This window comes from Paraburkholderia sp. GAS199 (genome assembly GCF_050436585.1).
Classification (GTDB): domain Bacteria; phylum Pseudomonadota; class Gammaproteobacteria; order Burkholderiales; family Burkholderiaceae; genus Paraburkholderia.
Map to the genome: position 1 here is coordinate 1 of NZ_JBNDMM010000010.1, position 230,686 is coordinate 230,686.

General features: G+C 62.9%; 191 protein-coding genes and 1 tRNA gene (1 of these 192 cut by a window edge). 87 read left to right on the top strand and 105 right to left on the bottom strand.

Going from position 1 to position 230,686, the window contains the following annotated elements; genetic code table 11:
- The coding region (locus tag P3T18_RS30910) for a hypothetical protein (RefSeq protein ID WP_429303769.1) at positions 1-241 on the top strand (241 nt) is incomplete at its 5' end.
- Positions 242-305: 64 nt separating this feature from the next.
- Here the strand turns inward: P3T18_RS30910 and P3T18_RS30915 are convergent.
- From P3T18_RS30915 to P3T18_RS30930, 4 genes are read right to left on the bottom strand one after another with little or no spacing between them, the layout of a single operon-like run.
- On the bottom strand, positions 306-1,469 hold the full coding sequence (locus tag P3T18_RS30915) for a hybrid sensor histidine kinase/response regulator (RefSeq protein ID WP_429303770.1): 1,164 nt from the start codon (positions 1,467-1,469) through the stop codon (positions 306-308).
- Complete coding sequence (locus P3T18_RS30920) at positions 1,466-4,417, bottom strand: PAS domain S-box protein (protein WP_429303771.1); 2,952 nt, start codon at positions 4,415-4,417, stop codon at positions 1,466-1,468. Before P3T18_RS30920 ends, P3T18_RS30915 begins: the two co-directional genes overlap by 4 nt.
- 9 nt (positions 4,418-4,426) lie before the next feature.
- Positions 4,427-9,448 (bottom strand): AAA family ATPase, encoded by a 5,022-nt coding sequence (locus P3T18_RS30925; RefSeq protein WP_429303772.1) that lies wholly within the window; start codon positions 9,446-9,448, stop codon positions 4,427-4,429.
- Between the two features lie 26 nt (positions 9,449-9,474).
- A complete protein-coding gene (locus P3T18_RS30930) occupies positions 9,475-10,155 on the bottom strand; it encodes a winged helix-turn-helix domain-containing protein (protein WP_429303773.1) in 681 nt (226 codons plus the stop codon).
- Between the two features lie 433 nt (positions 10,156-10,588).
- On the opposite strand from P3T18_RS30930, the gene P3T18_RS30935 reads away from it, so the two are divergent.
- Both P3T18_RS30935 and P3T18_RS30940 read left to right on the top strand, forming a co-directional pair.
- Complete coding sequence (locus P3T18_RS30935; RefSeq protein WP_429303774.1) at positions 10,589-11,029, top strand: hypothetical protein; 441 nt, start codon at positions 10,589-10,591, stop codon at positions 11,027-11,029.
- Between the two features lie 24 nt (positions 11,030-11,053).
- Positions 11,054-11,299, top strand: coding sequence for a hypothetical protein (locus tag P3T18_RS30940; protein ID WP_429303775.1), 246 nt, complete (start codon positions 11,054-11,056; stop codon positions 11,297-11,299).
- Positions 11,300-11,377: 78 nt separating this feature from the next.
- Here the strand turns inward: P3T18_RS30940 and P3T18_RS30945 are convergent, their stop codons facing one another.
- Positions 11,378-11,854 carry a hypothetical protein gene (locus P3T18_RS30945; RefSeq protein ID WP_429303776.1) on the bottom strand — a complete coding sequence of 159 codons (477 nt, stop codon included), beginning with the start codon at positions 11,852-11,854 and terminating at the stop codon, positions 11,378-11,380.
- A gap of 307 nt (positions 11,855-12,161) precedes the next feature.
- Between P3T18_RS30945 and P3T18_RS30950 the strand changes: the two genes are divergently transcribed.
- Genes P3T18_RS30950 through P3T18_RS30960 form a run of 3 tightly spaced genes read left to right on the top strand, consistent with a single transcriptional unit; the run spans position 12,162 to position 16,908 of the window.
- Complete coding sequence (locus P3T18_RS30950; RefSeq protein WP_429303777.1) at positions 12,162-14,513, top strand: FdhF/YdeP family oxidoreductase; 2,352 nt, start codon at positions 12,162-12,164, stop codon at positions 14,511-14,513.
- Positions 14,500-15,897, top strand: coding sequence for a cytochrome ubiquinol oxidase subunit I (locus P3T18_RS30955; protein ID WP_429303778.1), 1,398 nt, complete (start codon positions 14,500-14,502; stop codon positions 15,895-15,897). Before P3T18_RS30950 ends, P3T18_RS30955 begins: the two co-directional genes overlap by 14 nt.
- 24 nt (positions 15,898-15,921) lie before the next feature.
- Positions 15,922-16,908 carry a cytochrome d ubiquinol oxidase subunit II gene (locus P3T18_RS30960; RefSeq protein ID WP_429303779.1) on the top strand — a complete coding sequence of 329 codons (987 nt, stop codon included), beginning with the start codon at positions 15,922-15,924 and terminating at the stop codon, positions 16,906-16,908.
- 711 nt (positions 16,909-17,619) lie between these two features.
- Here P3T18_RS30960 and P3T18_RS30965 read toward each other — a convergent pair.
- The 10 genes from P3T18_RS30965 to poxB all read right to left on the bottom strand — a co-directional run bounded on the left by P3T18_RS30965 (position 17,620) and on the right by poxB (position 28,098).
- Positions 17,620-18,030, bottom strand: a complete 411-nt coding sequence (locus tag P3T18_RS30965; protein WP_429303780.1) for a DUF3331 domain-containing protein — start codon at positions 18,028-18,030, stop codon at positions 17,620-17,622.
- Positions 18,031-18,077: 47 nt separating this feature from the next.
- Positions 18,078-18,290 carry a hypothetical protein gene (locus tag P3T18_RS30970; RefSeq protein ID WP_429303781.1) on the bottom strand — a complete coding sequence of 71 codons (213 nt, stop codon included), beginning with the start codon at positions 18,288-18,290 and terminating at the stop codon, positions 18,078-18,080.
- Positions 18,277-19,233: a helix-turn-helix domain-containing protein gene (locus P3T18_RS30975; RefSeq protein ID WP_429303782.1), complete on the bottom strand. Its 957-nt coding sequence runs from the start codon at positions 19,231-19,233 to the stop codon at positions 18,277-18,279. Before P3T18_RS30975 ends, P3T18_RS30970 begins: the two co-directional genes overlap by 14 nt.
- 295 nt (positions 19,234-19,528) lie before the next feature.
- On the bottom strand, positions 19,529-20,227 hold the full coding sequence (locus tag P3T18_RS30980) for a response regulator transcription factor (protein WP_429303783.1): 699 nt from the start codon (positions 20,225-20,227) through the stop codon (positions 19,529-19,531).
- Positions 20,228-20,607: 380 nt separating this feature from the next.
- Positions 20,608-21,045 carry a PRC-barrel domain-containing protein gene (locus P3T18_RS30985; RefSeq protein WP_429303784.1) on the bottom strand — a complete coding sequence of 146 codons (438 nt, stop codon included), beginning with the start codon at positions 21,043-21,045 and terminating at the stop codon, positions 20,608-20,610.
- Between the two features lie 154 nt (positions 21,046-21,199).
- Positions 21,200-22,156, bottom strand: a complete 957-nt coding sequence (locus tag P3T18_RS30990) for a biotin/lipoyl-binding protein (protein WP_429303785.1) — start codon at positions 22,154-22,156, stop codon at positions 21,200-21,202.
- Between the two features lie 76 nt (positions 22,157-22,232).
- Positions 22,233-22,433, bottom strand: coding sequence for a DUF1656 domain-containing protein (locus P3T18_RS30995; protein WP_429303786.1), 201 nt, complete (start codon positions 22,431-22,433; stop codon positions 22,233-22,235).
- Positions 22,417-23,928, bottom strand: coding sequence for an efflux transporter outer membrane subunit (locus P3T18_RS31000; RefSeq protein WP_429303787.1), 1,512 nt, complete (start codon positions 23,926-23,928; stop codon positions 22,417-22,419). The genes P3T18_RS30995 and P3T18_RS31000 overlap by 17 nt, the downstream gene beginning before the upstream one ends.
- Positions 23,925-26,102 (bottom strand): FUSC family protein, encoded by a 2,178-nt coding sequence (locus P3T18_RS31005; RefSeq protein WP_429303788.1) that lies wholly within the window; start codon positions 26,100-26,102, stop codon positions 23,925-23,927. The genes P3T18_RS31000 and P3T18_RS31005 overlap by 4 nt, the downstream gene beginning before the upstream one ends.
- A 274-nt stretch (positions 26,103-26,376) precedes the next feature.
- The gene (poxB, locus tag P3T18_RS31010; protein WP_429303789.1) at positions 26,377-28,098 is read right to left on the bottom strand and encodes a ubiquinone-dependent pyruvate dehydrogenase; all 1,722 of its coding nucleotides are present in this window, start codon (positions 28,096-28,098) and stop codon (positions 26,377-26,379) included.
- A gap of 318 nt (positions 28,099-28,416) precedes the next feature.
- On the opposite strand from poxB, the gene P3T18_RS31015 reads away from it, so the two are divergent.
- Positions 28,417-29,346, top strand: a complete 930-nt coding sequence (locus P3T18_RS31015) for a LysR family transcriptional regulator (protein WP_429303790.1) — start codon at positions 28,417-28,419, stop codon at positions 29,344-29,346.
- Here P3T18_RS31015 and P3T18_RS31020 read toward each other — a convergent pair.
- Entirely contained in the window at positions 29,343-32,321 is a 2,979-nt protein-coding gene (locus tag P3T18_RS31020) for an ATP-binding protein (RefSeq protein ID WP_429303791.1), read from the bottom strand. The two genes, P3T18_RS31015 and P3T18_RS31020, sit on opposite strands and share 4 nt — an antisense overlap.
- A gap of 321 nt (positions 32,322-32,642) precedes the next feature.
- Between P3T18_RS31020 and P3T18_RS31025 the strand changes: the two genes are divergently transcribed.
- From P3T18_RS31025 to P3T18_RS31050, 6 genes are all read left to right on the top strand, one after another.
- A complete protein-coding gene (locus P3T18_RS31025) occupies positions 32,643-33,362 on the top strand; it encodes a TetR/AcrR family transcriptional regulator (RefSeq protein ID WP_429303792.1) in 720 nt (239 codons plus the stop codon).
- A 243-nt stretch (positions 33,363-33,605) separates the two neighbouring features.
- Positions 33,606-34,121, top strand: coding sequence for a VOC family protein (locus tag P3T18_RS31030; protein ID WP_429303793.1), 516 nt, complete (start codon positions 33,606-33,608; stop codon positions 34,119-34,121).
- A 2-nt stretch (positions 34,122-34,123) separates the two neighbouring features.
- The gene (locus tag P3T18_RS31035; protein ID WP_429303794.1) at positions 34,124-35,347 is read left to right on the top strand and encodes an FAD binding domain-containing protein; all 1,224 of its coding nucleotides are present in this window, start codon (positions 34,124-34,126) and stop codon (positions 35,345-35,347) included.
- Positions 35,348-35,462: 115 nt separating this feature from the next.
- A complete protein-coding gene (locus P3T18_RS31040; protein WP_429304012.1) occupies positions 35,463-35,801 on the top strand; it encodes a DUF485 domain-containing protein in 339 nt (112 codons plus the stop codon).
- Positions 35,798-37,456, top strand: coding sequence for a cation/acetate symporter ActP (gene actP / locus P3T18_RS31045; RefSeq protein WP_429303795.1), 1,659 nt, complete (start codon positions 35,798-35,800; stop codon positions 37,454-37,456). The genes P3T18_RS31040 and actP overlap by 4 nt, the downstream gene beginning before the upstream one ends.
- Positions 37,457-37,514: 58 nt before the next feature.
- Complete coding sequence (locus P3T18_RS31050; protein WP_429303796.1) at positions 37,515-38,645, top strand: amidohydrolase family protein; 1,131 nt, start codon at positions 37,515-37,517, stop codon at positions 38,643-38,645.
- On the opposite strand, the gene P3T18_RS31055 is transcribed toward P3T18_RS31050, so the two are convergent.
- Positions 38,642-39,145, bottom strand: a complete 504-nt coding sequence (locus P3T18_RS31055; protein WP_429303797.1) for a DUF3331 domain-containing protein — start codon at positions 39,143-39,145, stop codon at positions 38,642-38,644. The two genes, P3T18_RS31050 and P3T18_RS31055, sit on opposite strands and share 4 nt — an antisense overlap.
- 40 nt (positions 39,146-39,185) lie before the next feature.
- Here P3T18_RS31055 and P3T18_RS31060 point away from each other — a divergent pair, with 40 nt between their 5' ends.
- The 4 genes from P3T18_RS31060 (at position 39,186) to P3T18_RS31075 (ending at position 43,898) form a co-directional block, all read left to right on the top strand.
- Positions 39,186-39,431: a hypothetical protein gene (locus P3T18_RS31060; RefSeq protein ID WP_429303798.1), complete on the top strand. Its 246-nt coding sequence runs from the start codon at positions 39,186-39,188 to the stop codon at positions 39,429-39,431.
- A gap of 134 nt (positions 39,432-39,565) precedes the next feature.
- Complete coding sequence (locus tag P3T18_RS31065; RefSeq protein ID WP_429303799.1) at positions 39,566-40,711, top strand: LysR family transcriptional regulator; 1,146 nt, start codon at positions 39,566-39,568, stop codon at positions 40,709-40,711.
- A gap of 232 nt (positions 40,712-40,943) precedes the next feature.
- Positions 40,944-41,855: a helix-turn-helix domain-containing protein gene (locus P3T18_RS31070; protein WP_429303800.1), complete on the top strand. Its 912-nt coding sequence runs from the start codon at positions 40,944-40,946 to the stop codon at positions 41,853-41,855.
- 228 nt (positions 41,856-42,083) lie between these two features.
- Positions 42,084-43,898 (top strand): ATP-binding protein, encoded by a 1,815-nt coding sequence (locus tag P3T18_RS31075; RefSeq protein WP_429303801.1) that lies wholly within the window; start codon positions 42,084-42,086, stop codon positions 43,896-43,898.
- On the opposite strand, the gene P3T18_RS31080 is transcribed toward P3T18_RS31075, so the two are convergent.
- A complete protein-coding gene (locus P3T18_RS31080) occupies positions 43,888-44,709 on the bottom strand; it encodes an alpha/beta fold hydrolase (protein WP_429303802.1) in 822 nt (273 codons plus the stop codon). The genes P3T18_RS31075 and P3T18_RS31080 overlap by 11 nt on opposite strands.
- A gap of 298 nt (positions 44,710-45,007) precedes the next feature.
- Here P3T18_RS31080 and P3T18_RS31085 point away from each other — a divergent pair, with 298 nt between their 5' ends.
- The 3 genes from P3T18_RS31085 (at position 45,008) to P3T18_RS31095 (ending at position 49,095) form a co-directional block, all read left to right on the top strand.
- Positions 45,008-45,538, top strand: a complete 531-nt coding sequence (locus P3T18_RS31085; protein WP_429303803.1) for a general stress protein — start codon at positions 45,008-45,010, stop codon at positions 45,536-45,538.
- A 124-nt stretch (positions 45,539-45,662) separates the two neighbouring features.
- Positions 45,663-48,434, top strand: coding sequence for an AAA family ATPase (locus tag P3T18_RS31090; RefSeq protein WP_429303804.1), 2,772 nt, complete (start codon positions 45,663-45,665; stop codon positions 48,432-48,434).
- Between the two features lie 118 nt (positions 48,435-48,552).
- Positions 48,553-49,095 carry a DUF1003 domain-containing protein gene (locus P3T18_RS31095; RefSeq protein WP_429303805.1) on the top strand — a complete coding sequence of 181 codons (543 nt, stop codon included), beginning with the start codon at positions 48,553-48,555 and terminating at the stop codon, positions 49,093-49,095.
- Positions 49,096-49,120: 25 nt separating this feature from the next.
- Here P3T18_RS31095 and P3T18_RS31100 read toward each other — a convergent pair whose 3' ends face one another.
- The 10 genes from P3T18_RS31100 to P3T18_RS31145 all read right to left on the bottom strand — a co-directional run bounded on the left by P3T18_RS31100 (position 49,121) and on the right by P3T18_RS31145 (position 60,778).
- Positions 49,121-50,854 carry an FAD-dependent oxidoreductase gene (locus P3T18_RS31100; RefSeq protein ID WP_429303806.1) on the bottom strand — a complete coding sequence of 578 codons (1,734 nt, stop codon included), beginning with the start codon at positions 50,852-50,854 and terminating at the stop codon, positions 49,121-49,123.
- Between the two features lie 74 nt (positions 50,855-50,928).
- Complete coding sequence (locus P3T18_RS31105; RefSeq protein ID WP_429303807.1) at positions 50,929-52,458, bottom strand: alginate export family protein; 1,530 nt, start codon at positions 52,456-52,458, stop codon at positions 50,929-50,931.
- On the bottom strand, positions 52,448-53,395 hold the full coding sequence (locus P3T18_RS31110) for a VOC family protein (protein WP_429304013.1): 948 nt from the start codon (positions 53,393-53,395) through the stop codon (positions 52,448-52,450). Before P3T18_RS31110 ends, P3T18_RS31105 begins: the two co-directional genes overlap by 11 nt.
- A 77-nt stretch (positions 53,396-53,472) precedes the next feature.
- On the bottom strand, positions 53,473-54,147 hold the full coding sequence (locus tag P3T18_RS31115) for a YoaK family protein (RefSeq protein ID WP_429303808.1): 675 nt from the start codon (positions 54,145-54,147) through the stop codon (positions 53,473-53,475).
- A 40-nt stretch (positions 54,148-54,187) separates the two neighbouring features.
- Positions 54,188-54,457 carry a DUF1427 family protein gene (locus P3T18_RS31120; protein ID WP_429303809.1) on the bottom strand — a complete coding sequence of 90 codons (270 nt, stop codon included), beginning with the start codon at positions 54,455-54,457 and terminating at the stop codon, positions 54,188-54,190.
- Positions 54,458-54,488: 31 nt separating this feature from the next.
- Entirely contained in the window at positions 54,489-55,130 is a 642-nt protein-coding gene (locus tag P3T18_RS31125; protein WP_429303810.1) for a phosphohydrolase, read from the bottom strand.
- A gap of 218 nt (positions 55,131-55,348) precedes the next feature.
- Entirely contained in the window at positions 55,349-56,818 is a 1,470-nt protein-coding gene (locus P3T18_RS31130) for a mechanosensitive ion channel domain-containing protein (RefSeq protein WP_429303811.1), read from the bottom strand.
- A 39-nt stretch (positions 56,819-56,857) separates the two neighbouring features.
- On the bottom strand, positions 56,858-58,726 hold the full coding sequence (locus P3T18_RS31135) for an amidohydrolase (protein ID WP_429303812.1): 1,869 nt from the start codon (positions 58,724-58,726) through the stop codon (positions 56,858-56,860).
- A gap of 141 nt (positions 58,727-58,867) precedes the next feature.
- Positions 58,868-59,503, bottom strand: a complete 636-nt coding sequence (locus P3T18_RS31140) for a hydrolase (RefSeq protein ID WP_429303813.1) — start codon at positions 59,501-59,503, stop codon at positions 58,868-58,870.
- Between the two features lie 354 nt (positions 59,504-59,857).
- Positions 59,858-60,778, bottom strand: coding sequence for a LysR family transcriptional regulator (locus tag P3T18_RS31145; protein WP_429303814.1), 921 nt, complete (start codon positions 60,776-60,778; stop codon positions 59,858-59,860).
- A 116-nt stretch (positions 60,779-60,894) separates the two neighbouring features.
- Here P3T18_RS31145 and P3T18_RS31150 point away from each other — a divergent pair, with 116 nt between their 5' ends.
- From P3T18_RS31150 to P3T18_RS31180, 7 genes are all read left to right on the top strand, one after another.
- Complete coding sequence (locus P3T18_RS31150; RefSeq protein ID WP_429303815.1) at positions 60,895-61,548, top strand: DsbA family oxidoreductase; 654 nt, start codon at positions 60,895-60,897, stop codon at positions 61,546-61,548.
- Positions 61,545-62,693, top strand: a complete 1,149-nt coding sequence (locus tag P3T18_RS31155; protein ID WP_429303816.1) for an FAD binding domain-containing protein — start codon at positions 61,545-61,547, stop codon at positions 62,691-62,693. Before P3T18_RS31150 ends, P3T18_RS31155 begins: the two co-directional genes overlap by 4 nt.
- Positions 62,694-62,730: 37 nt before the next feature.
- Positions 62,731-63,945 carry an MFS transporter gene (locus tag P3T18_RS31160; RefSeq protein ID WP_429303817.1) on the top strand — a complete coding sequence of 405 codons (1,215 nt, stop codon included), beginning with the start codon at positions 62,731-62,733 and terminating at the stop codon, positions 63,943-63,945.
- Between the two features lie 146 nt (positions 63,946-64,091).
- Positions 64,092-65,234, top strand: a complete 1,143-nt coding sequence (locus P3T18_RS31165; protein WP_429303818.1) for an alkene reductase — start codon at positions 64,092-64,094, stop codon at positions 65,232-65,234.
- A gap of 75 nt (positions 65,235-65,309) precedes the next feature.
- Positions 65,310-66,605, top strand: a complete 1,296-nt coding sequence (locus P3T18_RS31170) for a c-type cytochrome (protein ID WP_429303819.1) — start codon at positions 65,310-65,312, stop codon at positions 66,603-66,605.
- Positions 66,602-67,117 carry a (2Fe-2S)-binding protein gene (locus P3T18_RS31175; protein ID WP_429303820.1) on the top strand — a complete coding sequence of 172 codons (516 nt, stop codon included), beginning with the start codon at positions 66,602-66,604 and terminating at the stop codon, positions 67,115-67,117. Before P3T18_RS31170 ends, P3T18_RS31175 begins: the two co-directional genes overlap by 4 nt.
- Positions 67,114-69,378, top strand: coding sequence for a molybdopterin cofactor-binding domain-containing protein (locus P3T18_RS31180; RefSeq protein WP_429303821.1), 2,265 nt, complete (start codon positions 67,114-67,116; stop codon positions 69,376-69,378). The genes P3T18_RS31175 and P3T18_RS31180 overlap by 4 nt, the downstream gene beginning before the upstream one ends.
- 80 nt (positions 69,379-69,458) lie before the next feature.
- Here P3T18_RS31180 and P3T18_RS31185 read toward each other — a convergent pair whose 3' ends face one another.
- Both P3T18_RS31185 and P3T18_RS31190 read right to left on the bottom strand, forming a co-directional pair.
- Positions 69,459-69,986: a DsbA family protein gene (locus P3T18_RS31185; RefSeq protein WP_429303822.1), complete on the bottom strand. Its 528-nt coding sequence runs from the start codon at positions 69,984-69,986 to the stop codon at positions 69,459-69,461.
- On the bottom strand, positions 69,983-70,495 hold the full coding sequence (locus tag P3T18_RS31190; protein ID WP_429303823.1) for a redoxin domain-containing protein: 513 nt from the start codon (positions 70,493-70,495) through the stop codon (positions 69,983-69,985). The genes P3T18_RS31185 and P3T18_RS31190 overlap by 4 nt, the downstream gene beginning before the upstream one ends.
- Positions 70,496-70,780: 285 nt before the next feature.
- Here P3T18_RS31190 and P3T18_RS31195 point away from each other — a divergent pair, with 285 nt between their 5' ends.
- The 10 genes from P3T18_RS31195 to P3T18_RS31240 all read left to right on the top strand — a co-directional run bounded on the left by P3T18_RS31195 (position 70,781) and on the right by P3T18_RS31240 (position 80,925).
- On the top strand, positions 70,781-71,044 hold the full coding sequence (locus P3T18_RS31195; protein WP_429303824.1) for an H-NS family nucleoid-associated regulatory protein: 264 nt from the start codon (positions 70,781-70,783) through the stop codon (positions 71,042-71,044).
- A gap of 63 nt (positions 71,045-71,107) precedes the next feature.
- Positions 71,108-71,593, top strand: a complete 486-nt coding sequence (locus P3T18_RS31200; RefSeq protein WP_429303825.1) for a hypothetical protein — start codon at positions 71,108-71,110, stop codon at positions 71,591-71,593.
- A 253-nt stretch (positions 71,594-71,846) separates the two neighbouring features.
- Positions 71,847-72,944: a porin gene (locus P3T18_RS31205; RefSeq protein WP_429303826.1), complete on the top strand. Its 1,098-nt coding sequence runs from the start codon at positions 71,847-71,849 to the stop codon at positions 72,942-72,944.
- Between the two features lie 173 nt (positions 72,945-73,117).
- Positions 73,118-73,633: a sigma-70 family RNA polymerase sigma factor gene (locus tag P3T18_RS31210; RefSeq protein WP_429303827.1), complete on the top strand. Its 516-nt coding sequence runs from the start codon at positions 73,118-73,120 to the stop codon at positions 73,631-73,633.
- A 31-nt stretch (positions 73,634-73,664) separates the two neighbouring features.
- Positions 73,665-74,651, top strand: a complete 987-nt coding sequence (locus tag P3T18_RS31215; protein WP_429303828.1) for a FecR domain-containing protein — start codon at positions 73,665-73,667, stop codon at positions 74,649-74,651.
- Between the two features lie 130 nt (positions 74,652-74,781).
- The gene (locus tag P3T18_RS31220) at positions 74,782-77,307 is read left to right on the top strand and encodes a TonB-dependent siderophore receptor (protein ID WP_429303829.1); all 2,526 of its coding nucleotides are present in this window, start codon (positions 74,782-74,784) and stop codon (positions 77,305-77,307) included.
- 44 nt (positions 77,308-77,351) lie between these two features.
- A complete protein-coding gene (locus tag P3T18_RS31225; RefSeq protein WP_429303830.1) occupies positions 77,352-77,606 on the top strand; it encodes a DUF3649 domain-containing protein in 255 nt (84 codons plus the stop codon).
- Positions 77,603-79,192 carry a PepSY-associated TM helix domain-containing protein gene (locus P3T18_RS31230; protein WP_429303831.1) on the top strand — a complete coding sequence of 530 codons (1,590 nt, stop codon included), beginning with the start codon at positions 77,603-77,605 and terminating at the stop codon, positions 79,190-79,192. The genes P3T18_RS31225 and P3T18_RS31230 overlap by 4 nt, the downstream gene beginning before the upstream one ends.
- Positions 79,189-79,461 (top strand): DUF3325 domain-containing protein, encoded by a 273-nt coding sequence (locus P3T18_RS31235; RefSeq protein WP_429303832.1) that lies wholly within the window; start codon positions 79,189-79,191, stop codon positions 79,459-79,461. Before P3T18_RS31230 ends, P3T18_RS31235 begins: the two co-directional genes overlap by 4 nt.
- A gap of 144 nt (positions 79,462-79,605) precedes the next feature.
- On the top strand, positions 79,606-80,925 hold the full coding sequence (locus tag P3T18_RS31240) for an MFS transporter (RefSeq protein WP_429303833.1): 1,320 nt from the start codon (positions 79,606-79,608) through the stop codon (positions 80,923-80,925).
- A gap of 45 nt (positions 80,926-80,970) precedes the next feature.
- Here the strand turns inward: P3T18_RS31240 and P3T18_RS31245 are convergent, their stop codons facing one another.
- From P3T18_RS31245 to P3T18_RS31260, 4 genes are read right to left on the bottom strand one after another with little or no spacing between them, the layout of a single operon-like run.
- Positions 80,971-82,314, bottom strand: coding sequence for an ATP-binding protein (locus tag P3T18_RS31245; RefSeq protein WP_429303834.1), 1,344 nt, complete (start codon positions 82,312-82,314; stop codon positions 80,971-80,973).
- A gap of 7 nt (positions 82,315-82,321) precedes the next feature.
- Positions 82,322-82,444 carry a hypothetical protein gene (locus tag P3T18_RS31250; RefSeq protein WP_429303835.1) on the bottom strand — a complete coding sequence of 41 codons (123 nt, stop codon included), beginning with the start codon at positions 82,442-82,444 and terminating at the stop codon, positions 82,322-82,324.
- Positions 82,441-82,812: a GFA family protein gene (locus P3T18_RS31255; protein WP_429303836.1), complete on the bottom strand. Its 372-nt coding sequence runs from the start codon at positions 82,810-82,812 to the stop codon at positions 82,441-82,443. The genes P3T18_RS31250 and P3T18_RS31255 overlap by 4 nt, the downstream gene beginning before the upstream one ends.
- Positions 82,813-82,857: 45 nt before the next feature.
- Entirely contained in the window at positions 82,858-83,889 is a 1,032-nt protein-coding gene (locus P3T18_RS31260) for an alpha/beta fold hydrolase (RefSeq protein ID WP_429303837.1), read from the bottom strand.
- A gap of 454 nt (positions 83,890-84,343) precedes the next feature.
- On the opposite strand from P3T18_RS31260, the gene P3T18_RS31265 reads away from it, so the two are divergent.
- The 3 genes from P3T18_RS31265 (at position 84,344) to P3T18_RS31275 (ending at position 85,740) form a co-directional block, all read left to right on the top strand.
- Positions 84,344-84,580 carry a DUF4148 domain-containing protein gene (locus tag P3T18_RS31265; protein WP_429303838.1) on the top strand — a complete coding sequence of 79 codons (237 nt, stop codon included), beginning with the start codon at positions 84,344-84,346 and terminating at the stop codon, positions 84,578-84,580.
- A 55-nt stretch (positions 84,581-84,635) separates the two neighbouring features.
- On the top strand, positions 84,636-85,052 hold the full coding sequence (locus P3T18_RS31270) for an organic hydroperoxide resistance protein (protein WP_429303839.1): 417 nt from the start codon (positions 84,636-84,638) through the stop codon (positions 85,050-85,052).
- A gap of 124 nt (positions 85,053-85,176) precedes the next feature.
- Positions 85,177-85,740, top strand: coding sequence for a thioredoxin family protein (locus tag P3T18_RS31275; protein WP_429303840.1), 564 nt, complete (start codon positions 85,177-85,179; stop codon positions 85,738-85,740).
- A 99-nt stretch (positions 85,741-85,839) separates the two neighbouring features.
- Here P3T18_RS31275 and P3T18_RS31280 read toward each other — a convergent pair whose 3' ends face one another.
- The 5 genes from P3T18_RS31280 to P3T18_RS31300 all read right to left on the bottom strand — a co-directional run bounded on the left by P3T18_RS31280 (position 85,840) and on the right by P3T18_RS31300 (position 90,976).
- Positions 85,840-86,226, bottom strand: coding sequence for a BON domain-containing protein (locus P3T18_RS31280; protein ID WP_429303841.1), 387 nt, complete (start codon positions 86,224-86,226; stop codon positions 85,840-85,842).
- Positions 86,227-87,101: 875 nt separating this feature from the next.
- Positions 87,102-88,235, bottom strand: coding sequence for a hypothetical protein (locus P3T18_RS31285; protein WP_429303842.1), 1,134 nt, complete (start codon positions 88,233-88,235; stop codon positions 87,102-87,104).
- Positions 88,235-88,873 carry a hypothetical protein gene (locus tag P3T18_RS31290; RefSeq protein WP_429303843.1) on the bottom strand — a complete coding sequence of 213 codons (639 nt, stop codon included), beginning with the start codon at positions 88,871-88,873 and terminating at the stop codon, positions 88,235-88,237. Before P3T18_RS31290 ends, P3T18_RS31285 begins: the two co-directional genes overlap by 1 nt.
- Positions 88,874-89,213: 340 nt before the next feature.
- Positions 89,214-90,383, bottom strand: a complete 1,170-nt coding sequence (locus tag P3T18_RS31295) for a helix-turn-helix domain-containing protein (protein WP_429303844.1) — start codon at positions 90,381-90,383, stop codon at positions 89,214-89,216.
- Positions 90,380-90,976, bottom strand: coding sequence for a hypothetical protein (locus P3T18_RS31300; protein WP_429303845.1), 597 nt, complete (start codon positions 90,974-90,976; stop codon positions 90,380-90,382). Before P3T18_RS31300 ends, P3T18_RS31295 begins: the two co-directional genes overlap by 4 nt.
- A gap of 616 nt (positions 90,977-91,592) precedes the next feature.
- Between P3T18_RS31300 and P3T18_RS31305 the strand changes: the two genes are divergently transcribed.
- Both P3T18_RS31305 and P3T18_RS31310 read left to right on the top strand, forming a co-directional pair.
- On the top strand, positions 91,593-91,874 hold the full coding sequence (locus tag P3T18_RS31305) for a hypothetical protein (protein ID WP_429303846.1): 282 nt from the start codon (positions 91,593-91,595) through the stop codon (positions 91,872-91,874).
- A 378-nt stretch (positions 91,875-92,252) separates the two neighbouring features.
- Entirely contained in the window at positions 92,253-93,146 is an 894-nt protein-coding gene (locus tag P3T18_RS31310; protein ID WP_429303847.1) for a hypothetical protein, read from the top strand.
- Between the two features lie 324 nt (positions 93,147-93,470).
- Here P3T18_RS31310 and P3T18_RS31315 read toward each other — a convergent pair whose 3' ends face one another.
- Entirely contained in the window at positions 93,471-94,583 is a 1,113-nt protein-coding gene (locus P3T18_RS31315; RefSeq protein ID WP_429303848.1) for a toll/interleukin-1 receptor domain-containing protein, read from the bottom strand.
- 1,332 nt (positions 94,584-95,915) lie between these two features.
- Between P3T18_RS31315 and P3T18_RS31320 the strand changes: the two genes are divergently transcribed.
- Both P3T18_RS31320 and P3T18_RS31325 read left to right on the top strand, forming a co-directional pair.
- A complete protein-coding gene (locus P3T18_RS31320; RefSeq protein ID WP_429303849.1) occupies positions 95,916-96,683 on the top strand; it encodes an HNH endonuclease in 768 nt (255 codons plus the stop codon).
- A 69-nt stretch (positions 96,684-96,752) separates the two neighbouring features.
- Positions 96,753-98,165, top strand: coding sequence for a hypothetical protein (locus tag P3T18_RS31325; protein ID WP_429303850.1), 1,413 nt, complete (start codon positions 96,753-96,755; stop codon positions 98,163-98,165).
- A 240-nt stretch (positions 98,166-98,405) separates the two neighbouring features.
- Here P3T18_RS31325 and P3T18_RS31330 read toward each other — a convergent pair.
- The 6 genes from P3T18_RS31330 to P3T18_RS31355 form a co-directional block, all read right to left on the bottom strand.
- Positions 98,406-98,493 (bottom strand) — tRNA-Ile (locus tag P3T18_RS31330).
- 154 nt (positions 98,494-98,647) lie between these two features.
- Positions 98,648-101,059 carry an RNA polymerase sigma factor RpoD gene (gene rpoD, locus P3T18_RS31335; RefSeq protein ID WP_429303851.1) on the bottom strand — a complete coding sequence of 804 codons (2,412 nt, stop codon included), beginning with the start codon at positions 101,057-101,059 and terminating at the stop codon, positions 98,648-98,650.
- Between the two features lie 91 nt (positions 101,060-101,150).
- A complete protein-coding gene (gene dnaG / locus P3T18_RS31340; protein ID WP_429303852.1) occupies positions 101,151-103,022 on the bottom strand; it encodes a DNA primase in 1,872 nt (623 codons plus the stop codon).
- Between the two features lie 81 nt (positions 103,023-103,103).
- Positions 103,104-103,550: a GatB/YqeY domain-containing protein gene (locus tag P3T18_RS31345; RefSeq protein WP_429303853.1), complete on the bottom strand. Its 447-nt coding sequence runs from the start codon at positions 103,548-103,550 to the stop codon at positions 103,104-103,106.
- Between the two features lie 238 nt (positions 103,551-103,788).
- Positions 103,789-104,001 carry a 30S ribosomal protein S21 gene (gene rpsU / locus P3T18_RS31350; RefSeq protein ID WP_028196180.1) on the bottom strand — a complete coding sequence of 71 codons (213 nt, stop codon included), beginning with the start codon at positions 103,999-104,001 and terminating at the stop codon, positions 103,789-103,791.
- A 68-nt stretch (positions 104,002-104,069) separates the two neighbouring features.
- Positions 104,070-105,287, bottom strand: a complete 1,218-nt coding sequence (locus P3T18_RS31355; RefSeq protein WP_429303854.1) for an NAD(P)/FAD-dependent oxidoreductase — start codon at positions 105,285-105,287, stop codon at positions 104,070-104,072.
- 110 nt (positions 105,288-105,397) lie between these two features.
- Between P3T18_RS31355 and tsaD the strand changes: the two genes are divergently transcribed.
- On the top strand, positions 105,398-106,426 hold the full coding sequence (gene tsaD, locus P3T18_RS31360; protein ID WP_429303855.1) for a tRNA (adenosine(37)-N6)-threonylcarbamoyltransferase complex transferase subunit TsaD: 1,029 nt from the start codon (positions 105,398-105,400) through the stop codon (positions 106,424-106,426).
- A gap of 86 nt (positions 106,427-106,512) precedes the next feature.
- Here the strand turns inward: tsaD and folE2 are convergent, their stop codons facing one another.
- From folE2 to P3T18_RS31380, 4 genes are all read right to left on the bottom strand, one after another.
- The gene (gene folE2 / locus P3T18_RS31365; protein WP_429303856.1) at positions 106,513-107,319 is read right to left on the bottom strand and encodes a GTP cyclohydrolase FolE2; all 807 of its coding nucleotides are present in this window, start codon (positions 107,317-107,319) and stop codon (positions 106,513-106,515) included.
- 272 nt (positions 107,320-107,591) lie between these two features.
- Complete coding sequence (dxs, locus tag P3T18_RS31370) at positions 107,592-109,499, bottom strand: 1-deoxy-D-xylulose-5-phosphate synthase (protein ID WP_429303857.1); 1,908 nt, start codon at positions 109,497-109,499, stop codon at positions 107,592-107,594.
- 85 nt (positions 109,500-109,584) lie between these two features.
- Positions 109,585-110,466 (bottom strand): polyprenyl synthetase family protein, encoded by an 882-nt coding sequence (locus P3T18_RS31375; RefSeq protein ID WP_429303858.1) that lies wholly within the window; start codon positions 110,464-110,466, stop codon positions 109,585-109,587.
- The gene (locus P3T18_RS31380) at positions 110,463-110,771 is read right to left on the bottom strand and encodes an exodeoxyribonuclease VII small subunit (protein WP_429303859.1); all 309 of its coding nucleotides are present in this window, start codon (positions 110,769-110,771) and stop codon (positions 110,463-110,465) included. Before P3T18_RS31380 ends, P3T18_RS31375 begins: the two co-directional genes overlap by 4 nt.
- Between P3T18_RS31380 and P3T18_RS31385 the strand changes: the two genes are divergently transcribed.
- The 3 genes from P3T18_RS31385 to P3T18_RS31395 all read left to right on the top strand — a co-directional run bounded on the left by P3T18_RS31385 (position 110,770) and on the right by P3T18_RS31395 (position 113,191).
- A complete protein-coding gene (locus P3T18_RS31385; protein WP_429303860.1) occupies positions 110,770-110,949 on the top strand; it encodes a hypothetical protein in 180 nt (59 codons plus the stop codon). The genes P3T18_RS31380 and P3T18_RS31385 overlap by 2 nt on opposite strands.
- A 118-nt stretch (positions 110,950-111,067) precedes the next feature.
- Positions 111,068-112,174 carry an aromatic ring-hydroxylating oxygenase subunit alpha gene (locus P3T18_RS31390; RefSeq protein WP_429303861.1) on the top strand — a complete coding sequence of 369 codons (1,107 nt, stop codon included), beginning with the start codon at positions 111,068-111,070 and terminating at the stop codon, positions 112,172-112,174.
- Positions 112,175-112,321: 147 nt separating this feature from the next.
- Entirely contained in the window at positions 112,322-113,191 is an 870-nt protein-coding gene (locus tag P3T18_RS31395) for a sulfurtransferase (RefSeq protein ID WP_429303862.1), read from the top strand.
- Positions 113,192-113,196: 5 nt separating this feature from the next.
- Here P3T18_RS31395 and P3T18_RS31400 read toward each other — a convergent pair whose 3' ends face one another.
- The 3 genes from P3T18_RS31400 to polA all read right to left on the bottom strand — a co-directional run bounded on the left by P3T18_RS31400 (position 113,197) and on the right by polA (position 118,433).
- Complete coding sequence (locus P3T18_RS31400) at positions 113,197-114,069, bottom strand: dienelactone hydrolase family protein (protein WP_429303863.1); 873 nt, start codon at positions 114,067-114,069, stop codon at positions 113,197-113,199.
- Between the two features lie 82 nt (positions 114,070-114,151).
- Positions 114,152-115,501 carry an NAD(P)/FAD-dependent oxidoreductase gene (locus P3T18_RS31405; RefSeq protein WP_429303864.1) on the bottom strand — a complete coding sequence of 450 codons (1,350 nt, stop codon included), beginning with the start codon at positions 115,499-115,501 and terminating at the stop codon, positions 114,152-114,154.
- 190 nt (positions 115,502-115,691) lie between these two features.
- On the bottom strand, positions 115,692-118,433 hold the full coding sequence (polA, locus tag P3T18_RS31410) for a DNA polymerase I (protein ID WP_429303865.1): 2,742 nt from the start codon (positions 118,431-118,433) through the stop codon (positions 115,692-115,694).
- Position 118,434: 1 nt separating this feature from the next.
- Between polA and P3T18_RS31415 the strand changes: the two genes are divergently transcribed.
- A complete protein-coding gene (locus tag P3T18_RS31415; protein WP_106282655.1) occupies positions 118,435-119,178 on the top strand; it encodes a TIGR00730 family Rossman fold protein in 744 nt (247 codons plus the stop codon).
- A 143-nt stretch (positions 119,179-119,321) separates the two neighbouring features.
- Here P3T18_RS31415 and P3T18_RS31420 read toward each other — a convergent pair whose 3' ends face one another.
- On the bottom strand, positions 119,322-120,251 hold the full coding sequence (locus P3T18_RS31420; RefSeq protein ID WP_429303866.1) for a transcriptional regulator GcvA: 930 nt from the start codon (positions 120,249-120,251) through the stop codon (positions 119,322-119,324).
- Positions 120,252-120,348: 97 nt separating this feature from the next.
- On the opposite strand from P3T18_RS31420, the gene P3T18_RS31425 reads away from it, so the two are divergent.
- Positions 120,349-120,918, top strand: coding sequence for a chromate transporter (locus P3T18_RS31425; RefSeq protein ID WP_429303867.1), 570 nt, complete (start codon positions 120,349-120,351; stop codon positions 120,916-120,918).
- The gene (locus P3T18_RS31430; RefSeq protein ID WP_429303868.1) at positions 120,915-121,445 is read left to right on the top strand and encodes a chromate transporter; all 531 of its coding nucleotides are present in this window, start codon (positions 120,915-120,917) and stop codon (positions 121,443-121,445) included. Before P3T18_RS31425 ends, P3T18_RS31430 begins: the two co-directional genes overlap by 4 nt.
- 57 nt (positions 121,446-121,502) lie before the next feature.
- Here the strand turns inward: P3T18_RS31430 and P3T18_RS31435 are convergent, their stop codons facing one another.
- Entirely contained in the window at positions 121,503-123,029 is a 1,527-nt protein-coding gene (locus tag P3T18_RS31435) for an AMP nucleosidase (protein WP_429303869.1), read from the bottom strand.
- 212 nt (positions 123,030-123,241) lie between these two features.
- On the opposite strand from P3T18_RS31435, the gene P3T18_RS31440 reads away from it, so the two are divergent.
- The 7 genes from P3T18_RS31440 to P3T18_RS31470 all read left to right on the top strand — a co-directional run bounded on the left by P3T18_RS31440 (position 123,242) and on the right by P3T18_RS31470 (position 129,160).
- Positions 123,242-123,637, top strand: coding sequence for a hypothetical protein (locus tag P3T18_RS31440; protein ID WP_429303870.1), 396 nt, complete (start codon positions 123,242-123,244; stop codon positions 123,635-123,637).
- A gap of 259 nt (positions 123,638-123,896) precedes the next feature.
- The gene (locus tag P3T18_RS31445) at positions 123,897-124,892 is read left to right on the top strand and encodes a homoserine kinase (protein WP_429303871.1); all 996 of its coding nucleotides are present in this window, start codon (positions 123,897-123,899) and stop codon (positions 124,890-124,892) included.
- Positions 124,883-125,689 carry a BPSS1780 family membrane protein gene (locus P3T18_RS31450; RefSeq protein WP_429303872.1) on the top strand — a complete coding sequence of 269 codons (807 nt, stop codon included), beginning with the start codon at positions 124,883-124,885 and terminating at the stop codon, positions 125,687-125,689. The genes P3T18_RS31445 and P3T18_RS31450 overlap by 10 nt, the downstream gene beginning before the upstream one ends.
- 172 nt (positions 125,690-125,861) lie before the next feature.
- Positions 125,862-126,326 (top strand): MarR family winged helix-turn-helix transcriptional regulator, encoded by a 465-nt coding sequence (locus P3T18_RS31455; protein WP_429303873.1) that lies wholly within the window; start codon positions 125,862-125,864, stop codon positions 126,324-126,326.
- 170 nt (positions 126,327-126,496) lie between these two features.
- Positions 126,497-126,916, top strand: coding sequence for an organic hydroperoxide resistance protein (locus P3T18_RS31460; RefSeq protein WP_429303874.1), 420 nt, complete (start codon positions 126,497-126,499; stop codon positions 126,914-126,916).
- 262 nt (positions 126,917-127,178) lie between these two features.
- On the top strand, positions 127,179-128,678 hold the full coding sequence (locus P3T18_RS31465; protein WP_429303875.1) for a cryptochrome/photolyase family protein: 1,500 nt from the start codon (positions 127,179-127,181) through the stop codon (positions 128,676-128,678).
- A 23-nt stretch (positions 128,679-128,701) separates the two neighbouring features.
- A complete protein-coding gene (locus P3T18_RS31470) occupies positions 128,702-129,160 on the top strand; it encodes a TspO/MBR family protein (protein ID WP_429303876.1) in 459 nt (152 codons plus the stop codon).
- A gap of 82 nt (positions 129,161-129,242) precedes the next feature.
- Here the strand turns inward: P3T18_RS31470 and P3T18_RS31475 are convergent, their stop codons facing one another.
- Positions 129,243-129,419 carry a DUF3563 family protein gene (locus tag P3T18_RS31475; protein ID WP_429303877.1) on the bottom strand — a complete coding sequence of 59 codons (177 nt, stop codon included), beginning with the start codon at positions 129,417-129,419 and terminating at the stop codon, positions 129,243-129,245.
- A gap of 116 nt (positions 129,420-129,535) precedes the next feature.
- A complete protein-coding gene (locus P3T18_RS31480) occupies positions 129,536-130,720 on the bottom strand; it encodes an extracellular catalytic domain type 1 short-chain-length polyhydroxyalkanoate depolymerase (protein WP_429303878.1) in 1,185 nt (394 codons plus the stop codon).
- 434 nt (positions 130,721-131,154) lie between these two features.
- Here P3T18_RS31480 and P3T18_RS31485 point away from each other — a divergent pair, with 434 nt between their 5' ends.
- The 4 genes from P3T18_RS31485 (at position 131,155) to P3T18_RS31500 (ending at position 134,350) form a co-directional block, all read left to right on the top strand.
- Entirely contained in the window at positions 131,155-131,856 is a 702-nt protein-coding gene (locus P3T18_RS31485) for a phosphatase PAP2 family protein (RefSeq protein ID WP_429303879.1), read from the top strand.
- A 305-nt stretch (positions 131,857-132,161) separates the two neighbouring features.
- Positions 132,162-132,935 (top strand): molybdate ABC transporter substrate-binding protein, encoded by a 774-nt coding sequence (gene modA, locus P3T18_RS31490; protein ID WP_429303880.1) that lies wholly within the window; start codon positions 132,162-132,164, stop codon positions 132,933-132,935.
- A 37-nt stretch (positions 132,936-132,972) separates the two neighbouring features.
- Entirely contained in the window at positions 132,973-133,647 is a 675-nt protein-coding gene (gene modB / locus P3T18_RS31495; RefSeq protein ID WP_429303881.1) for a molybdate ABC transporter permease subunit, read from the top strand.
- A gap of 1 nt (position 133,648) precedes the next feature.
- Positions 133,649-134,350 (top strand): sulfate/molybdate ABC transporter ATP-binding protein, encoded by a 702-nt coding sequence (locus P3T18_RS31500; RefSeq protein ID WP_429303882.1) that lies wholly within the window; start codon positions 133,649-133,651, stop codon positions 134,348-134,350.
- Positions 134,351-134,379: 29 nt separating this feature from the next.
- Here P3T18_RS31500 and P3T18_RS31505 read toward each other — a convergent pair whose 3' ends face one another.
- Positions 134,380-135,216 carry a TOBE domain-containing protein gene (locus P3T18_RS31505; protein ID WP_429303883.1) on the bottom strand — a complete coding sequence of 279 codons (837 nt, stop codon included), beginning with the start codon at positions 135,214-135,216 and terminating at the stop codon, positions 134,380-134,382.
- Between the two features lie 224 nt (positions 135,217-135,440).
- On the opposite strand from P3T18_RS31505, the gene P3T18_RS31510 reads away from it, so the two are divergent.
- Positions 135,441-136,235 carry an SDR family NAD(P)-dependent oxidoreductase gene (locus P3T18_RS31510; protein ID WP_429303884.1) on the top strand — a complete coding sequence of 265 codons (795 nt, stop codon included), beginning with the start codon at positions 135,441-135,443 and terminating at the stop codon, positions 136,233-136,235.
- A 76-nt stretch (positions 136,236-136,311) separates the two neighbouring features.
- Here P3T18_RS31510 and P3T18_RS31515 read toward each other — a convergent pair whose 3' ends face one another.
- Positions 136,312-136,695 (bottom strand): tautomerase family protein, encoded by a 384-nt coding sequence (locus tag P3T18_RS31515; protein WP_429303885.1) that lies wholly within the window; start codon positions 136,693-136,695, stop codon positions 136,312-136,314.
- A 100-nt stretch (positions 136,696-136,795) separates the two neighbouring features.
- On the opposite strand from P3T18_RS31515, the gene P3T18_RS31520 reads away from it, so the two are divergent.
- Entirely contained in the window at positions 136,796-137,647 is an 852-nt protein-coding gene (locus tag P3T18_RS31520; RefSeq protein ID WP_429303886.1) for a LysR family transcriptional regulator, read from the top strand.
- Positions 137,648-137,703: 56 nt separating this feature from the next.
- Here P3T18_RS31520 and P3T18_RS31525 read toward each other — a convergent pair whose 3' ends face one another.
- Entirely contained in the window at positions 137,704-138,252 is a 549-nt protein-coding gene (locus P3T18_RS31525; RefSeq protein ID WP_429303887.1) for a hypothetical protein, read from the bottom strand.
- Between the two features lie 83 nt (positions 138,253-138,335).
- Between P3T18_RS31525 and P3T18_RS31530 the strand changes: the two genes are divergently transcribed.
- Positions 138,336-138,773: an MbcA/ParS/Xre antitoxin family protein gene (locus P3T18_RS31530; RefSeq protein WP_429303888.1), complete on the top strand. Its 438-nt coding sequence runs from the start codon at positions 138,336-138,338 to the stop codon at positions 138,771-138,773.
- On the top strand, positions 138,770-139,471 hold the full coding sequence (locus P3T18_RS31535) for an RES family NAD+ phosphorylase (RefSeq protein WP_429303889.1): 702 nt from the start codon (positions 138,770-138,772) through the stop codon (positions 139,469-139,471). The genes P3T18_RS31530 and P3T18_RS31535 overlap by 4 nt, the downstream gene beginning before the upstream one ends.
- Before the next feature lie 62 nt (positions 139,472-139,533).
- Here the strand turns inward: P3T18_RS31535 and P3T18_RS31540 are convergent, their stop codons facing one another.
- The 4 genes from P3T18_RS31540 to P3T18_RS31555 all read right to left on the bottom strand — a co-directional run bounded on the left by P3T18_RS31540 (position 139,534) and on the right by P3T18_RS31555 (position 144,306).
- The gene (locus P3T18_RS31540; RefSeq protein ID WP_429303890.1) at positions 139,534-140,271 is read right to left on the bottom strand and encodes a metallophosphoesterase; all 738 of its coding nucleotides are present in this window, start codon (positions 140,269-140,271) and stop codon (positions 139,534-139,536) included.
- Between the two features lie 153 nt (positions 140,272-140,424).
- Positions 140,425-141,861 (bottom strand): c-type cytochrome, encoded by a 1,437-nt coding sequence (locus P3T18_RS31545; RefSeq protein WP_429303891.1) that lies wholly within the window; start codon positions 141,859-141,861, stop codon positions 140,425-140,427.
- A gap of 18 nt (positions 141,862-141,879) precedes the next feature.
- Complete coding sequence (locus P3T18_RS31550; protein ID WP_429303892.1) at positions 141,880-143,481, bottom strand: GMC family oxidoreductase; 1,602 nt, start codon at positions 143,479-143,481, stop codon at positions 141,880-141,882.
- Positions 143,482-143,640: 159 nt separating this feature from the next.
- Positions 143,641-144,306 (bottom strand): sugar dehydrogenase complex small subunit, encoded by a 666-nt coding sequence (locus P3T18_RS31555; RefSeq protein WP_429303893.1) that lies wholly within the window; start codon positions 144,304-144,306, stop codon positions 143,641-143,643.
- Between the two features lie 290 nt (positions 144,307-144,596).
- On the opposite strand from P3T18_RS31555, the gene P3T18_RS31560 reads away from it, so the two are divergent.
- The 9 genes from P3T18_RS31560 (at position 144,597) to P3T18_RS31600 (ending at position 165,839) form a co-directional block, all read left to right on the top strand.
- Entirely contained in the window at positions 144,597-145,259 is a 663-nt protein-coding gene (locus P3T18_RS31560; protein ID WP_429303894.1) for a DUF1345 domain-containing protein, read from the top strand.
- A 421-nt stretch (positions 145,260-145,680) separates the two neighbouring features.
- Positions 145,681-149,121 carry a maltotransferase domain-containing protein gene (locus tag P3T18_RS31565; RefSeq protein WP_429303895.1) on the top strand — a complete coding sequence of 1,147 codons (3,441 nt, stop codon included), beginning with the start codon at positions 145,681-145,683 and terminating at the stop codon, positions 149,119-149,121.
- Entirely contained in the window at positions 149,118-152,582 is a 3,465-nt protein-coding gene (gene treS / locus P3T18_RS31570) for a maltose alpha-D-glucosyltransferase (RefSeq protein WP_429303896.1), read from the top strand. Before P3T18_RS31565 ends, treS begins: the two co-directional genes overlap by 4 nt.
- Positions 152,575-154,785, top strand: coding sequence for a 1,4-alpha-glucan branching protein GlgB (gene glgB, locus P3T18_RS31575; protein WP_429303897.1), 2,211 nt, complete (start codon positions 152,575-152,577; stop codon positions 154,783-154,785). The genes treS and glgB overlap by 8 nt, the downstream gene beginning before the upstream one ends.
- Positions 154,786-154,883: 98 nt before the next feature.
- Entirely contained in the window at positions 154,884-157,103 is a 2,220-nt protein-coding gene (glgX, locus tag P3T18_RS31580) for a glycogen debranching protein GlgX (protein ID WP_429303898.1), read from the top strand.
- A 108-nt stretch (positions 157,104-157,211) separates the two neighbouring features.
- Entirely contained in the window at positions 157,212-159,140 is a 1,929-nt protein-coding gene (treZ, locus tag P3T18_RS31585) for a malto-oligosyltrehalose trehalohydrolase (protein ID WP_429304014.1), read from the top strand.
- On the top strand, positions 159,137-161,389 hold the full coding sequence (gene malQ / locus P3T18_RS31590; RefSeq protein WP_429303899.1) for a 4-alpha-glucanotransferase: 2,253 nt from the start codon (positions 159,137-159,139) through the stop codon (positions 161,387-161,389). The genes treZ and malQ overlap by 4 nt, the downstream gene beginning before the upstream one ends.
- The gene (treY, locus tag P3T18_RS31595; RefSeq protein ID WP_429303900.1) at positions 161,386-164,253 is read left to right on the top strand and encodes a malto-oligosyltrehalose synthase; all 2,868 of its coding nucleotides are present in this window, start codon (positions 161,386-161,388) and stop codon (positions 164,251-164,253) included. The genes malQ and treY overlap by 4 nt, the downstream gene beginning before the upstream one ends.
- Positions 164,254-164,816: 563 nt before the next feature.
- Positions 164,817-165,839, top strand: a complete 1,023-nt coding sequence (locus P3T18_RS31600; RefSeq protein ID WP_429303901.1) for a dipeptidase — start codon at positions 164,817-164,819, stop codon at positions 165,837-165,839.
- A gap of 43 nt (positions 165,840-165,882) precedes the next feature.
- Here P3T18_RS31600 and P3T18_RS31605 read toward each other — a convergent pair whose 3' ends face one another.
- The 3 genes from P3T18_RS31605 to P3T18_RS31615 form a co-directional block, all read right to left on the bottom strand.
- Positions 165,883-166,605, bottom strand: a complete 723-nt coding sequence (locus P3T18_RS31605) for a sulfite exporter TauE/SafE family protein (RefSeq protein WP_429303902.1) — start codon at positions 166,603-166,605, stop codon at positions 165,883-165,885.
- A gap of 66 nt (positions 166,606-166,671) precedes the next feature.
- Positions 166,672-168,021, bottom strand: coding sequence for a hemolysin family protein (locus P3T18_RS31610; RefSeq protein WP_429303903.1), 1,350 nt, complete (start codon positions 168,019-168,021; stop codon positions 166,672-166,674).
- 93 nt (positions 168,022-168,114) lie between these two features.
- Positions 168,115-168,921: a sensor histidine kinase gene (locus P3T18_RS31615; protein ID WP_429303904.1), complete on the bottom strand. Its 807-nt coding sequence runs from the start codon at positions 168,919-168,921 to the stop codon at positions 168,115-168,117.
- Positions 168,922-169,106: 185 nt separating this feature from the next.
- Between P3T18_RS31615 and P3T18_RS31620 the strand changes: the two genes are divergently transcribed.
- Both P3T18_RS31620 and P3T18_RS31625 read left to right on the top strand, forming a co-directional pair.
- Complete coding sequence (locus P3T18_RS31620; protein ID WP_074770998.1) at positions 169,107-169,448, top strand: FKBP-type peptidyl-prolyl cis-trans isomerase; 342 nt, start codon at positions 169,107-169,109, stop codon at positions 169,446-169,448.
- Between the two features lie 34 nt (positions 169,449-169,482).
- Positions 169,483-170,256 carry a helix-turn-helix domain-containing protein gene (locus tag P3T18_RS31625; RefSeq protein WP_429303905.1) on the top strand — a complete coding sequence of 258 codons (774 nt, stop codon included), beginning with the start codon at positions 169,483-169,485 and terminating at the stop codon, positions 170,254-170,256.
- Between the two features lie 108 nt (positions 170,257-170,364).
- Here the strand turns inward: P3T18_RS31625 and P3T18_RS31630 are convergent, their stop codons facing one another.
- From P3T18_RS31630 to P3T18_RS31745, 24 genes are all read right to left on the bottom strand, one after another.
- Positions 170,365-171,555 carry an O-succinylhomoserine sulfhydrylase gene (locus P3T18_RS31630; RefSeq protein ID WP_429303906.1) on the bottom strand — a complete coding sequence of 397 codons (1,191 nt, stop codon included), beginning with the start codon at positions 171,553-171,555 and terminating at the stop codon, positions 170,365-170,367.
- A gap of 306 nt (positions 171,556-171,861) precedes the next feature.
- Entirely contained in the window at positions 171,862-173,412 is a 1,551-nt protein-coding gene (purF, locus tag P3T18_RS31635) for an amidophosphoribosyltransferase (RefSeq protein WP_429303907.1), read from the bottom strand.
- Between the two features lie 159 nt (positions 173,413-173,571).
- A complete protein-coding gene (locus tag P3T18_RS31640) occupies positions 173,572-174,066 on the bottom strand; it encodes a CvpA family protein (protein WP_429303908.1) in 495 nt (164 codons plus the stop codon).
- Between the two features lie 7 nt (positions 174,067-174,073).
- Positions 174,074-175,018, bottom strand: a complete 945-nt coding sequence (locus tag P3T18_RS31645; protein WP_429303909.1) for an SPOR domain-containing protein — start codon at positions 175,016-175,018, stop codon at positions 174,074-174,076.
- 29 nt (positions 175,019-175,047) lie between these two features.
- The gene (gene folC / locus P3T18_RS31650; protein WP_429303910.1) at positions 175,048-176,358 is read right to left on the bottom strand and encodes a bifunctional tetrahydrofolate synthase/dihydrofolate synthase; all 1,311 of its coding nucleotides are present in this window, start codon (positions 176,356-176,358) and stop codon (positions 175,048-175,050) included.
- A gap of 151 nt (positions 176,359-176,509) precedes the next feature.
- Positions 176,510-177,382, bottom strand: a complete 873-nt coding sequence (accD, locus tag P3T18_RS31655) for an acetyl-CoA carboxylase, carboxyltransferase subunit beta (protein ID WP_091804851.1) — start codon at positions 177,380-177,382, stop codon at positions 176,510-176,512.
- A gap of 82 nt (positions 177,383-177,464) precedes the next feature.
- Positions 177,465-178,277: a tryptophan synthase subunit alpha gene (gene trpA, locus P3T18_RS31660; protein ID WP_429303911.1), complete on the bottom strand. Its 813-nt coding sequence runs from the start codon at positions 178,275-178,277 to the stop codon at positions 177,465-177,467.
- Between the two features lie 33 nt (positions 178,278-178,310).
- Positions 178,311-179,228, bottom strand: a complete 918-nt coding sequence (locus P3T18_RS31665) for a DNA-methyltransferase (RefSeq protein WP_429303912.1) — start codon at positions 179,226-179,228, stop codon at positions 178,311-178,313.
- Positions 179,229-179,239: 11 nt separating this feature from the next.
- Complete coding sequence (trpB, locus tag P3T18_RS31670; RefSeq protein ID WP_429303913.1) at positions 179,240-180,433, bottom strand: tryptophan synthase subunit beta; 1,194 nt, start codon at positions 180,431-180,433, stop codon at positions 179,240-179,242.
- A gap of 57 nt (positions 180,434-180,490) precedes the next feature.
- Positions 180,491-181,204 carry a phosphoribosylanthranilate isomerase gene (locus tag P3T18_RS31675; protein WP_429303914.1) on the bottom strand — a complete coding sequence of 238 codons (714 nt, stop codon included), beginning with the start codon at positions 181,202-181,204 and terminating at the stop codon, positions 180,491-180,493.
- Complete coding sequence (gene truA / locus P3T18_RS31680; RefSeq protein ID WP_429303915.1) at positions 181,201-182,013, bottom strand: tRNA pseudouridine(38-40) synthase TruA; 813 nt, start codon at positions 182,011-182,013, stop codon at positions 181,201-181,203. Before truA ends, P3T18_RS31675 begins: the two co-directional genes overlap by 4 nt.
- Positions 182,010-184,523, bottom strand: coding sequence for a FimV/HubP family polar landmark protein (locus P3T18_RS31685; protein WP_429303916.1), 2,514 nt, complete (start codon positions 184,521-184,523; stop codon positions 182,010-182,012). The genes truA and P3T18_RS31685 overlap by 4 nt, the downstream gene beginning before the upstream one ends.
- A 139-nt stretch (positions 184,524-184,662) precedes the next feature.
- Positions 184,663-185,784 (bottom strand): aspartate-semialdehyde dehydrogenase, encoded by a 1,122-nt coding sequence (gene asd, locus P3T18_RS31690; RefSeq protein WP_429303917.1) that lies wholly within the window; start codon positions 185,782-185,784, stop codon positions 184,663-184,665.
- Positions 185,785-186,156: 372 nt separating this feature from the next.
- Positions 186,157-187,224: a 3-isopropylmalate dehydrogenase gene (gene leuB / locus P3T18_RS31695; RefSeq protein ID WP_429303918.1), complete on the bottom strand. Its 1,068-nt coding sequence runs from the start codon at positions 187,222-187,224 to the stop codon at positions 186,157-186,159.
- A gap of 82 nt (positions 187,225-187,306) precedes the next feature.
- A complete protein-coding gene (gene leuD, locus P3T18_RS31700) occupies positions 187,307-187,960 on the bottom strand; it encodes a 3-isopropylmalate dehydratase small subunit (RefSeq protein WP_429303919.1) in 654 nt (217 codons plus the stop codon).
- Between the two features lie 86 nt (positions 187,961-188,046).
- Positions 188,047-188,205 (bottom strand): entericidin A/B family lipoprotein, encoded by a 159-nt coding sequence (locus tag P3T18_RS31705; RefSeq protein WP_028196115.1) that lies wholly within the window; start codon positions 188,203-188,205, stop codon positions 188,047-188,049.
- 5 nt (positions 188,206-188,210) lie between these two features.
- The gene (gene leuC / locus P3T18_RS31710; RefSeq protein ID WP_429303920.1) at positions 188,211-189,620 is read right to left on the bottom strand and encodes a 3-isopropylmalate dehydratase large subunit; all 1,410 of its coding nucleotides are present in this window, start codon (positions 189,618-189,620) and stop codon (positions 188,211-188,213) included.
- Between the two features lie 282 nt (positions 189,621-189,902).
- Positions 189,903-191,204 (bottom strand): citrate synthase, encoded by a 1,302-nt coding sequence (gene gltA / locus P3T18_RS31715; protein ID WP_429303921.1) that lies wholly within the window; start codon positions 191,202-191,204, stop codon positions 189,903-189,905.
- A 72-nt stretch (positions 191,205-191,276) separates the two neighbouring features.
- Positions 191,277-191,549 carry a succinate dehydrogenase assembly factor 2 gene (locus P3T18_RS31720; RefSeq protein WP_429303922.1) on the bottom strand — a complete coding sequence of 91 codons (273 nt, stop codon included), beginning with the start codon at positions 191,547-191,549 and terminating at the stop codon, positions 191,277-191,279.
- Between the two features lie 80 nt (positions 191,550-191,629).
- Complete coding sequence (locus P3T18_RS31725; protein WP_074766662.1) at positions 191,630-192,334, bottom strand: succinate dehydrogenase iron-sulfur subunit; 705 nt, start codon at positions 192,332-192,334, stop codon at positions 191,630-191,632.
- Positions 192,335-192,358: 24 nt separating this feature from the next.
- Complete coding sequence (gene sdhA / locus P3T18_RS31730) at positions 192,359-194,134, bottom strand: succinate dehydrogenase flavoprotein subunit (protein ID WP_429303923.1); 1,776 nt, start codon at positions 194,132-194,134, stop codon at positions 192,359-192,361.
- A 4-nt stretch (positions 194,135-194,138) separates the two neighbouring features.
- Positions 194,139-194,507: a succinate dehydrogenase, hydrophobic membrane anchor protein gene (gene sdhD, locus P3T18_RS31735; RefSeq protein WP_429303924.1), complete on the bottom strand. Its 369-nt coding sequence runs from the start codon at positions 194,505-194,507 to the stop codon at positions 194,139-194,141.
- A gap of 3 nt (positions 194,508-194,510) precedes the next feature.
- A complete protein-coding gene (sdhC, locus tag P3T18_RS31740; protein WP_429303925.1) occupies positions 194,511-194,927 on the bottom strand; it encodes a succinate dehydrogenase, cytochrome b556 subunit in 417 nt (138 codons plus the stop codon).
- 157 nt (positions 194,928-195,084) lie between these two features.
- A complete protein-coding gene (locus tag P3T18_RS31745; RefSeq protein WP_429303926.1) occupies positions 195,085-195,885 on the bottom strand; it encodes a GntR family transcriptional regulator in 801 nt (266 codons plus the stop codon).
- A gap of 502 nt (positions 195,886-196,387) precedes the next feature.
- Here P3T18_RS31745 and P3T18_RS31750 point away from each other — a divergent pair.
- The 6 genes from P3T18_RS31750 to acnA all read left to right on the top strand — a co-directional run bounded on the left by P3T18_RS31750 (position 196,388) and on the right by acnA (position 204,792).
- Positions 196,388-197,371 (top strand): malate dehydrogenase, encoded by a 984-nt coding sequence (locus P3T18_RS31750; protein ID WP_169487260.1) that lies wholly within the window; start codon positions 196,388-196,390, stop codon positions 197,369-197,371.
- Between the two features lie 226 nt (positions 197,372-197,597).
- A complete protein-coding gene (locus P3T18_RS31755; RefSeq protein WP_429303927.1) occupies positions 197,598-198,614 on the top strand; it encodes an HpcH/HpaI aldolase/citrate lyase family protein in 1,017 nt (338 codons plus the stop codon).
- A gap of 148 nt (positions 198,615-198,762) precedes the next feature.
- A complete protein-coding gene (prpC, locus tag P3T18_RS31760; RefSeq protein WP_429303928.1) occupies positions 198,763-199,950 on the top strand; it encodes a bifunctional 2-methylcitrate synthase/citrate synthase in 1,188 nt (395 codons plus the stop codon).
- A 104-nt stretch (positions 199,951-200,054) separates the two neighbouring features.
- Positions 200,055-200,558 (top strand): hypothetical protein, encoded by a 504-nt coding sequence (locus P3T18_RS31765; protein WP_429303929.1) that lies wholly within the window; start codon positions 200,055-200,057, stop codon positions 200,556-200,558.
- A 24-nt stretch (positions 200,559-200,582) separates the two neighbouring features.
- On the top strand, positions 200,583-202,034 hold the full coding sequence (locus P3T18_RS31770) for a bifunctional 2-methylcitrate dehydratase/aconitate hydratase (RefSeq protein WP_429303930.1): 1,452 nt from the start codon (positions 200,583-200,585) through the stop codon (positions 202,032-202,034).
- Between the two features lie 40 nt (positions 202,035-202,074).
- The gene (gene acnA / locus P3T18_RS31775) at positions 202,075-204,792 is read left to right on the top strand and encodes an aconitate hydratase AcnA (protein WP_429303931.1); all 2,718 of its coding nucleotides are present in this window, start codon (positions 202,075-202,077) and stop codon (positions 204,790-204,792) included.
- 108 nt (positions 204,793-204,900) lie between these two features.
- Here acnA and P3T18_RS31780 read toward each other — a convergent pair whose 3' ends face one another.
- The 8 genes from P3T18_RS31780 to P3T18_RS31815 all read right to left on the bottom strand — a co-directional run bounded on the left by P3T18_RS31780 (position 204,901) and on the right by P3T18_RS31815 (position 214,220).
- The gene (locus P3T18_RS31780) at positions 204,901-206,067 is read right to left on the bottom strand and encodes a hypothetical protein (RefSeq protein ID WP_429303932.1); all 1,167 of its coding nucleotides are present in this window, start codon (positions 206,065-206,067) and stop codon (positions 204,901-204,903) included.
- An 8-nt stretch (positions 206,068-206,075) separates the two neighbouring features.
- The gene (locus tag P3T18_RS31785) at positions 206,076-207,773 is read right to left on the bottom strand and encodes a sensor histidine kinase (protein WP_429303933.1); all 1,698 of its coding nucleotides are present in this window, start codon (positions 207,771-207,773) and stop codon (positions 206,076-206,078) included.
- A 20-nt stretch (positions 207,774-207,793) separates the two neighbouring features.
- The gene (locus P3T18_RS31790; RefSeq protein ID WP_429303934.1) at positions 207,794-208,429 is read right to left on the bottom strand and encodes a response regulator; all 636 of its coding nucleotides are present in this window, start codon (positions 208,427-208,429) and stop codon (positions 207,794-207,796) included.
- A gap of 63 nt (positions 208,430-208,492) precedes the next feature.
- Complete coding sequence (locus tag P3T18_RS31795; protein WP_429303935.1) at positions 208,493-209,557, bottom strand: OmpA family protein; 1,065 nt, start codon at positions 209,555-209,557, stop codon at positions 208,493-208,495.
- A gap of 146 nt (positions 209,558-209,703) precedes the next feature.
- Positions 209,704-210,543, bottom strand: coding sequence for an ABC transporter permease (locus tag P3T18_RS31800; RefSeq protein ID WP_429303936.1), 840 nt, complete (start codon positions 210,541-210,543; stop codon positions 209,704-209,706).
- Positions 210,544-210,567: 24 nt separating this feature from the next.
- A complete protein-coding gene (locus P3T18_RS31805) occupies positions 210,568-211,836 on the bottom strand; it encodes an ABC transporter permease (protein WP_429304015.1) in 1,269 nt (422 codons plus the stop codon).
- A 122-nt stretch (positions 211,837-211,958) separates the two neighbouring features.
- Positions 211,959-213,008 carry an ABC transporter substrate-binding protein gene (locus tag P3T18_RS31810; protein ID WP_429303937.1) on the bottom strand — a complete coding sequence of 350 codons (1,050 nt, stop codon included), beginning with the start codon at positions 213,006-213,008 and terminating at the stop codon, positions 211,959-211,961.
- A gap of 105 nt (positions 213,009-213,113) precedes the next feature.
- On the bottom strand, positions 213,114-214,220 hold the full coding sequence (locus tag P3T18_RS31815; RefSeq protein ID WP_429303938.1) for an ABC transporter ATP-binding protein: 1,107 nt from the start codon (positions 214,218-214,220) through the stop codon (positions 213,114-213,116).
- A gap of 131 nt (positions 214,221-214,351) precedes the next feature.
- Between P3T18_RS31815 and P3T18_RS31820 the strand changes: the two genes are divergently transcribed.
- A complete protein-coding gene (locus tag P3T18_RS31820; RefSeq protein WP_429303939.1) occupies positions 214,352-215,902 on the top strand; it encodes a PLP-dependent aminotransferase family protein in 1,551 nt (516 codons plus the stop codon).
- Between the two features lie 24 nt (positions 215,903-215,926).
- Here the strand turns inward: P3T18_RS31820 and P3T18_RS31825 are convergent, their stop codons facing one another.
- The gene (locus P3T18_RS31825; RefSeq protein ID WP_429303940.1) at positions 215,927-219,733 is read right to left on the bottom strand and encodes a DUF748 domain-containing protein; all 3,807 of its coding nucleotides are present in this window, start codon (positions 219,731-219,733) and stop codon (positions 215,927-215,929) included.
- Between the two features lie 196 nt (positions 219,734-219,929).
- Positions 219,930-221,342, bottom strand: coding sequence for a DUF1254 domain-containing protein (locus tag P3T18_RS31830; RefSeq protein WP_429303941.1), 1,413 nt, complete (start codon positions 221,340-221,342; stop codon positions 219,930-219,932).
- 343 nt (positions 221,343-221,685) lie between these two features.
- Between P3T18_RS31830 and P3T18_RS31835 the strand changes: the two genes are divergently transcribed.
- Complete coding sequence (locus P3T18_RS31835) at positions 221,686-224,040, top strand: heavy metal translocating P-type ATPase (RefSeq protein ID WP_429303942.1); 2,355 nt, start codon at positions 221,686-221,688, stop codon at positions 224,038-224,040.
- 149 nt (positions 224,041-224,189) lie between these two features.
- Positions 224,190-226,163: a methyl-accepting chemotaxis protein gene (locus P3T18_RS31840; RefSeq protein ID WP_429303943.1), complete on the top strand. Its 1,974-nt coding sequence runs from the start codon at positions 224,190-224,192 to the stop codon at positions 226,161-226,163.
- Between the two features lie 18 nt (positions 226,164-226,181).
- Here the strand turns inward: P3T18_RS31840 and P3T18_RS31845 are convergent, their stop codons facing one another.
- On the bottom strand, positions 226,182-226,835 hold the full coding sequence (locus tag P3T18_RS31845; RefSeq protein WP_429303944.1) for a glutathione S-transferase family protein: 654 nt from the start codon (positions 226,833-226,835) through the stop codon (positions 226,182-226,184).
- 225 nt (positions 226,836-227,060) lie between these two features.
- Here P3T18_RS31845 and P3T18_RS31850 point away from each other — a divergent pair, with 225 nt between their 5' ends.
- Positions 227,061-228,527 (top strand): polyhydroxyalkanoate depolymerase, encoded by a 1,467-nt coding sequence (locus P3T18_RS31850; protein WP_429303945.1) that lies wholly within the window; start codon positions 227,061-227,063, stop codon positions 228,525-228,527.
- An 82-nt stretch (positions 228,528-228,609) separates the two neighbouring features.
- On the opposite strand, the gene P3T18_RS31855 is transcribed toward P3T18_RS31850, so the two are convergent.
- The 3 genes from P3T18_RS31855 to P3T18_RS31865 all read right to left on the bottom strand — a co-directional run.
- A complete protein-coding gene (locus P3T18_RS31855; RefSeq protein WP_429303946.1) occupies positions 228,610-229,047 on the bottom strand; it encodes a cupin domain-containing protein in 438 nt (145 codons plus the stop codon).
- A 153-nt stretch (positions 229,048-229,200) separates the two neighbouring features.
- Entirely contained in the window at positions 229,201-229,812 is a 612-nt protein-coding gene (locus tag P3T18_RS31860; protein ID WP_429303947.1) for a flavin reductase family protein, read from the bottom strand.
- Between the two features lie 134 nt (positions 229,813-229,946).
- A protein-coding gene (locus tag P3T18_RS31865; RefSeq protein WP_429304016.1) for a 3-hydroxyacyl-CoA dehydrogenase family protein crosses the window boundary here: on the bottom strand, positions 229,947-230,686 show its 3' portion. 136 nt of this gene lie beyond the right edge of the window; 740 of the gene's 876 nt are visible here — the last part of the coding sequence; the start codon falls outside the window, past its right edge; the stop codon is at positions 229,947-229,949.

Sequence of the window (230,686 nt, forward strand, 5' to 3'; positions counted from 1 at the left end):
ACTTGATACTTCTGCTATTCGCCGAATCCCGAAAGACCCGGCTCCGCATCCCGCATCAAGCGCCCACACTTATCGGCTGTTAATTTTTAAAGATCATTCGCTCAGAAGCTCTGCTTTCTTCGCGTCCGTCATCAAACGGGAGGCGAATTATGCGATGCGCCTCCGTACCCCGTCAACCCTATTCGCGAAATTATTTTTTGCGCGCATCGAAAGTATCGAACGCGAGCGAGCGAGATCATGAGTGTGCGCAAAGAAGAATCGTCGCGACGACGACGCCGGCTCATCACATCACCATCGCGCCGCACTCAATGGCAACAGTTCACACTCAGCGTCGCGATGAGGCCGGGGGCATTGTCGGCGAAATCGAGCGAGCCGCGATGCAGCGTCGCGACCGACTTCACCAGCGCGAGCCCAAGCCCCACGCCGGGTGTGCCGCGGCTCGCGTCGCCGCGATAGAAGCGCTCGGTCACCTTGGGCTTTTCCGCATCGGGGATACCAGGGCCGTCGTCCGCCACGGAGATGGCGATCATGTCGCCGCGACGCGCCGCCGACACCTGAATCTCGCCGCCGTCCCGCGCAAACTTCAACGCGTTGTCGATCAGATTGCCGATAGCCTGCGCGAGCAGCAACGGGTCCGCCACGGCGACGAGATCGCCCGAGACCGTCAGCGACAACGTCACGCGCCGCAACTCCGCCACCGGTTGATAGAACTCCACAGCGTCGGACACGATCGTTTCGAGGTCGCTCGGCACGAAGCCCGAACGCCGCACGCCCGCGTCGATTTCAGCGAGACGCAACAACGCGTTGAAAATGCTGATGACGCGATCGACGTCGGTCAGCGCCACTTCCAGTTCGGGCAGAACCTGTTCATTACCCTGCCGTTTCAGCGTGAGCGTCAACACTTCCAGCCGCGCGCGCAATTCGGTCAGCGGCGTGCGCAAATCATGAGCAATCGCATTCGAGACATTGCGCACGCCGTGAATCACTTCGATCAGCGCTTCTTCCGCCTGCTGACGCGTTCTCACTTCTCGCTGCAACTGGATATTCTGCTCTTCCTGCAGCTTCTGCAGCGCGCGCAATTTCAGATGCGTATTCACGCGCGCCGCCACTTCCTCCATCTGCAAGGGCTTGGTGATGTAGTCGACTGCGCCGGCGCGAAAACCTGTGATCTTCTCTTCCGTGCGGGTTAGCGATGTCATGAAAATGACGGGAATATCGCGGGTTTTCTCCATCGCCTTCAGACGCCGGCAGGTTTCGAACCCGTCGAGTCCCGGCATCATGACGTCGAGCAGAATCAGATCCGGCTGCGCCAATTCTGCGCGACGCAGCGCCTCGGCGCCGTCGCGGGCAATCGCGACACGCAGATTGTTGCTCTCCAGGCATTCGACCACCAGCCCGAGATTGGCCGGCGTATCGTCGACAACGAGGACCGTGGGCGCGTCCGTATCGAATGGTTCGGTGGTACTCACGAGTCTTGATCCAGATATTGTTCGATCAGCGTTAACAGGGCCTGCGATTCGTAACCTGCTGCAAGACGGCGCAACTGCGCGGCAAACGGTTCATAACGACTATCGAGGCCGATGAGATAGTCGGCGTGACGAACGATGTCGCGCATCGAACCCAGCAGCGCAAAGCGATGCAGCACGACCATTTCGTCACGCGGCGGCACGAAGAGGTCTGCGTCCGTTCTGGCCGGCGCCGCGCGCACTGTCCATTTCAGCGCGAGCAGCGTAGCGATTTCTCTGAGCAGACGGTCAAGGTCGAGCGGCTTTTCCAGAAAAACGTTCGCGCCGCCGCTGAGATTGGCGCGCGCATTGCGCAACGACGCATCCGCTGAGACGGCGATCACCGGCACATGACGCAGCACGCTGGAGCCGCGTATGCGCGCGAGCATTTCGAGTCCGCCCATCACGGGCATGACGGTGTCCAGCAGAATCAGATCGGGCGGAGAACGCAGCGCCTGATCGAGCGCATCGCGCCCGTCGCCGCTTTCGGACACGCGAAACCCGCAACGCTGCAGCGTATCGACGATCAACGCGCGATTCGCCGCGACGTCGTCGACCACCAGCACATGACGCTCGTCGCCTTCATAGCCGGAAATCTGCAACACCGGACTGAAGTCGGCCACCTCGGCATACGAAACCGGCGCATCGAGTTCGAACCAGAAGATACTTCCCTCGCCCACCGCGCTCGTCACGCGAATTTCGCTGCCCATCATGCGCACCAGTTGACGGCTGATCGCGAGACCGAGCCCCACGCCGCCCGTGCGCCGCGTGAAATCGCCGGCCTGTTCGAAGGGCTGAAAGATGGCCTCCAGCCGGTCGGCGCTCACGCCGACACCGGTATCCCGAACTTCGAAACGCAGGCGGCCGTCCGCGACCATACGAACCGCCAGCGTGACTTCACCACGGTCGGTGAACTTCACTGCATTGGCCAGCAGATTGAGCAACACCTGACGAAGCCGCTTTTCGTCGACGCGAATCACCTTCGACAGATCCGGCGGTGCCTCGTAATTCAGCACCAGCCGCTTCTGATCGGCACGTACGCTCACCATCTCGGCGATCACGCGCAAAAACGGGCCGAGCGGTACGTCCGTCACGTTCAGTTCAAGCTTGCCGGCCTCGATACGCGCGAAGTCGAGAATGTCGTTGATGAGCATGAGCAGATGTTCGCCGCTCTGCTCGATCACGCCGAGGCTCGACAACTGCCGCTCGGTCATCGAGGCATCGCGCCGCAAGATCTGCGCGTAACCGAGAATGCCGTTGAGCGGCGTGCGCAATTCGTGGCTGATATTGGCGAGAAACTGGTCTTTGGCGCGATTGGCCGATTCCGCCGCTTCCTTGGCCACGCGCACGGTGTCTTCGAGCGCCTTGCGCGCCGAGATATCCTGAAGAATCGCAATGGTATGCAGCGCGCGGCCGGCGGCATCGCGTTGCAGCGCCACCGACACGCTCACCCAAACGCGCGAGCCGTCGAGCTTGACGAGCGGCACTTCCTCCGAATAGTGCGAGAGATAGCCTTCGCTCAGCAGCCGGAACTTCTGCTCGCTGGCGGCGAGAAACGCCGGGTCGGTAATGTCCTGAAAGCGTTTTTGCAGCAAGGTTTCGCGCAGGTAGCCGACGATATCGCAGGAGCGCTGGTTCAGCCGCAGGAAGCGCCCTTCGAGGTCGCAATGCGCGATTCCCACGGCCGCGTTTTCGAAGGTGCCGCGAAAACGGGCTTCACTCGAACGCAGCGCCTGTTCCGTGAGCTTCAACTCGGTGATATCCACCAGGCTGCCGACGAACCGAACCGGCTTGCCGCTCGCGTCCCACGTTGCCATGCCGCGCACGAGCACCCAGCGCACGCCGCCCTCGCGATGGCACAGACGGTTCTCCACCTCGAATACGTCGACCTCCTTGCCGAGATACCGCAGCATCTCGGCTTCGGTGCGGCCACGGTCTTCGGGCAGCAGCACGCTCATGTAAGCGTCGTAGTCGAGCAAGGTTTGCGGTCGCGAATAGCCGAGCCATTCCCAGATGTTCGAGAAGCGCGCAAAGCCGCGCCGATGGTCGCCATCGGGCATGTCGATTTCCCACACGCCCACGTTGGAGCCGTGCATCGCCATTTCGAGCCGCGCGTTCGTTTCGCGCAGAATCTCGGCCTCTTCGGCACGGCGCCTTTGCGTCACGTCGCGAAACACCAGCACGACGCCGCCAATCTGCCCACGGTCGTCGACGATCGGCGAGCCGCTGTCGTCGATCGCGATCTCGCGACCGTCGCGTGCGAGCAGTACGGTGTGATTCGCCAGCCCGACGATGGTGCCCGCCGCCAGCACCGCCGCCACCGGATCTTCGGCCGGCGCGCGCGTGCTCTCGTTGATTACGCGGAACACGTCCGCGAGCGGCCTGCCGAGCGCCTCGTCGCGCGACCAGCCGGTCAGTGCTTCCGCAACCGGATTGATGAAGTTGATATGCGAGTCGCGGTCGGTCGCGATCACGGCGTCGCCGATGCTGGAAAGCGTCACGGCATAGCGCTGCTCGCTTTCGCGCAGCCGCCGCTCGGCGCCGTGCTTGTAGAGCGCCATTTCCACGACGGTGCGCAGTTGCGTGTCGTCGAACGGCTTGAGCACGTAACCGAACGGCTCGGTGACCGTGGCGCGCCGCACGGTGTCTTCGTCGGCGTATGCCGTGAGGAACACCACCGGCAAACTCAGGTTTTCGCGCAGCAGCCGCGCCGTGTCGATGCCGTCGAGCGCGCCTTCGAGGCGCACGTCCATCAGGACGAGGTCAGGCGTGGTGTCGGCTGCGAGCGTCAACGCGTCTTCGCCGCGCGCCGTCATGCCGACCACGGTATGACCGGCGCGCGTCATCTGCTGCGCGATATCTCTGGCGACAACGCGATCGTCTTCGACTACCAGAATGCGTGCGGGCGCCATGATGTGTGTTTAGCTACGTTCGTTTGCATTGAAAAGAATGCTGCAGGTGGTGCCGCTACCATGGCTCAGATCGAGACTCCCGTGCAATTGATGAGTCAGGTCGTGAACCAGTTGCAAGCCGAGCGAATCCGCCTCTTCGACCGAGAAGCCGGGAGCGATCCCCACGCCGTCGTCGCTCACGGTCAGTCGGCACTGTTCCTTGTCGACCATGCCGAGTTCGACCCGCACACAGCCGCCGCGTCCATCGGGAAACGCGTGCTTCAACGCATTGGAGACCAGTTCGTTGATGATGAGCCCGCAGGAAACGGCGCGGTTCATGTCGAGTTGCACGTCGTCTACTTCGACCTGCAAATCCACGCCCATTTGCCGCATATCGTAAGCACGCGCGAGATGGCCGCACAGGTTCTTCACGTGCGTCGCCATCAGGATGCGAGCAAAATTGCCGGCACGATACAGATTTTCGTGCACCAGCGCCATCGAGCGCACGCGGTTGCGGCTGTCCGCGAAAAGCTCGGCCACGGCTTTATCGGTCACGCGCGACGCCTGCAGATTCAGCAGACTGCTGATGAGTTGCAGATTGTTTTTCACGCGATGATGCACTTCGTGCAGCAATGCTTCTTTCTCTTCGAGCAGCGCTTCCTTTTCTTCCAGCGACGCATTTTCCAGCGAAATTGCCGCCTGCGACGCCAGCAGTTCGAGCACGGCCAGGCGCGTCGGCGTGAACACGCCCGGCGCGAGATCGTTCTCCAGATACAGCACGCCGATCAGCCTCGCCTGCTTCACGAGCGGCAGACACAGAATGGCGCGGGCGTGAGCCGAGTGGAAATACTCGTCTGCCGAAAACGGATTGGGGCGCGCCGCGTCGTCGATCAGCACGCGTTCTCGCGTACGGATGCCGGCATGCAGGATAGAAGCCGGCAAATGACGCGGCGTGACGCATTCGCTGCGCAGCTGGACCTCCACGCCTTCGCGGCTCGTGGTCGCTTCGGCCTCGACCCACAACTGCTCGTCGCGGGGCAGGACCAGCAGCGCGCGACCCGCGCCCGCATGTTCGAGCACGATGATCATGAGCGTGCGGATCAGTTTGTCGAACGCGATTTCTCCGGAGATCGCCTGCGACGCCTTCACCACCGTTTCGACATCGAGTTGTTCCGCGACGATGCTGCGCGCCGGCGCATCGGCCGCCGGTTCCCGCATTAGATTCGGATAGCGCCGGTCGAGCGCCTGAACCTTGCCGAGCGCGCCCCAGCGCAAATACGCGAGCCGCGCATTCCCCAGATAGACGAACGCAATGGTGTTAAAGCCGCTCGTCAGATAGAACTGGCCGGCCACTTCGTGCGCGAGTCCTTCGATCAACGGAAATTCGTGTTCGCGCGCGAGTGCGATTGCGCTTTCGTATTCGCGCATCGCCTCGAATCCATTGCCCTCGATGCGCGCGATTTCACCGGCCACGAGCGCCGCGCGGCCTGCGAAATTGCTCGGACAGTGCTCCGCCCACGTGACCAGTCTGGCGTAATGGCCGAGCAGGGCCTGAAACTGCGCGTCGCGCTCGCCCGGCGAAGCGTCGCCCGGCGCCTCGTCGTACTGACGTGCGCAGGCAAGGGCCGCATAAAAGTGATACTCCGCAATTTCGAAGTGGCCCGACGACGTCCATAGCAAAGGCGCCGCCTTCGCGGCGGCCGCCACCGCGGACGCGATGTCGCCCGCGAAATAGCGGCCTTGCAGCTTGCGGATCCAGTACCAGCAGGTCGCGATCGCGAGACAGGGATCGGCTTCGAGATGCTGCTCGAAAGCGGCTTCGTCGAAGGTCTCGTCGTTGAACGAGGCAAACGAAGGCGTCTGGCCGCGCAACACGCGGATCAACTGCAACTGCGACCCGATGATGTCGACGATCAGCCCGAATTTCGCGGCCTGAACCACCGCGAGACGCTGTTGCGCGACACGCTCGACATCGGCAAGCGGATCGCCGGCCGCGAGCAGACTCGTCACGAGGCAACAACTGCTGAAACCGGTGTAGGTCAGATCGCCGCTTTCCGTGGCGGCGTCGAACGCGCTACGCAGAAGCGGCAGGCCGCTGCGAATGTGTTTTGTCCACGGCGTGACGTGATACCCGAAGCACATGTACACGCGCGGCCTGAAGCGCCGCAACCCGCGTTCGTCGACGAGCGCGAGGCCGAGGCGGCCGAACTGGAAGCCGGCCTCGTAGTCGCCGAAGACGGGACCGGCCACCATGCCCAGATACGCGTAGCCGATCGACGACGCGTCGCTGTTGCCGTATTCGAGGCTGAGATTCGCCATGCGGCTCAACACGAGACACACGAGATTCTCGTCGCTGAAAAAGGCCGGCGGCAGCACGGCCGTCAGCACGTCGAGCGTGGCCTGGCGATCGCGATGGGAGATGAGCGGCAGATCGATCAGCGATTCGATGGGCGACTCGCCGATTTGCGCCAGCAGCCTGTCGTATTCACGGCGCGCTTCGTCGCGCGTGGGATGCGCCTGCCAGTCGATTCCGACGCCGCGCAGATAGTCGAGGCAGATGGCCACGGCGAGATCGCTCTGATCGAGCGCGGTGTGCAGCGTCACGCGCAACCATGCAACGGACGCGCGATCGGGCAGATTGGCGGCCCGCTGCGCGAGCTTCGTGAGACGTTGCTTCGCCGCATCGGTGTCGCCGGTCAGGAATTCGCACTCCGCGAGGCTGCTTTCCAGCGCGAACTTGAGCGCGTAATGCGTCTCCCACGCTTCGCCGCCGAGCAGCTTGCTGCCGAGCGACAGATAAGTTGCCGCCGATGCATAAGCGGACGACGTCTTCGCGCGCCGTCCGGCAATCAGGTTGAATTCCACCACGCGCTCGCGCTCCGCCGGATCGTCGATCAGATCGAGCGCGCGGTTGTACTGGTTGACGATCTCGAAGATCATCTGCTCGACTTCAGGCGGCGTCGCATTGGAGACAAACAGGCGGCCGATACGCAAATGCGCGGCCGCCCGTTCGTCTGCAGGAATCAGCGCGTAGGCGGCTTCCTGCACGCGGTCGTGCAGAAACGCGTAGCCGTGTTCGCGGCGGAACACGAGGCCCGCGCTCACCGCATCGGCAAGCGCGCGATGCACGGTGGCGTCGGTGCCGCCGCCCACGCGGGCGAGCATCGCGGTCGGCGCGCGGTTGCCGAAGCAGGCGAACTGTTTGAGCGCCTCCTGTGCAGCCGGCGCCACACGTTCGATCTGCCCGAGCATCAGGTCGATCACGCTGTCGGAGAAACGCGCTTCGTGCAGGCTCGCGAGATCCCATTCCCACACTCGGCGGGCCGCGTCGAACCGGAGGTGCCGTTGCGCGGCCAGCATTCTCAGAAACTGCACGGTGAAGAACGGGTTGCCGCCCGTCTTGCCGCAAATGAAATGCGCGAGCGGCAGCACGTCGGCGGGCTCGGCGTGCAGCGCTTCGCCGATCAGGCGCGCCACGTCGTCCACCTGCAAAGGCGTCAGCATGATGTCGTGAACCGGCACGCCCGACTCGCGAACCGTGGCGAGCGCGCGCGTCAACGGATGCGTGACGCCGACCTCGTTGTCGCGATAGGCGCCGACCAGCAGCAGATTGCTCAGGCTCGCCGTGGCAAGCAGGCTTTCGAGCAGGCTCAGCGTGCCGGCGTCGAGCCACTGCAAGTCGTCCAGAAACAGAACCAGCGGATGACCGGCTTCGGCAAACGCGGCGATGAAGCGTCCGAACACGCCCTGAAAACGCGCCTGCGATTCCGCCGCCGGCAGTTGCGGCACTTCCGGTTGCGGACCGAGTATGCGCGCCAGTTCCGGAATCAGATCGACGACGAGTTGACCGTTTTCGCCCACGGCTTCGCCGAGCCGGACACGCCAGCGCGCGACGGGCTCGTCGCTCTGCGCGAGGATGGACTGGATCAAACCCTGAAAGGCCTGACCGAGCGTGGCATAGGGAATGTCGCGCTTGTACTGCTCGAATTTGCCCGCGGCGAAGCGGCCGCCAGACACTGCCAGCTTTTTCTGCAACTCGTTCACCAGCGACGACTTGCCGACACCCGAGTAACCGGACACCAGCACGAGTTCCGGCGTGCCGCGCTGTTTGACGCGCTCGAATGCGCCGTTCAGCGCCTCGATCTCGGCTTCGCGTCCGTAGAGACGCCCGGCAATCACGAGCCGCTCGGCGGCGTCGTGCGCGCCGGGCACGAACGGCTCGATACGCCCGCTCTGCTCCCACTCGTTCAGGCAGCGGCGCAGATCGTCTTCGAGACCCTGGGCGGTCTGATAGCGGTCTTCGGCGGTCTTCGCGAGCAGTTTCATCACGATCGCGTCGAGTTGCGCCGGCACGCCGGGCGCGCGTTCGCTCAACGGAATCGGCGTGCGGGCAATGTGACAGTGGAGCCACTCGATCGGCGAATTCGCACGATACGGCGACGCGCCCGTGAGCATTTCGTAGAGCGTGATACCGAAGGAATAGAGATCGGCGCGCGAGTCGATCGCACGATTCATGCGGCCGGTCTGCTCCGGCGCGAGATAGGCGAGCGCGCCGGCGGTGAAGTCGGGCTGCGCGTCCGACGGTATGTCGGCCGCGCCGCGCGCCACCACGCCGAATCCGGTCAGGCTCACACGGCCCGATTGCGGATCGACGAGCACATGAGCCGGCCGGATGTCTTTATGCACGAGACCACGCCCGTGCAACGCACCGAGCGCCGCGGCGAGATTCGTGGCGATGAGCAGCACCTGGCCGAGCGGCAACGAACCCAGCGGCAGGCTGGCCAGCGAGACGCCGCCCGGGTCTTCCAGCACCAGCGCCGTGCTGCCGCGATATTCGATGAGGGCGTGAGGGCGAGTGGCGTAAGCACCGTCGAGCAGGCTGCGCGATTCGTACGCATGCTCGAGCCGCGCCTGACTATGGGCGGCCGGTTGCTGCGCCGGCAAGGTGACGGCTAGCCACGTCGGGCCGCCGTCGCGCGAATCGATCCGGGACAGGAGAAACTCGCCGTCGTCGTGGAGCGTCTCGAACCCGAAGCCTGACAACTCGATCATGTGCCGCCCCCGCCTGCCCTTTCACGCTAATCGTTGGCCGTCAGCATGTAGCCCGCGTTACGAACCGTCTTCAGCAACGATCGCTCGAACCCTGCATCTATCTTGTGGCGCAACTTGCTGACATGAACGTCGATCACGTTGGTTTGCGGATCGAAGTGATAATCCCAGATGTTTTCGAGCAGCATGGTGCGCGTGACCACCTGATCGGCGTGACGCATCAGATACTCCAGCAGCTTGAACTCGCGCGGTTTCAGCGAGATCGGCTTGCCGGCCCGCATGACTTTGCGCGAGAGCAGATCGATGCAGAGATCGCCGACCTTCAAGGTCGTTTCCGCGTAGCTCTCGTGCGCACGGCGCGTCAGTGCGTCGAGCCGCGCCAGCACCTCGCCGAATGCGAACGGCTTGACGACGTAGTCGTCGCCGCCCGCCTTCAGGCCGCGAATCCGTTCATCGACTTCGTCCAGCGCGCTGACGATCAGGATCGGCACGCGATTGCCCGTTGCGCGCAGCGCCGAAATGATCCCAAGACCGTCGATGCCGCCCGGCAGCATGCGATCCATGATGATGGCGTCGTAAGTTTCGCTGGCGGCGAGAAACATGCCGTCGCGGCCGTTATCCGCCGAATCGACTACATGCCCCGCCTCGATGAGACCTTTCTTTAAAAACCCGGCAACCTGTTCGTTGTCTTCGACGAGCAAGATTTTCATTTAACGCTCGCGCCTTCCCATCGTCTCGTGATGCTTTTAGCGGGGCAGCAATACCCCGGTGCGATTCTCCGCCAATCGTCCGATTATCCGCGAAAATCTCCGGCGTCCTGTCCGGCGGCGCCATTAAATTTTTTTAATTTTTCCGTCAGCTGGCAGTCACGGACCGGCCGCGCCCCGCGCAACGGCGTGTTTTGCGGCGGCTTTTTGCTTCACGCCGGCCCGAGTGTCACGTGCGTGGACTGAACACCCGCCAGGCCGGCATTTTCACCCGATTGCGACGCGTCGCGCCAAGGCCGTCTGCCGCGTGCAAATCCATAAGGAGCGTGCAGCCGCGAAAGATTGCAGGCGGCCTGCGCGCGGATACTGAATCCGCTCAGTCTTCCTTCAATGATTCAGTTGCGCAGCCCAGCGGGTCGGCGCCGGAGAACCCATCATGCGCGCCGACAAAGCAGGCAGATTTCGTCCCGTTTATGGCTACGCGGCCGCGGCAGTGTGCGTGGCGCTCGCCGTCTGGGGCGCGGCGAGTCCGCCGCCGACGCTCGGTCTCACGCAGACGCTGGAGCGCACCGACCGCGATACCCAGTTGCCGCTCGAACGGTTTGCGATCCAGACCGGCAGCGACGCGGTTGCGCTACCCGTCGTACGGGAATCCGAAAACACCGCCACGCAGACGCCGCAGCGGCATCCGGCGCGGCACCTGCCCGCGCTGGCGGGACAGTCGTTCAGGCCGGATGCGCGCATCGGCACCTATCTGCGCCAATGGGCCGGCGCCGGGTCGAGCCGTAGCGGTTTCAGCACACCCATACCGGCACGCCGTGACGACGGCACGCGCGGCTATTACCGGAGCGTTCAGGACGCGAAGAACTGGACGTGAACCCGCATTCATCGGAGCCATGCCATGATCGAATCATCACAGGGAACGGCGATGCTCGCGCGGGCCGCCATCGCGGATCCAAAAATCTGGCGCTGGTACGCGGATCTGACGGACGACCACCGTCTCGTCTGCGAACAGGATGGCGCGCGTTGGATCGTCGCGGTGGACGGCAGGCGTCTCGCCGACGAACACGCCTTCGCCGCAGCCGTGCACAGCGCCTACGCGATGACGCGGGCGCTGTCGGCACTGGACAGGGCGCGCACGGCATGAAGCCGTTCACGGAATAAGCAGACGGTTTGGCTCGAGCAGAAACGTGGGCGGACAAGCGCGAACACGTTCAAACCGGGATCATTCGTCCTCGGGATAGATGCCTGCCGAGACGAGGCAGACGAACGCAGTCGCCTTCAGCACGCATTCCACCGACGACAGCACGAAGCCCAGCGGAAACACCCGATACTCGACCGGCAAGCCGAAAGCGACCGCCATCAGGCCGATCGTGCAGAGAAACGCGTAGACGATGCGCGCCATGCGGCTGCCCGCCAGCACGAAACCCACCAGCGCGACCCATATCAGCTTCGCGGCGATGCAGGCCAGCGCGTCGCGCGTGGACATGCTCACCCAGATTTCGAACGGCAACTCGAAGACGGACCAGACCGCCGTCGCGATGACCACCCGCCGGGTCCAATGCCCGAGCCTGGCGGGTTCGGCCGCCACGGCGGTTTGCATGACGGTTGGCATACGCCAGTCGCTGATGTTTGGCAGGTCGGCGTCGGGCGCGACATGCAGATCGCTCATGTCGTGATGTGACTCGTCCAGAACTCGCATGTCGGTACTCCGGTAATGCTCAGGTGTCGGCGCGCAGTGAATCGCGAGGAATGCGGCGTCGCCGCGTCGACCTCACGCCGCCTTGCCGGATGCAAACCATTATTTGCCGATGCGCCGCGCCGATCTTTTCAGAACGCGTCAAGGCTTTAGAAAATGCACTGCGCACCGCCATATTGCGCACGCATTACTGCGCCGCAGCGTAACCGGCGTGCGAATCTGAAACGGACGGGCATTTGTACAAGAGCCGCGACCGGTGCCGCCCCATCCTTTGGCCTTATGTTCTTCAATGGATCATCAGGAAACGGTCATGGCCAAAGGAAAGACAATCCGCATCTACAGCGAGCCAGCGGGCGGCTGGGGCGCACTCAAGGCAACCGGTGAAGCGCTCGCCCTGCAGGGCGTGGCCGTGTCCGGTGCGAAGACGCTGCTGCGCATGAATCAGCCGGAGGGATTCGACTGTCCCGGCTGCGCGTGGCCGGACGCGAAGCACACGTCGTCGTTCGAGTTCTGCGAGAACGGCGCCAAAGCCGTGGCGTGGGAAGCGACCGCCTATCGATGCACGCCGGAATTCTTCGCCGCTCATACCGTGACCGAGTTGAGCGCGTGGAACGACTACGACCTGGAAATGGCCGGCCGCCTGACTCACCCGATGACCTACGACGCCGCCACCGACCGCTACCTGCCGATCGAATGGAACGACGCGTTCGCGCTGGTCGCTTCGCATCTGAACGGACTCGACAGTCCGCATCAGGCGGACTTCTACACGTCGGGACGCGCGTCCAACGAAGCCGCGTTTCTTTACCAGGTTTTCGTGCGCGAATTCGGCACGAACAACTTTCCCGATTGCTCCAACATGTGCCACGAGGCGACCAGTGTCGGGTTGCCGCAATCGATCGGCGTGGGCAAAGGCACCGTGCTGCTGGACGATTTCGAGGAAGCCGACGCGATCTTCATCTTCGGTCAGAATCCCGGCACCAACAGCCCGCGCATGATGAGCGATCTGCACAGCGCTGCGCGACGCGGCGCGAAGATCGTGTCGTTCAATCCGTTTCGCGAACGGGCGCTGGAACGCTTCGCTTCGCCGCAAGACCCGATCGAAATGGCGACGCTCGGCTTCACGCAGATCAGCTCATTCTTCTATCAGGTTCGCGTGGGCGGCGACGTGGCCGTGCTCAAGGGCATCATGAAAGCCGTGATCGAAGCCGACGAGGCCGCGCTCGCCGCCGACACGCCGCGCGTGCTCGATATCGAATTCATCGAAGGACATACGCACGGTCTCGACGACCTGCTCGCCGATCTTCGCGCGACAGATTGGGACGAGATCGTGAAGCAGAGCGGGCTCTCGCGTGACGATATCCAGAATGCCGCGAACATCTACATGAACGCGAAAAACGCGATTCTCGTCTACGGCATGGGTCTGACGCAGCATCATCGCGGCACGGAATGCGTGCAACAGGTGGCGAACCTCGCGTTGCTGCGCGGCAATATCGGCCGGCCCGGTGCGGGCGTGTGCCCTGTGCGCGGACACTCGAACGTGCAGGGCAACCGCACCGTCGGCATCACCGAAAAGCCCTCGGCGGCGCTGATCGACGGCATCGAGCGGGCCTTCGGTTTCCGACCGCCCGCCGAACACGGCAACGACGTGATCGCCACGCTCGACGCAATGATGCGCGGCGACGCCAAGGTATTCATGGCGCTCGGCGGCAATTTCGCCGCCGCCGTGCCGGACTGGGTCCGCGTGCAGGCCGCCATGCGCAATCTCGACCTGACCGTTCACATCGCCACCAAACTGAACCGCAGCCATCTCGTGCATGGCAAGGCGGCGTTGATTCTGCCGTGCCTTGGACGCACCGAAGTGGATATTCAGGCCGACGGTCCGCAGTCGATCACGGTCGAAGATTCGATGTCGATGGTGCACGCGTCGGGCGGCCGCAACGAACCCGCGTCGCCTCATCTGAAGAGCGAGCCCGCGATCGTGGCGGGCATTGCGCGCGCCACCATGGGACCGGATTCGCACGTCGACTGGGAATATCTCGTGGCGAGCTACGACCGCATTCGCGACAAGATCGAGATCGTGTATCCGATTTTTCAGGCGTATAACGAACGGATTCGTGTGCCCGGCGGCTTCCATCTCGCGTCGACCGCGCGCGAGCGCGTGTGGGCCACGCCGACTGGCCGCGCCAACTTCCTCGTCTTCGAGGGACTCGACGAAGACCCAGTGCAGAGCGATCCCGACGCGCTGTGGCTCACCACCATGCGCAGTCACGATCAATACAACACCACGCTCTACTCGCACTCCGACCGTTATCGCGGCGTGTTTGGCCAGCGCGACGTCGTGTTCCTGAATCCGCGCGAGATGCAGAAGCGCGGTCTGCATGCAGGCGACCGCGTCGATATCTTCGCGTTATCGCTCGACGGTATCGAACGCGTGATCCGCAGTTTCAAGGTGATCGAATATACGTTGCCGGACGGCTGCTGCGGCGCCTACTATCCAGAAGCGAATCCGCTCGTCCCACTCTACGCGTTCGACCAGAAAAGCCGCACTCCGTCGTACAAATCCGTACCGGTGAGAATCGCGCGCGCCGCATCGGCCGACGCCGGTTCCACCTACCAGGCGGCCACCGTCGGCGCCACGGGAGCACAGCATGCATCTCAGTGACGTCCTCGATCTGTCGCGCGCGCAGTTCGCGATGACCGCCATTTTTCACATCCTGTGGCCGATTCTGACTATCAGCCTGTCCGCTTTCCTCGTGCTCGTCGAGGTGCTGTGGCTGCGCACCGGCAACGTCGGCTATTACCGGCAGGCGCGCTTCTGGAGCAAGCTGCTGGTGCTGAACTTCGCGGTGGGCGTGGTCAGCGGCATTCCGATGGAATTCCAGTTCGGCACCAACTGGGCCGGCTTTTCGCGCTACAGCGGACAGTTCTTCGGCAACATCCTCGGTTTCGAAGGCGCGATGGCCTTCATGCTCGAAGCCGGATTCATCGGCGTCATGCTGCTCGGCTGGGGCCGCGTGCCGCGCGGCGTGCATCTGTTCGCCACCTCGATGGTCGCGCTCGGCTCCAGCATCTCCGCCTTCTGGATCATGGTCGCCAATTCGTGGATGCAAACACCCGCCGGCGTCACGGTGGAAAACGGCAGGATCGTCGTGACCGATTACGCCGCGGCTATCTTCAATCCCGACATGGTGTGGGGCGTCACCCACATGTGGTTCGCCGCGATCGAAACCGGCATGTTCGTGATTGCCGGCATTTCCGCATGGAATCTGTTCAAGCGACGCCATCCGGAATTCTTCGCGCGCTCGTTCAAGATCGCCTTGCTGGTGCTCGTATTCGTCGCGCCCGTGCAGATCTGGCTGGGCGATTCGAGCGGCGGCAGCGTCTTCGCCACGCAGCCCGCCAAGGGCGCCGCCATCGAAGGTCACTGGACCACCAATGCGCCCGGCACGGCTGCGTCGTGGTCCTTGCTCGCGTGGCCGAATCAGAAGGCGCAGCGCAACGACTGGTCGATCGAAGTCCCCGGCGTGCTGAGTATTCTTGCCACGCACACCTTGCACGGCGAGGTCAAAGGTCTCCGCGATTTCGCGCCCGCCGATCAGCCACCCATGCTGCCCCTGCTTTACTACGCGTTCCGCGTGATGGCGGGCATCGGCTTCGCGTTCATGGTGCTGGCGTTCTGGACCGCCTACGTGTTGCGCAAGACGCGCGGCCAGCTCGAACGTCTGCTCGAACAACGCAAGCTGCTGCTCGCGTGGGTGCTGTGCATTCCACTGCCTTACGTCGCGGTCGAAGCGGGTTGGATCGTGCGCGAAGTCGGCCGTCAACCGTGGGTCGTGTATGGCTTGTTGCGCACGAAAGACGCCGTCTCGACGGTGGCGCCTTCGTCCGTGACCTTGAGCATGGCGATGTTTTTCGCGTTCTACGTGGTGCTGCTCGGGACGTTCTTCGTGCTGGCGCGCAACTGGTTGCGTACCGGACCCGACCTTGCGCTGAATCCGCCCGCGCCCGTCAAAACCGGGACGGCTGCGACCGTCGAAGAGTACTAATCCATTACGTAGCGAGACACTCTCATGGAAAGCTCCACGCACACGATGCTCGCCATCACCTGGTTCGGCCTGATCGGCCTGATGCTGGTTTTTTATGTCGTCACAGACGGCTTCGATCTCGGCATCGGCATACTCAGTCTGCTGCGCAAACGCCGCGAAGATCACGACGTGATGGTGCAGACCATCGGCCACGTCTGGGACGCCAACGAAACATGGCTCGTCGTGCTCGGCGGGGCTTTGTTCGGCGCGTTTCCTCCAGCGTATGCGCTGCTTTTGCAGGACCTCTATTTGCCCGTGATGCTGCTGATCGCCGGCTTGATCATGCGCGGCGCGGCCATCGAGTTTCGCCATAGCGTGTCGCACGGACCGCTCTGGGACAAAGTGTTCGGCATCGGCAGCCTCGTCGCGGCGATCGCGCAGGGCGTGATACTCGGCAAGATCATTACGGGCCTGATTCCCGGCGGCATGAGCGGTGTGTTCGTCGCGGTCTCCGCCGTCGGCGTGGTAGCGGGCTACTCGCTGCTCGGTTCGACCTACCTGGTGAAGAAGACCGTGGGCTCGCTCGAACAGTGGTCACGCCGGCTTGCGTTGCTGAGCGGCTTCATCACCGTCGCGGCGGCCGTGGTGTTGACGGCCGCGACATGGTTCATCAGCGAAGTCGGGCATGCCCGATGGACGCAACCCGGCGTATTTCATGTGCTGATCGCGTTGGGGTTGGCGGCGGCGCTGTCGTTCGCGTACATCATGGGATCGCTGTATCTGGGCAGTTCGAACGGTCCGTTCCGGGCGTCGGTGACGTTGTTCGTGCTGTCGTTCGTCGGGTTGGCGGTCAGCCTGTTCCCCGACTTCGTGCCGGGGAAACTGGGGATTATCGAAGCGGCGTCGGATACGTCGACGCTGGTGTTCATGTTGATCGGGATTGGGCTGATTTTCCCGGTGATGATTGGGTATAACCTTTATCAGTATTATATTTTTCGGGGGAAAGTAGGAAGGGCTCACGCGGGTGAATGAGGTGGTGTTTCTTTTGTTATGCCTGCGGCGGTGGTGTTTCTTTTGTTATGTCTGCGGTGGTGGTGTTTCTGTTCTTATTGGTTTATTAGTGTTGCCCCTGTGCGGGGCGGCACTTACTTTCTTTGCCGCGGCAAAGAAAGCTAAGCAAAGAAAGCCGCTCACACCGCTAACCCTAAGCGGGCATCTCTCATAACGACACGGAGTGGCAGCCGATAGGGCCGACCGTGGATCGTTATCCGTAGTGGTACAGCAGTCATCCGTTCCGGCGACGCTGCGCGCGCCGGAGCGGTACTTCATTCAAACCGTCGCTTCGTTTTTTCTTTGCGGGGGCCATCGGCTTCGCCTCGGCGAAACGCTCAATGGAAACCTTTGGTTTCCATTTATGTGCCGCTCGGCGCGCGAAGCGCCGCCGGAACTGATGACGGCCTTGTCACTCACGCGGAGTGCGCGACACGCCGGACGCTCCGGGGCCACTGCGGTAGAGAAGTGCCGCTGATAACGAATAGCATTGGCGGTTCAAAGCGGCTTTCTTTGCTTACCTTTCTTTGCCGCAGCAAAGAAAGTAAGTGCCGCCCCGCACAGGGGCAACACTAATAAACCAATAACGCAAAGAAACACCACCACCGCAGGCAAACAAAAGCAAAAGCAAAAGCAAAAGCAAAAACAAAACCAACACCACCAAAACCCAAAAAAAGAAACAACAACAAAACCTCAAACTTCCACCTCATTCACCACCACCCGCAAAATCATCGCCCCCGCATTGAGCGGCGCCGGCCTGCAAGGCCTCGGCTTGAAAATCGCGTCACCGGCCTGAATCGCGCGGCCACTCAGCGCGCACACGCCGGCCACGCGCGCGCGGCTCGCGTGCCACACCTGATCGCCATACGAGCAATGCGTCGGGTCACGCCATACCACCGTGGCGGTGGATTGCGTCGGTCGATCGATCACATGCACCTGCACGTCGAACCGCTCGCCCATCACGGGAAGATGTGCGGCCTTGCGTCCGCCGCGCGCCGCCACGGCAGCGACGTCGACAACGCCGGCTTCGGCGTCGCCCGACAGAACGGACAACAAGCCCAGCGTCTGCAGCCACGGATCGGTGAAACTCGGTTTCGTCAGCATGATTGCACTCCTGTATCGATTAACCCGCCGAGCGTCGTCGAATCCGCTCAGGCAACGTCCTGTATCGGCGCCGCCATCGCAGCGACGCCCTGATCTGCGTTTGCGCCGCCCGCGGCTCGATGAGCCAGCAGGGCGCCGAAACCCGGCAACCCGTCGTCCCGCGCCGCAGTCGTTCCCCCGAGCGTCAACCACTCTTCCGGTTGAGGCAAAAACGCTTCGCTCACGGCCATAAAGGCGTGAATCTGTTTAACGGTCGACATTCGTTTTCATCCTCCAGCAATACGGCGTCTCGCCAACGAGGCGTTTGAACACGGTCGTGAAATGCGCCTGCGAACGGAAACCGCAACTCAATGCGACATCCAGTACGTTGTGTTTCGATTCGCGCAGCAGATGCTGCGCGTGCTCGATCCGGCGACGCAGCAGGTATTCGTGGGGACGCATGCCGGTTGCGCGACGGAACTGCGAAGCGAAGTGCATGCGCGTCAGTCCGGTGCTGTTGGCGATGTCCGCGAGTCCGATGGATTCGGACAGATGCGCGTCGATGAATTCGATTGCGCGACTCAGGCGCCACGAAGGCAAGGCGCTGGCTTCGCGCGTTTGCCGCTCGACTACGGTGAAGTGCCGCGCAATCACGCGCGAAACGATCGCGAGGCTGACGCTGTCGGTGAAGACCTTGCCGAGCGCGGCGTCGTCCGATTGCGAAACGGCCAGCGCCTGGCCGAGCCGTTCGAGCGTGGGATCGCGTACGAGCCGTGGATCGTCGATGCGGATGTCGCCCGCATGCGGCCGGTCGAACGTGTCTTCGAAGCATTCGCTCAACACCTGCTGCGAAACGAACAGATGCAGCACGTCTCCCGCCGACTCGAACACGGCGCTGCACGCAACGTCCGGCGCGGTGATCTGCACGGCGCCCGCGGTTACTCTGCCGCGCACCAGCGTGCGGCCGGCATGCGCGAAGGTAAGCGACGTGCACTTGAGATTCAGCGCAATGCAGTGATGCGACGCGCTGCCGGGATTGACGAGTTCCACCGGCTGCGCATCGTTACGGGTCCAGCGCGAGACGAGAATGTTGCCGCGCTGGCGAGCGTCGGCTTCTGCGTCGCTGGGACAACGCCACTGATGCTCCATGCCGATCCGGCTCACCCGAGACTTGCGGACCACATCCACGGCGGGTTCGGGATACAACGTCGACGAGCTGATCATGATCTGGTCATCCGGTTAAGTGGTGAAACAGTGGCCTGTCAGGGCGGCACTGCATGGACTCCAAGGTATCGCACGGCAATTCGTCCAACTAGCCCTACGTTCGGTTGCCTGAAATGACCAATGGTTGAATCGAGTCATATCCAGGTTTAATCCGGCTGCAAAACACGCAGACAAGGCTGCGCCGCGCCCGGTGGCGTGGCGCGCCTGTTGATTTAGTTGGAAACTGCCGTGCTGCTTTGAACAGAAACGGTGAACGACCTATACCTTCGTATGAGCGCGCCAGGACGCGCGCACTTCACACGCGCGAATTGCGCGGCGGCGTACTCGTGCCTTGCGGCGCCTTGACGCCGAGCGCTTCGGCTTTCAGCACGAAGTCGGCCAGCGAACGCGCATCCATCTTGCGCATGGCTTGTCCGCGATGAATCTTGACGGTGATCTCGCTCAGGCTCATCTCGCCTGCAATCTGCTTGTTCATCCAACCGGCGGCGACGAAAGCCATCACTTCGCGCTCGCGCGCCGTCAACGATTCGTAGCAGCGCCGCAGATCCGCCACGGATCGGCTGGCCGCGCGGCGTTCCGCGTCGCTCGCGAGCGCATGTTCGACGGCGTCGAGCATGTCCTGATCGCGGAACGGTTTGGCGAGAAAGTCCTTGGCGCCGGCCTTCATCGCCTTGACCGTCATGGCAATGTCGCCGTGCGCGGTCATGAAGACGATCGGCAGGCCCAGTTCGCTGGCCGTCATCTGTTCCTGCACCGCGAGTCCGCTTTGCCCCTTGAGACGTACGTCGAGGATCAGACAACTGGGCACGTCCGGCATCTCGAAGGCGAGAAACTCGTGCGCGGAGCCGAACGTTTCCACTCTCAAGCCGACTGAACGCAGCAGATTGCGAACGGCGTCGCGCATCGACTCGTCGTCGTCCACGACGTAGACCAGCGCGCCGCTGGCGTGGCCATCGGCGTCGGCGTTCTGCTCGGCGTTCGGCTTGCTGCTCATGACATCGCCCCTCGCAAACGGCCAGGATGTGGCGCGGCAAGCCGGATCGATGAAGAAATGGGTGTGGACATGGCGTTCGGAGCGGGCATTCGTTGACGAATACCGGCAGCCTGTCCGTCAGGATGACAGCCGGTGCGGCTGTCAGGGCGCATGACACTCAGATCTACCGGCGAGCGATAGCGTTACATCTGAATTCCATCATGCGCGAGCCCGCGTCTATGGCGGTAGTTATTTTTCCTTAAACCTTCCAAAGGCCTACATCAAAGCCTTCGACCAATCAGACCGTAAAGATTCCTTAAGGTCGGGCCCGGTTCGCGGCGAACCGGGCTCATACCGGACCCATACGGCGGCGGCCTGACGCGCCGCCGCGCGCGTCACGATCAGTGGTGACCGTAATCCTTGCGGGCGATCGGCACGGTGCGAACCTTCGAGTACTGGAACGCCGGAATCGCTTTCACCACGTCGCGCGTCGCGCCCGGCCAGACCAGCTTGCCGTCGATATAGTCGAGTTGCGACATCGGGATCGCCACGTCGTGCTGCGACACGCCGAGGAACTGGTGAGCGGCCACGATGCCGAACGACACCGCGTTGTCCGGCGCGATGATGATGTCGTGCAGCACGCCGACCTTCTCGCCGTTGTCGTTATAAATGCTCTTGCCAAGCAGGCTCTTCTTGACGCTCCAGCCTTCCACCACCAGTTGCGCCTGCTCCACGCTGATGCCGAGCGGCTGCGCGCCCGCCACCTGCGCGCTGGCCTGCTGGCTCATGGCGCCAAACGCCGACGCCGCCAGAAACACGATTGCCCATTTTGCCTTCATGATGATTTTCTCCACGAGATGCGTTGATGTAAAAGCGAAACGGTCGCGACGCGGTGCCGGCATCTGAGGTGCCGGCTATCGCGTTGCGCTGAGCGTTACTGTGAACCGGTTCGGCGAAAGCGGCTTTCGAATTCGCACGATCACGCTATTTTTTTCAGCGGACGCTGCGCGGCTGCAACGTCACGGTGCAGGTCATGCCCATCGCGAGCTTGATGCCGTCGGGAATCCGGTCAAGGTGAATCCGCACCGGCACGCGCTGGGCGAGCCGCACCCACGTAAAAATCGGATTGACGTCGGCGAGCAGATCGGCGCCGGTGGGGTTGTCGCGGTCGGCGATACCGCTGGCGAGGCTGTCCACGTGACCCTCGATGTCCTTGCCGCCCGACATCAGACGCACCACCGCGCGATCGCCGACATGCACGCCCGGCAGTTTGGTCTCTTCGAAATAGCCGTAGACCCAGAAAGAGTGCGAGTCGACCAGCGCCATGCGCGCGGTGCCGGCCGTGGCGAAGTCGCCGGGGTACAGGTTCAGGTTGGTGATGAAGCCGTCGGAGGGCGCGCGCACTTCGCTGCGCGCGAGGTTGAGCTGCGCGGTTTGCTGCGCGACCACCGCGGCCTTGACCGCCGCTTCGGCGGCAGTGTACGCGGCGACATCGGCGGCATAGTCGGCGGAAGACTGTTTCGCAACCGAGGCCGAGTCGAGCCGGGTTTCGTCGGAGATCACGTCGCCGGCCAGATTGGCGCGCCGCGCCGCCTGAGCGCGCCGCATCGCGAAACTGGATTCGCTCGCGGCCATACGCGCTTTTGCTTGCGCCACCTGCGCCTGGGCGCGCAGCAGATCGGCATCGGCCTGCGCCACGGCGTAGTGAAAGCGCGCCGGATCGAGCACGAACAGAATGTCGCCCTTGCGCACGAACTGGTTGTCCCTCACGCGCACTTCGCTGACGAGACCCGACACGTCGGTGGAGACCTGCACGACCTGCGCGCGCACGCGGCCGTCGCGCGTCCACGGCGAGAACATGTAGTCGAGCCACAGCATGCGGACCAGCACGATCGCCACGACGAGCACGGTCAGCGTGACGACGGCGCGCAGGATGGATTGGGTTTTCATCGGCATGACCTGGCTAAAACGTGAAGACAGCGTGAGCCGTCGGCGAATTCATGGAATGGATGTTCCGTCGACGGATTCATCGCCAGAGCAGCAGCGATGCGCCGCTGAACAGCGCGGCGAACAGCGCGACGCGGAACAGGCTGGGATGCCACGTGTAGCGGTAGCAGCCCAGCCGCGCGAGCACCAGATCGAGCACGACGAACAGCAGCACGCAGCACGCGAGGATCGGCAGAAGTCCCGGCACGAGCAGCGAGAACAGATCAATTTCGCCCGGCATCGGCCACTCCCTGAGACGCCTGCGAGCCGGATGCCGCCGCGAAACCGCCGCCCAGTTCCTTCATGAGCAGCGCCCACGCGTCGAGGCGTTTGGCCTCGATGCCGGCGAGACTTTCTTCCTGCTGCAACTGCGTGTTCTGTGCGGCCAGCACGTTGAGAAATTCGGTGATGCCGCTGCGATAGCCGGTGTCGGCCAACTGGTACGACTTGCGCGCCGAGGCGAGCGTGTTTTCCACCGAGGCCTGCTGCTGCGCAAGCGAGCGCAACGACACCACTTGCGTCGCGACACCCTGCATCGCGTTCACCACGCTCTGGTTGTATGCATCCACCGCCGCATCGCGGGACGACACGGCGACGCCGTAATTGCCGCGCCGCCGGCCGCCGTCGAAAATCGGCAGCGAGATGGCTGCGCCGACGCCGTGTCCCACGCCGTCGCTATTGAGGAAGTTCAGGAAGCCGCCGAAGGTCGCCGCCGATCCAAGCGACGCGGTGGCCAGCAGATTGATGTCGGGATAGAAATCGGCGTGCGCCGCGTCGATGCCCTTGTCGGCCTCGAGCACGCGCCAGCGGTTCGCCACGACATCGGCGCGATGCCCGATCAGTTCCGCCGGCAGCGAGGCGGGCAAGTCGGCCGGCACGCTCAGCGCGAGGCTCGGACGACGCAGCGAATCGCTGTAACCGGGACCCTTGCCCGCCAGCCCGGCAATGGCGATACGTTCCAGCGCCAGTTGCTGCTGCGCTTCCTGCACGCGCGTCGTGCTTATCGCGAGTTGTGTCTGCGCCTGGCTGACCTCCAGACCGCTGCCGACACCCGCGTGCCAGCGGCGCGTCGCGATGTCGAGACTGCGCTGCTGCTCGGTTTGCACGTCGCGGTAGACGTCGAGCAGCGCGTACTGGAGCGACAACTGCACGTAGCTGCGCACCACGGCGGTCTGCAATTCGACTTCCGCGAAGCGCGCGTCCGCCGCCGTCGCGTGCACATTGTCCAGCGCGCTTTCGCGAATCGAGCGCGCTTTGCCCCACAGATCGAGATCATAGGAAAGGTCCGCCTGAATGCCGTTGCTCCACACCGTCGTGCCGCCCGGCGGCGCCGGCGTGTTGTAGCGCGCGTAGCGCCGCCGCTCGAAACTGCCGCTTGCGTCGAGTTGCGGCAACTCGGCGGCGCCCGCAATCTGCGCCTGAAAACGCGCTGCGTCGATGCGTTTCTCGACCGCGCGCAAACCGGGATTGCCTTCGGTCGCGTCCTGCACGAGCGTATCGAGTTGCGGATCGTTCCACTGACGCCACCAGCCGCCCGCCGGCCATTTCGCGTCGGCCTGCGTGGCGCGCAAGGCGGCGCCCGGATCGAGCGAAGCGGGATCGACCACCGACTCGTGCGGACGAATGCCGCCGCTCGTGATGCAGGCGGACAGCAGCAGCGCGCACGCGAGAGCCGCCAGCGCAGAGCGGCAGATCGGGCGCACGCCCGCAGCCGTTGCGATCTTCGACGCCGTCATGCTCGCGCCCCCGGGGTATGCCACAGTGCGAGACTGTCGTCGCTCAAGGTCAGCTCGGTGAAGTGCAGCAGGGCGCGCATGCGGTAGCGTGTGAGCGTGGTGCCATCGACGGCGATGTTCGGGCCGAGCGGCAGCACGTCCAGCGCGCGGCGCGTCGCCCGCAGCGCGTTTTGGGCGGCTTCGGGCGTGGCGGCATCGAAGACGTCGGCGAGCGCCGCGAGCCATGCGTCCTGCTGCGCGGGCCATTGCGCGGGCAAGGTCGCGCCGAGCTCTTCGGTGTCGAGGCGCACCTGGATCATCGAGCGGCCGATTTCCAGCGCGGCAAACGCCCAGCCGATCAGATGATCGCGGTCCACCCGTGCATCCACCGGCCCCGACGCAATCTGCAGGATGAAATCGCGCAGACTCAGTTCGAAGCTGTACAGCAGGTCGTCGAGATCGCCGTCGCGTGCGTCGTGGCTGATCAGCGCGCGTATCTGCTTTTTGTATTGAGCCGAGATCCAGTCGCCGGCGCGCGGCACGAGCACCGAGAACGCGACCGCCGCCACCGCGATGCCGCACAGCAACGCAAAGCCGGTGTCCAGATAAGCACTCGGGTTGTACACGGTCGGATTCGTGATGCCGACGATAAAACAGAAGTAAATGCTGAAGCCGAGGCCGAGAATCGCGGTCTTCATGAAGGTGTTCAGATAGGTGCCCACCATCACGAAGATGGCGATGCACGCGGCCAGCAATTCGAAGCTATCGATACGCGGCAGGATGAAGAAGTTGAACGCAAAGCCCGCGAGCCAGCCGCTCAGACAACCGCAGAAAATCTGCCAGCTGGCAACTGCGGGATTCGGCGCGAGCGCGAACAGCGCGCTCGTGATCGCCACCGCCACGATGGCGGTCGCGCCGCCTACCCAGCCCGAGGCGATCCACGCCGCGCCGACCAGCAGAACCGCCGCGGCCGCGCGTGCGCCGGCAATCGTGGCGGCCATACGGTTAGCCGTCGCGCGTGTTCTGCCGATGCGGCCAATCGCCTGCAGCACCGACTGCGGCCACGGCAGCCGCCCCACGGTGCGCGCCTCGACATAACTGCGGCACATCATGCGCAAATCGGCAATCGAGAAGAACAGCGCCGCGCCCATGGTGGCCACGAACTGACGCTGATGCGGCGAGAGATCGGTCAGCGATTGCAGCGACCGCCCCAGATGCGCGGGCAAGTCGCGCTCGTAGTCGTCGAGACGGCTTGCCACGCTGCTCACCCGCTCCATCGTCATCCGTTCGGGCTGTGTTTCGTTCGGCACGATGGCAAGCAAACCGTCGAGCAGGTCTTCGGTCGCCGTCAGCACTCGCGGATCGGCTTCGGCGGCGATCCTGGCCCGCAACTGATGCAGCGCGTGAATCCACGTGACGGTGTCGAGAAAACCACGGTCGAGGTCGAGATAGACGTGGTTATGCAAACGGATCGACGGGTCTTCGAACACCGCGCCGCTGCGCAGACTTTCCACGGCCACGCGTTCGCGGATCAGCGCGAGAAACGTGTCGAAGCCGGCCACCGTGGTGGCACGATCGAGCATGGTGTGCATCGCACCCAGCAAGCCGGTGAAATTCCTGCGGCTCGACGCGTACAGTTCGGGTACCACCGAGCGCGGAAATACCACGGCGCTGACCACGCAGGCGCATGCCACACCGATCACCACTTCGCTCACGGTGTACACGACGTTGTCGTACACGCCATACGGATTGGACCATACGGGTATCGCCGTGATCGCCGTGCCGTAGCCCGTCAGCACGAATCCGTACGACTGGAAATTGCGGTAGTAAAAAGCGCCGAATACGCACACGCCGATCCATGCCGCGAGACCGATGAGAAACAGCAGCGGCTGCTGCGGAAACAGTGCGATCAGCAGCAGGCCGGCGAAACTGCCGCACACCATGCCGAGTCCGCGATAAAAGCCGCGCGCGATCACCATGCCGCTCTGCTGATGCATCATCACGATGACGCACGAGACCATCGCGATCGACGGCGTGCGCAGTTCGAGGCGCATGCACAGACCCATTGCCATCGTCATGGCGAGCGCCACTTTGCCGATATGGCGAAAGCGCGGGCCGTCGTCGTTCCAGTAGGTTTTCAGCTCGTCCCGCCATCGAATGGGCGCGTCGCTGCTGGCATTCGCGGGCAGGGTCATGGGGGTCTCGTCGGTCAATGGCTTGCTGGCGTTGCAGTCGCTGCAATGAATGGGGATGCTGCGTAGTCTGTGGCAGACGAAACGCACGTCTTTGCGCAATCGCACGCTTTTTGCACATGCGCTCGACCGCGCGCGAGCAACCTGCCGTGCGGTTCAATTCAGGAAGGTGTGACGGGAGTCGAGCTGTGCCGGGAACATAGGCAAAACTCGGCGCAGCAGAGCAAGGCGTCCAGGCTTCCGGACGCCTCGTCCCGCTGCAAGATGGCCTGCGCGTTTAACGCAGATTGGTGCGCGCCAGTTCGACGATTTCGTCGCCGCGACCGTTGAGGATCGCGCGCATCATGTAGAGACTGAAGCCCTTGGCCTGCGCAAGCTCGATGGACGGCGGCATCGCAAGCTCGTGTTTCGACGTGACCACGTCCACGACGGCCGGTCCCGGATGATCGAACGCCTGCTTGAGCGCCGCCGCGATGTCTTCCGACTCCTCGACGCGAATGCCGAAAATGCCCGCGCCTTTCGCGATCGCCGCGAAGTCGGTCTTGCTGAGATCGACGTTGGTGTCGAGATAGCCGCCCGCCTTCAGTTCCATCGAAACGAAGCCGAGCAGGCTGTTGTTGAACACCACCACCTTGATCGGCAGATCGAGTTGCCGCGCGGTGAGCAGATCGCCGAGCAGCATCGACAAGCCACCATCGCCGGACAACGACACCACCTGCCGCCCCGGATTGGCGCCCTGCGCGCCGAGCGCCTGCGGCATCGCGTTGGCCATCGAGCCGTGGTTGAACGAGCCGTGTAACTGGCGCTTGCCGTTCATCGTCAGGTAACGCGCGGACCAGATGGTCGGCGTGCCGACGTCGGCGGTGAAGATCGCGTCGTCCGCGGCGGTCTCGTCGATCATCTTCGCCAGATACTGCGGGTGAATCGGGCGGCCCGCGCCAGCGGGCGTCGCCAGATCGTCCAGCCCCTTGCGCGCCGACGCGTAGTGCTTGAGCGCGTTGTCGAGAAAGCCGCGATCCGTCTTGCGCTGGAGTTTCGGCAGCGTGGCCGCGACGGTCTCCTTCACGGTGCCGACCAGGCCGAGTGCAAGCGGCGCGCGGTGGCCGAGTTGCGAGCCTTTCCAGTCGATCTGGATGACTTTCGCGTCGGCCGGATAAAACGGGCGATACGGAAAGTCGCAGCCGAGCAGCAGCAGCGTGTCGCACGACATCATGGCGTGATAGCCGGAGCTGAAGCCGATCAACCCCGTCATGCCGACGTCGAACGGGTTGTCGTACTCGACGAACTGCTTGCCGCGCAGCGCGTGCACCACCGGCGCGCCGAGCGCGTCGGCGAGCGCCACCACTTCGTCGTGCGCGCCCTGCGTGCCGCTGCCGCACATGATCGTGACGGCCTCGGACGCATTCAGCAGCGCGGCAAGACGGTCGAGATCGGCCTCGGCGGGCAGAATGCGCGGCGGCGCGCTTTCGGTCCACGACGGCTTTTCGGCCGGACCGTCGCTCAGCGCCACGTCGCCGGGCAGCACGATCACGGCAACACCGCGCTCCTCGACCGCCGTGCGCATGGCGCGGGCCAGCACGCGCGGAAACTGCGACGCCGACGACACCACTTCGACGTAGTGGCTGCACTCCTTGAAGAGTTCCTGCGGATGCGTTTCCTGAAAGTAGCCAAGGCCGACTTCCGTCGAAGGAATGTGCGCGGCAATCGCCAGCACCGGCTGATGATTGCGATGGCAGTCGAACAGACCGTTGATCAGATGCAGGTTGCCCGGACCGCAACTGCCTGCGCACACCGCGAGGCGCCCGGTGGTGGCCGCGTCGGCGCCGGCCGCGAAGGCCGCCGCTTCTTCGTGACGGGTATGCATCCAGCGGATCGAGCCGATCTGGTCGAGGCTATAGGCGAGTCCGTTCAGGCTGTCGCCCGTCACGCCCCAGATCCGTTCGACGCCGGCGGCGGCGAGCGTTCCGGCGAGGTAATCGGCAATGGTGTTGCTGGCCATGCTTGACTCCTTTTCACGGTAGATGAAGATCGACTGGGCGCACGGTTTGAGGCGGGCGTCCGCGAAGACCGGAAAAAACGGCGCCGACGAACTGGCGCGGCACTGCAGTGCCGATCCTCTAAAAGTAGGGGAGCACCGGCGAAAAGTCCTGAACCAGGTCTGAAAACACCTTAAACGATGCGTTTGAAAATTTCAGTGAGGGGGCGTTTGAAAGTCGTCGAAAGGTGGCCGGAAGCCGGCGGTCGATCACGACGGAACGTCGCGGCGTGACGGGATTCCAGTATGCTGACGTATCGCCTCATATCCGGTTTCACGAACATGAACCTTTCCTTCGAAGTCCTGCAGGTGCTCGACGCCATCGACCGCACCGGCACGTTCGCCAGCGCCGCCGAGCAGCTTCACAAGGTGCCGTCGTCGTTGTCGTATCTGGTTCAGAAGCTCGAACTCGACCTCGGCGTGAAGCTGTTCGACCGCAGCGGACGCCGGGCGATCCTCACGCACGCTGGCCGAGTGGTCGTCGAAGAAGGAAGGCGCCTGCTCGAAGCGGCGGAAGACCTCGAATGCAAGGCGAAACGCATCCAGCACGGCTGGGAGTCCGAGTTGCACGTCGCTATCGACGAAATCGTGCCGTTCGATCTATTGTGGGACCACGTCGACTCGTTCTACAAGCTCGAACTGGGCACGCGGCTGCATCTGTCGAAGGAAGTGCTGGGCGGCTCGTGGGACGCGCTGCTGACGCGCCGCGCCGATCTGGTAGTGGGCGCGGCGGGCGACCCGCCGCCGATTCCCGACCTCATGGCCAAGCCCATCGGGACGCTGCGTCATGTGTTCGTGGTGGCGCCATCGCATCCGCTCGCCTCGATGCCGGGGCCGCTCACCATGGAGACGGTGGCGCGCTATCGCGCGGTCGCGATCGGCGATACGTCGCGCAAGCTCGCGCCGCGCACCATCGCGATCGGCGTCAATCAGGAAGTCATGACCGTGCCCACGCTCGAGGCGAAACTCGCCGCGCAGATCCGCGGCCTCGCGGCCGGCACGATTCCGGAATGTCTGGCCGCCGAGCCGATCAGCCGCGGCCAGCTGGTGCAGAAGGAAGTGCTCGGCATGCGCGACATCACGCATTTCTATCTCGCGTGGCGCGGACATGAAACCGGCAAGGCGTTGCGCTGGTGGGTCGAGCAACTGGATCGGCCCGATCTGATCGACGACGTGGCGCAACAACGTATGTTGCAGGTGAAAGCCGCCTAGCCGCGCGCGCGGCTCTCTAGCGGTGGTGGCGCCTCGGGCGCATCTGAGGCAGGCAGCGAATAACCGGTGCCGGGCGGATGTCCGCCGCTTGCCGCTTTGGCGAGTTGCAGCAGACGGGCGGCGGCGCGGTAGTCGTCGAGATCGCGGCCTTCGCCGATTCTCTCGCAGGCCGAATGCAGCAACTGGGCGGCTTCGGCGCTGCGGCCCGACGCGTGCCACAGTTCGCCCAGGCTGGTCGCCGCGCGCAATTGCAGCGAGCGGCAACCCTGCACCAGCGACTCCTCCAGCGAGGCCAGCAAACACGCTTCCGCGTCGCGCATCAGCGTATCGGATGGCGGCGTGCCCGCCTGCTCCATCAGCAGCAACTCGCCGTGAATGCGCCTGAGTTCCGCCGAATACCAGTGACCGCCGGTTTCGTCGCATTGCACCAGCGCGCGCATGACTGTGGCAATGCCCTCGTCGCGCCAACCCGCGCGCCCCAGCGCAAGACTGTACTGTCCGATCAGCATGGCGCGCGGCGCGCCGAATTCGAGCGATTCGAGTTCGGCGAGCGCTGTGCGAAAGGATTGCAGTCGCTCGGCGCCGAGGTCTTCCGTCGAGCGCAGGTATTCGTCGAAACACCGGCCGCATGCCTGCGAGACGCTGAGTCCCGCGCGTGCGGAGACTTCCTGCAATAGTTCGATGGCCTGCGCGGCACGCTCGCGTTTGCCGGACAGCAACATCAGCGGCACGAGCGCTTCGACAAGCACATAGCACGTCACGATGGCCTGCTGCTGGTCGCACGCGGCGATCAGACCGTCTTCGGCAAGTTTGAGCGCCTGGTCGCGCAGACCCTGAAGCCAGAGTACGCGTGCGAGCGTAGCGTGACCGACGATACGCTGATCGACCGACTGGCCGAGCGGCAAGCCGTGTTGCAGGTCGTCGCAATGCAGCAGCAATTGTTCGAGCGACGCACGCGCCTGCTGCTGCTCGCCGGCGTAGTGATGCGCGATGCCGAGCAGCCGGTAGCCCAGAATGGTGCCGCTGGTGTCGCCCACCTCGGCGGCAAGCAAGGCGAAGCGGCGCGCAAAGGCGAGCGCGGTGCGCGCCGCCCCCGACGACACGCTCGCATTCCACATGCCCCACAACGCGCGCGCTTCGAAGGCGTGATCACCGAGCGCAATGGCCGAGGCCAGAATCTCCGACCAGATGGCGAGCGTTTCGCGATTCGGCCCGTTCACGTAGACGAGCGCCGCGGCCAGCGCCGCCTGCAATTGCATGCGCACGCGCACATGACGCCGCGAACGCGAGTTCTGATGCGTCGCGGCCACCGCTTCGAGCGCGCGTTGTGCCCATGCGCAACATTCGTCGACGAGCGACAGTTCGTAAAGCAGGAAGACGAACTTCACGGCCAGCGTCTCGCCGAGCACTTCGTCGCCCTTCGGCGATAGCGCCCAGCCTAGCGCGGCGCGCAGATCGTCGAGCACCGCACGCATGCGGTGATGCCAGATGTCGGCGGGCGCGTTGGCCGGGTCTGCGCGACGCGGCGCATCGCGCTCCAGCAGGCCGAGGAAATAGCGTGCGTGATTCAGCGTGACGAAGCGGCGTTCGCCGTTGTCGTCGAGTTTTTGTAGTGCGTAGGCCCGCGTGGTTTCCAGCAGACGATAGTTCGCTCTGCCTCGCTCCACGCGCGTCACCACCAGCGACTTCTCTACGAGTCCGGAGACGGCGGCGACCACTTCGTGTTCGCGCAAGGTGCCTTCGCTCACGATGGCGATAGCCGCGTCCATCGTGAAGCTGCTGGCGAAGATACCGAGTCTGCGCAGCGTCGCGCGTTCGGTGTCGTCGAGCAGCGCGTGGCTCCAGTCGAGCGTGGCCTTCAAGGTCTGATGGCGCGGCAGCGCCGTGCGATTGCCGCCCGTCAGCATGTTGAAGCGGTCGTCGAGATGACCCGCCAAGGTTTCGATGCCGAGAATGGCCGCGCGCGCCGCCGCCAGTTCGATGGCGAGCGGAATGCCGTCGAGACGCCGGCAGACGGTGCCGGTCAGTTGAATGCTTCTTTCATCGGACGAAAAACGCGCGTCGATCGAGCGCGCGCGCGAGAGAAACAACTCGACGGCACTGCATTGCAGTACATCCTGGCTCTGATCGTGCTGACCCGGCACCTGCAACGAAGCCACCCAATACAGTTGCTCGTTGACGATGCGCAGCGGTTCGCGGCTGGTGGCCAGCACGCACACGGCCGGTCCTACACCGAGCAATGTTTCCGCGAGTTCCGCGGCGGGACCGAGTACGTGCTCGCAGTTGTCGAGCACGAACAGCACACGCCGTTCGCTGAGTTCCTTGCTCACGCGCGCCAGCGTGAGCGGACCGATGGCGGGATTCACGCCGACACTCGCCGCGAAGGCCGCGAGCACACTGCTCGCGTCGGAGGTGGACGCGAGCGGCACCAGAAACACGCCGTCCGGAAAGCGGCCCAGCAGGCCGCGTGCGATCTCGATGGCAAGACGCGTCTTGCCGATGCCGCCCGCGCCCACGAGCGTCACCTGACGCGACGCGGCGAGCGTGAGCGAGACGTCGTCGATCGCGCGCTCGCGGCCGATCAGCATGGAGAACAGCGCGGGCAGATTGTTCGGCACGCGGCCCGACGGCGCGACGTCTTCAGGCTCGCCGCTTGCGGCGGGTTCGTCGGGCACGGTGGGCGGCATGCCGCTATGCACCAGCCGATAGCCACGGCCCGAGACGGTCTGGATCAGACCGCGACTTTCGCCGAGCATCTTGCGCAGTGCCGACATATGCACCTGCAGATTGTTTTCTTCGACGATGGCATTGGGCCAGACCTGGCTGAGCATGTCGCTCTTGGATACCAGACCGCCGTTCGCGGCGATCAGTACGGCGAGCATGTCGAATGCGCGGCTACCCAGGCGTACAGGTTCACCGTCGAGAAAAACTTCCCGACGGTCGATGTCCACCTGAAGCGGGCCAATGCGAATCATGGGAAAGCATCCAGAACGCAGCGATTAAAGAAAGACGAGCGGGGGCGGACGAACCGCCCGAGAAACGCTCAACGTTGCGTCCCCGCAGTCTAGATCAATGGGACAGGGGCGTGCGCGGAAAAAACTGAACCTACTGTTCAAATTTTTTGTACTAAGCACACCACGTTCGAACGCCGTCGCGACGGCCAATGCGCGCTCCACGATACTCGTGCAAGGCGATTTCGCGCGTGCTGGGACGAGGGTTCTCCGCGTTGCCTCGCCTAGCCAGACAAAGCTAATGTTTGTATGATGCGTGCCAACATACTGGGTCCCGACAAAGCCATGCCGAGAAAAGCACCAACGCTCGACACCCCGCCGAAAAGCGACGCGCATGAGAACGACAAACCCGTCACGCGCCGGCTCGCACCGGAAGTGCGGGAACGCCAGATCGTGCTGAAGGCTGTCGATCATTTCGCCACGCACGGCTTTTCCGGCAGCACCCGCGAACTCGCGCGCCAGCTCGGCGTGACGCAACCGCTGCTGTATCGCTACTTTCCCAGCAAGGAAGCGCTGATCGACCGTGTGTACGAAGAGGTCTATCAGTGGGACACGAGTTGGGAAAGCGTGATCAAAGACCGCTCCGTTCCGATCCAGCAGCGCATGGTCAGTTTCTATACGTCGTATTCCGTCGTGATCTTGCGGCGCGAGTGGATCCGCATCTTCATCTTCGCCGGTCTGACGCGCGAAGGCATCAACTCGAAGTATCTGGCGCGTCTGCGTGAGCGGGTGTTCTTGCCCGTCATGGCGGAGATCCGCTCGTCCTACGATTTGCCCGCGCCCACCGGCCCGAGGCAACGCGAGATCGACCTCGAACTGATCTGGAGTCTGCACGCGAGCATCTTCTATCTCGGCGTGCGCAAGTGGATTTACGGCCTGCCGGTCTCGGACGACATCGAAGATCACATTGCCCGCCAGGTCGACGCGTTCCTCAACGGCGTGCCCGCCGCGCTCAAGCACGCGTCGAAAGAGACGCCGCGCAGCAAGGCCAATTCCAAAGTCTGATCTCGCGCCGCGGCCACGCCCGCAGCGTATTTCCGCATCGTGTCGGCGGCACGGCTCTATGCCGCGCCCGCAACGGGCCGCATAGCCCGGCCAGCCATTCGCTCCCGCTTCCATCGTACGACTCCCGGCTTGCACGTTCAGGGTAAACACCGGCGATACGCCGCTTTCTCCTGCTCAAGCATTCACCTACAATTTATCCAACGATCACTAATCGATCGATAAATAGCTTAGCAGGAGTCGAAGATGCCCGTTTCAAAACTTGCCCACTACTCGATCCGCACCACGGACCTCGCGCAATCGTGCCGCTTCTACGAGCGGATTCTCGGTTTCAAGCAGGGTTATCGCCCGCCGTTCGATTTTCCGGGCGCCTGGCTCTACAAAGGCGGCGATGAAGCCGACTTCGGCACAGTCCATATCATCGGGGTCGATCCGGACAATCCCGCCGGACTCACCGCCTATCTCGGCGACAAAACGCTGCCCGCGAGCGGCACCGGCACGGTCGATCACATTGCCTTTCTCGCGACGGGCGTCGAGGAAATGTGGAAGACCCTGAAGGCCGAAGGCATCGCCTGGCGCGACCGCACGGTGCCGAGCCTCGGGCTGCATCAGGTGTTTATCGAAGACCCGTCCGGTGTGACCATCGAACTGAATTTCCCCGCTGAAGAAATCAGCCGGCTTGAGCAAACCCAAGCACAAACGCAAACACAAACGGAGCCGCAACCGGCCGCCGTTGCCACCTCCTTCGGCACGGGAGAATAACCATGTCCAAAACTTCCCTGCACCCGAGAGCGATCATCGTCGGCGGCTCTCTGGGCGGCCTGTTCGCCGCCAATCTACTGGTGCGCAACGGCTGGCATGTCGACGTATTCGAACGCGTGCCCGACGAACTCGCCGGACGCGGCGCCGGTATTGTCACGCACCCCGAACTATTCGAAGCACTCGAAGCCGCCGGCATCCAGTACGACGAATCCATCGGCGTCAAAGTGCAGTCGCGGGTCACGTTCGCGCAGAACGGCGCGGTGCTCTCCGAGCGCGAACTGCCGCAAACGCTGACGGCCTGGGGCAAGATGTACCACGTACTGCGTGCCGCGTTGCCGAGTTCGCACTACCACGCGGGCGGCACGGTTGCCTCGGTGCAGGACGGTCCCGATCAGGCCATCGTCACGCTCGGCGACGGCAGCGTTCTGCACGCCGATCTCGTGATTGCGGCAGACGGTTTCAAGTCGGCGATTCGCGAGCGCTTCCTGCCGGACGTCAAACTTCAGTACGCCGGCTACGTGGCATGGCGCGGTCTGGTGGACGAAGCGGCGCTGTCGCGCGAGACCCGCGATTCGCTGTTCGAGAAGTTCGCTTTCTGCCTGCCGCCGCGCGAGCAGATTCTCGGCTATCCCGTGGCCGGTCAGGGCAACAGCACGACGCCGGGCGAGCGCCGCTACAACTTCGTCTGGTATCGCGCGACGAGCGAAGACACCCAGTTGCCGGACCTGCTCACCGACGCGACCGGCAAGCGCTGGGAAGGCGGCATTCCGCCCACGCTGATCCGCCAGGACGTACTCGCCGACATGGAAGAAGCCGCGCTCACCCTGCTCGCGCCGCAGTTCGGCGAAGTCGTGACCAAGGCGACTCAACCGCTGTTCCAGCCGATCTTCGATCTCGAAGTACCTCAGATGGCATTCGGCCGGGTGGCGTTGCTCGGCGACGCGGCGTTCGTCGCGCGTCCGCATTGCGGCATGGGCGTCACCAAGGCGGCCAGCGATGCCATGGCGCTCGTCAAGGCGCTCAAGACACACGACGGCGTGCAGGACGCTCTGGCGGACTACAGCCGCGAGCGCACTCAGGCCGGCGCAGCGATCGTTCAGCATGCGCGCCATCTGGGCGCCTACATGCAGGCTCAACTCAAGACCGATGTGGACCGTGAAATGGCGGAACGTTACCGTACGCCCGACGCCGTCATGCGCGAAACTGCCGTACCGGCACGCTTCTGATTCACGACGACGGCGCGGCCATTCTCGCCACACCAGGTAGTAGTACACCTAATCAATACCGGAAGACGTTGTTTCGAAAGGAGACGAAGTGGAACATGGCGCCCCAACCTACTCGATGAGCACGCAATACGTTGCCACCGACCCGCCGCCGCCCGCGGCCAATCCGCTGCTCGACGACCCGCGCTTTCGCGAACTCGTGCGCAAACGCCGCACTTTTTCGTGGACGCTCACGGTCCTGATGCTGACGGTGTACTTCGCGTTCATTCTCACGCTCGCTTTTGCCCCGGACCTGCTCGGGCGGCCGATCGTTCAGGGCTATCCCGCGACGTGGGGCATTCCGGTCGGCTTCGGCATGTTCGTCTTCACGTTCGCGATTGTCGCGGTGTACGTTGCGCGCGCCAATACTTTCCACGACCGCGCCGTGAACGCAATCCGGCAAGGAGCACGGCAATGAAACATGTCCCTGTGTGGCGTACAGTCGCCGCCGGCGTAGCCGGTGCGCTGATTGCTCTATTCGCTTTGCCCGCCGCTGCGGCAGAAAGTGCGGCGAGCCACTCGCACAATCCCATCGCGATCGGCATGTTCCTGCTGTTCGTGGCGTCCACGTTGTTCATCACGCGCTGGGCCGCGAGAAAGAACCATAGCGTGTCCGATCATTACGCCGCGGGCGGCAAGATCACCGCATTCCAGAATGGCTGGGCCATCGCCGGCGACTACATGTCCGCCGCTTCGCTGCTCGGCATTTCGGCGCTGGTATTCGCGAGCGGCTACGATGGTCTGATCTACTCCATCGGCTTTCTCGCCAGTTGGCCGATCATTCTCTTTCTGATCGCCGAGCCTTTGCGCAATCTCGGGCGCTACACACTCGCCGACGTCGTTTCGTATCGCCTGCAACAACGGCCGATTCGCGCCTTCGCCGCGTCCAGTTCCATTGTGATCGTGCTGCTCTATCTCGTCTCGCAGATGGTCGGCGCGGGCAAGCTGGTCGAGTTGCTGTTTGGCTTCAACTACACGGCGGCAGTCGTGATGGTCGGCGTACTGATGGTGGTGTACGTGTTCTTCGGCGGCATGCTGGCCACCACCTGGATTCAGATCATCAAGGCGGCCTTGCTGCTGGCGGGCGCTGCCTTCATGGCGTTCATGGTGATGAGCCGCTTCGGCTTCAGCATGAACGCGCTGTTCGCGCAGGCCATTCTCGCGCATCCGAAGCACGCGGCGATCATGAGCCCCGGCGGTCTCGTCTCGGACCCGGTGTCGGCCGTCTCGCTCGGCCTGGCGCTGATCTTCGGCACGGCCGGCTTGCCGCATATCCTGATGCGCTTCTTTACCGTGGGCGATGCAAAAGCCGCGCGCAAAAGCATTCTGTACGCCACGGGCATTGTCGGTATCGGCTACGCGCTCATCATCGTGATCGGCTTCGGCACGATCGCGCTGGTGGCAACCGACCCGCAGTATCACACTGCCTCGGGTGCGGTGATCGGCGGCGTGAACATGGTGGCGATTCATCTGGCGCATGCAGTGGGCGGCAACGTGTTCCTCGGCTTCATTTGCGCCGTGGCGTTCTCGACCATTCTCGCCGTGGTGGCCGGTCTGACGCTCGCGGGCTCGTCGGCGGTGTCGCACGATCTGTACGCCAACGTGATCCGGCGCGGCGCAGCCACGGACCGCGAAGAGATGCACGTCTCGCGCATCACCACGCTGGTGCTCGGCGTACTCGCTATTTTGCTGGGCATCGCCTTCGAAAAGCAGAACATCGCGTTCATCGTGAGTCTGACGTTTTCGATTGCGGCCAGTTCCAACTTCCCGGTGCTGCTGCTCTCGATCTACTGGCGCGGACTCACCACGCGCGGCGCGGTGGTTGGCGGCTCGCTCGGCCTGCTCTCCGCCGTGGTGCTGACCATCCTCAGTCCGACCGTCTGGGTGCAGGTGCTCGGCCATGCCCACGCCATCTATCCGTACGAATATCCCGCGCTGTTTTCGATGATCGTCGCCTTTGCCGGCGTGGTGATTTTTTCGATCACCGACACCTCGGCGCGCGGCGTACGTGAACGCGCGCTATACGGCAACCAGCTCGTCGATTGCGAACTCGGCATGGTCAAAAACGGCTAGCGCCCGGTACGCGTCGAACAAACGCGCACATTCTAAAATCAACAACGGAGACAGACTCATGGATTGCAGTTGCTGCATTTCACCGAAGCGCCGTCGCCTGCTCGGCACGATGGCCGCGCTGGCCGGCGGCCTCGCCACCGGCACGCAAACCTCGGCCGCTACGGCCGGGACAGGCAGCACGACAGCCGCGAATCGCGCCACCGGCAAGACGAAATCGATCGACATTCACGCGCACTACTATCCCGAGAGCTATTGCGATCTCGTGGGCGGCGAAGGACAGAAGTTCGGCGGCAAATTCACCTGCGACGCCAGCAGCTTCACATTCCAGACGCCGGCGGGCGGCCTCGGACCGTTGCCGCTCAAGTTCATTAATATCGACGAGCGCCTCGCCGACATGAACTCGTCCGGTGTGGACATGCAGGCCTTATCGTTGAGCGTGCCGATGGCCTACTGGGCCGATCGCGCCTTCAATGCGAAGCTGGCGAAAACGTGGAACGAGTCGGCGTCCGCGATCCATCTGAAGTATCCCGACCGCTTCGTGGTGCTCGCCACTTTGCCGATGCTCAATCCGCACGACGCAATCGACGAACTCGAGCGCGCCTCCGAATTGCCGGGCGTACGCGGTGTCTACATGGGGACGAACATCAACAACCGCGATCTGGACGACCCGCTCTTCGAGCCGGTGTTCGCGCGTATCGCACAGCTGGATCTGCCGGTCTTTCTGCATCCGCAGCAGACCGTGGGCGGCTCGCGGCTGGGCGACTACTATCTGAGCAATCTGCTCGGCAATCCGTTCGACACGGCCATTGCGGGCTCGCATCTGATTCTCGGCGGCGTGATGGACCGGCATCCCACACTCAACGTCACGCTGCCGCACGCCGGCGGCGCGCTACCGATCCTGATGGGTCGCATCGACGCCGGCTGGACCGTGCGCCCCGAAACACGCCGCCTCGCGCAGAAGCCGAGCAGCTACCTGCGCCGTTTCAACTACGACACCGTCTCGCACTCGGGTCCGGTGCTGGACTTCCTGATCCAGAACATCGGCGTGGACCGGTTGGTGCTCGGCAGCGACTACTGCTTCGACATGGGCTACGAGCAGCCGGTCGCGTTTCTGGACCGTCTCACTCTGCCGGCCGAGCAGAAGAATCTGATCCTCGGCGGCAATGCCGCGCATCTGCTGAAAATCTAGCACTCGTCCACCGCGACGGCGAGCGCGGGCATCTGTTCGATCACCGAGGCGAGGATCATGGCGGCCGCGTTGGCCGGCGTCGTGGTCCGCACCCTCGGCTTGTAGATCAGATCGTCGCGACGGATCACCGCGCCGCTCAGCACACAAAATCCTTTCAGACGGGCTCGGCAACTGATCCACACCTGATCGTCGTAGCGGCAACGTGTGGCGTCCTGCCAGAGCACCGCCACCGATGTCTCGGACAAGCGCTCGATCACTTCTACCTGAATATGCGAAGACGGCGCGTAAGCGGCCACGCGCGGGCGACGCCCGCGCGACGCTTCGCGGCCGCTGTCGGGCGCGGTGCCGCACAAGCCTGGCAACAGCCCGAGAATCACGTGATCCCACACGGCCGCGCGCCGTCCGTCCGACATCGCGTCCGGTTGATCGAGCGTCACGCAGCACGTGTCCCGCACCGGTTCGACGTGGCGCTTCAAGTAGGCTTCCCTGTGCATCATCATTGCTCCCGCGTTGCTCCCGTTTTGCCCCGATCGACGGGCAATGGACCCGATCGACAGCCGGCGTCGGATTCCCCGCCCCGTTGCTGCCGCGTCGCTGATCGGCACGCTCCATTACGTGTTGCCGTCGTTACTGACGCGCAAAAGGCCCGAAAAAGCAAGACGCGCGGCGTCGACGGGATACGGTTTGTCCGCTCCATGCTGGTGCGGTTTCCGTTTTCGTGCCTGGTGCGACCATGAGAAAAAAGCATACGACGCCGCGCTCCAGTTCGTTGCTAATTTTTATTAATTGTCCTGAGTTCGGGCATTAAAAAACGTTTGAGCCGGTGTCCCAAATGGGGAGCGTCGGGCTCCGTTTCGTCGTGGAACGGTGGCGGACTCCACGCCGATTGCGCACACAACCTATACGTATGGATGAGAAGCGTGAATACATGGGTGAGTACGGCAGCCCAATGTAGGGATAGCGCCAGCCGGCAGCGGATCGTATTGTTTCCTCACCGGGCAAAGCGTTTTGTTGGAATCAGCGGATTCAACCCGGAATCAACCCAGAATCAGGAGGCCACGGCGGCTATGGACAGAATCTTCAGCATGCGCGTGTTTTCGCGAGTGGCGGAAACCGGCAGCTTCAGCGCGGTGGCCCGATACATGGACTGCAGCGCCGGCAACATCTCGCGAGCGGTGGTGTCGCTCGAAGAACATCTGCATACACGCCTGTTGCAGCGGAGCACGCGCAGCGTCTCGCTCACGGAATGCGGCGAGCGCTACTACCAGCGCTGCAAGAAAATCCTGGCCGATATCGACGATGCCGACGCCGAAGCCAGCGACGCGCGCACGCTGCCGCGCGGCACACTGCGCGTGCATGCCGTGCCCGACATCGGCCTGAAACAGTTGACGTCTACCATCGTCGACTATCGCCGCGCCTTTCCGGCGGTTTCCGTCGATCTGAAACTGCTGCCGCAGTTGGCGAACCTGATCGAAGATGAGTTCGACGTGTCGATCGTGTCGGCGTCTTCGCTGCCGGATTCCCGCAATGTGAGCAGACTGATCGGCCGCTGCGAACGCATCCTGGTCGCCGCGCCGGACTATCTGACGCGAAACCCTATCCGCAGCGCGAAGGAGTTGCCCAACCACACGCTCATGCAAACGAGTTCGACGTTCGATCCACAAGCGGACTGGCCGTCCGGACCCGGCGGATACGGCGCCGGCGAATCCGGCGACGCGGGGCATTTCGTGGTCAACAACATGCAGGCGCTGAAGGTGGCGCTGCTAGGCGGCGCCGGCGTTGGTGCCGTGCCGACTTATTCGGTGATTGACGAGCTTCGGGAAGGCAAGCTGGTTCAGCTATTCCCCGACTATCCGCTTCAGACAACCAATGTATTCGTGGTTTATTCGTCGCGCCAATTCGTGGATGCGAAAATAAAAACCTTTGTCGAATTCCTGATTGTGTCGCTCAAACAGAAACTCGATTTGCGAATTGCCAATCTGGCGCCAGCTGCGACACTTCCCGCACCGCCCGCCAAACCGCGCGCAACGCAGGCGGCACAACGGCAACCGGCTTGTCATATTTGACGACGTTAATTGGTCGGTCGATAACAATTAGCTCAAAACCGCCAAACGATAACCGCCCGTCTATTAGACGGTTAATTTATCGAATGACACGCTGCAAACTGAACAAAAATTAATTTTCGCCACGAATATTTTCCGAGATAATCCGGATATTCCGCCGGTTATTTCCATCTCTCGATTTTGGCAACGCGTACGCACCGCTGAAACAAGCGCGACGAACCAGAGGTGACGGATCATGTTCGACCAGACACACAACTTGGCCGCCACGGCTGCACGCAAGAAAGACTCGCTTGGCTGCCTCTCGAATCAGTTGCACAAGGACCTCGAACTCGAGGCCGGCGACTTCACGTTCTATCGCAAATGCCGCCGTCAGGAAAACATCAGCGAGGTCGCCACGCCGGCTTCCGATCGCGGCTTTCTGATCGGCGTGTCGCTCGAAGCCGGACACCGCCGCCGCATCATGACGGGCAATCGCTCGACGCTGCATAGCTTCGAGAAAGACTCCGTGTATATCCGCAATTTCGAAGACGATTACCGGGCGGACCTGCACGGCGCCTTCGACTTCGTGTTGATGGAATTCTCGCGTGCGTTCGTTCTGAACACGAGCTATGAACGAAACGGTTCGACCATCAGCGGATTCTGCGCGGAGCCGGGTCACAAAGACGCCATCTTCGGCCACCTTGCCCAGGTGCTGGCGTTAGCGCTGGATCAGCAGAGCGAGGCAAGCCCGCTCTTCATCGAGCAACTCGGCGTGACCATCGGCACGCATCTGATCGATCGTTATGGCGGCACGCAGGCTCACGTGTCGAAACAGAGCCGCAGGCTGTCGAGTCTGCACGAAGCGCGCGCCAAAGACATGCTGCTCGCGAAGACGAACGGCAACGTCTCGCTGGAAGAAATCGCGAGTGCCTGCAATCTGTCGCGCAGCTATTTCATTCGCGCCTTTCGCGAAACGACGCATCGCACGCCGCACCAGTGGTTGCTGGAACAACGCATCGAGCGCGCGCGCGAGATGCTGCGGCAGTCGGATGCATCACTATCGGAAATCGCCATTGCATGCGGCTTTTCCGATCAGAGTCACTTCACACGCACCTTCTCGCAGCTAGTGGGCGTGCCGCCGGGAACCTGGCGACGCGGCGTCAACTGACACCCGGCATCCCGCGCAACGCGTCGCTTCGGTCTGACGATAACGATAATCGAGGCCGCTCATTCAAGGCGATGGACTTTCCGACAAAGCATCGTACTAACGTGCAAGACGCGCAGGCGCGCTTCGCGTACCTTTACCCTACCAGCCCCGGCGCAACCGTCTGTCTCCTCCAACCCGCCGGCCCCGTTCCGTCGCCGTACTCGCCCCTCGCGGCATTCAGTCAACGTCATGATGGAAATAGGCAACTTTCAGATCGATCTGGAAATGCGCACTTTGCAGCGGCACGGCGAAGTGGTGCATATCGGGTCCCGCGCGTTCGACATCCTTGCCGTGATCGTGTCGGCCGAAGGACGTCTCGTCACGAAAGACGCGTTGATGAATGCGGTCTGGCCCAACACCATCGTTGAAGAAAACAATATCCAGGTTCATCTCTCCGCAGTACGCAAAGTACTCGGCGCCGAGCGCGATCTGATTCTCACGGTGCCAGGCCGTGGCTATCGATACCTGCCAAGGCGGCCCGAACCAGCCGCTGCCGCGACGCCTGCACAGGCCGCATCCGCACGTCGCCTGCCGCCGTTGAGATCGGGCTTGCTCGGACGCACCGCCGAGGTCGGGCTGATCCGTTCGATGCTGCGCCAGGCGCATGTGCTGACGCTCGTCGGCGCGGGCGGCATCGGCAAAACGCGGCTCGCCATCGAGGCGGCTCACCATAGCGCGGCGGAATTCACCGAACCGGTCGGCTTCGTGGAACTCGCCGCGCTGACGTCGAAGGAAAGCGTGCTCGGCGCGATCGCCGAGGCCTGCGGACTGACGCTGCCCGGCGCGCAAATCGATGTGGCGAGCGTAGCAGCAGCACTTGGCGACACGCAGCGGCTTCTGCTACTCGACAACGCGGAACACGTGGTCGCCGCGGTCGCGCAGATCGCCGAGGCACTGGTCGCCGCCAATGCCGGTCTTCGCGTGCTCGTGACGAGCCGGGAGCCGCTGCGCATCATGGCGGAGTCGGTGTTTCGCGTCGATCCGCTCGACGTGCCGTCCGTGGATGCCACCGACGCCGACATCTTGCGTAGCTCCGCCGTCGACCTCTTCCTGCAGCGCGCGAATTCATTGCAGGAAACCGTCGCGACCGACGACGCGGAACTGCGCCTCGTCAGCGAAATCTGCCGGCGGCTGGACGGCATTCCGCTCGCGATCGAACTCGCGGCTGCGCGCGTCGCGGCACTCGGCGTGCAAGGTGTCTGCCAACGCCTCGACGACCGCATGGCAATACTCTCAGGCGGCTATCGAACGGCGTTGCCGCGCCATCAAACCTTGCGCGCCACCTTCGACTGGAGCTTCGCGCTGCTCGACGAAGGCACTCAGAGCGTGTTCCGGCGTCTCGCGCTATTCAGCGGCTACTTCTGTTTCGAGTCGCTATGTGCCGTGGTCTGCGACGCGGAACACACATTGGGCAGCGCGATCGGCGGCATCACCGATCTGGTGGCGAAGTCGTTGGTGACCGTAGAGTTCGAAGGCGCGACGGCGAAATACCGGCTGTCGGAATCGACCCGTGCCTACGCGCTGGAAAAGCTCAAGGCCGAAGGCGAATTGCGCGAACTCATCGCGCGCCACGCGCGTTACCTCGCGCAGCAACTGCGCACCCAGGCCAACGCCGCCACTGCGTCGAAACTTCAGCAACTGTTCGACGACGCTCGCGCCACCTTCGACTGGTCGCTTTCTGCCGACGGCGATGTGCGAACGGGAATCGAACTGGCGGCAGAACTGGTGGACGCATTGTTCGACGCCGGGCTGGTGGAAGAATGTCACGCGCGGGCCTTGCAGGCGCTCGACGCGCTCGATAACGTCACGCTCGTCACCACAGACAACATCAGCGAAGCGCGACTGCGTGCCGCGCTCGCGGCGACGCCGCCGCATGCTCGCGAGACGCGCCACGCGTCCGCCCAGACGGTCCGTCAACGCGCAGGCAAACCGCGGGAACCACGGGAATCGCGTGCCTCGACGGCGACCGCCATGCAGCCGCCGTCGTATCTCTTTACGACTTGATGAACGCCAGCAGGTCCGCATTCACGCGGTCCTCATGCGTCGTGCACATACCGTGCGGCGCGCCTTCGTAAATCTTCAGCTTCGCGTTCGGCATGATTTTCGACGACAGCTTGCCCGAGTCGTCGATCGGCACGATCTGGTCGTCGTCGCCTTGCAGCACGAGTGCCGGCACCGTCACTTTCTTCAGGTCTTCGTTGAAATCGGTTTCCGAAAACGCCTTCACGCAATCGTATAGGCCCTTGATCGAACCGAGCATGCCGAGATGCCAGAACGAATCGATCGCGCCTTGCGAGACTTTCGCACCCGGACGATTGAAGCCGTAAAACGGCAGCGCCAGATCCTTGAAGAATTGCGAACGATCCTTGATGACGCCTTCGCGAATGCCGTCGAAGACCGACATCGGCAGTCCGCCCGGATTCGCTTCGGTCTTCAGCATGAGTGGCGGCACGGCCGACACCAGCACGACCTTCGACACGCGTTCGATGCCATGACGCGCGATATAGCGAACCACTTCGCCGCCACCGGTGGAGTGACCCACCATCATGATATTGCTCAGATCGAGTGCTTCGATCAGTTCGGCGAGATCGTCGGCATACGTGTTCATCTCGTTGCCGTTCCACGGCTGCGATGAACGGCCATGACCGCGACGGTCGTGCGCGATCACCCGATAGCCGCGCTCGGCGAGAAACATCATCTGCGAGTCCCATGCGTCCGCATCGAGCGGCCAGCCGTGCGAGAACGTAATCGGTTGTCCCGTGCCCCAATCCTTGTAATAGATTTCCGTGCCGTCTTTCGTGGTGATGTACGCCATCGCTATTGCTCCTTTGAGGTAATTGACCGGCAAGTGCCGGCACGCCATGCGTCAAAGGAGTATTCGCGAACACGTATGGCGTCCGCTTCGCGATTGCCCGCAATTAGCGAATTTGCACGGCAGGTCGAAGCGCCCGGCGCGCGATGCTGTCGCGCAACCATCGTGCGAATCGGAAAGATAAACCGCACCGCCTTTGCGACACTCGTTTTGTGCAAGCGCAGCCGTACCGCGCGATGCAGCCGGCAACCGCCGCATCCCGCCACGACATCATCGTGATCGCAATCGAAGAGGTGAGCAAATGAACCAGGACAACACCGTCGTTTCCGTTTTCTCGAACCACGAGGCCGCGGACGAAGCCGTCAAAGAACTCAGCCAGAACGGCTTCGACATGACGAAGCTGTCGATCGTCGGCAAGGGCTATCACTCCGAAGAACATGCCGTGGGTTTCTACACCGTGGGCGACCGCATCAAATCGTGGGGCGCGACCGGCGCGTTCTGGGGCGGCATCTGGGGCCTGCTGCTCTCGCCCGCACTGTTCCTCGTGCCGGGACTCGGCATCGTCGGACTGGCCGGGCCGATTGTCGCGGCGGTGGTGTCCGCACTCGAAGGCGCGGTGCTCGGCGGCGGCGTGACCGCGATCGGCGCCGCACTCGCCGAACTGGGTGTGCCGAAGAACGACGCCGTGAAATACGAAACGGCGCTCAAGGCCAACGGCTTTCTGCTGATCGTGCATGGCACGGCGGAAGACGTCCAGCAGGCGCGCGGCACGCTCAGCAGACTGGGACTCTTCACCGAAGCAACCGGCGAGACCGGCACGACCACGGCCTGAGCTGGCAGCTTCGGCACGTTCATTCACGGCAGTCGCAGCCCTCGCGGCCGCGCCCGCCGTTTTCAATCGCGGAGCCGCGCACGCGACGCTCCGCCAGACCATCTGGACGAAAAGGACTTTCTTCATGCCTCAGACCCTGTGTGATATCTGCAACGCACGGCCTGCGTCAGTACGTGTCACGGTGCTGCAGAACGGTGAGCGCCGGGATCTCGACGTGTGCGATTTTCACTACTTGCAGCTGACGCGTCACCAGCGCTACATCTCGCCGCTCGAATCGCTGTTCGGCAGCGGTCTCTTCGATCAGCCGGGCGCGACGCCGCCGCCCACGGCACCCCATCGCGGACGCATGTCGTCGGCACACGATCGCAGCCGCATCGAACAGCATTTCAGCGATCAGGCCAAGGAGATTCTGCAACGCTCCGCCGAGCGCGCCGTGCTGTTCGGCAGCCGCGAAGTCGATACGGAACATCTGCTGTACGAGTTGCCGGAAAGCGATGTCGTGCAGACCTTGCTCAAGCAGCACAACATTTCCGCCGACGACATTCGCGCCTATATCGACGCGAATGCGACGCGCCGCGAAGGCGCACCGGTCACGACGCAAACCCAGCTCGGCGTTTCGCCGCGTGTTAAAAGCGCGCTCGACCGCGCCTTCGTGGTGTCGCGCGAAATGGGTCACAGCTACGTTGGCCCCGAACATATCCTGCTCGGCCTCGCCGACGTTCACGACAGCTTTGCCGGCGTGCTGCTGGCGAAGTTCGGTCTGACTTCGCAGTCGCTGCTGCAACATTCGCTTCGCGTGGTCGGCAAAGGCGCGGAACCGGGCCGTGTCGACACGCCCTCGAAAACGCCCAAACTCGACGAACACGGACGCGACCTGACGCGACTCGCGCGCGAAGGCCGGCTCGATCCCGTGATTGGCCGCTCGCGCGAAATCGAAACCACCATCGAAGTGCTCGCGCGCCGCAAGAAGAACAATCCGGTGCTGATCGGCGAGCCCGGCGTCGGCAAGACGGCAATTCTCGAAGGGCTCGCGCAGCGCATCGTGAACGGCGACGTGCCCGAAGTGCTGCGCGACAAGCGGCTGATCGAACTGAACGTCAACTCACTGGTGGCCGGCGCAAAATATCGCGGCGAGTTCGAAGAGCGCGTGAAGCAGATCATGGAAGAAATTCTCGCGAGCCGGCACGAGGTGCTTATTTTCATCGACGAAGTGCATACCATCGTCGGTGCGGGTCAGGGCGGCGGCGAAGGCGGCCTCGATATCGCCAATACGTTCAAGCCGGCCATGGCGCGCGGCGAACTGAACCTGATCGGCGCCACGACGCTTGCCGAATACCAGAAGTACATCGAGAAAGACGCCGCGCTCGAACGGCGCTTCCAGCCGGTGATGGTGGCCGAGCCGTCGGTGGAGCAAACCGTCAATATCTTGCGCGGACTGCGCGACCGGCTCGAAGCGCACCACAAGGTGACGATCCAGGATCAGGCGCTGGTGGCGGCCGCCGAACTGTCCGAGCGCTATATTTCAGGCCGTTTTCTGCCCGACAAGGCCATCGATCTGATCGACCAGGCGGCTGCGCGCGTGCATCTTTCGCAAACCTCGCGGCCGATCGACATTCACGAAGGCGAAGCGGAGGTTGCGCAACTCAAGCGCGAACAGAGTTACGCGACGAGCCGCAAGCAATACGACCGCGTGAAGGAACTCGAAGCCACGATCGACGCGCGCCAGAGCTCGCTGCACGAAGCGACCGAAGGCTGGAAACGCAAGATCGGCTCGGACACGGCGGAAGTGACCGCGCATCACGTCGCGGAAATCGTCTCGAAGATCAGCGGCGTGCCGGTCACGCAACTCACCGAAGAGGAGAAGGCCAAGCTGCTGAAACTCGAGGAACGTCTGCATCAGCGCGTGATCGGTCAGCAGGAGGCGATCAAGGCGGTGAGCGATGCGGTGCGTTTGTCGCGCTCGGGATTGCAGCAAGGTCATCGGCCGATTGCCAACTTCCTGTTTCTCGGTCCTTCGGGCGTCGGCAAGACGGAACTCGCCAAGGCGCTCGCAGAACAGGTATTCGGCGACGAAAACGCAATCGTGCGTATCGACATGAGCGAATACATGGAACGTCATGCCGTGTCGCGATTGATCGGCGCGCCGCCGGGTTATGTCGGCCACGACGAAGCGGGCCAGTTGACCGAACGCGTGCGTCGGCAGGCCTATAGCGTGATCCTGCTCGACGAAATCGAAAAGGCCCATGCGGACGTCTACAACATCCTGCTGCAAGTTCTCGACGACGGGCGCCTGACCGACAGCAAGGGACGTACGGTCGATTTCAGCAACACGCTGATCATCGCCACCAGCAATCTCGCGAGCGACATCATTCTCGGCGCGAAGAAATCGCCGCTCGGCTTCTCGGCCACCGAAGCCGTGGGCGATGACAACGACCAGAAACGCGAAGCCGTCATGGGTGTTTTGCAACAGCACTTCCGGCCGGAATTCCTCAACCGTCTCGACGAGATCATCATTTTCGAGTCGCTCTCGCCCGAGCAGATTCGCGAGATCGTGCGTCAGCAACTCGAACGTGTGCGGCGCGCGGCGCATGGTCAGGACGTCCGCCTTACGTTCGACGAAAGTCTCGTCGATCATCTCGCCGCCACGGGCTACAACCCGCGATACGGCGCGCGCGAACTGAAACGCAAGATCCGTCAGGGCCTCGAAACGGAACTGGCGAAAGAGATGCTCGGCGGCACGGTCAAGGAAGGCGACGAGGTGCGCTGCGCGTACGACAGCGAGGCGAAGAAGGTCACGCTGGACGTGGTGTCGTCCACGGCGGATCGCGCCGCGGACGCACGGCTCGACGAAGCGCTGGCAGAGTCGTTCCCGGCCAGCGACGTACCGGCGGTGTGATGAAAGACAGGCGGCCCACGATGAGCGTGGCCGCCTGTTTCGACCATGCTGGTTGAAGCGTCGGCACGCTTCACACTCGTCGCCCTACCTGCCGTGCTCCACCCTCCAAGAGAAAATCATGTCTGACGGAATCGACTATCAAGCGGACGAGGCTAATTCCCCGCCGTCCCATCATCTGCGTTTTCAGATGCCGTATGGGCATTTGTCGAGCGTATTCGGCAACGACTGGTTCGCCCTGAAGGCGGAAGCCTTCGCCCGCTTTTTCGGCACGCCCACTTTTCTGCTCGTGCAAACCGTGCTGGTAGGCGGCTGGATCGCCGCGAACCTGTTGCACATCCTGCGCTTCGATCCCTATCCGTTCATCCTGCTCAATCTCGCCTTCAGTCTGCAGGCCGCCTATGCCGCGCCGCTGATCCTGCTCGCGCAAACACGGCAGGCCGACCGCGACAAGGCACTCGCCGATGCCGACGCCCGGCATCGCGAAGACCTCGCCCAGGCATGCCGCGAGCGCGAAACCGAACTCGCGCGTCAGAACGCGCAGATGGCCGGACTGCTCAAGCAGAACACCGAACTCACGGAACTGACGCGTCAACTGGCCGAGCGCATCGAAACGCTCACCCGCGACGTCCACGCAAGCATGACGCGCGTGAAAGCACCCTAGCGCGGCGCATCACCTTGCCGCAACTTCACGCGGCCAGCCGCGCGTGCTGACTGAGATACGCGTGAATCTGGCTCACCACGGCCGCGCCGTCGCCCACCGCCGCCGCCACCCGTTTCGCGGACTCCGAGCGCACATCGCCGACCGCAAACATGCCCGGCACGCTGGTTTCGAGCGGATAACGCTCGCCCGCCTCCGGGCCGCCCTGTTCGCTGCGCGCAAATCCGGTCACGACGAAACCGCGATTGTCGAGTTCCACGCCGCTCGACCCGAGCCAGTCCGTCTTCGGTTCCGCACCGATGAAGAGGAACAGATGCCGCGTCGGGATCACCTCGTCCACACCGACGGCGTCGTCCTGATCGATGCGGCGGATATGCACTTCGCTCAGGCCGGCTTCGTCGCCTTCGAGACCGCGCAGCACGCAGCGCGTGCAAAGCGTGACGTTCGGCAGCGAACCGATCCGGTCGATCAGGTAGCGCGACATGCTCGCGTTGAGATCGGCGCCGCGAATCAGCACGCGGATACTGCGCGCGAAATTGGCGAGAAACACCACGGCCTGACCGGCGGAATTGCCGCCGCCCATCAACACGATGTCCTGCCCTTTCACCAGCTTGGCTTCGATGGTCGAGGCCCAGTAATACGTGCCGCGTCCTTCGAAACGGTCGAAGCCCGGCACGTCGGGTTTGCGGTAAGCCGCGCCGCTCGCCACCACCACGGTGCGCGTGCTGATGAGCTGGCCGTCCTGCAAGGTCAGCTGGAAAATGTCCGACTGCCGCGTCACGCAGGTGACCTGGCCGGGAATCGCCAGATGCGCGCCGAACTTCAGCGCCTGCTGGAACGCGCGCGCGGCCAGCGCATGACCCGAGATGCCGGTGGGGAAACCCAGATAATTTTCGATGCGCGAACTCGCCCCGGCCTGGCCGCCCGGCGCGCGCTGGTCGAACACGGCGACCGACAAACCCTCGGTTGCGGCATACACCGACGCCGCCAGGCCCGCCGGTCCCGCGCCGACAATCGCCACGTCGTAGACATGCGAAGGCTCGAAGGTCGGCACGAGCCCGAGACACGACGCGAGCTGCGCTTCGTCCGGCGCGCGCAGCACATAGCCGTTCGGACAGAACACGAGCGGGAAATCGCCGGGGCCGGTCGTCATGCCGCCCAGCAAGGTGATGGCTTCCGGGTCGGTGCGCGCGTCGATCACCATCGCCGGATAGGCGTTGCGGCGCAGGAAGCCTTGCAGACGGATCAGTTGCGCGTCGTCGCCGTTACCGACGATCACGGGCCCGAGCCCCTGCTCGATCAGGCCGAGCCGTCGCAGGATCAGCGCGCGCATGATGTGTTCGCCGAGTTGCGCGTCGGCGACGATCAACGCGCGCAGACGGTCCGGCTCGATCACGAGCGTCTCCACGTCGGTCAGCGCAATGCCGTCGATCAGCGCGGGCTTGCCGGAAAGCTGCGCCATCTCGGCCATGAAGTGACCGTCATCGTGTTCGGTGATGAGCGTGGAACGGCCGAAGCTGTCGCGCGAGACGATCCGCACGCGGCCATGCAGCAGCACGAAGAGGCCGAGCGCCACCTGCCCGGTTTCGAAGATCAGCTCGCCGGCCTTGAACGACATCGGTCTCGCGAAGCGCCGCAGACTTTCGATCTCCCGTGCCGAGAGACACGGAAACATCTGATGCTGGCGGTACTCCAGCGAGGAATACGGAACGTCGAGTTCCGAGGACGTGGCCGCGTCGCCGGATAAGTGTGGAGTGCTCATAGCTTGACCTCATCTGACCCGTCGTCGCGACGACGGCTTGTGCAAATACTCAACTGCTGTTTCGAATGCCACGGCTACCAGCCGAACTTCAGTTCCGCGCCGATGTAGTCGGCGTTGCGCGCGCCCAGATCGCGCAGCGAAGGACCGACCTGAAAATGCACGGCTTCCAGCGCGGCGGCGAGATTCGCGGTGACCGCGTAATCCGCGCGAATCTGCGTATAGAAGCCGGTCCACGGGCTGCCGTGACCCGCCGTGCCCGGCACGACCGAGGAACCCTGGCCGTACACCGCGTCCGCCGTGGTCTGCCGCCATTGCAAACCCACGCCGGCCAGCAAGGTGAGCTTGCTGCTCGGCTTGACGATCAGCGTCGGCTTGACGTGGACGAGGTTGGTGTAGCCGGTGTAACCGGCGAGCGCGAAGTAGTAGCCGTTCGGAAACAGCGGATTGAACGTGCCGACGCGCCCGTCGCCCGGATGACTGTCGCCCGAGGCGGCGTCGACCTGCAGGCCGAGGCGCGGCGTCCACGGCAGCGAGGCCAGCGTGTAGCCGGCGAGCGAGCCCACCGCCCATGCGCCGATCGTCTTGTTGCCGACGTGGCCCGACTGATACATCGCCTCGACGTCCCAGTCGATGTGCGAGACGTTGCCCGCATAACGCGCGTCGAACACGTCGCGATGTTCGTTGCCGGTCGCGTCGAGGAACTTCGCGTTGCTGCGGTTGTAGCGCGAGTAATACGCGGACAGGTCGCCCGGTCCCACGTTCTTGTGCTCGACGCGCACGCCGCTGAAGGTGAGGTCGCGATTGGAGACGTCGTCGAAGTCCGAGTTGTCGCGATACTGCACCGGCTGCGACGCGTAGGCGATCCAGCGCCACGGACCGGTTTCATAGTCGGCCCAGATCGCGTCGAATGCCTGGCGCACGTTCGGACCGTCGCGCACGGAAACGAAACGCTGCAAGTCGAACGCCATCTCCTGACGGCCCACGCGGAACTTCACGGTGCCGGGTCCGAGCGGCTCGGTAATCGCGACGAACGCCTGACGCAGATCCAGCGGATTCTTGTCGACGGGCGAAACGGAATCTTTGCCGTACGGCTGGGCGTCTTCAAATTGCGTGAAGATCTGCACGTGCGGGCCGAGCCGCACGTCGGCATGCACTTCGAGACGTTGCAGCAGATACGTGTCGTCGTGCTGCGCGCCGAGTCCGAAGAGCGGCGCGTCGTTCATTTCCAGCCGTTCGCGCAACACCATGCCGAGCGAGATATACGCGTCCGGATTGCCGAATAGCGGAATGTATTTCAGCGAATCGAGCGGCTTTTTCGGCACACAGGGATTGGCGAGTACCGACCAGTTTTCCTGCCAGCGGTTGAACATGATCGCGGGCCGCGCGCACGATTTGGCGTCCGTCGCGGCGGCTGCTGTCGTGCTGGTGGTGCTGGTGGTGCTGGTATCGTCGGCGCCGCCGAGCGCCGTATCCACCGCCGCGGCTGCCGGCATCGGCAGCGCGGCGGCGAGACCCGTGCTGAACAGCAACGCGCGCGCGGCGCGCAGCGCTACTGCCGAACCCGACTCGCGCGCCGACCTTACGACCTTTGCTTCACTTGCCATCGTGCACTTCGGCAATGTACCCACCGGGGAATTCGAGCATCGCGGTCTTGCCCGAGCCCGTGTCGTAGGCCGGGTATAGCACCTTGGCGCCGGCCGCCTGCGCCTTCTCCAGGGTCTGCGCCACGTTGTCGACGCCGTAGCCGGTGGTTTCACGTCCGAACGGGAACGGCAGCTTGCCGTCCGTCACGAATACGACCATGCGGCCAAAGCCCGAGTTGATGCGGATTTCGCGCACCGTTTCACCCGGACGGCCGATCACGCCCGCATCCGTCTTCGCGTTGTCCGACACCACCTTGCCGTGCGAGAAGTGAACCCAGCGGCGCACGAAGTTGTTCGCTTCATAACGCGACACATATACGCGGTTGTCCGGCACGCTTTGCAGCGGCGCGTAGTTCGGTGCCTTGGTGTGCCAGTAGAGCTGCATCGTCAGGCCGCCCGGCCATTGAATGATCGCGTCCTTGCCGATCGGGTCGTCGAACGAATCGACCAGCACGTCGGCGCCGGCTGCGCGCGCGGCTTTCACGGCGTCGTCGATGTTCGTGACCAGATAGCCGGTGCGCTCGTTGCCGAACGGATAGGGAATCGGCGTTTCGAAGCCGAACACCGAGAGCATGCCGACCGGCGTCTGCACGTATTGCGAAGCGGTCTTGCTCGGCGTCGGCGTCACGGTGAAGACGGCGCGCGGCGAAGCCTTGCCGCCGAACGTGGCGAGGAAGCTGTTGACGAACGCGTCGAGGTCGGCGGAAGCCACGTACACGTGCGTCGTGTCGTATTGCGGACCCACCGCGACGTCCGGGTGTTTCACCAGCGCGGCCTTCGAGGTCGCGACTTCCGGCGGACCGGCGTCGGCGAAGGCGGAAGAAACCGGCGTCAACCCGATCAGCAAGGCGGCGGAAACGAGCGCGATGGAACGATACCGATGAAGCGACTTGAACATGTGAATACCCGCTTGAGTGAGATCTACTTGAATGATGGGCTCCGCGTCGAAGCCCGATACGTCGAAATCCATGCCGCCTACGCGGCGCCTTTTTTCTTCCATGCCATGAACAGCAACACGGCCACCGGCACGAGAAGCGCGGCGAACGAGAACCTCACGTAAGCCAGCGCGCCGGCAATCGCGCCTGCCGCGAAACCGCCCATCGCTTCCAGCGTCCATCGGAGCCGTTCGCTCACCTGCTGACCGTGTCCACCGCGCGTGCCGCGATGAATCAGCTCGACCACGTCCAGCACGACCTGCGTCACGTTGCCGGTCATCACCGTGTTGGGCAGACCGGTGGTCTGCAGCAACTTGCCGCGCGCGTTCTGCACACCCATCGCCATGGTGCCGAGCACGCCGCAGAGCAGCACCATCGGTGCGCTCGCATCGGCAATCGGCGCGGCCTGCCATCCGGTGACGAGAAACGCCGTCAGCAGTACCGCCTGCATCAGATAGAGCGCGCTCGCCGCGTCGGCGGAATGATTGCGCTCCAGAAACTTGAAGAACACGCTGCTCAACGCGATGCCGACGATGAACGACGGAAACGCCAGCAGCTTGAGCAGCACGCCCTGACCCACGCCCGCCACTTCCGCGCCGATCAGCACGAAGTTGCCGGTTACGTGCGCGGTGAACAGACCGAACAACGCGATGAAGCCCAGCGTGTCGACGTAGCCCGCGATCAGCGCAAGAACGGTGTCTTCATGACGGTTCACGAGCGGCACTCCGGCGAACGAACCTCGAACGGCGCGCGCATCAACTGCCCTCCCTGGCCGGACCCGGTTTGGCAGCCGACGGCGTTTGCGTCGCCACATTCGGGTTCGGCACCGCAGCCTGCCCGACGACCTGCGTCGACGCGGCCTGCGCGAAGAACTGCGCTTTCACCACCGGAATGGCGTGCTCGCCGAGCACCATGCCGAGCAGACCCGCCAGCGCGATCAGCGGCGGCGCCGGCGACTGCACCTTGAGCAGCCAGTAGAGGAGCCCGACGCCAAAGCCGACGCCGAGCGAAATGAGGTAACCCATGCCAATCATCCTTGCAGTCAAACCACTTCCATTAATTCGGCCAGTCCGATCCCAACACCAGCCCGCAGAAATTCAGCCGGCGATAGTTCGGATCCCACCGGTCCAGCACATCCGCATTGACCGTTCCGAAGGTGGTATCGGGACGATGTTCCATGCCGCGCGCGTAGGCTTCGATCAGCTTCTTCTTGAAGCCCGATTCGCGCGGATAGGCCTGCACGACTTCGTCGCGTTGCTGCGCGGTGAATTCGTCGTAGCGTTCGCCGCGCACGTCCATCTGCACACCTGCGCTGATCAACCCCACCAGCGCCGACAGATGATCCGGAATGCCCGGCGTCGTGTGCAGCGCGATTCCCACCCACACTTCCGCGATGTCACGCTCGTCCATTCCGTGCTGACGCATGAAATCGCGCGCCGCGTTCGCGCCGTCCACCTCGAAACGGTGCGGCGAGCGCTGATACTTCGTATTCAGCCCGGCGTTGTGAAACATCGCGCCGACGTACAGCAGTTGCGCGTCGAAGCTCAGGTTGTCGCGTTGCCCGGTCAGCGCGCCGAACAGATAGGAGCGCAACGCGTGATGCAACATCAGTTCGGACTCCGTGCTGCGAATCAGATCGGTTGCCGCCTGGGCCATCGCGCCATCCGGAATTGCCACGCCGGCAATAGTCTTCTTCATGTCTACTCCTCCGTGTCAGCCCCTACCCCGGCGCACCTGTTTCGCGCATACCGAACCCGGCACGGCAAGTGAGTGGCGTCCCGAACGGGTCGCAGTCCTGGGGACTATCCGCAGCAGCGTAACGAAATAAATCGATAAAGACTTTGGCCGTTTCTTAAAAACCCTTAATCGCAATACGAGTTATGCGAATCCACTTAATTGCGCACGCACGGGCTCGCTTAAATGTTCAGGGCATGGATGCGCCGCATGCCGTTTCGAATCCATTCCAGCAGACCGCCCGAGCTTTGCCGCACCTCCGCCGGCGTAGACAGCAGCAACTCTTCTTTCGCGTGATGCTCGGAAAGCAGACGGCACATTTCCCGCGCCACTTCCGGGCGCCGCGTCAGCAGCGGCGTCAGCGCGCTTCTGTCGAGCCGGAAGACCACGGCGCGCGTCAACGCGCGCGCCATCACCGTGGTATGGACGCCGGCGAGAATGCCCGACTGCCCGATCGAGTCGCCCGGCGCGAGCCGGCGCAGTTCGATCTCGCTGCCGTTCTTCACCACGAAGGCTTGAGCGACGCCCTGCGCGAGCACGTGCAACTCATGACCGCTTGCGTCGGCCTTGTAGATGGTGTCGCCTGCGTCGAACTCGTGCGCGCTCAGATTGCCCGCCAGTTCGGCGAGTTCTTCGTGCGTGAGCGACTGAAAAATCAGCACGTCGCGTAACAGACGCAGTTTCTGATCGACGGCGGCATCGGCCGCGGCTTCGCCCGCCGACAGCGATTGCAGCACCACGCCGCGCGAGAGCAGATGACGTTGCGCGAGATCGAACAGTTCGTTGCGCACATCGGTTTTTTTGCCGAGGTCGGCGACGTAGCAGACGATCTCGTACTCGATCGCGTCGTTGGTGGCGCGTCGCACGCTGACTTCCGGCGCCGGTTCGGTGAGCACGTCACGCGAACTCTGCGCAGCGTTGGACAACGCTTCCAGCACGAGCGCCGCGCGGATCGAAGGCTTGATCGGCAGCACGACGCTCAGGCCATGCGTATTCGCCGGCTCGTTCGAATTGACGATATGAGCGCGCGCCGCGACGCTGTTCGGAATCACGACGATATTGCCCTGCCCGTTCAGCAGGCTGGTTGCGCGCCAGTTGCTTTCCACCACCTTGCCCTCCACGTCGCCGATCGCCACCCAGTCGCCGAGATGAAACGGTTGGGTCGCATTCAGCACCACGCCCGAAAACACGTCGTTCAAGGTGCTCTGGATCGCGAGACCGAGTACGACGGCCAGCGCGCCCGAGGTGGCGAGCAGACCACGCACCGGCAGTTGCAGAACGAACGCGATCGCGCCGACCGCCGCCGCCAGAAACAGCAGCGCGCCCAGCACGTCCTGAAACAGCCGCTCCTTGTGCCAGGCCTCCGGCAGCACCGTGCGATCCAGCACGATCGTGAGAAGGCGCGCGCCCTGCAGCCACCAGACGATTTCCAGCACCTGCGCGAGCAGATGCCGCAGCGGTTCGTCCGGCCACGGCGCGGCGCGCAGCGGATTCATGCCGTAGCCGAACAGCACGTGGCTCGACAGACCGAACATCAGCGCGCGAAACGCCAGCCGCGTCAGGTCGCTCTTGCGATTCATGAAACGCCACGCAAGGAAATCGACGACCAGGATGGCCATCCCGAACAGCACACCGTCGGTCAGGGTGGGCATCGAAGTTTCCGGTCGCGTGGCGTCGTGAACCTGCGTGCGTCAGAAGGCGAAACAGCTACAACCCAACGCGCCCCAGAAGCCGTTCGAATCGCTGACCGGCACGTTCTTGCGCCACGCCCAGCCGTGCGCGTGAGCATGCACACCACACAGATTCACACAGCCGTCCACGCAGGCCACGGCCGTCGGCTTGTACCGGCTGTACCCGCCGAATTCCGCCACCGGCGACCACGACGGGCTGACCGGCAGGTCGGGCGGCGCAAGCGGCGCGAATTCGTCGTCCGCGTACACCACCTTGCCGCCCACCACGGTCAGGTTCGAGGTCAGGAACTTGATGCGGCTTTCGTCGACCGTGAAGAAGTCTTCGCTCAGCACCGCGAAGTCGGCGAACTGGCCGGGCACCAGCGCGCCTTTCTTATCGTCTTCGTTAGAAAACCACGCGCTGCCCACCGTGTAGCGGCGCAACGCTTCCATGCGGTCGAGTTTGTTCTCGCTGCCGTACATGGACGTGCCGCCGACGGTCTTGCCCGACACCATCCAGTACAGCGACACGAACGGGTTGAAGCTCGCGACGCGCGTGGCGTCCGTTCCCGCGCCGACCGGCAGGCCGGCGTCGAGCATGTGACGGATCGGCGGCGTGCGCTTCACGGCCTCTTCGCCATAACGCTGGATGAAGTACTCGCCCTGGAACGCCATGCGATGCTGGATCGCGATGCCGCCGCCGAGCGCCTTCACGCGCTCGATATTCTTCTGCGTGATGGTTTCGCAATGGTCGAAGAACCAGCGCAGTCCGTTGAACGGAATCTCCGCATTCACGCGCTCGAAGACATTCAGGAAGCGCTCGATCGATTCGTTGTACGTGGCGTGCAGACGGAACGGCCAGCGGTTCGCCACCAGCAGCCGCACCACGGCTTCGAGTTCGGTTTCCAGCGAATCGGGCAGGTCCGGACGCGGCTCGAGAAAGTCTTCGAAGTCCGCGGCGGAGAACACCAGCATTTCGCCGGCGCCGTTCACGCGCAGGAAGTCGTCGCCTTCGCCGGGTTTGGTCATCTTCACCCACTTCGCGAAGTCCTCGATTTCCTTCTTCGCGTTCTGCGTGAACAGGTTGTACGCAATACGTACGGTCAATTCGCTGTTTTTCGCCAGATCCATGATGACGGCGTAGTCATCCGGATAGGCCTGATAGCCGCCGCCCGCGTCGATTGCGCTGGTCACGCCGAGGCGGTTCAGTTCGCGCATGAAATGGCGCGTGGAATTGCGCTGATCTTCCAGCGCGAGCTTCGGGCCTTTCGCGAGCGTGGCGTACAACAGGCCGGCGTTGGGCCGGGCAATCAGCATGCCGGTCGGATTGCCGCGCTTGTCGCGCTGAATCTCGCCGCCCGGCGGATTCGGTGTGTCTTTGGTGTAGCCGACCGCGCGCAGCGCCGCCGCATTCAGCAGTGCGCTGTCATACAGATGCAGGATGAACACCGGCGTATCCGGCGCAATCGCATTGATTTCTTCGAGCGTGGGGCCACGCCGCTCGGCAAACTGGAATTCGTTCCAGCCGCCCACCACGCGCACCCATTGCGGCGCCGGCGTGCGGGCTACCTGCTTGCGCAGCATGTCGAGCGCGTCGGCCAGCGAAGGCACGCCGTCCCAGCGCAACTCCATGTTGAAGTTCAGACCGCCGCGAATGACGTGCAGGTGCGAGTCGTTCAAACCCGGAATCACGGTGCGGCCTTTGAGGTCGACGTGACGCGTGTTGTGGTTCGCGTGACGCATCACCGTTGCGTGGGAACCCGAGGCGAGAACGCGGCCGTCGGCGACGGCGAGCGAATCGACGAACGACCGCTTGTCGTCCTGCGTCGCGATCTTGCCGTTGAAGAACACGACCTCGGCCGGCGTCAGTTCGGAAGTACTGGAATTCATGACGATCCTCTTGAGGAGCGCTCCGGCAAGTAAGCGCGAAGCGTTTCCAGGAAAGCTCGGAAGCGAAGAAACGTAGCAGCGGGAAAGCAGAAGAGCCGGCCGGCGCCCGCACGCGGCGGGCGCTTCCGGAAACGATGCGGTTTAGCCCGCTTCGCTCGCGTGTTCGCCGAGAATCGACTTGGCGTAACGCACGCCGATACCGTACGAGCTATGCGCCTTCAGGATGTCCATGCAGCCTTCGTAGGTTGCGCTGCGCGCCCAGTCGCGTTGCAGTTCGAACATGAACTGCAGCGACGTCATCGGCACTGCGCCGGCCTGGATGATGCGCTGCACTGCGCGCTCGTGCGCTTCGTGGCTCACGTCGCCGCAAGCGTCGGTCGGCACGTAGATTTCGTAGCCTTCGGCGATCATCTGGATCGTCGGGAACGACACGCACACTTCCGTCCACAGGCCGGCCAGCACGATCTTCTTGCGGCCGGTGGCTTCGATGGCCTTGCGGAAATTCACGTCTTCCCACGAGTTCATCGAGGTGCGGTCGACCGGCGCCTGCTCCGGAAACACCGATTGCACTTCCGGCACCATGTCGCCGCTGAACGACTTGGCCGCTACCGTGGTGAGGATCGTCGGGACCTTGAAGAGCTTCGCGGCCTTCGCGACAGCCTGCACGTTGTGCAGGATGTTGGTGCGTTCGTGCGACATCGTGCCGAAGAACATTTGCGGCTGATAGTCGATCAGCGCAACGGCACAGGTGTCGGGGGTCAAGAGTTCTTTGGACATTTCGGGCTCCGTAGGGAATTGATTGCACAGTCTGAATTGCACTGCGGTACTCGCCGTCATGGCGAGGAAAACTGGAGCCCATTCTAGCCACGGGTTTTTGCCGAGTCCTTGGCAAGCGGCCTTAATAGTTCTTAAAAAAAATGTAAGGAAACGACCGCTGCAGCAAAGCGAAATGCGGCGGCCGCGATTGACGCCTGCCAGGCTCGCCGACCGACGCTCAGAACTTTTCACATTTTCTGCAGGACTTTATCGGCGATGCATTCCTACACTGCACTCACTTCGAATCGCGCTCGCGCAGTCTGGAATGAATGACATGCTTAATGCCGCCAGGCCGCCGTACGCGGCATCGCACGCTCAGCCTTCCAGCGACGCACGCAGCCGCGCTTCGAGAAACTGAACCAGCGCGCGCACTTTGCTGGACTGACGACGATTGGGCAGATACGCGGCGTAGACGACGGCGTCGCCCGATTGCGGACTCGCGTCGAACTGTTCGAAGAGGCGCATCAGACGGCCCGCGCGTATGTCGGCGGCAACCTGCCACTCGGGCAGCAAGGCGACACCGCGTCCCGCAAGAACGGCCTCGAGCAGGATGTCGAGATTATTCGAGAGCAGATGCCCGCGCACGTCGACGCGCTGCTGCGCGCCGTCGCGCTGGAAAGTCCACACCTGATGGACGCGATAGCCGCCGCCATAGGCGAAGCGCAGGCACTCGTGCTCGCCGAGGTCCTGCGGTGTCTGGGGCATGCCGCTGCGTTCGAGGTAGTCGTGGCTCGCCACGACGTAGCGCGGATTGTCCGCGAGTTTTTTGACAATCAGATTCGCGTCGCGGTCGGCGAGACCGATACGTATCGCGACATCGATCCGTTCCAGCGCGAGGTCGACGAAATGATCGGCGACCACCACATCGAGAAACACGCGCGGGTTGTCGGAGAGAAAAGCCGCGAGGTGCGGCGCGAGACGCAACCGGCTGTAGGTGGACGGCACGGAAATACGCAGCGCGCCGACCGGCGCCGCGCCGCTGTCGAACACGCTTTCGTCGGCTTCGGCCAGATCGTCGAGCACCTTGGAAACCTGCTCGACGTAGGCAATGCCGGCATCCGTGAGGCTGACCTTGCGTGGCGTGCGGGTCAGCAAGGCGGCGCCGAGCGAGGCTTCGAGCGAATCCATCAGCCGCGTGACGGACGAAGTGGCAACGCCCAGGCGCTGCGCGGCCTTCGAAAAGCCGCCGGCGTCGGCGACTTCCAGCAGGGTTTTGACGGCGAGGAATTTGTCCATGCGGCCTCATGCGAATTTGGTTGCGTAAAACGCAACGCTCGCTTGCATTTTATCCCCATTCAACAATAACAACGCAATGATTAAGCTGCCTGCATGAACCTGACCCGAGGTGCGACATGCAAGACATTCAGATCGAAGTGAATTACGACTTTATTTGCCCGTGGTGCTGGATCGGGCAGCGCAATCTGACGGCGGCGTTGCAGCAGACAGACGCGGGGACCGCTGTTTCCATCCGCTATGTGCCGTTCGAACTGAATCCCGCCATGCCCGCCGAGGGTATGGACCGGCGCGTCTACCGCAGCCAGAAGTTCGGCAGTTGGGCGCGCTCGCAGATCATGGACGCGCAGGTCACGGCCGCAGGGCTCGCTGGCGGCGTGCACTTTCATTACGACACGGTGGCACGCACGCCGAACACGCGGCTCGCGCACCGGCTGATGCAGTTCGCCCAGCAACGCAACGATGCGCGCGCGACCGGTTCACTCTACGAAGCGCTCTTCGCCGCCTATTTCGCCCAGGGCCGCGATATCGGTGCGCTCGACACGCTCGCGGCCATCGCAGCGGAGCAAGGATTCGACGCGGATGACGTCCGCGCCTATCTGCTCTCCGATTCGGGCGAGCGCGAAGTCGACGCGGCGCGCGCACGATCGAGCCAGCTCGGCGTGCAAGCCGTGCCGACGATTCTGATCGACGGCACGGCAATCAGCGGTGCGCAGCCGCCCGTGGTTTTCGTCAACGCGCTGCGGTCGGCAGGGCAAAGGAAAGCAGCATGAGATCCATCGAAAAGCCGCGCGCCGTCGTGATCGGCGGATCGCTCGGCGGTTTGCTCACGGCCAGTACGATGCGCGCCGCCGGTTGGGACGTGGACGTGTTCGAGACCTCGCCCAACCAGTTGGAGAGCCGCGGCGGCGGTGTCGTGCTGCAACCGGACGTGCTGGACGCGCTCGACTACGCCGGTGTGACGTTGCCGAATCCGCCGGGCGTGGCGTCGGGCGACCGCATCTATCTGGACCGCAACGACCGCGTGGTCGAACAGCTTTATATGCCGCAGATGCAGACGTCGTGGAGCCTGCTGCACCGCGCGATGAAAAACGCGTTGCCTGCGCAGCATCTGCACACGGGCGAGACCTTCGCCGATTTTCATATGGATGGCGAACGGATCGTCGCGCAGTTCGAAAGCGGCCGCAGCGAAAAGGCCGATCTGCTGATCGGCGCGGACGGTATCCGCTCGACGCTCAGGCGGCGTCTGCTGCCGGAGATTCTGCCGGTCTACGCGGGCTACGTGGCATGGCGCGGACTCGTGGACGAACCCGACCTGCCGCGCGTCGCCGCCGACATGCTGCGCGACCGGTTCGCGTTCCAGCACGGCGACGGCTACTCGGGACTCTGCTATCTGATTCCCGGCGACAACGATTCGACCGTATTCGGTCAGCGTCGCTGGAACTGGGTGTGGTATCGCCAGTACAGCGCCGAACGGCTCGACGAATTGCTGGTGGATCGCAACGGCGTGAAACGCGCGTTTTCGCTGCCGCCCGGTACAGCCAAACGCGCGGACATCGCCCATCTGCGCGAGGACGCGCCGAAGTGGCTAGGCCCGACGTTCCGCGCGCTGGTGGAGGCCACCGACGATCCCTTCATGCAGCCGATCGTCGATCTGCGCGCGCCGAAGATGGTGTTCGGCCGCGCGGTGCTGCTCGGCGACGCCGCCTCGGTGCCGCGTCCGCACACGGCAGGCAGCACCGCGAAGGCCGCGGCCAATGCGCATGCGCTAGCTCAAGCATTGGCATCGACGTGGCAAAGCGGCGCGACGATCGATTCGGCGCTCAAGCGTTGGGAAAACCAGCAATTGCAGCGCGGCAAGCTGATGACCGATCTGGGTATTTCGCTCGGCGATCGCGTGATGAATCTCGCGCGCTGAGTCCGCAGTCTTTTTCTTCTTTTTTCTGGGAGCAGTCATGTCGATTCAGGCATCCACCGTGACGGGCGGCACAGGTCCCGTCAAGCTGACACGCAGTCTGATCGCGCTGTTTGCATTCTGTTGCGGCGCCATCGTCGCGAACCTGTACTACGCGCAACCGATCACCGAACTGATCGCGCCGGACGTGCACATGTCCGGCGGCATGGCCAGCCTGATCGTTTCGCTTACGCAGATCGGCTACGCGTTCGGCCTGTTCTTTCTGGTGCCGCTCGGCGACCTGCTGGAAAACCGCAAGCTGATGATCACCACCGCGCTGGTGTCGATCGTGAGTCTGGCCGCCGCGACGTTCGTGCATCAGCCGGGACCGTTCCTCGTCGTCTCGCTGCTGATCGGTTTCAGTTCGGTCGCCGTGCAGATCCTGATTCCGCTCGCCGCGCACCTCGCGCCCGATGAATCGCGCGGCAAAGTGGTCGGCAACATCATGAGCGGCCTGCTGCTCGGCATTCTGCTGTCGCGTCCGGTGTCCAGCGTGGTGGCCGGCCACTTCGGCTGGCGCGCCGTGTTCGGCACCGGCGCCGTGCTGATGGCCATCGTGACCACGGTGCTCGCGCTGACCATTCCGCGCCGCCAGCCGGATCACAAGGCGAGCTACTTCGAACTGATCGGCTCGCTCGGCCATCTGCTGCGCACGATGCCGGTGCTGCGTCATCGCTCGCTGTATCAAGGCTTGATGTTCGCTTCGTTCAGCCTGTTCTGGACCGCGATTCCCGTGGAGCTGACCCGTCAGTTCGGGCTCACGCAAACCGAGATCGGCATCTTCGCGCTGGTCGGCGCCATCGGCGCGACATCGGCGCCGGTCGCGGGCCGTCTCGCCGACGCGGGCCATACCGTGCGGGCGACCCTGATCGCGCTGGTGGTGGGCGCGCTCGCTTATACGCCGGCCCTGATTCATCCGGCGTGGGGCGTGATCGGTCTGGTCGCGACCGGCATCGTGCTCGACTTCGCCGTGCAGATGAACATGGTGCTCGGCCAGCGCGAGATCTACGCGCTGCATGCGGCGAGCCGTAACCGTCTGAACGCGCTGTACATGACCAGCATCTTCGTGGGCGGCGCATTCGGTTCGGCGCTTGCCAGCCCGCTTTACGAGCACGGCGGCTGGCCGCTCGTCGCCGCCGTGGCCACGGCCTTTCCGCTGATCGCGCTGGTTCACTACCTCGTGATCGGCCGGCCGCACGCTGCCCGCATTGCCTGATACGCGTATTCCCTCGAAACCGGACGCTTCGACGTCCGGTTCAGAACGTTTCAGCGTGGCTTCAGGAATTCTTGCCGGCCTGGCGATACGCTGATCGACAGTGTCATTCACCGGGCGACGTCAGATCGCTCGCAAAAGGAACCACCATGTCCTCACTTTCGCCTTTGCTCGACGGCTTCGATCTGTCGGGACTGCGCTTGCCGAATCGCGTCGTCATGGCGCCGATGACCCGTTCGCGTGCGCCGCTGCGCGGCCGTCCGACTGGAATGATGGCCGAGTATTACGTGCAGCGCGCGTCGGCGGGATTGATCGTCAGCGAAGCGACCAACGTGAGTTCGTCCTCGCTCGCGTTCGACCTCACGCCGGGCATCTTCACGGCCGAGCAGATGGACGGCTGGCGTGACATCACGAGCCGGGTGCACGCCGCGGGCGGCCGCATCTTCATGCAGTTGTGGCATAGCGGACGCGTCAGTTCGTTCGCGCTGCTCGGCGGCGAAGCGCCGCTGTCGCCCTCGGGCCTGAACGACGACCTCGAACAGTTGCAGGTGTGGGGGCAACTGCACAACGGCGAATACACGAAGATTCACGCCACGCCGTCGCGCGCCATGTCGCTCGACGAAGTGCAGCGCGTGATCGCGGATTTCCGGCAAGGCGCGGCGAATGCGATCGCGGCCGGTTTCGACGGCGTGGAAGTCCATGCGGCGAACGGTTATCTGCCGCACCAGTTCCTTTCTTCGACCACCAACACTCGCGACGACCGTTACGGCGGCTCGGTGGCAAACCGCGCCAATTTTCTGCGCGACATTCTCACGGAGATCGGCTCCGTCGTGCCGCCCGGCAAAGTCGGCGTACGCATCTCGCCGTACGCGCACTACAACAACGTGCGCGACGCCGACCCAGACGGCACCTACGACTACGTCGGCAGGATGCTCGACGAATTCGGCGTGGCCTACGTGCATGCAGCGGATACGAACGGCTGGAGCGGTCAGCCGGATTTGCCGCGCATCATCGAACGTCTGCGCGGCGTGTATTCCGGCACGCTGATGGTGAACGGCGCGATTTCCGTCGACCATGCCGAGACCCTGGTGCGCGATGGTCAGGCGGATCTCGTGGCGTTCGCGCGCGTCTACATCGCCAATCCCGATCTGGTCGAACGGATCGCGGCGGGCGCGCCGCTCGCCACGCCGCATTCGAAAGGCTGGTACGGCGGCGACGCGGCCGGCTATATCGACTACCCGGCCTTCAATGGCAGCGGACACACCGCGCAACCGGACGTGACGCAGGCATGACGCTATCCTTCGCCCACTCGTACGGCGCGACGCGCGCCGTGTCTTTTCACCCCGACTCACGTGACAGGTGCGCGCATGACTCGCAAGTCTAGATTGCTGGCGGGCGGCGGCGTGGTCGTCGTGGCCGGCCTGATCGCGGCGTTTCTGCTGATGTGGCGGCCGGCCATCGCGCCAGTCACGCCGCCTGCCGGATCATCGTTCGACGCGCAGACGCGGCTCGCCGGTGCGCGCGCGGTCGCGCTCGGCGACTGCATCGTGTGTCATACCGCGAAGGGCGGCAAGCCGTTCGCGGGCGGTTTGCCGCTCGCCACGCCGTTCGGCACGATCTACGCGACCAACATCACACCGGACGCCGACACCGGCATCGGCAACTGGTCGCTCGAAGCGTTCACGCGCGCGGTGCGCTACGGCGTCGCGCGCGACGGGCATCTGCTCTATCCGGCGTTTCCGTACATTCACTTCACGCGCATGTCGGATAACGACATCTCGGCGGCCTACGCGTATCTGATGACACGCGAGCCGGTCAACGCCACCGCGCCCGCCAACAAGCTGATCTTCCCGCTGAACTTCCGTCCCCTGCTGGCGTTCTGGAACGTGCTGTTCCTGCATCCCGGCGCGCAACAGCCGGACACGTCGAAAGACGCCGAATGGAATCGCGGCAAGCTGCTGGTGGACGGTCTCGGCCACTGCGCGTCGTGTCATTCGCCGCTCAATGCGATCGGCGGTGAGAAGTCCGGTCATGCGTTCGACGGCGGCGTGGTGGACGGCTGGGAAGCGCCTGCGTTGAACGCGCTCGGCGCGGCACCCAAGGCCTGGTCGAAGGAGCAATTGGTCACGTATCTGCGCACCGGCCGCGCGAGCGAACACGGCGCGGCGGCGGGACCGATGCTGCCCGTCACGCGCGATCTGGCGACCGTGCCCGTGGAAGACGTGCAAGCCATCGCCACGTACCTGCTTTCGATCCAGAAACCGCAAGCCGCAGCCGCCGCGCTTGCCACCGACACCGGCGCGCACGCTGCCGTTGCCGCTTCGCCCGACGCACAACGCGGCGCGCTGCTGTTCGCCGCTTCCTGCGCGCAATGCCACGGACCGAACGCGCCGATGCAGTCGATCGGCGAGCGTCCCACCCTGGCGTTCAGCACGGCCGTGAATGCCGCGTCGCCGCGCAACGCGATCCAGATGATGTTGAGCGGCAACGGCTGGCACGGCGAAGACAGCATGAACTACATGCCCGCCTTCAGCCAGATTTACGACGACCAGCAGATCGCCGATCTCGCGTCCTACATTCGCACGGCGTATTCGCAGCGCGGCCCGTGGAGCGATGTGCCGGCGCTGGCTGCGAAGGTCAGAAAGGAGAACCACGCGCGATGATCCAACTCACCGTCAACGGCGTGCAGCACACGCTCGATATCGATCCCTCGACGCCGCTGCTCTACGCGCTGCGCAACGACCTGCAACTGCACGGCGCGAAGTTCGGCTGCGGCCTCGGACAATGCGGCGCATGCACCGTGATCGTGGATGGCGAAGCCGTTTTCTCGTGCGTCGTGCCGGTCGCGTCGATCGGCAAAAAGCCCGTGCGGACGATCGAAAGTCTCGGCACGATCGAGCATCCCGGTCCGCTGCAAAAAGCGTTTATCGACCATCAGGCGGCGCAGTGCGGGTACTGCATCGCCGGCATGATCATGCGCGCGCAGGCGCTGCTCGACCGCAATCCGCGTCCAGGCGAACGCGAACTGCTCGATCACATGGAACCGAACCTCTGCCGCTGCGGCACGCACAAGCGGATTCTCGCGGCGATCCGCGAAGTCGCGCATCTGCCGTCGCCCGATAACGCCGATAAAAGCGCGGCGGGAAGCACCGTGAGTCAGGGAGGCGCCCAATGAGCGTCGAAGAAGAAACGATCAACGAAGGACGCCGCCGTTTCATGCTGTCGGGCGCGCTGCTGGTGAGCTTCAGCATGATCCCCGGGGTCGACGCGATGGCCCAGGAAGTGATTGCCGACGAAGGCGCCGCCGTGCATATCGGCAAGGCGACCCAGGCGCTCGGCGGCAGTCTGAAGACCAATCCGTACCTCGATTCGTGGATCAGAATCGACCGTGCGGGCAAGGTCACGGTCTACACCGGCAAGGTGGAACTCGGCACGGGCGTGCGTACCGCGCTGCTTCAGGTGGCCGCCGAGGAACTCGACATGGCGCCCGCGCTGATCACCTTCCTGACCGCCGACACCGGCGCATCGCCCGACGAAGGTCTCACCGCCGGCAGCCACACGATCGCCGACAGCGGCACCGCCCTGCTCAACGCATCGGCGCAAGTGCGCGGGCTACTTGTCGACGCGGCGGCGAAGCACTTCGGCGTGGATAGTGCGACGCTGAGCACGCGCAACGCCGTCATCAAACTACCGGACGGCCGCAGCATGACGTATGGCGAGGCCGTGGGTCTCGTCGATCTTCACCGCGTAGCGACACCCACGTCACCGTTGAAGAACCCCGCTACCTTCGGCATGATCGGCACCTCGCTGCCGCGCGTGGATATTCCGCGCAAGGTGACGGGCGGCGTGAGTTACGTGCAGGACATGACGATGCCGGGCATGGTCCACGCGCGCGTGGTGATGCCGCCCGTCTACGAGGCGCGGTTGCTCAGCACCAACACGCCCGAGGTTCTGAACATGCCGGGCGTCATCAAGGTGATCCGCAACGGCAGCCTGCTTGCGGTGGTCGCGAAAGGCGAATGGCAGGCGGTGCGCGCTCAGCGCGCGCTGGCCGCCGGGTGTCGGTGGAGCGAAGGGCGCGCGCTGCCCGACCCCGCCACCGTGCATCGCGAACTCAAGTCGATCTCGACCCAGCACATCGAAATCGCCAACACGCATGACCTGACGAGCCCCGCCGTCAGGAAACTCGCGGCCCGCTATACGCGACGCTACATGCTGCACGGCTCGATTGGGCCATCGTGCGCGGTGGGTCTCTTCAAGGACGGCGACCTGACCGTCTGGACGCATTCGCAAGGCGTCTATCCGCTGCGCGACGGGCTGGCTGAAATGATGTCGATGCCCAAGGAAAAGATTCGCTGCATTCACGTGGAAGGCTCGGGCTGCTACGGACACAATCCCGCCGACGATGCCGCCGCGCATGCCGCGCTGATCGCGCGTGAAATGGATGGCCAGCCGGTGCGTGTGCAGTGGATGCGCGAGCAGGAAAACACGTGGGACCACTACACGCCGGCCATGGTCACCGAAGTGAGTGCATCGCTCGACGCGGGCGGCAGTATCGTCGATTGGGACTACGCACTGTGGAGCAGTTCGCACAACGAGCGCATCGTCAACGCGGGCCGGCTGATTCCCGCGCAGTTGCTCGAGAAGCCGTTCGTGTCCGCACCGTCGGTGCCGATGGTGCAGCCCGAAGGCGGCGGGGATCGCAATGCGATCCCGCTATACAAGCTGCCGAACCTGCACGTCATGAACAATTTTTCGCCGACCATGCCGCTGCACACGTCGGCGATGCGTTCGCTCGGCGCGCACATGAACGTCTTCACGATCGAGTCGTTCATGGACGAACTGGCCGCGGCGGCCGGCGCCGATCCGGTTGCGTTTCGCCTGAAGCACTTGCAGGACCCGCGTGCGCGCGACGTCATCAAACTGGCGACGGACAAGTTCGGCTGGCCGCGTCCGGCGCGCAAACGCAATCATGGTGTCGGCTTTGCGTTCGCGCAGTACAAGAACCTGATGGCCTACGTCGCGCTGGCGGTCGAGATTTCCGTCGTGCCGGAAACGGGTCAGGTCGTGCTCGAACATGCGGTGGCCGCCGTGGACTGCGGACAGATCGTCAATCCCGATGGCGTACGCAATCAGATCGAAGGCGGCATCATCCAGTCGGCCAGTTGGACGCTGTATGAACAGTTGCAGTTCGACACGAAGCGGATTCGCAGCTTCGACTGGAGCAGCTATCCGATCCTGCGTTTTTCGGCGGTGCCGAAGAGCGTGGACGTGCACCTCATCAACCGACCCGGCGAGCGTTTTCTCGGCGCAGCAGAAGCGTCGATGGGACCGACTGCCGGCGCCTTGAACAATGCGCTGTTCGACGCCACCGGCAAACGTCTGCGCGATATGCCGCTGGGCGGCGAAAATCTGCGCAAGCTGATCGACGTGTAACGGAACGTGCGGCTTCCTTCAGGATCGCAAAAAAGCGGGCGGCAAGATGATCTTGCCGCCCGCTTTTACATGCGACGCGTCTACGCGGAATTGGCCGCCGAACGCAGCGCGTCGAGCAGACTGCGCACGTCGCGGTCGCCGTCGTAACGGTGGCCGTTGATGAACAACGTGGGCGTGCCGTTCACACCGCTGCGCAAGCCGCTGTCGAAATCCCGCTGGATGTTCTCGTCATAGGCGCCGTCGAAAGCGCCTTGCAGATCGCGCGTGTGCAGACCCAACTGCTCGCCGTATTCGAGCAACGCCGAGTCGTTCAAGGCTTGCTGGTTTTCGTAGAGCGCGTCGTGCGCTTCCCAGAACTTGCCCTTGACCGCCGCCGCTTCCGAGAACTGCGCGGCGTGCAAGGCATGCGGATGCATGTCCGTCAGCGGAAAGTGACGGAAGACGAAGCGCATCTGCGCGCCCATGGCTTCCTGAACGGCCTTCACCACGCCGTACATCGCGCCGCAATACGGGCATTCGAAGTCGCCGTATTCGACGAGCGTGACGGGCGCGTCCACGGTGCCCTGAATGTGATCGAGAGACCCGACCGGCGGAGAGAGATGGCTCATGGTGTGTCCTGTTTCGTGGGAGATTCGAGATGCTCGAGCGCGTCGAGAATTCCATCGACGCCGGGATTCACGGTGATAGGCGAGACATAGGCCCAGCGTATGACGCCGTCTTTATCGAGGACGAACAACGCGCGCTCGCACACGCCGTCGCTCGCGCGATAAACGCCGTAGCGGCGCGCCACGTCACCTTTCGGCTCGAAGTCGGCCAGCAGCGGGAAATGATATTTGCGCTGCGCCGAATAAGCCGCATGCGACCACGCGCTATCCACCGAAATGGCAACGAGTTGCGCGCCGAACCGGTGCAACGCGGGCAGCGCGGCGTTGAACAGACCCAACTCGTCGCCGCAAACCGGGCTCCAGTCCGCCGGATAAAACGCGATGACCACGGGCGCGCCGCGAAGCTCGGAGAGCGAGATCTTCTGATCGGGTGTGGCCTGCAGCGTGAAGTCCGGCGCGAGCGTCCCTGCGTCGAGAACGTGACTGGCGGATGGTGAAGACGGGTTCGACATGAATGGCTACGCTCCTCTCGTTGCATGCTGGGCCGCGCCCTCTGCACGACCTTTCGTGTCTAGCAGAATAGGCCGGATGAAAACGCAGCAACAGCTATGCATTGGGTTCGATGAATCACGACCAGGCAGGTGTGAGTAACACCTTCGTATAGTGGCGCGTCTCTCGACGCTTTTCTTTTTCGTGCAACCGGTCGGCTTCGATCTGTGCCGTGCATTTCGGAAAGAAAGTCTGGCAAAGCAATGGTCAAATTTCGACAAGTCGAATACCGAATTTTCAAGTCCATCATGTCTACGCTCATCGCCCGGCCCGATACCGAAACACGCGAACGCCTCATTCTCTGGATCAGAAAACGCATGGACGAATGCGGCATCACGCTGGCGGCGCTGGAGCGTGCAATGGAAGAAGAGATCGAGCAGGCCCGACATCTAACCCGCTACCAGGATGCATCCGGCAATTGCTGGAGCGGCGAAGGCAGCTTGCCGGAGTGGCTGCGCCGCGCCGTGGCGGCGGGACAGAGCATCGAACATTTCCGCAGCGAAAGCGCGTGAGAGACGAGGCCGTCGCGTGGCACTGTCGTCGCGTTTCTTTTGCCGGAGAGGAGTCTGAGAAAAATGAAACCCGATCGTAGTCACGCCGAAGGTGTCATCGTCGAACTGGGCCAACTCGCTCATCTGCTCGTTGAAGTCGCCACCGCGCTCGATGGTCAGCGGCAGTCGCTCGCCGCCTTGCACGACACACTCGAGCGCACGTCGGGGCTCGACGGTGCGCTCGCGCCATTCGCGGAGCAGTCGCGCCAGTTCCTCGATTCCGAAGTGCGCGGCGCGCAACAGGCCATTCAGACCACCGCCGAACTCAACGCCGGCATGAGCGCACAGGTCGCGCTGCTCACGAGCGTCGTGCAGGAAGCCAGAGAACTCGACGACGACACACTCACCGATCCCATGCGCGCCGCGCTGTGGGACAAGATGTCGCCGCGCGTGGACACCATCATCAGCTCGGTCAATCATCATCTTTCGCTGGCACTCGGCACGCTCGACCTGGCCGCGCGTGTCATCGAGCGATCTCATCCGATCTGGCAGGCGGCGTCGGAAAGCTGAGCGCGCCGATCGCGCAGAACGGTCGCCGTGTTCAGGACTTTGTAATCGCACGTGAGCGCGGCGCAAGCTTGCGCGAGCGACTGCCTGCGTGGCGCGAAGTCAATCCCATGTTGTACACGGGAGACACTGGTGCCGGCCCCGACTACCTAAAAATTTTGACGGCAATATGATGCGCCTGGCTAAAAGCCACGCATGAAGCGCGGGTCCTATCGGCCCGCGCTTCGCCTCATAACTACACACGGGGAAAAACTCTGTGAAGACAACTCTTCGCGTCGTCGCTGGCGCAATCATCGCTATCGCGGCTCAATCCGCATTCGCACAAAGCTCGGTCACGCTGTACGGCATCGTCGACACGAGCGTGCGCTATCTCACCAACGCCAATGCCAACAACGACAGCCAGGTGTCGATGGGCGTCGGTCCGATCACCGGCAGCCGTTTCGGCCTGAAGGGTTCCGAAGACCTCGGCGGCGGCCTCTCGGCGGTGTTCCGTCTCGAGAACGGCTTCAACCTGTGGAACGGCCAGTTCGCTAGTTCCAATACGCTCTTCAACCGGATGGCTTATGCCGGGCTGTCTAGCAACCAGTACGGCGCGCTGACGTTCGGCCGCCAGAATACGCCGCTGTTCGATCAACTCGGCAACGTCTACGATCCGCTGACCGTGGGTAACTACGATCAGGACGGCTGGCTGCCGGGTGCGCTCGGTTACGGTCTGCGTCAGAACAATTCGGTGAAGTACAACGGCCAGTTCGGCGGCCTGAACGTGGAAGCGATGTACAGCTTCGGCGGCGTCGCGGGCAGCACTGGCGCGAACAACATGTACGCCTTCACGGCGTCGTACACGTACAGCGGTCTGTCGCTCGACGCAGGCTTCCAGCAGAACAGCGACGTGAAGAACAACAAGTTCAACGTGGTCAACGTGAGCGCGGTCTACGCATTCAGCACCGTCAAGGCATTCGCGGGCTGGCTGCACTCGCAGGACAACACCGGCGTCGTCGACCAGTACATGGCGGCGGCGGGTTCGCCGGCCGCCAGCTGGGCAACGCCCGTGACCAACACCAACCGCATCGACGACGGCTTCTACGTCGGCTCGACGTGGCAGGTCACGGCACCGCTGCTGCTGACGGCCGCCGCCTACTACGACCACTCGCGCAACGCGCTGAATGCCGACGGCACGACGCTCGGTCGCGGCGTGCGTTACTCGGGCGTGCTGCTGGCCGAGTACTCGCTGTCCAAGCGCACCGAAGTGTATGGCACGGTCGACTTCATCCGTGGCACCGGCGCCGCGCAAGCGGACTTCCCGGGTCGCAACAACCAGACCGGCGTGGCAGTCGGTTTGCGCAACATCTTCTGATGGCCGGCCCGGCTCAGGCCGGGCACGTCTGTCGGCGAACAGCGGCGCGCACCTCCGGGTGCGCGCCGTTTTTTTATGCGGCCGTATGCGCAGTAGATTACACACTGGAAGGAAACCTGGATTAGAATGCGAGTGATTCTCATTAACCAGTGACTTCCGCCGGCGTTCGTCCCGTGTCCAATTCATCCGCAATGCCTTATCAGGCCGCCGCCGTGAGCACGCTCTACGTCGAGCATCACCGCTGGCTCGTGAGCTTCCTGCAACGCAGACTCGGCGACCGCGACAACGCCGCCGACCTGGCGCACGACACGTTCGAACGGCTGATGCACGGCTATCCGGAACACGCGCTGCAACAGCCGCGCGCCTATCTGACGACGATCGCCAAGAATCTGGTGGTCAGCCATTTCCGGCATGCGCAGGTCGAACGGGCCTATCTCGACGTGCTGGCGACCCATCCTGAAGCCACCGCGCCCTCGCTCGAAGCGCGCGCGCTGATTCTCGAAACGCTCGACCAGCTCTGCCGGCTGATCGAGAAAATGCAGCCGCGCACGCGCGCCATTTTTCTGCTCGCTCAACTCGACGGCCTCAGCTATCCACAGATCGCGCAGCAACTCGACCTGTCGCTCGACGTGGTGAAGAAGGCCATGTCCAAGGCGCTGCAGCAATGCTATCTGGTGGTCTACGAATGACCTGCACGCGCCCGCTCGAACGCGCAACGCCATGAGCGCCGCGCCTCGTATCGATGCGTCGATCGTCGCGCAGGCGGCGGACTGGATCGTCAAGCTGCAAGCCGGCGCGAGTCCGCGCGATCACGCCGCGTGCCAACGCTGGCGAGCCCGCAGTCCACTGCATGAAGAAGCGTGGCGGCGCATGACCTCGCTCACGCAAAGCCTCGATGAAAACGTGGCGCGGATCGGGCCGCAAGCCACGCGCTCGGTGCTCGACAGCGTGACCGGCGCGCAGCAGAAACGGCGCCGCACGCTGACGCGTCTGCTGGGATTGTCGGCGACGGGGGTGATGGGATGGGGCTTGATGGAGCGGCTGCCGTGGCGCGGCTGGAGCGCCGGTTATCGCACCGCGACCGGCGAACGCCGCGAGTTCATTCTCGCCGACGGCACGCGTCTCATGTTGAACACCGGCAGCGCCGCCGATGTCCGTTTCGATGACCGGCAACGCCGCATCGCGCTGTACGAAGGCGAGATTCTCGTCATCACCGGACGCGATCCGGCGGGCCGCCCCTTGCACGTCGCGACGCGTAACGGCGTCATCACACCGGTTGGTACGCGCTTCACCGTGCGCCAGCCTGCGGAAAACGAAGGCGATACGCAGGTCAGCGTGATCGAAGGCGCGGTGGAGATCCGTCCGGACGATGCGTCGGGTCGCGTGCTGACGCTCGCGCGCGGTCAGAGCACGTCGTTTGGCCGCGTCGACATCGCGCCGCCAGTCACGCTGGAACCCGGCAACGTGGCGTGGATCGACGGGCTGCTGGTGGCGCGCAACATGCGGCTCGGCGATTTCATCGCGGAACTGTCGCGCTACCGGCGCGGCATTCTGCGCTGCGATACGTCCGCGAGCGATTTACGCGTGACGGGCTCGTTCCCCGTGCAGGACACCGACAAGGTACTGCGTCTGTTGCAGCAGGTTCTGCCCGTCGGCATTCAAACGCGCTCCAGCTATTGGGTGACGCTGACGCGTCGCACCAGCTGACGCTTTCTTTCGCTAAAACCCCACCCGAAAAAAGTCGGCACTGTTTTTCGATTCGCGCGTTAGACCTCATAAGACGAAGCCGATGCGCACGGCGGCGTCATCCAATCAACGCTCGAATCAAGGATTTTTCATGGCACGAGGCCATTGCCGCGCCGCTGCGCACCGCCGCTTCAGTCACGCTCTTCGTCACAGCTTGCGTCACACGGTTCGTCGTACTCCCAGGCTGTCCACGCTAACGGTCGCGCTTGCGCTCGCCGGCGCGGTTGCGCCGCTGTCGGTGGTCGACGCGCGCGCGCAAACGGGACGCACCGAAACCGACACGCGTCGCTACGACATTCCCGCCGGTCAACTGGACGAAGCGCTCATTGCGTTCGGCCGCACGTCCGGCGTGATGGTCGGCACCGACCCTGCCCTGACACGCGGCGTGCAAAGCGCCGGATTGCACGGCACGTATAGCGCGTCGGCAGGACTGAACGCCCTGTTGCAAGGCACCGGCGTGGAAGCCGTCGCCGTGGAAGGCGGCGTCTACCGGTTGCATCGCTTGCCCACGCCGGTCGAGCAGAGCGGACCGACCGAACTGAAGCCGGTTCACGTGCGAGGCCGCGCCGAAAACGCGTGGACCGCAACCGACGGTTACGTCGCCTTGCGCAGTGCCGCCGGCACCAAGACCGATACGCCGCTGCTCGAAACGCCTCAGTCGATCTCCGTGGTCACGGCCGATCAGATCACCGACCAGGCCGCGCAAAGTGTCGGCGCCACGCTGCGTTACTCGCCCGGCGTGCGCGGCGACAGCTTCGGCGTGACGACCGACCGCGACTACGTTCGCGTGCGCGGCTTCATGCCGAACTTCTATCTCGACGGCCTCATGCTGCCCTATGGCCTGGGCGGACAGGGCGCGCAATCCGAGCCGTTCGGACTCGAACGCGTGGAAGTGGTGCGAGGACCGTCTTCGGTGCTGTTCGGCCAGAATCCGCCCGGCGGCATCATCAGCATGACGAGCAAGCGGCCTACCGAAGAAGCGCGTCACGAAGTGGAGTTGCAAGGCGGCAATTTCGATCACGTGCAAGGCGCGTTCGATTTCAGCGGTCCCGTCGATCCCGACGGCAAGCTGCTGTATCGCTTCGTCGCGCTGCGTCGAGATAGCGGCACGCAGGTAGACGGCGCCGACGACAACCGCACCTATCTCGCGCCGAGTCTCACGTTCCGCCCGAGCGCAAATACTTCCTTCACGCTGCTCGCGCAGTATCAGAAAGACGACGCCGGCATCGCCACTCAATACTATCCGGCGTACGGCACGCTCTATAAAAATCCGCTGGGACAGATTCATTCGAATCTGAACGTGGGCGATCCCGATCGCGACACGTTGAACCGCGAGTACTACGCCGTGGGCTACGAGGCGGAACACGCGTTCAACGACGACTGGAAGGTCAAACAGGCGCTGCGCTATGCGCATGTGAACACGCACAACTACTCGACGTGGGGCAACGGCTTCGTCACCAACACCGCGACCGGTTTGCCGAGCGACTATCGCACGCTGCTTCGGCGCGCGACCGACATCAATCGCAGCATGGACGAGTTCACCGTCGACAATCAGGTGCAGGGCAAATTCAGGACCGGCGTGGTGAATCACACCTTGCTGGCAGGCTTCGACTTCCGCCGCGAAACGATCGACAACTACACAGGCACGGTAGCCGCCAGTTCGATCGACATCTTCAATCCGATCAACACCGGCGCCGCGCCCACCATCACGTACACGGCCAACAATCTGCAGACGCTCAACCAGTACGGCGCGTATCTGCAGGACCAGATGAAACTCGACCGCTGGATTCTCACGCTGAGCGGGCGCAACGACTGGTCGAATGCGGCGTTGAACAACCGCAATACGCACATCACCACGAAGGCCGACGACACCGCCTTCACGGGACGCGTCGCGCTCGGCTATCTGTTCGACGTCGGCGTGGCGCCGTACATCAGTTATTCGACGTCGTTCGAACCGCAGATCGGCACCAGTTCGCCGGCGACGGGCAGCCACGCGTTCACGCCGACTCGCGGCAAGCAGACCGAGATCGGCGTGAAGTATCAACCGTCCGGTTACGACGCGCTGTTCGCCGTGTCCCTGTTCGACATGAAGCAGAAAGACGTGCTGACGCCTGATCCGCAAAACATTCTGTATAGCGTGCAGACCGGCGAAGTCGGTTCGCGCGGCGTCGAACTCGAAGCGCATGCAACGATCACCCGGCAGATCAAGCTGATCGCCAGTTACACGTTCACGGACACGCGCATTCTGGCGTCGAACAATCCCGCCCAACTCGGTCAGCAGTTGCCGCTGATTCCCAAGCATCAGGCGAGTTTGTGGGCCACGTACAGCTTCGATCAACCGGCGCTCTCCGGTTTCGAACTGGGCGCGGGCGTGCGTTACACCGGCAGTTCGTACGGCGACGCGGCCAATCAGTGGCAAACCTCGAGCTACACCGTTTTCGATCTGATGGCGCGCTACGATCTCGGCCATATCGACGGACGCCTGAAGGGCGCCTCGCTGAGCCTGAACATCCAGAACATCGGCGATCGCGAATACCTGACGGGCTGTCAAAGCGCGGCCTCGTGCGAATTCGGCGAACGTCGCACGATTCTCGGCACGGTGAGGTATCTTTGGTAAGCACAGGCGGCTTTGCATCGGCGGCACGGGCAAAGGGGCCGCTCGTGGCCCGCATCGTCGCCGCTGTGCTGGGCGGCTACGCGCTCGCCGCGTTGTCGAGTGTGGCTGCGCTCGTGCTGCCCCTCGCGCGCAGCGAAGCCGTGATCGTCGGACTGCTTGCGAGCTTTGCCGTATATGCGGGTGCCGTGGTGTGGGTATTCGCCGCACGCAGCGCCACGCGTGCGTGGCTCGGACTGATCGCAGCCGCATTGATGTTTGCGTGCCTGGCCTGCGCAGCGACGCTTCGAATGAAGCCATGAGCGAAGCCGTGACGCAGACTGCTCGCGCGAGGCTTCAGCCAAAGCCAAAGAAGCCGGCCGGACTGCGTCAGGCGATGGCGGGTCTTCACACGTGGACGGGCCTGCTCGCCGGCTGGTTGCTGTATGCGGTGTTTCTCACCGGAACGGTCAGCTATTACCGCGACGACATCTCGGCATGGATGCGCCCCGAGCTGGCTTCGCCGCACGCCGTGCAGCCGGCGGCCGATGTCGTCGAACGTATCGCGGCGCAACTCGCCCGGATTGCGCCGGACAGTCCCCAGTGGTTCATCGGCACGCCGGACTCCCGCGCCACGACCGCACGGGCGCTGTGGCGCGACGGCGCGCGCTTCACCGAATCCGCGTTCGACCCCGCCACCGGACAGCGCGTGACCGTGCGCGACACGCGCGGCGGCGACTTCTTCTACGGCTTCCACTTCAACCTGTACTACATGCCGCCCGTGTGGGGCCGCTGGATCGTCGGCGTGCTGGCGATGTTCATGCTGGTGAGCATCGTGAGCGGCATCATCACTCACAAAAAACTGCTCGCCGATTTCTTCACGTTCCGCCGGGGCAAAGGTCAACGTTCATGGCTCGACGCGCATAACGCGTTCTCCGTGCTGGCGCTTCCGTTCCACTTGATGATCACGTACACGGGTCTCGTGACGCTCGCGCTGCTCTACATGCCGTGGGGAGTACAGGCGGCGTTTCCCACCCCGCAGGCACGCACGGCCGCGCTCTCGCAGATCAACGCCTTCGTGCCGCCCGGCAAACGCTCGGGACATCGCGCGCCTCTATATGCGCTCGGCCCGATGGTCCGCGCAGCCGAACGACGCTGGGGCTCGGCGTCGATCGGCAACGTGATCGTCACGCTTCCTGGCGACGCCGCGGCGCGCGTACTGGTGTCGCGCGGCGACACCGACCGCGTGTCGACCAGTCCGCAGTTTCTGCTGTTCGACGGCACGAACGGACGACTGCTGCGCGCTCAGGACAGCGTCGCGCCGGCCGCCGAAACGCGCGGCGTGCTGTACGCCTTGCACGTAGGACGTTTCGCCGATACGACGACGCGTGCGTTGTATTTCCTGCTTGGCCTCGCCGGCACGGCAATGGTCGGCACCGGCCTCGTCATGTGGACGGTCAAGCGCCGCGCGAAGTTCGACGATCCCGGCCGACCGCCCGTTGGCTTTCGCCTGGTCGAACGACTGAATATCGCGACGATTGCCGGCTTGCCGCTCGCCATGAGCGTCTTCCTGTGGGCCAACCGTCTATTGCCGTCGATGCTGCCCGGACGAGCCGAGTGGGAAGTCCGCTGCTTCTTTATCGCATGGAGCGCGGCGTGGCTTTACGCAACGTTTCGATTGCCGAAGCGAGGATGGATCGAATTGCTGACGGGCGCTGCGTTGTCGTGCCTGTTGCTGCCTTTGCTCGATCTCGTGACGATGCATGGCCTGCTTTTTACACGTCTGCGCGAAGGCGACGCGCGCTTTGTCTGCTTCGATCTCGCGTTATCCGGTTTCGGGCTGTTGTTCGCAAAACTGGCCATACGTGCTGCGCGTTCGCACGCCGCCGTTCGTGCGCGACAAACATGATGCATGCCGCGGTGTTCGGCCTCTCACTGTGCGGCTTCGTCGCGGTTTGCCTCGCCTCCGCGCGACAGCAGCAGCGTCTCTTCAATCGTCCGCTTTCGCGAAGCACAACCCACGCGATGCGCGTCGCGGCGACCGTGCTTTTCGCGGCGTCGCTCGGCTATGCCGCACACCGCGCCGGCTGGGATGTCGGCCTCGTGATCTGGTTCGGACACGTCAGTCTCGCGGCCGCCGTGGTGTTCGTCGCGTTGATGCCGTTCGGCCAGCGATAACAAAAACGCTATCGCCACATCCAATTTCAGCATTGGAGTCGGCCAGTCCCCGTCCGTACACTTGTCGTTTCATGCGCTCGCCCTTCCGGAGCGCTCACAACGAAGATAAATGGCCGCCCACGGCCATCCGGACGGAGACACGTTTTGGACAGAGATACCCTGCCTGTACCGGCCGCCGCGGCCAGCACCACGCGTCTCAACTTCCGCTGGCATGTGCTGATCTGGCTGCTGATCGGCGGCATCATCAACTACATGGACCGCGCGAGTCTCTCCATCGCCGCGCCCGGCATGATCCAGGAACTCGGGCTGACACGCACGCAGATCGGCCTGCTCGGCAGCGTGTTCGCGTGGACATACGCGGTCATGCAGTTGCCGGCAGGCTGGGTGATCGACCGCTTCGGCGCAAAGCGGGCCTATGCGCTCGGCATGATCTGGTGGAGCGTGGCAACGTGGCTGACCGGTGTGGTGGGCTCGATTTCCGGTTTGCTGGTGATGCGCGCCCTGCTCGCGGTAGGCGAAGCGCCTTGCTGGCCGACGTCCGCGAAAATCACTGCGGCCTGGTTTCCGGCCAAGGAGCGCGGCTTCGCAACCGGTGTGTGGGATTCGTCGTCGAAGTGGGGACCGGCGATCGCTCCCGCGCTGCTCGTCGCGCTCATGGTGGCGTTCGGCTGGCGTTCGCTGTTCCACGTCACGGGCGCAATCGGCATCGCCTTCGCGCTGCTTTTCCTGCTGCTGTATCGCAATCCGGTGGACAGCAAGCGTCTGTCGAAGGAAGAACTCGGTTATATCGAAGCGGGCGGCGGCGGACATGAACGCTCGCTGGCCAGTTCGTCGCTCAAATGGCGCTCGCTGTTCGGGCGACGCAGCGTGTGGGGCATGATTCTCGGCTACTTCTGCACGATCTGGCTGTGGAACATTTTTCTGGTGTTCCTGCCGCTTTATCTGCTCGACCGCTTTCATATTTCGTTTGCGCAACTCGGCGTGTATGCGGGTATTCCGTGGGCCGGCGGCGCGCTCGGTGAAATCGCCGTGGGTTATCTGGCGAAAAAAATGGTGGACCGCCACCTCGCCTCGGCCATCGACGCAAAACGTCTGCTGATCGCCTGCTGCGCGGCCGGCGCCGCCGTGTGCGCGATCGCGCTGCCTTTCACGCAGGCGTTGAGCGTGACGCTCGTGCTGTTCACCGTCGGACTCGCGTTCATCGCCGCGGTGGTCGGTTCGGCGTGGGCGCTGGCCGCGGACATCGCGCCGTCGTCGATGATCGCCTCGGTGAGCGCGATACAGAATTTCGGCGGCTACTTCGGTGGCGCGTTTTCGCCGGTGGTGGCGGGATTCATCGTCGACCGCACGGGCTCGTATGCGCTTGCGTTCATTTCAGGCGGTGCGATCGCCGGATGCGCGGCGCTCTTCTACTGGTTCATGGCGCGCCGTCCGATCGAAGACACCAACGCCACGGCGACATAACGCGAAGGTCCGGTTGATTCGAATCGCGCGACGCAGCGCAACGTTTCAGCGTGGCGCATCTAGAATCAGCCGGGCTTCCAGTCCGCCGGCCGCGCGATTGCGCAGCGTGAGCGTTGCGTCCATCGAAATCGCGAGTTGCCGCGCGATGGCAAGACCCAGACCGGTGCCGCCCGTGCCGCGATTGCGCGACGCTTCCAGCCTGTGGAACGGTTGGAACACCGCTTCCAGTGCATCGTCCGGGATGCCAGGACCCCGATCCTTCACGATGACAGTCGCGCGCCCGTTGTGCGACGCCGCGACGGCGATATGCGCGGCGCCGGCAAACTTCAGCGCGTTATCCACGAGATTGCCGACGATGCGACGCAACGCCTGGGGCCGCGTCGTCAGCGGCCCGTTGAAGCGTCCTTGCAGCGACACGTTCAGACCAGCGTCGACGTAATCGCAGACCAGACTGTCGAGCAGGGCATCGGGATCGACGCGGCACGGCTTCTCGGTCTGGTCATACAGCGTGCGCGCGAAGGCCACGCCCTCTTTCACCAGCGCTTCCATCTCCAGCACGTCACGGCGCAGTTTTGCGGCTTGTGTCTCGTCGTCCATGATGTCGATTCGCAGACGCAGGCGAGTCATCGGCGTTTGCAGATCGTGCGAGATGGCCGCGAGTATCTGCATGCGCTCGGCCATGACCATCGCAATGCGATCCTGCATCGCGTTGAAAGCGCGCGCCGCGTGCGCCACCTCGGACGGACCGTCTTCCCGCAATCGCGTCGGCTTCAGGTCCGGTCCCAGTCTTTCGGCCGCTTGCGCGAGCACGTGCAGCGGACGCGTGACGAAGCGCACGGCGAACCCGCAGCAGGCGAGCAATGCAGCCAGTTGCAGCGGCAATCCGAGCAGCAGCCAAGGCGACAGAGGCGCGCTCGTCATGGGACGCACATCGATGGTCAGCGGCGAGCCGTCACTTAGTGTGAGATGCACCTGAAGACGCTCGCGCTCGCCTGGCACGGCATTCACGGTATGCGGATAACGCGTGCCGATACCGTCGACAATCGACCGCGCGAAACGGGCCGAGAGGGGCGCCTCAAGCGGCACGCCGCTGTGGCCAGGTCCGGGAATGAAGTCGTAGCTACGCCGCGCGAGACGCGGCAGCCATTGCGCGCGCTGATCGGCCGGCAAGCGGTCGAGCAGCGCCACCGAGATCGCCACTTCGCGCGCGACATAACCCGTCATGGTGTCGGTCATGGTCGCGTCGCGCTCGGTCATGGTGAGCCAGAACGACAGCGCCTGCGCGAGGACGAGTGCGACGAACAGGATCGCGGTCAGCCTTGCGAACAAGGTGCGCGGCCCGCGCCACCATGAACGCGAGTTGCGCCGATTGCCGTCGGTCCTGTCCATCGCCGCATCATCGCTTACGGCGAGTCATCTGTACGCGTCCGGTGCCGATCAGCGAGCATTGCAGCGGATGCGCGAGTTCCGTGGCCAGACCGCCGGCCATGAACGCGAGGATGGCGAAGAAGCGTTTCATGCATCCTCCACGACAGAAAGACTCGCGCCGTCCGACAGATTCGCCTCCAGCGCGTAGGCGTCGATCCCGTCGAAGCAACCGATATTGGCGCGCCAGAGTTGCGGATCTTTGCGTGTCTGATGGAACGGATAGATGCCGCAGTGCTTGCAGAAAAAGTGCTTCGCGACCCGCGTGTTGAACTGATACATCGTGAGGGCATCTTCGCCTTGCAGGATTTTCAGGTCGTTCGCGGCAAATGTCGGCGTCATCAGCGCGCCTTTACGGCGGCACAAACTGCAATTGCAGCGCGCGGCGGGTGTGACGGCGGTACGCACTTCGAATTTCACGGCGCCGCAATGGCAGGCGCCTTTCAGAACGTCGTTGCTCATGGCTGTTCCCGATAATCAGGTTTAGAAACGGATTTAGAAGCGGGTTTAGAAGCGGGCGACGTCGATGATCGCGTCGGCGAATGCTTTTGGCGCTTCCTGCGGCAGGTTGTGTCCGATGCCGCCGCCGATATTCCGGTGTGCGTACTTGCCGGTGAATTTCTTCGCGTAGGCCGCCGGTTCCGGATGGGCCGCGCCGTTCGCGTCGCCTTCCATCGTGATGGTGGGCACCGAGATGGTCGGACCTGCGGCGAGACGTCTTTCCAGCTCGTCGTATTTCGCTTCGCCATTCACGAGACCGAGACGCCAGCGATAGTTGCTGATGACGATCGCGACGTGATCCGGGTTATTGAACGACGCCGCCGAGCGTTCGTACGTGGCGTCGTCGAAATCCCATTTCGGTGATGCGGTGTGCCAGATCAGCTTGTTGAAGTCGTGGCGATTCGCTTCGTAGCCGGCCTGGCCGCGCTCGGTCGCGAAATAGAACTGATACCACCACGCAAATTCCGCCTTCGGCGGCAGCGGCGCCTTGTTGGCCGCCTGGCTGCCGATCAGATAACCGCTCACCGACACCATCGCCTTGCAGCGTTCCGGCCACAGGGCCGCGATGATGTTCACCGTGCGCGCGCCCCAATCGAACCCGCCGAGAATGGCCTTGTCGATTTTCAGCGCGTCCATCAGGTTGATGATGTCGACCGCGATCACGGCTTGCTGGCCGTTGCGCGGGGTGTCCGGTGAAACGATGCGCGTGGTGCCGTAGCCGCGCAGAAACGGCACGATGACGCGGTAGCCGGCCGCGACCAGCAGGGGCGTGACTTCGGCAAAGCTGTTGATGTCGTACGGCCAGCCGTGCAGCAGGATCACCACCGGGCCGTTCTGGGGGCCGACGTCTGCGTAACCGACGTTCAGCGCGCCTGCATTGATCTGCCGCAGATTGTCGAACGAGGCGACGGCCGCGCCCGCTTTCGTGCCGCTCGACTGCGCCTGGGCAAGGCCGCTCAGGCCGAGTTCCATCAGGCTGATCCCTGCAATGGTCGTACCTAGCAGACGACGGCGCCGAATGTTGATCTGTTCAGACATGGCTCATTTCCCTTTATTTGAATGAAGCGCTGGAAAAACCGCAGGAGTCTTTTTTCGCGGGGCGTCCGTTTGCATTCCGGACTACGCAGCCAGCTCGGCTGGCATGAGCGTATTTAACCCGGCGCACGTATCTCGCTTATGTCCGCGATACGCGCCTGTGCAATTTTGTGTGTCTCGACGGACTTCGTACACATTGAGATACAAACCCGCCCGACACCACCGCCATGGCGATGCTCAACGGGTAAAAGCACTGATTTGTTTCTCAATGTGTATGGAGTTCGACGCGATACATAGCCTTGCAATCGGCCGTTTTCCAGACACATGCCAGATACGTCGTGCCGCTCTAATGCATCCAACGACGGAATCCACTTGAGGCACTCAGGCATCCATGACCGATGCAGCCGCTGCGGATCTCCGACGGACTTTTCCATCCGAACTGTTTCAGGAGAACGACATGAAAGTCTCGATGATCGCTTTGACACTCGCCGCGTGTGTGGCCAGCGCCTCCTCTTTCGCCGGCAATGCCGTGGATACGAATGTCGCCGTCGACGGCACGCCGCGCGTGTCCCAGCCGCTGCCGATCCAGACCGCACAGAAAGTGAAGACGCGTGCGGAGGTTCGCCAGGAACTGGTGCGAGCCGAGAAAGACGGACAGCTCGCCGCGCTCAACAAGCTTTATCAGGGTAGCTAATTAACGGCTGTCCACTCGACCCTTTTCTATCGAACCACTTGAATTGATATCGATCATGAACCAGCAAACGAAAGTTCTCTACACCGGCCGCACGCACACCACCGGCGGTCGCGACGGCGCTGCCCGCAGCGACGACGGCCGGCTCGACGTCAGGTTGTCCGCGCCGGGTTCCGCCGCGCCCGGCACGAACCCCGAGCAGATGCTCGCGGCCGGCTGGTCGGCATGCTTCATCGGTGCCATGGGACTTGCCGCGCAGAAGCTGAAGGTCGCGCTTCCGCACGACGCGGCGGTGGATACGGAAATCGATCTTGCCGTGAACGACGGCGCGTACTTCCTGCAGGCTCGTCTGACCGTGAGCTTGCCGGGGCTCGACACCGACGTGGCGCAAGCACTCGCGGATGCCGCGCATCAGACTTGCCCGTATTCGAAAGCCACGCGCGGCAATATCGACGTCGTTATCACCGTGGCATGAACTAGCCGCGATTCGAAGTGCGCGCGACGTGGCATGCGTTGGCGTCGCGCGCGAACCTGGGCCTGCGTCGATGCGCCGAGTTGCGCGTTGTCACGCGAGCAGGCCGATCTGATGGAGTCTTTTCATGTTCGATCGTCTTAAGATGACCGTCGTCGTGGCCGGCGTAGTCGGCTCGGCTTTGATCGCGAGCCTCGCCTATAGCGACAATTCGTTCCAGCGGACCGCGTCGTTGCAGACAGGTGCATCGCAACCGGATTTCAAAGGTATCGACGGCTGGCTCAACAGCGCGCCACTCGATCAGAAACAGTTGCGCGGCAAGGTCGTACTCGTCGATTTCTGGACCTTCGATTGCATCAACTGCGCGCACACGCTGCCGTACGTGAAGGACTGGTACGCCCGCTATCGCGACAAAGGACTAGTCGTGGTCGGCGTGCATACGCCCGAATATTCGTTCGAGCGCGACACCGGCAATCTGCGAAATGCGGTCAAACGTTTTGGGATCGAGTATCCGGTTGCGGAAGACAACCACTACGCCACGTGGGACGCATACGGCAATCTGTATTGGCCCGCGCTGTATCTCTTCGACCAGAACGGCAAGCTCGTCTACAGTCACTTCGGCGAGGGCAGTTATGCGCAAACCGAAGACCGGATTCGCGGCCTGCTCGGACTTGGCGGCAAGCAGGGTTGAGCGCGTGATTCTGTCGATCTCGTCGCGCTCGTTTTGGACGCGCGGCGCTTCGTGGCCCTTGGTGGCGCGACGCGAGAAGTCGTCGTCGCGCCGTCCGTTTTAGCTGCCGCCTTCCGAACGCAGTGTCAGCTTGCTGCTGACCGACGTCACGCCTTGCACCTTTTTCGCGGCACCGATCGCGACGCCTTCCTGATCCTGGCTTTCGATCTGGCCGGCCAGCGTCACGTGTCCCGTTTTTGCGTTACCGAAGACCGCGATCGATGTTTCTTCGAGACCTTTGGTTTTGAAAATGGCCCGCTGAACGGTCTTGGAGAACGCGCGATTAGACGCGCGAACGGTCTTTTTGGTCGGCGCGGCTTGCTGGGTCGTCGCTGCGGTCGTGTCCGACGCAGCAGCCGCTGCGTCCGCCGCGAATGCCGGCGTATAAGCCAAAGCCGTCACAGCGATTGCGAGGGCGCCGCCCAGAACGAGTTGCCGGAGTTGCATGATTTGATCCTCTTGCTTGATGTTTGAGAAGTTTGAGAAAAATCGTTCGGGTTTGAAATGCACGAGCCAAGCGGCGGCGCCTCGACAGCGTGAACCGTTGCCTGAGCAAAACGTCGCTTAGCCTGTCTTGAGGCGATCGCCGCCCTCGACGCCGAAATCATGCGCCACTTTCCCCAGAAATTCAGCGACCCTGCCTGGCGGTGGTTTCGGGGTTTTTTGGCGTGGCGTGCGAGGGAGTTTTGCGGTGGTGTAACGGGTGATGGGGGTGAGTTGGAGACGACGATGTGCGGTCCGCGGCATGGTGCGCGCGAAGTCACGAGAAAATACGGGGGGATGGGTTCTGCGGAGAATGTCACGCCGCCGGCAACTGTGCCGTTAGGCCAAAGGTGGCCGCGGAATCAAGCATAAGCTGTCCATCCAATGGGCGCCAAGGCTATCGATCACTGGCGCTGAAAAGCATATCTTGGCCCGACGGACAAAATTAAAGCATAAATTGTCTTTTCGAACATCTCCTTGGCACAGCAGGAGATTTCCGTCCTCAAAGTCAGACCACCACAAGCACTCGACGGCGTCCTGATGCAAGACCGATGTCGGTCGGACTGTCCAACAGTGCCAGGGGGTGAATTCGCACACAAGTCCCGAGATATGCGAAAGGTGCCAAACCGAACCCAATCCCAATCCTTGAGACAGCGGAGTGGACGACACCCCCTACGCTGAACATCCATAGAACTCTACGACAGAAGGACTGGAAGGCACATTTGCTCGAGTATACGAAATACGGTGTCGCGTGGGACGACGAGAAAGTACTGCTCCAATAACGCAACGCGATCTTGGAGCCAACACCGTAAATCGGAAACCGAGCTCACCTAGACTGTCTACACTTGCAACGCCTTCACCAACTCGCGCTGCACACTTTGCGATATCCCGTTCGGGAGCAGGCTCGAGAAGTTTTCCTGAACCACGTTTGCCAGCAATTCATCAATCTCAAGCGAAAGGCTGAGCAGCCAATCTCGCTTCTCCGCGCTGTCGAAAATCACCCGGCTCCCGTCAGGCACCCACAGTCTGCCGGCAGCACCAGGATCGCGATAGAGAGCGTCGAGGTGACGTTGTGTCTCCGATAGGACGGCAAGGTCACTATATCGACCAACGCTTAATGCAGCCATATCCGCGTGATACATCACAGCAGCTATGTCATAGCTGGAAAGTCCGATGTCACGCTTCGAGTCCGCTTTGACGCTTTTGCATAGTCGAATCGACTTACGCAGACCACCATTGATGCTGTCGCACCGGGCGCCCACGCGTTCGATGTGTAGAAATGGCAAATTGTCAATCGTCTCGCCCGTCGCCTTATTGTAGATCGTCACTGCTCGGTCGGCATGTCGACCACTCACCTGATAGTCCTTGGTGTCGTACCAGTGCGCAGGTACCACATCGACGGACCGGGCCAAAGATCCACCAGAGACTTTGACAGCTTTAGCGCCGGACTTATCGACCTTGGCAGCCGGAAACGCTTCAAACAAATGCAACTCGGTCCGTTGCCGAAGGTCGCTCAACACGCCAGCCGATGTTCGCACGGTCGGATTCGTATATCCGCCTCGCAAAGCCTGCACACCTTGAGTGCTATACGTGTAAAAGTCTTTTGTTATAGCCAGCACGTCGACATCGCTAACTCGCTTGATATGCACGTCGAGCGGTACCGAACCTTGCAATCTGAACTCGGCCGTAATACCTGCTTTAGCCAGCCTGTCAAGCAATTGCTTGGCAACTCGCTCACCGGTCTGCTCGCTGACCTCAGTGTACTTCTTCCCCACGGGCTGCATCGCGCCGATGGCATAACGCGTCCAGCGCTGATTTGAACTACCGCGTTTTTCCCAATCCTCAATTTCCGCGGCATCCAGGGCGAAATAGCTGGGCGACGCTGAATCCGCCTTTATGATGTATTCCGACGTTGGATCGCCCCTGCGGCGGGCCCGGAGTTGCGAAAGACGAGCATCAATATCGGAGGCCATTAGTTCCTCTTTGTCCAGATCATCGTGCCAAAGGTCATTCGGCCACGCCCATTAAAGTAGTCACCCGTCGCTGACTTAAGGTCTTTCGAGATAGTTATGACGGAACAACCAGTGTGCGAAGTTAACCCAACAGCATCGGCTTTTGGATCGCTTTTGTAGTGATAAAGCAGCACAAATCCGTCGACGCTGTCATGTGCAAGAGCCGCAGCAATACTGCTCGATCCAGATGTCCTTGTGGTGAGGCGGATCCGTAGCTTGTCCCACGACTGGACGATAGTGACCTCCGCTTGCCAGTCATACTTAACAGAGCCTGTCGAGTCGAGTGTTTTACCCGCGCAATCCCAGCTTCCGGAAATGTCGGGAACTTTCAACGCCAAACCCATACCCGGCCATTTCCATGCCCATTTATTCAATACCCAATAAAGGAAGCCGAAGATAGCGCCGGCACCGAGCAACGACATTAAAGTCGGCGGTACGTTAACGTTCCACCCGAACTTCTTTGCCAGGTCGACAACAGTCAAAAGCGCAAAGACCAATCCTCCCGAAAGAGCACTTGCCGCGAGACTCAAGTAGCGGCCAATTTTTGCTCGATCGGCTCCCCCTAATACTGAATATTCGTGTTCGTTCGAAGCAAGCATAAGGTTGAAGTTTATCTAAACCAATGGCAGATATTTATAAGCGCGATATTCGGAATTATCAACCCACGATAAAATCTGATCGGTCAGGCTGGGTAATTACAATCTGCAATTTGATCCTATCTGCAACCAAGACAGCCGTAGGAAGACTATTTAGGAGCGGATGCTGCAAAAAACATTGCAAGGTGCGCACGCGATTGCCTTGTGCCAGTTGGATCGAACAAAGAAAAATTCGCACGCCGGCCGGCGCATTAGCGATTCGCGAGCGGAAAAATTCAAGCGCGAACTGCATCCGGTCCCGACCCGGCCCTAGTTCGTCGCCTTGTCGGGACGGTCAACCCAATTAGTCTTCGCCTTGCCCGCCTCGCTGCTTTCCCCGCGTCGCAATCGCCGCTGCGCCGCGATCCCGGGCACGGCGCTCGACGGACAACAGAACAAGATTGTCGGTTGACGACACATCCATCTCCACGCGAGCTGATAGCAAATCGTCTAATAACGATCGCTCAACCTTCATCTCATGCGCCAAGTCCGCTCGCGATATGCCAAATGCATCGTGCAACACTTGAATGCCGTCGGCAATCATGTCGCCAGATTCAAGAGGTATATCTACGTCCTCGAACTCCGATCGCGCCTCGCCTCTTCTCGTCAAACCAATCACACCACTTCGATACTGCTCATCCGAAAAGATGCCAAGCTGACGTCCACGATAAAGGATCGCGGCTTTTGAAACCCCCCAGCGAAGCTTTATATCTGCGAGCACTGACCAATTCAAGCGAGAACCGCGAAGGGCGGTTCGACACTCGGCGGCAAAATATCGACGAGGCATCAAAAACGCACTCGCAAATCGATTGGCCTGAGATTCAGTCACCTTGTCGCCCGTCTGCACGCCAATGTGCAAGCAGAAGTGACCGATCTCGTGTGCGATTCCGAAACGAGCGCGGCACGACGAGCGGCCCGCTGAATTCATTGCAATAACCGGACGCCTCGTCGCAAAAGAAATGGCGTCGATCTCGGGAGCGAGCCCGTTGATCGGCATGACGACAGCACCTGCATTCTCCGCAATACGCGTCATGTTTTGGATAGGACCAAGGCCCAATCCCCAATGCCCACGCGCTCGTTCCCCCGCTTGCTCAATTGCCTCCGCAGAGGAGGCATCGCCTTCCTCAAAATCATACCGGGGCAATTCCAAGTGTTCGTCCATCACGTTGATCATCCGCTTCAGGAGTTCGCCTCTGGCTCGAGCGATCTGGTGGAGCGCCACTTTTGTCGTAAGCTGCTTCCTGAAATGACATTGTTCATCAGCTATAGGCATCGGGTCCGGTTCGACAAAAAACTCCGGCAAAACTGCAAGTCGGTCGCAGAGCTTCGACAAAAGCGCCGCTGTAGGGATGTCGCCCCCCGACTCCAAACGACTTAGAAACTGCTTGGAACAACCAATGTGCTCGCCCAGCTCTTGTTGCGAGATACCATGAAATAGCCGCGCGGTTCTCAGGTTTGAACCAATAAAATTCATGTTGCGTCGGACGTTCCAGTCTTGTCAGAGTCAAACCGCTTGGGACCAACCGGCGCCTTGCCAATGTTCATCGCCGGCGGGGTATTCGCAGCAACTGCGTGAAGCGCCTGGACACCTCCCGACGTCCAACGGCACTTTACGACCCCGAGCAAATCTTCACCGATAAATACAACACGCGGATCGTCTGCCTCCGCGTAACCGCCGTCGAGAATGAAGCAAAACTTACAAGGTTCTCCGTTTTCCACTTCGTCAAAGAACGACTGTTGGATCGGCGTTGCATCCAGCACGGCCGGCTTGGTTGGGTTCGATGGATCATCAGTTGCAAACCGGCACGGAATACCCTCGATAGTAAAAATGAGATCGTTGCCTGCGTGCAGCAGTTGCAACCAGTCGTATTGGCCGGACAACGCGACAGATTTGAGCCGGTTCTTTTGACGAGCGAAACGGGTAGTCCCTCGAGAGTACCCGTCATCAAACTCGCTTTGAAGATCAGTCAGCGTCGAGAAATGCTCTTCAATAAGGATGTTCGCGATGGTCTCGAGGCGACCATTCTTGAGCGCCGAGTGAAAAAAATCCGGAAGCGGTAGATCCATTGCAGCAAACCTTTAGAATGTGCAAAAACGGGAAAGCGTCAACCGAATTTTTGTGCAGATTTCTTAATTTGTCAACCACATCCCGACAAAAATGGTGCGAAGTGATTGTGCGTTGCACCATTCATATTGGCGAGCGCACGAAAAGGCTTGCGCGCGTCGATTCGGAAGTTGCAACCCGACGCCGCAATTTCAGGGGAGAAGCGGACATCTAATCGAACCTCTCTCGGCCCCCCGAGAATTACCGGCCGTCACGTCGCTCTTACTAAGCTGCGACCGCGCAACTGGCCATGCGAGAGCAAATTTGAACCTTCGGCGAGTAAGGACAATCAAGCAGCGCCTCAAGTGAGAGCAAGTCATGCGTTGCCAGTGTCTTCCTGGTCAGCCGGCGCGCAGCGACAGAAGCACTGACCTGCGCAGCGAGAAACATATGTTCACTCAAGCACGTTTTCCCAAAACTAAAGAAGATCCTCAAGGAAGGATATTTTTTGGGATTGTTAGTGAGGACCAACTATTTCGACACAATTGATGGCAAAAAGCACGCCCCCAAAAAAGCACGCGAACTGCTTACGCCTAGATCGATAAGCACTTCCGCTCGCACTCTGATGAGATAAAGCAGATGAAGGAGTTAATCAATCTGCAGACTGCGCACGCCAATGTCTACAACAGTTTTCACAATTTTCATTACGTCGGCGGCGAAGATGCCGCAATCTACACGACCTTTTTCGACTTTGACGACGATGACTGGCTTAAAGTGGACCTCTGGGAATGTGCGCAGGCGGGGTTGGTCGCTACGGACCTGATCCTTGCCATTCGAAAACAATATGGCGGCTTCTTCCCCTCTAGGGAGTCAGATAAGCTGCCGCAAATGATCGAGGCAGTCGACCGACTGTTAGCTTAACTCGAAGACGTTGCGAAAGGTACTTGACTTCAAAGTGTCCTCTTGACGGGTAATCTTGAGAGTGCTTGTAGATCTGCCCACTTAGGCCATGGCAAGCTGCAGTCGGCGCGCATGAACTGAAGCCACGTTGTCGAAGCCTTTGACCATCGGCTTTCGGGTATTCACTCTTCTTCGCCGCACGAGAAAGATGTCTCATCGAAAAACGCAACCTCAACGTCCTTTGTTCTCACCGGACATCGGCTTGCATAAGTCGAAGAAAATTGTGAGTATGCTTAACGCTCATTTTTTCAGGCATTCAATCCGCAGAGATCAGTTACAGTCACACTAAACGGTGAATCGTCATCGTATCTTTAATAACTCAATGCGCAGCGATCAACCATGCCTACATACGCCGATCTCAAAGTGGACCCGCCTCGATCGTGGGACGAATTCGAAGCCATAGCGTGCTCTTCTGCGAAGAATCGCTGGAACAACCCGAACTTCACTCGCCATGGGCGGCAAGGCCAGAAGCAGGACGGTGTTGACGTCTATGGCGACGACAATGACGGGAAGCTGGTGGGACTGCAATGCAAGAACACAGTATCCGGCGTCAGCCAAGTCGTTATCGCTGAGGAAGTCAAAAAGGCAGAGGCATTTACTCCGCCGCTGACGCATCTGTACATCGCGACCACGGCAGACACCGACCGAAACATGCAAAGCACTGTTCGGACACTCTCCACAGTGCGAGAAGCATCCGGAAAGTTCGGCGTCAGTATCCTTTTTTGGACAGACATCTGGCAGGACCTAACGAAAGATGAAACGAGGCTATTCCAGCACTACCCGCAACTGCGGCCACGAGAGGTGAAGCAAAAGCCGACTCACGATGAGCGCCTATTTCATAAGTTTCAAACAGTGTTTCCCTTCGAACCAGCTGTTCGCCTGCTCCGAGAGCAAGATTTTGGCGCTTCTTTCTCTAAGAAAGCCATACGGCCGCTCCTGGACTTCGTCGAGACCTGGGATCAACCGGAGAAGGAGTTTTTGGACCCAGAACTGCAGGATGCGTTGAAGAGCTTTTACAAGGCAGCCGAGAATATGGCAATGCATGTTGTGGGAAAGACGGTCCCGGTCGGCAACATGGAGTACCTGTCAGTATTTTCAGATGCCCAGCGCGCCGTCGGTCCTCGTCCCCCTTCTGTGATTGAGGACGCCCGTATCCTGAATGAAGAAGCCTCTAAGTTCGTGCCGGTCTATGAACAGTTTTTGCGTCTATGCCGATGCAAACTGGCTGGTTAAGCTGTTACGAGGTAGGCGCTGGGTGAGCTTGGGGCATGTCGCGTTCGTGATTTGCCCAAGCGAGCGGTGCGTGTTCTAAATTGTGCGGATACAAGCCAGCCGTCCATAAGCCGTTTTTTGCAACCTCTGTCTCGCGCCGGGGATTTCTGGACTCCAGCGACGCCGATGTATCGGCCGGCGCTTTTTGCAAGTTCTTCCCAGAGTCTCTTCGTCTGCGGGGCGTGAGCGTCGCGCTTACAAAGCGGCCCGCCGAAGGCGTACTGCGCCTCTTGGCGGGTCGGCGTTGCCATTGCCTCAGGTGGGCAGCGCTTCTTGTGTGATGGGTTAGCCGATCTTCAGGCGACGAAGCAGCTTGTCGAGGCTCTCGTCAAACTTGGCAGGAGAAGTGAAGTCGGCGTACAGCTTGCCCTGCAGAAATGCAGGCAACTTGCACTTCTCGTAGAGCAGTGGAAGCACGACGACCTCTCCTGTTTCAATCTCGCGATTGATGGCGATATCGAGTTCACGCTCCACCCATGACGAGCCTATCGAAGCCTCCGACAGAACGACACCGATGTATCGCGTTTTCTTCATCCCTTCTTCGATCTTTTTGGTCAACGAGTCGCCGATCTGAATCTCAGCTTCGTCAAGCCAGACATCCGTCACACCCTGCGCTTGCAGCCGCTGTTTCAGTTCGCGCACAAACGGTTTGTCCGCGCTTGTGTGGCTGAGAAATATCCCGTGGTAGGCCTGCCGCGCAACGTCGGCCGGATTCAATCCCGACACGCACTGGACGAGAACATTCGCCGCTTCCTGGTTTGGAGGCGGGGTGAGCAGCCAAGCCGTCGCGTCGTCGATCGCGACCCGTCCTCCGATGCAGTATCCCTCTAGCGACCGTGCGAACGACTGAAGGTTGTCGTCACTCGCATCCAGGCATAGGTCCCACCCATCGTCACGAAGCATATTGAAGTACGCACCAAATCCGTCCGCTTCGTCGTCCACATCAAGACGGCGGGTTTTCTTCACATACAACTCACCGGACTCCACCAGCCGACGTGGGACACCGTGAGAGTATCCGTCGTACACAGAGCGTTTGCCAAAGAACTTCGTCCACTTTGGTTGCGCGAGCAGCCAGACCACCCGCGTACCTTGTCGGATGGCTACCGCCAGTTCCTTCCCTCGATCGTGTGCATCGAACGCGGTGTCAAGATCGTAGCTATTGTTTTGCGCTTTCAGATCCCATAACTCATTGACTGAGTCCGAGAACTCGCCTGCCCGACCAAAAATGAAGTGCGAGTAACTCGCAGGGTTAATTACGATAGCGTCGTATTCATACAGCGCGAATGCTGCCGTTTCACGACTAACCGATGGCTGGCACAGGCCAAGCGTCTCGATCTTGACGCCCGGGATTGCCGCACCGGTGTATTCAAGGCCCACCAGCAAGATGTTTGTTGTCATGTCCATGCTCAGAAGTAGAACAGCGACATCGTAACGCCATGGCGCTCGAAACGCTCCTCGGCGTACCTTGACACCACGAACGACTCGATATCGCTAGGCACACCAGGCGTCGCTTGATCGCAAGGAGAACGTCATTCGCATGCGCCACCGGCTTCCAAACGGCCGCGCGAATCGTTGCAAGCGGGTATTTCGCACGCGAGCAGTTCTCTACGGCCGACGCGTATATCGCCCTCACCGCTCAAGGGTAAGACGGGCCCGGCAACGCGACCATCTGGCGGCAGGCCAACATGACACATCACTAACCCGTGTTGTCGTCGATGTTGCGAATGTGCGAGGAATCTCCATCGAAGAGCTTCCAGTGCAAGACAATGGGTCGCAGTTGGTTTCGCTTGAGTAACCGCGTTTTCCGCTGTTGCTTCGTGAATGCGCTGGCCTAGCGACAAGCTGCGCCACGCAGTCCGCACTCAGATTTTCCAGCCAAGATTCTCCGCTCAAGCAAAGCGTGTCGAAAAATGGCTTCATCTCGCTGGCGACTAGCGGGTGACCTCGCCCGCAGACTTTCCATCCAGACGCCGGGCAAACGACCGCTCCACCGACATAACGACCCGCGATCGCTCAGGCAAGTCCCCAAATCTTCAACTCCTGAAGACCGGGCACGATCAGCGCGAGTCGGTCAGCCGCGTTTAACGATATAAAGCCAAACTGTTGCAGGGACGTTTGAGCACCGCCTTGTCATGTGCGGTGTTGGGGTTGTTCCCTTTTGCCCACTCCGCAAGGGAGACTAAGATATTCAGGATGCCTGTAACCTAAATGCGCTCTGGCGCCGGCCGCACCAAGTCTTTCCGCTGCATATCCGACACGCCAATCTGCATCGTGGACGGGCTCCAGACACCGGAGTGATTAGCCCGCGTTCCCGGCACCGTGTTGAACCAGAATGTCCCATCTGGATGCAGCGTCAGCCGCTCGAGCAGTGCTTCTGAGGCTGACCGCCAGCTCTCATGCTTGAGACCGCCCCCCCCTCGCCGGTGACTCGATAAGAACGATAGCTCGATCCCGATGTTCGGCCGCGAGCTGCGCGATTTGAGCGCGTAGCGTCTCGATTATGTGTTTCCCTCCTACCAGCATACAGCCCCCGTGGGTGAGATGTCCGTGCCCACGGCCGCTCTTCAAACGTCTGAAATCTACGCTGAGGCCAAACTTGTCGATTTCGCCGATGATCATCAACGAGGAAAAGTCGAACGCAGGTTTCCTTTCCGCCAGACCGCGGTTTACGATTATGCTGTCTTCCCCTGAATCCATCACGCGCCACTCCGTGAGCGCGATCTCACCACAATGGCGAAATACGACTCTCTCGAAACTTACCTGCGCAATGTGCGCGGCAAATCAGTCCGACTCACGTTCGACGAGATTAACGGAATCCTTCCGTCGCCATTGCCCCGCTCAGCCTATGAGCACTCGCCTTTCTGGAGCAACACGACCGTCGGAAGCACGCACGTATGGGCGGATGCCTGGCAGCGCGCTGGCTGGCGTGTAACGGGCCACAGTCTTGAGAATCAGAACGTTGATTTTCGTCGGTCTAAAGAGGCGCAAGCAGCAGCAGGGAACGACAACTTGGGGGAGGAAGTGGAGACTGACGCGGAAGATCCGAAAGAAGAAACGCATGCAGGCGATAACCGCGATGGCAGGCAGGAAGGGGAGGAAGTTCAGCTCGTCGCCATTAGGACGCGGCGTGGGCAGCCAGATTTTCGGGACAGGCTATTGCGCGCTTACAACGGAACCTGCGCCGTCAGTGGCTCAACGGTCGTACCGCTGCTTGAGGCGGCGCATATCGTCCCTCATGCTGTCGAGACCAACTACGCCACCGGCAACGGAATTCTGTTGCGCGCGGACATCCATACGCTCTTTGATCTGCATCTGATGGCGGTAGGTGCCGATTGTCGCGTGGCCATCTCGCGGTCTTTGGAGTGGACTGAATATGCCCAATATCGCGGGCGACGCCTCGTCGTACTTCCCGCTGACCAGGAGGAGCAGCCATCACTGGACTCGCTGAAGCTGCACCACGATCTCTTTGTCGCGCGCGAGGAAGCACTGGAAGGCTGACGGCACGTGCTTTGCCGGTGACGCCGCTGCGCAGCGAGCTAAGTTTTTTTAGTCCCACCCGGAGAACCTGTGAAACCACACGTCCAAAAGATGATCGCCGCGTTCTTCGAGGCGATCGAGCCATGGAAGTCCGCATATGCCAAAGCGAGACTGACTTTCATAGCCGTCAAGCGCGACGAATCTCTCGTGATCCTGGCTGCGCGCATGTATCTGTCGGCGGTTTTCCGCGATCCGACGAAGGATTGGTTCGAGGCCGGCGATCTTGTGGCGGGTCAGGTTGAGCTATCCGGCGGAGTTGCCGTTTTCGTCCAAGCCATTGAGCAAATTGCCTCGCACGATGGCTTTGAAATCCCCGAGCAGGGCAAGCTCGTTCTTCGTTCGGAAGACAACCAGAACATCTCTGTTGGGCCGCCAGACCTCCTTCACGCCGAGGGGCTCAACCAAGGCAATCGCCTTGCGGTTTTGACAATGTGCGGCGCCAGGCGAGACCTGCTCACCCAGCAGCCGCAAACAGATTGGATGCTTAAGGCCGCAAAAATCCCTTTCGACTCGCTAAGCGAGCTCGGCGTCGAATATGGCCTCGGCGCCGCGCCAAACACCCAGACCACGGTCGAGGTCGTCGCGAACACTGCGTCCGAGGTTTGGCTCCCTTCAAGCGTCAAAGATGGCAAAGCCGTTTTGGGGCTCTGGCTGGCGCCCAACCTCGACCGTTCAAACGCGAGACTCGGATATCGAGTGCTAGACAAGGGAGTTGTCGTCAATCGCGGGTCAGTTGACGGCAGCAAGCTAGATTGGGGCGAACGGTTGGGCGATGTCGTTGGGCAGTTGCCGCTGGAGGTGCCGCGTGGCGCAGTCGTTCAGTGCATTGCTTCGTATGCCGGGCATGCTCATCACTTGCGCTTGTTCGCTGACCCGGAAACGTATCAAAATGCGCGGGCAGCTGTCCTTTTCAACGTGGATCAAACTGGCAAACTGTTACGGGGATATCTGCTCCCTGACCTTCCGCCGAAGGGCAAAGCAGCAGATGACTTCGAGTCGGCCGTAGCTTGGATGCTTTGGGGTTTGGGATTCGCGCCTGTCAGTTTCGGGACGAGCCCCAAGACGCGAGACGCCTTCGATATTTTGGCGGTCAGCCCGCGGGGCGATTTTGTTGTCGTCGAATGCACGCTCGGGCTTCTTCGAGCGGAGAGCAAGCTGTCGAAATTGAGCGCGCGCGAAGCGGCGCTGCGCAAGATGCTCGCTACGTCCGGCCTTCAACACGTTCGTATTTTGCCTGTCATTGTGACTGCAATGACCAGGGACGAAGTCAAAGCGGACCTTCGCGCCGCGGCGGAGACCGGCGTTCTCGTGCTGTCGAGGGAAGACATCGAGGCCGTTTTAGCAGGCGAGCGCTTACGGTTCGCGAACGCAGATCAGCTTTTCGAGCAGGCGTTGTTGAATCTCGCGGAAAGTCAAGAACCCAACGGACCGCTTATGCTTTGAACTTTCAGGACGTACTCCGGGCCGGTGTCGGCCGACCAGGAAACAAGCGTCCCGGATTGCCTAGCAAAAGACGTCGTGTCGTGGGATGTTGATCAGCTCAATGCGGAGGCAAACAGCAAGCGCCGCCAAAATCTGCGTTCAAGCAAAATGTGGCCCAACGGACAATAAAGCATAACCGGTCCAAGTGGACATCTTATGCTTAATGGCACAGCAGCGGCTGAAACAGAGGGATCAAGCGATTGGTGGGCCGGGTCGGATTCGAACCGACGATGTCCTTTCGGAGGCGGATTATGAGTCCGCTGCCTGCAACCAGCACGGCGTCCGGCCCACGAAGAAAAAGACCCGGTCTGAAGGCCGGGCCTATTCACTGGTTGGCCGACATACTACACGAAAAAAGGGCCTCCGCAACCGCTTCGCCTAAGCGAAACAACCGGGAGACCCCTTGCAGCCAGCAGATCGTTCGCCACGACCCGCTGCGTCAATCAATTCCCTTCGAGGAACGACTTCAGCTTGTCCGAGCGGCTCGGGTGACGCAGCTTGCGCAGCGCCTTAGCCTCGATCTGACGGATGCGCTCACGCGTCACGTCGAACTGCTTGCCGACTTCTTCGAGCGTGTGATCCGTGCTCATCTCGATGCCGAAACGCATGCGCAGCACCTTGGCTTCGCGCGGCGTGAGCGAGTCGAGCACGTCTTTCACGACATCGCGCATGCTGGCGTGCAGCGCCGCGTCCGCCGGTGCGACCGTGTTCGTATCTTCGATGAAGTCGCCCAGATGGGAATCGTCGTCGTCGCCGATCGGCGTTTCCATCGAGATCGGCTCTTTCGCGATCTTCATGATCTTGCGGATCTTGTCTTCCGGCATTTCCATCTTTTCGGCCAACGTTGCCGGATCCGGCTCGAGCCCGGTTTCCTGCAGAATCTGCCGCGAAATACGGTTCATCTTGTTGATCGTCTCGATCATGTGAACCGGAATCCGGATGGTGCGCGCCTGGTCGGCGATCGAACGCGTGATGGCCTGGCGAATCCACCACGTAGCGTACGTGGAGAACTTGTAGCCGCGACGATATTCGAACTTGTCCACCGCCTTCATCAGGCCGATGTTGCCTTCCTGAATCAGGTCGAGGAACTGCAGACCACGGTTCGTGTACTTCTTCGCGATCGAGATGACGAGACGCAGATTGGCCTCGGTCATTTCACGCTTGGCCTGACGCGCCTTCAGTTCGCCGGCCGCCATCTGACGGTTGGTTTCCTTCAGGTCCTTCAGCGGCAGCACCACGCGCGCCTGCAGGTCGAGCAGGCGTTGCTGCTGTTCGCGGATGGCCGGAATGTTACGCGTGAGGATCGCGCTATACGCATGACCTTCGGTGACGATCTTGTCGGCCCATTCCAGATCGGTTTCGCTGCCGGGGAAACGCGCGATGAACTCGGCACGCGGCATGCCGCACTTGTCGACCACCGTATGCAGAATCTGGCGCTCCACCTGACGAACCTCGTCCACCTGCGCGCGCAACGTGTCGCACAGACGCTCGACCGTGCGCGCCGTGAAGCGGATGGTCATGAGTTCGTTCTGGATCGTTTCCTGAGCCTTCAGATACGACTTGGACTTGTAGCCTTCTTTCTCGAACGCACGGCGCATCTTGTCGAACCATTCGCTGATCATCGCGAATTTTTCGAGCGACGCGCGCTTGAGCGCTTCCATCTGCGCCGCATTGGCCGTGGCCTGCGCGGTGCCGTCGTCTTCTTCCTCGTCTTCGTCGGCGTCTTCTTCGACTTCCTCGTCTTCGCTCTCGATGGCTTCCGCTTCCTGCGCGGAGAAGCCGTCGGCGTCTTCAGCGTCGGCGTCGATCAGGCCGTCGACCAGTTCGTCGATGCGGATTTCTTCGTTCGCCACGCGCTCGGCCATGGCGAGGATGTCGGCGATCGTGGTCGGGCAAGCCGAGATGGCCATGACCATGTGCTTCAGGCCGTCTTCGATCCGCTTCGCGATTTCGATTTCGCCTTCGCGCGTGAGCAGCTCGACCGTACCCATTTCACGCATGTACATGCGTACCGGGTCGGTTGTGCGGCCGAATTCGGAATCGACGGTGGAGAGCGCGACTTCCGCTTCTTCTTCCACTTCGTCGTCGGACGAAGCAGCCGGAGCGTTGTCGTTCAGGAGCAGCGTTTCGGCATCGGGCGCCTGCTCGTATACCGCCACGCCCATGTCGTTGAACGTGCTGATGATGCCTTCGATCGCCTCGGTTTCGGTGAAGTTGTCCGGGAGGTGATCGTTGATTTCCGCGTACGTGAGGAAGCCGCGTTCCTTGCCGAGCTTGATCAGCGCGCGCAGTTTGGAGCGACGCTCTTCGAGTTCCTCGACGGTGCCAGGCTGGGACGACGCGAACGCGTCTTTCAGCAGTGCTTTTTCCTTTGCACGACGGTCGCGAGCCTTGACCTTTTCCACCTTGGCTGGAACGGCAGCTGCGGTTTCTTCGGTCTGGGTTGCATCGTCATCGACGGGTACTTCATTCAGCTTTTTCGTCATGGAGTTCGCCGTACCGGCTGTAGTCTCGACTCGCGGCTGGTGGACAACAGCCGGTTGAACCGTGGATACTGAAGTCTCGCGCACTGCCGCATCGTCCTGCGCGGCAGCCGCTTCCCTTGCACTACTGGCTGCACTACTGACACTCGGCCGTCTCGTGGCCGGCTGAGCAGCTTTCGCCCCCCTGACCGGCTCCGCTCGCGCAGCGGAAGAGGTCGATGATTTTTTCCCGGCAGCAGGTGTGACGCTAGCCGCAGACGCTTTTCTGACAGAAGAAACTAACTTGGCCTCGGTGACCTTTCTGGTGCGCTCACCGGCGCCCGAACCCGTTGCTTTCTTTCCGCCCGTATTTCCGTCTGTCGTCTTTGCCATCGCATCGCCTTTTCGCCTTTGCTAGGAAAACCTTTGGAAAACAAACCGCTAGAAACCTTTTATTATAGCACCGCGGTTTCGCCCTTCCCGCCTACAACCCAAGCTGGCGCTTCATGTCAGCCCGTTTCTGGTTCAGGCTCGACAGCTCCGCAAACTCCTCCGGCGTGTGCCGAGATTGCCGCGAAAGCTGCTCCAGACGATCGCAATAAGCGTCATAGCGCATCTTGAGAATCGCGGCTTTCAATTCCTCTCCGACGATCCGTTCCTGCTCGCGCCGTTCCTCGATGACGGCCGCATCCTCCGGGTCTTTCAGCAGCAAATCCCGGACGTTTTCATCATAGTCCAGAATTTTGCGAAAGATTTCCTCGAAAGTTGGGGCGTTTGCGCCGTTTCGCAATAGGTCCGACAGCAACTGAAACTCCGCCGAATTGCCCAGCGCACGGGCATGCGTCGTCACTTCCTCGAAAAGCTCGCCGTGCCGGGTGACGGACAGCAACGCCTGCTCGGCCTCTTCGTCCAGCACCGCCACGGTGCGCGGATACATCACCAGATTGCGCAGCGTTTTTTCCTCGATGCCGGTGACGCTGCGCCGGTCCTTGCGGGCTGGCGCGGCGCGGGCCGCCGCGGCGATCCGGGCGTCGACTTCGCAAAGTGCGGCGACTTCCTCGAACGGCACGTCGAGCCGGTCGGCAAACATGTGCATGATCTGCGCGCGCAGCGCGTTGGCCGGCAGCGCCTGCAGCAGCGGTTTGGCGTCGAACAGCGCGCGGGCGCGGCCTTCGGGCTGGTCCAGCTCCTTGCCGTTCAGCACTTCGTTGAGCATGAACTGCGAGAGCGGCATGGCGCGCTCGACCTGCTCGGCGAAGCCTTCGGTGCCGAATTCGCGCACGTAACTGTCCGGATCATGCTCGGACGGCAGAAACAGGAAGCGGATGGTCCGGTTGTCCGCCGCGTGCGGCAGGCAGGCGTCGAGCGCCCGCCGGGCGGCGCGACGGCCGGCCGAGTCGCCGTCGAAACTGAAGATGACCGTATCGGTCTGGCGCATCAGTTTCTGCACGTGAACCGGCGTACAGGCCGTGCCGAGCGTGGCGACCGCGTTCTGAAAACCCAGTTGGGCCAGCGCGACCACGTCCATATAGCCTTCGACCACCAGCACGTAATGCTGTTCGCGAATGGCCAGACGCGCCTCGAACAGCCCGTACAGCTCGCTGCCCTTGTTAAATAAAGGCGTTTCCGGCGAATTCAAATATTTCGGCTCGCCGCTGTCGAGCACCCGGCCGCCGAAGCCAATGACCTGCCCTTTCACATTGCGGATCGGGAACATGATCCGCTCGCGGAAGCGGTCGTACCGGCGATTCTGGCCCTGTGCGTCCGATTTTTCGCTGACGATCACCAGCCCCGATTCGACCAGCGAATCGTCGCGATAGTTCGGGAAGGCGCTTTCCAGGTTCTGCCAGCCGTCGGGCGCATAGCCGAGGCCGAAGCGGGCGGCGATCTCGCCGGTCAGGCCGCGTTTCTTGAGATATTGGATCGCCGCGGGGGCGCCGCGCAGTTGCTTGCGGTAGTAGTCGCATGCGGTCTGCATGACATCGGACAGCGCGGTGGTCACGGCTTTGGACGCCGCCGGCGCATAACCGCCCGATCCGCCGCCACCGCCATAACCGGGCGAAGGCTCGTTGGGCACGGTCAGACCGACGGATTGCGCCAGTTCGTTGACCGCTTCGGGGAAGGTGGAACCGACGTGCTCCATCAGGAAGCCGATCGCCGTGCCGTGCGCGCCGCAGCCGAAGCAATGATAAAACTGCTTAGTCGGACTAACCGTAAACGAGGGGCTTTTCTCGTTGTGGAACGGGCAAAGCCCCATGAAGTTCGCGCCGCCTTTTTTCAACTGCACGAACTTGCCGACCACGTCGACGATATCGACGCGGTTGAGCAGGTCCTGCAGGAATGACGGTGGAATCACAGTAAATGACGCTACCTGAAAGCTGGATGCCGCGCGCGCACTGCAATCGATGCGGCGCGCGCGAATCGGGGGAAACGGAAATTACTTCGCGAGCGCGGCTTTGACCTGTGCCGACACGGCGGTCATGTCGGCACGGCCGGCGAGCTTCGGCTTCAGCACGCCCATGACCTTGCCCATGTCCTGCGGACCGGCGGCGCCGGTCTGCGCAACCGCGGCCTGCACTTCGGCAACGATCTCCGCCTCGGACATCTGCGCCGGCATATACGTGGACAGAATAGCCAGCTCGGCCTTTTCCTTGTCCGCGAGATCCGTGCGGGACGCCGCTTCGAACTGGCTGATCGAATCCTTGCGCTGCTTGATCATTTTGTCGATGACGGCGGTGATCGCGGTGTCGTCGAGCGTGACGCGCTCGTCCACTTCACGTTGCTTGATCGCGGCCAGCAGCAGGCGGATGGTGCCGAGACGCTCGGTCTCGCGCGCCCGCATGGCGGCTTTCATGTCGTCGTTGATCTGGTCTTTGAGGCTCATCGTTCACCCGAATGCGTTGAAAATTGAAAAACCAGCCGGTCGATCATGTCGGGTCGCTTCAACACGAATACCCGCTTGGGACTGCTTCCTCAAGCGGGTTGGCACAATGTGCGTAATGGATGCGACCCTGCCGACTGGCCCAAAAAGCCGTGTTGTCCGTGCCGGCGCCTGTCGCGCCGCCACCGGTTGGATGCCGCCGTTCCGTTCGACCGGAACCGCAACAACGCCAGAAACAGTATCAATAGAACTTCTTTGGCAGCATCTGGCCACGCAGACGCTTGAAATGACGCTTCACCGCGGCGGCTTTCTTGCGCTTGCGCTCCGCCGTTGGCTTTTCGTAAAACTCGCGGGCGCGCAGTTCTGTCAGCAGCCCGTTTTTTTCCATCGTGCGTTTGAAGCGCCGCATGGCAACTTCAAACGGCTCGTTGTCTTTTACGCGGATGGTCGTCATTTTTCAATAACGGAACTTTGTAAAGGTTCAGGAGTATATCAGAGCTTTCTCACAAAGCCATGGCGCCGTCAAGCCCCCTGGACATACTCCGCAGCCGCCTGACCAGCCGCCACGCCGGACGCCCAGGCCCACTGAAAATTGTAGCCGCCGAGCCAGCCGGTCACGTCCACCGCCTCGCCGATGAAGTACAGACCCGGCGCGCGGGCGCTCATCATCGTGGACGACGACAGCTCGCGTGTATCGACGCCGCCGCGCGTCACTTCGGCTTTTCGGTAGCCTTCGGTGCCGTTCGGGGTGAGCGTCCAGCGGGCGAGCGCCTCACCGACGCGCCGCAGCGTCTTGTCCGGCAGATCGGCGACACGGGCTTCCGCCGGAATCTGATGGGTCTCCAGCCAGACATGCGCGAGGCGCTGCGGCACCCATTCCGAAAGCAGGTTCGAGATCTGACGTTTGGTGCCGGCTTTCGCCTCCAGCAAGGCCGTGGTGGCGTCCTGTTCGGGCAACAGATTGATATGAATCGGCTCGCCGGGCTGCCAGTAGCTCGAAATCTGCAGAACGCCGGGCCCCGACAGGCCGCGGTGGGTCAGCAGCAGGTCTTCGTTGAACTCGGCGCCGGTCTTCCTGCTGCCGGTTGCCAGTTGCACTTCGAGCGAGACGCCCGCCAGCGCCGAAAACGGTTCCCAGTCGGCCGGCGCGAAGGTCAGCGGAACGAGCGCCGGGCGCGTGTCGATCAGCTTGTGCCCGAACTGTTTGGCGAGCCGGTAAGCGAAGTCGGTCGCGCCGATTTTCGGAATCGACAGACCGCCCGTCGCGACCACGAGTGCGCGCGCCGAGATGGGTCCCGACTGCGTGTCGAGCGTGTAGCGTCCGTCGGCGTCCTGCCGCACCTGCTCGACGCCGAGCGGCGTGCGCCAGGCAATCCGGCCGGCGTCGCATTCGCGCTTGAGAACGTCGATGATCGCGTCGCTCGACTGGTCGCAGAAAAGCTGGCCTTTATGCTTCTCGTGCCACGTCACATGATGCCGCTTGAGCAGCGCCATGAAATCGCGCGGCGTGTAGCGCGCCAGCGCGGAGCGGCAAAAATGCGGATTCGCCGAGAGGTAATTGGCCGGGCCGGCGTACAGATTCGTGAAATTGCAGCGGCCGCCGCCGGAGATGCGGATTTTTTCCGCGAGACGTTGCGAGTGGTCGAGCAGCACCACACGGCGGCCGAGTTGCCCGGCCACCGCCGCGCACATCATGCCGGCCGCGCCCGCGCCGATTACCGCGATATCGAAGGATTCCATGGGGCCGCATTGTACCCGTGCGTCTGCGGCCGCCTACCCGCGCTGCTATACTTTCAGGCTCGCCTTTTCACTTTCGGGCGCGTTCAAACGCCCGTTCTGGTCCACCCATCATGCTCGTACTCGGCATCGAAAGCTCCTGCGACGAAACCGGTCTCGCGCTCTACGACACGGAGCGGGGTCTGCTCGCGCACGCGCTGCATTCGCAGATTGCGATGCATCGGGAGTACGGCGGCGTGGTCCCCGAACTGGCGTCGCGCGACCATATCCGGCGCGCGCTGCCGCTGCTCGAAGAAGTGATGGAACGTGCCGGCACGGCGCGCGGCGACATCGACGCGATCGCCTATACGCAAGGCCCCGGCCTCGCGGGCGCGCTGCTGGTGGGCGCGAGCGTGGCCAATTCGCTGGCCATGGCGTGGGACAAGCCGACCATCGGCATCCACCACCTCGAAGGGCATTTGCTGTCGCCGCTGCTGGTCGACGAGCCGCCGCCGTTTCCGTTCGTGGCGCTGCTCGTGTCGGGCGGACACACGCAACTAATGCGCGTCACCGACGTCGGCGTCTACGAAACACTCGGCGAAACGCTGGACGACGCCGCAGGCGAAGCCTTCGACAAAACCGCCAAGCTGCTCGGACTCGGCTATCCGGGTGGCCCGGAAGTCTCGCGCCTCGCCGAGTTCGGCACGCCCGGCGCGGTGGTTCTGCCGCGTCCCATGCTGCATTCCGGCGACCTCGATTTCAGCTTCAGCGGCCTGAAAACCGCGGTGCTCACGAACGCCAAAAAGCTCGGCGGCGCGAATATCTGCGAGCAGGCCAAGGCCGATCTGGCGCGCGGCTTCGTCGACGCAGCCGTCGAAGTGCTGGCGGCCAAGTCGCTTGCCGCGCTCAAGCGCACCAAGCTCAACCGCCTCGTGGTCGCGGGCGGCGTCGGCGCGAACCGGCAGTTGCGCGAAGCGTTGTCGGCGGCGGCAAAGAAGCGCAATTTCTTCGTCCACTATCCCGACTTGTCGTTGTGCACGGATAACGGCGCGATGATCGCTTTGGCCGGCGCCTTGAGACTGCAGCGCTGGCCCGACCAGTCGGGCAAGGATTACGCATTCACCGTCAAGCCGCGGTGGGACCTCACCTCGTTAGCACGCTGATTCCAACGCCTCCGGGCGCACTGTCGGGACGTAAAAAAGCCGCTTCGTGAAGCGGCTTTTTTGTTGCTGCGAAGCGTGATCGGCTATCAGCCAGCGCGTTTGTCGCGTTCGATCAAGGCGTACGCGCTGTGATTGTGGATCGACTCGAAATTCTCGGCTTCCAGCACGTACGCGACGATCCGCTCGTCCGCGTTCAGACGCTGCGCGACGTCGCGCACCAGGTCTTCGACGAACTTGGGATTTTCGTAGGCACGTTCGGTGACGAACTTCTCATCCGGACGCTTGAGCAAACCCCACAGTTCGCACGAGGCTTCTTCCTCGGCAATGCGGATCAATTCCTCGACGGCAACATCCGCGGCCAGTTCGGCGTTGATCGTGACATGCGAGCGCTGATTGTGCGCGCCGTACTGCGAGATTTTCTTCGAGCACGGGCACAGGCTCGTGACCGGCACCAGCACCTGCAGGAACAGACGCGTCTCGCCGTGACGGGTTTCGCCGGTCAAGGTCACTTCGTAGTCGAGCAGACTTTGCACGCCCGAAACCGGCGCGGTCTTGTTCACGAAGTACGGAAACGATACCTCGATGCGGCCGGCTTGCGCCTCCAGCTTGTCGAGCATGGCGGCCAGCATGGAACGCAACGCGGCCGTGTCGAGCGGCGCCTTGTTTTCTTCGAGCAACGCCACGAAGCGCGACATGTGCGTGCCTTTCTGATCCGCCGGCAGATGCACGTCGAGATTCCAGGTGCCGACGGAAGGCTGCGCTTCGCCGCTTTGCGTACGCACCGTCAACGGATGACGCACGGCCTTGACCCCGACGCGCTGAATGGGAATCTGACGCGTATCCGGCGTGCTCTGCACGTCGGGCATGACAAAGGCGGGATTCATCTGGTTCATGTTCTTGTCCTTTGAGGAAGACGCTCGGGCGCGCCTGATTGCCTGCGCCGCAGCGAGTCTCGTCAGAAGAAACGGAGACTGTCGGGCGCGCGGCGCATAACGATGGATTCAGGCGCTCACGGCGGCCATACGCTTCGGAGTGCGCAATGGCAAACGCCGGACTTGGCCGGCGTCGGATGATGGGCCCGGAGGCTCATCGATTCAAGTTGGAGATTGCTATGGCCGCCATAGCTGCGGCGAACTGCGCAGCCTGGTGACCGTGTGCGCCGCTATTACGCGACGCGTTTTACCGACGATTGACCCGCGACCGCGCCGCCGGAAAGGAAGCGCTCGCGAATCGACCGGGCGATGCCCGCTGCGTCCAGACCGCACGCGGACAGCAGCTTGGCCGGATCGCCATGATCGATGAAACGATCGGGCAGGCCCAGTTGCAGCACCGGCCGGACCACGCCGCTTTCGAGCAGCGCTTCGACGCAAGCCGAGCCCGCGCCGCCCATCACGCAGCCCTCTTCGACCGTGACGATGGCGTCGTGCGTTTCGGCCAGCTGGCGCACGAGTTCGGCGTCCAGCGGCTTGACGAAGCGCATGTTGGCGACCGTTGCGTCGAGCTGTTCCGCCGCAGCCAGCGACGGCGCGACCATCGTGCCGAACGCCAGAATCGCGATGCGCTTGCCCGCCGGTTGCGACGTCTCACGACGGATTTCGCCCTTGCCGAGCGGCAATGCGGTCATCTGCTTCACGGTTGCGACGCCCGTGCCCGCGCCGCGCGGGTAGCGCACCGCCGTCGGGTTCGGCTGCTGCAACGCCGTGTACAGCATCTGACGGCATTCGTTTTCGTCCGATGCAGCCATCACCGTCATGTTCGGGATGCAACGCAGGAAGGCCAGATCGTAGGCGCCCGCGTGCGTGGCACCGTCGGCACCGACCAGACCGGCACGGTCGATGGCGAACACCACCGGCAGATTCTGCAGCGCGACGTCGTGAATCAGCTGGTCGTAGGCACGTTGCAGGAAGGTCGAGTAAATCGCGACCACCGGTTTCATGCCGTCGGCAGCCAGGCCGCCTGCGAACGTCACCGCGTGCTGTTCGGCGATGCCGACGTCGAAGTAACGATCCGGGAAACGCTTCTCGAACTCGACCATGCCCGAGCCTTCACGCATGGCCGGCGTGATACCGACGACGCGCGAATCCAGCTCCGCCGCGTCGCACAGCCATTCGCCGAACACTTGCGTGTAGGTTTTCTTCGACGGCGTGGTGGCGGGCTTGATGCCTTCGGCCGGGTTGAACTTGCCCGGACCGTGATACAGCACCGGATCGGCCTCGGCGAGCTTGTAGCCCTGACCTTTCTTGGTGACCACGTGCAGGAATTGCGGACCACGCAGTTCCTTGATGTTCTGCAGCGTCGGGATCAGCGAATCGAGGTCGTGACCGTCGATCGGGCCGATGTAGTTGAAGCCGAACTCTTCGAACAGCGTGGCCGGCACGATCATGCCCTTGGCGTGCTCTTCGAGCTTGCGCGCGAGATCGAGCATGGGCGGCGCGACGCGCAGGACGCGTTCGACGCCGGCACGCGCCGCCGCGTAGAAGCGGCCGGACATGAGACGCGCCAGATGGCGATTCAGCGCGCCGACCGGCGGCGAAATCGACATGTCGTTGTCGTTCAGGATGACCAGCAGCGGCACGTCGTCTTCGACGCCGGCGTTGTTCATCGCCTCGAAGGCCATGCCGGCCGTCATGGCGCCGTCGCCGATCACGGCGATGCCCATGCGGTTATCGCCCTGCAGCTTGCTCGCGACCGCCATGCCGAGCGCCGCGGAAATCGACGTGCTGGAGTGAGCGGTGCCGAACGTGTCGTATTCCGACTCGTCGCGCTTCGGGAAACCCGAAATGCCGCCCAGCTGACGCAGCGAGTGCATCTGGTCGCGCCGGCCCGTCAGAATCTTGTGAGGATAGGTCTGGTGGCCCACGTCCCACACGATCCGGTCATGCGGCGTGTCGAACACGTAGTGCAGAGCAATGGTCAACTCGACCGTGCCGAGGTTGGACGAAAGATGGCCGCCCGTCTGCGATACGCTGTCGAGCACGAAAGCTCGCAATTCGTCGGCAAGCGGTTGTAATTGGCGGCGATCGAGGCGGCGCAAGGCGGCCGGGTCGTCGATGGTTTTCAGCAAGTCGTACATCGTCGTTCCATTGTAGGAAAACTTACGCGCCCGCACTTCATACATGCACCTCGACAATAAGGTGCGCGGCGGCGGGCTTTCGCGTTTAGCTGACCCGGTTCACCACCAGGTCGGCCAATTCGGCCAGACGCTGCGCACGCGCGCCAAACGGCGCGATCGCAGCGTGGGCGTCGCTGCGCAACTGCGCTGCGAGCGACCGTGACGCCTCTAGCCCAATAATCGACACGTAGGTCGGCTTGCCGTCCTTCGCGTCCTTACCTGCCGTTTTGCCGAGCGTCGCGGAATCGGTCGTGACGTCGAGAATGTCGTCGACGACCTGAAACGCGAGGCCGACGGCGGCCGCATACGCGTCGAGCGAACGCATGGCGTCCGCGTCCGGCGTTTCGCCCGCCAGCGCGCCCATGCGCACCGCGGCACGCAGCAGGGCGCCGGTTTTCATCCGGTGCATGGTTTCCAGTTGCGTACGCGTCAGCGTGTGGCCGACGCTCGCCAGATCGATTGCCTGACCGCCGCACATGCCGATCGAGCCGCTCGCCAGCGCCAGTTCGCGCACGAGCGAAGCCTGCTGGGCCGGCGCCAGCACCTCGGAAGTCAGCGCGACGAACGCCTGCGACTGCAGCGCGTCGCCGACCAGCAATGCCGTGGCTTCGTCATATTTGACATGTACCGTGGGTTTGCCGCGACGCAGGGCGTCGTCGTCCATACAGGGCATGTCGTCGTGCACGAGCGAGTACACGTGGATCATTTCCAGCGCCGCCGCTGCCGCGTCGAGGCATTCGGCGCGTGCGCCGGTCAGCTCGCCCGCCGCGTGGCACAGCAGCGGGCGTACCCGCTTGCCGCCGCCGAGCACGGCGTAACGCATCGCTTCGTGCAGCGTGGCGGGTTCGGTAGCCTCGGTCGGCAGGTAATGTTCCAGTGCCGTTTCGACGCGTTCGAGCACCGCGCGCGTCCATTGTTCGAATGTCATAGGTCGTCCCCGCTTTCAGCAGCGGCTGTGCCTGCGCTATTCATGGGCAGAGGCTTGAGCGTCTCGCCGTCGAGCACGCGCACCTGCTGCTCGACCTTTTCGAGCTGCTGCTGGCAGAACGCCACCAGCGCCGCCCCGCGCCGGTAGGCGCCGAGCGATTCCTCGAGGCTGAGATTACCGCCTTCCATGCGCGCCACCAGCCCCTCCAGTTCGGCCTGAGCAGCCTCGTAGTTCTCGGGCAACGGCGTGGCGTCGACACCTTCTGCAGGCGCGGCGGCAGTCTCTTTCGATGCGGTCTTCGCCATGAATAGTCGCAAAATTAAAACAAGTCGGACATTCTACGGCAAAAGCGACATTTCCGATCCGCTGCCGCCCCTTTACGCGCCTTCGACCCGCTTTCGCCCCCTGCACCGCATCGCCAGTCTCGCAGAAAAAAAACGAAGAGTCTGCGGCGAAAAGAGCGAACTTCCGCAACAATTTTGACCCAAATCAGGCACTTAAGCGCCCCAATAAAGGGGAAACGGGTATAATCGCGGGCTCCCTAAATCGAATCTTCGATGGTTGGGTTGTTCACTGCTTTCACGTCTTCACGGGAGTGGGAATGTCCAATCTGAGCAATGCATTGCAGTTGCGGTCTGTCCACAGCCAGCTGCCAGTCACGGCTTACTTTGACGAAGCGCTTCTAACGCGCGAAATCGAAACCCTTTTCAAGAAAGGTCCTCGCTACATCGGCCACGATCTCATGGTGCCCGAAGCGGGGAATTATTTTGCTTTGCCGAGCGAGAGCGAAGGGCGTGTGCTCGTCCGTAACCAGCAGTCGCAAGTCGAACTGCTGTCGAACGTGTGCCGCCACCGGCAGGCCATCATGCTCAACGGCCGCGGCCAGACGGAGAACATCGTCTGTCCCCTGCACCGCTGGACCTACGACCTGAAGGGCGAGCTCCTCGGCGCGCCGCATTTCGCCGACAACCCTTGCCTGAACCTGGGCGCCACGCCGTTGCAGAACTGGCAGGGCCTGCTGTTCGAAGCGCAAGGGCGTGATGTCGCGCGCGATCTGGCAAAACTCGGCACCAAGCAACACTTCGACTTCTCGGGCTTCATGTTCGATCACGTCGAGGTGCACGAGTGCAACTACAACTGGAAGACCTTCATCGAGGTCTATCTGGAGGATTACCACGTCGCGCCATTCCATCCGGGCCTCGGCAGCTTCGTCAATTGCGACGATCTGACGTGGGAATTCGGCGAGTGGTACAGCGTGCAGACCGTCGGTGTGCACAAGGATCTCGAGCAGCCGGGCAGTCCGACCTACCGCAAATGGCACGACGAAGTGCTGCGTTTCCGCGGCGGCAACCCGCCGGAATTCGGCGCGATCTGGATGGTGTACTACCCCGGCATCATGATCGAGTGGTATCCGCACGTGCTGGTGGTGTCGTGGCTGATTCCGCGTGGCCCGCAGAAAACCACCAACGTGGTGGAGTTCTATTACCCTGAGGAAATCGCGCTGTTCGAACGCGAATTCGTCGAAGCCGAGCGTGCCGCCTATATGGAAACCGCGCGCGAAGACGACGAGATCGCCGAACGCATGGACGCGGGTCGCCGCGCACTCATGAACCGCGGCGAGTCGCAGGTCGGTCCGTATCAGAGTCCGATGGAAGACGGCATGCAGCACTTCCACGAGTTCTTGCGGCGCGAACTCGGCACGATCTGATCGCCGGGTCGAGCATTGGCTTCAGTACATGGAAAGACGGGCTTCGGCCCGTCTTTTTTTGTTTAGACTAACGAGATTGCACGGCCATCCGATCGTGGCGCCAAGCCGCCCGAGCGGAGCCGCCATCGCCCGCATCGAGGAGACGTCATGCCGCACACCCACTACACCACGTTGATCTCTGCCGCGAACCTCGCCGAGCGTCTTACCGCCGCGCCGGGCAGCGTATTCGTGATCGACTGCCGCTTCGACCTGGCCGACCCGGAAGCGGGCGAAAAGGCCTACCTGGCCGGACATCTGCCGGGCGCACATTACCTGAATCTCGATCGCGATCTGTCGGGGCCGAAAAACGGCACGAACGGGCGTCATCCGTTGCCGGACCGCGCACGTCTGGTGGAAACGCTGGAGTCACGCGGACTCAAGCAAGGTCAGCAAGTGGTCGCTTACGACGCCCAGGGCGGTATGTACGCGGCCCGCGCATGGTGGTTGCTGCGCTGGCTCGGCCACGATTCCGTCGCACTGCTCGACGGCGGCCTGCAAGCCTGGCAAGCCGCCGGCCAACCGCTCACGCAAGACGTGCCGCCGCAGAACACCGGCGACTTCAAGGCCGGCGCGCCGCTGGCGGTCACGATCGACGCTCAGAGTGTCGAGCGCAATCTGGGCAGCAAAGAGCGCATCGTCGTCGATGCGCGTGCGAACGATCGCTATCGCGGCGAGAACGAGACGCTCGACCGCGTCGGCGGTCACATTCCCGGCGCGCTCAACCGCTTCTTCAAAGACAACCTCACCGCCGACGGCCGCTTCAAGCCCGCCCACACGTTGCGCGAAGAATTCCATACGCTGCTGCCCGACACGCAGCCCGAGCATGTCGTCCTGCAATGCGGTTCGGGCGTGACGGCCTGCGTGAACGCGCTCGCCATGGAAATTGCCGGCATGCACGGCGCGGCGCTCTACGCCGGCTCCTGGAGCGAGTGGACGTCCGACCCGAAGCGGCCGGTCGCAACCGGCGCGAACCCCTGAGGTGGTCAGGCCACGCCGTGCTGCTTGAACCACACGAGCGCACGGCGCCAGCCGTCTTCCGCGTCGGCTTTCTTGTAGCTCGGGCGGTAGTCGGCGAAGAAGGCGTGGCCGGCGTCGTCGTACACCACGAATTGCGAGCCGCGCCCGGCTTGCGGACCTTGCGCGATGGCCTGCTTCATCTGTTCCAGCGTGTCCTGCGGAATGCTCTGATCCTGCAGACCATATAGACCCAGCACCGGCGCATGCAGATCCGCGACTTCGTCGAGCGGATTGGCCGGCGTCATGGCGTTTTTATTGCCCGTCACGCGACCATACCAGGCTACGCCCGCCTTCAAACGCGGATTGTGCTCCGCATACAGCCAGGCAATCCGTCCGCCCCAGCAAAAGCCGTTCACGCCGAGCCGGTTCAGATCGCCGCCATGTTCGCCGGCCCAAGCCACCGTCGCGTCGAGGTCGCCCATCACCTGCGCGTCGGGCACCTTGCTGACCAGTTGCTCGTTGAGCTGCTGCATGCTCGTATAAACGGTCGGATCGCCCTGCCGTTCGTACAGATTCGGCGCGATCGCGAGATAGCCCTGCTTGGCGAAGCGCCGGCACACGTCGGCAATATGTTCGTGCACGCCGAAAATCTCATGAACGACGATGATGACGGGCAAGTGCGCCTTGCCTTTCGGCTGCGCGCGGTACGCCGGGACCAGCGTGCCGCCCGAACGGACCGCCACTTCGCCAGCTTCGAGGCCGTCGCTATCGGTGTGAATGGTTTGCGCCGACACCGGCAGGACCGCCGCGGCGAAACCGCTGCCGAGCGCAGCCTTGATGAAGGTGCGGCGGTTGAAGGGAACGTGCGGAATCAGGCTGTCGATTTCGGGCTTCAGCATGCGGCGCTCCTCGGTTGACGTGGGAGGCAACAGGATACGCCTTTGGCGTGTCCCGTTGCAGATGCAACCTTGGCGCGCGAACTCAGTGCAGCTTGACGCGCGGCAGCGTGGTCCGGCGCAGCCAGTGCGCGAAAGTGTCGAGCACCATGCGCGCGTAGCCGTGCAACGCAGCGATATGCAGGCGGTACAGCGACATGTACATGAAGCGTGCGAACAAACCTTCGATCAACATATTGCCGCCGATCACGCCGCCCATCAGATTGCCGACCGCGCTGAAATGGCCGAGCGACACCAGCGAGCCGAAGTCGTGATACGTGAATTCCGGCAGCGGCCGGTTTTCGAGGCGAGCGGCGAGCGCCTTCATCAGGAAGCTCGCCTGCTGGTGCGCGGCTTGCGCGCGCGGCGGCACGTTGCGCTCGGTGCCCGGCCACGGACACGCCGCGCAATCGCCGAGCGCAAACACGTTGTCGTCGATTTCGGTTTGCAACGTGCGGCGCACGACGAGTTGACCGAGCCGGTTCACCGGCAGGCCGTCGAGCTGGCTCAAAATGGCGGGCGCCCGGATGCCGGCCGCCCACACGGTCAGATCGGCGCGCACGGTTTTGCCGCTCGCGGTACGGATGATGCCTGGCGCAACCTCGGCAACCGTTTCCCCGATCATCAGCTTGACGCCGAGTTTGGTGAGCAGTTCGGCGGTTGCCGTGGAGACGCGCTCCTGCAAGGCGGGCAGAATGCGCGGGCCGGCCTCGATCAGCACGATGCCGACATCGTGCCGCGGGTCGAGCTTGTGCAGCCCATACGCCGACAACACCTGCGCCGTGTTGCGCAACTCGGCCGAGAGTTCGACACCCGTCGCGCCGCCGCCGACAATCGCCACCTGAATACGCGGCTCGGTGGACGCCGACGCATCGTGGCCCGACTCGACCGGTTCATGCACCTGATGCTCGGCGCGCATGCACGCGGCGATCAGCCGCTTGCGGAAACGTTCTGCCTGGCTGACGGTGTCGAGCGCGAGAGAAAATTCCGGCGCGCCTTTTACGCCGAAGAATGCCGTGGTGCTGCCGATCGCAATGACCAGCGTGTCGTACTCGAGTTCGCGTTCGGGAATCATCTCGGCACCGTCGTCGTCGAGCACGGTGCCGATCGTGATGCGCCGGTTGGCGCGATCGAGACCGGTGAGGTCGCCCTGCTGGAATTCGAAGCCATGCCAGCGCGCCTGCGCGGCATATTCGAGTTCCTGCGTGAATGGGTCCATGCTGCCCGCCGCGACTTCATGCAGCAGTGGCTTCCAGATATGCGTGGGATTCCGATCGACGAGCGTGACTTGCGCACGCAAGCTGCCTTTGTTCTTATGGGGTGCGTAGCGATCACCCAGACGCGTCGCCAGTTCCAGTCCCCCCGCGCCCCCGCCAACGACGATAAATCGATGCATTGAACTCTCCGTGTTTGCCGATGGCTATGCCGATGGATATCCGTAGCGACGGCGCGAAGCAGGCGCGCCGTCCATCTGATGATTGTCAGCGAGGGGCAAGGGTTGTCACAAGGCGTCCGTGCATATAGGCGACATGCAACGGACGCTATCGCGCGAAGAGACTCCGCTTCATTGCAGCGTCATTGACGCATCAATGTGCTTCTTCCCAGTTCAGGCCGGCGCCCACTTCGGCGACCAGCGGCACCTTCAGCGAAGCAACGCCGCACATCAACTCGGGCAGGCGCTTGCGTACGTCCGACAACTCCTCGTCCGGCACTTCGAGTATCAGTTCATCGTGCACCTGCATGATCATGCGAGTACCGATCTTAGACGTTTCGATCCAGTTCTGCACTGCGATCATGGAGAGCTTGATGAGATCGGCAGCCGTGCCTTGCATCGGCGCGTTGATCGCCGCGCGTTCCGCCGCCTGGCGACGCGGACCGTTCCCGCCGTTGATCTCCGGCAGCCACAGGCGACGGCCGAACGCCGTCTCCACGTAACCCTTGGCCTTTGCGCTCAGACGGGTTTCGTCCATATAACGCGCGACGCCCGGATAACGCGCAAAGTAGCGGTCGATATACAGCTTGGCGGCGTCACGCGTAATACCGAGATTCGCGGCGAGACCGAACGCGCTCATGCCGTAGATCAAGCCGAAGTTGATGACCTTCGCGACACGCCGCTGGTCGTTCGACACTTCGAGCGGCGTCACGCTGAAAATTTCCGCCGCGGTTGCGCGGTGGATGTCTTCGCCTTGCGAAAACGCACGCAACAAGGACTCGTCGCCGGAGATGTGGGCCATAATTCGCAGTTCGATCTGCGAGTAATCGGCGGAGACCAGCTTGTGTCCCGGCGGCGCGATGAACGCTTCGCGAATGCGGCGGCCTTCGCCCGTGCGCACCGGGATGTTCTGCAGATTCGGATCGTTCGACGCCAGCCGGCCCGTCACCGCCACTGCCTGCGCGTAGTTCGTATGCACGCGGCCCGTGGCGGCGTTCACCATGCGCGGCAGCTTGTCCGTGTAGGTGGACTTCAGCTTCGACAAACCACGGTGTTCGAGCAGGATCTTCGGCAGCGGATAATCCTCCGCGAGCTTCTGCAGCACTTCTTCGTCGGTGGACGGTGCGCCGCTCGGCGTTTTCTTGACCACCGGCAACTCGAGCTTCTCGAAGAAAATCTGTCCGATCTGCTTGGGCGAACCGAGATTGAACTCGCCGCCCGCCAGCACGTACGCTTCGCTTTCCAGTTGAATCAGACGCGTGGCGATTTCGCTGCTTTGCGCGCGCAGCTTGTCGGCGTCGATCAATACGCCCGTGCGTTCCATCTTGCGCAGCACGCGCGAGGTCGGCACCTCGATCTGGCGATACACGTACTCCAGCGTTTTTTCGGCGGCAACCTGCGGATACAAGGCCTGATGCAAACGCAGCGTGATATCCGCGTCTTCGGCCGCGTATTCGGCGGCGATTTCGAGCGACACTTCATCGAAGCCGATCTGCGACGCACCCTTGCCCGCCACTTCCTCGTACTTGATGGTCTTGATGCCGAGATGACGCAGCGCGAGACTGTCCATGTCGTGCGTGCGATGCGATTCGACCACGTACGATTCCAGCAGCGTGTCGTGCTCGACGCCCCGCATTTCGATGCCGTAGTTCGCCAGCACCTGCTCGTCGTACTTCATGTGCTGACCGACCTTCTTGTGCTCCGCGCTTTCGAGCCACGGCTTGAGCTTCGCAAGCACTTCGTCGCGCGGCAATTGCACGGGCGCGTCCGGGCCGCGATGCGCGAGCGGCACGTAGGCCGCCTGCCCCGGCTCCACGGAGAGCGACAGGCCCACGATCTGCGCGGTCATCGGATCGAGCGAAGTGGTTTCGGTATCGAAGGCGGTGAGTTCGGCCGCGTTGATGCGTTCGAGCCAGACGTCGAACTGTTCCCACGTCTGCACCGTGTCGTAGTGCCGTTCCACGTCGACCGTGAGTGCCGGCGCCACGTCGGTTTCCGGACCTTCCACCGCGTCGGCGATCTCGACTTCGCGCAGCCAGGTCTTGAAGCCGTGGCGCGTGAACACGTCGCGCAATTCTTCGCGCGATTCCGGCCGGCTTTGCAGACTCGCCTCGATCGACTCGATATGGCCGGTCAGATCGCAATTGCGCTCGACGGTAACGAGCTTTCTCGCCATCGGCAGAAAGTCGAGCGCGCGGCGCAGATTGTCTCCTACCGCACCTTTGATCTCGTCAGCGTGTGCGACGATGCCATCGAGCGAGTCGTATGCCGTGAGCCATTTCAGCGCGGTTTTCGGCCCGCATTTCTCGACGCCCGGCACGTTGTCCACCGTATCGCCGATCAGCGACAGATAGTCGATGATGCGCTCCGGCGGCACGCCGAACTTGCCGATCACGCCGGCGCGGTCGAGCGTTTCGTTGGTCATCGTATTGATGAGGGTGACATGATCCGTCACGAGCTGCGCCAGGTCCTTGTCGCCCGTCGAGACGATCACGTTCATGCCGTGCTTTTCGGCCGCGGTGCTGAGCGTGCCGATCACGTCGTCGGCCTCCACGCCTTCGATCATCAGAAGCGGCCAGCCGAGCGCGCGCACGGCGACGTGAATCGGCTCGATCTGACGCGAGAGGTCGTCGGGCATCGACGGACGGTTCGCCTTATAGTCGGGATACCAGTCGTCGCGGAATGTTTTGCCCTTGGCGTCGAACACGCACGCGCTATACTCTGCTGTGACTTCCTTGCGCATGCGCCGCAGCATGTTGATCATCCCGTAGAGCGCGCCCGTCGGTCCGCCGTCGGGGCCGCGCAGATCAGGCATCGCATGGTAGGCCCGGTACAGATAACTCGAACCGTCGACCAATAGCAGGGTCTTACCTTCAAGGCTTCGTTCTTCAGGCATTATGACTAAGAGAAAAGTGATTCCGAGTCTGCGATCGCTCGCAGATCAAGAGCGCGCAACGGCCAAGAAGGCCCGCGCATCGTGGCAGATGTTTACGATTATGGCAGAGTTTATCGAGGCGACCGAGTACCTCTCGGAGATTCGCCCGGCTGTCAGCATCTACGGTTCAGCGCGCCTGAAACCGAACTCGCCCTACTACAAACTCGCCACGCAAATCGCCCGCAAGCTGTCGGACGCCGGCTTCGCGGTGATCTCCGGCGGCGGCCCCGGCATCATGGAAGCGGCCAACAAGGGCGCTCATGCAGGCAAGGCGCCGTCGGTCGGTCTGAACATCGAGTTGCCGCATGAGCAGTCCGGCAATCAGTGGCAGGACATCTCGCTGCGTTTCCGTCACTTCTTCACGCGCAAGGTCACGTTCGTCAAGAATTCGGACGCCGTGATCGTCATGCCGGGCGGCTTCGGCACGCTCGACGAACTCGCCGAAGTGCTCACGCTCATTCAAACCAAGAAGTCGCGCCACGTACCGATCATTCTGGTCGGCGCCGAGTTCTGGGAAGGTCTGCTCGCGTGGTTCAAGAACTCGCTCACGCCGATGGGCCTCATCAATCCGACCGACATGGATCTGATGCAGGTGATCGACGATCCCGACCAGGTGCTGGAAGCCGTGCTCAAATTCTACGAAGATCGCGAAGAGACCGAGCCGCAACCCACCAAGTCGGACGAAGACCGCATGTTCTATCTGTAACGCGTAGAACGCGTTTCGCGCCCCGGCGCGAAGCGTGAAAACGCGTCGATACCAGCGGGCAGCTTTCAGGCTGCCCGTTTGCTTTTTGGCGGGCGATTTTGCGGCCTTTTCCGCGTCGCTCTTCGCGCGCTCGATATGGGCCGTTACGCCGGCCTGTCGACGTCCTCGCCGGTTTCAATGGCGGCGTCCTGCGCAGTCTGATTGCCCTGCTCCTCGAGCCACGCGCAAAACTGGGCGACCAACGGCGCGTCGGCCACCTCACGCCGCGCGACCCACCAGTAACCGCGCGCGTCGATACGCGGGCCAGCCAGCGGTGTGACGAGTCGACCGGACGCGAGTTCGTCCGCCAGCAGCGGCAACGGTCCGAGCGCGACGCCGAGTCCATCCACCGCGGCTTGCAAGGCGAGGTAGAAGTGATCGAAGGACTGCTTTTTGCGGCATTTCGCCGTGACGCCGGCCGACGCCAGCCAGTTGGACCAGGCATCGGGACGCGTGTCCGAATGCAGCAGAACGTGGCGAGCGAGATCGTCGGGCACGTTCACCGGCGACCGCTGCAATAACGCCGGACTGCATACCGGGATTTCGCTCTCGCCGAGAAAATGGCCGTTCGCGCAGTTCGGCCAATGCGCCGGGCCGCGTCGCACGGCGACATCAAAACTATCGAGCGTTTCCACCGGCGCGTTCGACGTCGCGAGGCGCAGCTCGACGTTCGGCACCCGGCGCTGGAATTGATGCAGGCGCGGCAGCAGCCATTTCATCGCGAACGTCGGCAGCGCGTTCACTCTCAGGACCTGCACCACACCGGTATCGCGCAACTGGTCCGTGGCGAGCGCGATGCTGTCGAAGGCGGCCTGCACGGTCGTGAGATAGCGACGGCCGTCGTCGGTCAGACGCACGCGCTTGCCGTGACGACGAAAAACCTGCACGCCGAGCCAGCTTTCGAATGCGGCCACTTGACGGCTGATTGCACCGTGCGTCACATGCAGTTCGTTGGCTGCCGCCGTGAAGCTTTCATGCCTTGCAGCGGCTTCAAAGGCGCGCAGCGCGGGAAAAGGAGGAAGATTGCGACCCATGCTTGTGATTCTAGATCACAAAGCCACGCGCAGAAATCGTTTTGCCTGCCGCCGGTTCAGCGCTAACCTTCTGTGCTTGAACTCGAAGCATAACGACATGGATCACGACCTCACTTCCGCCGAACCCGCACTGGCGCCCCCACCCACGCTGCGGCAGATCTTCGGCGGCTTTCTCGGCCTTGGGCTGATTTCCTTCGGCGGCGCCTTGCCGCTGGCGCGACGCGCGCTCGTCGAGCAACGGCGCTGGCTCACCGGCGCCGAATTCACCGATCTGCTGGGCCTGTGCCAGTTCCTGCCGGGCGGCAACGTCATCAATCTGTCGGTCGCGATCGGCATGCGCTTTCGCGGCGTGCCGGGCGCGCTCGCCGGCTTGCTTGGGTTGATCGCGGGACCGTCGCTGGTGGTAATCGGCTTGGGCGTGCTGTACGAACACACGCAAAACGATCCACATGTGCGCCATCTTTTCGCCGGCCTGGCGGCGGCGGCCGCCGGCCTGCTGATTTCAATGGCGGTGAAAATCGTGCTGCCTCTGCGCAACAAACCGATGGCCGCGCTCATCGCGGCGCTCGGTTTCATCGCCATCGCCATTCTGCGTCTGCCGCTGCTGCCGACCATGCTGGTCCTCACGCCGCTCAGCATCTACATTGCATCGAGAACTGCACGATGAACGACACGCTCATTTCTCTTGCGCTGATTTTCAGCCAGCTTTCGCTGCTGGCATTTGGCGGCGGCAACACGATCCTGCCGGAGATGCAGCGCCAGGTGGTCGACGTGCATCACTGGATGCCGGCCAGCGAGTTCAGTGCGCTGTTCGCGCTGGCGCAGGCCGCGCCGGGACCGAACCTGATGATCGTGACACTCATCGGCTGGCACGTGGCGGGATGGTCGGGCATGCTGGTGACGTCCGTGGCGAAGTTCGGGCCGTCGTCGCTCGTCACGATACTGGCGCTGCATGCGTGGGATCGCTTCAAGGACCGTCCGTGGCGCCGCTACGCGCAGCTGGGACTGGTGCCCGTCACGGCCGGCATCGTCGCGGCGAGCGCGGCCTTGATCGCCGAGGCCTCGAACCCGACGGCGATTGCGTGGGCCATCTGCGCGGCCACCGCCGTGCTGGCGCTCAAGACGCGCATTCATCCGTTGTGGCTGCTGGCGGCAGGCAGCCTGATCGGCCTCACCGGCTTCGGTCAGTTCTAAACCGCACGCCGGCAACGGGCGCGCCTTCCGCGCCCGCCTTCCTGTCGACCCGCCGACTTACTGGAACGCCACTTCCGCGAAGCTGCGCAGCTTGCGGCTATGCAGACGATGCAGGCCGTTCATGCGCAGCAGTTCCATGGCTTTCACGCCGATCTGCAGATGCTGGTCGACCTGCGCGCGGTAGAACTGATCGGCCATGCCGGGCAGTTTGAGTTCGCCGTGCAAGGGCTTGTCGGACACGCAAAGCAAGGTGCCGTAAGGCACGCGGAAACGGAACCCGTTTGCGGCGATCGTCGCGCTTTCCATGTCGAGCGCGACGGCCCGGCTTTGCGACAGACGCTGCACCGGCTCGCGGTGATCGCGCAGTTCCCAGTTGCGGTTATCGACACTTGCCACCGTGCCGGTACGCATCACGCGCTTCAGCTCGACACCGTCCAGTTGCGTGATTTGCGCGACTGCGCGCTCCAGCGCCACCTGCACTTCGGCGAGCGCCGGAATCGGCACCCACAGCGGCAGATCGGCATCGAGCACGTGATCTTCGCGTACGTAGCCGTGTGCCAGGACGTAGTCGCCGAGACGCTGGGTGTTACGCAAACCGGCGCAGTGTCCGAGCATGATCCACGCATGCGGGCGCAGCACGGCAATGTGATCGGTGATCGTCTTGGCGTTGGACGGCCCCACGCCGATATTGACCATGGTGATGCCGCTGCCGTCGGCGCGCTTGAGGTGATACGCGGGCATCTGCGGCAGACGCGGCGGCGCGGTGCCTTCCTGCGCCTGTTCGCCGAGATTCTCGTTGTAGGTGACGACGTCGCCCGGCTCGACGAACGACGTGTATTCGCTGCGGTACGCGCGCAGTTCTTCGTCGTCGGTATGGGCCATCATCGTGCGGCCGAGTTTGACGAATTCGTCGATATAGAACTGATAGTTCGTGTACAGCACGTAGTTCTGACAATGCGTGGGCGAAGTCGCCGTGTAGTGCTTCAGGCGATGCAGCGAAAAGTCCACGCGCGCCGCCGTGAAAAGCGCCAGCGGATGCGGTTCGCCCGGCAGCGGCTCATAGGTGCCGTTGACGATGCGGTCATCGAGCAGCGCGAGGTCGGGCGTGTCGAACACGTCGCGCATCAGGAACAGGCGCTCGCGGTCGAGATCGCCCTCGAGGTGAATGCCTTCGGCGTAAGCGAAATGAATCGGAATGGGCTGATCCGACACGCCCACTTCGATCTTCACATGATGATTCTTCGCCAGCAGACGCAATTGCTCGCGATAGTAATTGCCGAACAGGTCAGGCCGCGTGACGGTGGTTTCGAACACGCCTGGCCCCGCGACAAAACCGTACGAGCGGCGCGAGTCGATATGCGTGTTGACTTCGGTGCGCACGCGTACGAACGGGTAGCAGGCACGCACCCGGCGCTCGAACAGTTCGTTGCGGCGATAGCGCGCGAAGGCGTCGCGCAGGAACGAAGTGTTCGCTTCGTAGATGGCCGAAAGGCGGGTGACGGCGTCGGCGGCGTCGTCGAACGATTCGGTCGGGAAGCTGTTGGCGGGAGTCTGCACCGCGCGTTGATTGGTATCGTTGTTCATCTTCATGTGCCCCTATTGATGAGACGACATTACCACGGAACACGGTCTCGCCGAATGACCTTGCCGCACCGGAACCGATGCCGCTGTTGCGCGCGCACACAAGCCCGACGGGATTGCGCGCAGACCGCCCGAAAGCGGCGCAAAATAAGGCGATCGCCCCCGTAGCCAAGGCCGGATTTGCTAGAATCGGGGCACCATTTTGGAGAATCACCATGAAGCCGCTCCTTCCCGTCGCCGTTGCACTGGCCCTCGCCTTTGGCAACGCCGCGATGGCTGCCCAGCCCGTCGACGCCACGCCGCCTCCGGATCAGCCGCAATCCGCTAATGAACGAGCCGGCCTGCCCGATCTTCAGGCAATCAACCGGCCGGCCGCGGAAGTGAGCTCGAAGGTCGAAATCAACGTGCCGCGCACGCCGAGCTTCTACGAACGCAGCGCGAACGGCACTGAAATCACCGAATACCGCGACAAAGGCAAGCCCGTTGAAATCAACGTGCATTCGAACCTCGGCACGCACTACCAGATGAGCGCGCCGCTCGACACCTCGCCAACCGTGCGCGACAACGGTCGCGCGAGTACACGTTTGCCGTCCGTGAATCTGTCATATTGACGCCGGCCGGTGCCGCGCGTCGCGGCGCGGCGTGCTGCCGTGCGAGGTTCTCACGCGCGGCGCCTTGGCGATTCTGTCCGCATGCTGCTCGCGTGAAATCGTTTCGGTCTGCCGCAGCCTGTCCAGCGCACCGCGCCGTATTCTGCGCCACCCGTTTTACCGGCGCCGACACCGCACCGTCAGATTACCGACACCTCACTGCCTCATCTCGCACTGGCCCAACGCGCCAGCCCGACCAACCTGATCCGACGCTTCCCGCATGGCTGTCTTCACCGCTGTCACCGAACCCCAACTAGCAGAATGGATGCGCCACTACGATCTCGGCGATGTCGTCGAGTTTCGCGGCATCTCGTCCGGCATTGAAAACAGCAACTTCTTTCTGACCACGACGCGCGGCGAATACGTCCTCACCATTTTCGAAAAGCTGACGGCGGACCAACTGCCGTTCTACCTCGATCTGATGCGCCATCTGGCGGCGCACCGCGTGCCGGTGCCGGACCCGATGCCGCGCGAGGACGGCGCGCTGTTCGGCCTGCTGCACGGCAAGCCCGCCGCCATCGTCACCAAGCTCGAAGGTGCGCCGGAAATGGCGCCGGGCGTGGAACACTGCGTCGAAGTCGGGCAGATGCTGGCGCGGATGCACCTCGCCGGGCGTGATTACCCGCGTCATCAACCGAATCTGCGCAGCCTGCCATGGTGGCGCGACAACGTGCCGACCATCCTGCCGTTCCTGGAAGGCGAACAGCGCGCGTTGCTGTCGTCGGAACTGGCGCATCAGGAAGCGTTCTTCGCGTCGGACGACTACGCCGCGCTGCCCGAAGGTCCGTGTCACGCCGACCTGTTCCGCGACAACGTACTTTTTGCCCATGCCGCGCCGGAAACCGGCCACGAAGTACGCCTCGGCGGCTTTTTCGATTTCTACTTCGCCGGCTGCGACAAGTGGCTGTTCGACGTCGCCGTGACGGTCAACGACTGGTGCGTCGATCTCGTCACCGGCAAGCTCGACACGGCGCGCACTGAAGCGCTGCTGCGCGCTTACCAGACGGTGCGGCCGTTCACGGCCGAGGAAAATCGCCATTGGGGCGACATGTTGCGTGCGGGCGCGTACCGTTTCTGGGTCTCGCGCCTGTATGATTTCCACCTGCCGCGCGCCGCGGAACTGCTCAAACCGCATGACCCCGGCCATTTCGAGCGCATTCTGCGCGAACGCCTGGCCGGCGTCGCTCTTCCTGGCACCCATACCTCATGCAACTGATCGAAGTCCCCGCGAAAACCGGCTATGTGTGGTTCCGGCAGGGTATCTGGCTGTTCCGCAAGAACCCGCTCGCGTTTCTGACGCTGTTCTTCACCTATCTGCTGGTGATGACGCTGGTTTCGCAGATTCCGGTGATCGGCGGCGTGCTGCCGCTGATGTTCATTCCCGGCGTCGCGGTCGGTTTCATGGCGGCCTGCAGAAATACGATTGCGGGCAAGCCGGTGTTCCCGACCATTCTGGTCGACGGTTTCCACTCGTACGGACCGGTGGTCGCCAAGCGCCTGCTCGTGCTGGGCGTGCTGTACGTGATCGCCATGGCGCTGGTGCTCGCGGGTTCGGCGCTCGCCGACGGTGGCATGCTGCTGAAAGTGATGCTCGGCGCCGCCACGATGGATCAGGATGCAATCGCCAACAGCGACATCCCGCTCGCCATCATGACCGCGTTCGCCTTCTACGTTCCGGTCGCCATGATCTTCTGGTTCTCGCCGGTTCTGATCGCGTGGCACGACGTGCCGCCCGTCAAGGCGATGTTCTTCAGCGTGATCAGTTGCTGGCGCAACCGTGGCGCGTTCATCGTTTTCGGCGCGTTGTGGTTCGCGGTGGCGATGACGGTGTCGCTGGGTTTGTCGGCGCTCATGCAACTGGTCGGCGCGGGCGACTTCGCGTTCGCCGTTCTCATGCCCGCCACGATGATCGTCACGACCATGCTGTACTGCTCCTTCTACGCGACCTATCGCGGCTGCTACGGCGTGCAGACGCCCGAAGCACCCGACCTGCCGACCACGCCGGCAGCCTGAGCGTGTCTCGCGGCGCGGGCGCTGTTCTGGCGTCCGCCCGCCATCTTGTCTTGCGTCGCCGCGTCCCCAACTGATTCTTCCTGACGGCACCCGAATGCGCCGTCCGGTGCCATTTGCGGCACAATGATTTGCGTGCAAGCGATTTGCACGCTCTTTCCAGACGAGATGCATCATGACCCAGCGCCCCGCTTTGCCCGCCGCTTTGCCCTTCACGCTCGACGAGCAGCTTTGTTTCGCGCTCTATTCCACCTCGCTCGCCATGACGAAGGCGTACAAGCCGCTGCTCGACAAGCTCGGCCTGACGTATCCGCAATACCTAGCCATGCTGGTGCTCTGGGAAGCCGACGACGTCACCGTCAAGGATATGGCGACGCGTCTGAATCTCGACTCGGCCACGGTGACGCCGCTGCTCAAGCGTCTGGAAGCGCAGGGCTATGTCGAGCGGGTGCGCGGCGTCGAAGACGAACGGCTCGTCTTTATCCGCTTGACCAAAGCCGGTCAGACGCTCAAACGCCAGGCAAAGGAAGTACCCGGCGAGATATTCTGCGCAATGCAGCAAACGCCCGACTTCCTTCTGCGACTGCGCAACGATCTCACGCGCCTGCGCGCCACGCTCAACGATTACATGGACGAGTAAGCCAGGGCGGCAAATCCGCTCTATCGCTTCGATGCAAAATTTCATTTGCACACAAATGATTTGTACGCTATCTTTATCACATGCCGCACCGATAACGCTCCGCCAGAACGGCGAGCCCCGAACGGCGGCAAGCATGCAAATCCTGACAACCCAGATTGAGGAGCAGCAAAATGAACGTACTTTACAAAGCAAGCGCAACCAGCACCGGTGGCCGCGACGGCCGTGCAGTATCGTCGGACAACGCACTCGACGTGAAACTGGCTGCACCGCGTGAACTCGGCGGCAACGGCACGGCAGGTACGAATCCGGAGCAGCTTTTCGCCGCCGGCTATTCGGCCTGTTTCCTGAGCGCCATGAAGTTCGTCGCCGGTCAACGCAAGCAAGCGCTGCCCGCTGACACGCAAGTCACCGCCGAAGTCGGCATCGGCCCGAACGACAACGGCGGCTTCGCACTCGACATCGATCTGCGCATCTCGCTGCCGGGTCTCGCAGCAGACGCCGCGAAGGAACTGGTCGACGCGGCTCATCAGGTGTGCCCGTACTCGAACGCCACGCGCAATAACGTCGACGTGCGCCTGCAAATCGCCTGAGTACGCGTCGACGTATCGGTTGAACTGAGTCCGCGGCGTAGCGAAACACGCACGCCGTTGGCAACGACGCCCGCATCTGCAAAACAGATGCGGGCGTTTTGATATTCGCGCAATCGGAGCGCGGCACGCAACGTGCGACGGCAATTGCGTCGTGTCGAAAACTTTTGAGCGGCACGCGCACAGTTCAGTAAGATCGTTGCCTGACTCGCATGTGAACGAATCCTTCGTCACAACGCGCCCTTTACTCCGATTCCGATTCACGATGACACGCGTTCGACGCCTCGACGACAACTTCGATACCGGCCTGGTCTGGTTCCGCCGCGATCTGCGCAGCACCGATCACGCAGCGCTTTACTACGCGCTGAAGCATTGCGAGCGCGTCTGGTGCGTGTTCGTGTTCGACTCCACGATCCTGCAACCGCTCGTCGATGCCTGGAACGCCCGGCATCCGGATTCGACGCCACAAGACCGCCGCATCGAATTCATCCTCGCGGCCCTGGGCGAACTGGACGACGCGTTGCGCGCCAATGGCGGCGGTCTGATCGTGCTATATGGCGACCCGGCCGACCTCGTGCCGAAGCTGGCCGACGAACTGGGTGTCGAGGCCGTGTTCGCCAATCACGACTACGAGCCGGTGGCGATTGCACGCGACGAAGCGGTGAGCGAGCAGCTCGTCGAGGCCGGACGTCAACTGCTGACGTTCAAGGATCAGGTGATTTTCGAGCGCGACGAAGTGCTGACCGGCCAGAACAAACCGTTCACCGTATTTACGCCGTATAAGAACGCGTGGCTCAAACAGTTGACGGCTTTCGATCTGAAACCGTATCCGGTCGAAAAATACGCGAAGTATCTGGCCGAGGTGCCGCACAAGCTGAACCGCCAACTGCCTACGCTGAAGCAATTGCGATTCGCGCCGAGCAATCTGGCCGATCTGCAAATACCGACCGGCATGAGCGGCGCCCAACGTCTGCTCGACGATTTCCAGAGCCGTATCGACAGCTACAAAGACCGGCGCGACTTTCCTGCGGCGAAAGGTCCGAGCTATCTGTCGGTGCATAACCGCTTCGGCACGGTCTCGATTCGGACGCTCGCGCGCCTCGCGCACGAAATCTCGCTGCAACCCGACGGCGAGGGCTCGGCCACCTGGCTCTCGGAGCTCATCTGGCGAGACTTCTACTTCATGATTCTCTCGCACCACCCGCGACTGGCAGACGGCGCATCGTTCAAGGAAGAGTACGACCGGCTGCGCTGGGAGCGCGGCGCCGAGGCCGACGAGGCGTTCGCCGCCTGGTGCGACGGCCGTACCGGCTATCCGCTCGTCGACGCGGCCATGCTGCAACTGAACACCACCGGCTACATGCACAACCGTCTGCGGATGGTGACAGCGAGTTTTCTGGTGAAGGATCTGGGCGTGGACTGGCGCCTGGGCGAACGCTACTTTGCCGAGCAACTGAACGACTTCGACTTTTCGGCAAACAACGGTGGCTGGCAATGGGCAGCCTCGACAGGCTGCGACGCGCAGCCCTACTTCCGCATCTTCAATCCGATCACGCAGTCGGAGAAATTCGACGCCGACGGGCGCTTCATCAAGCGCTACCTGCCGCAGCTTGAAAAAGTGCCGTCGATATGGATACATGCGCCATGGCTGGCGGGCGCAGACCGGCTTGCGGAATATGGCGTGACGCTGGGCCAGGACTATCCGGCACCGATCGTCGATCACGCCGAAGCGCGGCAACGCACGTTGGCCCGATTCGGCAAATAACACTTTTTTGGGGAGACTGAGCTATGCGCCGTTTGCCGTCGCTGGTGGTGTTCCTGGTGCTGACGTTCGCGGCGGCAGCCGCGGCGAGCCAGTTTTTGCCGGACGCCTGGTACGCAGGTCTGCAGAAGCCCGCGTTCAATCCGCCGAATTGGGTATTTCCACCGGCGTGGACCGTGCTTTACGTGCTGATGGCCGTTGCCGCCTGGCGCGTGTGGATACGCAGTGGCCTGACGGCGGCAATCGTGCTGTGGGTGGTGCAGTTACTGTTCAACGCAGCCTGGATGTGGCTGTTTTTCGGCCTGCATCGACCGGGCATTGCGCTCGTCGACATATCGATACTGCTGGCGTTGATCGTGGTGCTGGCCGTCGCGTTCTGGCGACGAGACCGATGGGCAGGCGGTCTGCTGCTGCCTTACATAGGCTGGGTGGCGTTCGCCGCGGTGTTGAATCACGCGTTGTGGCAATTGAATCCGGCTGCATGAACGCTAGACGACTAGCGGCAGCTTGGGCGCCTCACCCTGAACACCGGCGTTCTTCACTACGCGCCGATGCTGATTGCGCAGCTTAGTGCTGGCTCATCCACGACGGTTGACGCACGCGCGCTTCGCGATCCAGCTTGCGCATACGGAATTCCAGGTCGTACAGATCGGTTGCTTCGGCCAGGAAGGCGTCAGCGCGTTCTTTGGCCAGTTGATCGGGCGATTTGGTCAGGAACAGAAACAGGCGGCTGAGCAGATACATGGAGAACCTCGCAATGAGTGTCAGGCTTTTAGGCGTTTACGCCTAAGGGATAACCCGTATTATAGGGAAAACCCTAGGATTACGCCAACACTCATTTTTGAACCGTTGCTCCAATGTCACCGGGACGCTGCAGAAGCCGCTGTGGCGGCGCTTTCCGCGCCCACACGGCGCTGATGCTTGAAGAATTCCCAGACCATCGAGCTCGCGTCCGGGCCCTTGGCGGAATGGAACGGCACGGCGTCGTCGCCGCCGCTCCAGGCGTGCGCGAGTCCCTGCACGTGACACAGACGCACCACGCGCCGGCCGCTGCGGACGTAGTCGCGCGTAACGACGCCGTTCTTGCGCTCCTCGCGCACATCGCCGGACTTGCGCGAGCCTTTCGCGTCGACCATACGATTGAGCCGCAAAAATTCCTCGGCCAGCTGATCGGCATTGACCGGCGCGACGACATGATCGGCATCGCCGTGAATAATGATTGCCGGCATACCTGGATAGGCGGCGACGTCCACCAGTTCGTCCACCAGTTCCGCCGGCTCGCGCCGCGCGCCCCGGCGCATCACGTCCATTGCGGTGATGCCCGAGCGGGCTTCGCCAAAAGCGGGGCCGGAGTGCAAGGCGACAGCGGCGAAGCGATCCGGATAATTGACCGCCAGCAGCGCCGTCAGCCCGGCGCCTGCCGAAATGCCTGCGACGTAGACACGCTCGTCGTCGAAACCGTGCTCGGCGACCAGCGCGTCGACCAGCGACACGACCGCGCGGACTTCCGCGCCGCCGGCGCTGTCGCCGGAGTCGTACCAGTGCCAGCAGCGATGCGAATGCACGTGCTTCGATTGCTCTGGATACACCACCGCGAACCCGAAACGGTCGGCCAGCACGTTCATGCGCGTGCCTTCGGCGAATTCGTCGATGGATTGCGTGCAGCCGTGCAGCATCACCACCAACGGCATGCTCTCGAGCGCGTGACCGGCGGGAATGTACAAACCATACTGCAGATGATTGACGAGCCGCCCGGGCGCAGCAGGCGCCGAGTGGAACGACCGCGTCCATGCGCCGCTCGCCCACGCGGATGCGCGCGGACGAACCCGCGATTCGCGCACGGCGGCGCGCGGCGCCTCGCGTTTGGCGGGCGTGCGCAAGGCGGCGGTCGGCTTGATCGGACGGACCTTGGCGGACGGCTTGGCGGCAGCGGGGCGCGCCGGCCGTGTGGTGCTGCGTTTGGCCGTCTTGGTTGCGTGCTCGGTTTGAATGGCGAGCAACCGCTTGAGACCGCGCAACCAGATTTTCGATAGACTTTTTGCCATCGGCGGGTGACCTCGCAAAAAGGGACAGGTGTCGTCGGTGAAACGACGTTTGTTGTGCAATGCACAATAACATCAATCCCCGTGCGATGCTGGACAGGTAGCCTGCATCGCAACCGCGAAAAATCCGCGGCGAACCTTGTCCCCGTGCAAGCGTCAAACCACTGTAGCGCCGGCTCTCGCCCGCGCCGTGGCGCGCCTTCCGCCTGACGGCCACCCGCGGATTTGCGGCCAGGTGACTTACAAGTCACTTGTTATCCAGCCCACATCCAGCGAGAGAAAAGCGGGCAAGGCCGTCTGTGCGCAGTGCAGCACGCGTCTATACTGGCGGTAAGTTTTTTGACCTGCGAGCCTCTGTCACGTCGGCGAATTCGTCCGTCCGAACGTTGATTCCATTACCAATCCGATTCTACGCGGCCTTGGTCGCTCCTTTTGCCATGCCCGATTTACCGTCCCATTTGTGGTATTCGATCACCAGCCTCGGCGGCGCCGGCATGACGCTGCCGCTCGCGTTCGCCATCGCGATCTGGCTGGCGGTCGGCTACACGTGGCGGATGGCGGTGGGCTGGCTGCTGGTGCTCGGCGCGGCCATCGGCGTGGTGACGGTCACGAAGCTGGCGTTTCTCGGCTGGGGCGTCGGCGTGCGCGAACTGGACTTTACGGGCGTGAGCGGGCACGCCATGCTCTCCACGGCCGTCTATCCGGTGACACTGTTCCTGATGCTTCTGCCGGTGCGTCCCGCTGTCCGTCTGCTCGGCGTGCTGCTGGGAATCGCCGCGGGAATCGCCGTGGGTCTTTCGCGGGTCGTGCTAAGCGCGCATTCGCCGTCCGAAGCCGTGACCGGCTGCCTGGTCGGCGCGCTGGCCGCACTCGTGTTCGTACGCATGGCCTGGCGCCTCGAGCCGGGCAAACTGTCGGCGCTGCCCGTGACGGCCAGTATGATGATCCTCGCCGTGCTCATGCACGGCGTCCACGTACCCACGCAGCGCTGGGTCACGCATATTGCGCTGAAGGTGTCGGGACACGAGCGGCCCTTCATCCGCGCAAAATGGAAAGCCACCCGCGACGCCCGCCCGGCTGCGTCGCCGCTCTCGCAAACGCGCAATACGCTCGCGCCGCCATCTTCGTCGGAAGTCTGAAGACCGAACACTGAACGACGCGCCGCTTTTCACAGCGCGGCCGCCGACGCAAATACGCCCTCGCGCCAGGCGAGCGCAGCCGGTTCCGCCGACCCGACGCTCGAGCGCAGCGCTCAGGCTCGCCGCGTGTCACACGAATCCGATCGGCAGCGTGCACGCTCATCTGACATCGATCCCGCGTCAACTTCATGCGCGCAACTGAATAACCGTCATCGCCACGATTGGTCACCGTTATAACCTTTCATATATTACGATAGCGTTTTTCCAACCCGTTGCGCCGGCCAACACCGGTCCGCCAAGCCTCCATGACACTCTCCCGCCGTTTCGTGAAACATGCGCTGCTCGTCGCTGGCGCCGTCTCGATTGCTGTCAGCACCGGCGCACGCGCCGACGAACTCGTCGTGTCCGCCGCCGCCAGTCTCACCAACGCGTTCAAGGCGGTCGGCGAGGCCTTCGAACAGCAGCATCCGGGCACCAAGGTTCTGCTGAACTTTGGCGCGTCCGACGTGCTGATGCAACAGATCGTCAAGGGCGCGCCGGCCGACGTGTTCGCCTCCGCCGACCAGAAAGCGATGGACAAAGCGGCCACCGAGAAGGTCATCGTGCCGTCCACGCGTAAGGACTTCGCGGCCAACTCGCTGGTGCTCATCGTTCCGACCGACAGCCACTTCGCGCCCGCCGGCCTGAACGACCTGACGGCGGCGAACGTCAAGCGGATCGCGTACGGCGATCCGGCTTCGGTGCCGGTCGGCCGCTACACGCAGGGCGCATTGCAAACGGCGGGCGTGTGGGACGCCGTCAGCGCCAAGGCCGTGCTGGCGTCGAACGTGCGCCAGAGTCTGGACTACGTGGCGCGCGGCGAAGTCGACGCCGGCTTCGTGTTCGGCACTGACGCCGCCGTCATGCCCGACAAGGTCAAGGTCGCGATGAGCGTGCCGACGCAAACGCCGATCACCTATCCGATCGCGCAAGTCGAAGGCAGCCGCCACGCCGCCGACGCTCAGGCGTTCATCGGCTTCGTGCTGTCGCCGGCCGGTCAGGCCGTGCTCGCGAAGTACGGCTTCAAGCCGGCTCACTGATCTGCCATCTGACATCCGAACGGGATAGCGCACGCTCATGCAACAAGCCTGGATTCCGCTACTGCTGTCGCTGAAAGTGGCGGGCTGGGCCACGGCGCTCAACCTGGTGTTCGGCGTCGCCGCCGGCTTCGGTCTGTCGCGCTGGCGTTCGGGCGCGCGCGACGTAATCGACTCGCTGCTGATGTTGCCGCTGGTCCTGCCGCCCACCGTGCTCGGCTACTACCTGCTGGTGCTGCTCGGGCGGCGCGGCGTGATCGGCGCGTGGCTCGACCGGCTGGACATCCAGTTGGTGTTCACCTGGCAAGGCGCGGTGATCGCATCGACGGTGGTCGCGTTTCCGCTCGTGCTGAAGTCCGCGCGCGCGGCTTTCGAATCCGTCGATCCGCAACTCGAACGCGCCGCGCGCACACTCGGCGTGAGCGAGACGGCCATCTTCTTTCGCGTCACTTTGCCGCTCGCGGCGCGCGGCATTCTGGCGGGCGGCCTGCTGGCGTTCGCACGCGCGCTCGGCGAATTCGGTGCCACGCTGATGATTGCCGGCAACCTTCCGGGACGCACGCAGACGCTTTCGGTCGCGGTGTATTCGGCCGTGCAGGCCGGCGACGACAGCACGGCGAATTTCCTCGTGCTCGTCACCTCGGTGACCTGCGTCGTGATCCTGTTGCTGGCCGGCCGCCTCGTGCCGCAGCACACGCTTCTGTCGTCGCGCTGACATGCCGCTTCAAGTCGACATCCGCAAAACTTTCCAGAGCGCCGAGCGCCGTTTCACGCTCGACGTGGCGTTCAGCGCGTCCACCCAGCGGCTCGTGCTGTTCGGGCCGTCCGGCGCGGGCAAGAGTCTGACGCTGCAGGCCATCGCCGGTTTGCTGCATCCGGACGACGGCGCGATCACGCTGCATGGCGACGCCCTGTTCGACAGCACGCGCGGCATCGACCTGAAACCGCAGGCGCGCAAGATCGCCTATCTGTTTCAGGACTACGCGCTATTTCCGCATCTGAACGTGCGGCAGAACATCGGCTTCGGTTTGCAGAAAGGCTGGCTCAATCCGCGTGCGCGGCTCGCGGACCCGCGCGTCGATTACTGGCTCGACGCGCTCGAATTGCGCAGCGTCGCGGGCAATCATCCGGGGCAGCTTTCCGGCGGACAGAAACAACGCGTGGCGCTGGCGCGCGCGCTGATCGCGGAACCGCGTCTGCTGCTGCTCGACGAACCGTTTTCCGCGCTCGACAGCGCATTGCGTCAGCGCATGCGGCGCGAGTTGTCCGATCTGCAGACGCGCCTCGATATTCCGATGGTGTTGATTACCCACGACCCCGACGACGTCGCCGCATTCGGCGACCAGGTGGTGCAGGTCAACGACGGTTGCGTGCGCGAAGATCAACCGTTTGCCGGCTACGTGCGCAATCCGTCCTGAGCGCGGATAACCGCGCGCTCACGACCGCCTTAGTCCTTCACACCGAGAATCACGCTCGACGCCTTGAACGCGGCGATCGCGCTCGCGCCTTCCACGAGCCCGAGCGTGTCCACGCTCTCATTAGTGACGACGGCCGTGATCACGGCGCCGCCATCGAGCGTCAACGACACTTCCGCGTTCACCGCGCCGTGCTTCACGCTATGCACCGTGCCGCGCAACTGATTGCGCGCCGAGAGCTTCAGCGGCTTACCGCTTTCATCCTCGACGAGCAGCACGACCCACGACGCCTTGATCAGCGCGAACGCCGCACATCCTTCGACGAGTGCGAGCGCTTCGGTACTTTCATGCGTCAGCACCGCGACGATGGTGTGACCGCCCGGCAATTGCAGCGACACTTCGTCGTTGACACTGCCGCGCACGAGTTTCGATACCGTGCCGTACAACTGATTGCGCGCACTCGTTTTCACGCCGATGCGCCCGATCAGATCCCAGTCCGTAGCAAAGCCTTCGATCGCCGCGCCCGCCCGTTCCAGGAAACGCTGATGTTCCCGCTCGACCGCGCGGAACGTCTCGATCAGCTTGATGGCGCGCGGCGTGAGCGTCGTGCCGCCGCCGCCCTTGCCGCCGGTCAGACGGACGACGAGCGGCTCGCCTGCCAGATTGTTCATCGCATCGATGGCGTCCCACGCGCCCTTGTAGCTCATGCCGACCGCTTTCGCCGCGCCGGTGATCGAACCGCTGTCGCGTATGGCCGCGAGCAATGCGATCCGCGACGCGCCGCCGAGCGTTCGCGTGCCCGCCTGGAACCAGACGGAGCCGCCGATTTCGAGCGGGTCGGGAGGCGAATCGGTGCGTTCGGATGTCATGGCGAAATGGGTCGAAGTGCGATGGAAAAGAACGGCGAATCATTATAGCGACGCCGCCTCGCCTCACCGATACCGCACCGATGCCGCACTAGCGCGATGGCACGCAGGCGGTCCTGAACCGGCATCGGTGGGATACTGACTTTCGCAGGTTGAACACCGTCCTTTGAATTTTTCGGCCGAGCCGGCTTCCGGCTGCGTCCGCAACATCAACAAGGAGCAAGCGAATGATCATCGACTTATCCGGCAAAACCGCCATCGTCAGCGCGTCCACGGCCGGCATCGGCCTCGCGATCGCCACGGGCATCGCCGCTTCCGGCGCGGAGACCGTCATCAATGGCCGCAAGCAGGAAGCCGTAGACCACGCCATCCAGACCATCCTCAAGACCGCGCCGAAGGCCAGATTGCGCGGCTTTGCCGGCGATCTCGGCACGGCCGAAGGATGCGCGGCGCTCGTGCAAGCCGTGCCGCAAGCCGACATTCTGGTGAACAGCCTCGGCGTCTTCGGACCCGGCGATCTCTTCACCACCGAAGACGCCGATTGGGAGCGCTATTTCCAGGTCAACGTGATGTCGGGCGTGCGGCTCACGCGCAGTTATCTCAAAGGCATGACCGAGCGCAAATGGGGACGCGTGGTGTTCATCTCGTCGGAATCGGCGCTGAATATTCCGCCGGATATGCTCGCGTATGGTTTCTCGAAGACCGCGCAATTGAGCGTCGCGCGCGGCATTGCCAAGCAGGTGGCCGGCAGCGGCGTGACGGTCAATTCCGTGCTGCCCGGACCGACCTTGTCGGACGGATTCCGCGCGATGGTGGAAGACACGGCGAAGGAGCAAGGCAAGACCGTCGAGCAGGTCGCCACCGAATTCGTGCGCGAGCATCGCGCGAGTTCGATCATTCAGCGGGCGGCCAGCACGGAGGAAGTCGCCAACATGGTGGTCTATGTGTGCTCGCCGCAGGCTTCGGCGACCACCGGCGCGGCGCTACGCGTGGACGGCGGCGTGATCGACACGATCGCCTGACGTCGCGCCGTTCACGGGAAGGCGGCCGGCCAACCGGCCTCGCCGCCTTTCTCCTCGCGCGACGCGCGGGCTCGACTCACAGCGCGTACTGCGCGATGCCGTTTCCAAACGACCAGTTCTCCTTCAGCACCTCGACGAGATTGATCAGCGCGTCTTCCCGTCGCAGCCCCGGCGATTGCGCCAGCTCGTCCGCCATACGCTTGTACAAGGCCTTCTTCTGCTCCAGCGTGCGCGTGTTGTTCAGCGTGATCTGCACCATGACGAGATCGTCGCTGCGCTGCACGTTCAGGTACTGGTTGTCGTAGATGAAGTTGCCGGCGTCGTGCTCGGTGATGAGCATGAATATGTCGTCCTTCGGCACGTTGAATGTTTCCACGAGCGCGCGCTGGATGCTGTCCGCCAGCGCCTTCCGATATTCCGCCGGCTTGCCGGCGCGCAATGCGATTCGTGTCATCGGCATGATGAAACTCCTTGGTTACCGTGATGGGGTAAACACAGCTTAGGCGCGCTCAGTCATAATAAACAGACATCACTCGTCATTTCATCTATATCCAATGGAAATGAAAGTGCTCGATCTGGATGCGGTGCGCGCCTTCGTGCTGGTGGCCGATCTGCGCAGTTTCACGCGCGCCGCCGACGCGCTCGACACCACGCAGTCGGCCGTCAGCCTGAAGCTGAAGCGGCTGGAGGCGCACCTCGGCAAGCAGTTGCTGGAGCGCACGCCGCGGCTCGTGCGCCTGTCCGCGGACGGCGACGCCTTTCTCGGCGCCGCACGCGACCTGCTGAACGCCCATGAGCGGGCGCTCGGCGCGTTGTCGGTGGAACGGCGGCGGTTGGTGTTGGGACTGAGCGAGCACGTCGCCGGGCCCGATTTGCCGCGATTGCTCGGCAAGCTGAATGCGCACGACCCCGGCCTCGTGGTCGAACTGCATATGGGCATGTCGGCGTCGCTGCTCGCGCAATTCGACGAGCGGCGGCTCGACGCGGCGATCGTCCGCTACGGCCCGGACGAACCCGCTCGCGACGACGCCGAGCCCTTGTTCGCCGAACCGGTCAGCTGGCTGGCGACGCCCGAATGGCTGCCGCGTCTGGGCGAGCCCTTGCCGCTCGCGCTGCTGACGGCGCCGTGCAATGTCCGCGAGGTCGCGCTACAGAGGTTGAATGCAGCGGGAATTGCGTGGCAGGAAGTGTTCGTGGGCGGCGGCGTGGCCGCTGTCGGGGCGGCCGTCGCGGCGGGGCTGGCGGTGTCGCCGTTGGCTCGCCGGGTGGCGCCGCGCGGCTTGATCGACGTCGGCGCCCGGCTCGGTTTGCCGACGCTGCCGGAGTCGCGCGTCACGCTGCATTCGCGCGTGCGTGACAAGCGTTCCATCGACACCTTGAGGCTGCTGGCAAGCGGCTTGGCAAGCTTTTGAGGCTTGCCGCGGGCGCTTCGCCCGTGCCGCTTTGCTCTTGCCCACTAGCCGCCAGATCAGTGAAGAATCGGCGGCAGCGAACCGCTGCTGGCAGTCGCCGGATTGTTCGCCGCGGGCGTCGTGGTCACGCTGCTTTTGGCGTTATTCACCGCGTCATTCGTTGCGGCCGTGGGCGTTTTCGCCGGACGCGGCGCGACGCTGGCTTGCGTCATCGTCGGCCTGGCGTGGTTGGACGTTCCGGCCTGCGTCACATGCGGCTGCTTTTTTGCCTGCGCGACAACGGGCGCCTTGGGCTTCTGCTTGCCAGCCGTCTTTTTCGGCTCTCCGTGGACACCGGGTTTAGCGCCGGGTTTAGCAGCCACCTTCACCCCATGTTTCGCCGACGCCGGCGATTTGGCCTGACCGTTGGCGTCAGCGTGACTCCTGACCGGCGCGCTGACCTTCTCCATCTTCCCGTGCTTCGCTGGATGCCCGGCCGCTTCGGGCGGATTCCACACTTCCGCATAACCCGCGGCCAACGCCGCACCTGACACACACCACGCGGCCAGCGCCGCCGTTACTGCTCGAACCCACATCACCTGCTTCTCCCGATCTTCAGCTTCCATGACGAGCCGCGATTATATTCGCTTGCAAAAATCCATATATGGACTAATATCAAACAAAGGTACATTAAAGGACACATCTTTCCATGGCTCACGCTGCCCGCGCCACCCAACCGGAATCGCCCGTTCGTCGGCCGGTTCCGGAACCCTCGCTCACGGAAATGTCGGCGGCGGGTTTGCGCGCGTTTTTCCGCATCGCCCAGGACTGGGACCTCAGCGCGGAAGAGCAGATCGTGCTACTTGGCTCGCCGGGCCGCTCCACGTATTTCAAATGGAAGTCCGCGCCCGAAACCGCGCGCCTGAATCGCGACACGCTCGAACGTCTCTCGCTGCTTCTCGGCATCTACAAAGCGCTGCAAATCCTGCTGCCGCAACCCAGCGCCGCCGACACCTGGATCAGACGCCCCAACACGGCCGCACCGTTCGGCGGCCGTCGCGCGCTCGACCGGTTATTGGCCGGCAATATCAGCGACCTCGTGGCCGTGCGCCAGTATCTCGACGCAATGCGAGGCGGCTGGGCGTGACCGACTTGCTTTGGCAGGACCGCTGGCGCACCGCGCCGCTCGACTGGTCGCCCGCGTATCGCGTCATTCCCACGCGCTTTCCGGCCGTCAATCTGTTCGACCGGGTCGCTTCTCCGGAAGATTTCGACGCCCTGTACGCGCTCGAAGCCATGACCAACGACCGCCTGCGCACCGAGGTCGGCGAACTCGATCTGGTGCCGCGTGAAGAGCGCCGTTTCGGACCAGGCTACGGTCCGATCATGGCCGCGCTCACTCATCTGAATCCGCTCGGTAGCCGTTTTTCGGACGGCACGTACGGCGTGTTCTACTGCGCGCGCTCGCGGGCCACCGCGATCGCCGAAACGCGCTATCACACGGGCAAGTTTCTGGAGGCGACCGCCGAGCCGCCCACGCGCCAGCAAATGCGTCTCTACACCGTCGCGGCACACGGCGAGGTGGTGGACATTCGCGGCGACGCGGCGCTCGATCTCGCCGTGCTCTCGCCGCACGACTACCTCGCGGGACAGTCGCTCGGCCGCGCGGCACGCGACGCCGGCGCGCCGGGCATCGTGTATCCGTCGGTGCGCGATCAGGACGGCGAGTGTCTGGCTGCATTTCGCACCACACTGCTGCGCGATTGCCACCACGCCGCCTATCTGGAATACAACTGGAACGGCAGCAGCGTCGACATGGTGTTCGAACTGAATCAGGTGGGGTGAAGGCCAGGCAACAGGGAACGCGCCAGGGAATGCGCCAAAAAGCGCACCGGCCGCTTCGGCCATCAGGGCAGCGCCAGAGCCGCCGCGCCTTCCGCGCGGGCGGTTTCGACGGACACCGACCAGCGCCGCAACGCAAGCGGCTCGACGATGGTCAGCTTGCCGCCCGGCCCGAATGCGCCCGTGTCGATGAATACCTGCGAGCCGATCTGCTCGATATCGCGCATCGGCGTGTGACCGCAGTACGTGAGCGAAAGACCGCGCTGCCGCTGCGGATCGCCATTACCCAATGCCAGATCGCGGCCCCACAGCAATTGCTGGCGCGTCTCGGCGGAAAAATTCCCGGCGTCGAGTTCGGCATCCGAGCCGAAAAACTCGGCGTGCAGAATATTGAAGCGCTCCTTGCCGCTGCCGATCACGCGCACGAGCGGCAGCGTGCGCAGAATCTCGGCGTAGTGCTGCAGCTTCTCGTCGGGCACGTTCATCGCCCAGCCGCCGCCGATGCCATACCACCACTGGCGGCGCATGCGACCGTCCGCGACGGCGCACAGCGTATCTTCGTGATTGCCGAGCACGGGGAAAAACCACGGCTTGTCGAGCAGCGCCAGCGCCTGCTCGGAATGCTCGCCGCGATCCACCAGATCGCCGACCGAAAACAGCCGGTCGCGCGTCGGATCGAACGCGATATCGCGCAGCAGATAGCGCAGCGCGTCGACGCAACCATGCAGATCGCCGACGACGAAATCGCGGCCACCGGGGTTGGCCGCGTGATGTTGGACGGGGTTGATGAGTACGGAAGCCATTCGCCCATGATAGTGCGCGCACAGGGGGACGTATGCGCGGTTCCTCTCTTTCACGCCGCAGCGTCGGCGGAAAGCAACGATAAAGTCAGACCAAATCGCTTCTTTCCGGCAGGGCTTACCGGAAAGAAGCGGACTACGCGACCCAGCGCGTCACTATTGCTGCATCCGAAGCTGCGCGATCTGGTCCGCTGTCAACGTGGACTGAGGATTGCCGAACTGCTTCGTCACGTAATTCGTGATTGCTGCAATCTGGTCGTCGGTGAGTTGCGGGCCGAACGCGGGCATCAGAATATCGGCCTGTTTTGTCGTCCGTCTCACGCCGTGCAAAATGACCAGCGCGAGGTTGTTGGCGTCGCTCGCGCCTACCGTCGAATTGTGAATTAGCGAAGGATAAGCGCCCGGCGCGCTCGCGCCTACACCCTGGCCGGTCCAGTTGTGACACGTCGCGCAATTGGCGACGAACAGCTGCGCGCCGTTCACCGCATTGACCTTGGTGCCGCGTAGCGCGGTCACGTCGTCGGCGGGATTGCCCCACTGGTCACGCGGACGCGATTCGCCGCCGCTGATTGCCGGCACGGTGCGCAGATACGTCACGATCGAACCGAGGTCTTCCTTCGTCAGATACTGCGTACTGTCGTTGATCACTTCGCCCATCGGACCAGCGGCGTTCGCGCGTCCCGGCGCGGCGCCGGTGGAGAGATACGCCACCAGTTCGTCGTCGGTCCACGTACCCACGCCGCTGTTCTTGTCCCGCGTGATGTTGTAGGCGTGCCAGCCGGCCTGGACCGCGCCGGAAAAGCGCGAATCCGACTTCAACCCTTGCGTGATATTGCGCGGCGTATGGCATTCCTCACAATGCGCGAGACCTTCCACCAGATACGCGCCGCGATTCCACTCGGCGCTCTGCTTCGGATCGGGAACGAAGCGGCCTTCCGTGAAATTGAACATGTTCCAGAAGCCCATCAGCCAACGCTGGTTGAACGGGAATTTCAGGCTGTTGGCCGGAGGCGCGTAGTGAATGGGCGTCAGCGTGTTCAGGTAGGCACGGATCGCCAGCACGTCCTGATCCGTGACCTTCGTATATTCGGCGTATGGGAAAGCCGGATAGAGCCGCTCGCCGCCCTTGCCGATGCCTTCGTGCATGGCGCGCAGAAAATCGGCGTCGGTCCATTGGCCGATACCGGTATCGGGATCCGGCGTGATGTTGGGCGTGACGATCGTGCCGAACGGTGTGTTGATCGGCAGACCGCCCGCGAACGGACGCGACTTGTCCGCCGTGTGACAAGCCACGCAGTCGCCGGCACGCGCGAGATACTCGCCGCGCTTGACCAGATCGCCGCCGGCTACGCCAGCCGCGCCGCCATTGCCGGCCGCGGCGGGCGCAGGCGTTTGCGAGGCGTCGTCGGCGTGAGCCTGGGTGATCGGCAGTTCGTCGCTGCGCGACACATCGGTGCCGTGCGACTCGTGCCACGCCACGTACAGCGCGAACACGGAGAACAGCGCGGCCAGCGTCGTGCCGCGAAACAGACGGCGTCGCGCGAGTCGGACCTGCGCCTGAAGCGGCTGCGCGCGAGCAATATTCTTGATCATGATGGGCTCCGTTCAGGCTCAGATTTCATGCTTGAGCTTGTCGGCGAGTTTCAGCGACAAGGCGGCAATCGTCAGCGTGCAATTCACGGAGGCCGCGGTCGGCATGACGCCACTGCTGGCGATGAACAGATTCGAGTGATCGTGCGTGCGGCAGTCCGCATCGACCACCGAATCCGCCGCGTCGTTACCCATGATCGTCGTGCCCATGATGTGATTGTTCGGCGCGAAGGTGTCGTCGAAGGTCACCTCGGTGCCGCCGAACAGCGAGGCGATCTGCGCGTAAAGGTCGTGCGTGTTCGCCGCGCTTTTCTTCACGTAGTCGTTGATCGAGTAGTAGATCTCGGGCTGCGGAATGCCGAGCGCGTCCTTGTGATCCGCCGACGGCACCACGCGGTTCTGCGGCTCCGCAAGATGTTCGTGGAAGCTGTTGATGTTCAGCGTGCGCGCTGCGCGGTCGCGAATCTGCCGGTCGAGTTCCGCGCCGGTCAGACCTTTTTTCAGCAGATCGGCGGTGACGCTCATGGTCGGCACACCATTCGACAGATGCAGCTTTTTAGCGGCGTAATCCGACCGGAACGCGCCGTCGCGGAAGTTGACGATCGAGGTCATTTCCATCGGACCGCGTCCGGGCCACAGCGGCTCGTTGGCGAGAAAGGTGACGCCCGTGCCCGGATGGTCCATCAGGTTGCGGCCGACCTGATCCGAACTGTTACCAACGCCGTGCGGGAATTTGTCCGAGGTGGACATCAGCATCAGCTTCGGTGTTTCGATGCCGTTGGCCGCGAGCACGAACAGCTTGCCCGTGACACGCGTGCTGTTGCCGTTCGGGTCTTTGTAGTGAACCGCCGTGATGAGCCCTTTGTTATCGGCTTCGATGCGATACACCACCGCTTCCGGAATCAGTTTCGCGCCGGCCTGCTCGGCTTTCTCCGCATGCACGACGCCGTTGTACATCGCGGCGATCGGACAGATCGGCATGCAGTTGTTGTTGCCGCAACACGTGGGCCGTTCGTCGTACGGACGGCTGTTGCGGGCAACCGGTTCGGGGACGACCTTGAAGCCCTGCGCGTTGAGCACGCTGCTAAAACGCTGATCCATATACGACAGCGGCAACGCGCTCATCGGATAAGGCTTAGAACGTGGCGAGCCGAGATCGACCGAGTTATCCGGCCCGGACACGCCCAGCTGCGCCTCTGCCGCGGAATACCAGGGCTCCAGCGTCTCATACGGATACGGCCAGTCGCGCCCGACGCCGTAGAGCTTGTGCAACTGGAAATCGGACGGCAGCAGCCGCCACGCCGCAGCGGCCCAATGCCAGGTCGTGCCGCCTACCAGCCGCACATATTGTGAGTTGTACGGATAATCGCCCTTCTGGATCAGATAGTTGTTGGCCGGCGCGTACTCGGGATGCGGTGCGTAAGGCGTGGACGGATACGGCGTGGCGAAGTCCGACTTGACCGGCGAGTTGCGGAAGTTCTCGACGATTTGCCAGCGCGGAATGCGCGGTCCGGCTTCGAGCAAAATGACCGACGCGCCCGCCAATGCCATCTGATGCGCGACGAGTCCGCCCGCCACACCCGAACCGACGACGACGATGTCGGCGGAATTTGAATTTGCCATTGCTGCCCTCTCGCAAAGGTTCTGCCGGTTCGTGTATCCCGGCTTACGGTTGCCGTCCCGTGACTGCGTGCCTGCTCTACGCTCTGGTTTCGCTCGTCCCGCATGCCGGCATCACGTCGAAGCAAACGTGACGCACTGGCATCGCGGAGCGCGCGTCGTTCAGGCGCTCACGGGTTTTTGCGTCCAGTAGAACGGCACGTCGCGGCAATACGATGGAATGGTCAGCACGTCCTTGACCGGCTCGAACATCAAGGCCTTTTCGTAGGCAATCACTTCGACATGCGGCACCTCGCCCACCAGCCCCAGATACCAGGCTCGCATGATCGCGCCAGTGGTTTTCGCGAGCGGCGGCTGATCTGCCTGCAATGCCTGAGTGACGGCATCGGACGGCACGCCGCCGTGGCTTTGCAACCAGGTGTTCAGCGCGGCGACGTTCTGCGCGAACTGGCTGTCGGACCGGTTCAGCGCTTCGTATGCCCGCTTGCCGAGCACGGTGTCGAAACCGGTGCGGCCGGTGAGACGCTGCGAGAGCGCGAGGAAGGCGTCGAGGCCGCCGCCGGCGGGCGGCGTATCGGCCAGCGCCGGCGCGATCCACGAGAGCGAGCGGCCCGCGCCCCCGAAAGCCAGCGCGGCGGCCGTGGCGCAAAAGCCCAGCACCCAGGCGCGGCGCGAGGCCGAAAAAGACGACGAGTAAGTAAGCCGCGCGGACGGCAAGGCAGATGAACGCAAAGGTACGCGAGGCAGGCGCGAAGAGCGCGACGGCGAGGGTTCAGCGGGATGCGTCACTTCGTGGTGCGCATCGTTATTCTCAGGGACATCTGTCATGGGGACTCCAGATGGTGAGTCGATCGTGAGTCATTCTCAATGTGCAACGTGGCGCCGGCGTGATGGCCACCGCGCGTTGCATCGATTTCTCTACCCCAAACCTGGTCCGGTGCCGCTTGAGCGGTCTCGTTCATGTGCGTGGACAGCGCGTTCGCTGCCAATCGCCTTTCAACTGAAAGCGGCGCGCAAGGCCGCTGCGAAAGACTATAGCCTGTGACACACCCATTCGACAAATCATGCCGGAAGCGCGAGTAGAATCCGCGACAACGACGGCACACCACACTCGACTCATGCTGACCAGATACTTCCCGCAAGTTCTTCGCAATCGTCCCCGCATGCTGATCGGCCTTGCCTTCGGCGTCGCGGCTGCCGTCGTCGTGCCGGGGCACATGCGTCCCATGGTGAGCATCCTGGTCGGCTGGGACGCCGCCGTCTGGAGCTATCTGACGATGATCTGGATACACATGGCCATCGCCGACGAACACGACGTACGCGACACCGCGCGCCGCGACGACGAAAACGCGGGCGTGGTGCTGTTCGTGATCTGCGTGGCGACGGTCGCCAGCATCGCGGCGATCGTGCTCGAACTGGCGTCGGCGAAAAACACGGCGGGCGGCTCCACCGCCTGGCACTACGTGCTGACCGGCCTGACGCTGATGGGCGCATGGTTCATGATCCCGACCATCTTCACCCAGCACTACGCCCGGCTCTATTACGAAACCGGCCTGAAGGAAACGCCCCTGCTGTTTCCCGACCACGATCTGCACCCGGACTACTGGGACTTCCTGTACTTCTCGTTCACCATCGCGGTCGCGTCGCAAACGTCGGACGTAGTGCTGCGCTCGCGCACCATCCGTCGAGCGGCGCTCGCGCAATCCGTCCTGTCGTTCTATTTCAACGTGGCCGTGCTCGGCCTGTGCGTGAACATCGCGGCGGGTTTGCTCGGTTCATGACACTGTCACAGCTTCGCCTTTTGCGGCGCGCGTCGCGCCTTGTCTGCCGCGTGTAAATCCCGGACGACACCCGCCCGTTTTACACGCACATCATCGCCGTTGCGGCTGCGCGCCGTTGCATCGCATGCTGCGCCTCTCCAAGAGGGGCGCACGCTTCCCTCCTGTCGCGCCCCGTCACCGCGCCACACTGGCACACCGTTTGCTGCGTCTTGCGAATAGTTTCTGACCAGCGCCGACGCCGTGTAGTCTGGCGTCAAAGTACCTGCGACTGGCCAGCGGCGTGACGATCTTTGCACTACATTGACCAGTACGCGCCCTCGCTTCAAGCATCGCGCGGTATCCGGCTCTGGAAGCCCAATGAGCGCTGTGATCGCATGCCAATTGCATCCACACCGCAGCAGGACGAATCTGGAAACGACCGATGGAATCTCCAAACGGGTACGCGCCGCGGATCTACTTTTTTCATTCACTTCTCGTTGGGCCGCTCGATGCGTGGTCTGGGCAGTTTGCCCATGCCGCCGCACTGGGCTTCGATCACGCGCTGATAGGCGGCGTGTTCGAACCGGGACAGGCCGGCCATGGACAGGTGGTCGGCAACCACGCCCGCCTGCATCCGGTCTTCGAGACCCAGCAACCGGCTAGCGAGGCGATCCGCGTCTTGACGGACGCCGCGAAGCAGCATGGCCTGACCGTGCTGCTCGATCTGGTGATCGACCGCATGGCGGCCGACGGCGCGCTCTACGCCGAACATGCCGACTGGTTCCACCCGTCCGAATCCGACGAAGCGCGGCTCGACCCGCGACATGTGCATCGCGAGGACAACGTCGCGTATGCCAACTTCAACGATCCGGGCAGCCGCGCGGCACTCGTCGACTGGTGGACGCAGCAGTTGCTCGCGCTCGCCGACGCGGGCGTGGGCGGCTTCCGCTTCGACTCGCCGCATCGCGTGCCGGCCGACGTCTGGCGTCAGCTCGGCGACGCGGTGCGCGCCGCACATCCGCATATCCGCTTCCTGGCCGCGACGCCAGGGCTCGCCCGTGGCGATCTGCTCGGCCTCGAAGGCGCGGGCTTCGACAGCGTGTTCACCTCCGTGCGCTGGTGGGACTTCCGCGCCAGCTGGATGGTCGAGGAACACGCGGCGCTCGCCCGCATCGGCGCGCCGGTATCGTTTCCAGAGGCGCCGTACGGCATCCGTCTCGCCGCCGACCTGCACGATGCGCACGACGCCGCCATCGTCGAGCGAGCCTATCGACGCGCGCTTTTCACCGCGGCCGCGACCGGCACCGGCTGGATGATGCCGATGGGTTTCGAATACGGTATCCGCGAATCGATGTTTCAAACACGCGGCGATGCTTCGCAGTTCGCGCTTGCGGTTCAGGCAAAAGCCTTCGACCTTTCGCAAGCCATCACGCATGTCAATGAAGTGGCCAGCCAATCGGCCACCTTGCGCGCCAACGGCGAGCTGCGTCCGCTGAGCGGCCCCGGCGCCCCCTCCGCGGTGTTGCTGCGCGCCGACCATACCGACCTGCGCGACGCCGGCGAAGCGATCCTGCTGGCCATCAATCCCGAACTCGGCGCCCCCGTGCGAGTCGATCCGGCGCGCTTCCTGACCGGCGTGCCCGGCAACTTCACGCGCTTCGTGCCGCTGGACGCAGCGGGCCACGTCAAGGCCGCCGCCTTGACGCCGTTCACGCTTGCGCCGGGCGCGGTGCGCCTGTTTCGCGCGATCGCCGAAAAACCGATCTGTCTCGCGCCGCCCATCGACAAAGCCAACAGCAAGCGCAGCGGCCGCAAAACCGTGGTGGAAGCGATCGCCGCGCCGCGCGTGGCAATCGAAAGCGTGTCGCCCGCCGTGGACAACGGCCGCTTCCCGGTCAAGCGTACGGTCGGCGAACGCGCCGAAATCAGCGCGGCGATCTTCGCCGAAGGTCACGACAAGATCGCTGCCGCCGTCGTCTGGCGCGCCGCCGACGAAACCGCATGGCACGAAGTGCTGATGGAGCCGGCGCAACCGGCCGGCCTCGACATCTGGAAAGCGCGCATTCCGCTCGAACGCATGGGCCGTCACGAGTTCACCGTGATTGCGTGGCGTGACGACTTCGCCTCGCTGGTCGAGCACGTTCAGAAGAAGCTGAAGGCCGGACAGACCGTCGAACTCGAACTCGACGAGGCATCGCATCTGTTTGCGCTGGTACTGGCCGAAGTGGAAACGGTGGACGGCGCGGTGAGCGAGCCGCTCGAACACATCGTCAAGGTCTTCGCCAAGGCCGACGCCGCGACCAAACTCGCGTTGCTGCTCGCGCCGACCACGGCCAAGGCGATGACCGCCGCGCGCCACCGGCCATTTCTGAGCCGCGACCCGATCGTCTATCGCATCGACGCCGAGCGGACCGCCGCGCGTTTTGCCAGCTGGTACGAGATCTTCCCGCGTTCGATGAGCGACGACGAATCGCGCCACGGCACCTTTGCGGACGTCATCACCAAGCTGCCGCGCATTCGCGACATGGGTTTCGACGTGCTGTATTTCCCGCCGATCCATCCGATCGGCGTGGCGAACCGCAAAGGCCGCAACAACACCTTGACCGCCCAGCCCGGCGACGTGGGCAGCCCGTATGCCATCGGCGGCGTGGAAGGCGGCCATACCGCCGTGCATCCGCAGCTCGGCACGCTCGACGACTTCAAGACGATGCTGGCTGCCGCGCACGATCACGGGCTGGAAATCGCCCTCGACTTTGCGGTTCAGTGCTCGCCGGATCATCCGTGGCTTAAGGAGCACCCCACCTGGTTCGCGTGGCGTCCCGACGGCACGCTGCGTTACGCGGAAAATCCGCCGAAGAAGTATCAGGACATCGTCAACCCCGACTTCTATGCGCACGACGCCAAGCCGGACCTGTGGCTTGCGCTGCGCGACGTGTTCCTGTTCTGGATCGACGCGGGCGTGCACATTTTCCGCATCGACAATCCGCACACCAAGCCGCTGCCGTTCTGGGAATGGGTGATCGGCGACATACGGTCACGCTTTCCGGACACCATCTTCCTCGCGGAAGCCTTCACGCGCCCGCGCATGATGAACCGGCTCGGCAAGATCGGCTTCTCGCAGTCGTACACGTATTTCACGTGGCGCGAGTCGAAGCGCGATTTCATCGAGTACATGAACCAGCTGACGCAAACCGACGCGCGCGACTTCTACCGGCCGAATTTCTTCGTCAATACGCCGGACATCAACCCGCGCCATCTGCAATCGTCGGGACGCTCGGGATTCCTGATTCGCGCCGCGCTGGCATCGACACTCGCCGGGCTGTGGGGCGTGTATAGCGGCTTCGAATTGTGCGAGGCCGCCGCGCTGCCCAACAGCGAGGAATATCTCGACTCCGAGAAGTATCAGTTGCGTGCATGGGACTGGAACCGGCCGGGCAACATCGTCGGCGAGATCAGTGCGCTGAACCGGATACGCCGCGCCAATCCGGCATTGCAATCGCATCTGGGTCTCACGTTCCTCACGGCGCACAACGACAACATTCTCTTCTTCGAGAAAGCGACCGAAGCCCGCGACAACGTGATCGTGGTCGCGATCAATCTCGACCCGTTCAACGAACAGGGCGCGGACATCGAATTGTCGTGGGACACTTTCCAGAAATGGAACCTGCACGATCACGGCGCGCTGGAAGTGACCGATCAGATGACCGGTGCGCGCTTCGAATGGCATGGCCGCTGGCAACACGTGCAACTCGGCTCCGGCCAGCCTTTCTCGATCTGGCGCATCGCGCCACTCGGCGGACTGCCCGCCGAGCGCCCGACTGAAGACGACAGCGACTATCACGCAGACGCTGGCAACCCAACCTCAACGGAAGGTGCGATATGAAGCGTGACGATCCAGCCCAAACGACCACGCAATCGCCGGTAGGCAATGCCCCCGGCAATACGGCCAGGCCGCGTACGAACCGGCGCGGCAAACCCGCCGCGCTGAGCGACGATCCGCTCTGGTACAAAGACGCGATCATCTATCAGGTGCACATCAAGTCGTTCTTCGACGCGAACAACGACGGTGTGGGCGACTTCCCCGGTTTGATCGCCAAGCTCGATTACATCGCCGAGCTCGGCGTCAACGCGATCTGGTTACTGCCGTTCTATCCGTCGCCACGCCGCGACGACGGCTACGACATTGCCGATTACCGCAACGTGCATCCGGACTACGGCCAGATTGCAGACGTGAAGCGCTTCATTCAGGAAGCGCACGCACGCGGCATTCGCGTGATCACCGAACTGGTGATCAACCACACGTCGGATCAGCACCCGTGGTTTCAGCGCGCGCGTCGCGCCAAGCCGGGTTCGAGCCATCGCAACTTCTACGTGTGGTCCGAAACCGACCAGAAGTATCAGGAAACGCGGATCATCTTCATCGACTCGGAGCCGTCCAACTGGACGCACGATCCGGTGGCGGGCGCGTATTACTGGCACCGTTTCTATTCGCATCAGCCCGATCTGAACTTCGACAATCCGGCCGTGCTGAAAGAGGTGCTGCAGGTGATGCGCTTCTGGCTCGACATGGGCATCGACGGTCTGCGACTCGACGCCGTGCCGTATCTCGTGGAACGCGAAGGCACGAACAACGAGAACCTGCCGGAAACGCACGCCATCCTGAAGAAGATTCGCGCGACCATCGACGCCGAATATCCGAACCGGATGCTGCTCGCCGAAGCGAACCAGTGGCCGGAAGACGTGAAGGAATACTTCGGTGACGAAGACGAATGCCATATGGCCTTCCACTTCCCGCTGATGCCGCGCATCTACATGTCGATTGCGAGCGAAGACCGCTTTCCGATCACCGACATCATGCGGCAGACGCCGGACCTCGCCGCCACGAATCAGTGGGCGATTTTCCTGCGCAATCACGATGAACTGACGCTCGAAATGGTCACGGATTCGGAACGCGATTATCTGTGGAACACCTACGCAAGCGATCGTCGCGCGCGTCTGAATCTCGGCATTCGCCGCCGTCTCGCGCCGCTGATGGAGCGCGACCGCCGCCGTATCGAACTGATCAATTCACTGCTGCTCTCCATGCCAGGCACGCCCGTCATCTATTACGGCGACGAACTCGGCATGGGCGATAACATCCACCTCGGCGACCGCGACGGTGTGCGCACGCCGATGCAATGGTCGTCCGACCGCAACGGCGGATTCTCGCGCGCCGATCCCGAGCAACTGGTGCTGCCGCCGGTGATGGGCTCGCTGTACGGCTACGACGCGGTCAACGTCGAATCGCAAAGCCGCGATCCGCATTCGCTGCTCAACTGGACGCGCCGCATGCTTGCCACGCGGCGCGCCAAGCAAACGTTCGGACGCGGCACGATCCGCTTCCTGAAGCCGGAAAACCGCAAGATTCTCGCGTATCTACGCGAGATGCCGGGCGAGCCGCCCATTCTCTGCGTGGCCAATCTGTCGCGCGCGCCGCAGGCGGTGGAACTCGACCTGTCCGAGTTCAACGGCTCGGTGCCGATCGAAATGACCGCCGACTCCGTCTTCCCGGCGATCGGCCAGCTCACTTATCTGCTGACCTTTCCGCCGTACGGTTTCCTGTGGTTCATGCTGTGTCCGGGCGGACAGCGTCCGACGTGGGCGCAGGCGCATTCGGAACCGCTGCCGGAGTTCGTGACAATCGTAATCCGCGAAGGCCAGGCCGGCCCGACGCCGGAGAACGTGCGTCTGCTGGAATCGGAAGTGCTGCCGTCGTGGCTGAGCCGGCGCCGCTGGTTCGCGTCGAAGGATCAGAAGATGCATGCGGTACGCCTCGCCGCGCTCACCACGATCCCGCACGGCGGTTTTGCCTTCACCGAAATCGAAGCGGACGTAGGCGATCACACCGAGCGCTACGTGGTGCCGATCGCCATTACGTGGGGCGGCGAAACCACCTTCCCGCTCTTCAAGCAACTGGCACTGGCACGCGTGCGGCGCGGCCGCAACGTCGGCCATCTGACGGACGCCTTCGCGCTGCCGATCTTCGCTCATGGCGTCTTGCGCAAGCTGCGCGAACGCGCCGTGGTGCCGACCGTGCAGAAGAGCGAAATCAAGTTCATTCCGACCGAGCGCTTCGACGAACTCAGCGGACTCGGTGAGCAGCCCGAAGTTCGCTGGCTGGCTGCCGAGCAGAGCAACAGCTCGCTCATCATCGCGGACGCCGCGGTGCTCAAGCTGGTGCGCCGGCTCGTGAGCGGCATCCATCCGGAAGCGGAAATCAGTCGCTATCTGACCCAGCTCGGCTACGCCAATACGGCGCCGTTGTACGGCGAAGTGGTGCGCGTCGATCCGCAGGGCGTGCCGCATACGCTGTGCATTCTGCAAGGCTTCATCGATAACCAGGGTGACGCGTGGAACTGGTCGCTGGACTATCTGCGCCGCTCGGTCGACGAACTGGCGATCGCGGTCGAAGCCGATCTGCAATCCACACCGGATCGCAGCAACGAAGCGATTCTCGTGGAAGGCTATAGCGAGCTGGCCGGCATCATCGGCCGGCGTCTCGGCGAATTGCACGTCGCTCTGGCGTCGCCTACCGACGACCCGGCGTTCGCCCCCGAGGCCGCCACGGCCGAGCAGGTCAAAGCGTGGGTCGACGGCACGCAGCAGATGCTCGCCAGCGCACTCGATCTGCTCGAACCGCGCGTCGCCGCGATGACCGATCCGGAAACCAAGGCGTTGGCGCAAAGCCTGATCGACCGTCGCGCCGCGCTGGTCGACGCGGTGGACAAGCTGGTCTCCGACAACGCGGGTGCGCTGCGCATTCGCATTCACGGCGACTTCCACCTGGGTCAGGTGCTGGTGGCCCAGGGCGACGCGTATCTGATCGACTTCGAGGGCGAACCGGCGCGTTCGCTCGAAGAGCGTCGCCAGAAGTCGAGCCCGTTGCGTGACGTGGCCGGCCTGATGCGCTCGCTGTCCTACGCCAGCGCGGCGGCGCAATCCACCACGGAAGCCGCGCCGCAACAGACCGCCGATCGCAAGCGCGCCCTGTTCGACCGTTTCCGTGCGCATGCCACCGAAACCTTCCTGAGCGAGTACCGCTCGGCCGCGGCGGAAGCGCCCCAGCCGCTGGTCGCGCCCGAAGCGGAACAGGCCTTGCTCGATCTTTTCCTGATCGAAAAAGCCGCCTACGAAATCCGTTACGAAGCGGCCAACCGGCCGACCTGGCTCGGCTTGCCGGTACGCGGTCTCGCCGCGCTCGCCAGCCGTCTGCTGGGCGACACGGGCGGCACCTCGCACGACCCATCAACCCAGGCGCCTGGCGCCGCCACACCGCCTAACTCGGCCGAGGGCGACTATGAGTGAGCATGATCCGGCCGCTGGCCTGCAACCTTTAGAGATCGACGCGCTCGTCGAAGCGCGTCACCCCGATCCCTTTTCGCAACTCGGTCTGCATCACACGGACGCGGGTCCGGTGGTGCGGGCGCTGCTGCCGAATGCTGCGAACGTCAGCGTGATCGCACGCAGCGACGGCGCGCTGCTCGGCGAACTGGAGCAACTGCGTCCCGGTCTTTTCGCGGGACGCGTGACGTCCACCGCGCCGTACCGTTTGCGCATCGACTGGCACGGTGTCGTGCAGGAAATCGAAGATACCTATTCGTTCCCGCCCGTACTCGGCGACGAGCCGCTCGGCCGGCTGGCCAACGGCGATCCGTACGCAGTGCTCGAATGCCTCGGCTCGCGTCCGATGGAACTGGACGGCGTGCCGGGCGTCCGGTTTGCCGTGTGGGCGCCGAATGCGCGGCGCGTCTCCGTGGTGGGCGACTTCAATGCATGGGACGGCCGTCGTCATCCGATGCGCCTGCGTCATCAGGCCGGCGTGTGGGAACTGTTCGTGCCGCGCGTCGGGCCGGGCACGCGCTACAAATACGAGCTGCTGTCGCGCGACGGCCATCCGTTGCCGCTGAAGGCCGACCCGTGCGCCATGGAAACGGAAAAGCCGCCGGGCACGGCTTCGGTGGTGGCGCACGTCGACGAAATCGAGCAGTTCCAGTGGACCGATCACGCCTGGCTGGAATCGCGCGCGGGCAAGCAGACGTCGCGCTCGCCGATCTCGATCTACGAAGTGCACGCCGAATCGTGGCTGCGCGTGGCCGAGGAAGGTCAGCGCGGTCTGAACTGGGAAGAACTCGCCGAGCGCCTGTTGCCGTACGTCAAAAGCATGGGCTTCACGCACGTCGAATTCATGCCGATCGCCGAGCATCCGTTCGGCGGTTCGTGGGGTTATCAGCCGCTCGGGCAGTTTGCGCCGTCCGCGCGGTTCGGCAAGCCCGAGCAGTTCGCCGGTTTCGTCGACAAGGCCCACGAAGCGGGAATCGGCGTGATTCTCGACTGGGTGCCGGCGCACTTTCCGAACGACGCACACGGTCTGATCGACTTCGACGGGACGCCGCTCTACGAGCACGCCGACCCGCGCGAAGGCTATCACCAGGACTGGAACACGATGATCTACAACCTCGGCCGCAACGAGGTGAGCGCGTTCCTGATCGCGTCGGGGCTCGCGTGGCTCAAGCGCTACCACGTCGACGGTCTGCGCGTGGATGCGGTGGCCTCGATGCTGTACCGCGACTACTCGCGCAAAGCCGACGAATGGGTGCCGAATATTTACGGCGGCCGCGAAAATCTCGAATCGATCGCGTTCCTCAAGCGGCTCAATCACGAAGTGCGCTACGTGCCCGGTGCACCTGGCGCCATAACGATTGCCGAGGAATCGACGGCATGGCCTGGTGTCACGGCGAAGGTGGAAGACGGCGGCCTCGGCTTCGACTTCAAGTGGAACATGGGCTGGATGCACGACACGCTCCACTACATGGAAGAAGACCCGGTGTACCGGAAATATCATCATCACATGATGACGTTCGGCATGGTCTACGCGTATTCCGAGCGCTTCGTGCTGCCGCTTTCGCACGACGAAGTGGTGCACGGCAAAGGCTCGCTGCTCGGCAAGATGCCGGGCGACCGCTGGCAGAAGTTCGCCAATCTGCGCGCCTATTTCGGTTTCATGTGGACGCATCCCGGCAAGAAGCTGCTGTTCATGGGCGGCGAATTCGGTCAGATGGCGGAGTTCAATCACGACACGTCGCCGCACTGGCATCTGCTCGACGATGAAAACCATCACGGCGTGCAGAAACTCGTGCGCGACCTGAATCATCTGTACAGCCAGGAGCCCGCGCTGCATCGGCTCGACTCGGAACCTGGCGGCTTCGAATGGCTGATCGGCGACGACAACGGCAACAGCGTCTACGCCTATCGCCGCACGGACGGCGAGGGCCGCGAAGTGGTGGTGGTCTGCAACATGACGCCGGTGCCGCGCGTGGGCTACCGTATGGGCATGCCATGCGGCGGACGCTGGGTCGAGGTGCTCAATACGGACGCCGGCGTGTACGGCGGTTCGAACATGGGCAACGGCGGCCTGATTCATACCGAAGAGGTGTCGAGCCACGGCAGGCCGCATTCGGCCTCGCTGGTTCTGCCGCCGCTTGCGACCATCGTATTGCGCGCGGATTGAACCGACGGCAGTAAGACGGGCGCGCGGCATGCCAGCCGCGCGCCCGTTGCATGAAGACCCACGAAAGCGTTCACCAATCAGAACAAGGAAGGGGAATCATGTCGCACGCAATGCCCGACCGGCTTCTGCCGGGCTCGCCCTATCCGCTCGGCGCCAGCTGGGATGGACTGGGCGTCAACTTTGCCGTGTTCTCGGCGAACGCGCAGAAAATCGAGCTTTGCCTCTTCGATCCCACCGGCCGCAAGGAAATCCGCCGCTTCACGCTGCCCGAATGTACCGACGAAGTCTGGCACGGCTATCTGCCCAACGCGCATCCCGGCACGGCCTACGGTTTTCGCGCGCACGGTCCGTATCAGCCGCAACACGGCCATCGCTTCAATCCGCACAAGCTGCTGCTCGATCCGTACGCCCGCAAGCTGGTGGGACAGTTTCGCTGGTCGGACGCGCTCTTCAGCCATCGCGCGCATTCGAATCGCGCCGACCTTTCCATCGACCGGCGCGACTCGGCGCCGGCCATGCCGAAATGCGTCGTGATCGACGAGGCCTTCGACTGGTCGCACGACAAACGCCCGAACGTGCCGTGGGGCGAAACCGTGATCTACGAGACGCACGTGCGCGGCGCTTCGATGCTGCGTTCGGATTTGCGTCAGCACGAGCGCGGCACCTTCGCGGCGCTGGCGTCGCCGGAGTTCATCGAACATTTACTGAAGCTCGGCGTGACCGCGGTCGAACTGCTACCCGTGCACGCGTTTCTGAACGACCGCTTTCTGGTGGAGCGCGGCCTGCGCAACTACTGGGGTTACAACACGGCGGCATTTTTTGCACCCGAGCCGTCGTATCTGAGCACGCACCGTCTCGACGAAATGCGCATTGCCGTGCGCCAGTTGCACGCGGCTGGCATCGAGGTGATTCTCGACGTGGTCTATAACCACACCTGCGAAGGCAACGAGATGGGCCCGACGGTGTCGTGGCGCGGCCTCGACAACGCCAGCTACTACCGGCTGATTCCCGGCGACGAGCGTCACAACATCAACGACACCGGTTGCGGCAACACGGTGAACCTGCCGCATCCGCGTGTGCTGCAAATGGTGATGGACTCGCTGCGCTACTGGTCGACGGCGTTCAATATCGACGGCTTCCGTTTCGATCTGGGCGTGACGCTCGGACGCGAGCAGCACGGCTTCGACCCCGGCTCGGGTTTCTTCGACGCCTTGCGCCAGGACCCGATCCTGTCGCAGCGCAAGCTGATTTCCGAGCCGTGGGACATCGGTCCCGGCGGCTATCAGCTCGGCAATCATCCGCCGGGTTTCGCCGAGTGGAACGACCGTTTCCGCGACACCGTACGACGCTTCTGGCGCGGTGACGCCGGCTTGCGGCCGGACCTCGCCGCGCGTCTGACCGGCTCGGCGGACCTGTTCAACCGGCGTTTCCGCAAGCCGTGGGCGTCGATCAATTTCGTCACCTCGCACGACGGTTTTACGCTCGCCGACGTCACCGCTTACGAGCAGAAGCACAACGAGGCGAACCGAGAAGGCAACAACGACGGCCACAACGAGAATTGCAGCCGCAACTGGGGCGTCGAAGGTCCGAGCGACGATGCCGCGATCGTGGAAACGCGCCGCCGCGTCGGCCGTTCGCTGATCGCGACCCTGCTGATGGCGCTCGGCACGCCGATGCTGCTGGCCGGCGACGAAATCTTGCGCACGCAGAACGGCAACAACAACGCTTACTGCCAGGACAACGAGTTGTCGTGGCTCGACTGGGACAGCGCGCAAACCGCCGACGCCCGGCAGATGACCGAATTCGTCGCGCGCGTGATCGCGCTGCGCAAGCAGCATCCGCTGCTGCGCGAGACGCGTTTCCTGTTCGGCGACCGCGAGGAATTGCCGGGCCTGTTCGACGTCGGCTGGTTCGACGAGCACGGCGATCCGCTCACCATCGAAGCATGGCAGGACCCCGAGGGCCGCGCGTTTACGCTGCGCCGCGCGGGTCCGGGATTGAATGGCGAAACCGAAGTATTGTTGATGATGCTGAACGCCTCGGCCGACATGCTGCGCTTTACGCCGCCCGCGCCGCACCTGGAATGGCACGTGCTGTTGAACACTGTCGAGCCGGAAAGCGGCCCGTACCGGCTGGCGACGCCGGATGTGGAAGTCGGCGCGCACGGCCTCGTGATGCTGGCTGCGCAGCCGGTCGGCGAGGCCGACTGGCAGGCCGGCTGGATGGCGGGTCCGCAGCACGGGCCACGCCTGTTGACGGCGTTGCCGCCCGATCCGGGCGCGCATCCGCCCAGTAGCGACGCCTCGCCGACTACGTAAGTGGTACATGCAGCGCGGCACGAACAGCATAGCCGCCGCGTCATCGCGCAGAGCCAGTCCGGCAGGCGCACGACGCGGTTCGCAGGCAAAACCGAATGGTGACGAATGATGTCTGAAAGTCCGATCGATCCTCACGCGCGGCATCACGCGCATTGCCTGCCGTTCAGCGCGCAGTTGCTCGGCGTGGCGGGAACGAAGCCGCGCACGCGCTTCCGTTTCTGGGCGCCTTCATGCAAAAACGTGCGGGTGCAGATCGAAAACGGTCCGGCCCAGGGCGAGCACGACATGACGGCCACCGGCAACGGCTGGTTCGAAGCCACCATCGACGCCGGCGCGGGCACCCTCTACCGTTTCAAACTCGACGACGAGCATGTAGTGCCCGATCCGGCGTCGCGCTTTCAGCCTCAGGACGTGCACGGTCCGAGCGAAGTGATCGATCCGCGTGCCTACAAATGGGAACACGCGCACTGGCACGGACGGCCGTGGGAAGAAACCGTGCTGTACGAGCTGCACGTGGGCGCCATGGGCGGCTATGCGGGCGTGCAGAAGCGCTTGCCGGCGCTTGCCGCGCTCGGCGTGACGGCAATCGAGCTGATGCCGCTGAACGACTTCCCCGGCAAACACAACTGGGGTTACGACGGCGTGCTGCCGTATGCGCCCGATTCCGCTTACGGACGTCCCGAAGAATTGAAGGCGCTGGTCGACGCCGCGCACGGACTCGGCCTGCAGGTTTTTCTCGACGTGGTCTACAACCACTTCGGCCCGGACGGCAATTATCTGCACGCCTATGCGCGCTCGTTTTTCCGCGAAGGCACGCATACGCCGTGGGGTCCGGCGATCGACTTCAACCGCAGCGAAGTGAGCGATTTCTTCACGGACAACGCGATCTACTGGATCAACGAATATCGCATCGACGGCCTGCGTTTCGACGCCGTTCACGCGATCGACAATCACCGTTGGCTGCGAGAATTGTCCGACCATATCCGCGCGAAAGTGCAGCATGGCCGTCACGTGCATCTGGTGCTGGAGAACGAACACAACAGCGCGAGTCTGCTCGAAGAACACTTCGACGCGCAATGGAACGACGACGCGCACAACACGCTGCACGTCCTGCTAACCGGTGAAACGGAAGGCTACTACCACGCGTACGAAGACCAGCCGATCCGCCGGCTTGCGCGGGTGTTGTCGGAAGGTTTTGCGTATCAGGGCGACCCGTCGCCGATTCACGACGGCGCGCCGCGCGGCGAACCGAGCGGTCATCTGCCGCCTACGTCTTTCGTGATGTTTTTGCAGAACCACGATCAGATCGGCAACCGCGCATTCGGCGAACGTCTGCGGAAGCTGACCACGGACGACGCCTTGCGCGCGGCCACGGGTTTGCTGTTGCTGTCGCCGCAAATTCCCATGCTGTTCATGGACGAAGAATACGGCTCGACGCAACCGTTCCTGTTCTTCACCGACTACACCGGCGATCTCGCCGACGCCGTGCGCGAAGGACGTCGCCGCGAATTTGCGCGCTTTTCCTCGTTTAGCGATGAAAAACGCCGCGCGCAGATTCCCGATCCGAACGACGTCAAAACATTCGCGGCATCGTCGCCGCCCGAGCCATCGTCCGACGCTTCGTCCAACGAAGCGAAAGACCGGCTCGACTGGATGCACTTCTACAAATCCGCGCTGGCCGTGCGCGCCAAGCTGATTACGCCGCGCCTGAAGCATACGAAGTCGCTCGGCGCGACCGTGTTGAGCGACGCCAACGGTGGCGACGCCAACGCGCTGATTGCGCGCTGGAAACTCTGCGACGGCGAAACGCTGTCGATCGCGCTGAATCTCTCGAAGGACAGCGTGAAACTCACCGACATGCCCGCGGAAATCGGCAAAAGCAAACTCGTTTTCGAAACGCCGCCGCGCGTGCGTGAGCAGATCGACGCCGGTACCTTGCCGCCGAACGCATTTGCCGCCTGGCTCACCGGCGACGTCTGCGATTACGCCAGCGGCCATGACGCCCGCATTGCCGGCCAACAGGAGCACAACGCGTGAGTGCCACCCGACGCCCGAACGATACGATCGTGACGCTTGCTACTCGCGCCGGTTTCGAGGTGGAGTGGCAGGACGCGCATCACACCACCCAGCACGTTCCCGAAAGCACGCTGGCGGTGCTGCTGGAGCGGATGGGCTTGCCGTGCGGCAATGCCACGCAGATCCGTCAAAGCGCCGCGGCGCTCGACGCTGAACTGTCCGGCCGCAAGCTGCCGCCGCTCATGACCGCCGAGGTCGAGCGCGGCATCGCGCTGCCGGCCGCGGCGATCAAATCCGGCAGTCACTACCGGATCGAACTCGAAAGCGGTTCGATCATCGACGGCCGCTTTACCGCGCCCAAGGGCGAACAGGCGTTGCTCGCGCCGATCGACGAACCGGGCTATCACACGCTCGTCATCAACGAACAGCGCATCACGCTCGCGGTGGCGCCGGCGCGTTGCTACACCGTGGCGGATGCATGGCGCACGCTGCACGACGGCGCCGCCGAGGCCGAGGCGAACGACGCGCCGCAAACCGCGCCGCCGCTATGGGGCGTCGCCGCGCAGTTGTATGGCTTGCGGCGCGTGGGCGATGGCGGCATCGGCGATTACTCCGCCCTGGCGCAAATGGCTGTCGAGAGCGCAAAGCGTGGAGCGCATGCGCTTGCCGTCAGCCCGACGCATGCGATGTTCAGCGCGGAGCCGAATCGCTTCAGTCCGTATTCGCCGTCGTCGCGTTTGTGGCTCAACGTCACGCATATCGACGTGGCCGCGGTGTTCGGCGCGTCGGCCGCCGAGGCTGCGCTGCAAAGCGTGCAAGGCGCTCAGGGCATCGAAGCGTGGGCAAAACTCGAAGCGCTGCCGCTGATCGACTGGCCGAACGCGGTCGTGCTGAAGCTGAAGGTTTTGCGCGCGCTGTACGAAACGTTCTGCGCCGACGAGCGCACGAAAGACTCGCCGCGCGCGCTGGAATTCCACGGCTTTTGCGAACGCGCCGGCCGTGCGCTCGAAGATCATGCGCGTTTCGAAGCACTGCAGGCGGCGCAACTGGCGCAGAAAGACGGCCACGGACATTGGCGCGACTGGCCCGAGGCGTTGCGCGATCCGCGCAGCCCGGAAGTCGAGGCTTTCGCCGAAGCGAATCGTCACGAGGTGGATTTTCATCTGTTCCTGCAATGGCTCGCGGCCAAGGGTTTGTCGCACGCGCAGCATGCGGCGCGCGACAGCGGCATGGCCGTCGGCTTGATCGCCGATCTGGCGGTGGGGTGCGATAGCGCGGGCAGTCACGCGTGGTCGTATCGGGACGACATGCTGCAAGGCGTTTCGGTGGGCGCGCCGCCAGATCTGTTCAATCAGGCCGGTCAGGCGTGGGGGCTCACGACCTTCTCGCCACGCGCGATGCGCACGCAAGGCTTTTCCGCGTTCATCGACATGCTGCGCGCCGCGTTCGCCCACGCCGGCGGCATCCGCATCGACCACATTCTCGGTTTGCGCCGGCTGTGGCTCGTGCCGGAAGGCGAAAGCGCACGCAACGGCGCCTACCTGCGCTATCCGCTCGAAGACCTGCTGCGGCTGATCGCGCTCGAATCGTGGCGGCATCGTTCGATCGTGATCGGCGAAGATCTCGGCACCGTGCCGCCCGGCTTTCGCGAGCGACTCGACGAACACGGTCTGTCCGGCATTCGCGTGCTGTGGTTCGAAGGCGCGGAACTCGGCAAGGGTTTCAAGCCGCCGCAGGACTGGGACCGCAACGCCGTGGGCACGACCACGACGCACGATCTGCCGACCGTCGCGGGCTGGTGGCGCGGCAGCGACATCGTGTGGCGCAACCGGATCGGCCAGACCATGGCACGCGCCGACGGCCGCGACCCGGAAGAAGCCGCACAGGAGGAGCGCGCGGAAGACCGTGCGCGACTCTGGAGCGCGTTCCAGCTGGCCGGCGTGGCCGCGCCCGACGTGGACGCGCCGCCGCCCGACCAGGCGCCCGTCGACGAAGCACTGGCATTCGTCGCGGCCACCCCCGGCCCGCTCGTCACGTTTCCACTCGAAGACCTGCTCGCGCAGGTCGAGCAACCGAATCTGCCCGGCTCGATCGACGAACACCCCAACTGGCGCCGCCGCGTGAACGTGCCCATCGACGAACTGTTCGACGACGACGCGTTCTGCGACCGGCTACAGGCCGTCGATCGTGCGCGCGCGGCGTCCGGACACGCGTCCGACGCCGCCGGCCATCCTTCTTTCAACGCTTCTTCGGAGCCTGATACGCCATGACCGTCCCGCGCTCCACGCTACGCCTCCAGTTCCACCGAGGCTTTACCTTCGACGACGCCGCGAAGCACATCGACTACTTCGCCGCGCTCGGCATCAGCCATCTGTACGCGTCGCCCATCACGACCGCCGAGCCCGGCTCGATGCACGGCTACGACACGGTCGACTACACCCAGGTCAGCGCCGAATGCGGCGGCGAGGCCGCGCTCAGGCGCCTCGTCGAGAAACTGCGCGCGCGCGACATGGGCCTCATCATCGACGTCGTGCCGAACCACATGGGCGTAGGCGGCTCCAGCAACGCGTGGTGGCTCGACATCCTCGAATGGGGACGTCACAGCGCGTATGCGCGCCATTTCGACGTGGACTGGCACTCTCCCGATCCGGCCTTGCGCGGCAAGGTGCTGGTGCCGACACTCGGCGCGCCTTATGGCGAAGAACTCGCGGCCGGGCGCATCGAACTGAAATTCGATGCGGACCTTGGGCGCTTTTACATCGGCTATGGTCCGCATGTGCTGCCCGTGTGCCCGACCGACTACGCGTCGATTCTGCAAAGCGCGGACCGCGCCGATCTCGCGGCCTTGTCCGAGCGCTTTCAAGGTCTGACGACACAGCCCACCGACCAGCCGCGCGCCGTCGAAGGACGCGACAAGCTGCGCGAATTCGTCGCCCAGCATGGCGCGTCCGCAATCGAGATGGTGCTGGCGGCCTATGCGCCGGCCGATCCGGTGACGCGCGACCGTCTGCATCGGCTGATCGAACGGCAGCACTATCGGCTGGCGTGGTGGCGCACCGCATCGGACGAAGTGAACTGGCGGCGCTTCTTCGATATCTCGACGCTGGCCGGCGTGCGTGTGGAACGTCCCGAAGTATTCGAGGCGGTGCATGCGCTGCCGTTCCGGCTGTATCAGGAAGGCGTGGTGGACGGCCTGCGCATCGATCACGTGGACGGCCTCGCGGAGCCGCGTGAATACTGTCAGCGTCTGCGGCAACGTCTCACCGAATTGCGCGACACCGCGCCCTACGTGGTGGTCGAAAAAATTCTCGGACGCGGCGAGCCGTTGCGCGACGACTGGCCCGTCGACGGCACGACCGGCTACGATTTCATGAGCGACGTGGGCGCGCTGCTGCACGATCCCGCGGGCGCCGAACCGCTGGCCGCAACGTGGGCCGAACTCACGGGCCGCAGCGCACGTTTCGCCGACGAAGCGCTCGCCGCGCGTCGCAAGATTCTCGCGGAAAACCTCTCGGCGGAACTGGACCGTGCGGCGCGCGCCTTGCATCGCATCGCGCGCGATTCGCTGGCCACACGCGACTTCACTTTCACCGCGTTAAAGCGCGTGCTGACCGAACTCGTGGTGCATTTCCCGGTGTATCGGATCTATCCGCAGAACGGCATGCGCAGCGCCGAAGACAACGTGTATTTCGACCAGGCGCTGGCCGGCGCACGCGCCGCGTTGTCGCGCGCCGATTACGTCGTGCTGGATCGCGTGAATGCATGGCTGGGCGGCAGTGCGGACGATACGCCGAATCCGCGCGCCAACGCGGGCAACCAGGCGCAGAACGGCGCGCCGCCGCCGAGCCATTCGGGTTCCGCGCGACGCACCGCGCAGACGTTGTTTTCGCAGCTCACCGCGCCGGTCGCCGCAAAAGCGGTGGAAGACACCGCGTGCTATCGCTACGGGCGGCTGCTCTCGCGTAACGAAGTGGGCTCAGATCCGGGCGAGTTTTCGATTTCCGTCGAACAGTTCCATGCAGCGAATCTGGAGCGGGCGAAGCATTTTCCGCACGCCATGCTCGCCACCGCGACGCACGATCACAAACGCGGCGAAGACGTGCGCGCGCGTCTCGCCGTGCTCAGCGAAATCGCCGACGAGTGGAGTGCCACGTTGCGCGCGTGGTCCACGTTGAACGCGCCGCAACGTCGCGCGCTCGACGGCACGCCGATCAGCAGCGTCGGTCAGGACACGAGTTACGACTGGGCGCCCGGTCCCGCTGCCGAAGCGATGCTCTATCAGATGCTGGTGGGATGCTGGCCGCCCACGCTTTCCCCGGACGACGAAGCCGGCGTGAAGGAACTCGCCGAGCGCGTCGCGCAATGGCAGTTGAAGGCATTGCGCGAGGCGAAGCTGCAGACCAACTGGCTCGCGCCCGACGAAGCCTACGAGGCCGGCTGCCGCGACTTCCTGTTCGACATTCTCGCGCCGCAGCGGCGCGACGGCTTTCTCAAGGAACTGGCGGCGTTCGTTGTGCGCATCGGCCGCGCCGGTGCGCTCAACAGCTTGCAGCAAACGGTGTTGCGGCTCGCGTCGCCTGGCATTCCCGATCTTTACCAGGGCACCGAGTTGTGGGACTTCAGCATGGTCGATCCCGACAACCGCCGTCCGGTGGATTTCGCGCAGCGTGAAGCGTGGCTCGTGCAGACGCCGCCTTCGGAATTCCTGCCGACCTGGCGCGACGGACGCGTCAAGCTGGCCGTCGTGCAGCGCGTACTGGCATTGCGCGCGCATCTGCCGGAGTTGCTGAGTCAGAGCAACTATCTGCCTCTGACGGTTCGCGGCAAGCATGCCGCCAGCGTGATCGCGTTCGCGCGCCGTCACGGCAACGCCTGGGCGGTCGTGATAGCGAGCCGGCTTGCCGCCGGTTTGCTCGATGACGATGACAAGGCCGGCGACGTGCCGATGGTCGAGCCGTCGAAGTGGGACGACACCGCCATCGAAATGCCGGCCGATCTGGCCGCGCGCGCGTTGTTCGACTGGTTGAGCCCGGCCGCACCGAAGGTGGACGAAAGCGGCCGGCTATATTTGCGCGACGCGTTGGGCGCGATGCCGGTCGCCGTGCTGGTGGAGGACGGCGTGCCACGAAGCTGACGGATTCGCGACGACGCGTGAACTGGCTATCAACGAAGAGGTGCGCCGCTCGACGGCGCGTCCGACGATAAATCGCCCACGCAAGGAGCGTCGATGCAGATCGACTGGCCGATCATCCGAAGCGGTGCCGCCGACTCATGGCACGGCACGAACGTCGAACTCACGGGCTGGATGATTCCGCTGGACCCGCAGGCGGAAGCGGTCGATTACTTTCTTCTGAGCGCGGACGAACCGTGTTGCGGCGGTTGCGTGCCGCGCAATCCGCTGACGTCGGTCGAAGTGCAGATGGCGCGGCCCGTGGCGCCTCGCGCGGAAGCGCTGACGCTGCGCGGCCGTCTGCTGCGTCTTCTCGACGACCCGGCCGGCTGGCGTTATCGGCTGATCGAAGCGCGACCCGTGGACGCGCCGCACAACGAGCCACACAACGACTCACCCTCGCCGCGCGCCTTCAGCCGCCGCGCCTTTCTGGCATCCGGCGCCGCGCTGGGTTTGACAGCCTGTGCGCCCGGCCGCTTCGCCAGCTCTATACCGAGCCGAACGGGCAGACGCACGACGACGCCACGGTGGCGAATGCGAATGTGGACGCGAGCGCGCCGAAGTGGACCGCGCCGGCCGGAGCGCTCACCATCGACATGCATAGTCACGCCGGCCGCGTCATCGTCTCGCGCAATCCGGCGATCGGCGCGAACCGTCCGTTCATGCCGCTGGCCGCGCCGATGCGCGCGGGCGGCATGAACGTGATCTGCCTCGCCATCGTCACGGACACCACCGTGACGCGCGTCTCCGACAACCGCAAGCGTTTCGAAGCCTGGCGCGAGCCACAGCCGGGCGAACTGTATGCGCTTGGTCAAACCGAATTCGAGCGCGCGCATCGCCTGATCGAACGCGAACATGTGCACGTGGTGACGAACGCGGCCTCGCTTCAGAGCCTCGGTCCGCTCGGGCCGTGCGCGATCGTTGCGGCCGAGGGCGCCGACTTCCTCGAAGGTCACGTGGATCGCGTCGACGAGGCTTATTCGCAGCACCAGTTGCGTCATTTGCAACTGACGCATTACCGCGTGAATGAACTCGGCGATATCCAGACCGAGCCGCCCGTTCACGGCGGTTTGACCGACGTCGGCGTGGAAGTGGTGAGACGTTGCAACGCGCTGGGGATCGTCGTGGACGTTGCGCACGGCACATACGATCTCGTCAAACGCGCGGCGGATACGTCCACCAAACCGCTCGTGTTATCGCACTCCGCGCTGGCCACGCATCCCGGCGCGCGCAGCCGGCTGATTACACCCGATCATGCGCGCGTGATTGCGGGCACGGGCGGCGTGATCGGCGTATGGCCGAGTTCGGGTTCGTTTCGCGATTTGCATGGTATGGCCGAGGGCGTCAAGCGCATGGCCGACGTGGTCGGTGTGGAACACGTGGGACTGGGAACGGACATGCTCGGCTTTATCTCGCCGCCGGTTTTACGCAGCTACGAACAGTTGCCGGATCTCGCAAGCGCACTTTTGCAGGCGGGATTCACGCAAGAGGAAGTCGCCGCCATTCTCGGCGGCAACTATCGACGGGTGTTCGAAGTGTCGGTGGGATGAGGCGCAGCGGCGATGCGCTCGCGGCGGTGATGCGCTCGCCGGACTAACGGCCCGCCGCCCACAATAGCGACAGGCCCGACGACAGCATCAGGCCGTCCACGACCAGCTTGAATGCCGCGGGACTCATGCGGACCACGATGCGCCGGGCGGCGAATGAGCCGAGCATGAGCGACGAACCCGTAATGAGACCGTCGATGACGACATGCATCGGCAAGGCGCCGAAGTGGCTGAAGACCGCCACTTTCGCGCCGTACACGGCGAGCGATCCCGCCGCTTCGGTGGCGAGAAACGCGCCTTTGACGAGGCCATACGCCATGAATACCGGCACCGTGATCGGCCCCGTGGACACCACGATACCCGTGAGAAACCCGACCACCGCGCCGATCAGCGAAAGATGCCAGAGCGCGAACTTGACCTCGCGCCGCGCGAGCCAGCGGCGGGTGGGCACCATCGCCACGAAGAACAGCCCCAGCGCAATTTCGACCGCGTGCGGCGGCAAGGCCAGCAGTGTTCGCACGCCGAGCGCGGCGCCGGGAACGGCGGTGATGCAATAGGCGGCGCAGGCGCGCCAGTCGATCTCCCGCCACCATGCGAGGACTTTGCCGAAGTTGCCCATGATCGCGGCGATCGCCATGATCGGCACGGCCTGTTGCGGCCCGAACAGCATGACGAGAACCGGCATCAGCATCATCGACGAGCCGGTGCCGATCACGCCGCTCAGCGTCCCTGCCAGCAAACCGACGCCCAACACCAGCACGTATCCCATGTCGCCCCCGAAGTCTGGACGACGATTTTACTCGAGCGATGTGTCGGTCAGCATGTCAGCAGCGGACTAGCCGCCTTCGTCGTCGAACACTTTCGGGTACACGCGCACCAGCACGATACGCGGCCCCTTCATCTTCTTGACCACCACGTCGAATCGATCGAAATCGACCCGCTGGCCTTCGGTGGGCAGATCGTTGAGCGCCTGAATCACGAGGCCGCCCACCGACTCGGCTTTGCCCTCGTCGATGTCGATTCCCAATGCGCGCTCCAGCGACACCACCGGCAGGCTGCCCTTGCCCATCAGCGTGCCGTCGTCCATGCGGGTCCAGTCGGCGTCGCCCTGACGGAATTCGTCGTGGATCTGACCAACCAGCGCGCCGAGCAGGTTATCGAGCGTCAGAAAGCCGATCGGCTTCGCGTTCTTGTGACCGACTAGCGCGAAGTGCGGCGCGCCTTTGCGAAAGCGCCGGAACAGTTCGAGCGCGGGCATATCGGGCTTAACGTATTGAACGGGTCGCGCATATTTCGACAGGTCGTCGAGCGTGCTGCCGGCATGGCGCGCCAGCAACAGGTCTTTCAGGTGGACCATGCCGGCCACGCGCTCGCCGGACGCGTCTTCGAACAGCGGGTAACGGCTGAAGCGGTGCTGCGCCACGACCTGCATGTTCTCGCGCATCGGCAGATCGCGCCGCAAGCCGATCATTTCGTACGACGGGCGCATGAGGTCGGATACGGTCATGCGCGAAAAATCGAGCGAATGGGCGATCGTGTTCCATTCGTCCTGACTGTAGGCGCCCGCGCCGTCGGGCGAGCCGAGTTCGCTCACGACGTTGGTGCGGCGCCCGCGCAGAATCAGCTTGAGTTCGTCCGTCGAATAGTGGGAATCGTGGCCGTGGTCCGCGTCGAGACCGGCGAGCTTGAGCACGGCATTGGCGCTCGTATTCAGCACCCAGATGGCCGGGTACATGGCCCAATAAAAGCCGTAGAGCGGCGTGGCGGCCCACAGCGAGACCTTCTCGGCTTCGCGGATGGCCAACGACTTCGGCGCCAGTTCGCCCACCACGATATGCAGAAACGAAATGCACGAAAACGCGAAGAACAGCGAGATGCCGTGGATCAGCTTCTCCGACTCCACGCCTGCCAGCGTGAAGAGCGGCGTGAGCAGTTCCGCGAACGCCGGCTCGCCGATCCAGCCGAGCCCGAGCGACGCCAGCGTAATACCGAGCTGACAGGCGGACAGATAGGCGTCGAGCCTGCCGTGCACTTTCGCCAGCAGACGCCCGCGCATTCCGTGAGCGGAAGCGAGGCTCTGCACGCGTGTCTGCCGCAGCTTGACCAGACCGAATTCCGCAGCAACGAAAAAGCCGTTGAGGGCGACGAGAAACAACGCACCGATGAGGGCGACAACCTGGATCAAAGCGAAAAGCTCCGGCAACGAAAGTTGTCAGTATAGAGGGCGCAAGTCCGGTGAAAGCAAATCGCAAAAAAGCCGCGTTGCACGGACGGCCGCTTATGACCTGGCCGTCGCGCTGAGCGGCACGCGCAGCACGAGCGTGGTCGCTTCGCCGTCCTGCGGCTCGCTCTGCTCGAAGCTGCCGCTGTGCGCTTCGGCCACACGTTTGCACAGCGCCAGCACCCACGCTATGCGCTTGGCTTCGCGCGGTTCGAGCGCCTGTTTGCGGGCAAAGGCTTCGAGCAGATGCGGCAAGGCCGTGTCCTGCAGCGCGTCGGCATTGGCGTTGAAGGTGACGGTGGCGTGCCACAAATGAGCGTCGGCACGCGCGCCCACGGTGACCGTGGCGCCTTCCGCGCTCGCTTCCACTGCGAACGTAGCCATGACCCACAACGCGGCGGCCAGACGCTCGCGGTCGCCGTTGAGCTGTTCGGTGGCAAGCTGTGAGTCGACCGTCACCTCGACGCCGCGTGAGCGCGCGAGGCCGGTGCGCACTTCTTCGACGGTTTCGTCGAGTAAAGGATGCAGGGGAAACGACGCATACGCGAGCGCGAGCGTCTTGGTCTCCGCGCGGGTTGCGTCGACGATGGTTTCGAGCAGCTTGACCTGTTGATCGACGCCGTTGCGAATGCCGGTGACGGCGCGTTGCGAGTTCGGGTCGTTCGCGTCGAGCTTGCGTTCGAGCACGTAAGCCCAGCTATGAATGGCATTCAGCGGACCGCGCAAATCGTGCGATACCAGCGAGAGCACATGGTCGCGCATGAAGAGCGCGGTTTCGGCGCGCAGATGCGCGGTGCGTTCGGATACCACGAGTCCGGCACCAACCGGCTGTTCACCGGTCGTTCCGGTTGAAGACGTTGTCACGATCGAGCCCTCAGGCAATGCTTGAAGATGGATGGAAGCCTCATTATAGGCATGCCGTCCGGCGCGACCAGCCTGGCCGGACGGCCAAAGCGGACGCAATCCGCATGCCACGCGGCAAAGCTCGGCGATGCGGCGCCAACACGCCTACAATGTCGGTTTTTACGATTTGACCTGAGGAGCGATACATGTCGACTGTGACTACTGAATCCGGCCTGAAGTACGAAGACATCGTTGAAGGCAGCGGCGCCGAAGCGGTCGCCGGCAAGACCGTCAGCGTGCACTACACCGGCTGGCTGACCGACGGCCAGAAGTTCGACTCGAGCAAGGACCGCAACGACCCGTTCGCTTTCGTGCTGGGCGGCGGCATGGTCATCAAGGGTTGGGACGAAGGCGTGCAAGGCATGAAGGTCGGCGGCACGCGCAAGCTGACGATTCCGCCGCAACTCGGCTACGGCGTGCGTGGCGCGGGCGGCGTGATTCCGCCGAACGCAACGCTCGTGTTCGAAGTCGAACTGCTCGACGTTTGAGTTTTTCGCCGCTTCACAATCGGACAGACTGCCGATGAGCCACCCCGCCGTCCACGCGCCTAGCGTTTCGTTGCGCCGCTACGGCGCAATCGAAGCGTCGGACGTGCACGACTTTCACCAGGTGGTGCTCGGCCTCGACGGCGCGATGGTGATGGCCGTAGACGGCGTCGCGCAGCAGATCGACGCCGGCTCGGCCTGGCTCATTCCGGCAGGCGCGCGGCACGATTACGCGGGCGTCGGCGAAAACCGGCAACTGGTGCTGGATTTGCCGGCTGCGTCGCTCGCGGTGCCCGAACGGCTGTTCGAGCGGGCGCGCGCGGTTACCGTGGACGCGTCGCTCACGCAACTCGTCCATCGCATCGCGGCGCACGCCACTGGCGGCGCCTGCATCGACGATCTCGACACGCGGCGGTTTCATTGGGACGCTGCGGCACGCCTGGGCGCCGCGCTGGTGGCCGACGCGGGCATGACGTCGGGGGCTCTGGCGCCGGGGTTGGACTTCGCGCGCATCGACCGCTGGCTGCGCGCGCATCTGTCAGAACCTTTGCGCATCGCCGACCTCGCCGCGCATTGCGGCTTTGGCATGCGGCGCTTTCATCAGCTGTTTATCGACGCCTTCGGCGAAACGCCGCATCGCTATTTGCAAAGGCTGCGGCTCGACACGTCCATTACGTTGCTCGCCGACGCACGCCTTTCGTTGACCGACATCGCGCTCGAAATCGGCTTCGGCGACCAGAGCGCCTATACCCACGCATTCACGCGACGCTTCGGTCTCGCGCCCGGCCAGTGGCGCGCGCTGCGTCACTAAGCTGCCGTCGATCCATCCTTTTTCGCGAGCGAGCCGCGTTGCACGGCTCGCCTGCCGACGCGATCGCTTCGAAGTTCGAAGCGATCCGATACGAACGTATCGCGTCGTTTAACCAGCCAGACCGCGCTCCAGATCGCCGCGAATGTCAGCGGCATTTTCCAGACCCACGGCCAGACGGATCAGCCCTTCGGTAATGCCGGCTGCCGCGCGTGCTTCGGGCGTCACGCGACCGTGCGTGGTGGTGGCAGGGTGCGTAATCGTGGTACGCGTGTCGCCGAGGTTGCCGGTGATCGAGCAGATCTTCGTGTTGTCGATCACGCGCCACGCGTTTGCACGCATCGCTTCGGGCGTGTCGCCCTTCAACTCGAACGACAGGATCGCGCCACCCGACTTTTGCTGACGCATCGCCAAAGCGTGCTGCGGATGCGATTCGAGCCCCGGATAAAACACGCGATTCACCGCCGGATGCGCCTCCAGCCAGCGCGCGATTTCCAGCGCGTTCGCCGACTGTTTATCGACGCGCAGCGACAGCGTTTCCATGCCCTTGAGCAAGACCCACGCGTTGAACGCGGACAAGGTCGGCCCGGCGCTGCGCACGAACGGGAACACCTTCTCCATGATGAACTGCTTCGAGCCCACCAGCGCGCCGCCGAGGACGCGGCCCTGACCGTCGAGGAACTTGGTGGCCGAATGCATCACCACGTCCGCGCCGAGCTTCAGCGGCTGCTGCAATGCGGGACTGCAGAAACAGTTGTCGACCACGAACAGCGCGTTCGCCGCCTTCGCGATCTTGCTGATCGACTCGATATCGGACACTTCGGTCAGCGGATTCGACGGCGTTTCGAGGAAGAACATTTTCGTCTCGGGACGCACGGCGTTTTTCCACGCCTCGAGATCCGTGGGATCGACGAAGGTCGTGGTGATGCCGAACTTGCTGAAGATCTGCGAAAACATGCCGAGCGTCGAACCGAACAGCGCTTGCGAACTCACCAGATGGTCGCCGGCCTGCAGCGTGGACATCACGACCGACATGATGGCGGCCATGCCCGACGCAGTGGCCATGCAGGCTTCGCCGCCTTCGAGCGCGGCCAGACGGTCCTGGAACATCGAGACGGTCGGGTTCGTGAAGCGCGAATATGTGTAGTTGTCTTCGGAATTCTTGAAGCGCTCGGCGGCGTCCGCGGCGCTGGAAAACACGAAGCTCGAAGTGAGGAAGATCGCTTCCGAGTGTTCGTTGAAGTCGCTGCGCACCGTGCCCGAGCGTACTGCCAGCGTGTCGAAATTCAGGGAGTCGTCCATGTTGGTTCTGTTTTCCAATGTTCCAGGCTGCATCCAGCGCGCACGGTGTCATGAAAGACGCCAATACGCACCGAACGACAGCAACAAAAAAGCCCGCTTTGCGTCGGCATAAGCGGGCTTCATGTGCGGGGAAAAGCTGGAGCGGAGGCGGATGATTGCGGCGTGTCCACCATTCGCTTTAGCTGTTTTGGGTTGCCCCGCGTCCGCAAGCTGAGTTCAAATCGACGCAAGCCCTCATGCTAACACGCTCGCGACGTGGCGTGCAGCCGGCCACGCAGCGAGCGATGCGGCTTGCGTTAGCGTCGCTCAGCCTACCGACAATTGCAGGTGCAATTGCGAACGGGCCGGTGCGCCACCGTCGATCGCTTCGCTTGCGGCGTCGCGGTCCGACTGCGAGGACGGCGCGAGACGCGCGGTTTCGATGCGATCGAGATACTCGGTCGTGACATCGCCCGTGACGTAGTTGCCGTCGAAGCATGACGCTTCGAATTCCTTCAGCGCCGGGTTGATGTCGCGCACGGCCTGCTTGAGCGCGTCGACGTCCTGATAAACGAGATGGTCGGCGCCGATCATGCGCGCAACTTCTTCGTCCGTCCGGCCGTGGGCCACGAGTTCGCCGCGCGTCGGCATGTCGATGCCGTACACGTTCGGGAATTTCACCGGCGGCGCAGCCGAGGCGAAGATCACCTTGTTCGCGCCGGCATCACGCGCCATCTGCACGATTTCGTGGGACGTGGTGCCGCGGACGATGGAGTCGTCGACGATTAACACGTTCTTGCCCTTGAACTCGATGCCCATCGCGTTCAGCTTCTGGCGCACCGACTTCTTGCGCACGGCCTGGCCCGGCATGATGAAGGTACGGCCGACATAACGGTTCTTGAAGAAACCTTCGCGATATTCCACGCCCAGCTTCTTCGCCACTTGCATGGCTGCCGGACGCGACGAATCGGGAATCGGCATCACGACGTCGATGGGGACGTCGGGCAATTCGCGCTTGATCTTTTCGGCGAGGTAGTCGCCCATGCGCAGACGCACGTTGTAGACCGGCACGCCGTCGAGCACCGAGTCGGGACGCGCCAGATACACGAGTTCGAAAATGCACGGGTTCAGGCTCGGCGTCGTCGCGCATTGCTGCGAGTGCAGATTGCCTTCGATGTCGATGAAGATCGCTTCGCCCGGCGCCACGTCGCGCACGAATTCGAAGCCGATACCTTCGATCGCCACCGATTCCGACGCCAGAATCCACTCGACGCCTTCCGCCGTTTCCTGCTTGCCCAGACACAGCGGACGAATGCCGAACGGGTCGCGGAAGCCGAGCAGACCGTAACCGGCGATCAGCGAAACGATCGCATACGAACCACGCACCCGGCGATGCACGCCCGAGACCGCCTTGAACAGCGCAGCCGGATCGAGTTGCAGACCCGAGCTGGACAGCTGCAATTCGTGCGCGAGCACGTTGAGCATCACTTCGGTGTCGGAATTCGTGTTGATGTGGCGGCGATCGATGCGGAACATCTCATCTTTCAGCTGCTGCCAGTTGGTCAGGTTGCCGTTGTGAGCGAGGATGATGCCGAACGGCGCGTTCACGTAGAACGGCTGGGCTTCTTCTTCGCTCGACGCCGAGCCGGCGGTCGGGTAACGGACCTGACCGATGCCGGTCGTGCCGGGCAGGCTGCGCATGTTGCGCGTGCGGAACACGTCGCGCACCATGCCGTTGGCCTTGTGCATGTGGAAATTGCTGCCGTTCGCCGTCGCGATGCCGGCTGCGTCCTGACCGCGATGCTGCAGGAGCAGCAGGCTGTCATAGATCAGCTGATTGACCGGGGAGTGGGAAACTACGCCTACGATGCCGCACATGGCATGTCCTTCAAAGGTACGAAATTCGTCATGGCGACCGGTGCCCGCAGCATCTCTGAGAGACTTCGTTCGAAGCGTGCGTGGAGGCACGCGACGTCAGGCGAGGCAACCGGATTGCGCCGGAGTCCTGCTGCGCCCTTCGAACCGATCGCCTGATCGTCACACACGGACGTAGGCAGCGAGCGTCTCGGGAAGCAGCGGTTTCATTACGTGCACGCCTTCGACCGCATAGGGCCGCAGCAAGGCGTTGCGCCAGAATTCCTGTTGGGGCAGTTCGGTCAAGCCAGCGAGGGCGACCAGAATCAGCACCAGTAAGACCCCGCGGACGAGGCCGAACATCAGACCAAGCGAGCGGTCGACGCCGCTCAAGCCGGTTGCCTGCACGATGCGGCTCAGTAGCGCATTCAGTACGCTCGCTACCAGCACCACGCCGATCACCACCAGCGCGAACGCCAGCAGCCATTGGGTCAACGCGCCGCCCGGCCACGTGGACGGGATATACGGCACGACATAACCGACGAACCGGCAGGCAATGAAGAATGCCGCGATCCAGCCGATCAGCCCGAATATCTCGGACAAAAACCCGCGCCATGTGCCGCGCAAGGCCGACAAACCGATCACCGCCATTACAGCGTAGTCGAAGGCAGTGAACATCGCTCGCTTACTGTGCAGCGCCGCTGTTCGCACCGGACGTCAAGCCGGCCTCGCGAACCTTGGCAATCGCCGCGCTGGCCGATGCACGATCGGCAAACGGTCCGGCGCGCAGCAGGGTGAGCGTACTGCCGTCTGCCTGTTTCCTGTGTTCGGTATATGCGGGCACTCCCGCCGCTTTCAACTTGGCCGCCCAGTTTTTCGCGTTGGCGTCGTTCGCAAAGGCGCCGAGTTGAACGGCGAAGCGGCTGCCCGGCGGCGACGCCGGCGTGCCGGAGTTCGCGTCCGCGCTAGCCGCCGCGTTGTTCGTGCTGTCAGTGCTCGGGGCCGGCGAGGCCGCCGTGCTATGCGTAGCGGGCGCCTTCGCAGCCGGTTTGACCGGTGCGGGTGCGACAGGTGCCGCCGACGTAGACGGTGCGGTGTTGGCGGCAACCGCGGGCGCTTGCGGCTTCGCTGCCGGCCGGGTCGACGGGACCGCGCTGGCGACCGCGCCCGGCTGCTTCGCGGCGGACTGCGTTGTCGATTGTGACGACGTTTGCGCACCGGCCGTTGCAGGCGCAAGGCCGGAGGCCGCGAGCGCCGCGTCGGGCGACGTCGGATTGTCGGGCGCGACGCCGGCCTGCGTGTCTTCAGCGGGCTTGGCAATTTTCGGCGCCGGACGACTTGGAATGTCGATGGAGATGTCGTCGGTGACGGGCTTCGGGTGCGAGTCGAGCACCATGGGCAGGACCACCACGGCGGCTACGACCAGCGCAATTGCGCCGACCAGCCGGCGCCGGGCACGCTGCTTTTCCGGCAACGTGGGGTCGAGCAGCATCGCATCGGCGTCGACAGGGCGTTCGGTGCGGCGGGTTCGCCGCTCCACACGCTCGCCACGAGCCGCCCGAGTGGAACTGGTATTTGCGCCGCGCCGGCTGGGCGCGTCGTCTTTCTTGCCGAACGAGAAAATTCCCATGAATCGCTTGGTTCGAGCCTGGCGCCCGTTCAGTGTTGCTGCGATTTACGGTAGGACATTACGCCAGCTACCGTATAGAAACTGCCGAAAACCACGATTCTATCATTCTCTGACGCCCGTTTTAGCGCGTCTTGGTAAGCCTCTGCCGGCGTGGCATAGCGCGTGATGCTGCTGTCGTCGCTATCGGACACGCCCTGCTCGCGCAACGCCGCTTCCAGCTCTTTCGCCGAGGCCGCGCGCGGAGTCGGAAGGTCAGTCAGGCACCAATGGTCGATTTCACCCTTCAGATGCGCCAACACACCGGCGATGTCCTTATCGCGCATCGCGCCGAACACCGCGTAAGTGTAGGGAAAAAAGCCCATGTTGCCGAGATTTTGCGTGAGCACCGCGGCGGCGTGCGGATTGTGCCCGACGTCCAGAACAATGGCGGGCTTGCCCGGCAACACCTGGAAACGCCCCGGCAATTCCACGTTGGCCAGTCCCAGACGGATGTCTTGCGCCGACACCGGCAGACGGTCGCGCAAGGCTTCGAGCCCTGCCAGCGCGGCCGACGTGTTGATCAGCTGATTCGCGCCGCGCAACGCCGGATAGGCGAGCGCCGAGCGGCGCATGGTCGGACCGACGTAGCTCCATTGCTGACGCTCACTGCCGGCCTGCCCTTCGTAGCGAAAATCGCGGCCGAACAGCCACAGTTCGGCGCCGATTTTCTCGGCATGGTCGATCAGGCTTTGCGGCGGCACGGGATCGGCGCAAATGGCCGGCTTGCCGGCGCGGAAAATGCCCGCCTTTTCGAAGCCGATCTTCTCGCGCGTGTCGCCCAGATATTCGGTGTGGTCGATGTCGATGCTCGTGATGATCGCGCAATCGGTGTCGAGAATATTGACCGCGTCCAGACGGCCACCCAGGCCGACTTCGAAAATCACCGCGTCGAGTCCGCGCGACGCGAACAGGCTCATGATGGCGAGCGTCGTGAATTCGAAATAGGTCAGCGAGACGGGTTCGGCGAGACTCAACCGGGCCGTTTCGACGGCTTCGAAGTTCGGCAGCAGATCGGCGTCGCTCGCCATTGCGCCATTTACGCGCGCCCGCTCATTGAACGTCAGCAGATGCGGTGAAGTGTGGCAGCCCACCGAATAACCCGCGCGCAGCAAAATCGCCTCGAGAATGGCGCAGGTCGAGCCTTTGCCGTTCGTGCCGCCCACGGTGATGATCGGGCAGTCGAACGACAACTGCATAGCGTCACGTACCTGGGAGATACGGGTCAAACCCATGTCGATGCCGACAGGATGCGCGGATTCGAGGTGCGTGAGCCACGCGTCGAGGGTGGGGAATGTGGTCATCGAGTGAATCGGTGCTGCGTTGCGAGACCGTGATTATCCCGGAAATGACAGCGCGCCGCTTGATCACTCTCGCGGCGCGCTATGTTTGGACTGCTTTTTTGACGGCTGGCAGCGGTTCGCCTGACGGCACCGCTGCCGTACCTCACCCAACTCAGGCGACGGCGTCCGCCGGTTGATGGCTCAGCAGCGCCATCAGTTGTGCGATTTCCTCGCGCAGCTTGCGACGGTCCACGATCATGTCGATCGCGCCCTTGGTCAGCAGGAATTCGGCGCGCTGGAAGCCTTCCGGCAGCTTTTCGCGCACGGTTTGCTCGATCACGCGCGGGCCGGCAAAGCCGATCAGCGCCTTCGGTTCGGCAATCACGACGTCGCCCAGGAAAGCGAAGCTGGCCGACACGCCGCCCATGGTCGGGTCGGTCAGCACGGAGATGAACGGCAGCTTGGCTTCGGCGAGCTTGGTGAGCATAGCCGTGGTCTTCGCCATCTGCATCAGCGACAACAGGCTTTCCTGCATACGCGCGCCGCCCGAAGCGGTAAAGCAGATGAACGGCACTTTCTGCTCGAGCGCGTTCTGCGCGCCGCGGGCGAAACGCTCGCCGACCACCGAACCCATCGAGCCGCCCATGAACGAGAACTCGAAGCAGGCCACGACCACCGGCAGCGTGTGGATAGCGCCGCCCATCACGACCATGGCGTCCGTTTCGTCGGTGTCGTCCATGGCTTCTTTCAGACGATCCGGATACTTACGGCTGTCCTTGAACTTGAGCGCGTCGACCGGCACGATTTCCTGGCCGATTTCGTAGCGGCCTTCCGGATCGAGCAGGCCGTCGAGCCGCTCACGCGCGCCGATCCGCATGTGATGGTCGCATTTCGGGCAAACGTGCAGATTAGCCTCGACGTCGTTGCGATACAGCACCGCTTCGCACGACGGGCACTTGATCCACAGGCCTTCCGGAATTCCCTTGCGGTTTTTCGGGTCGGTTTGCTTGATTTTCGGCGGCAGCAGCTTATCGAGCCAGCTCATATTGATTCCCTCTGGGTCAGCCGGTTGTGCAAAACGGCGGGACGAACCCGCCGCTCACCTTACCGGAGACAAAAAATGACTGTTATCGGGCAGTCGCGACGCTATCGAGCGCTTCCCGGACTTCGGCGACGAAGCGCGTGAGCATCTCGGCGGCGTTTTCCGGCGCCGCCTGTTCGAGCAATTGCACGATGCGGCTGCCGATCACGACGGCATCGGAAACTTCGGCAACCAGACGCGCCGTTTGCGCGTCACGAATGCCGAAACCGACACCTACCGGCAACGGTACGCGCGACTTGATGGCCGGGATTTTACTCGCGATGCTGGAAACGTCCAGATTTGCCGCTCCGGTCACGCCTTTCAGCGACACATAATAGACGTAGCCGCTGGCGATTTTGCCGACTTCCGCAATGCGCTCGTCGGTCGACGTGGGCGCCAGCAGGAAAATCGGATCGATGCCCGACGATCGCATCTGTTCGGCGAAATTAACGCATTCTTCGGGCGGATAGTCGACAACCAGCACGCCGTCCACTCCGGCTTCCTGCGCCGCTTTACCGAATGCCTCGGTGCCCATCCGTTCGATCGGATTGGCATAGCCCATCAGCACGACCGGCGTCGTGTCGTTGGTCTCGCGAAAGCGCTTTACGTCGGCAAGGACATGACGCAGCGACACGCCGTGCGCCAATGCGCGCTCGGACGATTGCTGGATCACCGGGCCGTCGGCCATCGGATCGGAAAACGGCACGCCGAGTTCGATCACATCGGCACCGCCGGCTGCCAGTGCATGCATGAATTCGACGGTGCGCTTCGGGTCCGGATCGCCTGCCGTTATGAACGGAATCAGGCCTTTCTTCCCTTGTGCGGACAACGCGTCAAACGTGTTCTTGATACGGGACATGGAATATTCTCGGGATTTTTAGCTACTGCGCGCTTATTGCGCCTCGGTTTGCCGTGCGGGTTTGGCGACGGCCTTGCGAGTTTTGCGCCCCGCGGTAGGCACGGTTGCGGCCGCGCTGACGCGTTCACGCGCTATCGCGCAGTAACTTTCATTGATCTCATAGCCGACGAATTCGCGCTGCTGACGAGCGCAAGCGACCGCGGTAGTGCCGCTGCCCATGAACGGGTCGAGCACGCGCCCGCCCTTCGGACAACTTGCCAGCACCATCCGCTCGACAATTTCCAGAGGCTTCTGGGTGGGATGCGCGACGCGTTCGGCGTGTTGCCGATGCAGTCGCGAAACCGACCAGACGTCTTTCGGATTATAGCCAAGCTCGAGCCACTTGCTGCCTTCGAACAATTTACGCGAACGCGCCTTCTTCGTGACTGCATCGTACGGGATGCGGACGGGATCGAGATCGAAAAAGTAATCTTTCGACACCGCGAAAAAGCCGATGTTGTCGTGCACCGAGGTAAATCGACGCACCGTTCCGCCCATGCTCGGCACGCGCCGGTCCCAGATGATTTCGTTGATCATCGTGAGTTTTGTCTTCAGGAAGCTGAAGATTTCCGGTGCGTACTGCCAGGTGCAGAAAATGTAGAGCGAACCCGACGGCTTGAGCTTCGGAATGGCAAGCTCCAGCCAACTGCGCGTCCAGGCGAGAAAATCGTCGCCCGTACGCATGTCCGAGTCGTTGCCGTAATCTTTGCCAAGCCCATAAGGCGGATCGCATAGGATCAGGTCGATCGACTGGTCGGGAATGTTCGACACATCGGTCAGAAAATCGCGGTTCAACAGCTGGATACCGGCAGGCACCTGCGGCAAAAGCGATGCAGGCACAGCGGCCGCCACTAATTCAGCGGCCGGATTCACTTCAATCGCCGGTTGCGGCTCGTCGAACTCGTCGCGCATCGTCGCGGCGCTCAGAACTGGATGCCCGATCGCTCGGCGACCGTGTGCATGTCCTTGTCGCCTCGACCCGACAGATTCACCAGAAGGATTTTGTCCTTCGGCAAGGTCGGCGCGAGCTTCGTGGCATAGGCCAGCGCGTGACTCGATTCCAGCGCGGGAATAATGCCCTCGATACGGCAGCAATCGTGAAACGCCTTAAGCGCTTCTTCGTCGGTGATGCCGACATATTGCGCACGATTGATCTCTTTTAGCCACGCGTGTTCGGGTCCGACGCCCGGATAGTCGAGCCCGGCCGAGACCGAATGCGTCTCGATGATCTGACCGTTTTCGTCCTGAAGCAAATACGTGCGATTGCCGTGCAAAACGCCGGGGCTGCCACCGATCAGCGAAGCAGCATGACGACCCGATTCGAGGCCGTCACCCGCCGCTTCAACGCCGACGAGCTGCACCGTTGTGTCGTCAATGTACGGATAAAAGATGCCCATCGCGTTCGAACCACCGCCAACGCACGCAATAACGGCATCCGGCTGACGGCCCGTCAACTCGGGCATTTGCACCTTGCACTCGTCACCGATCACACGCTGGAAATCGCGGACCATCATCGGATAAGGATGCGGGCCAGCCACCGTGCCGATAATGTAAAACGTGCTCTCGACGTTGGTGACCCAGTCGCGCATGGCTTCGTTCAGCGCATCCTTGAGGGTGCGCGAACCCGACTCCACCGGCACGACGGTCGCGCCCAGCAGCTTCATGCGATACACGTTGGCGGCTTGGCGGCGTACGTCTTCCGCGCCCATGTAGACCACGCATTCCATGCCGAAGCGAGCAGCGATGGTCGCCGTGGCCACGCCATGCTGGCCCGCGCCGGTTTCCGCGATCACGCGCGGTTTGCCCATGCGCTTGGCGAGCAGCGCCTGCCCGATCACGTTGTTGATCTTGTGCGCGCCGGTGTGGTTCAGGTCCTCACGCTTGAGGAACACCTGCGCGCCGCCGAGCAATTCGCTCCAGCGCTGCGCGTGGTAGATCGGCGAGGGACGACCCACGAAGTACTTCAATTCGCGCTCGTATTCGGCGACGAATTCCGGGTCTTTCTGGAATTTTTCGTAGGCGGCACGCAGCTGGTCGAGCGCGTGGACCAGCGTTTCAGCGACGAACACGCCGCCAAACTGGCCGAAATGGCCTCTTTCGTCAGGCAAGTTGTACATATTGACCACTCTTCTCAGTGAAACGCGCGGCTTTACGGGAAAACCGCGCTGTCAGATTCATTCGGCGTCCGCGGCGCGCACTGCGCGAACGAACGCCGCCATCCGGGCGTGATCTTTCACGCCCTTGGCACCCGGCACTTCGATGCCGCTTGAGACATCGACTGCGTAGGGGCGCACGCGACGGATCGCATCATTGACGTTTTGCGCGTTCAACCCACCACTCAAAACGGCCCGATGCGCGAGCTCTGCTGGAATAAGTGACCAATCGAAAACCTTCCCGCCGCCGCCGTAACCTTCGACATGTGTGTCAAACAGGAGGCCGCTGGCTGCTGAATAGTTAAGAGCTGATTTTACCAAATCAGCCGGCTGAGTATCCGCCGCGACACGCAGCGCGCGCAACCAAGGCAAACCCGCAACCCCGGCGAGCAACTCGCACTGCTCCGGCGTCTCGTCGCCGTGAAACTGCAAAAGCGAAAGTCCGACATTGCTGACGACTTCGCCGACCCACTCCGGCGTGGCATTCACGAACAACCCGACCACCGACACGAACGGCGGCACATTCCGCACCAGCTCGACGGCCTGCGCGACGCTGACGGACCGCGGGCTGGGCGGATAGAAGACAAATCCGATGGCATCCGCGCCCAGCTCGATGGCGTGAGCAACGGTTTCCGGTTTCGACAGACCGCACAGCTTGATGCGCGTACGACGCGGCACGCCTTGCTGAGCTTCTTCAGCGGCGTTCTCGACGGAGAGATTTTCGGTTGCGTTCATATTGACGGTTGCTCGGTCCACACGGTATTCCACGGCACGCTGCCAGTCTGCGGCGCGGGCACGCCGAAATGCTCAGGATAGCCCACTTGCGCGAGGTACAACCCGTCCGGCATGAAGGTCGGCGAGGCGCGATCGCGGCTGCCGCTCGCAAGAACTTCGGCCATCCAGTCGACGGGACGGCGTCCACTGCCGATATCGACGAGGCAACCCATCAGGTTACGCACCATGTGGTGCAGAAACGCATTGGCCCTGAAGCGAAAATGGATGAAGTCGCCCTGTTGACGCAGGTCGATGCCATACAGGTGCTTGATGGGCGTTTTAGCCTGACATTGCGATGAGCGGAACGCCGAGAAATCGTGTTCGCCGATCAGACAGGCCACACCCGCGCGCATTGCGTCGATGTCGAGCCGCCGATGCACCCAGCCGGCTCGCGCCGCCAGCATCGGCGAGCGCACCGGATTGACGTACAGCACGTAGTAATACGTGCGCTCGAAGGCCGAAAAGCGCGCGTGGAACTCGTCGGGCATGGGCTTGGCCCATTGCACGGCAACGGTTTTCGGCAAAAAGGCGTTCGTGCCACGCACCCATGACGATTCGGCACGATCGAGTTCCGTATCGAAGTGGATCACCTGACCGAGGCCATGCACGCCCGTGTCCGTTCGACCGGCGACAACCGTTTGCACGGGCGTCTGCGCGAATTCGCGCAGTGCCCGTTCGAGTTCGTCCTGCACGGTTTTGCCGTGCGGTTGCGACTGCCAGCCGTAAAAAGCCGATCCGTCGTACTGGACGCCGAGTGCAATACGTTTCACGACAACGGCGCGAGGGTTGAGAGCAACGCACGCGCTTCGTTGCGCGTGGCCGGATCGTTCGCCTCGATGACTTCGTTGATGAGCGACCGCGCGCCGGCCAGATCGCCGAGATCGATATATTCGGCGGCCAGATCGAGCTTGTTGCGGGCAATTCGACCGAGATCCGCCTGCGTGAATGCGGGCAGCGGCTGCGCGGGGCTCGGCGGCAACTCGAGGTCGAAATCGAGTTTCAACGCGCCGAAACCAGCGGCGCCGAGGCCCGCGACGGCAGCGTGTCCAGCCGTGCCGGCGGCAATTTCGTCCGCGATATGCGGAGCGTCGTCCGGATCGTACGGCGCGACGGCCTGCTGGGCCGTGCTTTCCGGCGATGCCACGGGATGCGTGGCGAAGCTTTGCGTGCCGATGAGTTCGTCATCCGACTCAATTCGCGGCGGCAACGGCATGTCGAGGCTGCTGAAAGCGTCGAGCGCGTCGCGCGGGAATTCGGACGGCGCCACGGGCGCGATCGGCTTGTGTTCGACTCGCTCGGGCTCGATTGCCGACGCGGGCGCGGCTTCGTGCGAATCGACTTCCGCAGCCGGCTGCTGCACCTCGGCTGCCGGTTCGACGTGCGCGGCCAACTCGTCCTGCACGACCTGCGCCGCAGCCGCGGACGTGTCGGGCAACGGGTGCGCCGACGCGTCGCTGTAGGGCTGCTCGAACGCCGCAGCGGCTCGCGAGCCGAACGGCTGCTGACCGAAATCGATGACGGGCGGCGGAGCGTACTGCTGCGCGGCCGGTTCCACATGCGACGCGGCGGGCGCGACCGATGCATCCGGCTTCTCGGTTGCCGGCTCGTCGTCCCACTGCAGTTGCTGCGCGGGCGCCTCGTGCGGGAACGTCTCGTCGACCGGTTCGAGCGACGTCAACGGCAACGCCTCCGCGCCGAGTTCGGCAGCAGCGGCGAGGCTAGCGGCGGTCGTCGCGCCTTCGAAGTGTTCGTGATGGGTCGGAAGCGGTTCCGCCGCGGCTTCGGCGTCGGCGATCGACGCGCTTTCCGGCACGACGTGGGCTGTGTCGTGATCCATTGTCGGCAGTGTTGCGTCGGAATGCGCGACGGTGGAATCCGTCAACGGAGCCGGGTGAGCCGGTTCGCGTTCCGCCGGGTGTTCGTGCGTATGTTCTGCTGCTGCCCGTTCTGCTGCTGCCTGCTCCGCCGCTGCCCGTTCAGCAGCCGCCTTTTCCGCTGCGGCCTGCTCCGCCGAGAGCCGTTCCGCTTCGGCCTTTCGCGTTGCTTCGAGCGCTTCCGCGCGACGAATTTCTTCCTCACGCTCGGCTGCGACACGCTGCGCCGTCTCGCGAGCGGCCGCTTCGCGTTCGATCGACGCCTGATGCTCAGCGGCGGCAACGTCGGTCACATCCGGCGTCTCGCCGACCACCGGCTGTTCACGCGAGAGCGATTCGTCCTGCGCGTCTGCCGCCACGTCTTCCACGCGCTTGCGACGACGCGAGCGCAGCGCAACCAGCAGCACCACCAGCGCCGCACCCACCGCGGCCGCGACACCCAGACTCGTCTCCGACATGCCGGCTGCAGTGGCGGTCGACGTCGACCCGCCAGCGTGCCCCGACACCGCAGTCGCCGACGAGACGCCCGCGGCCGGCTGAGCGCCGTTCGTCGCGACAGCCGCGCCCGGCGCGGCCTGTCCGCCGATGCCGTGCTTTTGCAATTCCATCAACACGCGATTCTTCAGCGCGAGCAACTGCTGCAAGCTGGAGACGCGCGCCTGCGACGCCGCGGCCGGCACCGCCGCCGTATCCGCCGAGGACGCGCCGGCAGGCGGCTGGATCGATCCGGACCACACATGCGTGCCGCTGGCCGGCGCCGCGGCCTGCGACCCGCCCACCGGAGCGGACGAGGCTGCGCTACCCGACGCTTCCGTAGCCTGCGCCGCCGAGCTAGCCGTGCCGGTTGCGGCAGGCGTGGCGGCAAGCGCTGCCGCGGCACTCGCCGCGCTCGCGGCCGCCGCGTTGACCTGTGCGACGCCACTTGCCACGCCGACCGCCGTCGCCGCATTCGGCGCAGACACGGGTGCCGCTGCCGCCGCGGACGCAGCCGGCTCGGAGGCCGCCGTAGAGGCCGCGGATGCTGCGACCGGCGCACCGGTTGCGTCCAGTGCCGGTACGGTCAGCACGGCGCCCAGCCGCAGCCGGCTCGGGTCATGGCTCATGAACGCGTTCGGGTTCGCGTCGAACAGCGCGCGTGAAGCGCGTGCAAGCGTCGCCCGGTCGTGCGATTGCGTGACGGCAATCGCGACGTCGTTCAATGACTGCCCTGGCTTGATCGTCAGTTGACTGCCGGCCGCGTACGAAACAGCGGCGCTGTCCGGTGCGCTCGCGGCGTCGGCCGGCGCGGCGGTCGCATTGCCGGCGCCAGCGGCTGTCAGCGCAAACGCCAGTGCTGCCGCGGCCGCCGAACGGCCTGTAGCGCGATGCATGAACAAAGCCCGAAGGGATGAGAGTCGAAGGTTCATCGGGACTCCTGGCGCGTCAGCGCGCAGCCCTTTTTTGCGGTTGGAAAGAGACAAGATATTCGGAGCACACAATGAAAAAAGCGCCGCGCAAGCGCGACGCTTCTTGAGTTTTCTACGCGTCGTGAGCGCGTAGTTTACTTTACTTGTCGAGCACAATGCGAAGCATGCGACGCAGCGGTTCAGCAGCGCCCCACAACAGCTGATCGCCGACCGTAAATGCCGACAGATATTCGCCGCCCATCGCCAGTTTGCGCACGCGGCCGACCGGCACCGTCAGCGTACCGGTGACCACGGCCGGGGACAGATCGCGCATCGATGCTTCACGCTCGTTCGGCACGACCTTGACCCAGTCGTTGCCCGACGCGAGGATGCTGTTCACTTCGTCGAGCGGCACATCCTTGTTCAGCTTGATGGTCAGTGCTTGCGAATGGCAGCGCATGGCGCCGATCCGCACGCACAGACCGTCGACGGGAATCGAACCCGGCGCGCCCATAGCCGGCTTGCCGAGAATCTTGTTGGTTTCCGCGCCGCCCTTCCATTCTTCTTTCGACATGCCGTTGCCGAGATCCTTGTCGATCCACGGAATCAGCGAGCCCGCGAGCGGCACGCCGAAATTGTCGGTCGGCATGCGGTCGCTGTTCATGGCGGCGAGCACGCGGCGGTCGATATCGAGAATCGCCGACGACGGATCGGCCAGGTCTTCCTTTGCCGAGCCATACAGCGTGCCCATTTGCTGCAGCAACTCGCGCATGTTCTGCGCACCGGCGCCGGATGCCGCCTGATACGTCATGGCCGTCATCCAGTCGACGAGGTTTTCGCGGAACAGGCCGCCCAGCGCCATCAGCATCAGGCTAACCGTGCAATTGCCGCCGATGAAATTCTTCTGACCTTTGACCAGCGCGTTCTTGATGACGTCGAGGTTGACCGGATCGAGAATGATGACCGCGTCGTCTTTCATGCGCAGTGACGAAGCCGCGTCGATCCAGTAGCCATTCCAGCCCGCCGCGCGCAGCTTCGGGAACACTTCATTCGTGTAGTCGCCGCCCTGGCACGAGATGATCGCTTCGCACTTCTTCAGGTCTTCGATGCTTGTCGCATCTTTGAGCTTGGTCTCGTTTTTGGCGAACGACGGCGCGTTGCCGCCCGCGTTGCTGGTGCTGAAAAACACCGGTTCGATCAAGTCGAAATCGCCTTCCTGCTGCATGCGTTGCATCAGGACGCTGCCGACCATGCCGCGCCAACCTACGAGACCTACGTTCATGACTTCATACCCTTCGAAATGGAAACTTCCCCGCATCTTTGCCCGCAGTGACCGCGCGGGGAAGATGAGCGGGCACGACGGACGATCAGCGTTTCGTGATCGTTTTCGGGGTAATCGATTTAGTGCGCGTTTTGATAGTAATGGCGAGTGCAACCACACGGGCCGTTTTGCCGTGCAGGTTGGACATCGAGGAGATTTGGGAGATCTGCGCCATCGCTACAATATACACGAAAACCTGAATCCGGCGACCTCAACAACTGCCGCAATCGTCCTTATTACGCGCGAATCGGCCTGTTTGAAGGCCGATTCGCGTTTTAAAGACTGCTTAGAGACTATTCGGCGACCTGAATGACCGCTCGCGAGCCGGGCGGCTTAGAGCGCCGCGACGACCGCGTCGCCCATTGCCACCGTGCCGACCTGCTTGCAACCCGGCGTAAGAATGTCGCCGGTACGGAAGCCCTGTTCCAGCACCTTTTTCACCGCGTTCTCGATGCGGTCTGCCTGCTCAGCCTTGTTCAGCGAGTAACGCAGCATCATGGCGGCGGACAGGATCGTTGCCAGCGGATTGGCCACGCCCTTACCGGCGATGTCCGGTGCGGAGCCATGCGACGGCTCGTACAAGCCCTTGTTGTTCTTGTCGAGCGAAGCAGACGGCAGCATGCCGATCGAGCCCGTCAGCATCGCGGCCTCGTCGGACAGAATGTCGCCGAACATGTTGCCGGTGACGATCACGTCGAACGACTTCGGCGCCTTCACCAGTTGCATGGCCGCGTTGTCCACGTACATGTGCGACAGCTCGACGTCTGCGTATTCTTTCGAGACGTCGATCATCACGTCTTTCCAGAACTGCGACGTTTCCAGCACGTTGGATTTGTCGACCGACGTCAGGCGCTTGTCGCGCTTTTGCGCTGCCTGGAACGCGACGTGCGCGATGCGGCGCACTTCGGGTTCCGAGTAACGCATCGTGTCGAAGCCTTCTTTCGCGCCGGCGAACAGGCCGTCCGGCGCTTCGCGCACGCCGCGCGGCGAACCGAAGTAAATGTCGCCATTGAGTTCGCGCACGATCAGGATGTCCAGACCCGAAACGATCTCTTCCTTCAGCGACGAAGCGCCCGTGAGTTGCGGATAGCAGATGGCCGGACGGAAGTTCGCGAACAGTTGGAGATGCTTGCGCAAACCGAGAATGGCCTGCTCCGGACGCAGTGCGCGCTCGAGCTTGTCGTATTTCCAGTCGCCGACGGCGCCGAACAGAATAGCGTCGGCTTCTTTTGCCAGCGCCAGAGTCGAGTCGGGCAGCGGGTGACCCTTCGCCTCGTAGCCCGCGCCGCCAACCGGCGCTTCTTCGAGTTCGAACTTTTCGCCAAGCACGTTCAGGACCTTGACGGCCTCTTTAACGATTTCGGGACCGATGCCGTCACCCGGCAAGACTGCGATCTTCATGCGAATTCCTTGATGATTTCTTCGTGATGATTGAGCCTGAACCAGCGCGGCGCGAAACCCGGCAGCCGCCCTGTTTTCAATTTCACCCGACGATGCGGTGAGCCAGCCACGGTTGCTTCGCGATCCGCTCGGCTTCGAACTGGCGAATCTTGTCCGCGTGACGCAGCGTGAGGCCGATGTCGTCGAAGCCGTTCAGCAGGCAATACTTGCGGAAACCGGCAACCTCGAACGGATATTCAGCGCCGCCGTCGGACGTGCGCACGACTTGCGCTTCGAGGTCGATGGTCAGCTTGAAACCGTTGAACGCGTACGTTTCGTTGAACAGATGGTCGACCTGCTGCTCGGTCAGTACGATCGGCAACACGCCGTTCTTGAAGCAGTTGTTGTAAAAGATGTCGGCAAAACTCGACGCGATGATCGCGCGGAAGCCGTATTGCTGCAGCGCCCAAGGCGCGTGCTCGCGCGAACTGCCGCAGCCGAAATTCTGGCGCGTCAGCAGGATCGAGGCGCCTTGATAACGCGGCTGGTTCAGCACGAAATCCGGATTCAACGGGCGCTTCGAATTATCCTGACCCGGCTCGCCGTGATCGAGATAGCGCCATTCGTCGAAAGCGTTCGGGCCGAAACCGGTGCGCTTGATCGACTTCAGGAATTGCTTCGGAATGATCGCGTCGGTGTCGACGTTTTCGCGATCGAGCGGCGCCACGACGCCGGTGTGTACGATGAATTTATCCATGACGCTTGCGCCTGTTTCAAGTCCGGGCCAGGCGCGTGGCGGCGGGAAAGCCACCACGCGTACTGCCGGCAAAAATCAAAAACCGCTTATTTGTCAGCGTGATTGCTGATCGAATTGCCGAGGTGCGACATGTCCTCGCCGAATCCGTGCACCGTGTTGCATCCGGCCAGACCGAGCAGTAGCCCGGCCAGCGTCCCGAGTGCGAAGCGGCGCAATAGAGTGGTGCGATTCATGTTCTTCATCATGCGATTTATCCAAGCTTGCGAATATCGACGAAATGCCCTTCGATGGCCGCAGCCGCAGCCATCGCGGGGCTCACGAGGTGCGTACGGCCACCGGCGCCCTGACGACCTTCGAAATTACGATTCGACGTGGACGCGCAACGCTCGCCCGGATCCAGCCGGTCGGCGTTCATCGCGAGACACATCGAGCAACCTGGCTCACGCCATTCGAAACCGGCGTCCGTAAAGACCTTGTCCAGGCCTTCACGCTCCGCCTGCGCCTTCACCAGTCCCGAGCCCGGTACGACCATGGCCAGACGGATGTTCGGCGCGACGCGGCGGCCGAGCTTCTTGACGACGTAAGCCGCGGCGCGAATGTCTTCAATGCGCGCGTTGGTGCACGAGCCAATGAAGATTTTATCCGGCTTGATCGACTCGATCGGGGCATTCGGCTCCAGCGCCATGTACTTCAGCGCGCGCTCCATGGCGTCGCGCTTGACCGGGTCTTTCTCGCGTTCCGGATCCGGCACGCGACCGTCGATGGCGGTGACCATTTCCGGCGACGTGCCCCACGTGACTTGCGGCACGATTTCCGCGGCATTCAGTTCGACCACGCGGTCGAACTGCGCGCCTTCGTCCGACTTGAACTGCTTCCAGTATTCGACGGCGTGATCCCACTCGACGCCTTCCGGCGAGAACGGACGGCCCTTGAGGTATTCGACGGTCGTGTCGTCTACGGCGACCATGCCGGCGCGCGCGCCTGCTTCGATTGCCATGTTGCAGACGGTCATGCGGCCTTCCATGGACAGCGCACGAATGGTCGAACCACCGAACTCGATCGCGTAGCCCGTGCCGCCTGCCGTGCCGATCTTGCCGATGATCGCGAGCACGATGTCTTTCGCCGTGCAGCCGCGCGGCAGCGCACCTTCGACCTTCACCAGCATGTTCTTGCTCTTTTTCTGCAAGAGCGTTTGCGTGGCCAGCACGTGCTCGACTTCCGAGGTGCCGATGCCGTGCGCCAGCGCGCCGAACGCGCCGTGCGTGGACGTATGCGAATCGCCGCAAACGATGGTCATGCCCGGCAGCGTGGCGCCCTGCTCCGGCCCGATGATGTGCACGATGCCCTGACGCAGATCGTTCATCTTGAACTGCGTGATGCCATAGGCGTCGCAGTTCGAGTCGAGCGTGTCCACCTGCAGCTTCGAGACCGGGTCGGCAATGCCGTGACTACGGTCTGTGGTGGGAACGTTGTGATCGGACACCGCCAGGTTCGCGCTGATGCGCCACACCGGACGCTGAGCCAGCTTCAGGCCTTCGAACGCCTGCGGGCTGGTGACTTCGTGCAGCAGTTGACGGTCGATGTAGAGAATCGTCGTACCGTCTTCTTCCGTGTGGACCACATGGGTGTTCCACAATTTGTCGTAGAGAGTCTGTGCCATGGTATGCGGGGATAGTATTGACTGCGGGCTGACTGTGTCGGTCGATTATGCCACGCAGAACCGCGCATTGGGCTACCACCCAAGGGAAAAAACCGATAAAAAACAGTGGGTTGGGTGGTAGTGCCGATACCTGTATTAGCGCCACCCGGCACGCGGCCGTGCGTCGCCCAGGTAATACGCGACCCAAACAAAAAGCCCCGACGGCTTGGGCCGTTGGGGCTTTTTTAAACGACTGCGGCTACTGCATTGCGCGACGGGATCTACGATCCAGCCACACCCTGCTTAGCGTTGCGAGATCGGCTTCGCTTCGCGTTGCGTGTCGCCGATGAACAGCTGACGCGGACGGCCAATCTTCTGCTCCGGATCGGCGATCATTTCGTTCCACTGTGCAATCCAGCCCACCGTACGTGCCATCGCGAAGATACACGTGAACATGGAGGTCGGGATGCCCAGAGCGCGCTGCACGATGCCCGAGTAGAAGTCAACGTTCGGGTACAGCTTGCGCGACACGAAGTATTCGTCTTCCAGTGCGATCTTTTCCAGTGCCATGGCCAGCTTGAACAGCGGGTCGTCGTGCAGACCCAGCTCTTCCAGCACTTCGTGGCAGGTTTCACGCATCAGCTTGGCGCGCGGGTCGTAGTTCTTGTAGACACGGTGACCGAAGCCCATCAGCTTCACGCCCGAGTTCTTGTCCTTCACCTGCTTGATGAACTCAGGAATGTTGTCGACCGAGCCGATTTCTTCGAGCATGTTCAGCGCGGCTTCGTTCGCACCGCCGTGCGCCGGGCCCCACAGACAGGCGATACCTGCTGCGATACACGCGAACGGGTTTGCGCCCGACGAACCTGCCAGACGCACCGTGGAGGTGGAGGCATTCTGTTCGTGGTCGGCGTGCAGGATGAGGATACGGTCGAGTGCGCGCACCAGCACGTCGTTGACCTTGTACTCTTCGCACGGGTTCGAGAACATCATGTGCATGAAGTTCGCGCTGTACGACAGGTCGTTCTTCGGGTACGCAAACGGCTGGCCGATGCTGTACTTGTACGCCATGGCAACCAGCGTCGGCAGCTTCGCGATCATGCGAATAGCCGAGACTTCACGGTGACGCGGATTGTTGATGTCGAGCGAGTCGTGATAGAACGCCGACAGCGCGCCGACCGCAGCCACCAGAATCGCCATCGGGTGTGCGTCGCGACGGAAACCGCGGAAGAAGAAGTGCATCTGCTCGTGAACCATCGTGTGCTTCGTGACGGTGTTCACGAACTCTTCTTTCTGTTGCTCGTTCGGCAGTTCGCCCTTGAGCAGCAGATAGCAGGTTTCGAGGAAGTCGGCGTTTTCTGCGAGGTTGTCGATCGGGTAGCCGCGATACAGCAGCTCGCCCTTGTCGCCGTCGATGTAGGTGATCGCCGAGTTGCAAGCCGCCGTCGACATGAAGCCCGGGTCGTACGTGAACTTGCCGGTCTGGCCGTACAGTTTGCGGATGTCGATCACGTCCGGGCCGAGAGTGCCCTTATAAATCGGCATTTCAACGCTCGGCGAATTGTCGCTGAACGATAGCGTGGCTTTAACATCTGACGGGGTCATAGCACATCCTCAATCGAAGTATAGAAACAGGGTTTCGATAATTGCACGCCTGGAACAGCGGCCTTGCAGCGTTCAAGCTTCGCGCAGCAGCTCCAGAAGCCGAATTACATCCGGGTCGGCAAGGTCGCCTTCCGGTTCCTTGCGCGCGAGCAGCAAGTCCATCAGGTCGTTATCGCTCAGCTCGAGCAGGCGGGTAAGTGCGCCCACATCGGCGTCGCTGAGGTCATGCTCATATCGGCTGAAAAAACGTTCAAAGATCAGATCGTTTTCCAGCAGGCCCCGCCGCGCACGCCAACGCAGGCGCGCGCGGCGGAGAGGGTCGGATTGATGCGAGGTTTCTTGCATGTCAGTCGCCGGACCGCTTCCCGACGTAGCGGTTGCCCCGCAAAGGGACCGCGCACGACAGGAAGCGTAGAGGCTTCACATTAAACAGCACGACGAACCATCAATTCCTTGATCTTGCCAATCGCCTTGGTCGGGTTCAGGCCCTTCGGGCAAACGTCGACGCAATTCATGATGGTGTGGCAACGGAACAGACGGTACGGGTCTTCCAGGTTGTCGAGACGCTCGCCGGTTGCTTCGTCACGGCTGTCCGCGATAAAACGGTAGGCTTGCAACAGACCTGCCGGGCCGACGAACTTGTCCGGATTCCACCAGAAGCTCGGGCACGAAGTCGAGCAGCTGGCGCACAGGATACATTCGTAGAGACCGTCCAGCTCGTCCCGTTCTTCCGGCGACTGCAGACGTTCTTTTTCCGGCGGCGGCGTATCGTTGATCAGATACGGCTTGATCGAATGATACTGGTTGAAGAAGTTCGTCATGTCGACGATCAGGTCACGAATGACCGGCAAGCCCGGCAGCGGACGCAGCACGATTTTTTGCGGCAGATCGTTCAGGTTCGTGAGACACGCCAGACCGTTCTTGCCGTTGATGTTCATTGCGTCCGAACCGCACACGCCTTCACGGCACGAGCGACGGAACGACAAGGTTTCGTCAACTGCCTTCAGCTTGAGAAGCGCGTCGAGCAGCATGCGTTCATGCGAGTCGATGTCGATCTCGTACGTTTGCATGCGCGGCGCTGCGTCCTTGTCCGGATCGTAGCGATAGATTTCAAATATACGCTTGGCCATTTCTGAATTCCTTTGACTTGTGCCTTAGAACGTCCGCGCTTTCGGCGGAACCGATTCGACCGTCAGCGGTTGCATATGAACCGGCTTGTAGTCGAGGCGATCGCCTTCGCTGAACCACAGCGTATGGCGCATCCAGTTTTCGTCGTCGCGATGCTCGAAGTCGTTTTGCGCGTGCGCGCCACGGCTTTCCTTACGCGCTTCGGCCGAGACCATCGTGGCGCGGGCCACTTCGATCAGGTTCGCCACTTCCAGCGCTTCGACGCGAGCCGTGTTGAACACCTTCGACTTGTCTTTCAGATGGATATTGTCGACGCGTTCGGCCACTTCACGAATGCGCTCCACACCCTTCGCCAGCAATTCGGACGTGCGGAACACGCCGGCGTGAGCCTGCATCGTGGCGCGGATGTCGTTGGCGACGTTCTGCGTGTATTCGCCCGACGACGACTTGTCCAGCTTGTCCAGACGCGAAAGCGCGAAGTCGGCGGCATCTGCCGGCAGCGGCTTGTGATTCTTGATTTCCCGCACGTGCTTGACGATGTGGTTACCGGCCGCGCGGCCGAACACCACCAGGTCGAGCAGCGAGTTCGTGCCGAGACGGTTCGCACCGTGCACCGACACGCACGAGCATTCGCCCACTGCGTAGAAACCGTTGACCGGGTCTTCGTGACCCTTCGACGTACCCACGACCTGGCCGTGGATATTGGTCGGGATACCGCCCATCTGATAGTGGATGGTCGGCACGACCGGGATCGGCTCTTTAATGCAATCGACGTTCGCGAACTTCATGGCGATTTCGCGGATCGACGGCAGACGCTTCATGATCGTCTCGGCGCCGATGTGCGACAGGTCGAGCAGCACGTGATCCTTGTTCGGACCCACGCCGCGGCCTTCCTTGATTTCCTGGTCCATCGAACGCGAAACGAAGTCGCGCGGCGCCAGATCCTTCAGGGTCGGCGCGTAGCGTTCCATGAAACGCTCGCCGTTCGAGTTACGCAGAATGCCGCCTTCGCCGCGCACGCCTTCGGTAATCAGCACGCCCGCGCCGGCCACGCCGGTGGGGTGGAATTGCCAGAATTCCATGTCTTGCAGTGCGATGCCCGAACGCGCGGCCATGCCCAGGCCGTCACCCGTGTTGATGAACGCATTCGTGGACGCCGCGAAGATGCGACCCGCGCCGCCCGTGGCGAACAGCGTGGTCTTGCCTTCGAGAATGTAGACGTCGCCGGTTTCCATTTCCAGCGCGGTCACGCCGAGCACGTCGCCTTCGGCGTCGCGGATCAGATCCAGCGCCATCCATTCGACGAAGAACTGCGTCTTGGCCGCGACGTTCTGCTGATACAGCGTGTGCAGCAGCGCGTGACCGGTACGGTCAGCCGCCGCGCAAGCGCGTTGCACCGGCTTCTCGCCGTAGTTGGCCGTGTGGCCGCCGAACGGACGCTGGTAGATCGTGCCGTCCGCATTGCGGTCGAACGGCATGCCCATGTGTTCCAGTTCGTAGACGGCGTTCGGTGCTTCGCGGCACATGAACTCGATCGCGTCCTGGTCGCCGAGCCAGTCGGAACCCTTGATCGTGTCGTAGAAGTGGTAATGCCAGTTGTCTTCGCTCATGTTGCCGAGCGATGCGCCGATGCCGCCCTGCGCCGCGACCGTGTGCGAACGCGTCGGGAACACCTTCGACAGCACGCAAACCGACAAGCCGGCGCGCGCGAGTTGCAGCGAAGCGCGCATCCCCGAGCCGCCTGCGCCGACGATAACCACGTCAAACTTGCGACGCGGCAGAGAATTCTTGATTGCAGCCATTCTTTTACACTCTCCAGAGAATCTGCGCAGCGTAGCCCGCACTCGCGAGCAGCCAGACGATCGTCAGTGCCTGAAGCAACAGGCGCACGCCAACGGGCTTCACATAGTCCATCCAGATGTCGCGGATACCGACCCACGCGTGATAGAACAGCGAAAGCAGCGTGACGAACGTGGCGAGCTTCATCCATTGCGTGGCGAAGATCGACGCCCAGCCGTCGTACGAGAAATCGTGCGCGCCGAAGAACCAGGCGAGCAGGATGACGGTGTAGATTGCCATGATGGCGGCGGTGATGCGCTGTGCCAGCCAGTCGCGCAGACCGTAATGCGCGCCCACGACGAGACGCTTCGAACCGATTCGGTTATTAGCTGACATTTTTTAGAATGCTCCGAACAGTTTTGCCGCGAATGCAAGGGTGAGCAGCGACGACACGACGAGAACCACGATGGAGGTCGACTTGCCCTTTTCCTTCGTGACTGCGTTGTGGTTCGTGTCCATCACCAGGTGACGAACGCCGGCGCAGAAGTGAAACAGGAAGGCCCACGCCAGAACGAGCGTGATCAGCTTGACGACGATATTGGAGAGAAAACCTTTGAAGACTTCGAAACTAAGTTCGGAAGTCAGGCTCTGATCGAAGAGGTACAGCAGGAACGGAAGAAAAACAAAAAGCAGACCACCGCTCACGCGATGGAGAATCGACACACGCCCCGCTAGTGGGAGACGGTACGCCGTCAATATCTGCCCGATACCGATGTTCCGGAATTCCGGCCTCGGTTTTTTTACGGCTTCAGCCATGCTAGACCCCTACTATGTAGTCACACTAATCCGCAATTTTAGCGCCTTTTTATATCGCGCTGCAGCGAAAACCACGACAGGTCCGTTACAGCACGCGCGATAAAGGCGCCTTTGAACAGGCGCGCATGTGGGACGCAGCGCCTTCGTTCAGCCCGATTCAACTTAGATCGTTCTGATAGTAATACCCGGTTGTGACATACCAACCTCGCCGCACTTCGACCGGCCGGTCCCCATAGGTATAGGACACGCGCTCGACCGATAACAGCGGAAAACCCGCCGGCACATGCAGCAGATCGGCCACCGCCGGATCTGCCGCGACCGCACGGATTTTCTCCGTGGCGCGAATCATGCGCGTACCGAATTCCGTCTCGAACATGGCGTAGAGAGGACCTTTATACTCCGACAGCCGCTCGAGCGTGAGTCCGCGAAACACTGCGCCAGGCAACCAGATCTCGTCGAGCACGGTGACTTCGCCGTCGAACTGCAGCAAGCGTTTGATGAGCACCACGGGATCGGCGGCCTTCAGATCGAGCTGGCGGGCGATGTCCGCCGAAGCGCGCAAGCGCCGGCATTCGAGCAGACGGCTGACGTGCGGATGTTCCGCGCCGTCATCGGCCAGTAATCTCAGGAAGCGAAACTGGGCGCGATCCTCATTGTGCGTCGCAACAAAAGTACCCTTGCCCTGGCGGCGCACCAGCAGGTTGTCGGCGGCGAGTTCGTCGATCGCTTTGCGCACGGTTCCCTGACTGACCTTGTATCTGGCCGCCAATTCGACTTCACTAGGAATGATCTCGCCAGGCTTCCATTCACCGCTTTCGAGGCTTTGCGTAATCAAGCCCTTGATCTGCTGATACAGCGGACTGAAAGTAGGCGAAGTAGCAGGCGCGCCGGCAGGTACACCTTCGCCCGCGGCCCCTTGGCCGTTGGGATTGGTGGTGTTCGCCGGGTTCGCAGTCATCCGCGCATTTCATCATAAACGGCCCGGTTGCGTCTAGGGTTTTCCCCGCAATAGATGTGTCTTATATAAGACATAAGATAATGTTGACTTTGATCGAATCGACTCCTACACTCCTTGTCGAGCAAGGGTTTGCGGGGTTTTGGGCACCTGTTTTGCGCTACGCAACACAGTGCCGTATTGCACCGGCAGCCACTCTGCACCATGCTGTTCCCACGCAGTCCAGGTTTCGATTCGCCGCCATTCGCTGGTCCGACGCTTGCCGAAACGCGCTGTTTGCAGGAGCCCGCACCGTGCAGCGGCTTCCCGGCGCCTCATGTCCCGCCCCGCTCAGCATTACAGGTTTCCGGCACGGCGGTATTGCCGCAGCGCGCCGCACGGCTTCGGCGGATTCCGATGCCGTACGCGAACAGTTAATTCCGCCGTGTTTCACAACGCTTCGCTGAACGCGCATATAGAATGGCGTTTTCCCTAGCGTCTAACGCATCGTCCTGGAGATTTCTCAATGGCTAAGCCCGCAAAGCGCGTTGCCGTCACCGGCGCCGCAGGTCAAATCGCTTACTCCCTGCTGTTCCGCATCGCCAATGGCGACCTGCTCGGCAAGGATCAGCCGGTTATCCTGCAACTGCTCGACCTGCCGCAAGCGCAAGGCGCCGTCAAAGGCGTCGTGATGGAACTGGATGATTGCGCATTCCCGCTGCTGTCGGGCGTCGTGATCACCGACGATCCGAAGGTCGCGTTCAAAGACGCCGACGTCGCTCTGCTGGTCGGCGCACGTCCGCGCTCGAAAGGCATGGAGCGTAAAGACCTGCTGTCGGCAAACGCCGAAATCTTCACGGTTCAGGGCAAGGCGCTGAACGAAGTCGCCAGCCGCGACGTGAAGGTGCTGGTGGTCGGCAACCCGGCCAACACGAACGCTTACATCGCCATGAAGTCGGCACCGGATCTGCCGAAGAAGAACTTCACCGCCATGCTGCGTCTGGACCACAACCGCGCGTTGTCGCAACTGGCTGCCAAGTCGGGCAAGCCGGTCGCTTCGATCGAAAAGCTGGCTGTGTGGGGCAACCACTCGCCGACCATGTACCCGGACTTCCGCGTTGCAACGGCCGAAGGTCAAGACCTGACCAAGCTGATCAACGACGAAGAATGGAACCGCAACACGTTCATCCCGACCGTCGGCAAGCGCGGCGCAGCGATCATCGAAGCGCGCGGCCTGTCGTCGGCAGCGTCGGCGGCTAATGCTGCGATCGACCACGTGCGTGACTGGGTGCTCGGCACGAACGGCAAGTGGGTCACGATGGGTATCCCGTCGGACGGCTCGTACGGCATTCCTGAAGACATCATCTACGGCGTGCCGGTTACCTGCGAAAACGGCGAATACAAGCGCGTCGAAGGCCTGGAAATCGACGCGTTCTCGCGCGAAAAGATGGACGGCACGCTGAACGAACTGCTGGAAGAGCGCGAAGGCGTTCAACATCTGCTCGGCTAAGCCTTTCATGCCGATAAACCGGAACTCCGTCGCTTCACCGCAGCGGGTTCCGGTTTTTTACATGCGAACGCCGATACGTTTCACAAAAGTGCAGTTCACTGTGCAATTTGTCGTGTCAGTATTCGCCTCTGATCCGAACGCGTTTTGCGTCATGCCTCATTGAACGCCGTAGAACGCGTCCGAATCCGACTCACTCACCAGACCACCCACAATCCTGACGCCGAAGATGCGCGCCCTCACCCCCGCCGAAGTGCTGTTTGACGGCGAAGTGCCGCCCGCTGTGCTGCCTGCCTGCGATCACTACGCCGGCAGCGAGAAGCTGATGCTGAAATCGCTTTCATTGCAGCAGCAACTGGGACCGGTGTTCGACATTACCCTCGACTGCGAAGACGGCGCCCAGGTTGGCCACGAGGCGGAACACGCCGCGCTGGTGGCGTCGCTTCTCGGCAGCGAACACGATCGCTTTGGCCGGGTCGGCGTACGGATCCACGACTTCGATCACCCGCACTGGCGCGACGACGTGCGCCTCATTCTGCGAGCGGCGAAGCGAGCGCCCGCTTACATCACCCTGCCGAAAATCCGTAACGTGCCCGACGCCGCCGAAATGGTCGCCTTCATCGAGGCAACGCGGCGCGAACTCGGCATCGATCGGCCGGTGCCGGTTCAATTGCTGGTCGAGACGCACGGCGCGTTGACGCGTGTGTTCGAACTGGCCGCGCTGCCGGGCGTCGAAGCCCTGAGTTTCGGCCTGATGGACTTCGTTTCCGCGCACGACGGCGCGATTCCCGATACGGCCATGCGCTCGCCCGGTCAATTCGATCACCCGCTGGTGCGCCGCGCAAAACTCGAGATTTCGGCGGCATGTCATGCGTACGGCAAAGTGCCGTCGCATAACGTCAGCACCGAAGTGCGCGACATGAGCGTGGTGGCGAACGACGCCGCGCGCGCCCGCAACGAGTTCGGCTATACGCGGATGTGGAGCATTCACCCGGCGCAGATCGAGGCGATCGTTGCCGCTTTTGCGCCGCGCGACGAGGAAATCGTCACGGCTACGGAAATTCTGCTGGCCGCGCAGTCCGCGCAATGGGGTCCCACGCGCTATCACGACACCTTGCACGACCGCGCGAGCTATCGCTATTACTGGTCGGTGCTGCGTCGCGCGCAATCCACTGGACGCCACGTTCCTCAAGAATCCGCGCCGCTCTTCACGAAAGTGGGTACTAACGGACACGCTACGTCATGAGCATGCCGGTCAATGCGGCGGTTGGCGTGACGGCCGGCGCGAACGCGTCGGGCGGCGTGCTACCAGGTTTCGAAGAGGCAGTTCATGCCGCGGATCGACACGCGGTTCAAGCAGAATCAACAAGCAGGCACAAAGGAGATTGCGGGAGATGAGCGAGACGACGCAAACCGCTGGTGCGCCAGGCGAGGACGGTTCAAAGAGCGGCTTCAAACCCAAAAAGTCCGTCGCGCTGTCCGGCGTGACCGCGGGCAACACGGCGTTGTGCACGGTCGGCAAGACCGGCAACGATCTGCATTACCGTGGCTACGACATTCTTGATATCGCGGGCGCCTGCGAGTTCGAGGAAATCGCTTACCTGCTGGTCCACGAAAAGCTGCCGACCGCGGCCGAACTCACGGCCTATAAAACGAAGCTCAAGGGCATGCGCGGCCTGCCCGCCAACGTGAAAGCCGCGCTGGAATGGATTCCGGCCGCAGCGCATCCGATGGACGTGATGCGCACCGGTGTCTCGGTGCTCGGCACCGTGCTGCCCGAGAAAGACGACCACAACCTGCCGGGCGCGCGCGATATCGCCGACAAGCTGATGGCCTCGCTCGGCTCGATGCTGCTGTACTGGTATCACTACTCGCACAACGGCAAGCGCATCGAAGTGGAAACCGACGACGACTCGATCGGCGGCCACTTCCTGCATCTGCTGCACGGCACGGAGCCGTCGAAGGCGTGGGTCGACGCGATGCACGTGTCGCTGAACCTGTACGCCGAGCACGAATTCAACGCCTCGACCTTCACCGGCCGCGTGATTGCGGGCACGGGATCGGACATGTACTCGGCCATCACCGGCGCGATCGGCGCGCTGCGCGGTCCGAAGCACGGCGGCGCCAACGAAGTCGCGTTCGAGATTCAGTCGCGCTACCAGAACGCGGACGAAGCCGAAGCGGACATTCGCAAACGCGTCGAGAACAAGGAAGTGGTGATCGGCTTCGGTCATCCGGTGTACACGATCTCCGACCCGCGCAACAAGGTCATCAAGGACATCGCGAAGAAGCTCTCGAAGGAAGCGGGCAACACGAAGCTCTTCAGCATCGCCGAGCGGCTGGAGTCGGTGATGTGGGAAGCGAAGAAGATGTTCCCGAATCTCGACTGGTTCAGCGCGGTCTCGTATCACATGATGGGCGTGCCGACGGCGATGTTCACGCCGCTCTTCGTGATTGCCCGCACGGCCGGCTGGAGCGCGCACATCATCGAGCAGCGGGTCGATAACAAGATCATCCGTCCGAGTGCGAATTACACCGGACCTGAGAATTTGAAGTTCGTGCCGCTAAATAGGAGAAAATAGCGGTCGCTGTGCGCTTTCGAAGCGCGTGCAGTTCAACCCTCGCGGTCGCCAGGACCGGTAGCCCGCGAATTGGTCAACTGAAATTAGATAGAAAGGTTTTCTCCATGAAAAAGCTGATGATCGCCGCCGTGATTGGCGCCCTGTCCACGACGATGCTGACCGTCGCGACTGACGCCGCCGCGCAAACGGCGACCACCACGAAGCCCGCCGCCAAGGCCGTGCCGAAGAAGCCGCAGCCGCGTCGCCTGATCAAGCGCAAGGCCAACCCGGCCAAGGAAGCGAAGGTCGATCCGGTACCGGACGGCGCAGAAAAGTGGTCCTGCAACGAAGGCCTGTCCTTCGAACTGAAAGGCGACATGAAGCGTGACCAGATCGTCACGGTTCACTGGGCGAACAAAAACTACAATCTGCCGCGCGAAGCCACCACCACGGGCGCAGACCGTTTCCACGACGCAGCAACGGGCATGGACCTCGTCGTGATCCCGACGAAGGCAATGCTGTTCTCGGACAAGGACAGCTCGCGTCTGGCCGACGAGTGCAAGACGGCAGCGATGGTGGAAGGCGCACCGGCACCGACGCAATCGAACGCGATCAACAAGACGAACTAATCGTTACATCAGGAAAACTCCCCGATGTCCGCTCCGATTTCCAACGTACGACCCGATCCGGACCAGGTCCTGGTCGATATCGTCGATTACGTTCTGGAATTCCCGATCGACAGCACGCTCGCGCTGGAAACCGCGCGTAACTGCCTGATCGATACGCTCGGCTGCGGACTCGAGGCGTTGACCTACCCGGCCTGCACCAAGCTGATGGGACCGATCGTGCCGGGCACGATCGTCCCCAACGGCGCGAAGGTGCCCGGCACGTCGTTCCAGCTGGACCCGGTCCAGGCGGCGTTCAACATCGGCGCCATGATCCGCTGGCTGGACTTCAACGACACCTGGCTTGCCGCGGAGTGGGGTCATCCGTCGGATAACCTGGGCGGCATTCTGGCGACAGCCGACTGGCTCTCGCGCAGCGCCATCGCAGCGGGCAAAGCGCCGCTGACGATGAAAGACGTGTTGATCGGCATGATCAAGGCGCACGAAATTCAAGGCTGTTTCGCACTCGAGAACTCCTTCAACAAGGTTGGGCTCGATCATGTGCTGCTGGTCAAGCTGGCGAGCACCGCGGTGGTCGGTCAGTTGATCGGTTTGAATCGCGAGGAATTGATCGACGCGGTGTCACAGGCGTTCGTCGACGGACACGCGCTGCGTACGTATCGTCACGCGCCGAACACCGGTTCGCGCAAGTCGTGGGCGGCGGGCGACGCCACCTCACGCGCCGTGCGGCTCGCGTTGATCGCAAAAACCGGCGAGATGGGCTATCCGTCGGTGCTGACGGCAAAGACGTGGGGCTTTTACGACGTCCTGTTCAAGGGCAACGCGTTCCGGTTCCAGCGTCCGTACGGTTCGTACGTGATGGAAAACGTGTTGTTCAAGATCTCGTTTCCGGCTGAATTCCACGCCCAGACGGCGGTGGAAGCGGCCATGGCCCTGCACTCGCAACTCGCCGCAACCGGCAGGCGCGTGGAAGACATCCGCAAGATCACGATCCGCACGCACGAGGCGGCGATTCGCATCATCGACAAGAAAGGTCCGCTGAGCAATCCGGCCGACCGCGATCATTGCATTCAGTACATGGTCGCCGTGCCGCTGATCCACGGCCGTCTGACGGCGGCGGATTACGAAGATGCGATGGCGCGGGACGCACGTATCGACGCGTTGCGCGGCAAAATGGAATGTATCGAAGACCCGCAGTTCACGAAGGATTATCACGATCCGGAGAAGCGTTCGATCGCCAATGCCATTACGATCGAATTCAACGACGGGTCGACGTTCGAGGAAGTCGTAGTCGAATACCCGATCGGTCACAAGCGACGTCGCGAAGAAGGCATTCCGTTGCTGGTCGAGAAGTTCAAGACCAATCTCGCGCGGCATTTTCCGATCAGGCAACAACGGGCGATTCTCGACGTGTCGCTGGATCAGGCAAGGCTCGAAGCCATGCCGGTCAATGAGTACGTCGATTTGTACGTCATCTAGTCAAGTACTGTAGTTCCGCGATCAAACCAAGGAAAACACCATGGCCCACAACCTCCACAAAACGCTCAAGGAATTCGACAGCGGTTCCGGCAAAGGCAAGTTCTACTCCCTGCCGCAACTCGGCAAGGCGCTGGACATCAAGATCGACCGCCTGCCGGTTTCGATCCGTATCGTGCTGGAATCGGTGCTGCGTAACTACGACGGCAAGAAGATCGCCGAAGAACACATCGAGCAACTCGCGAACTGGAAGCCGACCGCCGCACGCGTCGACGAAATTCCGTTCGTGGTGTCGCGCGTCGTGCTGCAGGATTTCACCGGCGTGCCGCTGCTCGCCGACATCGCTGCAATGCGCGGTGTCGCAAAGCACATGGGCAAGGATCCGAAGTCGATCGAACCGCTGGTCCCGGTCGATCTCGTGGTGGATCACTCGGTACAGATCGATCACTTCCGCGAAAAGAACGCGCTCGACCTGAACATGAAACTGGAATTCCAGCGTAATAACGAGCGCTACCAGTTCATGAAGTGGGGCATGCAGGCATTCGATACGTTCAAGGTCGTGCCGCCGGGCGTCGGTATCGTTCACCAGGTGAACCTGGAATATCTGGCACGCGGCGTCCACAAGAAGGCCGAAGGCGCGGACACGGTCTACTACCCGGATTCGCTGGTCGGCACCGACAGCCACACCACCATGATCAACGGTATCGGCGTGGTGGGCTGGGGCGTGGGTGGTATCGAAGCCGAAGCCGGCATGCTCGGCCAGCCGGTGTACTTCCTGACGCCGGACGTGGTGGGCGTCGAACTGAAGGGCAAGCTGCGCGAAGGCCTGACGGCAACCGACCTGGTTCTGACCGTCACCGAACTGCTGCGCAAGGAAAAGGTCGTCGGCAAGTTCGTCGAGTTCTTCGGCGAAGGCACGGCGTCGCTGTCGCTGCCGGACCGCGCAACGATCGGTAACATGGCGCCGGAATACGGTGCGACCATGGGCTTCTTCCCGGTCGACGAAAAAACCATCGACTATTTCAAGGGCACGGGCCGCACGGAAGCCGAAATCTCGGCCTTCGAAAACTACTTCAAGGCACAAGGCCTGTTCGGTATTCCGAAGTCCGGTCAGATCGACTACACGAAAGTCGTGACGCTGGATCTCGGCACGGTCACGCCGTCGCTGGCAGGTCCGAAGCGCCCGCAAGACCGTATCGAAATCGGTCACGTGAAGTCGACGTTCAGCGATCTGTTCTCGAAGCCGGTGGCAGAAAACGGCTTTGCAAAGAAAGAAGCGGATCTGGAAGCGCAATACACGACGAGCAACGGCGTCGACGTGAAGAACGGCGACATCCTGATTGCCGCCATCACGTCGTGCACGAACACGTCGAACCCGAGCGTGCTGCTGGCTGCCGGCCTGCTCGCGAAGAAGGCCGTGGAAGCCGGCCTGACGGTCGCTCCGCATATCAAGACTTCGCTGGCTCCGGGATCGCGTATCGTCACGGAATACCTGACGAAGACGGGTCTGCTGCCCTACCTCGACAAGCTCGGTTTCACGCTGGCTGCTTATGGTTGCACGACCTGTATCGGCAACGCGGGCGATCTGACGCCGGAACTGAACGAAGCGATCGTGAAGAACGACATCGTCGCGGCAGCCGTGCTGTCCGGCAACCGTAACTTCGAAGCGCGTATTCACCCGAACATCCGCGCCAACTTCCTGGCATCGCCGCCGCTGGTCGTTGCTTACGCTATTGCAGGCAACATCACGCGCGACCTGATGACGGAACCCGTCGGCAAGGGCAAGGGCGGCAAGGACATCTACCTTGGCGACATCTGGCCGACCAGCGAAGAAGTCAACGCGCTGCTCAAGTTCGCACTGGACGCAGACGCGTTCCGCAAGAACTACTCGGCGCTGACCAAGAAGGGCGACCTGTGGAGCAAGATCGAGGGTGAAGAAGGTCAGGTCTACGACTGGCCGAAGTCGACGTACATCGCCGAGCCGCCGTTCTTCGGCAGCGATTTCTCGATGACGCCGGCCGACAGCATCGCCGCCGTGACCAACGCACGCGCGCTGGGCATCTTCGGTGACTCGGTCACGACCGACCACATCAGCCCGGCTGGTTCGATCAAGGAAGATTCGCCGGCAGGCAAGTGGCTGAAGGAAAACGGCGTGCAGAAGGCCGACTTCAACAGCTACGGCTCGCGTCGCGGCAACCACGACGTGATGATGCGCGGCACGTTCGCCAACGTCCGGATCAAGAACCTGATGATCCCGGCGAAGGCAGACGGCACGCGTGTGGAAGGCGGCCTGACGATTCATCAGCCGAGCGGCGAACAACTGTCGATCTACGATGCGGCGATGAAGTACATCGACGCCGGCACGCCGACCGTGGTGTTCGCGGGCGAAGAGTACGGCACGGGCTCGTCGCGCGACTGGGCTGCAAAGGGTACGCAATTGCTGGGCGTGAAGGCCGTGGTCGCACGCAGCTTCGAACGGATTCACCGTTCGAACCTGGTCGGCATGGGCGTTCTGCCGCTGCAGTTCAAGGGCTCGGACAGCGTGCAATCGCTCGGCATCACCGGCGAAGAAACGTTTGACGTGGAAGGACTTGGCAGCGACTTCAAGCCGCAACAGGAAGTGACGCTGGTGATCCGCGACAAGGACGGCAAGGAGAAGCGCGTGCCGGTTCTGCTGCGCATCGACACACCGATCGAAGTCGATTACTACAAGCACGGCGGCATTCTGCCGTTCGTGTTGCGTTCGCTGCTGGCCGCTTAAGCCAGGCGATTCGCGAAAGCATGCAGTAACTGCTAGATGTTTTGCAGGGGCTGCGTCCTGTGGAGGGCGCAGCCGACTTTGGAAGCCCGGCTCAGGCCGGGCTTTTTTTTATTGATGCGCCGGTGCAGCGCCTGCGTTAAACGCCTCGGGATTGTCGGTAATACGACGCTGCGTCATTCGCGCGTTCCAATCGGACTCCGTTGCTGCTCGCGTCGTGACCTGGGTGCGTTGCTGCTGCGCCCACCTGCGCCACGTTTCCAGTTCGATTTTCTCCTCGGCTTGTGCATTTCGCACATTCGACGCCACAGGATTCGAAATATTCGATTCCTTCATCGGACTGGTGGTACGGTTGAGCGCCACGCGTGAATCTATCTGAGCCTTGGACACGCCCTCGACCACGGGTTGGTAATCCTGCTTCGTCAAATGCCTGAGCGAAACATCACGAGCCGTGGTTCGTGCGGTGGACTGCTGAGCGGCGTGCTGTACCTGGGACGAATGCGGCTCGCGTAGCGCAGTGGGCGATTTCGCGTTGGCGATGGTTCGCGGCATGCGGCTTGTCTGCGAAGGCGTGACCGCTTTAACTGCGAAATCCGAGAGAGCGGAGACTTTGGGCGTCTTTTCAACGTTTTCCGTCGCGCTGGCGACCGCGAGCTTTGTCTCCATCGAACTCGTGACCGTTGGTGGCGGCGTGATCTTCGACGCCATACTAGCCATTGGTATCACCTTCTGCGCAACGCTGGACGCAAGCGGTGTGGATGTGAGCGGTTGCTTGCGATGCTCAGCCGTGGCCTCAGCGACGGCCGCTGCGATAGCCGGCTTGGCTGCCTTCGCCATTTGTGTCGGCTTATCGGCGTCTCGCATGGTGCAAGTCGCCAGCAACCAGGCCAACGCGATACTGCAACCGACAAAAATCGTTGCCCCGATGACGTAGTCCGTCCGCGACGAGCGCGGCCGAGTCTTTCCCATTTCCAGATATCGCTTGGCCTCCGCCATCGCCGCGTCGAATCGATGTGTATCCGGACGACGCACAGGCAGCTTGTAGAACAAAAAATGACGAACGCCAGGCGGGAACGAATTGCGTGGCGCCACCGGTGACTTTTGTTCTGCGGCTTCCTTGAATGCTTGCTGAGCCGCGACCTGTACTGGCGCTTCTTCCCGTTGCATCGCACTCTGTTTGCCAATTGCCACCTCGCGGGCACGCGTGCCAAAGGGCGGCGGCAAGCCATCAAAAGGCCGAGGCTTCGGAATCGCCAGATTGCCTTCGATCAGGGCCAAAGGTCGACTCATTGTACGGTGCTCCGTTCCGATTCGATCGACGCGTCAAGTTGCGAGATCAACGTCCTGGCTCGCGTTACAAGAGGTCCGATCGTTTCAGCGCCATCATCCAGCGGTGCGACGCTGGCGAGTCTTAACGCTTCCATTAAACTACGCGCGCCCACAAGACTGACCGCGCCACTCAATCTGTGCAACGCCGATCGCTGACCGTCGATATTATGCTGCTCATTCAATGTATTGAGCTGCTTCAGATCGTCGTCCATCGAATGACGCCAGCCATTCAGAAACGTGTCGAGATTGATTCCTTCTTCCGCGAGCGCATGAAGATAACTACGCTCAAAAGGTTCGGACGGCGCGTTTTCCGTCCCAACCTGCGACTGCGCCGTTGCGGCAAACAATGGAGCGCGGGAATTACGCGATTCAGTCTCGGCGCCGTTCATTCGACCGATCGGGAAAGAAGCGCTGAAGCTTGCGGTTGTACCGGCCTGCGTCGCGCTTCCCACGGACAGCTCGCCTCGCATGCGCTGCACTAGCAGTCGACATAACGGCAAGCAGGTGTCCACTTCATCCGGTGAATTATCAACGTGAAATTGATCGCTTTCAGCATCGAACAATGATCGCTGCGACGGTTGAAGTGTTTCGTTTCCGCCTTTAACTACTTCGAGAGAAATCCGTTGTGAACCCAGATTTAAAGGGACGGCCCTAACGACTATTGCAACATCACCGTTTGTACCCGCAACAATTGCCCGGTTGAGGAGATGAAAAAACATCTGACCGAGACGAGCACTATCAGCAATTACCCAATCGGCAACCTTCTCGTCGACGTTTGAATTTAGACGCAACCCACGTTGCTCTGCCGATGGCGTCAGCAACGCAATGACGCCTTGCACGACGTCCCTAACATTGGTATCGCTTTCATCGAAAACAAAAGAGCGCGACGCCAAAGGTGAGGCATCCAGAATATCGTGCAACGTTTGACGCCAGGTATTGACAGCGCACTGAATCACCCGCAACTCTACGCGTTGATCAGACGCCGTCCCGGCCATTTCCGCCGACTCAAGCAAGCTGACAATCGCCGTTAGCGGCGCTTCGGTATAAGCACGCGTAACGCCTAGCAAACGCAGGCGCTCTCGCGACTCCGCGATTCGGGCCACAGTTGATGCGGCGCTTCGCGCGGCCTCTGCGCGCGCTTCCGCCGCTTCGCACTTGCGCGCCCATTCGTCGACAACGAGTTCGTTTTTTTCAACGACGCGCTTGAGCGCCGCCCGAGACAGACATGCGCCGGCCAGCGCTACGACCGCTGGGGCTGCAAGCTCAAAAAGCCACGCTTGCTGATCGACCTTACTGATGTGTTCCGTCGCGTCAGATTGATTCAGCTCACTGCGCTTATCGCCGTGATCATGAATTGATGACGCGTCTTCCGGCGACCGATCGCGCACACGCGTGGCCCGACGTGCCTGTTCATCTTGCGCGAGAGCGTCGCGTGCGCCGAGCGGCGCCGCAGGTTGAACCGCCTCAAGCGACGAGAGATGTGGTGTATCTTCAGTTAGCGATGCAGCATTGGCGCGTATAGAAATCACACAGAGCAACGCGAACGCAAAGATGCAACCCAAAACGGTGGCGAAGCGGATCGACGCCAGCCCTGAATGATGAGATAGACGCAGTGCACGCCGACGTACACGCGTTGAGGAAGCACGCAGGCTCATTTGATTTATGGCCCGCAAGATTAGTCGATTAGCCGATGCATCGACGCAAACTCGATAAGCGCCGCCAACGACGACAGCCCGAGCTTCTCCTGAATTCGGCTCTTGTAAGTACTAACGGTTTTATCGCTCATAAACAGCGCATCGCCGATCGCTTTATTGGACATGCCCTTCGACAACATCTGCAGAATGACGATTTCCTTGTCCGACAGCGTAGCGAGCCGATCTTCTTCGCGCACTGCGCCACCATTCAGCGAGACGTTCGACCCGCCGCCCATGACCGGAAACACCGTATAGCCAGCAAGCACTGCTTCGACGCCGCGCAGAATCTCCTTCATTTCCTGTGCCTTGCCGACGAAGCCGTGCACGCCCGATCGCATCGCACGCGGAGCAAACGTGGCGGAGTCCTGGCCCGATAGCACCAATACTCGGAGCGGCGGATGAGCCAGTTTGAGACGCGGAATTACGTCGAGTCCGCTGATTCTAGGAATATCCAGATCAAGGATTGCCAGTTTGGGCGTGTGTTGCCGCACCAATTCCACTGCCGTTTGCCCATTATCAGCTTCGATGACTTCGTCGACGCCTAGCAACTGCATGAGCTGCGTCTTGATCACCAATCGAAAAGCTGGATGATCGTCGACCACTAAGATAGTAGACATATTCATAGTCCTAAATAAATTCTGATATGGCGAGAGAACTTTTACTTCCCTCGCCTGGATTCTTTATCGTTTGGTGCCGACAAACTCGATTTCGACGCGTCGATTCGGCGCCAGACACTTCACCAGTTCGTCACGTTTCGTTCGATTGCAATTCACGAGCTGATTTGCCTCGCCTTGACCCTGAGCCGAAATCGGCAACGTCACACCATGGCTGCGGAGATATTGCGCGACGGTTTGCGCACGCTGCAAAGACAGCTTCTGGTTATACGCGACAGAGCCCAACGGATCGGTAAAGCCGGTGACTTTCAGGCGTTCGATAGAAGGCGCTGTGCGCAGACCAGCCGCCACGGCATCGAGCCGCCGTTTGCCCGCGGGCAGCATCGCTGCTTCGTTGCCGCCGTCGAAGTTGAACATCGAATCCGCGCGCAACGTGATCTTCTGAGGTGCGGGCGCGGCGACCGCGGGAACGACCTTCGGCGCGGCCGGATGCGTACATTGCAGCGCCGTTTCGGCCGACACCTTCAACTTCGCCTGAACGTCAGGCAACTGCTTTTCCGCGCCGGGAAAGTTGCGAACCCATGCGTCGTGTCCCGCCTGCATCAGTTCGACTTCCGCGCATGCGAGGGGCTTCTGCGCTTCAGGACAAACGGCAAGCGCCGGATCGCTCTTGATGGCGTTCACGATCGTCCACAAGTCGGGACGAACCGTCGAAACCGTGCGCAAAGGCGGATTGACCGCGGAGAGCGGCGTATCCTTCTCCAGTCCCATGGTAAGCACTGCGGCTTGTCCAATGGCTTCCTCGACGAATCCCCAATGATCGTGCGCCAGCGAAGCCTGCTTCCCGGCGTCGATCCAGCATTGCGCCTTGGCGTGAAAATAGGAACTCTTGTTGCCCGGGACGACATCGAGGCGCTTTTGCAACGCATCCAGCGCGGAGCGACTGCTGCCGATCGGCACGTAAGTATCGACCCATTGCTTGCTCGCCGCGCCCGCAGCGTCGTTTTGTGTCGCGCCGATGCCAGACTTCAGTACGGTCGCGTCTTCAATGCCGAGACGCTCTCGCGCGGCGTGATCCGCACAGCCTGACAAGACCAGCGAAATCGCCAGGATCGATAGCCGAAATTTCATGGGGTTTCTGCGTTGAGCTCATCTTTTGAGAAGGTTCCGAGTATGACGAGACGCAGCAACGCGGGGAATGGGAAGAATCTTAGAATCCACTGGGAAGCGGCAGCGCGAGAACTCGCGCTGCCTGACAGATGGCATAGGGTGAAACGTTAGCCACGCACTGCTCGCGCAGCGTTCCTGCCACGCAACCATTCCAGCGCGAGCAACAGGCACGTGGAGAAGACAATCAGAATGGTCGCGAGCGCGGCAATGGTCGGGCTGATGTTTTCGCGGATGCCCGTGAACATCTGACGCGGCAGGGTCGTTTGATCAGCGCCTGCCAGGAAAAGCGTGACCACCACTTCGTCGAAGGATGTCGCGAATGCGAACAGCGCGCCGGAAATCACGCCCGGCGCGATCACCGGCAGCGTGATGCGGAAAAACGTTTTGACGGGGTTCGCACCGAGCGACAAACTCGCCCGCACGAGGTTGTAGTTGAAGCCTTGCAAGGTCGCGGCGACTGTCGTCACCACGAACGGCACGCCCAGCGAAGCGTGCGCGAGAATCAGCCCGATATACGTATTGGCCAATCCGAGCGGCGCAAAAAACAGGTACATGCCGACGCCCACCACCACCACCGGCACGATCATCGGCGAAATGAGGACGGCCATCAGCAACCCTTTGCCGCGGAAGTTCGCCTTGGTCAGGCCGATCGCCGCCAGCGTGCCCAGCACGGTCGCCACCACGGTGGCGGACGGCGCCACGATGAAGCTGTTCTTCGCCGCCATGCGCCATTCATCGGACGCGAGCAGGTTCTGATACCAACGCAACGACCAACCGGGAATCGGATACACGAGAAACGTGCTCGACGAGAACGACAGCGGCACGATCGCGAGCACCGGCAGAATCAGATAGAGCAGCGTGAGCACGGCCAGCGCGCGCAGCGCGAAATACCAGACGCGCTCGACCAGCGACGTATGAGGAGCAAACAGAGGTTTGGCAAGTTTCATCGCAAATCGACTCCGTTCCGGCGCTCAGCCAAGGCTCAGGGACGAACGCGTAAAGCGTCCGTAGATGACGTACAGCACGAGGGTAGCGGCCAGCAGCAAGCCGCCGAGCGCACATGCCATGCCCCAGTTGATCGTCACGTTGGTGAAATACGCCACGTAATAGCTGACCATCTGATCGTTCGGGCCGCCCAGCAGGGCCGGCGTGATGTAGTAGCCGATCGCGAGAATGAACACGAGCAGCGCACCGGCGCCCACGCCCGGATAAGTCTGCGGCACGTAGACGCGCCAGAAAGCGGCGAACGGGTGACTGCCGAGCGAAATCGCCGCACGCTGATACGTCGGCGGGATCGACTTCATCACGCTGTACAAAGGCAGAATCATGAACGGCAGCAGAATATGCGTCATGGAAATGTAGACGCCCGTGCGGTTGAACAGCAGTGCGAGCGGATCGTGCAGCAAGCCGCTCGCGATCAACGCCTTGTTCACCAGCCCTTCGCTTTGCAGGATCACGATCCACGCCGCCACGCGCACGAGAATCGATGTCCAGAACGGAATCAGCACCAGAATCATGACCAGATTGGCGCGGCGTTCGGGCAGCGTCGAAATCCAGTAAGCGAGCGGATAGCCGAGCAGCAGCGCAAAAAACGTCACGGCCGCGCCGATCACGAACGTGCGGCTGAACACGTGCAGGTAGATCTGTTGATCGGGATCGGTCGGCGTGATGTGGCCGAGCGCATCCTGTTTGTGATCGAGCGAAGCCAGCAGATAGAACGGCGAGTAAGCGCTCGAGTTCTTCGCGATAGCCTGCCAGTACGTCAAGTCGTTCCAGCGTTCGTCGAGTTCGGCGAACTTCGCGTGCATCTGCGCGGGCGTCAAGGTCAACGGCTGGTTGTTGTCGTCGACGAACGGCATGGCGCGTGCCGACTTCGCCACCAGCGAGCGATAACCCGGAATCTCGACGTTCAGGCGTCGCGCCAGCGCGCCCATGCCGTCGCTGTCGGCGATCGCTTTGAGGTCGGCGGCCAGCGCGACGTACGCGGTGTCCGGCGGCGGCGATTGGCGATCCCAGTTGTTCAGCGCAGCCAGCGTGTGCGGCAACGCGTTGATCACCTCGGGATTCTGCGCGGCGCGCGTCAGTAAAGCGCCGATCGGCACGACGAAAATCAGCAGCAGAAAAATGGCGAGCGGCGCGATCAGCAGCAGCGCCATAGTGCGCTTTTTAGCTTCAGCGGCCTTCAGCTCGCGCTTGAGCCGGACATTCGACTCGGGCGTCGAATCGGCGGCGATCGTCATCGTAGTCACACCCGTCTCCCCTACAACCATCGACAGCGCACGCATGCCGTCCGGCACACGTGCGTCATTGCGCGTCTCGCGACGGCGCGGCTACAGCAATCCGCACCGTCTCACGAACACGCTTACTTCGACGCCCACGACGAGAACCGTTGCTCCAGTTCGTCACCGTGATCGGTCCAGAACGCGAGGTTCTGCAGCACCGCGTTCTTGCCGTTTTCCGGCGAGTTCGGCAAATTGGCCAAGGTCTTCGGATCGAGCGACTTGATCGCCGTCACGTTCACCGGTCCGTATGCGATGTGGTGCGCGTAGTCTTGTTGCGGCTTGGGCGAGATCGAATAGGCGATGTACTTCTCGGCCAGCGCCTTGTTCGGCGTGCCCTTCGGAATGGCCCAATAGTCGAGGTCGTAGATGCTGCCGTTCCAGACCACCTTGAGGTTCTTGCCTTCGCGTTGAGCCGCGTCGATCCGGCCGTTATACGCGGTGGACATGACCACGTCGCCGGCCACCAGGAATTGCGGCGGCTGCGCGCCCGCTTCCCACCACTGAATGTTCGGCTTCAGCTCGTCCAGCTTCTTGAATGCGCGATCCTGGCCTTCCTTGGTGGCGAGCACTTTGTAGACGTCTTTCGGCGCCACGCCGTCCGCCATCAACGCGAATTCCAGGTTGTAGCGCGCACCTTTGCGCATGGCGCGCTTGCCGGGGAATTTCTTCACGTCCCAGAAATCGGCCCAGCCGGCGGGCGCCGTTTTCAGCTTGTCGGCGTTATAAGCGAGTGCCGTCGACCACACGAAGAAACCCACGCCGCAGGTTTGCGGCGCGTCCGGAATCAGGTCGGACTTCTTGCCGATCTTCGACCAGTCGAGCTTCTCGTACAGACCTTCGTCGCAGCCGCGACCGATGTCGCCCGACTCCACTTCCACCACGTCCCAGTTCACATGCTTCGCTTCGACCATGGCCTTCACCTTGGCCTGCTCGCCGTTGTATTCGACGGCGGTCACTTTGTTGCTGGTCTGCGTTTCGAACGGCTGGTTGAACGCCGCCTTCTGCGCATCGCCATTCGCGCCGCCGAAATTGACGACCGTCAACTCCGCTGCATTGACATGCGCGGCACCCAGCGCGAGCGCCACGGCACCGACAGCGATGGCGCAGCGCGATTTCCCGATCTTGCTCATGGTGTGTTGCTCTCCTTTGGTGGTGTGCTTTCAGCTTCCGGCTTGGAGCCGGCTACAGTGCGACTTGTTATGGGTTGCTGTTCGAGCTACGTCGACTTCATGCGCTCAGGCGCCTGCAAAAACCCGCAGGTGCTCGGGCGCGAACTCCAGCGCGACCGGCGAGCCGGGCGCAAAGGTATCGAGTGCGCCGGTGCCGAGCGGCACCTTGACGAAACACTCGTCCTGTTCCGGCAAGCCACAGCGCATGCGCACGTGGTCGCCGAAATAGATCAGCCCGCGCGCTTCGCCGCTCAGCGCGTTGGCGCCGTGTTGCGATGCGCCGCCGGCAAAACCGGCAAGCTTCATCCGCTCGGGCCGTATGCATGCCACGGCAGGCGTACCCGCCCGCGCGCCGCCGATATTGCGCCCTTTCAGACGCGTGCCGTCCGCGAGATGAAACTCGCAATACTCGCCGTCTACATTCGCGATGGTGCCGCGCAGCTTGTTGCTGTCGCCGATGAAGTTCGCCACGAACTCGTTGCACGGCGATTCATAAAGGCGGTCGACGGTATCGAGTTGCTGCACGATGCCTTTGTCGAACACGGCGACGCGGTCCGACATGGTCAGCGCCTCGCCCTGGTCGTGCGTCACGTAGACGAAGGTCACGCCCAGTTTCTCGTGCAATGATTTAAGTTCGTACTGCATGTGTTCGCGCAGTTGCTTGTCGAGCGCGCCGAGCGGCTCGTCCATGAGCACGAGCTTCGGTTCGAACACCAGTGCCCGTGCCAACGCGATGCGCTGCTGCTGACCACCCGACAGTTGCGCCGGGTAGCGCTTGGCGAAACTCTCCATGCGGACCATCTTCAGCGCGTTGTGGGTGCGCTCCGCGCGCTCCTGCGCCGAAAGTTTGCGCACGGTCAATGGATAGGCAACGTTCTGCTCCACGGTGAGGTGGGGAAAGAGCGCATAGTTCTGAAACACCATGCCGATGTTGCGCTTATGCGGCGGCACGGTATTGAGCAAGGTGCCGTCGAGCCAGATTTCGCCGCCGGTGGGAAACTCGAAACCCGCCAGCATCATCAGACATGTGGTTTTCCCTGATCCGGACGGCCCGAGCAGCGTCAGGAATTCGCCCTGATAGATATCCAGATCGAGTTGTTTGACGACCAGCGTCTCGCCGTCGTAAGTCTTTCGGACACCTCGAAAGCTCACGATCACGTCATCTGTTTTCATGACTTCAATCTCCTCTGCGTTCCGCCCGGCTTCCCGCTGCAAAACAGCGGGATTGCGTTTATTGCGTGGCTCACTATAGACCGTTACGGTTCTACAATATGGAACCATTTCATTATTCTGGATAGAACCACTTGGACACCGTGATCTTGTCGGACTGGCTCGCCGCACGGCTCGACCGCGCGGCTGCCGAGCCGGTCTACCGGCAGACCTTGCGACTGATGCAGCAGGCTATCCTGACCGGTCAGTTGCCGCCGGGCACCAAGCTGCCCAGTTCGCGCACGCTCGCCGAAGACCTCGGCATTGCGCGTAACACGGTCCTGCACGTCTACGATCAATTGACGGCGGAAGGCTACGTTATTTCGACAACCGGCAGCGGCACCTACGTCGCCGACACGCAGCCGGACGCGGCCGCGGTCAACGCGCGCAAGAAGCCATCGCTGGCCGCAGCCGACGCGAACGACCCGCCCGCCGCAACGCTCTCCACGCCGCGCAAGCACGATCTCGGCGACCTTTCCACGCGCGGACGCAGGCTCATCGATCAGGCCGGCGTGTCGGCCAAGCAATGGGGCGCTTTCATGCCGGGCGTGCCCGACGTGGCCGAATTCCCCGCCCGCACATGGAGCCGCCTGCAGGCGCGCCTCTGGAAAGAAGCGAATCCCGACCTGCTGACCTACGCGCCGGGCGGCGGCTACCGGCCGCTACGACGTGCGCTCTCCGATTATCTGCGCGTGGCGCGTTCGGTGAACTGCACGCCGGATCAGATCATCATCACCACGGGTATTCACCAGTCCATCGACCTGGCCGTTCGTCTTCTGACCGATGTCGGCGATCGCGCGTGGGTTGAAGAGCCGTGTTACTGGGGCGCGCGCAGCGTGCTGCAATCGTCGGGTATCACGCTCGTGCCCGTGCCGGTCGACGACGAAGGCCTGAATCCGCGCGAACAGGATCTGCAACAGCCGCCGCGCCTCGCGCTCGTCACGCCGTCGCATCAGTACCCGCTCGGCATGGTGATGAGCCTCGCGCGCCGCCGCACGCTGCTCGAATACGCGCGGCAGCACAACGTCTGGATTATTGAGGACGACTACGACAGCGAGTTTCGTTACGGCAGCCGTCCGCTCGCGTCGCTGCAAGGACTCGACGACGCCGGCCAGGTCATCTACGTGGGCAGTCTCGGCAAGATGCTGTTTCCGGGTTTGCGGATCGGCTACATGATCGCGCCGGAACATCTGGTGGACACGTTCCGCACCGGCGTGGCAGAGTTGTATCGCGAAGGGCAACTGATGCAGCAGGCGGTGATGACCGACTTCATCATGGACGGCCATCTCACGTCACATGTGCGGCGCATGCGGGCACTGTACGGCGAGCGGCGGCAGATTCTGATCGACGCGATCACGGCGCGTTTCGGCAACGAACTGCCGGTCATGGGCGACGAGGCCGGGCTCCATCTGGTGCTCGGCCTGCCCGACCACGCGAACGACCGCGCAGTCACAGCGGCCGCTTTCGACGCCGGCGTGATCGTGCGTCCGCTGGCCAGCTACTACAGCAGCGAGACGCCGGCACGGCGCGGACTACTGCTCGGCTACGCCTGCGTGGCGAACGAAAAAATCGGCCCCGCCTTCGACACGCTCGCACGCGTGATCGAGCAGCACGCGCTCACCAAAAAGCCAACGCGCGCCGCCTGACAGCGCGCGCCGCGAAGCAGGACGTCACTTCAAGCCGAAATCCACGCGCGTGGTGGTGCCCTTGTCCTTGATGCCTTCCGCGTTGAGCTTCGGCGCGACGATGAACACGCGGCTGCTGTCGATCTTGCCGTCGAAATACTGCTGCACGCTTTGCGCGCGCTGCTGCGCGAGATCACGCAGGCTGGCGTCGTCGATCGGTGCGTTGGCGGCGAGCGCGGCCTTCATGTCGTCGTCGGGGACGCTCTTGGTCAGGCCGACCAGATTGCGCGGCTTCTTGAAGTCCGCGGATTTGTAGGCCTTGGTCAGATACTTATCGTATTCCTTGGGGTCCACGTTGACGGTGGACAGATCGACGCTTTCGCCGTTGCCCACCACGTCCTTGATCTTCTGCTGCTTGACGAGACGCTCGACGTAAAGCTGCCGCAGCGCCGGTTCGTCGACGGCGGGATCGACGCGGCCGATCAGATCGATGCGCACCGACGACTTGTCCGCCAGTGCCTTGACGATGGTGTCGAGCTTCTTGTCGGAAGCATCGGACAGCTTCGCGGAACCGGGATCGAACTCAACGTAGCCCAATTCTTCGCCGTTGCCGCCGAACGCATTGGCGATCAGCGAGAACGGCGCGGTCACGGCCTTCTGCAACAGATTGAGCACGGCATGCCAGATCAGGCCACCAATGCTGAACTCCGGATTCGATAACGAACCCGACACCGGCAGATTCACGTCGATCTCGCCGCGCGAATTTTTCAGCAACGAGATGGCGAGCCGCACCGGCAGTTTGGTTGCCGTGTCGTTCTGCACATGGTCACCGAACGTCAGCTGGTCGATGAAGATGTGGTTGTTGGCGTTCAGCTGATCGTTATCGAGCTTGTAGTGCAGGTCGACATTCAGCTTGCCCTTGGTGATCGGATAGCCCGCGTATTTCGCCGAATACGGCGTGAGGTTCGTGAGTTCGATATCGTGCGCGCTCGCCGTCAGGTCGAGCGCCGGTTTCGCGATCAGCGGATTGACCGTGCCGCGAATCGACAACGGACCGTTGGCCGCGAGTTTCGCGGCAATGTCCACCGGCGCCGACGTGGTGGACTGCGTGCCGAACGCGCCGACCGTGCCCTGGATGCCAACCAGATTCGCGGTGAAATTCGGCTTGATGAAGTTGTCGGTGTACGTCACGCGGCCCTGTTGCAGCACGAGCTGACCGAAGTGCAGCCTGACCGGACTCTGCGGCGGCGTCGCCGCCGTGACCGTAGCCGGCACACCCGACGCCGCGGGCGCCGGCGCGGCCATCGGCGCCGAGGCGGCCTGCGGTGTCAACGGCACGGGCTCGGCGCCGCTCTTGTCGCGCGTCAACGATTGCGCGTTGCCGCTCTCGTGCGCCACGACGTCCTTGAGATTGAGCTTGCCTTGCGCGTCGAGCAGAACGCGTCCGTAGAATTTGGTGAACGTGACACGGGCCGCGTCGACCGACGTGCCGTGCTCGTCGTAGTCGGCCTTCAGGTTGCTCAGCGCGAGCGAACCCCAGCCGGCGAACGGGTCGGAGGTCGCCTTGTCGAGCATGCGCACATCCACCAGCGCGACGTCGCCACGATAGGTCGCCTTGAGTGCCTTGGCCTGGCTGAGCGCGAGACTGCCGTTCGCATTGAGCAACGCGCTCGCGATCAGGGCGTTCAGCTTACCGCCGAAGTACGGCTCGAACGCGGCGGCGTCGAGCCGGTTCGCGTTCACCTTGACGTCCATCTTGAGCGGCGTGGCGGTCACGTCGCCCGTGACGCCGAGCGAGCCCTTCTTGTTGAGCGTCGCTTGCAGGTCGATCGGCAACGGACGGCTCAGGTCGTCGCTGATCTGCTGCACCTTGAGTTGCAGCGGCGCGATGTTCAGCTTCACCGGACGCGGCGTGGTGTTGTCGGTGAAATTGGCTGCGGCATCTTTCAGCGTGAGTTCGCCGATCTTGTAGTGCCACGCCGGCCCTTCGGCCTGCGCTTTCTTCACGGCATGCACCGCCGTGCGCTTCTGCTCCGTTTCATGCGGACCGGCAAGCGCGGCCAGATCGATGGAGCCGTCTTTCAGACGTTGCGCGTTGATGACCAGACCGCTCGTCTCGACAGCCGAAATGTCCGCCGTGCGCGCCGCCACGTCCACCTGTTTCACCGCGACATGTGCCTGCGCGAGCGCGATTGCCGGCTCGCTGCTGCCGCGCGTCGCAACCTTGAGCGATTGCAGATCCAGTTGCGTGTCGCTGACCATCACCGCCGCGGGCGATTTCGACCAGCTTGCGCCGACGTTGACCGTCGCCGACAACGCGCCGTCCTGGACTTGCGCCGCCGTGGCAGTGTCGAGATACGGCTGCAGCAGCGGCAGCTTCAACGACTTCAGATCGAGCCGCGCATTGGCCGATTTCGCGACCAGACCGAACGTGCCGGTCGCGCCGAGCGATCCGCCGCCGCCCTTGAAGGTGGTGTTCAACGTGTAGTGCGCGGGCGCGGTGGCGAGCGTCGAAAAATCATTCAGCGTGACACCCAGCTGCTGCATGCCGACATCCACCGGACGCGACGCTGCCTCGTCGTGCACGTTCACCGTGCCGTCGCTCAGCACGAAGCGCTTGATTGCGAGATCGAGCGGCGGTGCGGCTTTGTCGGCGGTGACGGCGGCCGGCCCCGACGCCGCAGCGGGCGCGCTTGCCGGACGCTGTGCCGTTGCCACAGGCGCCGAAGCCGTCGGCGTGCCGGACGCCACGGGCGCAGTCGTCGCCGTCGCTTTCGCCGGCTCGGCGGGCGCGAACATTTTCTCGACGCTCAGCACGCCCGACTTGTCGCGCGCGAGATCGGCGGTGGGCGCGTCGATACGGATTTCGTCGAAGTGATAGAGGCTTTTCAGCGGCTCCAGCATCGCGGCCGCCACGTGCAGTTCGCGCGCCGCGAAGAACGGCGCCTTGCTCGTGTCGCGCAGGTCCACGTCGCTCATATCGACGGTGCCGGTCACGCGCAAAGTGGGCGCGTCGTTGGACACCACGAAGTTGAGCTTGAGATCGGTGGAGAGCTTGCCGGTCTGCATGATGACCGGGAGTTTGGTCGGCACGTACGACATCAGGCGCGGCACGTCGAGCCCGTCGAAACGCAGCGACACTTCCGACTCGCGCGACGCCGCAAACGGCTTGGTCCTGCCGTCGATGGCGAGCGGACTGCCGTCGATCCGCGCGCGCAGCAAAGGTTCGACGAAGATGTCGGTTTTCGACGGCAACGTGGCGATGAACGGAATGCCGAGCTTCCACTGGTCGATCACGTGCGTTGCGCCGAGCAGTTTGTCGTCGAAAGTAATCTGGCCGTTTTCGAGGCGGATATTCGACACCGAAAACAATGTCGGCTTGCTGTCGGGTTTGGCCGGCTGCTTCGTAAACTTCTCGATCAGATCGGTGAAATTGAAGCGCTGCGCGTCGTAGCGAACAATGTGAAAACGCGGTGAATCGATTTGTACTTCGTCGACGATCGGCGCCGCGCGGAACAGCGAACTCCACGAGGGCTGCACGATCAGCCGCGAGATATCCACGAAGTCGCCCGCGCCGCCGCGCTCGCCGATATGCACACGGTCCGCTTCGAATCTGAGCGTGTAGGGATTGAGCGCAATGCGTCCAATCGTGGCGGGGCGGTCGAGTTGTTTGCTGAGTTGCTGTTCGGCAATGTGGCGAATCAGCGGCGGCGCCGCGAAAAAGCCCAGCAGACCGAACAATACGAGGAAGATCAGCAGACCCGTGATGACACGCCGGGTGCGGCGCGACTGCGCGACGTCGCGCACGGTCTGCATGGAAGATGCAAGTGAGGCTTTGTTGAGGCTTGCCATGCTCGGTCTTGGGTAATGCGGCGGCAAGCCCGCCGCGAAACGAAAATCCCGCAAGCGGCAGTATAAGTGGTGAAACTTACGTGGGATATAAATGTAAGTTGCGACTTACACAATCATCCACGTCATGGCGTGATGTACCCGCTGCACGGCAGCGGATACGCGTCTCGCGATGCATGGTTCATGCATCGCGGTCACATTATTGACGCACGACAGCCGGTGGCTGCCAGCTGCCGTCGGTGGCTTGCGCCTTCGGTGCGTACAGTCGCAGCACCAGTTGCAGATCCGCACGCGGCGCGGGCAACCAGTTGCCGCTCTTGCTGCGCGTCGACGACACCACGACGTCGAGCGAACCGTCGCGATTGCGGCGCGCGCCGTTGCGATCGCCGACCGCGAGACGCGCGGGTGCGCTCTCGCCTAACGCGCCATCTTTCGTGTACGCGGTGATCGACCAGAAGCCGCGCGCCGGAGGCAACTGGTTCGGTGCGAAATGAATCACGTACCGGTTCGCGCCGTTCAGCACATGACCGTCGCTATCCTGAGTGACGACCGCGCGCACTTCGTCGTCTTTCGTGCCGATGCCCGGCTGGGTCGCGGCGGCGTAGGCGCGCATCGCGTAATCGGGGCCGTAGTTGCCGACGCCGTCGCCGAACCAGGTCCAGCCGTTGCCGCTGAGCAGATTCGACGGCGCGGTCACGACGCGGTCATGACCGTCGGCGAGACCGGCGGCGATCGCTTCGGGCGCCTTCGGCAGCTTGACCGGATCGCCGGGGTTCACGCCGAGGTCCGCGAGAATTTTCAGTGCATGAGGATCGGCCGGAGTCGGCGGATTGTCGGGCAACGATTGCGCGAGGCGGCTGAAGAAACCATTGGCGTCGAGTGCGGCGACCTGCGCGGCCGGCGTGCCGGAAGCGCCGGTTGCGGCGGCGTCGCTGCGCGGCGGCGTGACCGAGGCCGAACGCGTGTCGCCCGTGAACACGGAAAGCGGCGCAATGCGGATCGCGCGTTGCAGCTTGCGCACTGCCGTCAGGTCGCGCGTGCCGTTCGACTGGATCCGCACGCTTATCCATGCGTTGCGGGTCGGCAGGTCGATGCGTTTGGCGCCCTTGGGCAAGGTGCCCTGCCAGCCCGGTCCGACGAAGGCGATGATCTGCGGCTTGATGCCCGCGGCGCGTGCCGCGAACTGGTCGCTCGTCGACCAGATCACGTTGGTCCACATGTCGAGCACGCGGGCATCGACATAACGGCCGTGCGAATCGGGCAACGAGACGATGACCGGCTCGCTGCCGACGTCGAGCCAACCGGTCGAATCGAGCGTGTCGAGACTCGGCTGCGGCGGATTGGCGGCGCCGACCGGCGGCAAAGCCTGCGCGTGACGCAACGTATTGACCGGCGCCTGACCGGGGTCCGTGCCGACCGCCGCGTCGCGCGCGACGCCCATCAGCACGAGCGGATAGCCGAAAACGTAAGAGTCGGCGACTTCGTCCTTGATCCAGCCAGTCGATTTTTGCGTCGCCGTCGGGGTGGACGCGCACCCGGCCAGAAATGCGAGGCCTGCGAACGATGCGCAGGTCCAGTGAAGCGAAAACGATGCTCGGCGATTTTTTATCATTCGTTCAAGTGGCGCAACGTGCGGTCCAGGAGGAAACGTCGGTGCCCGGCGGTTCCCGTTTGCGTGGCCTCCCCCAGCCCAGCGCAACCAGTCCGCGAATCGCGATGCCGACAACATCGCGTTGTATCGTATCCTCGCTCACCAGGCAAGCGCAAAGGTATGAATTACGCTTTGTAGTGCGCGCGCCAACACGCTTTGCCGCATAACCGACTGTTTTTGTCGCTTTCACCGGCGCTCGCGCCGACCTCCGTTTCGAGACGACATAGCGCCTTGACCTTCCCATCATGGGAGGGTCAATACTGGGTTCATCACGCGGCCTGATGCCGCTATGGACCTTCCCGCCATGACCGATTCCGTTGCAGCGCCACCGCGCCCCGCCGACGTATCCGCCGCCTCCTCGCCACTCGCCGAAATCGACATCGGCGGCATGACCTGCGCGTCGTGCGCCATGCGTGTCGAGAAGGCGCTCGCCAAAGTGCCGGGCGTCGCCAGCGCGTCCGTGAATCTGGCGACCGACACCGCCAGCGTCGCCGGCACCGCCGATTCCGGCGCGCTCGTCGACGCCGTCAGAAAGGCGGGCTACGAAGCCACGCTGCGTGTGCTGCCCGACGCGTCGGCCGCCGACGACAGCGCGACCGAAGCCGCAGCCGCAGTCACCCGAACGAAACGCGCGCAAAGCCAGCGCGAGTTCGCGGCACTGCTGGTCTCGGCGATTCTCACGCTCCCGCTCGCCGCGCCGATGGCCGCCGAGTGGTTCGGTGTCCATGCGATGCTGCCGCCCTGGCTGCAACTCACGCTTGCGTCGATCGTGCAGTTCGGATTCGGCGCGCGCTTCTATCGCGCGGCGTTCCGCGCGCTGCGCGCCCGCGCGGGCAACATGGACCTGCTGGTGGCGCTCGGCACCTCGGCCGCTTACGGCATCAGCGTCTACCAGATGGCGTTCCATCCCGGCGATGTCGCGCACCTGTACTTCGAGGCGTCCGCCGTCGTCATCACGCTGGTGCGCTTCGGCAAGTGGCTCGAGGCGCGCGCCCGTCGCCAGACCAGCGACGCGATCCGCGCACTGAACGCGCTGCGCCCGGACCGTGCGCGCATCCGCGTCGGTATTCACGAGCGCGAGGTGCCGCTCGCGCAGGTGAACGTCGGCGCGGTCGTGATCGTGCGTCCGGGCGAGCGCGTGCCGGTGGACGGCGTGATGCTCGAAGGCCGCACGCACGTCGATGAATCGCTGATTACCGGCGAGAGCCTGCCGGTGCCGAAGCAGCCGGGTGACGCGCTCACTGCCGGATCGATCAACGGCGAAGGCGCGATCGCCATCACCACGCGCGCGACCGGCGCCGAAACCACGCTCGCGCGCATCATCCGGCTGGTGGAGAGCGCGCAGACCGGCAAGGCGCCGATCCAGCGGCTGGTCGACCGCGTGAGCGAGGTGTTCGTGCCGACCATTCTGGCGCTCGCCGTGCTCACGCTCACGGGCTGGCTGCTGGCGGGCGCGGGGGCGGAGACCGCGATCCTGAACGCGGTGGCCGTGCTGGTGATCGCGTGTCCGTGCGCGCTCGGTCTGGCGACGCCTGCGGCGATCATGGCGGGCACCGGCGTCGCGGCCCGTCACGGCGTGCTGATCAAGGACGCCGAGGCGCTGGAAACCGCGCACGGCGTGACGATCGTCGCGTTCGACAAGACCGGCACGCTCACGCTTGGTCAGCCTTCGGTGACGGCGTTCGAGCCGACCGGCGGCATGGATCGCGACGACGCCCTCGCGCTCGCCGCCGCCGTGCAGCGGCACAGCGATCATCCGCTGGCGCGGGCGGTGGTGAGCGCGGCGCGGGATGCGGGGGTGGACATCGGATTGCAGGCGGACGCTGTGAGTTCGCTGGCCACGGTGCAGGCCTTAACCACCGCCGCCAGTCACGCGCGTGCCGTACCCGGACGCGGCGTCGAGGCGCAGATCGGCGACGAGATTTTCGCGCTCGGCAGCACGCACTGGCTGACCGAACTCGGCATCCAGCTGGAGCCGCATCTGCGGGAACGCGCCGCGCAACTCGAAGCAGCCGGCAACACCGTGTCCTGGCTCATGCGCCGCGATCCGGCCACGCACGTCGCGTCCGCGCTCGCGCTGATCGCGTTCGGCGACACCGTCAAGCCGACCGCCCGGGCGGCGGTCGCGCGGCTTGCGCAGATGGGCGTGCGCAGCGTGCTCGTGACGGGCGACAACGAAGGCAGCGCGGCCAGCGTCGCCAGAGCACTCGGCATCGACGAAGTTCACGCCAACGTGCTGCCCGAAGACAAGGCGCGCGTGATCCACGATCTCAAGATCCGCAGCGCGGGGATCGTCGCGATGGCCGGCGACGGCATCAACGACGCGCCCGCGCTCGCCGCTGCGGACATCGGCATGGCGATGGCCACCGGCACGGACGTCGCGATGCATGCGGCGGGCATCACGCTGATGCGCGGTGATCCGGCGCTGGTGGCCGACGCCATCGACATCTCGCGGCGCACCTGGCGCAAGATCCGGCAGAACCTGTTCTGGGCGTTCGTCTATAACCTGGTCGGCATTCCGCTGGCCGCGTTCGGGCTGCTCAATCCGATGCTGGCCGGCGCGGCGATGGCGTTCTCCAGCGTGAGCGTGGTCACGAACGCGTTGCTGCTGCGCTCGTGGCGCGGCGGGCAGGCCGGGAAATCCGGGCAATCGCGGTGAATTTGAAAAGACGCTGTAAGCGTCAACTCATTACGGGAGGCTTTCGGAAAATCTAAAGAAATGTGAGAAACGGCCGTTATCCGGACATAGGTGTAAACCATGCACACGCATGGCTCGCGCCCCTTCCGTTTTCTCATTACCGATCGCCCATGGAATTTATCTCTTTGCGCCGCGCCAGCGTCGGCGTCAGGCTTGCCGTGCTCTCATGCGTGCTGGTGGCATTGATTTTCGCCGCGTTCACGCTGGCGCTCACCCGCACCGCCGGCAAGCAGGTCAGCGAACAGGTGCTCGACCGCATCGCCGACAGAGACCGTTCGATCGCCGCGATGATCTCGCTGTTCGACAAGGCACTGTCGGCTGAAGTCGACCGGTCGATGTCGCTGTTCGCGAGCTTCCTGCCTGCCGGCTACTCGCTCGACGACACGCAGAAGGTCGACGTCAGCGGGACGGCCACGCCGACCATCAAGGCCGGCGACAAAGTCCTGAACATGGATTTTTCGATCCCCGACCAGTTCCTCGAACGCAGCGGCGCAGTCGCCACGGTGTTCGCGCGCAGCGGCGACGACTTCGTGCGCGTCACGACCTCGCTCAAGAAGCAGGACGGTTCGCGCGCGATCGGCACCTTGCTCGACCGCAAGGCGCCCGCATACGCGCTCATCATGGCGAATAAACCTTATACGGGACTCGCCGCACTCTTTGGCAAACGTTTGATCACGCAATATCGGCCGATTTCCGACGCGAGCGGCCGCGTGATCGGCGCGTTGTTCGTCGGCGTGAACGTGGACAAGGAAATCCAGTCGGTCGAAGACGGCATCGCCAAACTGAAGATCGGCGAGAGCGGCTACTACTTCGTGATGAACGCGTCGAAGGGCGCGGATCGCGGCAAGCTGATCGTGCATCCGGGCGCCGTCGGCCAGAACGCCGACAACGCGAACGCGCCGTATCAGCAGATGCTCGACATGAAAGATGGCCAGCTCGAATTCACGTCGGCCGACGCTACGCTCGGCGAGCGCAACGCTCGCGACAAGTTCGTCTCGTTCGTCACCGTGCCGGAATGGCAATGGCTGGTGGGCGGCGTCGCGCCGCGCGACGAAGTGATGGCCGATGTCGTGCGCACGCGCAACGCTTTCCTGGTCCTCGGCTTCGTGCTGGTGGGTGCGTTCGCGGTCGTGTTTCTGATCGTCGTGCGCCGTCTCGTGAGCCGTCCGCTCGACGAAGCGGCGAAGGCGTCCGAGCGCTTCGCCGCGGGCGATCTGAGCGTGCGTGTGGCGAAGGACGGCAACGCCCGCGCCGACGAAATCGGCCGCCTGATGAAATCGATCGACGGCATCGGTGAAGGTCTTGCGCGCATCGTCACGCAGGTTCGGCATGCGTCGACGGATATGTCGGAAGGCACCGAGAAAATCGCCACCGGCAGCGGCAACATTGCCGCGCGGATCGCCACGCAGGCGAGCAGCCTCGAAGAAACGGCCGCGAGCATGGAAGAGATCACCTCGACCGTGCAGCAGAACGCCGATCACGCCGCGCAGGCCAACACGCTCGTCACGACCGCCGCCGACGCCGCGCTCGAAGGCGGCCGCGCCGTGGAACGCGTGGTCTCGACGATGGGCGAGATCAGCCGTTCCTCGCAGAAGATCGCCGAGATCACCAGCGTGATCGAAGGCATCGCGTTCCAGACCAACATCCTCGCGCTGAACGCCGCCGTGGAAGCGGCGCGCGCCGGCGAGCACGGCAAGGGCTTCGCGGTCGTGGCCTCGGAAGTGCGCGCGCTGGCGCAGCGCAGCGCGGCTTCGGTGAAAGAGATCGAAGCGCTGATCGCAACCTCGACCGCGACCGTTCAAAGCGGCTTCCGCATTGCCGAGGAAGCCAGCTCGACGATGCAAGGCATCGTGCTGCAGGTTGGTCAGGTGCGCTCGATCATGGCCGAAATCAGCGTGGCCTCGCGCGAACAATCCGGTGGCATCGAGCAGGTCAATCTTGCGGTCACGCAGATCGGCGAGGCAACACAGCAAAATGCGACGATTGTCGGCGAAGCGGAACTCGCGGCGGCGGAATTGCGCGATCAGGCCGCACGACTCGCGCAGGTGGTCAGCGTGTTCAAGCTCGAAGCCACGCAGCCGTAACCGCCGAACGCGGACGCGTCAGAACTCGACGTCCAGTTCGTCGATTTCCTCGACTTCCTGCTGCGCGTCCGCAATCCACTCCAGCATCTCCGGCATTGCCATGATGCGCTGGCCGTATTCGACGATCTCCGGATCGAGCTTGACGTCATACGTGACGAAGCGCGTGACGACCGGCGCATACATGGCGTCCGCCGCGGTGCGCTCGCCGAACAGAAACGGACCGCCGTACTGCTTCAGGCACTCGCCCCAGATCGTCACGATACGGTCGATATCCGATTGCGCGCGCGCCCATACCTTGAAGCCGGGAAAATGCGCCTTGAGGTTCATCGGCAACGCCGAGCGCAGCGAACTGAAGCCCGAATGCATTTCGCCGCAAATCGACCGGCAATGCGCGCGAGCGCGAATGTCTTCCGGCAGCAGACGCGCTTGCGGCTTCAACTCGTTCAGGTATTCGGCAATCGCCAGCGTGTCCCAGATCTTGATGCCGTCGTGGAACAGGCACGGCACCAGAATCGACGGCGACAGTAAGAGCAACTCGGCGCGCGCGGCGGGATCGTCGATCGACATCACGACTTCTTCGAACGGCAGGCCGCTGAATTTCGTCAGCAACCAGCCGCGCATCGACCACGAAGAATAGTTTTTGCTGCTGATGGTGAGCGTGGTATTCGCCATACGATTCTCCTCCTTATGAGGCGTTCGGACGACGCCTGACGATGCACGTGCACGCTGGCGTGCGTCCGCGCACCAAAGCGCGGCAATTCCGGCGCGCCGCCATGACTCGCGCAAATGCTATGCCAACGCGCCATCGGGGTTGCGGCGGTGCGGCCGCCCGATTGGCACATGACTTGCCTCTATTCGGGCTCCTTCCTTTTCTGCACTCGCACTCGTGCGAAGGTTATGAACCTGTTCGCATATTCCAACTATCAGGCCTTCGCCGACATGATGTTGCCGCTACGGCACGGCGCGGCACTGATGAATCACTCGCTCGACGCATGGCCTGCGTTCGGCGAATCGCCGCAGGGCCGCTCCATGCGCGCCGCCTGCGAATTGCTGACGCTCGCCGGATTGACTCCCGTCAGGCCGCCGTTCGGTATCGACAGCGTGATCACGGAAGGCAAGCCGGTGCCGATCGTCGAGGAAGTCGTCGCGCACACGCCGTTCGGTTCGCTGCTGCATTTTCGCAAGGACGCGATGCTGGCTCACCCGCAGCCGCGCGTGCTGGTGATCGCACCGATGTCCGGCCACTTCGCGACGCTGTTGCGCGGCACGGTGAAAACGATGCTCGCGGAGCACGACGTCTACATCACCGATTGGCACAATCCGCGTGACGTGCCGTTGAGTCAGGGCCGTTTCGGATTCGACGAATACGTCCAGCACGTGATCGACTTCACCGAAACGATCGGTCCCGGCGCGCATCTGCTCGCGGTGTGCCAACCCACGGTCGCGGCGCTGGCCGCCGTTTCCCTGATGGCCGCCGACGACAATCCCGCTCAACCCGCCAGCATGACCTTGATGGCCGGGCCGCTCGACACGCGCATCAACCCGACGCGCGTCAACGAACTCGCGAAGAGCAAACCGATCGAGTGGTTCGAGAAAAATTTGATTAGCGCGGTGCCGTTCGGCTTTGCCGGCGCGCAGCGGCGCGTGTATCCCGGCTTCGTTCAACTCACCGCGTTCATGTCGATGAATCTCGGCCGCCACCTGGACTCGTTCGAGACGATGTACTACGAGCGGGCCAAAGGCGATCCGGCGAAGGCCGACACCATTCACACCTTCTACGAAGAGTACTTCGCGACGATGGACCTCACGGCCGAGTTCTATCTCGAGACGGTCGACACCGTGTTCCAGCGGCACGCGCTGCCCTTGCATGAACTCGAAGTGAAAGGCCGTCTCGTGGAACCGACGAAGATTCGACGCACCGCGCTGCTCACCGTCGAAGGCGAAAAGGACGATATCTGCGCAGTCGGGCAGACACTCGCCGCGCAGGACATGTGCGACAAACTGCGTCCGTATCTGAAGACGCATCACGTGCAAACGGGTGTCGGCCACTATGGCGTGTTCAACGGACACCGCTGGGAACGCCACATTTATCCGCGCGTGCGTGCTGTGATTTACGACAACGAGCCGCGTGCGGTGCTGGTGAGTTCGCGGGCGCGCACCATTCAACCTGTTTCGCTCGCGGCTGCCAGCAAGGTGACGCCGGCGGCACCGGCCGCCGCAGCCGTCGTCGAGGTCGAAATCGATGCGAACAACGGAGCGGATTCCGCGGGTCGCGCGAACGGCGCTGCCACGCACGGCTCGGCGTCCACGATCAAGCCGCAGGCATCGCGGCCGACGCGCAGACGGCCGCCCGCAGCGCAATGATGCGTGTGTCGACGCAGCCGCGCGAGGCGGCTGCCGGTTTCGCTCGGGCCTAACGGAATCGAACTGCGGGGGTCGAACGCGTTCAGGCCGTGACGCTCTTCTGCCATGGTTGAACGGCCGGCACGTCGCACGGCCCTTCGACTTCGATCGATTTGAAATCGGCGGGCGACACGATTTCGATGTACTCCATGTCTTCCGAGTAATCGAACAGATAATGGACGATACCCGGCGCCTGATGCACGCAATCGCCGGCGGCGACAAGCGTTTCCTCGTCGCCGTACATGAAGCGCGCCCAGCCCTTCAGCATGATCACGATATGGAAATCGGCTTCATGACGGTGCCATCCCGTGCCTTGCTCTGGTGCGTGATTCGCCTTCACGAGTTGCGCAAGCACCTTGCCGCCGGTGGCCTGCGCGATGCCTAAATCGCGGTAGAGAAAAAAGTCGCGTAAGCCCTGATCCACGTAGGACGTGTCTTGCGGGCGGACGTGGCTGAATTGCGTGGCGAATTCGGTAGACATGATCGCGCTCCTCGGAGTGAGCCGGCAGTTGAAAACGACGCGTTGGAGCGTCGTTTGCAAGCATCAAGCGGGCCAGTTTCGAGAATCGCGCGATCACGCGCAGCTAGCGCGCCGCGTTGCACGGCGCGCATTGGCTGGAACGTTTTTGAATGCTCAGGCGCTGGGCCGGAACATCTGGAACATCTCGCCGATTTCGGCGTAGTCGCCGCGATAGCCCGCGCGCATGATCGGCTGCGCGGCGTGTGTGTCGAACAGGCCGTCTTTCAGAAACGCCTCGTTGATATGCACGCCGACCACTTGTCCGAGCGACAGATAGTTGTCCATCGGATTGCCGTCGAGATCGTGCAGGCGGATCACCTGCAGCAACTTGCATTCGAGTGCGGCCGGCGACTCCGAAACGTGCGGCACGTCGACATTGCGCCCCGGCGCCGGCGTGAGTCCGGCGAGTTCGAATTCGTCGACATGCGGCGCGACCGGCGCCGACGAGCGATTCATCTGCTCCGCGAGCGGCCGCGTGGCGAGATTCCAGACGAACTCGCCCGTGGCTTCGATGTTGGAAACGCTGTCTTTGCGGCCTTCGCTGGAAAAACCGATGATCGACGGGAACGTCGCGAATGCGCCGAAGAAACTGTAGGGCGCGAGGTTCAGCGTGCCGTCCTTGGCGCGCGAAGAAATCCAGCCGATCAACCGGGGCGCGACGATGGCCTTGAACGGGTCGTGCGGAAGACCGTGACCGGCGGCGGGATCGTAGAAGTAGTGGGACATGAGTTTGCGTTCGCGTGTGGGTGGCGAGTTGAATCTGACTTATACCGCAGAGCGGCGCTTGCCGTTGGCGGGGAAGTTGCTATCGCCTCGCCGACGCTCCCTGCACGCTCTGCGGTGATCCCTGCGCTGCGCGATTAGCCGCGGCTGATCACTTTCTTGCGACCTTCTTTCACGCGCGCGAGATGCGCGTCGTCCCAATCGTAAAAACCCGCGCCGCTGCGCACGCCGACACGCCCCGCCGCCACTTGCGCGCGCAGCAGGTCGAGCACGTCTTCATCTTTGGCGAGTTCCGGCATGAGGTGCGACGAGATGTCGAGGAACGTGTCGAGGCCGCCCATATCGGCACCTTCGAGCGGCCCGACGATACCCCAGCGGCGGCCGAGCGACGCTTTCATCACGCGATCGACCACGTCGGGCGTCGCCGCGCCCGAACGCACGATGTTGAGCGCCTCGCGCAGCACGGCAAACTGAAGTCGATTACCGACGAAGCCAGGAATCGCCTTCGCCAGCACGACCGGTTCCATGCCGATCGCGCTCATCAGCGCGGCGGTTTGTTCAGTGACGTCCGGTGCGGTCGCGGTACCCGGCACGACTTCGACGAGCGGAATCATGTGCGGCGGATTCCAGAAATGCGCGATCACGAAGCGCTCTTTCGCGCGCAAGGGGGCGACCAACTGGTCCGGCGGAAAGCCGCTGGTGTTGCTCGCGAGAATCGTGTCTCCGGCGAGCAGGCTGGTGAGCGAGGCGTACAACTGGTGCTTCAGTTCGAGCACTTCCGGAATGGCTTCGATCACGAATTTCGCGGACGCCATGACGTCGAGTTGCGCATGCGTTTCGATGCGCGCAAGCGCGGCCTGCTTTGCGGATTCGTCGA

What these genes read in the sequence shown, in the direction of transcription:
- P3T18_RS30920 (WP_429303771.1), bottom strand. Translation starts at nt 4,417, where the DNA reads ATGGCGCCCGCACGCATTCTGGTAGTCGAAGACGATCGCGTTGTCGCC.
- P3T18_RS30925 (WP_429303772.1), bottom strand. Translation starts at nt 9,448, where the DNA reads ATGATCGAGTTGTCAGGCTTCGGGTTCGAGACGCTCCACGACGACGGC.
- P3T18_RS30930 (WP_429303773.1), bottom strand. Translation starts at nt 10,155, where the DNA reads ATGAAAATCTTGCTCGTCGAAGACAACGAACAGGTTGCCGGGTTTTTA.
- P3T18_RS30935 (WP_429303774.1), top strand. Translation starts at nt 10,589, where the DNA reads ATGCGCGCCGACAAAGCAGGCAGATTTCGTCCCGTTTATGGCTACGCG.
- P3T18_RS30940 (WP_429303775.1), top strand. Translation starts at nt 11,054, where the DNA reads ATGATCGAATCATCACAGGGAACGGCGATGCTCGCGCGGGCCGCCATC.
- P3T18_RS30945 (WP_429303776.1), bottom strand. Translation starts at nt 11,854, where the DNA reads ATGCGAGTTCTGGACGAGTCACATCACGACATGAGCGATCTGCATGTC.
- P3T18_RS30950 (WP_429303777.1), top strand. Translation starts at nt 12,162, where the DNA reads ATGGCCAAAGGAAAGACAATCCGCATCTACAGCGAGCCAGCGGGCGGC.
- P3T18_RS30955 (WP_429303778.1), top strand. Translation starts at nt 14,500, where the DNA reads ATGCATCTCAGTGACGTCCTCGATCTGTCGCGCGCGCAGTTCGCGATG.
- P3T18_RS30960 (WP_429303779.1), top strand. Translation starts at nt 15,922, where the DNA reads ATGGAAAGCTCCACGCACACGATGCTCGCCATCACCTGGTTCGGCCTG.
- P3T18_RS30965 (WP_429303780.1), bottom strand. Translation starts at nt 18,030, where the DNA reads ATGCTGACGAAACCGAGTTTCACCGATCCGTGGCTGCAGACGCTGGGC.
- P3T18_RS30970 (WP_429303781.1), bottom strand. Translation starts at nt 18,290, where the DNA reads ATGTCGACCGTTAAACAGATTCACGCCTTTATGGCCGTGAGCGAAGCG.
- P3T18_RS30975 (WP_429303782.1), bottom strand. Translation starts at nt 19,233, where the DNA reads ATGATCAGCTCGTCGACGTTGTATCCCGAACCCGCCGTGGATGTGGTC.
- P3T18_RS30980 (WP_429303783.1), bottom strand. Translation starts at nt 20,227, where the DNA reads ATGAGCAGCAAGCCGAACGCCGAGCAGAACGCCGACGCCGATGGCCAC.
- P3T18_RS30985 (WP_429303784.1), bottom strand. Translation starts at nt 21,045, where the DNA reads ATGAAGGCAAAATGGGCAATCGTGTTTCTGGCGGCGTCGGCGTTTGGC.
- P3T18_RS30990 (WP_429303785.1), bottom strand. Translation starts at nt 22,156, where the DNA reads ATGAAAACCCAATCCATCCTGCGCGCCGTCGTCACGCTGACCGTGCTC.
- P3T18_RS30995 (WP_429303786.1), bottom strand. Translation starts at nt 22,433, where the DNA reads ATGCCGGGCGAAATTGATCTGTTCTCGCTGCTCGTGCCGGGACTTCTG.
- P3T18_RS31000 (WP_429303787.1), bottom strand. Translation starts at nt 23,928, where the DNA reads ATGACGGCGTCGAAGATCGCAACGGCTGCGGGCGTGCGCCCGATCTGC.
- P3T18_RS31005 (WP_429303788.1), bottom strand. Translation starts at nt 26,102, where the DNA reads ATGACCCTGCCCGCGAATGCCAGCAGCGACGCGCCCATTCGATGGCGG.
- poxB (WP_429303789.1), bottom strand. Translation starts at nt 28,098, where the DNA reads ATGGCCAGCAACACCATTGCCGATTACCTCGCCGGAACGCTCGCCGCC.
- P3T18_RS31015 (WP_429303790.1), top strand. Translation starts at nt 28,417, where the DNA reads ATGAACCTTTCCTTCGAAGTCCTGCAGGTGCTCGACGCCATCGACCGC.
- P3T18_RS31020 (WP_429303791.1), bottom strand. Translation starts at nt 32,321, where the DNA reads ATGATTCGCATTGGCCCGCTTCAGGTGGACATCGACCGTCGGGAAGTT.
- P3T18_RS31025 (WP_429303792.1), top strand. Translation starts at nt 32,643, where the DNA reads ATGCCGAGAAAAGCACCAACGCTCGACACCCCGCCGAAAAGCGACGCG.
- P3T18_RS31030 (WP_429303793.1), top strand. Translation starts at nt 33,606, where the DNA reads ATGCCCGTTTCAAAACTTGCCCACTACTCGATCCGCACCACGGACCTC.
- P3T18_RS31035 (WP_429303794.1), top strand. Translation starts at nt 34,124, where the DNA reads ATGTCCAAAACTTCCCTGCACCCGAGAGCGATCATCGTCGGCGGCTCT.
- P3T18_RS31040 (WP_429304012.1), top strand. Translation starts at nt 35,463, where the DNA reads ATGAGCACGCAATACGTTGCCACCGACCCGCCGCCGCCCGCGGCCAAT.
- actP (WP_429303795.1), top strand. Translation starts at nt 35,798, where the DNA reads ATGAAACATGTCCCTGTGTGGCGTACAGTCGCCGCCGGCGTAGCCGGT.
- P3T18_RS31050 (WP_429303796.1), top strand. Translation starts at nt 37,515, where the DNA reads ATGGATTGCAGTTGCTGCATTTCACCGAAGCGCCGTCGCCTGCTCGGC.
- P3T18_RS31055 (WP_429303797.1), bottom strand. Translation starts at nt 39,145, where the DNA reads ATGATGATGCACAGGGAAGCCTACTTGAAGCGCCACGTCGAACCGGTG.
- P3T18_RS31060 (WP_429303798.1), top strand. Translation starts at nt 39,186, where the DNA reads ATGGACCCGATCGACAGCCGGCGTCGGATTCCCCGCCCCGTTGCTGCC.
- P3T18_RS31070 (WP_429303800.1), top strand. Translation starts at nt 40,944, where the DNA reads ATGTTCGACCAGACACACAACTTGGCCGCCACGGCTGCACGCAAGAAA.
- P3T18_RS31075 (WP_429303801.1), top strand. Translation starts at nt 42,084, where the DNA reads ATGATGGAAATAGGCAACTTTCAGATCGATCTGGAAATGCGCACTTTG.
- P3T18_RS31080 (WP_429303802.1), bottom strand. Translation starts at nt 44,709, where the DNA reads ATGGCGTACATCACCACGAAAGACGGCACGGAAATCTATTACAAGGAT.
- P3T18_RS31085 (WP_429303803.1), top strand. Translation starts at nt 45,008, where the DNA reads ATGAACCAGGACAACACCGTCGTTTCCGTTTTCTCGAACCACGAGGCC.
- P3T18_RS31090 (WP_429303804.1), top strand. Translation starts at nt 45,663, where the DNA reads ATGCCTCAGACCCTGTGTGATATCTGCAACGCACGGCCTGCGTCAGTA.
- P3T18_RS31095 (WP_429303805.1), top strand. Translation starts at nt 48,553, where the DNA reads ATGTCTGACGGAATCGACTATCAAGCGGACGAGGCTAATTCCCCGCCG.
- P3T18_RS31100 (WP_429303806.1), bottom strand. Translation starts at nt 50,854, where the DNA reads ATGAGCACTCCACACTTATCCGGCGACGCGGCCACGTCCTCGGAACTC.
- P3T18_RS31105 (WP_429303807.1), bottom strand. Translation starts at nt 52,458, where the DNA reads ATGGCAAGTGAAGCAAAGGTCGTAAGGTCGGCGCGCGAGTCGGGTTCG.
- P3T18_RS31110 (WP_429304013.1), bottom strand. Translation starts at nt 53,395, where the DNA reads ATGTTCAAGTCGCTTCATCGGTATCGTTCCATCGCGCTCGTTTCCGCC.
- P3T18_RS31120 (WP_429303809.1), bottom strand. Translation starts at nt 54,457, where the DNA reads ATGGGTTACCTCATTTCGCTCGGCGTCGGCTTTGGCGTCGGGCTCCTC.
- P3T18_RS31125 (WP_429303810.1), bottom strand. Translation starts at nt 55,130, where the DNA reads ATGAAGAAGACTATTGCCGGCGTGGCAATTCCGGATGGCGCGATGGCC.
- P3T18_RS31130 (WP_429303811.1), bottom strand. Translation starts at nt 56,818, where the DNA reads ATGCCCACCCTGACCGACGGTGTGCTGTTCGGGATGGCCATCCTGGTC.
- P3T18_RS31135 (WP_429303812.1), bottom strand. Translation starts at nt 58,726, where the DNA reads ATGAATTCCAGTACTTCCGAACTGACGCCGGCCGAGGTCGTGTTCTTC.
- P3T18_RS31140 (WP_429303813.1), bottom strand. Translation starts at nt 59,503, where the DNA reads ATGTCCAAAGAACTCTTGACCCCCGACACCTGTGCCGTTGCGCTGATC.
- P3T18_RS31145 (WP_429303814.1), bottom strand. Translation starts at nt 60,778, where the DNA reads ATGGACAAATTCCTCGCCGTCAAAACCCTGCTGGAAGTCGCCGACGCC.
- P3T18_RS31150 (WP_429303815.1), top strand. Translation starts at nt 60,895, where the DNA reads ATGCAAGACATTCAGATCGAAGTGAATTACGACTTTATTTGCCCGTGG.
- P3T18_RS31155 (WP_429303816.1), top strand. Translation starts at nt 61,545, where the DNA reads ATGAGATCCATCGAAAAGCCGCGCGCCGTCGTGATCGGCGGATCGCTC.
- P3T18_RS31160 (WP_429303817.1), top strand. Translation starts at nt 62,731, where the DNA reads ATGTCGATTCAGGCATCCACCGTGACGGGCGGCACAGGTCCCGTCAAG.
- P3T18_RS31165 (WP_429303818.1), top strand. Translation starts at nt 64,092, where the DNA reads ATGTCCTCACTTTCGCCTTTGCTCGACGGCTTCGATCTGTCGGGACTG.
- P3T18_RS31170 (WP_429303819.1), top strand. Translation starts at nt 65,310, where the DNA reads ATGACTCGCAAGTCTAGATTGCTGGCGGGCGGCGGCGTGGTCGTCGTG.
- P3T18_RS31175 (WP_429303820.1), top strand. Translation starts at nt 66,602, where the DNA reads ATGATCCAACTCACCGTCAACGGCGTGCAGCACACGCTCGATATCGAT.
- P3T18_RS31180 (WP_429303821.1), top strand. Translation starts at nt 67,114, where the DNA reads ATGAGCGTCGAAGAAGAAACGATCAACGAAGGACGCCGCCGTTTCATG.
- P3T18_RS31185 (WP_429303822.1), bottom strand. Translation starts at nt 69,986, where the DNA reads ATGAGCCATCTCTCTCCGCCGGTCGGGTCTCTCGATCACATTCAGGGC.
- P3T18_RS31190 (WP_429303823.1), bottom strand. Translation starts at nt 70,495, where the DNA reads ATGTCGAACCCGTCTTCACCATCCGCCAGTCACGTTCTCGACGCAGGG.
- P3T18_RS31195 (WP_429303824.1), top strand. Translation starts at nt 70,781, where the DNA reads ATGTCTACGCTCATCGCCCGGCCCGATACCGAAACACGCGAACGCCTC.
- P3T18_RS31200 (WP_429303825.1), top strand. Translation starts at nt 71,108, where the DNA reads ATGAAACCCGATCGTAGTCACGCCGAAGGTGTCATCGTCGAACTGGGC.
- P3T18_RS31215 (WP_429303828.1), top strand. Translation starts at nt 73,665, where the DNA reads ATGAGCGCCGCGCCTCGTATCGATGCGTCGATCGTCGCGCAGGCGGCG.
- P3T18_RS31220 (WP_429303829.1), top strand. Translation starts at nt 74,782, where the DNA reads ATGGCACGAGGCCATTGCCGCGCCGCTGCGCACCGCCGCTTCAGTCAC.
- P3T18_RS31230 (WP_429303831.1), top strand. Translation starts at nt 77,603, where the DNA reads ATGAGCGAAGCCGTGACGCAGACTGCTCGCGCGAGGCTTCAGCCAAAG.
- P3T18_RS31235 (WP_429303832.1), top strand. Translation starts at nt 79,189, where the DNA reads ATGATGCATGCCGCGGTGTTCGGCCTCTCACTGTGCGGCTTCGTCGCG.
- P3T18_RS31245 (WP_429303834.1), bottom strand. Translation starts at nt 82,314, where the DNA reads ATGGACAGGACCGACGGCAATCGGCGCAACTCGCGTTCATGGTGGCGC.
- P3T18_RS31250 (WP_429303835.1), bottom strand. Translation starts at nt 82,444, where the DNA reads ATGAAACGCTTCTTCGCCATCCTCGCGTTCATGGCCGGCGGTCTGGCC.
- P3T18_RS31255 (WP_429303836.1), bottom strand. Translation starts at nt 82,812, where the DNA reads ATGAGCAACGACGTTCTGAAAGGCGCCTGCCATTGCGGCGCCGTGAAA.
- P3T18_RS31260 (WP_429303837.1), bottom strand. Translation starts at nt 83,889, where the DNA reads ATGTCTGAACAGATCAACATTCGGCGCCGTCGTCTGCTAGGTACGACC.
- P3T18_RS31265 (WP_429303838.1), top strand. Translation starts at nt 84,344, where the DNA reads ATGAAAGTCTCGATGATCGCTTTGACACTCGCCGCGTGTGTGGCCAGC.
- P3T18_RS31270 (WP_429303839.1), top strand. Translation starts at nt 84,636, where the DNA reads ATGAACCAGCAAACGAAAGTTCTCTACACCGGCCGCACGCACACCACC.
- P3T18_RS31275 (WP_429303840.1), top strand. Translation starts at nt 85,177, where the DNA reads ATGTTCGATCGTCTTAAGATGACCGTCGTCGTGGCCGGCGTAGTCGGC.
- P3T18_RS31280 (WP_429303841.1), bottom strand. Translation starts at nt 86,226, where the DNA reads ATGCAACTCCGGCAACTCGTTCTGGGCGGCGCCCTCGCAATCGCTGTG.
- P3T18_RS31285 (WP_429303842.1), bottom strand. Translation starts at nt 88,235, where the DNA reads ATGGCCTCCGATATTGATGCTCGTCTTTCGCAACTCCGGGCCCGCCGC.
- P3T18_RS31290 (WP_429303843.1), bottom strand. Translation starts at nt 88,873, where the DNA reads ATGCTTGCTTCGAACGAACACGAATATTCAGTATTAGGGGGAGCCGAT.
- P3T18_RS31295 (WP_429303844.1), bottom strand. Translation starts at nt 90,383, where the DNA reads ATGAATTTTATTGGTTCAAACCTGAGAACCGCGCGGCTATTTCATGGT.
- P3T18_RS31300 (WP_429303845.1), bottom strand. Translation starts at nt 90,976, where the DNA reads ATGGATCTACCGCTTCCGGATTTTTTTCACTCGGCGCTCAAGAATGGT.
- P3T18_RS31305 (WP_429303846.1), top strand. Translation starts at nt 91,593, where the DNA reads ATGAAGGAGTTAATCAATCTGCAGACTGCGCACGCCAATGTCTACAAC.
- P3T18_RS31310 (WP_429303847.1), top strand. Translation starts at nt 92,253, where the DNA reads ATGCCTACATACGCCGATCTCAAAGTGGACCCGCCTCGATCGTGGGAC.
- P3T18_RS31315 (WP_429303848.1), bottom strand. Translation starts at nt 94,583, where the DNA reads ATGACAACAAACATCTTGCTGGTGGGCCTTGAATACACCGGTGCGGCA.
- P3T18_RS31320 (WP_429303849.1), top strand. Translation starts at nt 95,916, where the DNA reads ATGGCGAAATACGACTCTCTCGAAACTTACCTGCGCAATGTGCGCGGC.
- rpoD (WP_429303851.1), bottom strand. Translation starts at nt 101,059, where the DNA reads ATGGCAAAGACGACAGACGGAAATACGGGCGGAAAGAAAGCAACGGGT.
- P3T18_RS31345 (WP_429303853.1), bottom strand. Translation starts at nt 103,550, where the DNA reads ATGAGCCTCAAAGACCAGATCAACGACGACATGAAAGCCGCCATGCGG.
- rpsU (WP_028196180.1), bottom strand. Translation starts at nt 104,001, where the DNA reads ATGACGACCATCCGCGTAAAAGACAACGAGCCGTTTGAAGTTGCCATG.
- P3T18_RS31355 (WP_429303854.1), bottom strand. Translation starts at nt 105,287, where the DNA reads ATGGAATCCTTCGATATCGCGGTAATCGGCGCGGGCGCGGCCGGCATG.
- tsaD (WP_429303855.1), top strand. Translation starts at nt 105,398, where the DNA reads ATGCTCGTACTCGGCATCGAAAGCTCCTGCGACGAAACCGGTCTCGCG.
- folE2 (WP_429303856.1), bottom strand. Translation starts at nt 107,319, where the DNA reads ATGAACCAGATGAATCCCGCCTTTGTCATGCCCGACGTGCAGAGCACG.
- dxs (WP_429303857.1), bottom strand. Translation starts at nt 109,499, where the DNA reads ATGTACGACTTGCTGAAAACCATCGACGACCCGGCCGCCTTGCGCCGC.
- P3T18_RS31375 (WP_429303858.1), bottom strand. Translation starts at nt 110,466, where the DNA reads ATGACATTCGAACAATGGACGCGCGCGGTGCTCGAACGCGTCGAAACG.
- P3T18_RS31385 (WP_429303860.1), top strand. Translation starts at nt 110,770, where the DNA reads ATGAATAGTCGCAAAATTAAAACAAGTCGGACATTCTACGGCAAAAGC.
- P3T18_RS31380 (WP_429303859.1), bottom strand. Translation starts at nt 110,771, where the DNA reads ATGGCGAAGACCGCATCGAAAGAGACTGCCGCCGCGCCTGCAGAAGGT.
- P3T18_RS31390 (WP_429303861.1), top strand. Translation starts at nt 111,068, where the DNA reads ATGTCCAATCTGAGCAATGCATTGCAGTTGCGGTCTGTCCACAGCCAG.
- P3T18_RS31395 (WP_429303862.1), top strand. Translation starts at nt 112,322, where the DNA reads ATGCCGCACACCCACTACACCACGTTGATCTCTGCCGCGAACCTCGCC.
- P3T18_RS31400 (WP_429303863.1), bottom strand. Translation starts at nt 114,069, where the DNA reads ATGCTGAAGCCCGAAATCGACAGCCTGATTCCGCACGTTCCCTTCAAC.
- P3T18_RS31405 (WP_429303864.1), bottom strand. Translation starts at nt 115,501, where the DNA reads ATGCATCGATTTATCGTCGTTGGCGGGGGCGCGGGGGGACTGGAACTG.
- polA (WP_429303865.1), bottom strand. Translation starts at nt 118,433, where the DNA reads ATGCCTGAAGAACGAAGCCTTGAAGGTAAGACCCTGCTATTGGTCGAC.
- P3T18_RS31415 (WP_106282655.1), top strand. Translation starts at nt 118,435, where the DNA reads ATGACTAAGAGAAAAGTGATTCCGAGTCTGCGATCGCTCGCAGATCAA.
- P3T18_RS31420 (WP_429303866.1), bottom strand. Translation starts at nt 120,251, where the DNA reads ATGGGTCGCAATCTTCCTCCTTTTCCCGCGCTGCGCGCCTTTGAAGCC.
- P3T18_RS31425 (WP_429303867.1), top strand. Translation starts at nt 120,349, where the DNA reads ATGGATCACGACCTCACTTCCGCCGAACCCGCACTGGCGCCCCCACCC.
- P3T18_RS31430 (WP_429303868.1), top strand. Translation starts at nt 120,915, where the DNA reads ATGAACGACACGCTCATTTCTCTTGCGCTGATTTTCAGCCAGCTTTCG.
- P3T18_RS31435 (WP_429303869.1), bottom strand. Translation starts at nt 123,029, where the DNA reads ATGAACAACGATACCAATCAACGCGCGGTGCAGACTCCCGCCAACAGC.
- P3T18_RS31440 (WP_429303870.1), top strand. Translation starts at nt 123,242, where the DNA reads ATGAAGCCGCTCCTTCCCGTCGCCGTTGCACTGGCCCTCGCCTTTGGC.
- P3T18_RS31445 (WP_429303871.1), top strand. Translation starts at nt 123,897, where the DNA reads ATGGCTGTCTTCACCGCTGTCACCGAACCCCAACTAGCAGAATGGATG.
- P3T18_RS31450 (WP_429303872.1), top strand. Translation starts at nt 124,883, where the DNA reads ATGCAACTGATCGAAGTCCCCGCGAAAACCGGCTATGTGTGGTTCCGG.
- P3T18_RS31455 (WP_429303873.1), top strand. Translation starts at nt 125,862, where the DNA reads ATGACCCAGCGCCCCGCTTTGCCCGCCGCTTTGCCCTTCACGCTCGAC.
- P3T18_RS31460 (WP_429303874.1), top strand. Translation starts at nt 126,497, where the DNA reads ATGAACGTACTTTACAAAGCAAGCGCAACCAGCACCGGTGGCCGCGAC.
- P3T18_RS31465 (WP_429303875.1), top strand. Translation starts at nt 127,179, where the DNA reads ATGACACGCGTTCGACGCCTCGACGACAACTTCGATACCGGCCTGGTC.
- P3T18_RS31470 (WP_429303876.1), top strand. Translation starts at nt 128,702, where the DNA reads ATGCGCCGTTTGCCGTCGCTGGTGGTGTTCCTGGTGCTGACGTTCGCG.
- P3T18_RS31475 (WP_429303877.1), bottom strand. Translation starts at nt 129,419, where the DNA reads ATGTATCTGCTCAGCCGCCTGTTTCTGTTCCTGACCAAATCGCCCGAT.
- P3T18_RS31480 (WP_429303878.1), bottom strand. Translation starts at nt 130,720, where the DNA reads ATGGCAAAAAGTCTATCGAAAATCTGGTTGCGCGGTCTCAAGCGGTTG.
- P3T18_RS31485 (WP_429303879.1), top strand. Translation starts at nt 131,155, where the DNA reads ATGCCCGATTTACCGTCCCATTTGTGGTATTCGATCACCAGCCTCGGC.
- modA (WP_429303880.1), top strand. Translation starts at nt 132,162, where the DNA reads ATGACACTCTCCCGCCGTTTCGTGAAACATGCGCTGCTCGTCGCTGGC.
- modB (WP_429303881.1), top strand. Translation starts at nt 132,973, where the DNA reads ATGCAACAAGCCTGGATTCCGCTACTGCTGTCGCTGAAAGTGGCGGGC.
- P3T18_RS31500 (WP_429303882.1), top strand. Translation starts at nt 133,649, where the DNA reads ATGCCGCTTCAAGTCGACATCCGCAAAACTTTCCAGAGCGCCGAGCGC.
- P3T18_RS31505 (WP_429303883.1), bottom strand. Translation starts at nt 135,216, where the DNA reads ATGACATCCGAACGCACCGATTCGCCTCCCGACCCGCTCGAAATCGGC.
- P3T18_RS31510 (WP_429303884.1), top strand. Translation starts at nt 135,441, where the DNA reads ATGATCATCGACTTATCCGGCAAAACCGCCATCGTCAGCGCGTCCACG.
- P3T18_RS31515 (WP_429303885.1), bottom strand. Translation starts at nt 136,695, where the DNA reads ATGCCGATGACACGAATCGCATTGCGCGCCGGCAAGCCGGCGGAATAT.
- P3T18_RS31520 (WP_429303886.1), top strand. Translation starts at nt 136,796, where the DNA reads ATGAAAGTGCTCGATCTGGATGCGGTGCGCGCCTTCGTGCTGGTGGCC.
- P3T18_RS31525 (WP_429303887.1), bottom strand. Translation starts at nt 138,252, where the DNA reads ATGGAAGCTGAAGATCGGGAGAAGCAGGTGATGTGGGTTCGAGCAGTA.
- P3T18_RS31530 (WP_429303888.1), top strand. Translation starts at nt 138,336, where the DNA reads ATGGCTCACGCTGCCCGCGCCACCCAACCGGAATCGCCCGTTCGTCGG.
- P3T18_RS31540 (WP_429303890.1), bottom strand. Translation starts at nt 140,271, where the DNA reads ATGGCTTCCGTACTCATCAACCCCGTCCAACATCACGCGGCCAACCCC.
- P3T18_RS31545 (WP_429303891.1), bottom strand. Translation starts at nt 141,861, where the DNA reads ATGATCAAGAATATTGCTCGCGCGCAGCCGCTTCAGGCGCAGGTCCGA.
- P3T18_RS31550 (WP_429303892.1), bottom strand. Translation starts at nt 143,481, where the DNA reads ATGGCAAATTCAAATTCCGCCGACATCGTCGTCGTCGGTTCGGGTGTG.
- P3T18_RS31555 (WP_429303893.1), bottom strand. Translation starts at nt 144,306, where the DNA reads ATGACAGATGTCCCTGAGAATAACGATGCGCACCACGAAGTGACGCAT.
- P3T18_RS31560 (WP_429303894.1), top strand. Translation starts at nt 144,597, where the DNA reads ATGCTGACCAGATACTTCCCGCAAGTTCTTCGCAATCGTCCCCGCATG.
- P3T18_RS31565 (WP_429303895.1), top strand. Translation starts at nt 145,681, where the DNA reads ATGGAATCTCCAAACGGGTACGCGCCGCGGATCTACTTTTTTCATTCA.
- treS (WP_429303896.1), top strand. Translation starts at nt 149,118, where the DNA reads ATGAAGCGTGACGATCCAGCCCAAACGACCACGCAATCGCCGGTAGGC.
- glgB (WP_429303897.1), top strand. Translation starts at nt 152,575, where the DNA reads ATGAGTGAGCATGATCCGGCCGCTGGCCTGCAACCTTTAGAGATCGAC.
- glgX (WP_429303898.1), top strand. Translation starts at nt 154,884, where the DNA reads ATGTCGCACGCAATGCCCGACCGGCTTCTGCCGGGCTCGCCCTATCCG.
- treZ (WP_429304014.1), top strand. Translation starts at nt 157,212, where the DNA reads ATGTCTGAAAGTCCGATCGATCCTCACGCGCGGCATCACGCGCATTGC.
- treY (WP_429303900.1), top strand. Translation starts at nt 161,386, where the DNA reads ATGACCGTCCCGCGCTCCACGCTACGCCTCCAGTTCCACCGAGGCTTT.
- P3T18_RS31605 (WP_429303902.1), bottom strand. Translation starts at nt 166,605, where the DNA reads ATGGGATACGTGCTGGTGTTGGGCGTCGGTTTGCTGGCAGGGACGCTG.
- P3T18_RS31620 (WP_074770998.1), top strand. Translation starts at nt 169,107, where the DNA reads ATGTCGACTGTGACTACTGAATCCGGCCTGAAGTACGAAGACATCGTT.
- P3T18_RS31625 (WP_429303905.1), top strand. Translation starts at nt 169,483, where the DNA reads ATGAGCCACCCCGCCGTCCACGCGCCTAGCGTTTCGTTGCGCCGCTAC.
- P3T18_RS31630 (WP_429303906.1), bottom strand. Translation starts at nt 171,555, where the DNA reads ATGGACGACTCCCTGAATTTCGACACGCTGGCAGTACGCTCGGGCACG.
- purF (WP_429303907.1), bottom strand. Translation starts at nt 173,412, where the DNA reads ATGTGCGGCATCGTAGGCGTAGTTTCCCACTCCCCGGTCAATCAGCTG.
- P3T18_RS31640 (WP_429303908.1), bottom strand. Translation starts at nt 174,066, where the DNA reads ATGTTCACTGCCTTCGACTACGCTGTAATGGCGGTGATCGGTTTGTCG.
- P3T18_RS31645 (WP_429303909.1), bottom strand. Translation starts at nt 175,018, where the DNA reads ATGGGAATTTTCTCGTTCGGCAAGAAAGACGACGCGCCCAGCCGGCGC.
- folC (WP_429303910.1), bottom strand. Translation starts at nt 176,358, where the DNA reads ATGACCACATTCCCCACCCTCGACGCGTGGCTCACGCACCTCGAATCC.
- accD (WP_091804851.1), bottom strand. Translation starts at nt 177,382, where the DNA reads ATGAGCTGGCTCGATAAGCTGCTGCCGCCGAAAATCAAGCAAACCGAC.
- trpA (WP_429303911.1), bottom strand. Translation starts at nt 178,277, where the DNA reads ATGTCCCGTATCAAGAACACGTTTGACGCGTTGTCCGCACAAGGGAAG.
- P3T18_RS31665 (WP_429303912.1), bottom strand. Translation starts at nt 179,228, where the DNA reads ATGCGCGACGAGTTCGACGAGCCGCAACCGGCGATTGAAGTGAATCCG.
- trpB (WP_429303913.1), bottom strand. Translation starts at nt 180,433, where the DNA reads ATGTACAACTTGCCTGACGAAAGAGGCCATTTCGGCCAGTTTGGCGGC.
- P3T18_RS31675 (WP_429303914.1), bottom strand. Translation starts at nt 181,204, where the DNA reads ATGAACGCAACCGAAAATCTCTCCGTCGAGAACGCCGCTGAAGAAGCT.
- P3T18_RS31685 (WP_429303916.1), bottom strand. Translation starts at nt 184,523, where the DNA reads ATGAACCTTCGACTCTCATCCCTTCGGGCTTTGTTCATGCATCGCGCT.
- asd (WP_429303917.1), bottom strand. Translation starts at nt 185,784, where the DNA reads ATGAACGTAGGTCTCGTAGGTTGGCGCGGCATGGTCGGCAGCGTCCTG.
- leuB (WP_429303918.1), bottom strand. Translation starts at nt 187,224, where the DNA reads ATGAAGATCGCAGTCTTGCCGGGTGACGGCATCGGTCCCGAAATCGTT.
- leuD (WP_429303919.1), bottom strand. Translation starts at nt 187,960, where the DNA reads ATGGATAAATTCATCGTACACACCGGCGTCGTGGCGCCGCTCGATCGC.
- P3T18_RS31705 (WP_028196115.1), bottom strand. Translation starts at nt 188,205, where the DNA reads ATGATGAAGAACATGAATCGCACCACTCTATTGCGCCGCTTCGCACTC.
- leuC (WP_429303920.1), bottom strand. Translation starts at nt 189,620, where the DNA reads ATGGCACAGACTCTCTACGACAAATTGTGGAACACCCATGTGGTCCAC.
- gltA (WP_429303921.1), bottom strand. Translation starts at nt 191,204, where the DNA reads ATGACCCCGTCAGATGTTAAAGCCACGCTATCGTTCAGCGACAATTCG.
- P3T18_RS31720 (WP_429303922.1), bottom strand. Translation starts at nt 191,549, where the DNA reads ATGCAAGAAACCTCGCATCAATCCGACCCTCTCCGCCGCGCGCGCCTG.
- P3T18_RS31725 (WP_074766662.1), bottom strand. Translation starts at nt 192,334, where the DNA reads ATGGCCAAGCGTATATTTGAAATCTATCGCTACGATCCGGACAAGGAC.
- sdhA (WP_429303923.1), bottom strand. Translation starts at nt 194,134, where the DNA reads ATGGCTGCAATCAAGAATTCTCTGCCGCGTCGCAAGTTTGACGTGGTT.
- sdhD (WP_429303924.1), bottom strand. Translation starts at nt 194,507, where the DNA reads ATGTCAGCTAATAACCGAATCGGTTCGAAGCGTCTCGTCGTGGGCGCG.
- sdhC (WP_429303925.1), bottom strand. Translation starts at nt 194,927, where the DNA reads ATGGCTGAAGCCGTAAAAAAACCGAGGCCGGAATTCCGGAACATCGGT.
- P3T18_RS31745 (WP_429303926.1), bottom strand. Translation starts at nt 195,885, where the DNA reads ATGACTGCGAACCCGGCGAACACCACCAATCCCAACGGCCAAGGGGCC.
- P3T18_RS31750 (WP_169487260.1), top strand. Translation starts at nt 196,388, where the DNA reads ATGGCTAAGCCCGCAAAGCGCGTTGCCGTCACCGGCGCCGCAGGTCAA.
- P3T18_RS31755 (WP_429303927.1), top strand. Translation starts at nt 197,598, where the DNA reads ATGCGCGCCCTCACCCCCGCCGAAGTGCTGTTTGACGGCGAAGTGCCG.
- prpC (WP_429303928.1), top strand. Translation starts at nt 198,763, where the DNA reads ATGAGCGAGACGACGCAAACCGCTGGTGCGCCAGGCGAGGACGGTTCA.
- P3T18_RS31765 (WP_429303929.1), top strand. Translation starts at nt 200,055, where the DNA reads ATGAAAAAGCTGATGATCGCCGCCGTGATTGGCGCCCTGTCCACGACG.
- P3T18_RS31770 (WP_429303930.1), top strand. Translation starts at nt 200,583, where the DNA reads ATGTCCGCTCCGATTTCCAACGTACGACCCGATCCGGACCAGGTCCTG.
- acnA (WP_429303931.1), top strand. Translation starts at nt 202,075, where the DNA reads ATGGCCCACAACCTCCACAAAACGCTCAAGGAATTCGACAGCGGTTCC.
- P3T18_RS31785 (WP_429303933.1), bottom strand. Translation starts at nt 207,773, where the DNA reads ATGAGCCTGCGTGCTTCCTCAACGCGTGTACGTCGGCGTGCACTGCGT.
- P3T18_RS31790 (WP_429303934.1), bottom strand. Translation starts at nt 208,429, where the DNA reads ATGTCTACTATCTTAGTGGTCGACGATCATCCAGCTTTTCGATTGGTG.
- P3T18_RS31795 (WP_429303935.1), bottom strand. Translation starts at nt 209,557, where the DNA reads ATGAAATTTCGGCTATCGATCCTGGCGATTTCGCTGGTCTTGTCAGGC.
- P3T18_RS31800 (WP_429303936.1), bottom strand. Translation starts at nt 210,543, where the DNA reads ATGAAACTTGCCAAACCTCTGTTTGCTCCTCATACGTCGCTGGTCGAG.
- P3T18_RS31805 (WP_429304015.1), bottom strand. Translation starts at nt 211,836, where the DNA reads ATGACGATCGCCGCCGATTCGACGCCCGAGTCGAATGTCCGGCTCAAG.
- P3T18_RS31810 (WP_429303937.1), bottom strand. Translation starts at nt 213,008, where the DNA reads ATGAGCAAGATCGGGAAATCGCGCTGCGCCATCGCTGTCGGTGCCGTG.
- P3T18_RS31815 (WP_429303938.1), bottom strand. Translation starts at nt 214,220, where the DNA reads ATGAAAACAGATGACGTGATCGTGAGCTTTCGAGGTGTCCGAAAGACT.
- P3T18_RS31825 (WP_429303940.1), bottom strand. Translation starts at nt 219,733, where the DNA reads ATGGCAAGCCTCAACAAAGCCTCACTTGCATCTTCCATGCAGACCGTG.
- P3T18_RS31830 (WP_429303941.1), bottom strand. Translation starts at nt 221,342, where the DNA reads ATGATAAAAAATCGCCGAGCATCGTTTTCGCTTCACTGGACCTGCGCA.
- P3T18_RS31835 (WP_429303942.1), top strand. Translation starts at nt 221,686, where the DNA reads ATGACCGATTCCGTTGCAGCGCCACCGCGCCCCGCCGACGTATCCGCC.
- P3T18_RS31840 (WP_429303943.1), top strand. Translation starts at nt 224,190, where the DNA reads ATGGAATTTATCTCTTTGCGCCGCGCCAGCGTCGGCGTCAGGCTTGCC.
- P3T18_RS31845 (WP_429303944.1), bottom strand. Translation starts at nt 226,835, where the DNA reads ATGGCGAATACCACGCTCACCATCAGCAGCAAAAACTATTCTTCGTGG.
- P3T18_RS31850 (WP_429303945.1), top strand. Translation starts at nt 227,061, where the DNA reads ATGAACCTGTTCGCATATTCCAACTATCAGGCCTTCGCCGACATGATG.
- P3T18_RS31855 (WP_429303946.1), bottom strand. Translation starts at nt 229,047, where the DNA reads ATGTCTACCGAATTCGCCACGCAATTCAGCCACGTCCGCCCGCAAGAC.
- P3T18_RS31860 (WP_429303947.1), bottom strand. Translation starts at nt 229,812, where the DNA reads ATGTCCCACTACTTCTACGATCCCGCCGCCGGTCACGGTCTTCCGCAC.